Source organism: Pseudomonas sp. DC1.2, from assembly GCF_034351645.1.
Lineage (GTDB): Bacteria > Pseudomonadota > Gammaproteobacteria > Pseudomonadales > Pseudomonadaceae > Aquipseudomonas.
The window spans coordinates 4,197,865-4,428,550 of sequence record NZ_CP133782.1; the positions used below are offsets into that span (position 1 = coordinate 4,197,865).

The following is a 230,686-nucleotide window of genomic DNA, read 5'->3' on the forward strand; positions in this document are numbered from 1 at the left end:
ACCTGCAAATCGCCAGCGCTGCCGAACAGCAAAGCGCCGTCGCCGAAGAGGTCAATCGCAATGTTTCGGCGATCCGCACCGTCACCGAAACGCTGACCGAACAGGCCACCGAATCGGCGCAGATCAGCAGCCGACTCAACGCCCTGGCCACCCACCAGATGAAACTGATGGATCAATTCCGGGTGTAGCGGTTGATCGTTCCCACGCGCCGTCTGGGGACGATCATTCATCCGGCCTCGCAGATTTTTGATCTATCATCGCCCTCTCGCTCCGGAGGGCCTTCAATGACTGATTTACTCACGTCCATTCAAGCCGCACTCGGCTTACCTCACACTCAAATACCTTTCACGTCGAGCGGCGCCCTGCCCTCGGCGTTCGCCGTCACCGACCTGGCCTGCGCCAGCATTGCGGCCGCCGGCCAAGCGATCAGTGAACTGCTGCATCAGCAAACGGGCCGCTTGCCCACGCTTGAAGTGAACCGCCGCCTGGCTTCGTTCTGGTTCGCCACCTCCATTCGCCCGCAGGGCTGGAGCGTGCCACCACTGTGGGACCCCGTGGCTGGCGATTATGCGGCCAAGGACGGCTGGATCCGCCTGCACACCAACGCGCCCCATCACCGCGCGGCGGCCGAAACCATTCTGGGGGCGTGTGCCGACCGCGCCGCGATGGCGAGTCAGGTGACGAAGTGGGCCAAGACCGATCTGGAACACGCCATCGTCAATGCCGGTGGCTGCGCCGCCGAGATGCGTACCTGGGCACAGTGGCAGTCCCACCCCCAAGGCATTGCGGTGAATGCCGAGCCGCTGATTCAGTTCGCCACCGGCACGCGTCAAGACGCCAAACCGTGGCAAGGTTCGGTCGCTCGACCACTGACAGGGATCAAGGTGCTGGATTTGACACGGGTACTCGCCGGCCCAATAGCCAGCCGCTTCCTCGCCGGCCTCGGCGCCGACGTGCTGCGCATCGACCCACCGACCTGGAACGAGCCAGGCGTGGTGCCTGAAGTGACACTGGGTAAACGCTGTGCTCGGCTCGATCTACACGACCAAGCTGATCGCGCGGTGTTTGAAAGCTTGCTCAGGGAGGCTGACATTTTGCTCCATGGCTACCGCGCCGATGCGTTAGAGCGACTGGGGTACAGCGCCAGTGAGCGCCAGCAACTAGCCCCCGGCCTGATCGATGTCAGCCTCAACGCCTACGGCTGGAGCGGCCCATGGCAAAACCGTCGCGGCTTCGACAGCCTGGTGCAGATGAGCAGCGGGATCGCCGAAGCCGGTCAGCAGTGGCAAAAAGCGCACAAGCCCACGCCGCTGCCCGTGCAGGCGCTGGATCACGCCACCGGGTATTTGATGGCGGCCAGTGTCGTGACGTTGCTGGCTGAGCGTTTGAACAGCGGGCACGGCGGTTCGGCGCGTTTGTCACTGGCACGCACAGCGAAGCTGTTGATCGAGAAGGGGGCCGGGACGCATGAACCTTTGCGGGCGGAAGATCAGGACGATCAAGGCGTGTTGGTTGAGCAGACAACCTGGGGCCCGGCGCGTCGGTTGCAGGCGCCGTTGAAAATAACCGGGACGCCGTTGCAGTGGATGCTTGCGGCCGGGGAGTTGGGTTCCCATCGCGCGCAATGGTGGTGACCCTCGCCGGCATGCAGCAGCCACATCGCGTCACCCGGCCGAGGCTACCGATCAACAGGTCTTTAGTGCGCTCGTCGGTTTCGCCACGCCCGCTCAGTAGCACCGCGTGCGCCATCGACCGCCCTATTTACCTCTGTGAGCGGGGTGCGACGAGCGCCGCCAAACGGTCACAGAGTTGTGCTTTAACTAACAGACAACGAACAAAAACGTTTATTAATTAATACTGACCCACCACTTCTTATATATGAGCGGTCCATCGAAGACATAAATTCAAGCAGCCGTTTTTTACGTCACACCTAACACATCAACTCTGTATTAAAAACACAGATCAAAAGTTTGCTAAAACTTCAAAACAAACTAGCTTCAAGGCGCCATACCCTACCAATAATGCCTGCCTAATTTGGCCAGCCCTTCTGAACCGGGCTTTTTCGGCACAACAGTTATGTCCGCAAATAACTCATAAGTCTTTCATTAGCAATGGAATGTACTCATGCACTGATCTATGTCAGCTGATTGAACAGCGAACAGATTTAATCTGTTGCCTCTCTTCTCCTGCACTGGAGTCACGCCATGTCTGAATCACCCGGAAAACTGAAACTCGGCGCACTAGTGGCGTTGGTTGTAGGGTCAATGATTGGTGGCGGGATCTTCTCTTTGCCGCAAAACATGGCCGCCAGTGCCGACGTCGGCGCCGTGCTGATTGGGTGGGCGATTACCGCCGTCGGCATGTTGACCCTGGCCTTTGTCTTTCAAACCCTCGCTAACCGAAAGCCTGATCTGGACGGCGGTGTCTACGCTTACGCCAAAGCCGGTTTCGGCGACTACATGGGTTTCTCGTCCGCCTGGGGTTACTGGATCAGTGCCTGGCTGGGCAACGTCGGCTACTTCGTGCTGCTGTTCAGCACGCTCGGTTACTTTTTCCCGATTTTCGGCGAAGGCAACACCGTTGCGGCAGTGATCGGTTCGTCAGTGTTGTTATGGGCCGTGCATTTTCTGGTCCTGCGCGGGATCAAGGAGGCCGCGTTCATCAACCTGGTGACCACCGTCGCCAAGGTCGTGCCATTGCTCCTGTTTGTATTGATCGCGGTGTTCGCCTTCAAACTGGACATCTTCACCGCCGACATCTGGGGCAGCAAAAACATCAGCCTGGGCAGCGTGATGAACCAGGTGCGCAACATGATGCTGGTCACCGTATGGGTGTTCATTGGTATCGAAGGCGCGAGCATCTTCTCGGCCCGCGCCGAAAAACGCAGCGATGTGGGTAAAGCCACGGTGATTGGTTTCATCACCGTGTTGCTGTTCCTGGTGCTGGTGAACGTGCTGTCGCTGGGCATCATGACCCAACCCGAATTGGCCAAACTGCAGAACCCGTCGATGGCCGCCGTACTCGAACACGTGGTCGGTCACTGGGGTGCAGTGTTGATCAGTATTGGCCTGATCATCTCCCTGCTCGGCGCCCTGCTGTCCTGGGTCCTGCTGTGTGCCGAGATCATGTTCGCCGCCGCCAAGGACCACACCATGCCGGCGTTCCTGCGTCGCGAAAACGCCAACCATGTGCCCGCCAACGCTCTGTGGCTGACCAACGCCATGGTTCAGGTGTTCCTGATCATCACCCTGTTTTCCGCCAGCACTTACCTGTCGCTGATCTACCTCGCGACCTCCATGATTCTGGTGCCCTACTTGTGGTCGGCCGCCTATGCGCTGCTGCTGGCCGTGCGCGGTGAGAGTTATGAAAACGCCCTGGCCGAGCGCAAAAAAGACCTGATGATCGGCGCCATCTCCGTGATCTATGCGGTCTGGCTGCTGTATGCCGGCGGTATCAAATACCTGCTGCTCTCCGCGCTGCTCTATGCCCCCGGCGCAATCCTGTTCGCCAAAGCCAAGATGGAAGTGGGCAAACCCGTTTTCACCCCTGTCGAGAAGCTGATTTTCGCGGCCGTCGTCGTCGGTGCCCTAGTGGCTGCTTACGGGCTGTATGCCGGTTTCCTGACCCTGTAACACCTGACTGATTTGTTATCTGGAGGATCACTGTAATGACCACGGAAAAAGTTAAGTACGGCGTACATTCCGAAGCCGGCAAACTGCGCAAAGTCATGGTTTGCTCCCCAGGTCTGGCTCACCAGCGACTGACCCCGAACAACTGCGACGAACTGCTGTTCGACGATGTGCTGTGGGTTGCCCAGGCCAAGCGCGACCACTTCGACTTCGTCACCAAAATGCGCGAGCGCGACGTCGATGTGCTGGAAATGCACAACCTGCTGACCGACATCGTTGCACTACCTGAAGCGCTGGACTGGATTGTGCAACGCAAGATCACCGCCAATTCGGTGGGCCTGGGCCTGGTCAATGAAGTCAGCTCCTGGATTCGCAGCCTCGAGCCGCGCAAGGCCGCCGAATTCTTGATCGGTGGCGTGTCGGCCGATGACCTGCCAACCAGTTTCGGCGGCAAGACCATCGAGATGTTCCGCGACTTCCTCGGGCACTCCAGCTTCATTCTGCCGCCGCTGCCCAACACCCAGTTCACCCGCGACACCACCTGCTGGATCTACGGTGGCGTGACCCTGAACCCGATGCACTGGCCGGCGCGCCGTCAGGAAACCCTGCTGGCCAGCGCCATCTACAAATTCCACCCCGAGTTCACCAACGCCGACTTCCAAGTCTGGTATGGCGACCCGGATCAGGAACACGGCAACGCCACGCTCGAAGGCGGCGACGTGATGCCGATCGGCAATGGCGTGGTATTGATCGGGATGGGCGAGCGCTCTTCCCGTCAGGCGATCGGCCAACTGGCGCTGAACCTGTTCAAGCACAACGCCGTTGAGCGAGTGATCGTTGCCGGCCTGCCGAAATCTCGCGCAGCGATGCACCTGGACACCGTGTTCAGCTTCTGCGACCGCGACCTGGTGACGATTTTCCCTGAAGTCGTCACGCAGATCGTCGCCTTCACCCTGCGCCCCGACGACAGCAAGCCGGGCGGTATCGACATCCGCCGCGAAGACACTAACTTCCTCGACACCGTGGCCGCCGCCCTCAATCTCAAGGCCCTGCGGGTCGTCGAAACAGGCGGCAACAGCTTCGCCGCCGAACGCGAGCAATGGGATGACGGCAACAACGTCGTGGCCCTGGAGCCGGGCGTGGTGATTGGCTACGACCGCAACACCTACACCAACACCCTGCTGCGCAAGGCCGGCGTGGAAGTCATCACCATCAGTGCCGGCGAACTCGGACGCGGCCGTGGCGGCGGCCATTGCATGACCTGCCCGATCATTCGCGACCCCATCGACTATTAATTCGTATGCCCTGCGTCGCGTTTATAAAGCGTGATGCAGGCGGATAACCGAAACCCAAGGAGATCCAAAATGGCTTTTAACATGCGCAACCGCAGCCTGCTGAGCTTGATGCACCACACCACTCGAGAGCTCAACTACCTGATTGACCTGTCCCGCGACCTCAAGCGCGCCAAGTACACCGGCACCGAGCGTCCACACCTGCAAGGCAAGAACATCGCACTGATCTTCGAAAAAACCTCGACCCGCACCCGTTGCGCGTTCGAAGTGGCGGCCCACGACCAGGGTGCTCACGTCACCTACATTGACCCGGTGTCGTCGCAAATCGGCCACAAAGAAAGCATGAAAGACACCGCCCGTGTACTCGGCCGGATGTTCGACGCCATCGAGTACCGTGGCTTCGAACAGGAAATAGTCGAAGAGCTGGCCAAGTTCGCTGGCGTTCCGGTGTTCAACGGCTTGACCGCTGAATTTCACCCGACCCAAATGATCGCCGACGTGCTGACCATGCGCGAACACAGCGACAAACCGCTGCACGACATCCGCTACGCCTACCTCGGCGATGCGCGCTACAACATGGGCAATTCGTTGCTGATGATCGGCGCCAAACTCGGCATGGACGTGCGCATCGCCGCACCCAAAGCCCTGTGGCCGCACGATGATTTCATCGCTCAGTGCAAAGCCTTCGCCGAAGAAAGCGGCGCTCGCATTACCATTACCGAAGACCCTCTCGAAGCGGTCAAAGGCGTGGACTTCATCCACACCGACATTTGGGTGTCGATGGGTGAGCCGGTGGAAGCGTGGGACGAGCGCATCGAGCAACTGCTGCCGTACCAGGTCAACACCAAAATGATGAAAGCCTCGGGCAACCCGCGCGTGAAGTTCATGCACTGCCTGCCGGCGTTCCATAACAGCGAAACCAAGGTCGGCAAAGACATCGCCGCTCGCTACCCCAACCTGGCCGGGGGCGTTGAGGTGACGGAAGAAGTCTTCGAATCACCGGCCAACATCGCCTTCGAGCAAGCGGAAAATCGCATGCACACGATCAAGGCAATCCTGGTGTCGGCGTTGGCGGATATCTAAGGACCTTCACGATGATCGTTCCCACGCTCTGCGTCACATGGGACGCGGAGCGTCCCGGGCGGCATGCCCACGGGGACCGTGGGAACGATCATCGTGCCCGTTCCCTTTTCTGAAAGGACTGCATTATGCGTATCGTCGTTGCTCTGGGCGGTAACGCCCTGCTCCGCCGTGGTGAACCCCTGACCGCGGACAATCAACGCGCCAACATCCGTGTTGCCACCGAACAGATCGCCAAGATTTACCCTGGCAACCAACTGGTCATCGCCCACGGCAATGGCCCACAAGTCGGCCTCCTGTCGCTGCAAGCGGCGGCCTACACGGCCGTTTCGCCTTACCCGCTGGACGTGCTCGGTGCCGAAACCGAAGGCATGATCGGCTACATCATCGAACAGGAACTGGGCAACCTGCTGGACGTCGAGGTGCCATTCGCGACCCTGCTGACTCAAGTCGAAGTCGATGCCAAAGACCCAGCGTTCCAGAACCCGACCAAACCTATCGGTCCGGTGTACAGCAAAGAAGAGGCGCAAAAGCTCGCCGCCGAGAAAGGCTGGGCGATTGCTCCGGACGGTGATAAATACCGGCGCGTGGTGGCCAGCCCAAGACCCAAACGTATCTTCGAAATCCGTCCGATCAAGTGGCTGTTGGAAAAAGGCAGCATCGTCATTTGCGCCGGCGGTGGCGGTATTCCGACCCTGTACGGTGACGATGGCAAGCTCAAAGGCGTGGAAGCGGTCATCGACAAGGACTTGTGCTCGTCACTGTTGGCCGAGCAGCTTGAGTGCGACTTGCTGGTGATCGCTACCGACGTCAATGCGGCCTTCATCGACTTCGGCAAACCGACTCAAAAAGCCATCGCCCAGGCCCACCCGGACGCCATGGAACAACTTGGCTTTGCCGCGGGCTCCATGGGGCCCAAGGTTCAGGCCGCGTGCGAGTTTGCCCGCCACACTGGCAAAGTCGCGGTGATCGGTTCACTCTCGGACATCGAAGCCATCGTCCAGGGCAAGTCCGGCATCGGCACCCGCATCAGCACGGCGACACGGGGCATTACCTACTGCTAAAAAGAAACTCCGAGGCAGGCCAGGGGTCTGTCGTTGTCCAATGCCTTCGAAGGAGAGACGCTTATGGCCACATTCGAACCCGGTCACGTACACATCGAGCGCCACGCGCTGACCGATGACGATGTCAGCTACAACGTGTGCATCGACTATGAAGTCACCCAGGATCCCAAGGACGGCAAAGGGATGGCGTTCACGGTGCATGGCATCATTCAGGGCACCGCGATGAAAGAGTCGTTCTTCCTGCCCAAGGATCAGGCCTATAACTTCGCCAGCAACGTGACGAAAATCGCCGAGCAGCACGGCATTCCCAAGACTCACAGCAGCATTGGCTCCATACACAAACATTACGATGCGATGTTTGAAGATGTTCGGGTGCAGCTAAATATGAAGTCGGGTGACCCGGTAAACCCCGAACACCTGGAATAACTGAGCGCGGATCGTTCCCGCTCGCCAGGGAACGATCATCCTCGCGGATTTCACCTACCGCCCTTCTCCAAGGCATACTTGCCACCCTCCGCACTCCAGAACCCAAAACCGCCCCATGCGTATCCACGTCAGTTTCATCGACCGCGTTGGCATTACCCAGGAAGTCCTGGCCCTGCTCGGTGGGCGCAATCTCAATCTGGATGCGGTGGAAATGGTGCCGCCCAACGTCTACATAGATGCCCCGACACTCAGCCCGCAAGTGCTCGAAGAACTGCGCGATGCGCTGTTCAGCGTCCGCGGCGTGCAAGCGGTGACGGTGGTCGACATCCTGCCCGGCCAGCGTCGCCATTTGCAGCTCGACGCCTTGCTCGCCGCTATGACGGACCCGGTTCTGGCCCTGGACAGCGCTGGCAAAATATTACTGGCCAACCCGGCGCTGATTGCCCTGTACGGACGCGAACCGGCGGGGGAAAGCGTCGCCGAGCTTTTTTCCGACCCCGCATTGCTCGATGCGTTGCTGGAGAACGGCTTTCGTCTGCCGTTGCGCGAAATCACCGTCAACGGTCAGACCTTGTTACTGGACGCCACACCGATTACCGACGCTGGCGCCCTGCTCACCCTGTATCAACCGAATCGCATCGGCGAACAACTGTCGGCCTTGCACCACGACCATGCCGAAGGCTTCGATGCACTGCTCGGCGAATCTGCCGCCATTCGTACCCTCAAGGCTCGCGCCCAGCGCGTGGCGGCCCTGGATGCGCCGTTGTTGATCCAGGGCGAAACCGGCACCGGCAAAGAACTGGTGGCGCGGGCTTGTCACGCCATCAGTGCGCGCTACAGTGCGCCATTCCTGGCCTTGAACTGTGCGGCACTGCCGGAAAACCTGGCCGAAAGCGAACTGTTCGGCTACGCACCCGGCGCGTTCACCGGCGCCCAACGGGGCGGCAAACCCGGGCTTATGGAGTTAGCCAACCAGGGCACGGTATTTCTTGACGAGATCGGCGAGATGTCACCGTACTTGCAGGCCAAACTGCTGCGTTTCCTTAACGACGGCAGCTTCCGCCGGGTCGGCGGCGATCGTGAGGTGAAGGTCAACGTGCGGATCCTCAGCGCAACCCACCGCGACCTGGAAAAAATGGTCAGCGAAGGCACGTTCCGTGAAGACCTGTTCTATCGCCTCAACGTGCTCAACGTTGAAGTCCCACCGCTTCGCGAACGCGGCCAGGACATTCTGCTGTTGGCACGCTACTTCATGCAGCAGGCCTGCGCGCAAATCCAGCGCCCGGTCTGCCGCCTGGCGCCGGGCACTTACCCGGCACTGCTGGGCAACCGCTGGCCGGGCAACGTGCGGCAATTGCAAAACGTAATCTTCCGTGCAGCTGCGATTTGTGAAAGCAGCCTGGTGGACATCGGCGACCTCGACATCGCCGGCACCTCCGTGGCACGCCAGAGTGACAGCGACGTCGATAGCCTCGAACAGGCCGTGGATGACTTCGAGAAAACCCTGCTGGAAAAACTTTACGCCAGCTATCCCTCGACCCGCCAACTGGCCAATCGGCTGCAAACCTCTCACACCGCGATTGCCCATCGGTTGCGCAAATACGGTATTCCCAATAAACCGTAACGCGCCCGTTTCATGAACATCCGCACAGGGTCTGTGACACCAGAACCACCGTACTTAGAAGCGACCTTCATCTGTACTGAAAGCGCTACAGCGGAACGATATCGCTACACGATCTTTGGATCACCGCTGTGCAAGGCTTTGATCCCATTACGCTTTTTTCTTGGCTTCTGGCTGTAGCGATTTCGCTACAAGCGCTGGTTTCGCTCATCCCTAAAAAATACTTAAATCATTGATTTAAAACAATTTATTAACATTGGCCGCAATATTGCTAATGCTTATTGAAAAGCAGCGCCCCTCCATCAGGGCTTTTGCCCACGTATTCAATCGCGTCCACCAGACGAGTCTGGCCCCCTTAGGAGTTTCCATGAGCGAATTGCGTTTTACTGAAGATCACGAATGGCTGCGTACCGAAGCTGACGGCACCGTCACGGTCGGTATCACCGCTTTCGCGCAGAACGCCCTGGGCGACGTGGTGTTCGTGCAACTGCCTGAGCTTCAGGCTTACGAAAAAGGCGCTGAAGCCGCCACCGTGGAATCGGTAAAAGCCGCCAGCGGCGTGTACATGCCGTTGGACGGCGACGTTCTGGAAGTGAACCCGGCACTCGACAACAGCCCCGAACGGGTCAACGAAGATCCGTTGGGCGAAGGCTGGTTCTTCCGCTTCCGGCCAACCGACGCCTCGGCTGTTGCCCAATTGCTGGATCAAGACGCTTACGACCGTCTGATCAAAGCTAACGCCCAAGCCTGAGGAGCGCCGACATGACTCAAGTCAACCTGACGACCGCCAACGAATTCATCGCGCGCCATATCGGCCCGCGCGCAGGCGACGAACAAGCGATGCTCAACAGCCTCGGCTTTGACTCCCTGGAAGCCCTGAGCGCCAGCGTCATCCCGGACAGCATCAAAGGCACCAGCGTGCTCGGCCTCGAAGACGGCCTGAGCGAAGCAGATGCCTTGGCGTTGATCAAGTCCATCGCCAGTAAAAACCAGCTGTTCAAGACCTACATCGGCCAGGGTTACTACGGCACGCACACGCCATCGCCGATTCTGCGCAACCTGTTGGAAAACCCGGCCTGGTACACCGCTTATACCCCGTACCAACCGGAGATTTCCCAGGGTCGTCTCGAAGCGCTGCTGAACTTCCAGACCCTGATCAGCGACCTGTCCGGCCTGCCGATCGCCAACGCGTCTTTGCTGGACGAAGCCACCGCCGCTGCCGAAGCCATGACGTTCTGCAAGCGCCTGAGCAAGAACAAGAGCAGCCACGCGTTCTTCGCTTCCGTGCATTGCCACCCGCAAACCCTCGACGTATTGCGCACCCGTGCCGAGCCGCTGGGCATCGATGTAGTCGTCGGTGATGAACGCGAACTCAGCGACGTGACGCCGTTCTTCGGCGCCCTGCTGCAATACCCGGCGAGCAACGGTGATGTGTTCGACTACCGTGAACTGACCGAACGCTTCCACGCCGCCAACGCGCTGGTGGCCGTAGCCGCTGACCTGCTGGCCCTGACCGTCCTGACCCCGCCGGGCGAGTTCGGTGCCGACGTCGCCATCGGCAGCGCCCAACGCTTCGGCGTGCCGCTGGGCTTTGGTGGCCCACACGCGGCGTATTTCTCCACCAAAGACGCGTTCAAGCGCGACATGCCGGGCCGCCTGGTCGGCGTTTCCGTGGATCGTTTCGGCAAACCGGCCCTGCGCTTGGCCATGCAGACCCGCGAGCAACATATCCGCCGCGAGAAAGCCACCAGCAACATCTGCACCGCGCAAGTTCTGCTCGCCAACATCGCCAGCATGTACGCCGTCTACCACGGCCCGAAAGGCCTGACCCAAATCGCCACACGCATTCATCACCTGACCGCGATCCTCGCCAAAGGCTTGAGCGCACTGGGCCTGACGGTCGAGCAAGAAAGCTTCTTCGACACCCTGACCCTCAAAACCGGCGTCCACACTGCGGCGCTGCATGACAAGGCTCACGCGCAGCAGATCAACCTGCGCGTCATCGATGGCGAACGTCTGGGCCTGTCCCTCGACGAAACCACTAGTCAGGCCGATGTGCAAACCCTGTGGGCACTCTTGGCTGACGGCAAAAACCTGCCAGATTTCAACGCCCTCGCCGCGTCGGTGGTCAGCACCTTGCCGGCCGCGCTGGTTCGTCAGTCGCCGATCCTCAGCCACCCGGTGTTCAACCGTTATCACTCCGAAACCGAGCTGATGCGCTATCTGCGCAAGCTGGCCGACAAGGACCTGGCACTGGATCGCACCATGATTCCGCTGGGTTCATGCACCATGAAACTCAACGCCGCCAGCGAGATGATCCCGGTGACCTGGGCTGAGTTCGGCGCCCTGCACCCGTTCGCCCCAGCCGAGCAAAGCGCCGGCTATCAGCAATTGACCGATGAGCTGGAAGCGATGCTGTGCGCCGCCACCGGCTACGACTCGATCTCACTGCAACCGAACGCCGGCTCGCAAGGCGAATACGCCGGCCTGCTGGCGATTCGGGCTTATCACCAGAGTCGTGGCGATGAACGTCGTGATATCTGCCTGATTCCCTCGTCCGCCCACGGCACCAACCCGGCCACCGCCAACATGGCCGGTATGCGTGTCGTCGTCACCGCGTGCGATGCCCGTGGCAACGTCGATATCGAAGACCTGCGCGCCAAGGCCATCGAGCACCGTGAACACCTCGCTGCGCTGATGATCACTTACCCGTCGACCCACGGCGTGTTCGAAGAAGGCATCCGCGAAATCTGCGGCATCATTCACGACCACGGCGGCCAGGTGTACATCGACGGCGCCAACATGAACGCGATGGTCGGCCTCTGCGCACCGGGCAAGTTCGGCGGCGACGTGTCGCACCTGAACCTGCACAAAACCTTCTGCATCCCGCACGGCGGTGGCGGTCCGGGTGTAGGTCCGATTGGCGTCAAAGCACACCTGACACCGTTCCTGCCGGGCCACGCCCAGATGGAGCGCAAGGAAGGCGCGGTCTGTGCGGCCCCATTCGGCAGCGCAAGCATTTTGCCGATCACCTGGATGTACATCCGGATGATGGGCGGCGCGGGTTTGAAGCGCGCGTCGCAACTGGCGATCCTCAATGCCAACTACATTTCCCGTCGCCTGGAAGAGCACTACCCCGTCCTCTACACCGGCAGCAATGGTCTGGTGGCGCATGAGTGCATCCTCGATCTGCGCCCACTGAAAGACAGCAGCGGCATCAGCGTCGATGACGTCGCCAAGCGCCTGATCGACTTCGGCTTCCATGCGCCAACCATGTCGTTCCCGGTCGCCGGAACACTGATGATCGAGCCGACCGAAAGCGAATCCAGGGAAGAACTGGACCGCTTCTGCGACGCGATGATCCGCATTCGCGACGAAATCCGCGCAGTGGAAAACGGCACACTGGACAAGGAAGACAACCCACTGAAAAACGCACCGCACACCGCCGCCGAAATCGTCGGTGAGTGGACGCACCCCTACAGCCGTGAGCAAGCGGTGTACCCGGTCGCGTCGTTGATCGAAGGCAAATACTGGCCACCGGTCGGTCGCGTCGACAACGTGTTTGGTGATCGCAACCTGGTATGCGCCTGCCCATCGATCGAAAGCTACGCTTGAACATGTAGAGGGCGGGTTCGCTCGCCCCTCGCTTTCAAGAACACCCTGTATCCCCTGTGGAACCGAGCCTGCCCGCTCCCGCAGGGGATCTGCGCCTTGCACCAGATTCCGCGAATTCCTATAACGAGAAACCGGAGAACCACTCATGTCGTTAAGCGTGTTCGACCTGTTCAAGATTGGCATCGGCCCCTCCAGCTCCCACACCGTTGGCCCGATGCGCGCAGCCGCGCGCTTCGCCGAAGGTTTGCGCCGTGAAGGGCTGTTGACCACCACTACCTGCGTCAAAATCGAACTCTACGGATCACTCGGCGCCACCGGCAAAGGACACGGCAGTGACAAGGCTGTATTGCTCGGCCTGGAAGGCGAACACCCGGACACCGTGAACACTGAAACCGTTGCCGCACGCCTGCAAGACATTCGCGGCAACGCACGCCTGAACCTGCTCGGCGAACACAGCATTGCGTTCAATGAGAAAGAACACTTGGCAATGATCCGCAAACCATTGCCCTACCACCCCAATGGCATGATCTTTCGCGCATTCGATGCCGCGGGCCTGCAAATCCGCAGCCGCGAGTACTACTCGGTGGGCGGCGGTTTTGTCGTCGATGAAGACGCCGCCGGTGCCGACCGAATTGTCGAAGATGCCACGCCCCTGACCTTCCCTTTCAAAAGCGCCAAGGACCTGCTGGGCCACTGCGCCACCTACGGCTTATCGATCAGCCAGGTAATGCTGACCAACGAAAGCGCCTGGCGCTCGGAAGCCGAAACTCGCGCCGGCCTGCTGAATATCTGGCAAGTGATGCAAGACTGCGTCGCCGCCGGGTGCCGTAACGAGGGAATTCTGCCCGGTGGTTTGAAGGTCAAACGTCGCGCGGCGGCACTGCATCGGCAACTGTGCAAAAACCCGGAATCGGCCCTGCGCGATCCGCTGTCGGTGCTGGACTGGGTCAACCTCTACGCCCTGGCCGTCAACGAAGAAAACGCCAACGGCGGACGCGTGGTAACGGCGCCCACTAACGGTGCAGCCGGGATCGTCCCGGCAGTGTTGCATTACTACATGCGCTTCATTCCCGGGGCCAACGAAGACGGCGTGGTGCGCTTTCTGCTGACCGCGGCGGCGATCGGCATTCTGTACAAGGAAAACGCCTCAATCTCCGGCGCTGAAGTCGGTTGTCAGGGTGAAGTCGGCGTGGCTTGCTCAATGGCGGCCGGCGCTTTGTGCGAAGTGCTCGGCGGCACTGTGCAGCAAGTAGAGAACGCAGCGGAAATCGGCATGGAGCACAACCTCGGCCTGACCTGCGACCCGATTGGCGGCCTCGTGCAAGTGCCGTGTATCGAGCGCAATGCCATGGGCTCGGTGAAAGCCATCAACGCCGTGCGCATGGCGTTGCGCGGCGATGGGCAGCACTTCGTCTCGCTCGATAAGGTTATCCGCACCATGCGCCAGACCGGCGCCGACATGAAAAGCAAATACAAGGAAACCGCCCGTGGCGGTTTGGCGGTCAATATTATCGAGTGCTGATGCGCGCGCATTGGCACCTGCACACTTTTTCAGGAGCTGAATATGTCCACCGAACAATTGCTGAAAACCCCACTGCACGCACTGCACATCGAACTCGGCGCGCGCATGGTGCCCTTCGCCGGCTACGACATGCCGGTGCAATACCCACTGGGCGTGATGAAGGAACACCAGCACACCCGTGATCAGGCCGGACTGTTCGATGTCTCGCACATGGGCCAGATCCGCCTGACCGGTGCTAACGCCGCCAAGGCACTGGAAACCCTGGTGCCGGTGGACATCATCGACCTGCCGGTGGGCATGCAGCGCTACGCCATGTTCACCAACGAAACCGGCGGCATTCTGGACGACTTGATGGTCGCCAATCTGGGCAATGACGAACTGTTCCTGGTGGTCAACGCCGCCTGCAAGGACCAGGACCTGGCGCACCTGCGCAAGCACCTCGGCGACCAGTGCAGCGTCGAACCGCTGTTTGAAGAACGCGCTTTGCTGGCGCTGCAAGGCCCGGCTGCGGTCACGGCACTCGCACGCCTGGCGCCCGACGTGGCGAAAATGACCTTCATGCAGTTCACTCGCGTGACGCTGCTGGGCGTGGACTGCTTTGTCAGCCGCTCGGGCTACACCGGTGAAGACGGTTTCGAAATTTCCGTACCGGCCGCCAACGCCGAAGCTCTGGCTCGCGCCCTGCTGGCTGAACCGGAAGTGGCAGCCATCGGCCTCGGCGCTCGTGACTCCCTGCGCCTGGAAGCCGGTCTATGCCTGTACGGCCACGACATGAACACAGACACCACCCCCATCGAAGCGAGCCTGCTGTGGGCCGTTTCCAAGCCGCGACGCGCCGATGGCGCCCGGGCTGGCGGCTTCCCTGGCGCTGAAAAAGTATTTGCCCAACAGCAAAACGGAGTCAGCCGCAAGCGCGTGGGCCTGTTACCACAGGAACGCACGCCGGTGCGTGAAGGTGCAGAGATCGTCAACGAAGCCGGCGATATCATCGGCAGCGTTTGCAGCGGTGGTTTCGGTCCGACCCTCGGTGGCCCACTGGCCATGGGTTATCTCGACAGCGCCTACATTGCGCTAGACACCCCGGTATGGGCGATTGTTCGTGGGAAAAAGGTGCCTTTGCTTGTAAGCAAAATGCCATTTGTTCCACAACGCTACTATCGTGGTTGATTAACTGTTTCCCTGCGTAACGCAGTTGCGTTAACACTGCACTAATGTGTAACGCAACTGCCATAAAACAGTGCAGACCTTCGACGATCAAGCTGGCTTATAACAGTTGAAGAAAATCCAACACTGCTCTCGATTAAGCGCACTAGTGAACACACTAATAGCCAGTAACCCGAGTAAAACCGGACTCCCCACGGGGCTTGTTTTTTCTCCAGAAGTTGGCGTAGAGTTTGTTCACTGTGTTTGCATGGGTCGCTTGGAATCGTGACCTGGGCAGTAGCCTACAAGTTAGCTACATCCCGCTCGACGTCTTCTTACTTTCCTGCAACCAGCCCCAGTACTCTTTCATGAGAAGGAGACTGCCATTAATTTTTGCGTCAAAGGAATTAAGAAATGTCCCAACGTCAGAGCGGCACCGTCAAGTGGTTTAACGACGAGAAAGGTTTTGGTTTTATCACTCCAGAAAGCGGTCCGGATTTGTTCGTGCATTTCCGCGCTATTCAGGGCAACGGCTTCAAGAGCCTGAAAGAAGGCCAGAAAGTGACATTCGTTGCCGTACAAGGCCAGAAAGGCATGCAGGCTGACGAAGTCCAGGCAGAAGCTTAATCTTCTGTAACGAAAAAGCCCCTGATGCTGACATCGGGGGCTTTTTTATGCGCGCAAATCCGTAAAATGGCTTCTTTTTTCATCCAGAGGCTGCCATGTCGAAACACCTGCTCCAACCCGAGGGTGACTTTCCCGCGGCCGCCCTGGGTCGTCGCCTGGCAGCGATGTTCTATGACTTTCTGTTGTGTACCGCCCTGTTGATCGTCACCAGCGGTGCTTACAAGATGATCCAGATGGCGATCATCGGTGAAGACAAGATGCGCACCCTCACCGAAGCCGGGGCCCTGGACGGTGATCCATTGCTCTCGACGGTGATGCTGTTTGTGCTGTTCGGTTTCTTCGCCAAGTTCTGGACCTGGTCCGGTCAGACCTTGGGCATGCAAGTGTGGGGCATCCGCGTGCAGAACGCCGATGGCTCGGCTATCAGCCTGTGGCAAGCGCTGTTGCGATTTGTGGTGTCGATCGCATCATGGCTGTGCATGGGCGTTGGGTTCTTCTGGTCACTGTTCGATAAACAGAAGCGCAGCTGGCATGACATGTACTCCAATACCCAGTTAGTACGGATTCCAAAGAAGAGCAAATAATTGTGGGCGGCAAAACCCGTCTGGCAGACTGCTCGCGGAGAGCGCGTTGCAGTCGAGACTAATGCCGACTGACACACCGCTATCGCGAGCAGTTTCCCTCACCCTTGCTCGCTGGCGTGGCAGATTTTAAGCGTTACCCGCCAGTTTCATCCGCGCGGCTTGAGTGAAATCGAGCATGCGCTTCAACGGCCGAATTGCTTGCGGGATCAACGCCGGATCGACAAATATTTCATTCGTCCCTTCACGCAAGCTCTTCAGCGTCCGCTCAAGAGTATTCATGGCCATCCACGGACAATGTGCGCAACTGCGGCACGCTGCGCCGTTACCGGCCGTAGGGGCTTCGATAAAGACCTTGTCCGGGCACAGCTGCTGCATTTTGTAGAAAATGCCGCGGTCGGTGGCGACGATAAAAGTCGTGTTCGGCAAACTCTGCGCTGCTGCAATCAACTGGCTGGTGGAACCGACGGCGTCGGCCAGTTCGATAACCGATGTCGGCGACTCTGGATGCACCAGAATGGCCGCGTCCGGATAGAGCGCCTTCATGTCTTCGAGCTGCTTGGACTTGAACTCTTCGTGAACGATGCAGGCGCCGTCCCACAACAGCATGTCGGCGCCAGTCTTGCGCTGGATATAGGTGCCCAGGTGCTTGTCCGGCCCCCAAATGATGGTTTCGCCGTTATCCATCAAGCTTTCGACGATCTCTAGCGCGCAGCTTGAGGTCACCACCCAATCAGCTCGAGCCTTGACCGCCGCCGACGTGTTGGCATACACCACCACCGTGCGCTCCGGATGCTGATCACAGAACGCTGAAAACTCATCCACCGGGCAACCCAAGTCCAGCGAGCAGGTCGCTTCCAGTGTGGGCATCAACACACGTTTTTCAGGGTTGAGGATTTTCGCCGTCTCCCCCATGAACTTCACACCGGCGACAACGACAGTTTTGGCCGGATGGGCATTGCCAAAGCGCGCCATCTCCAGCGAATCAGAAACGCAGCCACCGGTTTCTTCGGCCAGAGCCTGAATCACCGGGTCGCAATAGAAGTGCGCTACCAGCACAGCGTCCTGAGCCTTAAGCTCGGCGGCAATGGCAGCGCGGTAATGAGCCTCTTCCTCGGGCGTCAGCGGCTTGGGCTGCTTGGCATCGAGGTGGGCTTGAACCAGAAGGCGTTCGGAAATTTGCGTCATGATCGCAAGACCTGCGGGCGCTTTCGCGCGAAAGTCGAGTGTACACCCGGCTCCGGACCCTTGAGGGTACCGCCGGGAGAGTGAGTTTCATCAGGCACGGACAACGGTGAAGCTGCGCAAGGCTACAGAATATCCCGTGGATGCAAAAGATGATTCTGACCTGCGTCACATAGCGCCGCCCGGCGACTGAACAACCTCAAATCGCGGACAAAAAAAAACCCGGAAATCCTCACTTTCGTGGGCCTTCCGGATTTTCTAAACTGCTGTAAAAATGGTGGGTCGTGTGGGATTCGAACCTACGACCAATTGGTTAAAAGCCAACTGCTCTACCAACTGAGCTAACGACCCGCTGTGTGGTGGCGCGTATAATACTGATTTTTAAGGACTATTCAACACCTAATTTGAAATAAATCAAAAATAAGGGGTTGGATCACTGATTCCGGCCGTTGCAAAGCCTTCCGCACGCAGGCGGCAGCTGTCGCATTTACCGCATGCGTAGCCTTTATCGTCGGCCTGATAGCAGGAAACGGTCAGCCCATAATCAACACCCAGCTTCACACCTTCCTGAACGATCTGCGCCTTACTCAAGTTCTGCAGCGGCGCCAGGATACGGAAGCCCTGCCCCTCTACACCGGCCTTGGTAGCCAGATTCGCCATACGCTCGAAAGCCTCGACGAACTCGGGACGGCAGTCGGGGTAACCCGAATAGTCCACCGCGTTCACACCAATAAAGATGTCACGCGCGCCCAGCACTTCAGCCCAGCCCAACGCCAACGACAGAAATACAGTGTTACGTGCGGGCACGTAAGTCACCGGAATGCCTTCGCTAGGTGATTCAGGTACATCAATACTGCTATCAGTCAGTGCGGAGCCACCGATGCCATTCAGGTTCAGGCCGATCACTTTGTGTTCAACCACACCTAAATCTCGCGCAACACGCTCGGCGGCGTGCAGCTCAGCACGATGCCGCTGACCGTAGTCAAAACTCATGGTGTAGCAGCTGTAGCCTTGCGCCTTGGCCATCGCGACGACGGTCGCCGAGTCGAGGCCGCCGGAGAGCAGGATGACCGCACGTTTTTCAGTAGTGTTTATTGGTTCAGTCATATCAGCGCCCCGGCTCGTCGTTCCAAAGATATTTATGCAACTGCAATTGCAGACGCACTGGCAAGTTATCCGCCACCACCCAGTCAGCCAGGTCTCGCGCATTCAAATCATGATGACTTGGCGAGAACAAGACTTCGCCAGCACGCCCGTCGAGGCCGAACTGGATAAGCTTGGACACGGCCCAGTCATAGTCTTCCCGCGAGCAGATGACAAACTTCACCTGGTCGTTGCGCGTGAGCAGCTCGATGTTCTCGTAACGATTTCGGTGAGCTTCTTTCGAGCCCGGGGTTTTCAGATCGACAACACGACTGACCCGAGGGTCGACTGCCGAGATATCCAAAGCGCCGCTGGTTTCCAACGAAACTTCGTAACCCGCATCACACAGCTGTTTGAGCAGCGAAATGGCGTTAGGTTGAGCCAGAGGTTCGCCACCCGTGACACAGACGTAACGTGGACGAAAAGCTGCCACCTGCTCAAGGATGTCTTCGAGAGGGCGCAGGGTGCCGCCGGTAAAAGCGTAGGCACTGTCGCAGTATTGGCAACGCAATGGGCAACCGGTCAGGCGCACAAAAACAGTAGGCAGCCCGGCTGTCCGTGTTTCACCCTGCAACGAGTAGAAAACTTCGGTGATTCTTAATGTGTCTTGCATAGTCGCCACGGGCGTAACAGCTAAACAGGCTGTCCGCCTCCGTCAGGCACTCAAGGGAACCCCGCCAACGCGTGAATCCCCAAAAGCGGTGTTTCAGAAAAGGGCGTGAATTCTAACGAAAAAACCCGCGACAGGCGCGGGTTTCTTCACAACGGGTCAAACAGGCTTACATGCGCTGCAGATCGCGTTGAGCCAACTGAGCGGCGGAAGTGCCCGGATATTGCGACACCACCTGCTGCAGAATGCCTTTGACCTTGTCGGTATGACCCAGTCGGCGCTCCACATCAGCGAGCTTGTACAGCGAGTCAGGCACTTTGGCATGCTTGGGGTACAGCTGAGAGACCTTGGCAAAAGCCTGACCTGCACCTTGCAGATCACCCTTGGCCAGGTTCACCTCACCCAGCCAATACTGGGCATTGCCCGCGTATTGGCTGTTCGGGTACTTGCGCAAGAAAGCGGCGAAGGCCTGACTGGCCTTGTCAAAATCCTTGGCTTTAATCAGGTCGAAGGCTGCGTCGTAATACAGCTTTTCCTTCGCCGGATCACCCGGTTCGCTGCTGGCGGCAGGCGCAGGAGTGGCAGCCCCCGCCGCCGCGCCTGCACTTGCTGCTGCGCCGGCGGCATTCAAATTGCCACCAGCAGAAGAATTATCAGGAGTCGCGGCTGGTGCAACGCCGGTTCCTATGCGCCGATCAAGATCCTGGTATCGCTCCAGGTTTTCCTGCTTCATGCGCGCAACATCATTTTGCAGAACTTCGATCACACCTTGTTGGCGCGAAATCTGTTCTTGCATCGATTGCAGTTGGTTGAACAGCTCGCCCTGTGCCGAGACAGGGGTCGAAACCCCTCCCCCGGCATAGGCGCCGTTCGTACCGTAACCCGCAGGCGGATAACTGCTCCCGCTATTGTTATAACCGGAGTTGTTATCGACCACAGGAACCGCAGCCCACACCGCAAGCGGCGCGAGACTGAGAGCCAAAACAGTTACAGCACGACGGCACGTTCGCATGACGAATTACTTACGCAGTTCGACGCGACGGTTTTGAGCCCAGGACTGCTCGTCGTTGCCGGTAGCAACTGGACGCTCTTCGCCGTAGGAAACCAATTCCAGCTGAGCTGGGGAAACACCTTGCAGTACCAGGTAACGCTGAACGGCTTTCGCACGACGCTCGCCCAGTGCCATGTTGTACTCACGAGTACCACGTTCGTCGGTGTTGCCTTCCAGAACAACGCGAGCGCCGTTTGCTTTCAGGTCTTTGGCGTGAACGTCCAGAGCGCGCATGGCTTCTGGCTTCAGGTCCGAGCTGTCGTATTCGAAGTAGAAAGTGGTGATTGCACGCAGAGCAGCTTCTTCGCTCAGGGAGCCATCAACAGCACCAGTGTTAGCGCCGTAACCAGCGTTTGGATCAACAGCGCCTTGACCGGCATTGTCGCCGCCTTTAGACGAGCAACCTACAGCTACAGCCATGGCCAGAGCCAGCGCAGCAAATTTACCAAACTTCAGCATTTCCATCGTAAAACTCCTAATGAACCCCAGTGTGTTAAGTAAAGCGTGTAGCGCCGCGTCAGTTCAGGTAAGGGGACCAGGAAGGTTCTCTGACTTCGCCTTGTGCGGTAGGAAGCGGGAGCCTTACGCGTCCATTAATGGACACGAGCATCAAGACTCCCCGGCCCTGCTGGCGGGTGGCGTAGATTACCATGGTGCCGTTGGGCGCGACAGTAGGCGACTCGTCCAGAGTGCTATCAGTTAGGATTTTTACGCTTCCGCGCTGCAAATCCTGAGCCGCCACCTTGAAATTAGTGAAGCCATCCTGGCGGTGAATCATCACCAGGGTCTTTTCGTCAGCCGACAGTTTAGGGTTGGCGTTGTAGTTACCGATGAATGTCACACGTTCCGCACCGCCACCGCCGACGCTGGTTTTATAGATTTGTGGCTTGCCGCCACGGTCGGAGGTGAAGTAGATGGTCGAACCATCTTTACCCCAGAACGGCTCGGTGTTAATGCCAGGACCGTTGGTGACACGAGAAATCTGACGCGAACCCAGGTTCATCACATAGATGTCAGGGTTACCGTCTTTCGACAGCACGAACGCCAGGCGATTGCCGTCTGGCGACCAGGCTGGCGCGCCGTTCAAGCCTTCGAAATTGGTGATTTGCTCACGGCGACCGGTGTCGATGTTCTGCATGAAAATACGTGGGCGACGCTGCTCGAAAGAGACATAAGCGATGCGCTTGCCGTCCGGTGCAAAACGCGGCGAAAGGATTGGCTCGCGCGATTGCAGCAGAGTCACGGCACGGGCACCGTCATAATCCGAACGTTGCAGCGTGTAGCGAGTGTTCTTCTCGGAGAAACGCTCAGCGGTCACATACAGCAGACGTGTCGAGAACGCACCTTTAATGCCGGTGAGTTTTTCGAACGACTGGTCAGAGATGTAGTGCGCCATGTCTCGCAGTTGATCGACGGAGCCAGAGACACTGCCGGTCAGCACTTGCTGCTCGGTGGCGACGTTGAACAACGCGTATTGCACCTGCAGACGACCGCCCGCCGGAACAATGCTGCCGACCATCACGTACTGGGCACTCAAAGCCTTCCAGTCACGAAAAATGATTTCGCTCGCCTGAGTCGGCTGGCTGATCATGTTCTGCTTTGGAATCGGCGAGTAGTAACCCGAGTTGCGCAGGTCGTTGCCGATGATTTCAGCCATGTCGTCCGGCAGTACGGTGCCGCCCTGGAAGCCGAATGGGACGACAGCGATCGGGGTTGCCCGATCGCTACCGCTGGTGACCAGAATGTTTTTTTCATCTGCTGTCGCTATCCCTGCCAGGCAGCAAATAACGACAAGCATTCCTCGAAGAAGGTTTCTCACAAGGCTAGATCCTCAGGTGTGAATGTCATCTTGAATGAACGATACGGAGCGAAATCGCTCGGCTTCATTCCCTGCATTTCTGTCAAACGTCCAATATTCTTGACCGCAGCTACAGCAGACGCGTCGAACGGGCCATCGCCACTGGACTTGGAAACGCTGACCGAAGTCACCGTGCCGTCCGGCAACATGCCGATTTGCACCACAACCGTCATGCCTTTGCGTGCCGAAGGTGGACGAGCCCAGCCTTCCGCTGCACGTGCACGAATCAGGTCATCGAAACTGCCCGCGACTTCGTCACCCTGCTCATCGGCCAAAGCCTGCTGGCGCTGCGGCGTGTCGGAAAGCAAATCAGCCAGGGCCTGAGCCTTTTTATCTTCGGCGGACTTACGTGCCGCATCCTGCGATTTTTTCTTCGCAGCATCAGCAGCAGCTTTCTTCTTCGCATCCTCGGCGACTTTCTTCTTCGCCTCGTCCGCTTCAGCTTTCTTCTTGGCGTCGTCAGCGGCTTTTTTCTTCGCGTCTTCGACAATCTTTTTCTTCGCTGCTTCAGCGGCCGCTTTCTTGGCCTCTTCTTCAGCAGCCTTCTTGGCTTCTTCTTCCGATTTCTTCTTGGCTATATCAGCCAATTGTTTCTCTTCAACCTTTTTGGCTTCGGCGGTCTTCTTCGCTTCGTCGGCTTTTTTGGCTTCGTCAGCCTTTTTCGCCTCCTCAGATTTCTTGGACTCGTCGGCCTTCTTGGCTTCCTCGGCTTTTTGAGCCGCTTCTTCTTTCTTTTGTTCCGCAGCCTTCACCGCTTCCTGCTCGACCTTCTTCTGTTCCATCTGTTCGACTTCGGTCTGACGCGCAGCAGACTTCACCGCTTCACCCGCAATCTTCTGATTGGTCTGGGTGGTCGCGCGACTTTTCGATTTCAGCTGGTACAGCGTCGCCTGGACGATCGGCTTGGCCGGCGGCAACTCCGGGGTCAGGGCAAAACTGACGAACAACATGCCAAACACCAGCACGTGCAAGCCAATCGCCCAGACACTCGGCCAGAAGTAGCTTTCCGAGGCTGTTGGCTCTCGTTGTTGCTGCATCAGGGCGCCTCGGTAATCAAGCCAACGTTACCGACTCCGGCTTTTTGCAACCCGCCCATGGCGCCCATGACGGAGCCGTAATCGACGGTCTTGTCGCCGCGAATGAAGACTTGCGTGTGCTTGCCGCCTTCATTACCGGCGCGGATGATTTTGGTCACCGCGTCGGTCATCTGCGGCAAGGTCATGGCCTTGTCCTGCTGTTTTTCTGTGTCGACTTCGCTGCCAAGGTTCCAGTAGTAGGTCTTGTCAGCCTTGATCGAAATGGTCAGGACCTGAGTGTTGTTGTCCTGCGGCAAGGCTTCGCTGGAAACCTTGGGCAGATCAACTTTCACGCCCTGATTGAGCATCGGCGCGGTCACCATGAAGATGACCAGTAGCACCAACATCACGTCGATGTATGGCACTACGTTCATCTCGGCAACCGGCTTGCGCTTTTTGCGAGCTCGAGCGATTAAAGCCATCGGGAATTACCTGCTTATTCTTCGCTGGTGTGCACTTTGCGGTGCAGGATCGCCTGGAATTCGTCGGCGAAGGTGTAGTAACGGCTCAGCAGGGTTTCGCTGCGAGAAGCAAAACGGTTGTAAGCGATAACGGCCGGGATCGCCGCGAACAGGCCGATGGCAGTAGCCACCAGTGCTTCGGCAATACCTGGGGCCACAGTGGCCAATGTCGCTTGCTGGGCAGTCGCCAAACCACGGAAGGAGTTCATGATGCCCCAGACCGTACCGAACAGACCGATGTACGGGCTCACGGAACCGACGGTGGCGAGGAATGGCAAGCTCTGCTCAAGCTTTTCTTCTTCGCGAGAAATGGCTACACGCATGGCACGCGCCACGCCTTCCATAACGGCTTCAGGATCAACACCTGGCTGCTGGCGCAGACGGGAGAACTCCTTGAAACCGGCACGGAAAATCTGCTCAACGCCCGAATCCGGATCAGGGTTGCTGCCGGCCTGACGGTAGAGTTTGGACAGATCGATACCCGACCAGAAGCGCTCTTCAAAACTCTCCAGAGCACGTCGACCGGCACGTATCAGATTGCTGCGTTGAAAGATCATGATCCATGAGGTCACCGATGCGGCTACCAGAATCAGCATTACCAACTGCACCACGACGCTGGCATTGCTGACCAAGCTCCACATGGAGGAATGGTCGACGACGTTAGCTTCCACGCTTTATCTCCTGCTTTGAGTGTGTACCCGCGCCGCTCTCGTCGGCAAAGGCCGCACGTAGAGCTTCGGGAATGGCCCGGGGTTTCAAACTGTTAGTGCGCACACAGGCCACCAGAAACTGCCCTTCGCAGAGCAGCACATTATCCGTAGCCCTCCTGACCTGCTGTTTGAAGCGCAGGCTGACACGGTTCAATTCGACTACTTCAGCGCTTACCAACAGTTCGTCGTCCAGTCGCGCCGGCGCGTGGTAACGCGCTTCGCTGGAATGCACGACAAACAACAGGTCCTCCCCTGCCAGCTGGGACTGGGCAAAGCCCAGTTCCCGTAGCCGCTCGGTTCGAGCCCGCTCCATAAACTTGAGGTAATTAACGTAATACACGATGCCGCCGGCATCGGTGTCCTCGTAATAAACGCGACAACGATGTGCGAACGGCTCAAGCCCGTTTTGCGCGCGCATACTCTAGTGCTTACTCCTCATGTTGCCAATCCGGCCAGGCAACTGTTTTTCATTGTTCTGCTGCTTTCTAGTGAAAGATTCGTCATACCAGCCCCTAGGACCGCGCAAACCCCGAATAAATCAGTGCGCGAAAATTTATTAATCGTCCACTGCATCGAGAAACTCGTCTACCACGGGCATCTCACCCATTCGTGACGGGATGTTTAAACCAAAGTGCAAATACGCATGCCGAGTGACGACTCGACCCCGTGGGGTCCGCATGATGTAACCCTGCTGGATCAAATAAGGCTCCAGCACATCTTCGATGGTATGACGTTCTTCACTGATGGCCGCCGCCAGGCTGTCCACCCCGACAGGGCCACCGTCGAACTTCTCGATCATGGTCAACAACAGACGTCGATCCTGGTGGTCCAGGCCACGCTCATCGACATCCAGCAGGTTCAGGGCCAGGTCGGCGATCGGCTTCGTGATATGGCCATTGGCGCGAACTTCGGCGAAATCCCGAACCCGGCGCAGCAAGCGGTTGGCAATTCGCGGCGTACCTCGAGCACGCCGAGCGATTTCAAAGGCGCCCTCCGGGTCCAGCGGCAAACCAAGAATATTCGCCGAACGACTGACAATCGTTGCCAAGTCAGCCGTGCTGTAGAACTCCAGTCGCTGGACAATCCCGAAGCGGTCACGTAACGGGTTGGTCAGCATGCCGGCGCGAGTAGTCGCGCCGACCAGAGTGAACGGCGGCAGATCAAGTTTGATCGAGCGTGCAGCCGGGCCTTCGCCAATCATGATATCGAGCTGAAAATCTTCCATAGCCGGATACAGCACTTCTTCGACAATCGGCGACAGCCGATGGATTTCGTCGATGAACAGCACGTCATGAGGCTCAAGGTTTGTCAGCAGCGCGGCCAAATCACCGGGACGCTCAAGCACCGGTCCAGAGGTGCTTTTGATCGACACGCCCATTTCCTGGGCAATGATGTTGGCCAAGGTGGTTTTACCCAAACCGGGCGGGCCGAAAATCAGCGTGTGGTCCAGCGATTCGTTACGTCCACGGGCAGCCTGGATAAACAACTCCATTTGTTCGCGAACGGTCGGCTGGCCAATGTATTCGGCCAGGCTGACAGGACGAATCGCACGGTCCTGGACCTCTTCACGGTCACGAGGGCCGGGCGTGGCGGCAATCAGACGATCAGCTTCAATCACTTAGATCATTCCCTTCAGGGCACGACGAATCATGTCTTCACTGCTCAAACCTTTCTCCTTGATCGCGGAAACAGCTTTGCTCGCTTCCTGAGGCTTGTAGCCCAAGGAAATCAGCGCACTGACCGCGTCGTTTTCGGCGGTAGCCACCTGGACGGGTGCATCCGGTTGATTCGGCACCAGCGCAAACATGCTGGGCACGGTTTCCCAGGCCTTGAAACGGTCCTTGAGTTCCACCAGCAAACGCTCGGCAGTTTTCTTGCCCACTCCCGGCACTTTGGTCAGCGCTGACGTGTCTTGGGACTGCACGCAACGGACCAACTCATCAACCTCCAGACTCGACATCAAAGCCAGCGCCAGTTTCGGCCCCACCCCGTTGAGACGGATCAGTTCACGAAAAAAGTCTCGCTCGCGCCTGCCAAAGAAGCCATAGAGTAACTGCGCGTCTTCGCGCACCACCAGATGGGTGTGCAAGGTCAGCGGTTCACCGACCGACGGCAAGCGATACAGGGTGGTCATGGGCACTTCCAGCTCATACCCCAGACCGTTTACATCCAGAATCAGGTGCGGCGGCTGTTTCTCAGCGAGGGTGCCGCGCAAGCGTCCAATCACGTTTCAGATCCTTGAGCGTTGGCCAGATCGAAGGCTGGCGACTGACAGAGCAAGGGGCGGCGCCGACAACACAGGCGCAAAACCCTCATTCCATAAAAAGATTGCTGATGCTATCAGAGACGCAGGCGCCCGCCACGACTGCGTGCCGCGCCCAAACCGTGAGGCAACAGGCTGGAACGGGTATGAGCGTGACAAATCGCAATAGCCAGGGCGTCCGAGGCATCGATTTGCGGTTTACTGATTAGTTTCAGCATGTGCATGACCATCATCTGCACTTGCTCTTTATTGGCCGCACCGGTCCCGGTCACTGCCTGTTTGACCTGAGTGGCGGTGTACTCCGCGATCTCCAGGTTTTCTTCGGCACCGGCCACGATAGCTGCGCCACGCGCCTGACCGAGCTTCAGCGCAGAATCGGCATTGCGCGCCATGAAGACCTTTTCGATGCCCATGGTCACCGGCCCGTAGGTCTGGATGACCTCGCGTACACCGCGATAGACGATTTGCAGGCGCTCATGCAGCTCACCGGCACCAGTGCGAATGCAACCCGACGCAACGTAAACACAACCGCGTCCGGTATCGCGTACAACGCCATAACCGGTAATACGCGAACCGGGATCGATACCAAGAATTAAAGTCATAACGCCTGCGGGTTGGGTAAGAGCAGCATTTTCAATGCCGCTAATAACAAATGTGGGAGCTGGCTTGCCTGCGTTAACGTAAGCGAGCCGGCTCCCACAGTAGATCTTAGTCGCGCTTAGCCCAACTGAGCGGCAACCGACTCCGCAATGTCCGCATTGGAATAGACGTTTTGCACGTCATCCAGGTCTTCGAGCATGTCGAGCAGTTTGAGCACCTTCTCGGCGCCCTCCAGATCCAGTTCGGCACTGGTGGTCGGCAGCATCACAATTTCTGCGTCATGCCCTTTAAAACCTGCAGCTTCGAGAGCATTGCGCACGGAGTAGAAACCCGCGAACGAGGTAAACACATCAATAGAGCCGTCTTCATGGGTCTCCACGTCGTCGGCGTCGGCTTCCATGGCGGCTTCCATCAGTGCGTCTTCATCAACGCCCGGAGCAAAGGAAATCTGCCCCTTGCGCTCGAACAGATAGGCCACCGAACCATCAGTCCCCAAATTGCCGCCACACTTGCTGAACGCATGACGCACAGCGGCTGCGGTGCGGTTACGGTTGTCGGTCATGCATTCGACCATCACCGCAACACCGCCAGGGCCGTAGCCTTCATAAGTCAGCTCGACCATGTCGTCAGTGTCGGCAGCGCCAGCGCCGCGGGCGACCGCGCGGTCGATGATATCGCGACTCATGTTCGCACCAAGGGCCTTGTCCAGCGCCAGACGCAAACGCGGGTTGGAGCCTGGATCAGCGCCGCCCTGACGGGCAGCAACGGTCAGCTCACGAATCCACTTGGTGAAAATCTTGCCTTTCTTGGCATCCTGACGTTCTTTGCGGTGCTTGATGTTCGCCCACTTGGAATGACCCGCCATAACTCGCTCCGAATTCTCTTTGAAACATTGCTCGCCACGCGAGGATGCGTCGGCCAGCAAAAAAATTTCGACCCATTAAAAACAAAGGGCGCCTGCGAAGAGGCGCCCTTCAGGTCAGTCTTACTCTGCTTTAGGCGTTTCGCGCAGACGAATGTGCAATTCGCGCAGTGCCTTGGCATCGACAACACCAGGAGCTTGAGTCATGACGCATGCCGCGCTCTGGGTTTTCGGGAAAGCGATTACTTCACGGATCGACTGAGCGCCAGTCATCAGCATCACCAGACGGTCCAGACCAAACGCCAGACCACCGTGCGGCGGCGCGCCGTATTTCAGGGCGTCGAGCAGGAAGCCGAATTTCTCTTCCTGTTCCGCTTCGCTGATACCCAGCAGACGGAACACCGACTGTTGCATTTCCTTGCGGTGGATACGGATCGAGCCGCCACCCAACTCGGTACCGTTCAGCACCATGTCGTAAGCGCGGGACAAGGCGGTTGCCGGGTTGGCTTCCAGTTCTTCCGGGGTACACTTCGGCGCGGTGAACGGGTGGTGCAAGGCGGAGAAGCTGCCGTCGTCGTTCTCTTCGAACATAGGGAAGTCGACCACCCACATCGGGGCCCACTCGCAGGTCAGCAGGTTAAGATCGTTACCCACTTTGATCCGCAGCGCACCCAGGGCTTCACTGACAATCTTGGCCTTGTCGGCACCGAAGAACACGATATCGCCGTCAACCGCACCTACGCGATCAAGGATGACATTGAGGTTGGCCTCAGGGATGTTCTTGACGATAGGCGACTGCAGGCCTTCGACGCCCTTGGCACGCTCGTTGACCTTGATGTACGCCAGCCCCTTGGCACCGTAGATGCCGACGAACTTGGTGTAGTCGTCGATCTTGCTTCGCGGCATGCTTGCGCCGCCCGGTACACGCAGAGCTGCAATGCGGCTCTTCGGATCGTTGGCAGGACCACTGAAGACCTTGAAGTCGACTTCTTTGAGCTGATCGGCAACATCAACCAGTTCCAGCGGGTTACGCAGGTCCGGCTTGTCGGAACCGTAACGACGCATGGCCTCGTCCCAGGTCATGTGCGGGAAGTCGCCAAATTCCAGATCCAGCACTTCCTTGAACAAGTTGCGGATCATGCCTTCGGTAAGGCCCATGATGTCTTTTTCGTCGAGGAAGCTGGTTTCGATGTCGATCTGAGTGAACTCAGGCTGACGATCGGCACGCAGGTCTTCATCGCGAAAGCACTTGGCGATCTGGTAGTAGCGATCGAAGCCGGCGACCATCAACAGTTGCTTGAACAGCTGAGGCGACTGCGGCAACGCGAAGAACGAACCGGCGTGAGTACGGCTAGGCACCAGATAGTCACGTGCGCCTTCAGGGGTCGCGCGCGTCAGGATCGGCGTCTCGACGTCGAGGAAGCCGTTTTCGTCCAGATAACGACGAATGCTGGTGGTCATACGCGAACGCAGACGCAGCTTCTCGAGCATTTCCGGACGACGCAGGTCGATGAAGCGATAACGCAGGCGGGTTTCTTCGCCAACGTCGGAGAACTCATTGAGCGGGAACGGCGGGGTTTCCGATTCGTTCAGCACTTCCAGTTCGTAGCCCAACACTTCGATCATGCCCGAAGCCATGTTGGCGTTGCCCGCACCGGCTGGACGCAAGCGCACCTTGCCGGTGACCTTGACCACGTATTCGCTACGCACACGATCGGCGGCAGCAAAAGTTTCAGCGCGGTCCGGGTCGAACACCACTTGGGCCAGACCGTCACGATCACGGATATCGAGGAAAATCACTCCACCGTGGTCACGGCGACGGTGAACCCATCCGCAAAGGGTAATTTCCTGGCCTTCCAGGCTTTCGTTCAGTTGGCCGCAATAATGGCTGCGCATCATGGTAGTGGTTTCACTTCTCGTAATTCGAAATTCGGTTGGAGGCCTTGCTGCACCATCGCACCCGTTAGGCGCCTGATAATGCAAGAGCTCGCGCGTAGAGTTCAACACAGGGTCAAGACGCTAGTCGGCTTTATCGCCGCCGGCCAGATTCTTCTTCGAGCCTGTCTTGAAATCGGTTTCGTACCAGCCGGTACCGCTGAGGCGAAAACCTGGCATGGACAGCATCTTTTTAAGCTCTGGCGCCTGGCACGCAGGGCAGTCGACCAGCGGTGCTGCGCTGATCTTTTGAATGGCTTCCAACTGATGACCACAGGAAGCACATTGATAGTCGTACATCGGCATGGGGTTGTCTCGGTGATCAGATTGCTACCGCACACGCAAGGTTTTGCGGCAAAGAGTGCGATTATATCCATTAAATGCAGCCTGTGCAGCCGGAAGACTGCACAGGACGACACTCAGCCGCGATACGCCGCCTCAACTAGACCATGGCAACGCAGCCCCCATCTTTAAGGCTATGCACGACACAGACCACTCGCACCAACCCGCTGAAATTCTTTACCCCGCCATGACGCAAATGCACCTCGCGGTCCACATGAGACAACAGGGCACTCACTGTGCAGCAATTAGCCTTGGCCATTTCGCTGAGAATATCCCAGTAGACCCGCTCCAACCGCAAGCAGGTCGAAAAGCCATTCAAACGCACGGATCGGGACAAGGGGCACGCCAGCCCCATATCGAATGCGCTGACAAACGGATCAATTTTTATATCCTGCGGCGAACCGGGTTTCTCCTCTCTTCGCCTGTCTTCATAAAGCATATCGTTGACACTCCTTTGCCATCCTTGTTCTTTTAAAAAGCAACATCCTGTTTCTTTATAAAAGCGCAGACGCAAAGTTATATCCAGACGACTTTATGACCATGAACGTAGGATAAGCCAACAACTGATAGGGGATCGCAGACACCGTCCTACGCCAGGAAAGTTCCTACACAGGCAGGTATAGATTCTTCGAAAAAAAACTCACACATGTTAAAAAACGCGCGAACAACGCCCTAAGACGTTATTCGCGCGCAGACGTGATTACTGATCCAGCAGAGAGCGCAGCATCCACGCGGTCTTTTCATGGACTTGCATGCGCTGGGTCAACAGATCAGCCGTTGGCTCGTCGCTGACTTTGTCCAGCAACGGAAAAATTCCGCGGGCGGTGCGGGTAACCGCCTCCTGTCCCTCGACAAGTTGCTTGATCATATTTTCTGCACTGGGCACACCTTCTTCTTCCTTGATGGAAGAAAGACGTGCGTACACGGAGTAAGCACCCGGCGCAGGAAACCCGAGTGCGCGAATGCGCTCGGCAATTGAATCGACGGCCAGCGCCAACTCGTTGTATTGCTCTTCGAACATCAAATGGAGGGTCCGAAACATCGGGCCCGTGACATTCCAGTGGAAGTTATGAGTTTTCAAATAAAGCACATACGTGTCCGACAGCAGGCGCGACAGCCCATCCACAATCGACTTGCGATCTTCTTCACTGATACCGATATCTATTGCCATGTCTTTCCCCTAACGGTGATGAAGCAAATGCAGGCCCACTCTATCAAGCCAGCCGGCTCACTGCAGCTTCGGATCACCAGACGACCTGCGACATATCGATCATCAGGGCGCCGCCTGACGCCCTGATTTGAGTAGCCTGTGGCTTTGCTGTTAAATAGGCAGCGTGTCGCTATGCCCTATTTACCCAAGCACAGCGCATAGGCTGGTACCGGGTGCGTGTCCGACGCCTCTTATTGTTCCGAAGCGAACCGTGCTCAATCAGCTCTTCCTTGTGATCCGTCTTAACGTGAGTCAATTAAAATGTTGAAAATCGTCCACCTGCTAATGGGCGCAGCAGCCTTGCTGCTGTCCTTCATCCCTAGCCTGCAACCCCAAGCTGCACCTTACCTGCAACAACACGATGCGCTTTACCTGGCCTTTTTCGGCCTGCTCAACCTTACCCTCGCTCCGGTTATTCCTTACTGGAACAAAGGTCCGCGTCACCAACTGCAAAATCTGGTCAGCATCCTGCTGTTGCTGGCCGTCGTACTGCAAACCCTTACACTGCTGGCCCAGATGCCGACTATCGGCGGTCAACCTGCGGTGCTCTTCAGTCTCACGCTTGCTCTGATTGCCGTATTGCTGCACCTGGCAGTCAGTTTCTACAAATCTTCACCGGCCGCTGCTTCGCCAAGCTATGACATGAGCAACCGCGATACTGGCACCGTCAAGTGGTTCAACACCTCCAAAGGCTTCGGCTTTATCTCTCGGGATTCGGGCGATGATATTTTCGTGCATTTCCGGGCCATTCGTGGCGAAGGTCACCGGGTACTGGTCGAAGGCCAGCGCGTGGAGTTTTCTGTCATGAACCGTGACAAAGGCCTACAAGCCGAAGATGTGATTGCCGCATTACCGCGTCGCTGATCCCGAGCGACAAAAAAACCGCGGACAGCCGAGCTGTTCGCGGTTTTTTATTGCATCGACTTCTACAAAAGATGGATTCAATAGTGCGGTGGTGGCGCCTCTTCCTCGGAGGACTCAAACTGGCCAACCATTTCTTCCTGGCGCCTGATGAGGGCCGCCATTTGCAACTGCAATCGATCAACCACTCGCTGCTGTGCCACTAGCACATCGTTCAATGAATGGAGGGTGTCATCTTGAAACGCCAACCGGCTTTCCAGATCGTTAACGCGCTCTTCAAGAGTCATCTGTCAAACCTCTAAAAACGTGAATTCATCGGTCAAGACCAAACGCAGTCGCTCACGAATCACGCTGATCTGCTGCGCACTGTAGGGTTTGGCCGGGTGTTTGCCCCAAACGGGAGCTGGCCAAGCGGCGTCATCACGCTTGCGCACAATCACGTGCATGTGCAGTTGACTCACCACATTGCCCAAAGTGGCGACATTCAACTTATCGGCATCAAATGAATCCTTAAGCAACTCCGCCAGTGCGGTCGTTTCCTGCCAAAGCTGCTGTTGATCTGGGACATCCAACTGAAACAACTCGCTGATATCCTCGCGGCGCGGCACCAGGATGAACCAGGGATAGTTCGAGTCGTTGGACAGCAGCAATCGGCAGAGCGGGAAGTCCCCGATCGGCAAGGTATCTTGTTGAAGTCGTGGATCTAAAGCGAACACTGAATGCACTCCCGCCTATTCATCATTTTCAGCTTAGCGCCCCTCCTCGGAGGCTGTGCGCCAAGCGACAGGACGGAAGCATACCTGCGAACGTCGTCGGCTTCACGGCGAACAGACAGCAAGACTCGTCGGGAAATTCAGAGAACAGGCAAACGAGCGCCCCGGCATGAAACATTTGCAGCCAGAGCGCACCAATACAGAACCAGGGCCGGGACCAAAAACGCTGTGTGACCCACAAACAGCGACAGGTGCAAATGTGCCAGACACCTGAACTGTGTGGATTCGGTACAGCGATTGAAATTTTTTGCACCAAAACCGCACAGGGCGTCTACGCTCTGTGCGTCGGGTATCCGCGAATTACTCACTTTTTAGGGTGAACCGGTAACGTTTTGGGTTGTCACGCGATTGACGCAAAACTGAGACACAAAGCAATTCATGGCGTCAAGCGCTAACAAAACGTGCTTGAAAGGCCCGGTTTTATGCGGTTTTTACAGCAGCAATAAGGGCAGCAGAAAAAAATAGTGATGGTTTTCTGCTTTGTGCACGCTTGTTGCATCCATACACATATAGCCTTTTAGAGCTCAACTGGAAGTCGAGACCTGAAGGCAAATAAAAACAGCGGCAGGGTTGCCCAATGGAGATTCAAACGTTTCACCATGGACTCTTTTTATCGACGCTAAATCCATGAGAAAACAACGTTAGAGTTGTCAATTCGGTTGCGTCGGGGCAGTAAATTTGCGACATCTACCCAGCGATTTGCGACAGGGTCGTAAAGAAGCTGCAAGGTTAGACCCGCAAGTATCGCCAACATTGTCGGCGTGATATAAGTTTGCGCCGACACAAAAAGAAAGAGCCGCCCAGATAATAAATCAGGTGGGACGGCAGTACTCTTCTAAAAACCAAAGGAGCAAATCACGATGCGCGTGATGAAGTGGAGCATGATCGCCCTAGCTGTAACTGCAGCTACCGGCACCCAAATCGCTACAGCAGAACCGTTCGTTAGCGACCAAGCTGACGCAAAAGGCTTCGTTGATGGCGCCTCGGCTGGCATTGTACTGAAGAACTATTACTTCAACCGTGACCGTAAAGCAGGCGCCAACGACCAGATTGACTGGACCCAAGGCGTTCTGGGCAAGTTCAGCTCCGGCTACACCCAAGGTACTGTTGGTGTGGGCGTTGAAGGCTTCGGCGATGCTGGCTTCAAACTTGACGGCACCGATTCGCAAGCAGGCTCAGGCAACTTGAGCCGTGACAGCAATGGCGACAACAACAACAGCTTCGGTAAAGCAGGCGCGGCCGTTAAAGTCCGCATCTCCAAAACTGAACTGAAGTTCGGCGACCAGCAGCCTACTACTGCACCGGTATTCGCCGTCGGCGGCAGCCGTCTGTTCCCACAGACCGCTCGTGGTTTCCAACTGCAGAGCAGCGAGATCAAAGATCTCGACCTCGAAGCCGGTCACTTCTACGCCTCCAGCAGCCAGGATAAAACCTCGCTTCAGGGTAACCTCTGGACCCAATACGCGAACACCCAGGTCCAAAGCGCTGACTACGTGGGCGGCAAATACGGCGTCAACGAGAACCTGACCCTTTCGCTCTACGGTGCCAAGTTCCAGGACACCTGGACCCAGTACTACACCAACGCGAACTACACCCTTCCGTTGGCGACTGACCAGTCCTTGAACTTCGACTTCAACCTGTATCAGACAAACGATACCGGTGCAGCGAAAGCAGGCAAAATCGATAACACCACCTACTCGCTGGCAGCGGCTTACTCCTTCTTGAAGGCGCACACCGTTACTCTGGCATTCCAGCAGGTTCACGGTGACACTCCATTCGACTACATCGGTGTGGGTGATAACAACCGCGGCGGCGACTCGATTTTCCTCGCCAACTCGATCCAGTACTCTGACTTCAACGGTCCAGAAGAAAAATCCATTCAGGCTCGTTATGACCTGAAAATGGCCGAGTACGGCGTTCCAGGCTTGAGCTTCATGGTTCGTTATGCTCACGGCCAAGGCATCGACGGTACCAAAATGGCACTTGATAGCCCTTACCGTGCATACGGTTACGGCGCAGACGGCCGCCACAACGAGACCAACCTGGAAGCTAAGTACGTCGTCCAGACTGGTCCTATGAAAGATCTGTCCTTCCGTGCTCGCCAAGCGTGGCACAGAGGCAACACTGACCAGGCCGAAGGCAACATCAACGAGTTCCGCCTGATCACCGAGTACCCGCTGAACATCCTGTAATCGCTACGACTACAGTTGTTCGCTTGATGTAAAAAAGGCCCATCTTTGATGGGCCTTTTTTTATGTTCAAAACGAGATGAAAACGAATAAAATAATTAGCCTGCTAATAATAAGTCAACACTCTATTGCGCTCTAGAGCAGAACACAGCAGATTTTAAAAACACTCAAGGGGCATATCGCCCCTTGAGTTCACTGCCAGTAGTTGACACAACGGACAAGTAATAACTCCCCCACTTATTCCGTTGTTTCCTGAATCACGCGAATCACGCGCTGTGGAAAAGGAACACTAATACCTGCGGCCTTCAGGCGTTCACGGGAGTGTTCGTTGAACTGAAACAGCACATCCCAGTAGTCCGCAGTTTTGACCCAGATACGCAGGGAAACGGTGATCGCGTTATCGCCAAGCGTCGACACTACCGCCACTGGCGCAGGATCGGCCAACACACGCTCATCCTTGGCCAAGTCCAATAGGACTTCGCGCACCTTCTGCAAGTCCGCCGTGTAATCCACGGCAACATCAAACACGACTTTACGAGTCGGCTGACGGTTGGTGTTGGTGATGATGCCGTTGGACAGCACGCCGTTAGGGACGATGACAGTCTTGTTGTCGCCCGTGCGCAGAATCGTATGAAAGATCTGAATGCTGTCGACAGTACCCGAAGTGCCTTGAGCTTCGATCCAGTCACCAATGCGAAACGGACGAAACAACAAGATCAATACACCGCCCGCGAAGTTCGCAAGGCTGCCTTGCAAAGCAAGGCCGATGGCCAGACCCGCCGCACCGATGGCGGCTACAAACGAGGTGGTTTCCACACCAATCATTGAGGCCACGCTGACAATCAGCAGCACCTTGAGAATGATGTTCGCCAGGCTGCTGATAAACCCCTGCAATGCCAAATCAGCATTTCGCAGCGCCAGCAGGCCGCCGAGCTTTTGCGTGACTTTGTTGATTAACCACCAGCCAATGCCGAGGGTGATCACCGCCAGCAATACGCGGCTACCGTATTCCATGATCATTGGAATCCAGGCTTGAGACGCCCTGACCAGGTTGTCCACTTCAGCATTCAAATCCATCTATTTTCTCCTGATTTCCGGCTAACCGGCACGCAAAAAATGAACGGCAGAAAAGACAGAACCTTGAGGGTTCAATCGTTTCTGCCGTGGCTGGGGCCTCGGACGTCGAAAATACCGAGAGGTTCCCGTTTGGAAGATCAGTCGCGGAAGTTATTGAACTGTAGCGGCATATCGAAGGTCTTGGCGCGAAGGGCAGCCATGGCCTCCTGCAAATCATCACGCTTCTTGCCAGTGATACGCACCTGCTCGCCCTGAATGGCGGCCTGGACCTTGAGCTTGGCGTCTTTGACATGAGCGACAATTTTTTTCGCCATCTCTTTGTCGATGCCCTCTTTGAGGACCGCTTCCTGCTTCATCAGCTTGCCCGAGGCGTAGGCGTCCTTGACTTCAAGGCACTGCACGTCAATTTTGCGCTTGACCAGGGCCAGTTTGAGGATCTCGATCATCGCTTCAAGCTGGAAATCGGCTTCAGCCGTCAGGTTGACGGTCAGGTCTTTTTCCTTGAACTCAAAGCTACCTTTACCTTTCAAGTCATAACGACGATCGAGCTCCTTGACGGCGTTCTCGACCGCGTTGGTGACTTCGTGTTTGTCCAGTTCGGATACCACGTCGAACGACGGCATGTAATCTCTCCAATAAAAAGGCGCGCTCGGTAACGATGGCGCGCGCTTGGCTTGCGGTTAAAATCGGGCTCATTATAACGGGTCTTTTCCAACCGACACTGCGAGCCTCACATGCCTGCGTCAAACCGAGCAAAAAGCTGATGCCTACTACCTGGCATATTCTGGGCGCCGGCAGTCTCGGCACCTTATGGGCCACGCGCCTGGCTAGGGCCGGTGTGCCGGTGCGGTTGATCGTGCGCGACGCTGCACGCTTGCAGGCCTACCAGGTTGCCGGCGGGCTGACCCTAGTGGAGCACGGCGAAGAAAAACACTATGCCATCGCGGGCGAGACACCGGACAACCCGGCGCCCATCAAGCGTTTACTGGTCGCCTGCAAAGCCTACGACGCCCAAGAAGCCGTCGCCCAGTTAGCGCCGCGCCTGGCACCGGGCGCCGAGCTGATCCTGTTGCAGAACGGCCTCGGCAGCCAGGATGCGGTCGCAGCCCGTGCCCCTCACGTCCGTTGCATCAGCGCCTCAAGCACAGAAGGTGCGTTTCGCGACGGCGACTGGCGCGTGGTATTCGCCGGTCACGGTTACACCTGGCTGGGGGATGCCGCCCACCCGGTGGCGCCGATCTGGCTGGATGACTTGACTAGCGCTGCCATCCCCCATGAGTGGAGTACCGACATCTTGACCCGACTGTGGCGCAAGCTGGCGCTCAACTGTGCGATTAATCCGCTGACGGTGCTGCACGATTGCCGCAACGGCGGTTTACAACAGCACCGTTGCGAAGTCGCGACCCTGTGCCTTGAGCTGGGTGAGTTGCTTCAGCGCTGCGGTCAACCCGCCGCCGCCGAAGACTTGCAACAGGAAGTCGAGCGGGTGATCCAGGCGACGGCAGCCAATTACTCCTCGATGCATCAGGATGTGGCAAATCAGCGCCGGACCGAAATCAGCTATTTATTGGGCCACGCGTGCGAGGTCGCGGCACGGCACCAATTGAACGTGCCCCACCTCAGACAATTACAACACCGGCTGATCGCCCATCTGCACAGCCTTGGATTGCCCAGCGACTGAGCAGCGGCTACGCTGGCCACTTGTTCCTTTTCTGCGATGAACCCAATGCCACTGCGCCAGCGCCTTGAAAACCTTCCGGTCGGCCAAAAACTGTTGGCGGCTCTTCTGGTATTGCTGGTCACTATCCTGCTGGTCGCCAACCTGACCTTTATCAGTGCCGCGTACTACATCTCCCAAGAAAGCATGGCCCCCCAAGCCTTGCAAACCATCGGCCGGCTGGTGTCCAACCCCAGCCTGGTGTCCGAAGCACTCAAGTCGCCGCAAAACGCCGAGCGCCTGCTCAACGAACTCGATAGCTACGCGCCTTTGCGTGCAGCGGCCCTCTATGACGGCAACGGCCAGCGTCTGGCCCAGTCGCAGCACGGCGACAAGCTCAAACTACCGGACCAATACCGTCACATCGAAGCCTGGCAAGCCACCGAGTTTCGCAGCAATCAAGTGATCACCCTGCCCCGCCCAGGCACCGAGCCTGGCCACCTGTTACTGGTGGCCAGTAGTGAACTGCCCATGGCGTTCTATACCGGAACGCTGACCGCCAGCCTGGGAATTCTGATCTTCAGTGTGCTGTTGTGGCTGGTAATCGCCCGGCAAATCAAACGCCTAATCACCCGACCCATTCATGAACTCGAAGAGCTGTCACGCCAAGTGACCCGGGAAGAGAACTACGCGCTGCGTGCCTCCAGGGGCAACCACGATGAAATCGGTAGCCTCGCTGCCGCGTTCAACACCATGCTCTCGCGCATTGAGGCTCGGGAGCAGCAACTTAAACGCGCTCGAGACGACTCTCAGGCCGCCTATGATCAGGCCCAGGGCCTGGCGGAAGAAACCCGTCACACCAATCGCAAGCTGGAACTGGAAGTTCAGGTACGCAGCAAAATCGAGAAGAAACTCACCGGTTTCCAGAACTACCTCAACAGCATCATCGACTCCATGCCGTCGGCGCTGATCGCCCTCGACGAGCAGCTCTATGTGACGCAGTGGAATCAGGAGGCCAGCGCCCTCTCCGGCACGCGACTGGACGAGGCCCTGAACCAGCCCATTTTCCTCGCCTTTGAACCGCTCAAGCCATTCTTGCCGCAGCTAAAGCAAACCGTCGAACAGCACACCGTGGCCAAAATCGAACGAGTGACGTGGTTCAAGGACGATGAACCCAAGCACTACGCCCTGACGTTCTACCCGCTGATGGGTGGTGCCGGACGTGGAGTGGTGATCCGGATCGACGACATCACTCAGCGTCTGTCTCTGGAAGAAATGATGGTGCAATCAGAAAAAATGCTCTCGGTAGGTGGACTCGCGGCCGGTATGGCCCACGAAATCAACAACCCGCTGGGGGCTATCCTGCACAACGTGCAAAACATTCGCCGAAGACTGTCGGCAGAACTCCCGAAAAACCTCGAAACGGCCGAGCAACTGGGCATCGACCTGGAAGTAGTCAACCGATATCTGCAAGGTCGCGACGTGCCGAAATTGCTCGATGGCATTCAACAGGCGGGCGCCAGGGCGGCGAAGATCGTGACCCACATGCTCAGCTTCAGTCGCCGCAGCACCCGACAAATGGCGCCGTGCGACCTGCCGGCACTGATCGATCAAGCCGTGGACATCGCCGGCAACGACTTCGACCTCGCCATCGGCTTCGACTTCAAGGGTCAGGCGATCACCCGCCAGTTCGACCCGGCGCTGGGCCCCGTGCCAGGCACCGCCAACGAGCTGGAGCAAGTCCTGCTCAACCTGCTGAAAAACGCCGCGCAAGCCATTCATCAACGTGAAGACGACAGCGAACCGGGACGAATCATTCTGCGTACCAGGCTCAATCCGCCATGGGCGGAAATCCAGGTCGAGGACAACGGCATTGGCATGAGTGAGAACGTGCGCAAGCGCACCTTCGAGCCGTTCTTCACCACCAAGGAAATCGGCCAGGGCACCGGCCTTGGGCTGTCGGTGTCGTACTTCATCATCACTAACAACCACAAGGGTCAGATGGAAGTGCAATCGACTCCGGGCCAGGGCACCTGCTTTACCTTGCGCTTACCCTTGGCCGGCACCGCGCTGGTCTCTCAAGAACTTAATCTGCTACAGAGGTAATCATGGGCTTTCGCTTGTCGAAAATTTACACCCGCACTGGCGACACAGGCGAAACCGGGCTGGGAGATGGTCGCCGCGTACCCAAGGACCATCCACGGATCGAGGCGATTGGCGAAGTCGATACGCTGAACAGTCAGGTCGGCGTACTGCTGGCCGGTTTGTCGGCTGAAAGTACGACGTGTCCGGGGTTGAACGAGGTGATCGAGGTACTAGCGCCGTGTCAGCATCGATTGTTTGACTTGGGTGGAGAGCTAGCCATGCCGGCCTATCAGGCGTTGAACAGGGCCGAAATCGAACGGCTGGAAGCCGCGATCGATGTGTGGAATGAAGAGCTGGGGCCACTGGAAAATTTCATTCTGCCGGGGGGCTCGGCATTAATTGCCCAGGCTCATATATGCCGTAGCCTCGCCCGCACGGCCGAGCGGCGTTGTCAGCACTTGAATGCGGTTGAACCGCTGACCGGGGTTGGTCTGGCGTATATCAATCGGTTGTCGGATTTGCTGTTTGTGGCAGCGCGATTGATTGCCAAGCGTCAGGGCATTGCCGAGATACTTTGGCAGCCGGCGGCCAAGCCTCAGGCTTGATCGACGACCTTCAGGCGACCCTTCGCAAGCAGGCTCGCTCCCACACCGACATCATTTTACGTGTGGGGGCGAGCCGGCGAAGAGGTTAGCAACTACACCAAAGAGTCAGGCCAAAACGCTCGAATCCCCGCTACTCCCTGCGCCCCCGCACCCCAAGCCTTCTCGCGCTCTGCGGGGCCAACGCCACCGAGTAAGAACACCGGTTTGCTGAAACCTTCGATCAACACCGAAGCCTGCTCCCAACCCAATGGCTGCGCATCCGGATGGGTCTGGGTCGGCTGTACCGGCGACAGGGTGACAAAGTCCACACCCATCTGCTCGGCAAGCGTCAGCTCTTCAGCGTTATGGCAGGAGGCGGCGAGCCAGCGCGACGCCGGCAAGGGACGACCGGCAGCGGCGTACTTGCGCAATTGCGTAGCCGTGATGTGCCAACCGGCGGATGGGAAATCGCCCAACCACTCGAATGGCCCTTTGATCATCAACTGAGCTTTCCCAGCACACAGCCCCGCCGCATCGACAGCCAGATCGCGGTACTTGGGGTCGTAGCCGTTCGGCGCCCTTAGCTGAATCAGCTTGATACCGCCCGCAATAGCTTTCTGGATACCGCGCAACAAGGCCGGGGTTTCCAGGTCCTGCGGGGTGATCAAGTATTCGGCCGGAAGCCGTGCAGCCGCGACGATGGGCTGGTTGGCCGCGGGAAAGGGGTAGTCAGCCAGGTCGCGTACAGAAACCCACGCCAAAGGCTGCCCCTCGGCGCCGTGAGGCTCGCCGGTAAACGCCGAGACTTCCCAGACATCCAGCAACACGTGTTTGTCTGGGTAATCGTGTTGAACCTTGATCAACGGTCGCGAAGCACGAACCACAATGCCTAACTCTTCCTGAAGCTCTCGGGCCAGGGCGCCCTCCACGGACTCGTCGGCCTCGACCTTGCCTCCGGGAAACTCCCAAAGCCCGCCCTGATGCTGGGTGTCGGCTCGTCGGGCTATCAGCACTTTACCGCTGCTGTCGCGGATGACCGCTGCTGCTACGTGTACTCGTTTCACGGTTTTACTTCCTCCAGGCCTGCCTTCTGCCACGCCTTAAACGCTGGCCATTGGTAGAGGGTTTCAACATAGGCAGCATCCGTTTCAGACAATTTCACCTGATAGGTACGCAAGCGCACGGCAATCGGCACGAAGAACGCATCGGCCAAAGTTACCCGACCAAACAGGAACGGCCCGGTTTCAGTGGCCACGGCGCGACACTCTGCCCAAAGCGCCAGCATCCGCTCGATTTCTGCCTGAACATCAGGCGGCGTCAAGGCCAGCGGTGCGTTGCGACTCAAGTCGAACGGCATGTTACTGCGCAAGCCGAAGAACCCACTGTGCATCTGCGCACACGCCGACCGGGCCTGGGCACGGGCAGCGATGCCTGTAGGCCAGAGGCCCGCGTCGGGGAACTGCTCGGCCAGGTACTCGGCAATGGCCAGCGAATCGGCGATGACGCCGTGTTCGGTTTTCAACAACGGCACTTTGCCGGTCGGTGAATGCTTGAGCACACGCTCAAGGGTGTCTGGCTGGTTCAGCCTGATCAGTTCCTCGGTGTAAGGAACCCCGGCAAGATCAAGTGCCAGCGCGCCGCGCAGGGACCAGGAGGAAATCAGTTTGTTGCCGATGATCAGGTGGAGGCTCATGTTTTGGCGCCTTTTAAGGAAGGTAGCAGCCAGAATCTCTAGCGTCTGGTGGTCCGCCTTCGCGAGCAAACCAGCGCCCACCGGAGATTTGGCGGGTTCGCTCTCGAATGGGGTAACTCAGTCTTAAGTGCGGTACTCAGCGTTGATTTTCACGTATTCGTGAGAAAGATCGGTAGTCCAAATGGTTTCGCTGCAGTCGCCGCGACCCAGTTCGATACGGATGGTGATTTCTTCCTGCTGCATCACGGCCGCACCCTGGGCTTCGGTGTAGGTCGACGCGCGAGCGCCTCGGCTGGCAATGCACACGCTGCCCAGGAACACGTCGATCTTGCTGACGTCCAGGTCAGGCACACCGGCGCGGCCAACGGCAGCCAGAATGCGGCCCCAGTTCGGATCGGAAGCAAACAGAGCGGTCTTGATCAGCGGCGAGTGAGCCACGGTATAGCCGACGTCCAGGCATTCCTGATGATTGCCGCCGCCGTTGACTTCGACGGTGACAAACTTGGTAGCGCCTTCGCCATCACGCACGATGGCCTGCGCCACGTCCATGCAGACTTCAAACACCGCTTGCTTCAGCTTGGCGAACAGTTCACCGCTGGCCTCGGTGATTTCCGGCAGCGCCGCCTGACCGGTGGCGATCAGCATGCAGCAGTCGTTGGTCGAGGTGTCGCCATCAATCGTAATGCGGTTGAACGACTTATTGGCTCCGTCCAACAGCAGGTTTTGCAGCACATCGCGGGAAACTTTAGCATCGGTGGCGATGTAGCCAAGCATGGTCGCCATGTTCGGGCGGATCATGCCAGCACCTTTGCTGATGCCGGTAACCGTAATGGTCACGCCGTTGTGCTGGAACTGGCGGCTGGCGCCCTTTGGCAGCGTGTCGGTGGTCATGATGCCGATGGCGGCAGCTTCCCAGTTATTGACCGACAGATCGTCAAGGGCAGATTGCAGGGCGCCTTCGATTTTTTCTACCGGCAGCGGCTCGCCGATAACGCCGGTAGAGTACGGCAGCACTAAGCTGGCTTCGACGCCGGTCAGTTCAGCCAGTTTGGCGCAGGTGCGCTCGGCGGCGGCCAGGCCCGGCTCGCCGGTGCCAGCGTTGGCATTACCGGTGTTGGTCAGCAGATAACGCACCGGGCCTTGCACGCGTTGCTTGGCCAGAATGACCGGGGCGGCGCAAAAAGCATTCAGGGTGAACACGCCCGCGACCGTGGAACCTTCAGCACAGCGCATGACCACGACATCCTTGCGCCCAGGGCGCTTGATGCCGGCCGAGGCGATACCGAGTTCAAAACCGGCAACCGGGTGCAACGTAGGCAAAGGACCAAGACCAACAGCCATGAATGCGCTCCTTAAAAAGATGTTATCTGCACCGTCCTGACAATAGGCGGTGATTTAAATGGCAAAACGCCGCGACGGCATAAGCCGGTCGCGGCGCGGGTATTTCAGCGACTGGAACGGGTTTTACTGAATCTGCCCGTGGCAATGCTTGAACTTCTTGCCCGAACCGCAGTAGCACAGTTCGTTACGGCCCAGCTTCTGATCGTTGCGCACGGGCAGAGTGGCCAAGGCGACATCGACCTCTTCACCGAGAATTTCCGGCTGTTCCAGGCCCGGCGCTTCGTCGTGCTGGAACTGCATACGTGCAGCCAGCGCTTCGGCTTCCTGACGCAGACGAGCTTCTTCTTCGACAGGGTCTTCGCGGCGGACCTGAACGTGGGAAAGCACACGAATCGAGTCGCGCTTGATCGAATCCAGCAGCTCGGAGAACAGCGTGTAGGACTCGCGCTTGTATTCCTGCTTCGGGTTCTTCTGTGCATAACCACGCAAGTGGATGCCGTGACGCAGGTGATCCATGGTCGACAGATGGTCTTTCCACAGATCGTCCAGCACGCGCAATACGATTTGCTTCTCGAAGGTGCGCAGCGCTTCGGCGCTCGCCTGCTCTTCTTTCTCGTTGTAGGCGGCCAGCAGCTCGGTCATGAGCTTTTCACGCAGTGTTTCTTCGTACAGGTGATCGTCTTCGTCCAGCCACTTCTGGATCGGCAACGGCACGCCGAAGTCGCTCTGCAACGCCGCTTCCAGACCCGCCACGTCCCACTGCTCAGGCAGCGATTGCGGAGGGATATGAGCGCTGACAGTCGCGTTGAGTACGTCCTGACGGAAATCGGCAATGGTGTCGCCAATGTTGTCAGCAGCCAACAAACTGTTACGCATGTGATAGATCACTTTGCGCTGTTCATTGTTGACGTCATCGAACTCAAGCAGCTGCTTACGAATGTCGAAGTTACGGCCTTCAACCTTGCGCTGAGCCTTTTCGATGGCGTTGGTCACCATGCGGTGTTCAATCGCTTCGCCAGGCTGCATGCCCAGGGCCTTCATGAAGTTTTTCACCCGGTCAGAGGCGAAAATACGCATCAGGCTGTCTTCCAGCGACAGGTAGAAACGGCTGGAACCGGCGTCACCCTGACGACCGGCACGACCACGCAACTGGTTGTCGATACGGCGCGATTCGTGACGCTCGGAAGCGATCACCTGCAAACCACCCGACTCCAGCACTTGCTGGTGGCGTTTCTGCCAGTCGGCCTTGATCTGCGCGATCTGCTCCGGAGTTGGATCTTCCAGAGAAGCGACTTCCACTTCCCAGTTGCCGCCCAGCAGAATGTCAGTACCACGACCGGCCATGTTGGTGGCAATAGTCAGTGCGCCTGGACGACCGGCCTGAGCGATGATCTCGGCTTCTTTTTCGTGGAACTTGGCGTTCAGAACTTTATGTTCGATGCCTTCTTTCACGAGCAGGCTGGACATGTGCTCGGACGTTTCAATGGTTGCAGTACCGACCAGCACCGGACGGCCCTGGGTCATGCATTCCTTGATGTCGGCGACGATAGCCGCGTATTTCTCGTCGGCGGTGAGGAACACCAAGTCGTTGTAGTCTTTACGCGCCAGCGGCTTGTTCGGCGGGATAACCATCACCGACAGACCGTAGATCTGGTGGAATTCGAAGGCTTCGGTGTCCGCAGTACCGGTCATGCCGGACAGCTTGTTGTACAGACGGAAGTAGTTCTGGAACGTGGTCGAAGCCAGGGTCTGGCTTTCGGCCTGAATATTCAGTTCTTCCTTGGCTTCGATGGCCTGGTGCAGGCCTTCAGACAGACGACGACCTGGCATGGTACGGCCGGTGTGTTCGTCAACCAGGACGACCTGACCGTCCTGCACGATGTATTCGATATTGCGGTGGAACAGTTTGTGCGCACGCAGCCCTGCATAAACATGAGTCAGCAGGCCCAGATTGTGTGCTGAATACAGGCTCTCGCCTTCAGCCAGCAGGCCAACGCGGGTGAGCATTTCTTCGATGAACTGGTGACCGGCTTCGTTGAGTTCAACCTGGCGAGTCTTCTCGTCGACAGTGTAGTGGCCAGCCTTGGTGACTTCGCCTTCCACTTCTTCGATGTGCAACTCAAGCTGCGGGATCAGTTTATTGATCTCGATGTACAGCTTGGAGCTGTCCTCGGCCTGACCGGAAATGATCAGTGGGGTACGGGCTTCGTCGATGAGAATGGAGTCGACTTCGTCGATCACGGCAAAATTGAGTTCACGCTGGAATTTTTCTTCCATGCTGAACGCCATGTTGTCGCGCAGGTAGTCGAAACCAAATTCGTTGTTGGTGCCGTAAGTAATATCAGCAGCGTAAGCCCGACGTTTCTCTTCCGGCGGCTGGAACGGCGTAACAACGCCGACCGTCAGGCCGAGGAATTCGTAGAGCGGACGCATCCAGTTGGCGTCGCGGCGGGCCAGGTAGTCGTTCACCGTTACAACGTGAACGCCCTTGCCAGATAGCGCGTTGAGGTAAACACCCAGTGTTGCCACCAGGGTCTTACCTTCACCGGTACGCATTTCCGCGATCATGCCTTCATGCAAGGTCATGCCACCGATCAGCTGGACATCGAAGTGACGCATACCCATGACACGCTTACCGGCTTCGCGGGCGACCGCAAAAGCTTCGGGCAGCAGCTTGTCGAGGGTTTCCCCTTTGGCGATGCGGGCCTTGAACTCATCGGTCTTGGCACGCAATTGATCGTCCGAAAGGGCCACCATTTGCTCTTCGAAGGCATTGACGAATTGCACCGTCTTGAGCATGCGTTTGACTTCACGCTCGTTCTTGCTTCCAAAAAGTTTCTTTAACAAAGGCGCAAACATATCGGCAGGATCTTCCACACTAAAGGGATGGAGGGCGGCCCCGTGAGTCGCCCGTGCAGCCCTCATGGCCGCATGCGAACGAGCATTCTACCCGGAAACGATGGTGAGGAAAGTGGCGTTATTCCACGATGCATGCACTGCGCTGTAACGGGGCTCACTTAAAATAAGGGCTTTTTACTGAACTTCAACCCATTCAGGGCAGAAGTTACTTGTTGATTTAATGAGTAAAGCGCTCACAAAGCAATGGGGCGGGTACATCGGATGCTTTCTGCTACCATGGCGGCTCTGTAACTTCAGGTGCCCTCTCATGGCATTTCGCCCTCTTACGGCAAGAGCACCCGCCGTTCTGCTTCGCGAAGCCAAACCGCTGAAAGCCATCTTCAGCCACGCTCAACGCCTGGGCCATCTACAACGTCTGCTGGAAAGTCAATTGCAGCCTGCCGCTCGTGAGCACTGTCATGTGGCCTCCTGGCGCGAAGGCAGCTTGCTATTAATAGTCACTGACGGCCATTGGGCAACCCGCCTGCGTTACCAACAAAAGCGTTTGCAACGCCAGTTGCAGATGTTCGATGAATTCGCCAGCCTCACACGCATCCTGTTCAAAGTGCAGCCGCCCACCGTCCAGCAAGGCGCGGCCGGCCACACCATCAGTTTATCCATGGATGCGGGCGCAACCATTCAGGCCACGGCTGAGGGCATCAGCGACCCGAGTCTTCGGGCGGCGCTGGAGCGATTGGCCGCGCACGCCAAACCAAAAGACTGACGCGCCTACGCAGGGTGCGCAGCCAGCCGTCTAGCGGCGTTTGTTGCCACCGAGCAAAGAGCCCATCAACCCGCGCACCAACTGTCGGCCCAACTGACTCGCCGCCTGTCGCATCGCCGATTTGAGCGCCTGACCTGCCGCCGTGCCGAGAAACTCCCCGGCTTTGTCAGTGAAACTGGGCTCTTCTGCCACAGGTTTACCGGCGGCCACTTCAACCTCGGGGGCCAGGCCCTTGCGCCCCATTAGCACTTCATAAGCTGATTCACGGTCTATCGGCTGGTCATAACGACCTTTCAATGGCGAACTGGCGATCAGCGCAGCGCGCTCTGCCTCGGTCAATGGCCCTATCCGTGATTGTGGTGGTGCGACCAGCACGCGCTGCACGCTGTCAGGCGTGCCTTTTTCCGTCAAGGTTCCGACCAACGCCTCACCGATCCCAAGCTCAGTCAACACCGACAAAGTGTCGAATGCCGGATTCGGCCGAAATCCATCAGCGACAGCACGCAGGGACTTCTGCTCTTTGGCCGTGAACGCACGCAAGGCGTGCTGAATACGCAGGCCCAGTTGGGCCAGCACGTTATCGGGCAGGTCGCCCGGCGATTGCGTGACAAAGTACACGCCCACGCCCTTGGAACGAATCAAGCGCACCACTTGCTCCAGACGATCCTGCAACGCCTTGGGCGTACCGGAAAACAACAAGTGCGCCTCGTCAAAAAACAGCGCCAGCAAGGGTTTTTCGGCATCGCCACGTTCCGGCAACTGTTCGAACAGCTCAGCCAGCAGCCATAACAGGAAGGTCGCATAGACCTTCGGCGATTCATGCACCAGGCGACTGGCATCGAGCAAATGTATACGCCCACGACCATCGGCGGCGGGCTGCAGAATGTCTCGCAATTGCAGCGCCGGTTCGCCGAACAGCGCCTCAGCCCCCTGCTGCTCCAGCGTTGCGAGGCGTCGCAACAGGGCCTGACTGGAACCAGTAGTCATCAGTGCGGCATCGTCACCCAGCAACTGTGGATTGTCCCGCAGGTGATTGAGTAGCGCCTTCAAATCCTTGAGATCCAGCAGCAACAGGCCTTCGCGGTCCGCCACCTTGAACGCTGCGTAAAGTGCCGACTGCTGACTGTCAGTCAGCTCCAGCAGACTACCGAGCAATAAAGGCCCCATTTCGCTAAGGGTGGTGCGCAACGGATGACCGGACTGGCCGTGAATATCCCACAGGGTCACGGGATACGCCTGAGGTTGGTAATTGAGCCACGGCATCCCGGAGACCCTCTCGGCGACCTTGCCTTGAGGGTTACCCGCAGCCCCCAGACCGCACAGATCACCCTTGATATCGGCGGCGAATACCGCCACGCCGGCCTCACTGAAAGCTTCAGCCAGGCGCTGCAAAGTCACCGTCTTGCCGGTGCCGGTAGCGCCGGCGATCAGACCATGAAGGTTCGCCAGGCGCATGGCCTGGGCAATCGGCTGCCCCGTGAGGTCGGCGCCAATAACGAGTTTCGATGAGTCAGGCATTTTGTCACCCTGGTTAATCTTTGATCCGGCACGGCCGATAAATAGAGGCAAGAGAAAAGACTGCAAATAGCGTCGGTAACTCCCTGAGCAGAGAAGGAATATCAGCTCGCTTTCAACACGGCCCATGTTGCCTGCCTCTTAAAAGCACGCCTTGGCCACTAAGACCTTAGCGGACACCCCAAGCCATGAATAAAAATCTGCGCTTCAGCCATAAAATCCTGCTTGCCGCCGCCCTTATCGTTATCGCCGCTTTTGCATCATTCACGCTGTACAACGACTATTTACAGCGCAACGCGATTCGCAGCGACTTGGACAACTACCTGCAAGAAATGGGTAGCGTCACGGCAAAAAACATTCAAACCTGGCTGGCCGGTCGCAGCCTCCTGATCGAAAACCTGTCGCAAACCGTTGCTTTGAATCCAGAGGCCGGCAATGTTGCCAACCTGCTGGAGCAAAAGTCTGTGAGCGCTACCTTTATGGGGGCGTTCCTGGGCAACAAAGATGGGTCGTTCATTATCCGCCCCAACAGCAAGATGCCCGACGGTTACGATCCTCGCGTTCGCCCTTGGTACAAAACCGCACAAAATTCCAGCGGCTCAGCATTGACTGAACCCTACATCGATATGGCGTCTGGCCAATTGGTGATTTCCATCGTCAACCGCGTCCTCAAGGATGGTCAGGACATCGGCGTGGTGGGTGGCGACTTGAGCTTGCAGGTGATCGCCGACAGCCTCAATGCACTGGACTTCGGCGGTATGGGCTATGCCTTCCTGGTCAGCGCCGACGGCAAGATTCTGGTCCATCCCGACAAAGCGCTGGTGATGAAAACGCTTAAGGATGTCTACCCGCAGGACACGCCGGCGATAAGCAGCCAACCGAGCGAAATTCAGGTTAACGGCAAAACCCGCATCGTGACCTTCACCCCGATCAAGGGGCTCTCATCAGTCAACTGGTACATCGGTCTGTCTGTGGATAAAGACAAAGCGTTCTCGATGCTCAGCGAATTTCGTACCTCGGCGGTGATCGCCACAATCATTGCCGTCGCCATCATTATTGCCTTGCTGGGCATGCTGATCCGGATTCTGATCCAGCCCTTGCACGTCATGACCCGCGCGATGGAAGACATCGCCGACGGTGAGGGTGATCTGACCAAGCGCCTGACCATTCAGAACCAAGACGAATTCGGTGTTCTTGGCACCGCGTTCAATCGTTTCGTAGAGCGAATTCATACATCGATTCGCGAAGTTTCCTCGGCCACCGGGCAAGTCAATGAAGTCGCCCTGCGGGTAGTGGCGGCCTCGAACTCATCGATGTTCAACTCCGACCAACAAGCTTCGCGTACCAACAGCGTCGCCGCAGCGATCAACCAACTGGGGGCTGCGGCCCACGAAATCGCCCGTAATGCAGCCCAGGCTTCCAGCCAGGCAAGTGATGCCCGCAGCTTGGCCGAAGACGGCCAGCAAGTGGTGGATCGCAGTATCAAAGCGATGAATCAACTGTCGAGCATGCTCAGCGCCTCCAGCACCAATATCGAGTCGCTGAACAGCAAAACTGTGAACATCGGACAGATTCTCGAAGTGATCACCAGCATCTCCCAACAAACCAACCTGCTGGCACTCAATGCGGCCATCGAAGCGGCTCGCGCGGGTGAAGCCGGCCGCGGTTTTGCAGTGGTGGCAGACGAGGTTCGCAACCTGGCGCACCGCACTCAGGAGTCGGCGCAGCAGGTCCAGACCATGATCGAGGAGCTGCAAGTCGGTGCTCGCGAATCCGTCAGCACCATGAGCGAGAGCCAGCGCCACAGTCAGGACAGTGTGGAAATCGCCAACCTGGCAGGCGAACGCTTGAACAGTGTGACGCTGCGAATCGGTGAAATTGACGGGATGAACCAGTCGGTGGCCACCGCGACAGAGGAACAGACGGCTGTGGTCGAATCGATCAACGTCGACATTACTGAGATCAACACACTGAACCAGGAAGGCGTGGAGAACCTGCAATCAACGCTGCGCGCATGCTCAGACCTTGAACAGCAAGCTGCGCGGTTGAAACAGTTGGTAGGCAGTTTCCGTATCTAGCGTCTGATTGAACCTCATCACGAGCAGGATCGCTTCCACACGTTCAACGCGAACCGTGGAAGCGGGTCGGCTCGCGACAGGGCTCGGTAAAATACCAAGCCACGCCGCTCTCCCACCACCACCGAACATCTATCCTGCACAAAGGTCAATCAACGAAGAGCAACGGAGCGCCGGGGTGTTCATCGTGTTGATGGCCGACATGACTCTGCTCTAAGCCCTTGGCAGCGGTGGCGTCCCGAGGTCGTTTGATGCACCAGATCTAAACCCCAGACGTTCGCCCGAACCTGAACTCGGTTGACATGCACCCTAAATTCTCGTGGACTTAGTGGCTGCAACCCTGACGCGCTAACTCAAAGACGGGCGGATACCGATGACGAAAAACCGATGGATTGGCCTGCAACACGACTGCATCACTCACGATTTATGAGTCGCGCAATTCTGCTGTTCTTTGCACTGCTGGCAGCGGTACTGATTCCTCTGCTGTTGGGCGGCGGAGAAACCTGGTCGAGACTGCGCCATTTTCCGCCGATGATGTTGCTGGTCATGTTTGCCATGGTCCTGCTGTGCTGGGTGCTAAACACCCTACGCTTGCGTCTACTGCTGGGGGACCAACGGCAACGGGTCAGCCCATTGAAAAGCCTCGGGGTAGTGATGGCTGCCGAGTTCGCCTATTGCGCGACGCCCGGCGGCAGCGGCGGGCCGCTGACCATCATGGCCCTGCTGGCGCGCAACGGCGTGCGTCCGGCGCGAGGCAGCGCCGTATTCGCTATGGATCAACTCAGCGATCTGCTGTTTTTTCTCTGCGCCTTGAGCGCAATCCTTATTTATGCGCTGTTCCAACACCTCAGCCAGCGCATGGAGTGGCTATTGACGCTCACTGCCATTTCGCTGTTCGGTGGACTGATCAGTTGCGTGCTGGTGGCCTGCTACCATCGCTTACTTATTCGCCTGAGCGGCCGGCTACTTGCACGTCTCAATATCAAAGCCTCCACGCGAATGCGTTGGGCGCGAAAACTCCTGCATTTTTTGGCGGCGTTCTCCGACACACTGAAACTGCCCTTTCAGACGCTGATCAGCGTGTTTGCCCTGACATGCGTGCATTGGCTTCTGCGCTACAGCGTGCTCTATCTCGCGTTGCGAGGGCTTGGCGCCGATGTGCTGTGGGCATGGAGCTTTTTGATTCAGATGCTTTCATTAAGTGCGGGACAGTTCAGCCTGTTGCCGGGTGGTGCCGGAGCGGCGGAACTGACATCGGCAGCGCTTTTGGCGCCCATGGTGGGAAAATCTACCGCAGCCGCGGCGATTTTGATCTGGCGGGCGGTGACGTACTACTTTTATCTGGCGGTGGGCGGGCCGATATTCTTGTTGATGCTCGGCCGACCATTGTTGAGAAAACTGATGAAGTTCAAGCGAGCGTAGGCTTGCTGTCGGGCGCTTGTTGCAACTGTTCCCACAACTCGGCGGCGCCGGGAAACTCCGTTCCATCGTCGGGGCTCAAGTCGTCCGGGTCGTAGCGACTCAAACAACCTTCGCCCAGCGTGGCGGGGGCCTTGGAAACGGCTTTGTCCAGTGGATCAACCACGCGGATGTCCTCAGTGCAGAAACGGCGAAGGGCCTGGAACGATTGAACGCCCAGACCCTTCGAATTTCAACCGTGAACTGATCAGAACACGACGGTTTTGTTGCCGTGGACCAATACCCGGTCTTCCAGGTGATAGCGCAAGCCACGGGCAAGCACCATTTTCTCGACGTCGCGACCGAAGCGCACCATGTCTTCGATGCTGTCGCTGTGGCTGACGCGAACCACGTCCTGTTCGATGATCGGACCTGCGTCCAGCTCTTCGGTCACGTAGTGGCACGTGGCGCCAATCAACTTCACGCCCCGCATTGACGCTTGGTGATACGGCTTGGCGCCCACGAACGACGGCAGGAAACTGTGGTGGATGTTGATAACTTTGTGCGCATATTCGCGACACAACGCCGGCGGAAGAATTTGCATGTAACGGGCAAGCACCACCACCTCGGCATCGTGGTGCCTGACCAGACGCGACACTTCGGCAAAGGCAGGTTCTTTATCCTGTGGATTGACCGGTACGTGGTAATACGGAATGCCGTGCCATTCAACCATGCTGCGCAAATCGTCATGGTTTGAAATAACGCAGGAAATTTCGCAATCCAATTCGTCACTGTGCCAGCGGTGTAGCAAGTCGGCCAGGCAGTGCGACTCGCGACTGGCCATCAACACCACACGCTTCTTCTGCTCGGTATCGGTGATGCGCCAGTTCATCGAGAATTCTTCGGCAATCGGCGCAAACGCTTCGCGAAAGGCTTCGATACCGAAAGGCAGCGAATCGGCACGAATTTCGTGACGCATGAAGAACCAGCCACTGAGATTGTCCGAGTGATGGCTCGCTTCAGTGATCCAGCCGTTATGTGACGCCAGAAAGTTACTGACTTTAGCAACGATGCCGACGCGGTCCGGGCAAGCAATCACTAGCCGAAAAGTGCGCATGAGGGGGAAACTCCAGAACTTCGCAAAGGCCACCATTCTAGCGATTGCGCAGCAAAACTGCAGTATTGATGACAGATTGTCTTGCGTATCGGCCAACAGCAGCATGGTGACAACGTCTTTCTGCCCAGGTGAATGGCGCTTGCGCTGAACGTAAAAACGCACAATTGTGAATATCTGTACTGAAGGCATCACACTATTTAACTGGATTTCCTATTTATGCCTATTCGCTGAAACTAATTTAAATAAAACTCCGGTTAAATGTTTACTTGATGAAACACCCTGACTATTATTGCGGCACTGTAACCCTGTCTCCAGCGCCAATATAAGGTAGTCCTCATGTCCTTGATCAACGAATACCGTGCCACCGAAGAAGCTATCAAAGAGCTGCAAGCGCGTTTGAAGAACCTGTCCCAAGACGACAAACTGCAAACCGAGCTGGAATTCGAAGGCAAACTGCGCACCTTGATGGGCGAATACTCCAAGTCTCTGCGTGACATCATCGCGCTGCTGGATCCAGAGTCCAAATCCAAGGCTCCACGTGGCGGCGCAGTAAAAGTCACCGGCACCAAGCGTGCCCGTAAAGTTAAACAATACAAAAACCCGCACAATGGCGAAGTCATCGAAACCAAAGGTGGCAACCACAAAACTCTGAAAGAGTGGAAAGCCAAGTGGGGCGGTGATGTGGTTGAAGGCTGGGCTACCCTGCTGGGCTAAGCCGTAACACCTGCCGCAGACTGATCTGCGACAAAAAAACGCCAGCTGATGCTGGCGTTTTTTATGCCCGGAGTTCAGGTCTCCAGGCTTTTCGATGTCAAAGACCCAAACGTTTGCGCAACCCCAGAATATAATCCTGCCACTCATTCAGCACCTGGCACTGAATCGATGTAGCACTAACAGCCAGTTGGGCGGCGGCCTCTACAAAAGACTCCAGTGTATTGGGAGCGCCCCACTCGGGCGCGGACAAACGCTGCTGACAAAATACTCGCCAGCGCTCTTGCTCTTCGAAATTCAGCGTATCTGGAAAGTTACGTGCTCGATATCGAAACAATAAGGGCGATAAACGTTCATCATCGAACGGCCATTGCTCTTGTGCCAACTGCACAGGATCGGCGCTTCTCACTTGCTCACATAGACGTCGATCACGGTCACCGATAAAGCCGTCGTATAACTGTTGTTCAGGGTCTTGGCTTGCTACGAAATCTTCGCTCGCATAGATCTCCAGGATTTTATCGCGCCAAACTTGTTGTGCGTCACTTAGCCGCAGTACACGCGCCTGATACAACGCCATATCCAGACCAAGGCGTTGCTGATCGACAGGACGCAGTACCGAGAGTGGCGCTACCACCGGGCATTTGTTGATATGAATAAGCTTGAGCGGCACCGGCAACTCGCCTTCAGCCAAATCATCACGGCGCGTATACAAGCGCTGGCGCAAGGTCTGCGCGTCCAGGTCTAGTAAGCCTTGGGGATCAAGGTGCAAGTCGCAGACAATCAGGGCGTTCTTGTTGCGCGGGTGCCACGCCAGGGGCAGCACCACGCCTACATAGTGGCGAGCAGCCGAAAAGCGCCCCGAGATATGCACCATAGGCTGCAACAGCCGAATCTGATCCATCACCTTTTGTTTGCCGCGTAACTGAAACAGCCAGTCGTACAACTTCGGCTGTTTTTCCCGGATCAGACGAGCCAGAGCGATGGTTGCGCGAACATCCGACAAGGCTTCGTGGGCATTCCCATGATCGATGCCATTGGCGACTGTCAGCCGATCAAGCTTGAGCGTCACCCGCCCTTCATCATCCTTCGGCCAGGCCAAGCCTTCGGGACGCAGTGCATAGGCCGTGCGCACCACATCAATCAGGTCCCAGCGACTGTTACCGCCCTGCCACTCACGCGCATAAGGATCGAAAAAATTTCGATAGAGGCTGTAACGGGTCATCTCGTCGTCAAAACGCAACGTGTTATAACCCGCCCCACACGTGCCTGGCGCCGCCAGCTGGGCGTGAACGCGAGTCATGAAGTCGGCTTCGCTCAGGCCTTGTTCTGCAAGGAGGCTGGGGGTAATTCCGGTGATCGCACAGGCTGCCGGATGAGGCAGGATGTCGTCACTGGGCTGGCAATAAAGATTGACCGGCTCGTCTATTTCGTTGAGATCGAAGTCGGTGCGAATCCCCGCCACCTGAAGCGGACGGTCACAACGAGGGTTGATGCCAGTGGTTTCATAGTCGTACCAGAAGATCGAGGTCACGGGCTGTTCCTGAACTGAAGACCGGCGAAGTCTAGGCGCACACCTGTCGCCGCGGCCAGTAATCTTGCTATTGAATCACCGTCGCCCACTCACCGTGCGCTACATAGTTATGTCGTTTTCCCCCAAGAGGCTGCTAGCATCGGCCGGACATTGATTCCCGACCCGGCCCCATCACTCAGGTTGCCCATGCTCGAGACCACAGCATTGCCACGGAAAGCGCCGCTGTACCCGCCCCTCGATACGCGATATCAGGTCGAAACGCCCGAAGGTATCGACTTGCCTCTGCGCCCGGCGGGCTTGATGGTTCGCTCACTTGCGTTCTCGATTGACCTTGGGCTGCGCGGGTTGGTTCTGGGCTTGCTGTTGATCACCCTCGCATTTCTCGGCAAGCTCGGGGCGGGGCTGGGCTCGATTCTGCTGTTCGTGGCGAGCTGGTGGTACATGGTGCTATTTGAAGTGCTCAATCAGGGCCGCTCGCCCGGCAAGCAATGGATGCGGTTACGTGTGGTGCATGACGATGGCACGCCGATTGGCTGGTCCGCCTCGCTGCTGCGCAATCTGCTACGGTTCGTCGACGTATTACCCTTTGGCTACTTTCTCGGCGCCATCAGTTGCCTGCAACACCCCACATTCAAGCGCCTTGGCGACCTGGCCGCCGGCACACTGGTGGTCTACAGCGAACAGCCGCTCAAGCGTCCCGAACTGCCCGAAGCCGAGCCGTTACGGCCGGCCTTTGCGCTAACGCTGACCGAGCAACGCGCGATCCTGGGGTTTGCCGAACGCCAGAACGAGCTCTCCGAAGCACGAGTCAATGAGCTTGCGGCGATCCTCGCCCCACCGTTACAGGTTTCAGCGCCACGAGCCTTGGCCGAACTCAACGGCATCGCCCGCGGTTTGTTGGGCGCCCCATGAAGCAGAGTCTTTTCGAAAGTCGCCACAAGGCCGAATGGGAGCAATTCAGCCTGACCCTCGACCGTCTCGAACGGGGTAAAGCGGCCTCTCAAGTGGCCAGTTTTGCGAAAGACTATCGCCGACTCTGCCAGCAGTTGGCCTTAGCCGAGGAGCGCGGTTACAGCAGCTTCCTGATCGATTCTTTGCAACAACGGGTACTGCGTGGCCATCAACAACTGTATCGGCATCGCAGTCAGTTGAGGGCCAACGTACTGGCATTCATCCTGGCCGACTTCCCCCGCCTGGTCCGTGAGCAGTGGCGCTTTGTACTGGCCGCGAGCTTGATGTTCTTCGGCAGCCTGATTGGTTTTGGGCTGTTGGTGTACCTGTTTCCGGACCTGATCTACAACCTGATCCCGACCGAGCAGGTTAGTCAGATGCAAAGCATGTATGACCCCGTCGCCGGTCATCTCGGCCGCTCTACGGAACGCGCGGCCAGCGAAGACTGGGTGATGTTCGGTTACTACATCATGCATAACATCGGTATCGCCTTTCAGACCTTCGCCAGCGGTTTGCTGTTGGGCTTGGGCAGTGTGTTTTTTCTGTTCTACAACGGTTTGATGATCGGCGCGGTAGCCGGCTACCTCACGCAAATCGGCTATGGGCAAACGTTCTGGTCGTTTGTGATCGGTCACGGAGCCTTCGAACTGACAGCCATCGCCTTGGCCGGTGCCGCAGGCCTGCAACTGGGTTGGGCGTTGATTGCACCTGGGCGCCTGCACCGGGCTGAGGCCTTGCGCCTGGCGGCACGAAAAAGTGTGATGCTGATTTGCGGGGTCATGTTGTTTCTAGTGATTGCCGCGTTTATCGAAGCCTATTGGTCATCCCTGACCGGACCTGCACCCATGACCAAATATGCGGTAGGCACCGGGCTCTGGTTATCCGTGACGGCGTACCTGCTGTTGGCCGGACGGGTATCCCATGCTCCTGAGTGATGCCACGGTGGTGATTCGACCGCGTACTACTTGGGAAGCCATGGACCTGGGCGTGCTGCTGAGCCAACGGCACCGCCGTCTGCTAATGACCAGTTGGGCCATCATCACCTTGCCGGTTTTTGCCCTGCTGAGCCTGATGCTTTGGGATTTTCCTTCCCTCGCCTTGTTGATTTTCTGGTGGCTAAAGCCGGCGTTCGAGCGACTCCCGCTGTACATCCTTTCCAAAGCCCTGTTCGGTGAAACGCCTACCCTCAAGCAAGCGCTTCGACAATGGCCGCGCCTGCTCAAGCCCCAGCTACTGGCCAGCCTGACATGGCGGCGGCTGAGCATGAGTCGCAGCTTCCTGATGCCGGTGGTGCAACTCGAAGGCTTGAAGGGTACGCCGCGGCAGCGGCGCTTACAGGTCCTGCTGCTGCGCAATGTTGGCGCCGCGCAGTGGCTAACGATCATCGGCGCGCTCCTGGAAAGCGCATTGTGGATCGGCTTGATGGGGGTGTTCTACCTGCTGCTGCCCTCACAGGTCGAACTCGACTGGAACTGGCAAACACTGATCGCCGCTGCCCAACAGGACTGGCAGTGGCTGGAACACCTGACCAATGCCTTTTACGCACTGGTGCTGGTGCTATGGGAACCGATCTACGTCGCCTGCGGTTTCAGCCTTTACATGAACCGACGCACGGTGCTGGAAGCCTGGGATATTGAACTGGTGTTTCGCCGTCTGCGCCAACGCCTGGCCAGTGCCGCAGTTGCCCTCCTGCTGGGGATCATGCTGCTGACGCCGACCCTACAAACGGTATGGGCCGACGAACCGCTGATCGCCCCCGACAGTCCGCGCCTGCTGGACCAACCCCTGACCAGTCAGGCATCCCGGGGCACCATCAAGGCACTGCTTGAGCAGCCGCCCTTCAAGAACAACGAAACCGTCACCCGCTACCGTTTTGGCGAAGACCAACCCGCCGGCCAAACCACGGGCGATGGCGGCATACCGCACTGGCTGAAAACGCTGCTGGGGCTGCTCGACAATCAACGCTTCGACGCGCTGACCACGTTGCTGGAAGTAGTGTTATGGGGCGTGGTGATGGGCGCTATTGCTCTATTTATCTGGCGTTATCGTGATTGGTTACGGGCCTTTGTCAGTCGTCGACCGACCCCTGGGCGCAAAGTCATGCCGCCTGCTCCGCAACCCCTGTTCGGGCTGGACATCCATCAAGACACCTTGCCCGTCGACATCGCCGCCAGTGCCGAAGCCCTCTGGCAGACCGACCCTCGCGAGGCCCTCGGGCTGCTCTATCGCGCTCTGCTTAGCCGCTTGTGGCATGACTTCAACGTGCCCTTAAAAGAGGCGGATACCGAAGGCCAGGTACTGCAACGGATCCAGCAACTGCAACAACCGGAGTTGTTGGCCTTCAGCCAGAAACTGACGCAACACTGGCAGAACATGGCCTACGGACATCGTTTGCCTGCGGCGCCAATACAACAGCAACTCTGCGACGGATGGCGGGCCCTGTTCGCTGTAGGGGCTACCCGTTGAGCCGGCGCTCGTGGCTAGCGCTCGGCGCCCTGCTTACTCTGTTGCTCGGTACGCTGTGCGTTTACCTGTACGTCAAGGCCACGCCTTATCAGAAAGTGATCGATCGCGGCCCCGCTCCCGAAGCCCGGGCCAATCCTTACCTGGCGGCTGAGCAGTTCTTGCGCAGACAAGGGATCACCGTCACCCACGCCAACAGTCTCGATGTACTGCCGGGCATCGATCCTCGCCAGCACAGCCTGCTGTTGCTGGGCGATCGCTCGTCGATGACCCCGCGTCAGATCGATCAGGTGCTGAATTGGACTCGGGCCGGGGGCCGTCTGCTGTTTGTCGCTAAGGCACTGTGGGATGAAAAGACCGGGCAAAGCAGCGACCTGCTGCTCGACCGGGTGCAACTGCACCAGATCCTGAGCAAAAACCTCAAGGAGCCGGCGCCCGACCACGGCGCGGATCCTTACCCGACGCTGACCAAACTGTACCTGGAAGACGAAGACGCCCCGGCCTACGTCAGCTTCGATACCGCGTTCCACCTCGAAGACCCGAAGAACCTCGCCCAAGCCTGGGCCAACAGCGCTAAAGCCACGCACATGATGCAACTGAACCACGGGCTCGGCTCAATCACCGTGGTCACCGACGCCGACCTCTGGAAAACTCCGGCTATCGGGCAATACGACAATGCGTGGCTGCTCTGGTACTTGAACGCTGGCACCGCAGTGACCCTACTGTTCAACACCGAGCACGACTCGCTGTTGACCTTGCTGCTGCGCTATTTCCCACAGGCACTGGTGGCGCTGGCGGCCCTGACAGCTCTCGGGTTCTGGCACCTCGGCGTGCGTCAGGGTCCGCTGCTGGAGCCCGCTCCGAAGGCACGCCGCCAGCTTCAGGAACACCTGCGCGCCAGCGCCGATTTCATGCTCCGCCGCCGAGGCCAGCACAGTCTGTTGCAGGCCTTGCAGCAAGATATCCTGCGCCGTGCCAGACGCCGTCACCCCGGTTTCGAACAACTGGTGATTACCGAACAATGGCTGGTGCTCGCGCGCCTGACCCGGCAACCCACCCGCGCCATCAGTCAGGCCCTGAGCCCGCGACCGAAACAGAAGCTGTCCAGCGCTGAATTCAGCCGGCAGGTCGCCCACCTGCAAACCTTGAGGAATGCCTTATGAGTGAAATCGAGCCCGGCACACAGAGCCACGCGGCCCAGCAACGCCAGCGCGCCAGCCAGTTGGCTCAGGCCGTGCGCAGTGAGCTGCACAAAGCCGTGATCGGCCAGGACAACGTGATCGACGATGTGCTCACCGCCCTGATCGCCGGCGGTCATGTGTTACTCGAAGGCGTCCCCGGACTGGGCAAAACACTGCTGGTGCGTGCCCTGGCCCGATGTTTTGGCGGCGAGTTCGCGCGTATCCAGTTCACACCGGACTTGATGCCGAGCGACGTCACCGGGCACGCGGTATACGACTTGCAAACAGAACAATTCAAATTGCGCAAAGGGCCGCTGTTCACCAACCTGCTGCTGGCCGATGAGATCAACCGGGCACCGGCTAAAACCCAGGCCGCGTTGCTTGAAGCCATGCAAGAACGGCAAGTCACCCTTGAAGGCCGCGCGCTGCCCATCGCCCAGCCATTCATGGTGCTCGCCACGCAAAACCCCATCGAACAGGAAGGCACCTATCCACTGCCTGAGGCCGAACTCGACCGCTTTATGCTCAAAGTGCGCATGGACTACCCCGACGCCGAGCAAGAGCTGGAGATGGTCCGCCAGGTCTGCCGCTCCACCCGAGCTGACATGCTCGATGTACAGCCGTTGCGCACAGTGCTGCAAGCCAAGGACGTCGTGACCTTGCAACGTATTGCGAGCGACTTGCCACTGGACGAACAAGTGCTCGACTACGCCATCCGCCTGGCTCGTGCCACGCGCAGTTGGCCCGGTTTGACCCTCGGCGCCGGCCCTCGGGCCTCTATCGCCCTGGTCCGTTGCGCCAAGGCGCGCGCCTTGTTGCGTGGCGGCGAGTTTGTGGTTCCGGATGACATCAAAGGCTGCGCGCTGGCGGTGTTGCGTCATCGGGTGCGGATTGCACCGGAGCTGGATATCGAAGGGCTTGAGATCGATCAGGTGCTCGGCCAAATGCTTGATCAAGTCACGGCGCCGCGCATTTGAAACCCTCTCGCCTGCTGTTGATATGGCTTGCGGTGCTGCTGGGCCTGGATATCCTGTTGGGCGCCATACGTGCGCTCGGGTTCGATGTGCCGCAAAACCTGCAATCCATCAGTTGGGCGTTGCTGCTGGCGTTGCTGGTGTTGTCGCTGCTGGACGCGGTGCGCCTCAAACGCCTGCCCTTGCCGCGTTTGAAACGGCACATGCCCAGCAGCCTGGCGCTCGGACGCTGGAGTGACATCCAACTGGAGGTCGAGCATGATTTTGCACAACCGCTTAACGTGCAACTCTTCGATCATGCCCCCTACGGTTTGAGCGTCGAACATTTGCCGCAATCGGTCGAACTGCAACCCGGCCAGCGCAGCCAGATCCGCTATCGCCTGCGCCCGCTCCGGCGCGGTCACTTTGCTTTTGAACACTGTGAAATTCACCTGCCGAGCCCATTGGGCCTGTGGTCCGACAAACGCCTGCTGAACGTGGAAGACACCGCCCGGGTGTACCCGGATTTCGCCCGGCTCTACGGCGGTCAATTGCTCGCGGTGGATAATTGGCTCAGCCAGCTCGGCGTGCGCCAACGCCAGCGGCGCGGTCAGGGGCTGGAGTTTCATCAACTGCGCGAATTCCGTGAAGGCGACAGCCTGCGGCAAATCGACTGGAAAGCCACCGCCCGTCAACGCACGCCGATTGCCCGGGAGTACCAGGAAGAGCGCGACCAGCAGATCATTTTCATGCTCGACTGTGGGCGTAGCATGCGAAGTCAGGACGATGAGCTGGCGCACTTCGATCACGCCCTCAATGCTTGCCTGCTGCTCAGCTACATAGCGTTGCGCCAGGGCGATTCGGTGGGGCTATGCACCTTTGCCGGCGAAGCGCCGTTCTACCTCGCCCCGGTCAAAGGCGCCGACCAGCTCAAAGCCGTGCTCAACGCGACCTACGACCTCAAAACCACCCAACGCCCCGCCGATTACCAGGCCGCCGCTAACCAATTGCTGGCCCGGCAAAAACGCCGGTCGCTGGTGGTGCTGGTGACCAACCTGCGGGACGAAGACGATGGTGAACTGCTGAATGCCGTGCAACGCCTGGGGCAGCGACACCGGGTGCTGGTCGCTAGCCTGCACGAAGGCATCCTCGATGAGCTGCGCCAGTCATCGGTGCAAACCCTGCCCGAGGCATTGATGCATTGCGCGACAGTCGACTATTTAAATGCTCGGACCGAACTCCATGAACGGTTGAGTGCTTATGGTGTACCAGTGCTGGATGCGCTGCCCGCAGAACTGGGAACGACGTTGGTGACCCGGTATTTGAGCTGGAAAAAGGCCGGAGAACTTTAGTCCCTCGGCCTGCTCCAGCAATCACACACTGCAACTTACCGCGGGGGACGGAGATTGAGAGGCATAGCTGTTTCAATCATGCTACCCGAAGAACCTACTTTCACCCCGGCAAAAAGCCTAGTGGTATAAAAGTCGAATCGAGCTTGGAATATGGTGCTGCCATCGACTCCTGTGACAGTAGGGGCAAACGTCTGCCCTGCTATTCGCCAATACACGGTATGCCCTGCAAGAGGCTGCTTATTAATATCCGCAACAAGCACTTCAAAAAAAGCATCCTCTTCGGCATACATGGGATTCGTGATAATAGCAAACCTCCATATATGCGGCGCGTCCAACCCCGCGATTTCAAGGTCGATGGCTTTCGGACTTTCAAGCCCTGCTACGCGGGCAGAAAGCGGATAGATACCCGGTTCAAGCGGTATTACACTCATGTAGGCGTCGCCGAAATCCCCAGTACTGCTGGGAGGCAACGTCAATCCCGCAAAGGTCCACTCAATCGGAACGTCCTTCCAGACTTCACCGTTATTGTCTGCAACCACCTTGACACTGCCTTTCGAGCTAGTGCCCAAATAGATTACCGGTCTGTTAAGACTGATGCTTGTAATGACAGGCACTGGCCCCAACAGATTAAACAACAACGACTTTTCATCCCATCCATGCTCACCACCACGCACCGATGCGATCAGCAAAATCGGGGCGTAACCCCCGAGTTTGAAACGGACAGTGGCTTTCCCCTGATCATCGGTCGTGGTCGAGGCGAGCGATACACCTGCGTATTTCCACATCACCTCCACGCCACCGAGCGGCTGACCGGTAAAGGCCGACACGACGCTGGCCTGTGCCTCGACCTCTTCTCCCGGATAACCCTCGGCAGTGGCAGTGGTCAAGGCTGCGATCTCACGCGGTTCATTGACCACAACCGCCAGTGAAACCGACTCTGAATACGCATCGTCGCCCACAGTCACCGTCAACTCACCAGAGCCAGCGGTGATCGGTTTGAAGGACACCTTCGCCACACCATAAAAGTCGGTCGCGCTGGTGACTACACCCAAGTCAGGGCTTTGCCAGGTCACCGTGATTCCTGCCAGGGGCTTGCCGCTGATAGTCGAAACCACCGTCACCTGCTCGTACAGTTCCTGCCCCCAGTCGAGCGTCTGTTGAGTACGGCTTCCAATCAGAATATTCAACACCTGTGAGCCGGTGCCCAGTGACATGGCATTGGCCGGTGACAACCGAGCGAGCCGTTTGGCGGCCAGACGCAAGGCAAATGCACCGTCCTTCACATCGCCGACCACAAAGCCGTAGTCCAGGCCGTAGCTGTAAAACGGCCGCGCGGTTCCGAGTGCATTCATCGGCTCAAAACGAATGCCCAGTTCCTCCGGCCCGGTGCCGGTCAATCCCAGCACCAGCGCCTGATCGAACAAAGGACTGTTGTCCGCTGCCATGATTTTGATCAGGTGATTGCCTTTGCGGCGCGGGAAGTACGTTTTCTTGCCCCAGGGTTCTGGCGGCAAACCATCAAAGCTGACCGTCACCCCTTCCCATGGATCGCTCGCAAGCACCGTGACCATCATTGAGCTTTTTTCTTCATAGCCGTCGTAAGGACTGACGAGCACCGCTTCTATTACCTGCTGGCGCGCGACCGTCGGCGCAAAGGCGAAACCGGACCACCCTTCGGCGTCGGTTTTTACCTCGCCGGATTGTTCTCCAGCCAGCCATTTCACCGGGACCTGCCCAACCGCGCGCTCGGTGAAACGGGAAAACACCCGCACCCAGGTCCAGGCCGATTCCTGGCCCACCACCGGATCCACCGCGGCCTCGTGCCACGCCTCGATCCTGACTTTGTTGTGCGCCAGGATCATCCCGTTAGCGGCCGCTGTCAGAGTTAACTGTGGCAGGTCCAGCGCCAGGGCAAAGGAGCCCGGTGCCGGGCTGGCGCTGAAATCCAGGGACCAGAGCGCGCCGCCATCGCCGATTATTTGGGACTGCGCCAAGGGCGGACTCACGCTCGCGCCCAATTGTTCGGGCGAAGGTCCGGTCCAAGACAACGTCGTCGACAGCCCCACCAACGGGCTCAGTGCATGGGGCAAAAGACGGAAAGAGTGCGTCGCCCCCAGGCACGGATAGAGCGTCTGGTCACCGAGCGCCGCGGACACCTGATCAAGGCTCAGGCTCAACTCCTCCGCCAGGTCAGGAGCGATCAGACGCCCGAACATTTCCCGATCCGACGTCAGCCGTGGGCTGCTCAATTTCAGTTCGAACAGGCTGCTGTGACTGGTCCCCAGAACAGACGTCAACGTCCACTCCAGCCCCGCAGCGGTGAGGTTTCTGGGCATTCCGATGTCGCTCGCTACCAGCCCGATGGCCGGTGCCGTTGCGCGCCAGTTCAGCGTCACAGGTTGTCCGATCAAGGTACTGCCTGACAGCGGCTCGATTTTCAATTGATGGGATTGGCCACGCCAGCAGAGCACGCCAAGCACCGCCCTATCGACCTCGACGTTATCCAGCACAATCCTGACCTCGCTCTGCCACGCACTGGTTGCCAGGGCTTTGACATTAAAGGCATGTTCAGCCGCCGCAGCCTCTTCATGCGCCCGGATACGGGCCGTGACGACCAGATCCCCGGCGCTTTTCGGCGTATACAACAAACTGGCCCACCCACCGGCCCCGGTGGTGACCGTCGGCAGCAGGCCCTCAGGGGTGACCCAGTCAACCAACGCATTGACCACGGGATCGCCTTCGCCGCTGACCAACATATGCACCACCTGAATCCGCAGCAGCACGCTTTCGTTTTCATCCAACACCGGATACTTGTTGGCCTCGCGCACCTCGCCGATACGCACCAGATTGCGCGCCAGGGACATGGCTTTTTTCGGCGACGGCAACAACAATTTCGAGCAGACCAGCGACAGTTCGAACCGACCGTCGAGCCGATCCTCGCTGGTCAGCGTCCAGAGCAGTTCGCGGCCAGCGACCGGCACCGGCGACTCAAGTGCCGGGCTGACGGCAACGCCCAGTTGTTCGGCGGAATCGCCACTCCAACGCAGCTGCATCTCGCTACCCGCCAACGCATGATCGGCCGGCAATCTCACCTGAACCGGATAGCCGCTGCCGCGATTGGGGTAGCCGGTCTTCTCCTCCCAAGGCGTCTGCGTGCCCTCGACCACGGCCAGCAGCGTCTTCCAGGGGTCGGTCGCCAGCACCCGCACCGGCAGCGTGGTTGAAACAACGCCGCTGGCGTAATAAAGGCTCTCGACCGTTGCTTCGATGGCGAAGTCCCCCGCAACCGTCGGCACATACTCGAAGTACGCCCAGCCATCCTCATCAGTCAGGCCCGCGCTGTTGACACCCTGGCCGGGCACCGTCCAGGTCACCGTGCGCGCATCGAGTGCCTGGCCGGTGTAGTACGACGCCACCTGAACCCCCAGGCGCACGGATTGACGGTATTCCAGTACCGGGTAATAGGCGGCCTCCAGCTCACTACGCAACACCAGCCGATGATGACCCAGCGATACCGGGATCAAGTAAGGCTCGGCGGTGTACTGGTTGAGCAGTTGCATCGTGAACTCATGGGGGCCTTCGTCATCGAACCACGGCGTTTCAAGCGTCCATGACGATTCCAGCGGCTGATCGACGCCCCAGTCCGGGGCAGCGACGATGGAGCCCAGCGGATTGTCGTCGACGGTCAAAGACGCTTGGGTGCCTAGCCAGGAATGGCCCGACACCGGCACGAACATCAGACTATGCGGCTTGAGGATGGGCGCCCCCAGGCACAAAGGCAGGACACCACCGGCTGGCAGCAATTCGTCATCCAGCTTCAGCGTCTGCAACTCCATCGGCGGCAGGTGCAGGGCCAGGTGGATTCTAGCGATGCAGACAGCTGCATCGGCGGCTCCCCCTGTCGGGCTGAACACCCTTACACGGATCGAGCCCTGGCTTTGCAGCGGCAGATCCAGCTGGACTTCGTACTTGATCGGCACAAACGCCAGCGGCTGCCCCTGCTCCAGACGCGCCCGGTCCTCTTGCTCGCTGCGTGCCCCGCCGAGCAGCAAAGGAATGTCCTGATTTTTATCCGTCTGGTCAACCATCTCTACCAGCACTCGCCCCATCCCGCTGTAACGCACTTCGCAGAGAAAGCTGAGCACATAGCGTGCGTTGGTATCCAACGCCTTGGGCACAACGATCACCTGACTGATCGAAGCGCCACTGCCAACCCTGAGATAACGGGTCATCTCCCCCTGATAGAACTCATCGAACTGCCCAATATCGCGCGCGGTGGATGGATGCCGGGTCCAGTTGTCGGTGGCCTGGCTGAAATCACCATTGACCACTAAATTCTGATGGGCCAGGACAACGGGATTATTCATGACGGTGGCCTCCTCTGCCGGCCCGTTTCAGCCCGGAGTTTTCGGCCCTGTTCACCAAGTTTTCCACGGCGAGTCTGAAGCTTGGCTCGCCGCCCTTGGCCGTGTAGCGGATGCGCACAATGACATCGGTCAAAGAATCGAGCATCGCGCTTTGCGCCGCTTTTTTCGGCCAGGGGAAATTCAATTGCCAGCGCGAGACAGCCCCCGTGTTCTCGAACGGGTTGAGCAAGCCTTCATCAGGCTTGATCGCCGACATGCCGTTGTCGGCAATGCCTACCGACAGCCCGATCTGCTGCCCGCTGCGCAGGTTGAACTGCACATCGGCCGGAGCCACGGTTTCATCAGGCCAGAGCAAGTACTCGACCGAATGCGCCGACGCCCTAGTGGCGGTCGTGCTGCCGATCTGCTGCAAGGTCGCGCGCACATCCTCATAGGGCCCGACCAGCACCGGCAGATCGACCTCGACCGAATTGATCAACCGGCAGTAGTCGCCGGGGTGTTCGCGATCAAACAGCAACTGCGTGAGCTTGAACTCCAGAACACCGGAGCCTTGCAACCAGTCCAGCGCCGCGTGCCAGTCGGCATGCACCGCTTGTGGATCGCTGGCGTCGTCGAACAAGCGCCGCAGGGAAACGGTCTTGACCCGGTCCAGCCGGCGTTCATGGCTCTGCAAGTGCCTGCGTTCCATGCGTAACAGGTATTCGCGCAAGTGTTCGCCGGCTGTCAGGCCATAACGGTTGTCGAGCCACACCTGAGGCAAGGCAGGCACTGAATCGTACTCGCCGGTTTCCGCGCTCAAGGACGACTGGGCATTCAGGCACAGGCTCAGCACCGCATCGTATGCCTGGTAGTGCAAGGCCTTGAGCTGGCCCAGCAGCCAGCCGAATAGCTCGGCATTGGTCGCGCGTTTTTTCATGAAGTTGTACACCGTCAGCGCCTGGGCGTTGCCGCGCAGGGTCTGATCAAGACTGGCCCTGGCCGCGTCTACCGCGATCCGCTGCGCAGCAATTTGCTCATCGATGGCCAGCGTCTCCGCCATGGCCTGGTTACGTTGCAGCTCCCATTCGCGACGGCGCAGGCGATAGGTTTCGGTGACCGCTTGTTTATCGGCATCTATCTGCACCGCAGCCGAAGCGAGTTCAAGACCATTCCCCACGGCGTAGGCAATGGAGCCGGGGCGGTGGCCACCATTGGCCAAGCCAAAGATGTTCGGGACGGAGTCGATCGCCGCCCCCACCGCCTGCAGCGCAGTCGATGCCACGTGCAGTTTCTTGGCGACTTGCAGATTTTCCATGACCTCATATTCCACCGCGCTGACGTTTTCCTCATACCAACGGGCATAGGTGTCGGCGCGCTCGCGCGCCGTGGCACGGCTTTGAATAAGCGACGTCACATTCGCTTCCAGCTGGGCAATGCTCTGCTCCTGGACCGCTCGGGCGTAATCACCCAGTTCCACCAGGTGGCTCTGTTGAGTTTCCTCCTGCTCGGCCCGATCTCGCTGTTCCAGCAGGCGCAACACTTGGCTGCCATAGTCTTGCAACGCCTGCACCGAGCGCATCGCAATATCGAAGACCACCCGCCAATGAAAGGCGCCCACCACCAGGCGCCCTCCCATAGACCGTGGCCCACCGACGCCGCCGGCCGCCAAGTCACGCAACAATTGGTTCGGATTGGTCGGCGGGCTGAACAGTGGAATATCCAGCGGCTTGCCATCCAGGGTCAGGTTGTTGCGCAGGTTATTCAGACGTCGGCCTGGCAGGTCGAACAGGTCGAGCAATTGCCCATTGATCGGCAACTTGAACGGCTCGTTGGCCAACAGGCCGAGCAAGGGTGCCGCCTGCGCTGAAGGCGGAATATCAGCCAGAGCAAATTCAAGGTTTTTTTCGAACTGCTCCAGCGCCGGGCGCGTACTGCTCATCGTCAGCAGTTGGCCGACCGTTGTGGTCTCCCAATCGGTCACCGCCCGAGCCACCGGAGGCTTGCCCATCAGGAACTCAGCCTGCACGTAACACAGTTTGGCCGCCACTAGATTGTCCCGGGTGAGCTGGCGGTAGTACCAGTCGCCCCAAGCGATCAGATTTTTCACATACTCGATGAACACCAGAATCCGCAAGTGCCGGGGCGCCGAGTAGCCGATGGCATCCGGGTCAATTGGCAATTGGGATTCACACCCCAGGTTGCCGTCGCTGACCAGCGGCCGGCAGCGCCAGTAAGCCGGTTTGGATGGAATGGAAGCCTCGTTCGCCGGGGCACGCGGGTCGAACAGGTAATGCAGCCAGTTCTGCGCATCCTGATACCGATCCTCAGCCCGCAGGCGTATCGCGACCAGATGCGGCAGGTGAAACGACAGTTCCCAGAAATACAAACCGTTGGCACCGTTGTAGGCACCGTTAGGTTCGGCGAGGGCGGCGGAATCGGGCGGCGGTTCCATCAGGAACTGCGTTTCCCAATCCAGGACCGCCTCCACCGAGACATGGGCACGCTGCACCAGTTCCGGGCCGAACAGTGAATTCAGGCGGGCATGGGCCAATGTGCCGGTCTGTTTGAACGCGATGAATTGCGCGGCGTTAGCGGTGTTTTTTTCCAGGGCTGCCGGTACAAACCGGGGGAGGCCGCTCATTGCCAGGGTAAATTTTGTGGTGCCATAAACCGCGGTCCCTCCCAATGTGAACTGCACATTCGCGGTAAATCCTCCGGCCGTCCGCTCGACCTGCATCCATGGCGTCGCCCAACCGCCGACAGTCGAGCCGACCACCTCGACCACCTGGGGATCGCCACTTGCCGGATTGAGCAACGTCAGCGTGAATGTAGCGGTCGCAGGCACAAGCGCCGTGAGCTTACACATCCCTCTGACCACCAACCGATCCTTGTCGCTGCCGCTGATAAACAACACCTGCAAACCGTAATAGCTCGTCAGTGAGCCTGGTGCAGTGAACTCAGCGGTGACTGTCGGCTGGTTCTGCGCGGACAGCGGATGTTGCACAGTCAAGGCATCGGGGAAGCGATAGAGCGCCAGAAAATCCAGCCAGGTGCCGTTGTCTTCCGGCACCGGGCGCATCAGCACATCGCGCACCACGAACACATTGAGATTCGGGGTCGCGTTGCGCAGCGACACCCCAAGCACGCCTTTGGGATGCCGGTCACCAACCGCGACCGTCGCGATCAAGCGGGCGCTGGCGGACACGTCGCTCTCAAGCTCACTGGCGTGCAAACTCAACGGCGCCGACCATTGGCCGTTCTGGGTCATGAACGCCAGATTGATCTCAAGCCTGTACGGCAGGCGCACAATGGGCTGCCCGTCGACCACCTCGACGGTCCGGTTACGCCACTGCGCCCACACCACACACAAGCGTCCGCCCCAAAACACCGGGCGAATATCCAGCACCGTGTCACCCGTGCCGATATCCACCGGTTGCCACTCCCCCCACGCCACCGGGTTGATGGCGGTGCAGCCCGGCGCCAGTTCGATCTCGGCCTTGCGCCAGAAACACTGGAACGGCGGCACGCGCTGGCGGCCGATGAAGTAATAGTCGGCACGGCTGGGCGTGGTGCCGTCCATATAACCGCTGAGCACGTCCAGGTTGCAGGTCTGCTCGAAGGTTTGCAGGTAATTCTGCAAGGCCCGTTGCACCGAATCACTGTTCAAGCGCGTCTGGTTCAAATCGTTTTCAAGGGTCTTGAACAGGCCGGTCTTGCGCTGGCGTACAAACGGGTTAATGAAGTTCTCCGGGTAAACGCCGATTTGCGCCACCGCCGCCCAGTCCGGGTAGTTGTTGTACAGCTCCCAGAGCTTGAGATCTTTTGGGTCGAATGCCTGCTGTTCATACCCCGGCTCCAATTTTCGGTAAGCCGCATGAATGAATTGCTGGGCGCAACTGGTCGCCTCGGCTACCCAGGAACTCTGCACCGGGTAGCTGTCCAGCGGATCGAGGCGCAGCAGCTCAAACAGATCCCCAGGGGTGCGCAGGAAGTTGAACTTGTCCTGGGCGGGTTTACCGACCTGACCGATGCAGTACTCGACCAGTGCCGAACGACGTTTTTCAAGCAAACCGCCGATGTTGTGCTGTGCCATGTTCCTTGCTCCTGTGCCAGTCGGGCGTGCAACGCTGTCCAGCCGTCGTCATTCGGCGCTGGGGGCGGCAAATGGAATGGGGTCGAACACCACGATAATTTCTGAACTCTCGATGAGTGCCTTGACGGTGAAACGTCCACCGTTGGTGCTGGAGACAAACGCCCGTGCCAGGCCTTCCTGATTGGTGAGTCCCTGTGCGGGTCGAATGGTTGCCGAGCCCGTCGTGCCGCTGAATGGCTCCACACTCCAGCGCACCAATTGGTCTTTGCCAAGGTTGCTGTATCTATCCGTTACGGTGCCGTAAACCTCGACTTCCCGGCCAGCCGGCACCGGCTCTGTCGGCTCCAGGGACTTGGATGCCGGCAGCATCGTCAACGTCTTCACGTCGACGATGACGTTAACGGTCGGGGCGTACTCGGGCTCGATCAGATCCAGCCAGAACAACGGTGCCTCCGTCCCCAGGACCTTGCCCGCGTAGGTCGCATTGGCCAGCCCTTTCTCGTCAGTCCTGGCCGTCGCGATGGTGCCAAGGCTGGCCCGCCAGTACACATCGACGTGTGGAATAACGACGCCGCCGGGGTCCTTGAGCATCACGGTAAAGATGATCTTGCCGGTCGGGCTGTTGGCGATCACCTCGGTGTGGTCCACGGTGCAGGTGATATTAACGATCGACTCGGGCACCTCGTCGTAGTAGGCAAGCGCCGGAACACTGGCCTCAGTAAGACTCAGCAAGGCGCTTTCAGCGGCCAGCCGGTACACATTTTTATCGATGGTCTCCGGCAGATCGCCCAGCCGAAAAATCGTCAAGGCGTCCATGCCGGTGTGCCGGGACAGCACCCGGATACGCATCAGCAGATCCAGTTGGGCCAAGTCCTTCAGCAGCCCGTCCACAGAACCAATGTGCGCGACGCACGCACGCACCTCCGCAACGCTCCAGTCGAAAAATGCGGCCAGGCGAATCGCGGCGGCCTTCTGCGCCAGGCCCAGGGCTTCCGCGGAAATCGGATCCGGCAGTGCATTGACCTCGCGCAGGTAATCCAGCAGTTTGCCTGCCGGTTGTTCACCGAGTTCAAACGCCCGAGTCAGGGCCGTCAGGTAGTAAAGGGTACGCACCGAAAAAGCCTGCCGGTCATCCTGCCTCAGCCACGCCGTGTAGCCATAGTGCAGATAGTCCTGCAGCAGCGTCGCACTCAGGTCCAGTTGCAGCACGACGTTGCTGCGCCGCCTGACATCGGCCAGCAAGGTGAGCGCAGGGTCCGTCTCGCCACTCAACATGCCCGGCGATTCGCGCTCGTTGCGTTGCAGCACCAAGAGCAACAGTTGGTAAACCGTACTGTTGGCCCAAACCAACACACTGGCCACCCGCTCGGCATCCAGGCCGGTGTATACCGCCAGGGATTCCTTGACCACCGAGGCCTGAGCATCCCGCGCCTGCAACAGCACCGTGAGCATCCTTTCGACAATCACCGCACGCGCCTTGGCATCTTCCTCACCCAGGCCATCGCGAACCGCCTTATCCAATTCTTCACGGGCGAACACCAGGTACTCGGCTTCGGTGCCCGCAAAATTCACCACCAGCCCCGCGAGGTCGACCAGTGTCGGCAGCAAGCTCAGCCAGTCGAAGCCTAACAGCGGCGGCACGCCCGCACTCAACAAGGCGCCTTGGCTGAACAGCGCGGCGGGTAGCAGGTTACCCGCCTGCTCGAACAACCGGCGTTCCTGCTCCGTGGCCGCCGCCAACACCGCCGGCGGCGACACCTGCTGCAACATCCACAGCACCGGCAATTCGCGATCCCGGCACCAGCCCACGCAGGCATGCAGGGCATAGATCAGGTTCAGCACATCGGGAACGACATCCCTGCCGGAGTTCGCATTGATCACCGGAATGCCCGCCAATCCATCGACCCAAGACTCGCCACCCAGCAAGGTCAGCATCAGCACGCCCTCCACCGGAGTGATGCCCAACAGGCGCGGCAACTTCACCAAACGGTAGAACGCCGAAACGACGGCCGGGCTGCGCAGCAACGTAGTGGTACGGTTCTGCGCACGGGCAATCGCCATTGCCAGGTATTGATAGGTCTTCAGGTCGATGCCCAGACCGCTGCACAAGCGGTTGATCGTCAGGTCCGTGGCCCCGGTTGCCTGGATGATCGGAAACTCGGCGTTATCCAGCATCAACGGTTCGCGGTAGCCGCCCTGGTTATTGAACACCTGGTCGAACTGCGGCAGGGCATCGCCCCGGCCATAGATCCCCACCTCATCGATAAACGCCGCGAAGTCCGGTGCCGTGCAACCGTAGCGCTCACGCAATGACTGAAACAGCCCCAGGGCATGCACCGTGGAAGCACTGATCAGCCAGGTGTTGGTGGCGCCACGTGTTTCGGCCTTCATCGCCGCCACCAGCAGCGCATCCACCTGTTCACTGGGCAGCTCCAGCCATTGGTCCAGGCGCAGCTTGCGGTTCATTCGGTCGAAAACCGCAAAGTCAGTGCCCGGACTGAGACTCAAGCGGTGGAACGCCTGGCCCGCTTCGCTGTAATTGATCGTGACTGCCGGGGCCTTGGCGGCATTGAGGTAAACCGAACCTGAACGCTCGCTTTCGCTCACCCCAAGCGCGGGTGGCGACGCATACACCCTCACATTGGCCGAGCGGGTCGGGGCGAAATCACGCACCGACAGCAGCGCCTCGACACCCCGGGCATCGAGCTTGGTACGCTCACCGAAAAACCGCACCTGATTGAGGTTGTTCCAAGACACATCTTCAGCCCCGAAGTCGCGCAGGTAAAAGGCGTCCCGCCCTGTCGCGGCTACCGCTGGCTCGGTCAACAACTGCCGCTGATAAGGCCCCAACCGCGAGGCATGCGTCAGGGCTCGTTTTGCATCACTGCTCCAGGCCTCGGGCTGGAGGAAATACGGTGAGAGCACATCGACAATATGGACAAAGTTACCCACCGACATCCCGTGATAGCGAGCGACCGCATCCAGCGTGACCCAGTGCTGGTAATACGGCAGCCCATTGGGATAACGGGCGTTGATCAGGGCTTGTTCCAGATCGAGCGCCGCCGCCTCTCCTTTGATAAAGGTTTCCAGCACCGAAACGATGATGTCCACCGCCGACACCGATAGATGCACCGCATTGAAATCGACGGGCAACGGCTTCAAGTCTTTGCGACGGTCATGCAAGGGTAGTTTTGCGGCCGAGCCGAGCGGTTCGATGCGGTCGCGAATCCAGCGTAACAACTCCACTAGATACGCCACGGGTGAGGTCGTGGACTCCAAGGCATCGGGCGGGCATAACCCGTCAAAGTTGGGCGAGAACAAAGCCTCATAACTGGGCCCCGGAACCATCGACAACAGCCCGCTCGACGGCTTGCCGTCCTGCGCCCCGGTGCCTGTCAGGCTCTGCTCAATGAACTGTCGACGCACATACGCGGCCAGGCTGTTGGCCCGGCGCAAAAACTGCTGCGCGTCCTCCTGGCCTAAGCCGTAATCGCGCACCAGCCCCTGCACGCCCGCCTCCACCAGGGGAAAGATCGATCCGTCCTGCTGAATGTAAGTCTTCAGGTCGGTATAGGTGGCGCGTTGTTCCTCGCCGAACACCTGCTCGAACAACTGTTGGATGGGACGATTAGCGGAGTCCGCCATGGCCAAATTCCTTAATGGGTGTAAACGTCCGAACGGTCGTTGGGAGGCTCATCTTGCAAGGCAAATCTGCGCGTGATGGCCCATGTCGTCTACTGTCAGAACTGACAGTAGAGGTGACCGTTTATCAGGCGATGGCGGTCAGCGCGACGACGGGCCAGGGACGTCAAAACGCCCGCTCTCGCTCCAGTCGGAGATCGTCGAGCCATCAGCGCCATCGTCGATGGTCTGCTGGAACCGGCACCAATGACCGCCCGCCGACAGCGCCCGCACCGCCAGCCCTTGCCACCCCTGGGCGCTGACGGCCAGGTTCGGCGCCCACGGCTGTTGGGGGTTGAACCAGCTCACCAATTGACCGACGCCCAATCGGCCCTGACCGCTGAAAGCCACCGGTTCACTCACCCAGCGTCCCGCCTGGGGCGAATCAATGAGGGGTAAATAGCTGCCGAGCACCACGGACTGTTGAGCGGATCGGTCCGACTCAAAGCCGTCAAGGGAGGCCACCGCTACCAGTACATAATCGCCACCGGGTTGGGTGAGCACAGTGGCGACCGACCAGGTGCGGTCCGTCAGTATCGGAGCGCTGCCGAGCACCGCATCGCCCAGCAGGACAGTGACCGTATCCCCCGGCTCGCCGAAACCGGACACCACGGTTAAACGGCCGATGAGCCCATCCTTGACCGGTGTTTCGATATAGGGCGCGGCGGGCACCACGTTGCACGTCAACAGCGGGCTGTCATTGGAAACCTCCGACCCCATGGCTTGCCGGGCCCGCAGCTTCGTCACCCCGACGGGCAACGTCACCGAGCCTTGCCAGTGGCCATCGGCGTTGACCGGTACCCCCCGGAACACAAATTCATTGCTACCGTCCAACCACACCTCGACCGTCGTACCGGGAGTCCCTTCGCCGGAAATGATCGATGTTCGCGGCAAATCACCGTCCGGCTGTGGCACCGTGAACACCGGTGGCATCAACACCACCTGAAAAGGCACGGGATCACTGAGATCGGAAGGGCGACCGTCCAGGGTCTGCCGCGCGTCCACGCTGCCCGGGCCAAAGGCCAGGCCCTTGAGGTCGATGGACCAATCGCCGTCGCTGGTCAGCAGTTTGGCCGCCCCCGCGTTGATGCCGCTGATGCGAAGTTGCATCGACGCCCCCGCCATGCCCTGCCGACCACGGACAGTCAGGTCACGCTCCACCTCTATCCCGCTCGTGGGCCAGGTGATGACGGGGTTAAGGAGCGTCCGGCGCACCTCGAACGTTCGTGTGGTTGGCGGTGAAGTTTGCTGCGCGGCGGTCTGGGTGACGGTGACCGTATGGGGCACGTTGGGGGCGAACGGCGTGCTGCGGCGCAAGGTCCAGGTGCCACCGGTCACAGTCGCTGTTTCAGCCGTGCCCGGTTTGTCGCTGAACGTCAGCTTGACCACCGCCCCCGACCGCCAGCAGGTGCCCGAGAGAGCAGGCGATAACTCGTTGTCCACCAAACCCGTGATCGCCGGCGCCAGCGGCGGGATCTTCACCACAACCCGCACCCAATTCTGCGACTCCCGGCCATCGAGACGCTGTTTCAGGTCAACGTTCTGGCTAAGCGTCGGTCCCCACTCCACACTCGACTGGCTCGACCAGCGACTGCCCGCCACCCGAGCATCCGACGCCGCCTCGGCCCCGCCCTGTTTCTTGATCAGCACGGTGGCGCCGTTGATGCCGCTACCAGTGAACGTGGGCGTGTAGCTGTATTCAGTGGGTCGGTCGGGCACCGGGTCGGGTACTGGCTCGAGTTCCGGCGGGACGATGGTGAATACAAAATGAAAGTCTTCTGACGGGATCCAGCCGCCAGCATTGTCAGAAACCTTCTGGGTCGCCGAGTAGGTATAGGTTCCGTGCGTCCAGCCCGTGGAGTTGACCTGCCAGACACCATTGGCCACCACGACTTCCGGCAATGATTTGTTGACCGGCCCACTGACGTAGCTCAGTAACAGGGTGGCGCCGTTGTAGCCCGTGCCCGAAAATTTCGCGGCCTGGCTGGGCAACAGCTCCACGGCGACCGCGGTTTGTTTGGGGGGGCGGATCTTGAAAATGCGAGGTGTCCCACGCAGCGACTCATTGCCGTTTTGAATCTGAGTGACAACCAACGATATCAAGCCAACGGGAACCGTGATCGAAGCGCTCCAACTGGCCCCGCTCAACACAGCGGACTCACCAACCTTGTTCGGCCCAAGGTCTTGGTAGACCTGTACCTTCGCGCCGGACAGCCCCTGATTGCCCGACAGGGTGAAAGACTGAAGCTGCAAAGAATTTGCGGCGGGGGCCGTGATGGCCGGCGAGTTGGGTCGAATATTGAACACGCGGGCCGCGCTGGCAGGCGACACCTTGTTGTTAAGTAATTGCTTGGCAATCAACGACACCTGACCGAAAGGCACGGTGACCGAACATCTCCAGGTCGCGCCCGTCAACACGCCGGTCCTGCCCACTTCTGTCTGACCATTAAACACCTGAACGATTGCGCCCGTGCGCGCCAGATCTCCCGACACCTCGAAGATGCCGAGTTGGTCAGAGTTTGCCGCCGGCGCTGTAATGGCCGGCGCGTTCAATACAAGCGTGACCGTGACTGACGCAGAGGGGGAAGAAAACCAGGTGCCGATTTTCTGCTTGGCGTAGAACGTCAACGGCTGGGCGTCACTCGGTAAGGTCACCGATGCGGTCCAGGTGCCATCAACGTTGATGGTCGCGGTACCGAGCAGTGCGTCACCGGTCGAATTGTGCAGGGTGACGGTACCGACGCCGTATTCACCGCCGGTACCGCTGACCGCGAACTGCCCAGCGGGCACCTCGCCGGAAGACGGCGAGGTAATCACCACAGGTGTGACGCGCAGATTGACCGTTACATTGACAGACCCCGACTGGGTGACTTCAATCCGGTATTGTTGCGGAGAATAAGGCCCCACGAATTGAGCAGTCCATGGACTGGTCGGCATGAAGATCGATGTTTCGCCCACGCTTGTAGTGCCTAGATACATGCGTAAAACAATGGGCATTGTCGTGAGCAAAGTAGTACCGGAAACATTGACCTGGGCATTTCTGGTAGATGCATTATTTACGGGGCTGGTGATTGTAACGTTCTTCGGCTCAAGTTCAGTCCCCTTTCTCACGTTGAATACCACCCTGTCGGATTGTTTATTATGTCAACACGTCAATCAACTGAATAACAGTTAATAAAAACGCTCCTTCATTTTTCGTTAGAAAAAGTTAACCAATAGTTTTCTTCAACCTTTGGATCAGATCCAGGGGAGTCAAAAATAAATCTAATATAAAGCCGCACCTTTTTATCTGCTTTCACCGGAACGGATCCAATACGGCTATAGTTGTGCCATTCACCGTCCTGCCACATGGCATCCGGCGAGTCGCTCCCCCAAGAATCAGCTGACTCAAAAAAAAAGTACACGTTAGCTTTATTGCCTCCTGACTGACCTGCGCCTTTGGTAATTTTGTATTGGAGGCTTCGGCCATAAAAACTGGTGCCCAATTCATTCCAAAAATAAGCGATCGTCAGTTCTCCCGTAAACTTATCTGTTCCAAATTTCAGCTTAAAGGTCTCAGTTTTCACATGCCTGCCCGCGCTCCACGCCTGCCATTGCTCTTCTGAAACATCACCCTTACTGGAAGCATCATCTAAACCATGCACATTCGAAGATCCAAACTCTTCTTTTTTGATTGTCATCTCACGACTCCAATTTGCCTGAGGCACCAGTACCTCTAAATCATTAACCCCCTTCTCAAGTCTTTTAACTACCTGTCAAACCTGACAGTACCGATGAACGGCCTGACTGACTTTTCCTACGATTTTTGAGGCCTACGAAGCCTTGCACCTTTGCCTACAGCTGCTCCAGAACCCCCCGGCTTGTGCGCTGGGTGCCTGCCCCGTAACGGCGTCCGTGTCGCTGATTTCCAGCGATCGGGTTTAGTCGTCCGAAAGGCTCTATTAATGTGCATAAGCTGCATCCAGTCGGGTATCCCATCCCCGCACTTGATGGTGGTTGCGCGCAGGGCGCCCTCGGGCGCGCCGGTTTTTCATGGTCCTTGCGGTCGACTAACCTGCGTACAGCCGCCACCCTTCGTTTAGTCGCGAGTCAGGTGGCAGCTCAATTCAACGACTAATGAGCATGTTCAAAGCAACACTCAATCCCCCGAATCAAGATCCATTCTTAGCCACCCTCGATGCAAAGAAGCTCCGGGACGCCGTCGACCGCGCCCTCGACCACGACCTCAAGCCCGACCTCCAGCACCTATGCACCTCACCGAATCGAGCGATGAAAATGTTCAAAGTCGACCCTCAGGCCAATCCCCGCGCCATTGCCATCCAGACCTACGAAACCTTTTCCTCGGTCAGCATCCTGCTGCTCGACCTGGCCGAAAGCCTGGAAGACAAACAGCGGCACCTGGCGATGGCGATCTATCAGTTGAGTGAGCTGGGGTTGTTGCTGGTGGAGCAGACGCTTAAGCGTGAGCCGGCGATTAGCACGCCGTCATAAAGACGTGTAGGCGCGCAACTGGCTGGCGATGGCGGTTTCAAAATCGCCATCGCTGGCAAGCCATGCCCCTACAGTGCTGGCAATGGTTCAGCCACCGCCCACTCAGGCAGAAGCAGGTAACGACTGAAAACTGAAATAGCGCTGCAACGCCTCGACCAATTGCTCATATTCCAGTGGCGCCCGTTGCAGGCTAAATCCGGCGTCATAGTAAGGGGGCGTAGTGTCTTCATGGCACCACAGGCAAAAAGCCCGCAGATCGATGACCTGCGGACAGCCTGCGCGGGTGGGAATTTTCAGACGCAACTCAAAATCGGCACCCACCATCATCGGCAACTGACTGATAAGCATCAGACCATCCCTGGACACATTGCCGAGATAGCCGATGGGTTTGTCAGTGACGCCGTTGAACACTCTCAGAAAATACGACAATTGATGCCGCTCGATCTGGCGCTCAGTAGCCATACGTAATAACCCAGCAAGGCCCTTAAGCAGGGCCGCACTAATGATTCGGAACGGTCCCGCACGCAGGCACGCTCTCCCCGATCCCGGCGCGACTGTCCAAGCCGCTTGCACTGACCTCTGCCGTTCTCAGGTGTTACATCGGTTTAGCAACAGGGTGTTAAACCGAGTTATTCGACTATAGCTCAGCGCCAACACACGGCCTGACTTTATAAACAACGACCATCCTCACAGCGGCGTCGGGCGCGCCACTGTGGTTGCTCGGGCGGGGTAATAACCCAGGGTCTGCAAGGTTTCCAGGCGCGCACGAGCACGGTACGCGTACTCACTCTGCGGGTACGAGGCGATGATGAACTCGTAGGTCTGGGCCGCATCCACAAATAATTTCTGCCGTTCCAGGCACTGGCCGCGCATCATCGACACTTCCGGCTGGATGTAGCGCCGAGCACGGCTGTCGCGATCGACCTTGGACAGCTCCAGCATGACCTGATCGCAATTGCCACGGTCATAGGCGCTGTAGGCGTTATTCAAATGATGGTTCATCGACCAACGGGTGCAGCCCACAACGCTGAGGGCAAGGGCGGCAATCAGCAAAAATCGCATAAGGGTTCTCCTGTCTTGAGCTTTGTATCGACCCGTCGCAGAAAATCTTCAGGCTCAATGGCGGCAAAGTTGCTAGGTTCAATAAAGAAAACAATAAGTAGTGCAAACGAACAATGACTACAACCGCGGACCATAGTAGCCTCACTCAGCGCTTGAACTCAGGAGTCTTTGCATGTCCGTTCGTCGTACCAAAATCGTCGCTACCCTTGGCCCGGCCAGTAACTCGCCGGAAGTTCTCGAACAGCTGATTCTGGCTGGCCTGGACGTCGCCCGCCTGAACTTCTCCCACGGCACCCCCGACGAGCACAAGGCTCGCGCGAAGCTGGTGCGAGAACTCGCTGCCAAGCACGGGCGCTTTGTCGCCCTGCTGGGTGACCTGCAAGGCCCGAAAATTCGTATCGCCAAATTCGCCGACAAGAAGATCGAGCTGAAGATTGGTGATCAATTCACCTTCTCCACCAGCCATCCTCTGACCGAAGGCAACCAGCAAGTGGTCGGCATCGACTACCCGGACCTGGTCAAGGATTGCGGCGTGGGCGACGAGCTGCTGCTCGACGACGGCCGTGTGGTCATGCGTGTCGACACCGCTACCGCCACCGAGCTGCACTGCACCGTGCTGATCGGCGGCCCGCTGTCGGACCATAAAGGCATCAACCGTCGCGGCGGTGGCCTGACTGCACCCGCCCTGACTGAAAAAGACAAGGCCGATATCAAGCTCGCCGCGGAAATGGAAGTCGACTACCTCGCGGTGTCCTTCCCCCGTGACGCTGCCGATATGGAATACGCCCGTCAACTGCGCGACGAGTCCGGCGGCACTGCCTGGCTGGTGGCGAAGATCGAACGCGCCGAAGCCGTGGCCAACGACGAAACCCTCGATGCACTGATCAAGGCGTCCGACGCAGTGATGGTGGCTCGTGGCGACCTGGGCGTGGAAATCGGCGACGCCGAGCTGGTAGGCATTCAGAAGAAAATCATTCTGCACGCCCGCCGCCACAACAAGGCAGTGATCGTCGCGACCCAGATGATGGAGTCGATGATCCAGAACCCAATGCCGACCCGCGCCGAAGTGTCCGACGTGGCCAACGCCGTGCTCGACTACACCGACGCCGTGATGCTCTCAGCCGAAAGTGCCGCTGGCCTGTACCCGCTGGAAGCTGTGCAAGCGATGGCGCGCATCTGCGTCGGCGCGGAAAAGCACCCGACCAGCAAGACCTCCAGCCACCGCATCGGCAAGGTCTTCGAAAGCTGCGATCAAAGCATTGCCCTCGCCGCCATGTACACCGCCAACCACTTCCCGGGCGTGAAAGCGATCATCGCCCTGACCGAAAGTGGTTACACGCCATTGATCATGTCGCGCATCCGTTCCTCGGTGCCGATCTACGCGTTCTCGCCGCACCGCGAAACTCAGGCCCGCGCGGCCATGTTCCGTGGCGTCTACACCGTACCGTTCGACCCGGCATCGCTGCCGCCTGAGCAAGTCAGCCAGGCCGCGATCGACGAGTTGCTCAAACTCGGTGTCGTCGAGAAAGGCGACTGGGTCATCCTGACCAAGGGCGACAGCTACCACACCATCGGCGGCACCAACGGCATGAAAATCCTGCACGTTGGCGACAAGATGGTCTGAGTGATCGATTGCTGAAATCGGCATAGGGGACGGCCTTCATGGACCGCCCCCTTGCCACACCCCCCCGGCGTGCAGGTCCGCACCGGGCGGTTCGAGAGATTGATGTCAAGAGAGACGTGGTAATCCCAGACTGTAGAACCACGCAATATCAAGCCCTCGGTTCATTCGCGTATCCGCTGTTTGAACCGCTTCCGCGCTTTAAATGAGACGGCTCGCTTGGCCTCCCCTAGGAATGACCAAAAAGCGTACCCCAGAAACTGGCGACCAAACGCGCTCGCCACCGCACTTTTACTCTCGTTGATGCTCAAGTGCTGCGCTTCATACAGACGCTTCAGCAAGACCATTACCCGTTGCCCTGCCTTCTTGCTGCGAACACACCTACAGTTTTTAGGTGTTCAAGCACCTCATCCATTCGGGTGTATGCCAAGTGAAGAACAACCCCGATTCAGACGAATAAACCGAGGACACCCGCGGCGCAAAGAACGCCAACTGCAAACTCAGCATCATTCATTTTTCCGCCTAATAAATCACCTTCCCAGTTATCTCTCCGCCTGAGCCCAATAGAGCGCTCCCCGTAACTAACCCGTTTAGCTTTGCAGTACCCATCAGACGGTAAATCGCAGACGCTCGTTCTCCCCCAGCATCGGCCGATGCGAAAGGGAGCTACTTGATAGCACCTGTGTATTTGCCGAAAAAAAACAGTAATAACAAAGTGGATAAAAGCATAATTCCAATCCATTGAAGCACTGCCAGCTTACGCTTAAGAGGCGATGGAAAGTTATTCAAGTCCTCGGGGCTAACCCCTCCATGCTTAAGATAGATTCCTGGAAAGGTGACTATCCCGGAGATCCCCCCAATCAGCAGTAACTTGCCCCATGGGCCACCGTGTCGCAGTGGTGCGCGAGCCATGACGGTAGAACAGTTTTTTAAATGCTCAAGCATTTCGTCCATACGGGTGTATGCCAAATGTAGACAAACCCCAATCCAAACAAATATCCCCGCGAAATTAATCAATCCGACACAAAGAAACATAGTGTCATTAGTGTTTAGGCTCACTTAGAAACCTCGTAAATCATGTCTCCGATTCCTTCTCCGGTTTTCTCTGCGGCCATACCTACACCCAAAGACCCCGCCGCTACCACCACCAAGCCACACACCGCCATTGCCACGCCTCCCGTCGGTACGTGGACTGGCCCCTATCAAACCGGACACCTGCACCCCGTTAAATTGATGCCGCTGCCAAACGCCTAAACTCCCGTGGTGAACGGTATTTCAGCGCGCTGTGCGGATGCTCCTCGTTGTAATGCTCAAAGGCAATCGTCAGGTTACGCAAGGCTGTTTCCCGGTCAGGTTTGGGCATGTGCGCGACGTAGTCGCGTTTCATCGTTTTGACGAAGCTCTCGGCCATGCCGTTGCTCTGCGGGCTACGCACCGGTGTGGTCACCGGTTGCAAACCGATCTGTCGGGCAAACTGGCGTGTCTGTTCAGCGATGTAGGCCGAGCCATTGTCGCTCAGCCATTGCACCGGGGTGGCAGGCGCCTCTTCACCGAAGCGTTTTTCCACCGCCTCCAGCATCAGATCACGGATATCGTCGTCGCTGTACCCGGTCGGGCTGGCCACCCAACCGATGGCTTCGCGGTCGCAGCAGTCCAGGGCAAAGGTCACGCTCAGCTTGGCGTTATCATCACAGCGAAACTCAAACCCGTCCGAGCACCACCGGGTATCGCTGGTGGCCACGGCAATTCGGCCTTCGTGACGGCGTGCCACACCCGGTTGTTTAATCCGTCGCTCCAGCAGCAACTGATGATCGCGCATGACGCGATAAACCCGCTTGACGTTGATCGGCGCCTGACTCTGCTTTTCACGCCGACGACGCAGCAACCCCCACACACGGCGGTACCCGTAGCTGGGCAGTTCACTCACTTCAGCCTGAATTTCTTCGACCAGTGCGGCATCGTCCAGCGCAGGGCGACGCCGCTCGACCTGAGCATTTGGGTTGAGTCGAACCGTCAATTGCGAGCGCGCTACACCGAGACTTTCACTGATCAGCTTCACTGGTCGTCCCCCGGCAACAAGGGTGAGTGCGCAATCCATTTTCGCGACCGAGCAATCTCCACAGCTTCCTGAAGGATCTCGACCTGCATGGTTTTCTTGCCAAGCATGCGCTGTAGCTCGCGGATCTGCTTGAGCGCATCGGCCAGCTCGGAAGCGGGCACCACGCTCTCCCCAGCACTGACAGCCGAGAGACTGCCGCTCTGATAGAGCTTGCGCCACTGAAACAACTGGTTGGCATTCACGCCATTCTGTCGAGCCACCACCGAGACGCTTTGCCCCGGTTGCAGGCTCTCGCGAACCATGGCCAGTTTTTGCTCCGGGCTCCAGCGGCGACGCCGCTCCTGACCCAAAAGCTCCCCACCCTTATCGTTTCTATTAGTCATATACACAGTCGTTTGCCTATCCCTTATGTTAAGGGGGAAACGGTGTCCTGTCTTTCAGGGGGCTCGTCCAGTACGCTCAACCCAAGACAGATAGTCCCTAAGACCGACCCCGTTAATATAGAACCAGCCAATGCACCACCCGCCACTCCGCCAATGAAGCTCCCGCCTTCCGTGAGTTTCACCTTTTTGCAGGCCTCGACGTCACCTGCCGTACACACGTCCTGGACTTTCATGTAAGAGGCGCCGCCGACGGCGGCCCCCAGCCATCAGAATCGGGAATACCGTATTTTTCACCCGCTACTTCAAACTCATGCAGATGGCTATCACTCCAGCCCATCACGACCTGGATGACATGGTGCATGTTTGCCCAAGGTAATATTTTCAGGCACCGCGAACCGACGCCAGATCGTCGGAGTGATCCACTTCAGCTCAATGTGCAGCAACAACAGGTCGGGGGCAGGTTTGGGTAAACGGACAATCTTAACCATGAATTAAGCAGCCTCGCAGTGGCCAGTGTGGTTCAAGGAAATATTCCAGGGCAGCAGTTCGCTCACCCGGTTAACTGCATGTTCGGCGATTTGCCCAAGCACGTAGGTCAGGCAAAAAATCACTTCAGCCAGCCCACATACTTGCCAATGCCCCATAGCAAAAACAGTGCGGCAATCATTCCGATACCGGCCCATTGCAAGATCGCAAACTTGCGCTTCAGTGCTGGGGGGAAACGCTGTAAATCTTCGGCACTAACCCCGCCATGTTTGAGATAGATACCTGGAAAGGTGACAATCCCTGATATTCCGCCCATCAACAGCAACTTCCCCCAAGGACCGCCGTAGCGGAGTGGGGTACGTGCCTTTACGGTTGAGCAGTTTTTCAGATGATCCAATACTTCATCCATCTGGGTGTACGCGATGTACAGTACAACCCCAATCCAAATCAACATACCCGCAATCAACGCACCGCAAAGGCCGCCGAACACAAGCTCACTACTACTCATTTTGTGAACTCATAAACAACATCCCCAAACTCCTCCCCTATCGCGCCGCCAGCTACACCGGCACCCAAAGACCCCGCCGCTACCACCACCAATCCACACACCGCCATTGCCACGCCTCCCGTCGGTACGCTCAACCCAAGACAGATAGTCCCTACGACCGACCCCGTTAATATAGAACCAGCCAATGCACCACCCGCCACTCCGCCAATGAAGCTCCCGCCTTCCGTGAGTTTCACCTTTTTGCAGGCCTCGACGTCACCTGCCGTACACACGTCCTGGACTTTCATGTAAGAGGCGCCGCCGCCGACAGCGGTGCCCAGCCACCCGCCGTACTTGACGTAGTTGGAAGCCTTGGCGACTCCGTCCATGTGCGTGGCATAACCGGGGATTTGATACGGCGCACCGGCCTTGGTCCAGCGGTGTACCAGGCTACGGCTGGAAATCCCCAGGGCGCTCTTCAGGTTCGGGTGATCGGGGAAGCCAATCCCCTTTTTGGTGAATCCTGTCAGATGCGTATCGAGTTGGCCAAACAAGCGTTTACGGTCGGCAAAAAACTCAGGTGAACGCAAATGCCCGTCACGCAGGAATGTGCGTTGGTGCAAGGCCTCAATATCGCGCAGTACGTTTTTCACGTTGTCCAGGTTTGAGGCAAACACCGCCATTCCGGTGCCGACAGAGGTGGAGCCGTGTTTTAGAAACAATTCAATTTCGTCACGGTGGCGAGCCATAAAGTCAGCTTCATCCGGCGTCAGGGTCTGAAGCACCGTATTCACCTTTGCCGCTGCCGCCATCAACTGCGCTTCTTACAGGGTACATTGCAGGTTGTTCGGGTCGCTCAGCACGATCATTTGGCCCGCTTTCACCTGGTCCAAATTCGGGTTGAGGGCTTTGAATTTAGCGATAACGGCGGGGTGGCGCGTGGTGAACAACTGAGCCTCCAATTTGTCCGCCGTTGTGCTCTCGGGAACGATGTAAAACCCGGGTTCTTGTGCTCGTGGTATCGCCTCAGGCCAGCGCTCACGGGGGAAAAACTTCAAATCGTCGGCAGGAAATGACCGCGGTGCGGCTTTGGTTGTGCTTTGTAGAGTTTGGTTGGCCTTGAGGTTTTGAGCATGAACAAACCGCAGTAATCGCGTGGGGTCGGGCCGTAATACGGGCCGGGTGAGGTTCATCGGCGCAATGCGCTCCACCGCATGCGGGATCGCACCTTGTCCTTGACGCGCCACGGCATACGACTGGTTCAAAAGGTCGCGCTGTTCTTGCAAAATGGCCTGTATGCCTTGCTCAGGCGTTTTATGGCCTAGCGTGACATCGTCGACAATGCGCTTTGCGTAATAGGCAACTTCTCGATTGAACTCCACGCACGCAATACCGTGGACAAGATGGCGCGCACTCACCGTAATCGCTTGCCCGATCAACCCGCTGGCGGCGCTGTTGACGTCCCATATGTCATAACGGTTCGGGTTCATACCTCCTCACCCCAGGCGGTGTGACCACTGGTTCCTGCCAGGTGGTGGCTCCAGGTAATCTCGCGGTAGCGAATCGAGATCTGTTCTTCAGGCTCGGCGCCGCCTTGCAAAATTACGTGGGACATCCTCGAGGTGATATCGACAATGATTCCGCCATTGATCCCGACTGAATAGAATTTTTCCTGCATGCCAAAGGACGACACGCGATAGAAGCTGATTGTGCAGCTTATTTCTTCTCTGTTTGCGAGGGCCTGAGCGAGTAGCGGGGAGGATTTATCGATGGCTTTGGTAATGATGATCGGGGTGTGCGTTGCTTTATTGAGATTCCCAATATTGGCCATTTTGTGGTGGTAGGACAGCACCATTATTTCGTCGATATGGCTTGACTGGTATTTGTTGCCGATGGATTCCGGGGTTGAGCAGCCCGCTGAAATATGTCCTTGAGCGTTACCCTTGAGGCTCATATAGCTTGGGTTCGCCATACGTGTATCTCCTTGAGTAGCAAAAATGGCTTGGCCGAATATGCACAGCCAGGGGATACGCCGCCATCGAAAAACCTTTAGATTTTATTGCAGATCAAACTCTTGGTGCTGTGAATAGAGCGACTCGTATAGGTCCTCACTTCTGCCCGCCGCAGCGTTTTTTTCAAGGTAGTAGTCGCATCAACCGTCTAACGGTGCCGCTCAGCCGATGTGACGAATCGGATACGGCTATGTCGATGCTGGTCGTTGTACCACCGCATGAAATCCCTCACCCAAGCGCATGCGGCGTCCAGACTGGCAAAACCATCCAGCGGCCAATGCGGGCAGTATTTCAGTGTTCTAAACAGCGACTCCAAATAAGGATTGTCGTTGCTGACCCGCGGTCGGCCCTGCGAAGGCGTGATGCCCAGTTCGTAGATTTTGCTCAACAGCGTCACCGATTTCATCGACGCGCCGTTGTCCTTATGCTGCACCAGCGGTTCGGGTAAACACGGCTCGCCGATCACGCTAAGTTGCAGCAGCGCAACGGCTTTCTCGCCGCGTTGCGCGTCGTAGACCTCACAGCCCATGGCCTTGCGGCTGTCAATATCCTCGATCAGATAGGGGTAGTCATATTTTCCGCGTATCGGCGATGGCAGATACGCGAAATGTTCTGTCGCCCAGCCTCGCTCAGTGCATTTAGCGGCGTTGGCCGTGTGACAGTCGTTCGGGCATCGACATGAATAACGTCTGTTTCAGTCCACCGTTGCAGGCGTTAACCGTCAGAATCGAGCCTTGTCCCTCCTCCGCCCTTCAAGTCCTGCCATACAAGTGAGCCTGCTCGCGAAGAGGTCAGTCGTATCAGCGCAGACTCAACGCCGGTTGATAAACCCCGAAAGCGCCGCTATTGCCTCCGGCGAACGCAACCGCTGGGTGAACAACACGCCCTCCTCCTCGATGACCTTGCGGATCAATTCACGGTCCGGCGCCTTCATCAATTGCTTGCTGATGCGCACCGCATCTGCGGGCAACGATTCGAAGCGCAACGCCATCTCCCTCGCCTTGGCCAGGGCCGCTTCGCCGCTGCCCAGCGCTTCGGTGGCGATCCCCCACGCGGCAGCCTGCTCACCGCTGAAACCTTCACCCAGCAACAACAACTCTGCCGCTTTGGCGTGCCCGAGCAAGCGCGGCAAAATCAGGCTGGAGCCAAACTCCGGGCAGAGTCCAAGGTTGACAAAAGGCATGCGCAACCGCGCATCACGGCTGACGTACACCAGGTCGCAATGCAGCAGCATTGTCGTGCCAATCCCCACCGCCGCGCCGGCCACAGCGGCGATCACCGGTTTGCGACAGTCCAGCAAATTGAGCATGAAGTGAAACACCGGGCTGTCGAGGCTGCTCGGCGGTTGCTGGAGAAAATCGGCAATGTCGTTACCGGCGGTGAAGCACTCGGCGCCACCGGTGATCAGTACGGCGTTGATTTCAGGGTCGGTGTCAGCCTGCTTCAAGGCGTGTGCCAAGCGGTCGTACATCGCGCGGGTCAGGGCATTTTTCTTGTCTGCACGGTTGAGGCGCAGCGTCAGCAGACCGCGTTCGCGTTCCAGCAGGATGACTTCAGTCATGGCAAGTCTCACGTCGTTAAACGATCAGCGCTCAACCACGGGGCAGAAACACATCCGCCAGCAGCTGATTGCGTGGCAATCCGGCCAGGTATAAACGCCTGGAAAAGGCGTCGACGCTGTCGGGGGAGCCGCAGACTAAGGCCAGGGTTTGCCGGGAAACAAGGCGCAATTGCGCCAAAGCCGCAGGCAACTCTGCCGCTGTCCAGCATTCGACGCTCAGGTTTTCACGGCCATCGGCCATGGCCTGCAAGGGTTTGGCCAGGTAGTGCCCGTCGGCATCATGGGCCAGGTGAATGACGCGGATGGCGCCCTGATGATCCTGACGCAAGGCTTCGCGTAACACCCCAAACAACGGGCCCAGGCCAGTGCCTGCCGCTAAAAGCCACAGCGGTCGGGTGTGCCAGTCCGGGTCGTAATGCAGGGCACCGCCGCGCAACGCTCCGAGGCGCAGCGGGTCGCCGATATTGAGATGGCGGGCCGCGTCGCTAAAGGCCCCAGGCTGCCGACAGTCGAGGTGAAACTCCAGAAAACGGTCTTCCTCCGGCAGACTGGCCAGGGAATAGGGGCGCGCCACCTGCCCCGCCCACAACACCACGTGTTGCCCGGCGCTATAGCGCAACGGACGTTGCGGTGTCAGGCGCAAGCGCAGCACGCTGGCGCTCAACCAATCGACAGCGGCAACGTTAGCCGGGCGCCCGTCCTGCTGAGGGTCGAAAGTGTGTACCTGCAAATCCTCGACCACTTGGCACTGACACGCCAGACGCCAGCCTTGTTGTCGCTGCTCGACGCTCAAGGCATCGGGACGGCTGTCACCAGGCAGCCCTTGCACACACTGCACCAGGCACGCATGGCAACTGCCGGCGCGGCAACTGTAGGGCACCGCCACGCCGTTTTGGTTGAGCGCATCGAGCAGGTTGCTGCCCACCGCCACCGACCACTGGCGTTCGCCGACCCGTAACTCAGGCATCGACGTTCTCCCACGCTGCCGCGCAACGGTTGCGGCCATCGCGTTTGGCCCGGTACAAGGCCTGATCGGCACGCTGCAAGGCGTCATCCAGGTCGTCGCCTAATTCGAGCAAGGTCATGCCCGCCGACAGGCTGAGGTTGTTTACTTTCAAACCGAACAACTCAACATCGGTAAAGGCAATACGCAGCCGCTCGCAACAGGCGGTCAGGCGCTCCGTATCACAGTCTGGCAGCAACACCACGAATTCTTCGCCGCCGTAACGGGCCAGCACATCACCCTCACGCAAGCAGGCGGTGGCCACACCGGCGAAGGCTTGCAGCACCTGATCGCCGGCAGCATGGCCGTGAACATCGTTGATGCGTTTGAAGTGGTCGAGATCGATTAGCGCCAGGCCATGCACCACCGTGGCGTCCATCGTGTTCAATTCACGGGAGGCCAGGCGCAGGAAGTGACGGCGATTGAACAGGCCGGTCAGTTCGTCGGTAGCCACCAGGTCTTCGAGCTGGCGCATCATTCCACGCAGGGTGTCCTGATGCGCCTGCAAGGCGAACCGCCGCTGGCGCATGCGCAGGCGTGATATCTGCACGTAACGGGCGTAAAGCACCAGCCACACCAGCACGATGAACAGTACGCATGCCTGCAACGCCGCCATGGGTGGGTCGGCGAGCTGGAAGTGGTAACCCTCCCACAGCGTGATCGCGCAGAAACTGAAGAACACCAGGAGCGCACAACGAACAAAGACCCTAGGCGCCAGGTGGAACAGGCCAAACATCAATATCAGTACGTAAAACACCAGGAACGCGCCACGTGCCTCGTCCAGAGAAGCCATCAGCCAGGTTTGCCAACCCAGCCCCAGCAGCACTTGCCACTCGGTCAGGCTGGGGTCGGCAAAGCGCAGATTGAAGCCGCAAAGAAACACAGCGAACAACGCCGCCTGACTGATGACCACCAGGGCGCTGCCAACGGCCACACTGGCCAGAGGCTGATGGTAATGGCCGGTAAAAAACGCCAGCCACAGCAGCAGCAGTGCCAAGGCGTAGGTGCCGGCAGCGAGGGCAAAGCGTTTGAGCAAAAGCCGTTGAATGGCGTTATGGGTCAATCGTTGACTCACCGTGCGAAAGGAGGCTGTTTGAGTATCCTGCTCTACAGGCCGAATGCCACTGTAGTGGCGCGTGTGATAAATGACCATTCAATTTTAGGACCGGAAAAATGGCGTCAAAACCATGGCCCCCACCGCGAAAAACCGGCGGCGCAAACACGGCCTCTCACGTCACCCGCACAACCGCCCTCGACGTGCCGCGTGAAACCTGCGGCTATCGGTATGCGACCAACGTTTGACTGCGCGCGCGTGTACCCGTCAGCGAGGCGCGCTATACTGCCGCGCCTTTTTAGTGTCGCGCCAGCAGCCCAGGCGTGCCTTGTACAGGTGCTTGCAACCGACCGACACACCCCCGTTGCAAGCGCCTTATTGAATGTTCCCGTCTTTTAGAGGAGCGCGACTCATGACCGTGATCAAGCAAGACGACCTGATACAGAGCGTCGCCGACGCCCTACAGTTCATTTCCTATTACCACCCGGTGGATTTCATCCAGGCGATGCACGAGGCCTACCTGCGTGAAGAATCGCCGGCAGCCCGCGACTCCATGGCGCAAATCCTGATCAACTCGCGGATGTGCGCCACCGGGCACCGGCCGATCTGCCAGGACACCGGCATCGTCACTGTCTTCGTCCGCGTGGGCATGGACGTGCGTTGGGATGGCGCCACCATGGGCCTGGACGACATGATCAACCAAGGCGTGCGCCAGGCTTACAACCTGCCGGAAAACGTCCTGCGGGCCTCGATCCTCGCCGACCCGGCGGGCGCTCGGAAAAACACCAAGGACAACACCCCGGCCGTTATCCATTACTCCATCGTTCCAGGTAACACCGTGGAAGTGGACGTGGCAGCCAAGGGCGGCGGCTCCGAAAACAAATCGAAGATGGCCATGCTCAACCCGTCCGACTCCGTCGTCGACTGGGTTCTCAAGACCGTGCCCACCATGGGCGCCGGCTGGTGCCCGCCCGGCATGCTCGGCATCGGTATCGGTGGCACCGCCGAAAAAGCTGCGGTGATGGCCAAGCAAGTGTTGATGGAGTCCATCGACATTCACGAGCTGATCAAGCGCGGGCCGTCCAGCCGCATCGAAGAGATGCGCCTGGAGCTGTTCGAGAAGGTCAACCAACTGGGCATCGGCGCCCAGGGCCTGGGTGGCCTGACCACCGTGCTCGACGTAAAAATCATGGATTACCCGACCCACGCGGCGTCGTTGCCGGTGTGCATGATCCCGAACTGCGCCGCCACCCGTCACGCACACTTCGTGCTCGACGGTTCCGGCCCGGCCTCGCTGGAAGCGCCGCCGCTGGACGCCTACCCCGAGATCGTCTGGGAAGCTGGCCCGTCGGCTCGTCGCGTTAACCTCGACACCTTGACACCAGAAGACGTGCAGAGCTGGAAGCCGGGCGAAACCGTTTTGCTTAACGGCAAGATGCTCACCGGTCGCGACGCGGCGCACAAGCGCATGGTCGAGATGCTGAACAAAGGTGAAACCCTGCCGGTGGACCTCAAGGGTCGCTTCATCTACTACGTGGGTCCGGTTGATCCGGTGCGCGACGAAGTAGTGGGCCCTGCGGGTCCGACCACGGCCACGCGGATGGACAAGTTCACCCGCCAGATCCTTGAGCAAACTGGCCTATTGGGCATGATCGGCAAATCCGAACGCGGCCCAACCGCAATCGAAGCGATCAAAGACTACAAGGCTGTTTACCTGATGGCGGTTGGCGGCGCGGCTTATCTGGTGGCGCAAGCGATCAAGAAATCGCGCGTGGTGGCGTTCGCCGAACTGGGGATGGAAGCGATCTACGAGTTCGACGTCAAAGACATGCCGGTGACCGTTGCAGTCGATAGCAATGGTGAGTCGGTACACATCACCGGTCCTGCCATCTGGCAGAAAAAGATCAGTGAAAGCCTGGCGGTAGAAGTGCAGTAAGCCCTTCACCCTCCAGACACGGCCCGGTCGTCTCCCCAGATGACCCGGCCGTTTTTTTTACCCTTGTCAAAACACCCAACACGTCATTGTGCGAGCAAGCCGGCTCGCACCCTGGAAGATTGGGGCAATCGTTATAAAAAGCCGTGTTCCGCACTCTATTTGTTCTAGAAATCCCGCCACCACCTGTCAGGTCTGACAGGTTACGCACCGCTGTCGAATTGATAGCGTTGATCCACCACGATGCCGCGCACAGAGCGGACTCGGGCCAGGATCAAACACAATGGAAGATCAAGCGTCGCTGAGCATCACCACTCCCTCCATTTCACGCAGTGGCTCAATTGCCACCGTGGGTAAAAGCTGGGGAGCGGTCGGTTTTACCGGCAGTGCCTCGTTCGAGCTACCGTTGCCGACCTCGGCTGGACGCGGCTTTGACCCGAGCCTGACGTTGCGCTACGACAGCCAGTCCGGCAACGGCCCCTTCGGGATCGGCTGGGGCGTGAACACCAGCGCCATCACTCGCCAAACCAGCAAAGGTGTGCCGCATTATCGCAGCGACGATGTGATGCTCGGCCCCGACGGCGAGGTGCTGATGCCGGACCTCGATGGCGCGGGCAACATACAATCGCGAGAAGAAACCCAGTACCGCGGCCTCGCGGTGGGCAAGCATCGTGTGGTCCGCTATCAGCCGCGAATTGAAAGCGCTTTCGCGTTGATCGAGTTCTGGCAACCGGAAAACAAACCGCCCTTTTGGCTGGTACACAGCGCTGAGGGCAGCCTGCACGTGTATGGCAAGAGCGTTGCTTCGCGCAGGGAAGAACCTCTGAACCCCGACTCGCCTGATGCCGCACCCCGTATCGGCGTCTGGCTGCTGCTCGAAAGCATCAACACGCATGGCGAACACATCTGCTACGACTACATTGCCGAAGATCAAACCCTCAGCCCTGATAGTGCGCACGACTACCGCGCGCAACGTCATCTGCATCGCGTGTGCTATGGCAATGTACTGGCCGGCGCAGATCTTTACGCCTGGACTGTTGAAAATCCGGCCTCGCTAAACTGGCACTTTCATCTGCTATTCGACTACGGCGAACGGGCCGGCGACTGGGATAAAAAACCGATCTATGGGCCGCCCTGGGAACCTGAAGATCAGTTGGCGCCGTGGCTGGAACGCAGCGACCCGTTTCACTTTTATGGCTACGGTTTCGAAATCGGCACCCGACGCCTGTGTCAGCAAGTGTTGATGTTTCATCACTTCCCTGAAGAGCTCGGGCCAGCACCCACGCTGGTGCGACGTCTGTTGCTCAAGTACAGCCCCACAGCGCAGGGCTACAACCAATTGGTATGCGCGCACTATCAGGCGTATGACGCCAGCGGCGCGATGGAGCCACTGCCACCGGTGCAATTCGACTATTCGGCATTCGAGATCAACACCCAGCCCAGCGCTTTTTTCCCGTTCGACCGCATGCCCGGTCTTGAGGATGGCCAGCGTTATCAATGCGTCGACCTGTTCGGCGAGGGCGTGCCGGGCTTTTTGTGTCGCTACGACCAGTGTTGGTATTACCGCGAGCCATTGCGCAGCGAATCCGGGGGCGATCACATCACCTATGGCCCGTGGACCGCACTGAGCCAGATACCGCTCGCCAATCGCAATAGCCCAGCGCTACAAATCCTCACCGACCTGACCGGTGACGGTCGCCTGGACTGGATCATCGCCCAACCGGGCCTGAGCGGTTTTCACACCCTCAACCCCGACCGCAGTTGGTCCGGGTTTATCCCGTTCAGCGCATTCCCGGTGGAGTATTTCCACACCTTGGCGCAACTGGGTGATTTGACCGGCAATGGCCTCAGTTCCCTGGCCTTGATTGGCCCGAGAAGCGTGCGCCTGTACGCCAATCGTCGCGAAGACGGGTTTGCCAAGGGTCAGGATGTACCCCATGAACCTGATGCCGATCGCTTACCACTGTTCAGCAACTCACGCAGCGAACTGGTATTGCTGGGCAATATGCTGGGCAGCGACATGAGCGAGCTGTGCCGCATTCGGCACAACGAAATCAAATGCTGGCCGAACCTCGGTCACGGGCGCTTCGGCCGTGGCTTTGTCATGAGCGCCCTGCCCTTCACCTACGCTAAGTTCGATGCCGAGCGCGTGCGCATTGCCGACCTGGACGGTTCCGGGGCTCCGGCGCTGATTTACCTCAACTCCGATGGCTTCGACATTTATTTCAACCGCGGCGGCAGTGGCCTGGAGCAAACGCCGGTACGCGTGCCCTGGCCTGAAGGGATGCGCTACGACAACCTGTGCCAGGTGACATTCGCCGACCTGCAAGGCCTGGGTTGCAGCAGCCTGATCCTGAGCGTGCCGCACATCGAGCCGCGGCACTGGCGCTATGATTTTGTCGACACCCGGCCTTACCTGCTGAATGCCAGCAACAACAATACGGGCTGCAACACTCAAGTGACGTACCGCAGTTCGGCGCAGGAATGGCTGGATGAAAAGCAGCAGTTGTTCTTGCATAAAACACTTGCAACGTCGTACCTGCCGTTCCCGATTCAAGTGGTCAAGGAACAGTCGCAGTTGGATGAAATTACCGGCAATCGCTTGGTGCAGTCAGTGAGTTATGCCGAGGGCAGCTACGACGGTTTCGAACGAGAGTTCCGTGGCTTCGGCCGGCTCTGCCAGACCGACTGCGAAACCATCGAGAGCAAAGATGACATTGGCTTCACAGCACCCGCACGGGTCTACACCTGGTTTCATACCGGACGACAGGTCGACGGGCCACGCGATGGCTATTTCAATCGTGACCTCGAGGCTCGACCGCTGGGCGATACGCTGTTCTGCCGCTACCACGCCAACGATAGGATCGACGAGCCGCGCGTTCCCGACGAAACCAGCGCCCGGGAAATCGCCCGCGCACTGGCGGGCTCGGTATTGCGCACGGAACTCTATGGGCTGGACGACAGCCTGAGCACGCTGTTGCCGTATCAGGTGCAAGAATACCGCTACAAAGTCCGCGAGCTGCGTGCGAAAGACCCACATGCGCCCTACGCAATCCTGATGCCTTCGCTACTGGAAACCATCAGCTATCAGTACGAGCGCTTTATTGATGACCCGCTGTGCCAGCATGAAATCACGTTGGCCCAGGATGAGTTCGGTCAGCCAACCCATTCGCTGACCCTTCACTACGCCCGACGCAGAACCGAGGACGACACCCCGCCGTTCGATGACACCGATGAGCAGGGCTGGTGGCGTGACGCCCATGACCCGGCCCAGCAGTCTTATTACCTGAGCGAAAGCCGCACCGAGTTCATTCACCTCACCGACCCTCAGGGTTGGCGCCTCGGACTGCCTTATCGGCAGCGCGGCAATGCGCTGAAATTACCCAAAGGCTCGCTCCCCACGGGGCTCAACCCCGAAGACATCAGCTATGAACGCATGGTGGAACATCACAACAGCGCTGCCTGGAATGAACAGCGGGAACTGACGACACAGGCCGTCCAGCGTTATTTGAAAACCGCAGATCGCATCACGCCACTCGCCGATGGCAGCGCCGAGTTCGAAGCATTGGCCGCGCCCCAGGAAATCGCCCAACTCGACGAAACCGCGCTGAACGCTTATGACGCGTTGCCAGCACCGTTCGACATCCGGGCAGAACTGGCGAAGATCGGCTACGTGCCTATGCCGCTGTTTCTTGAACCGGACCCTGCGCAAGATCAGAAGAAAAACCTGTGGTCGGCACGTTACGGCTACGCAGCTTACGGTGGCCCTGCCAACTTCTACAACGTGAGCGAATACCACGAAACCCAAAGTCACGGCACAACCCAAGCCGTCTATGACACGTACAGCCTGGCGATCACCCAGGTCACCCTGCCGGACGACTGCACCACCCGAGTCGCGCACGACTACCACGCGCTGCAACCGTTGCGCATCATCGATGCCAACGAGAATATTATGGAGGCCATTTACGAACCCTCGGGGCAGCCGCTGGCCATCAGTTTTTACGGAACCGAAAATGGCAAGGCTGCCGGGTTCAGGCCGCTGGATGAATACATCCGCCCCGACAACGCTCTGCCTGATCCAGCCATCGCCGACCCACCCGCCGCGCTGCAAAAAGCGGCCAGTGTGCTGCGTAAAGACCTGTTCAGTTGGATGGGCCAACTTCCTGAATCGGCGCGGCAACAACCTGATTGGCTGGCCGGCTGGATCGCTCAAGGCTATGTGCTGCCTAGCCTGCACATCTGCGCCAGTGCGCGTGCGCGCCTGCCCAGGCTCAAGCTTCGAACACCGGCCGAACAGACGCTCAAGACCCTCATCGCAACCACGCCTCGTGAGCCCGTGCATAGCGTGGTGCTCACCGCCGACCGCTACCACGATGATCCGCTGCGGCAGATCCAGATCATCAAGGCCTGCGTAGACGGTTTCGGTCGTGCGTTGCAAACACAGCAACGGGTCGAGCCGGGGATGGCCTTCAGCGCCGATGAAAACCTCGAACTGGAGGTGGTGGACGGCAAACCGGTTGAGCAATTAGCGAACCCACGCTGGCGCATCAGCGAACGAGTCGAATACAACAATAAAGGTGCGGTGACCCGAGTGTTCCGCCCTTATTTCTGCAACACCCATGGCTATATTCGCGACCAGTCCGTTCGTGAGTTCGGGTATCACGACCAACAGTTCTACGATCCGCTGGGCCGGCCGATCAAAGTGATCAGTGCCAAAGGCTATGAGTCATTCGAAACCCTGCATCCGTGGTATCACGCCAGCCATGACTTTAATGACACCGAGTCGTCCCAAGCCAGCGAGGTAGTTGAGCCATGATCACTACCGTGCATTCGCGGACCCCTACGCTGGCGGTCAATGACGGTCGCGGACTGCCGGTTCGACGGGTCGATTACCTGCGTAAAGCGACGGGTGCCGTGGTGGAAACGCTTATCACCCGCCAACACCATAACGTCCAGGGCCGACTGATCGAACACTGGGATCCACGCCTGTTCGGCGTCGCGCCCAAACCCAATATCTCCAACGTCTATAGCCTCTCGGGCGGGCCACTGAACGTTGACAGCGTCGATGCCGGGTGGCGCCTCAACCTTGCCGGCGTTTCCGGTGAGGTGCTTCATCGCTGGGACCAACACGGCAATCACTGGCAAACCACCTATGACAAGCTATTACGTGTTACCGCCCTTGAGGAAAACACCCGACCAAACGTCGAACGCTTTACCTATGCGGATACCATGGCGGACGCCGGGCACAACCTGCGCGGCCAGATGATTGAACACATCGACCCGGCCGGGAGCTTGAAAATAGAGGGCTACAGCCTGGGCGGCCAGGCATTGAGCGAAACCCAACTGTTTGCCAATGGCCAGGGTTATCGCAGCCAGCGGATTTTCAGCGCACTCGGTGTCGTGCTGGATCAAACCGATGCCGGCAATCATCAGCAACTGTTTCGCCACGACATTGCTGGGCAACTCTGGCAAATGCAGCTGCGGCTCGACCCGGCAGGCGAAGTTCAAGGCATCATCACCGAGGCGCACTACAACGCCGCCGCGCAGCTCATCGAGCAGCGCGCGGGCAACGGCGTCATCAACACCTGGGTGTACGACGCCGCGGATGGCCTGCTCACGGAACAGCAAGCCGGCTTGCCCGGCCGGCCACGGTTGCAACACCTCAGCTACCGCTACGATCGGGCCGGTAATGTCCTGGACATCGACGATCAGACCTTTACGCCCGTGTTCTTCGCTAACCAGCGCGTCGACGGCCACCGCGCATTCAGCTATGACTCTTTGTACCAACTGACCAGCGCCAGCGGTTTCGAGACCGAGACGCCTCAACTGCGTCCGGGCTTGCCGACACCGGTCATACCCACCGACAGCGGCCAACTCTACAACTACACCCAGCACTATGCATACGACACGGGCGGCAACCTGAACACCTTGCGTCATGTCCGCTCGGGCAATAATCACACGCAAACGATGCGCATCGATCCCCACAGCAACCGCGCAGTGCGCTGGACTGAGGGTGATGCAGAACCGGTGTTCGGCGAGCACTTCGATGCGCACGGCAATCTGCTGCTGATCCAAAGCGGCCAGCCACTGACTTGGAACAGTCGCGATCAACTGACTATCGCCCGACTGGTGGAACGCAGCGGCGGACCCAACGATGAAGAAACCTACCTCTATAGCCAAGGCCAGCGCGTCAGCAAACGACTGGTGACCCAGGCGCAATCGGTGTCCCACGTCCGACAGGTGCTCTACTTGCCTGGGTTGGAAATTCGCACCCTGGACGACACCGAAGAACTGCACGTCATCACCTTGGACAAGGTGCGCTGCCTGCACTGGGTCAAGGGCAAACCGGCGACTATAGAGCAGGATCAACTGCGCTTTAGCCTCGACGATCACCTCGGTTCCAGCCCCCTGGAACTGGACCGCGACGGTGCGCTGATCAGCCAGGAAATCTATTACCCCTTTGGTGGCACGGCGTGGTGGGCGGCAACCTCGCAGGTGCAGGCAGATTACAAAACCATTCGTTATTCGGGCAAGGAGATGGATGTCAGCGGGCTTTATTACTACGGCGCGCGGTATTACGCGCCGTGGTTGCAACGCTGGGTGAGTGCCGATCCGGGGGGCGATGTGGATGGGCTGAATTTGTTCGCGTTTGTCGGAAACAACCCGCTGCGCTATGTCGACCCCGAAGGAGGCTCCAGAGAGGAAAACGTGATTGTTCTCTATTCAGGTTTTATTTCCGTCCTGGGTGGTTATGCCGAGCAGACACTCGGGCAGGTCGACAACATCATCCACCAGAAGAACATCGCCAGCAGTCTCTTCAAGAATCTGCTGGGCGAGACATTCCTGGGGGTCATTGGCTATGAAGGCGGAGTAATCGGCACCCCACTAGCAGGCTCCGTTCTTCCCGGCGCGCCTCATGCCCTTCAATTCACCGACCCGAACGCGTTGACCGGGGGCAACCTCGGCGGGGATGTTGCCGGCGCGCTGGGAGAACCCGTCACAAGCAGCCTGGGGTTGATATCCGCGCTCATCCCGCAAACCTCGAAGATGTCGATTGCCGTGATCGACAGCGCACTGGGGCTCCCCGCCGCTGCCAACGAGATAAAACCCAACGGGAGCAGCATCAAGGACGAGTGGATTCACCCGGCGCTCAACGCCGTGCTAAACCCGGAGTTTCTGATGAACAGAGTGATGGCTACGTGGTTGTCGATTATTCCTGGCACCCTGAATATGTTTGCCCGAGCGGTGGAGGCCGAAGATATCAAGAACCGCCTCGACCCGGTCAAAGTCGCCAAGATCGAGGCCATGACCGCCGAATGGAAAACCGCTACCGAGCAACGCTGGACCTGGGCGCAAAATGCGTTCAATGCGTTGGGCACAGACACGTTGAACCCGGCTGACGTCCTTCCCAACGTCAACCACATGACCCCCAAAGCGATGCTTGCGCCGATCACCCGGGCTGGATTGCAGCACGCCACCACCCAAACTCTCGACTACATCAGCCGCATTCAAAAGGGCATTGCCAACTACAAGGAAATGGGCACCACAGACAATCAATTTCTGGCGCGCCACGCGAAAAAAGCCTCTCGAAAATGAGCGAGCCTTGCGCTCTTCATGCGTGAAACTGCCCGTACTCCGGCAGATGCCATCAGTGGAGGCGGATATGCGGGCGCAGCAGCATGCTATCGTGCGCCCCCGTATTGCTGACTGTTACCACGCCATGCTTGCGACTTCTCGAACCCTGCGCCTGACGCTTTACACATTGTTGATCGTTGCCGGTGCGGTCGTGGCCGCTGGTTTCGCCATGCGTCATGCCGAGCGCCAGGCCCTGGAAGAAGACGCCGCCCGCGCCAATCAACAACTGGCGCTGTACGCCAATTCTCTGCACACCCTGATCGACCGTTACCGCGCCCTGCCCGCCGTGCTGGCGCTGGACCCGGAACTGCGTTCGGCCCTCGATGGCCCGGTGAGTCCTGAACAACAGGACCTGCTGAACCGCAAACTGGAAAAAATCAACGGTGCGGCACAGTCCTCAACGTTGGAGTTGCTCGACCACACCGGCCTAGCCGTGGCCGCCAGCAACTGGCGCCTGTCCAGCAGTTACGTCGGCCACAACTACGGCTTTCGCCCCTACTTCAGCCAGACCCGCACCCAGGGCAGCGGGCGCTTTTACGCGGTAGGCGTCACCAGCGGTATTCCGGGTTACTTCCTGTCCAGCGCGGTGACCGGCGACCATGGCGAGTTCCTCGGCGCCATGGTGGTCAAACTCGAATTCCCCGAACTTGAGCGCGAATGGCGCCAAGGCAGCGACACCCTGCTGGTCAGCGATGCACGCGGCATCATTTTCATTGCCAACCAGCCCGGTTGGCGTTATCGCCAGTTGAAACCGCTGAACGACAGCGATCACGCCGAACTCAAAGCCACCCGTCAATACGACAAGCAACCGTTGACGCCCCTGGACTACCAATCAATACGTCGATTCGATCACAACAGTGATCTGGCGCAGGTTGATGGTCCGGACGGCACGGCGCAGTACCTTTGGGAATCCCTGCCACTGCCCGCCGAAGGCTGGACGTTGCACCTGTTGCGGCGCCCGCAAGTCGCTTTCGAAGACAGCCGCAATGCCGGCCTCGCCGCCGCCGGGTTGTGGTTAGCCGTGGTGTTTCTGTTGCTGTTCCTCAACCAGCGCTGGCGCCTGGCAAGGATTCGCCAGCGCAGCCGCGAAGAACTCGAACAACTGGTCGAAGAGCGCACCCGCGATCTACGTACCGCCCAGGACGGCTTGGTGCAATCAACCAAACTGGCAGCGCTGGGGCAGATGTCCGCCGCGCTGGCCCATGAAATCAACCAGCCGCTGACCGCCCAACGCATGCAACTGGCGACCTTGCGCCTGTTGCTGGATCACGGCCGGGTCGATGACGCGTACAAAGCGCTCAAGCCGGTGGATGACATGCTGACGCGCATGGCTGCACTCACCGGGCACCTGAAAACCTTCGCCCGCAAAAGCCCCAGCGGCCTGCGCGAACGCCTCGACCTGGCGGCGGTGATCGATCAGTCCCTGCAATTGCTGGAGACGCGCCTGCGTGATGAAAACATCAGTACCGTCTTACACCTGACGCGCCCGGCCTGGGTGCGCGGCGATGCGATTCGTCTGGAACAAGTGCTGATCAACTTGTTGCGCAATGCCTTGGACGCCCTGCACGACACACCCTGCAAGCGCCTGGAAATCCGACTGCAAGCCGACGAGCAAGTGTGGCGCCTGAGCGTCATCGACAATGGCTGCGGCATCGCGCCGGACCACTTGGCCAACGTCTTCGATCCGTTTTTCACCACCAAACCGGTGGGCGAAGGTTTAGGTCTGGGGCTGGCGGTCTCGTTCGCCATTGCCCACGAATCCGGCGGGCGCCTGAGTGCCGACAATCACGACAACGGCGCGGTGTTCACCCTGACCTTGCCGATCGACCTGGAGGTACACCTTTCATGCTGAATTCGGTGATGGTGGTGGACGACGAAAGCAGCATCCGCAGCGCTGTCGAACAATGGCTGAGCCTGTCGGGGTTCGAGGTGCAACTGTTTAGCCGCGCCGATGAGTGCCTGGCGCAGTTACCCAAACACTTTCCGGGGGTGATTCTCAGCGACGTGCGCATGCCAGGCATGACCGGCCTGGAACTGCTGGCCGAAGTGCAACGGCGCGACGCCGACTTGCCGGTGATCCTGCTGACCGGTCACGGCGACGTGCCGATGGCGGTCGAAGCCATGCGCGATGGCGCCTACGATTTTCTGGAAAAACCCTTCAGCCCTGACACCCTGCTCGGCAGCCTGCGTCGGGCCTTGGATAAACGCCGGCTGGTGCTGGAAAACCGCGCTCTGCACGTGCAGGCCGACAACCGCGCCAAACTCGATGCCACACTGCTGGGAGTCTCCCGAGGCTTGCAGACCTTGCGCCGGCAGGTGCTGGACCTGGCGGCGTTGCCGGTCAACGTGCTGATTCGCGGTGAAACCGGTAGCGGTAAAGAGCTGGTCGCCCGCTGTCTGCATGACTTCGGGCCGCGGGCCGACAAGCCGTTCGTGGCGCTAAACTGCGCGGCGATTCCCGAGCAACTGTTCGAGGCCGAGCTGTTCGGCCACGAGAGCGGCGCCTTCACGGGGGCCACGGGCAAGCGCATTGGCAAGCTGGAATACGCCGACGGCGGCACCTTGTTTCTCGACGAAATTGAAAGCATGCCGCTGGCGCAGCAGGTCAAATTGCTGCGGGTACTGCAAGAGCAGAAGCTTGAGCGGTTAGGGTCCAATCAAAGCATCCGCGTGGACTTGCGGATCATTGCCGCGACTAAACCCGACCTGCTCGACGAAGCCCGGGCCGGGCGCTTTCGCGAGGATTTGGCGTATCGCTTGAACGTAGCCGAGTTGCGCCTTCCACCGCTGCGCGAGCGCCGCGAAGACATTCCATTGCTGTTCGACACCTTCGCCCACCACGCCGCCGAGCGCTTGGGTCGCACGTTTGCGCCCTTGAGCGGCCCGCAACTGAGCCGTCTGCTGAGCCACGACTGGCCAGGCAATGTACGCGAACTGGCCAACGTCGCCGAGCGTCAGGTATTGGGCCTTGGTGAACCGGAACCGGCCGGCGCCGACCCGGGCCAGTCACTGGCAGCGCAGCAGGAAGCGTTCGAAGCCCATTGCCTGCGTGCCGCGTTGACTCGACACAAGGGCGATGTGAAAGCGGTGCTAGAAGAACTGCAACTGCCACGCCGCACCTTCAATGAAAAGCTGCAACGGCATGGATTGAGCCGGGAGATGTTCCTGCACGACAGCTGACTTTGGCAGTGACTCTGATGGCCTCATCGCGAGCGAGCTTGCTCGCGAGGACGCGTGTACGAACAGAGCAACGCCCGGCTCACGTAAGCGGATTTTCGCCCATCACACACGCCACACCAGCGGATTTCCGCTCAAAAAGTTCCGCCCTCCCCTCTAAACCGGCCCTGCGCCATGTGGCACAGCTTCTGCTATAGCCCCATCAGGCTGCGTTTACACGCGCTCCACAAAAACAATTAAATGAAGGATCCTTCAATGGATAACTCCAACACCCTGCCTCTTGGGGCGGCTGTCGTGCCGGCCAAAGAAAGAACCACTTCCAGCCGTATCAAATCGATCTTCAGCGGCTCGGTCGGCAACATGGTCGAGTGGTATGACTGGTACGTATACGCCGCGTTTTCCCTGTACTTCGCGAAGGCTTTTTTCCCTGCCGGTTCCACCACCGCACAACTGATGAACACTGCGGCGATCTTCGCCGTGGGCTTCCTGATGCGTCCAATCGGTGGCTGGTTGATGGGCCTTTACGCCGACCGTGCCGGCCGTAAAGCGGCGCTGATGGCGTCCGTCCTATTGATGTGCTTCGGCTCACTGCTGATTGCCCTGAGCCCCGGTTATGAAACCATCGGCATCGGCGCGCCGATCCTGCTGGTCTTTGCCCGTCTGCTCCAGGGCCTGTCGGTGGGCGGCGAGTACGGCACCTCGGCAACCTACCTCAGCGAAATGGCGACCAAGGAACGTCGCGGCTTCTTCTCCAGCTTCCAGTACGTGACCCTGATCTCTGGCCAGCTCATTGCCCTGGCGGTGCTGATCGTGCTGCAACAGGTACTGACCACTGAACAGTTGTACGCGTGGGGCTGGCGCATCCCGTTCGCCATCGGCGCCTTGTGCGCGGTCGTGGCGCTGTACCTGCGTCGCGGCATGGAAGAAACCGAGTCGTTCACCAAGACCAAAAAAGAGAAAGCCAAGGAAAGCGCCATGCGCACCTTGATGCGTCATCCCAAAGAGCTGATGACCGTGGTCGGCCTGACCATGGGCGGCACCCTGGCGTTTTACACCTACACCACGTACATGCAGAAATACCTGGTGAACACGGTCGGCATGAGCATCACTGACTCCACCAGCATTTCCGCGGCCACCCTGTTTCTGTTCATGTGTTTGCAACCGTTCGTGGGGGCGCTCTCGGACAAAGTAGGCCGACGGCCAATCCTGATTGCCTTCGGGGTGCTGGGTACATTGTTCACCGTGCCGATCCTGACCACACTGCACACTATCCAGACCTGGTGGGGCGCGTTCTTCCTGATCATGGCCGCGCTGATCATCGTCAGCGGCTACACCTCGATCAATGCGGTAGTCAAAGCCGAGCTGTTCCCTACCGAGATTCGTGCGCTGGGCGTTGGCTTGCCGTATGCGCTGACCGTATCGATCTTCGGCGGTACGGCTGAATACATTGCGTTGTGGTTCAAGAGCATCGGCATGGAAACCGGCTACTACTGGTATGTCACGGCGTGTATCGCGGTGTCGTTGATCGTGTACGTGACCATGAAAGATACACGCAAGCACTCGCGGATCGAGACCGACTAAGCGCTGCGTTTGTAGCGGCGGTCAGGGCCTCTTCGCGGACACGCTCGCCCACAGGTAACTCATCGCGCCTGTTGGAGCTGGCTTGCCCGCGAAGGGCATGACTCGGTCTTGACGCCGCTCGGTAACCGAGCGCTGGGCAGACGTGCGCTGTGCGTAAGCTGCCCGCGTCATCTCACCAGAAAATTTCCCGCCAATACGCGCGATAAGCCAAGTCGTCGCGCAGTCAGTGCAGTCTGAAAAAACGGTCATGTCAGGGATTCGCCCGGATTAATCAGCGGTTAATCGCGGGAATCCATCCTGCCCCTGCCTGATCGATTAATTGCGTTGAGCCCACTCAGCCTTGAAAACGAAAAAGTCTGACGACCTTAACATCTAATTAATCGATATTTTTTAGCCTTAAGTTGCATTTTTAAATCAACTTAAATGACCTGGAGTCACTGACATGAAAACCCAACTCTTCCTTGCCTTGGCCTTGTCCGTCATGGCCGCGAACACCTTCGCCAATGACGGTTTCGATAAAACCGGCACAGCGACCTTCATCTCCCAAAGCGCGACCGCTCAGTCGGGCTCCACCGCAGTGGCCTCCGACAGCGCCGACCACGCGACAAAGGAAGGCGCTATCGCTGCCGACGGCACGGATAAAACCGCCCTTGGCCGCATTGATAGCTAATGCGCCAAGAGGACTTCACAGCCCGGCTCGACCGGGCTTGTTTATGGGCGTCAGCAAAAAGCTGAAGGCACCGCAGAACCTGTTGACCCAGTGGATACAGGTTCCAACTCTACGGCGGGCTGATCCCGCGTTTTCGCGAGCAGGCTCGTTCCTCAAAGGATTCTCCATCCGACTGGAAATAACCGGCTCAGCCTTGCACTATTGCCCGACGAAAACGCTCTCAGGAACCCCGCACCATGCCCGAAGACATCCACTACTACGAACCCGCCAACGGCCACGGCCTGCCTCACGATCCGTTCAACGCCATCGTCGGCCCGCGTCCCATCGGCTGGATTTCCTCCCAGGATGCCAACGGTCGCTTGAACCTGGCGCCGTATAGTTTCTTCAACGCCTTCAACTACATCCCGCCGATCATTGGTTTTTGCAGCGTGGGTCGCAAAGACAGCCTGAACAACATCGAGCAGACCGGCGAGTTCGCCTGGAACCTGGCCACCCGGCCGCTGGCCGAGCAGATGAACCAGAGCTGCGCCATGGTGCCGCCCGAGGTCAACGAGTTCGAACTGGCCGGGCTGACTACCGCCGCATCCACCGTTATTCAAGTGCCACGGGTCGCCGAGAGCCCGGTGTCCTTCGAATGCAAGGTCACCCAGATCATTCAGTTGCAGCGCGCAGACGGAAACGTGGTGCCCAGTTGGCTGATTCTTGGCGAAGTGGTCGCCGTGCATATCGCCAAATGGCTGTTGAAGGATGGGGTGTACGACACCGCCGCGGCAGAACCGATTTTGCGCGGTGGTGGGCCGGCTGATTACTTCCAGTTGGGGCCTGAGGCCTTGTTCAAGATGTATCGCCCAGGGGCGGCAAAGTAACTACCAGATCAGGTCGCCGTCTTCGCTGACGTCCTTGAGACGTGTCAGCTCCAGCGCGGCGGCTTCGTCGGCATCGTGGGCGGTTTTGAAGGTCTGGTCTTCCAGCACTGTGTGAAAGCGTGGCGCACCCGAGCCACCGATGGCTTTGGTGGCGATGGCCGCGTGATAACCACCCTCTCGAGGGACTACAGCGGAAACTGCTTCGAATTGATCAAAGGCTTTACGTGCCATGTCTCGGCTCCTGGCTTAGTGGGAATGGCCTTATTAAACCTTCAACCCGCCAGTTTGTGTACCCAGGCACTGGTTTGGCCGAGGGCCTCGGTGGCAGAAACGTCGTTGAAGGTGTGAAAGTCGAGGCTCTTAACCACCAGGTCCTGCACCAGTTCGGCAAAAATCTGCATCGCCGGGGTGTTGAAATAAGCGGTCATGGCGTGCTGGTGCGTCCAGAAGCCGGACACCAGCCAAAGTTCTGGATCGCATTGTGAATGTTGCAGCGAGAAACTCAGGCAGCCGCTGGCAGCGCGCGAAGGCTCGATCAACGTACTCAAGCGCGCACCCAGTTCTGCCGAGCGTCCAACGCTGGCACGGATAAAAGCCATATGACTGACGGGGATTTGCGTAGACATGTTCACCCTCCCAGGGAGTCCAGTGGCAGCCATGGGACGGGCTGCGACAGGGTCAAAGGTTAGGCGGCGCGGCGCGATGGCCGTTAGTCGATTCCTGCCGGCTTATTGCACAATCCTGCGCGCCAACGCAAAAAGTCGTTCCGGAGTAACGCCCACGCGTCGCGAGCATGACACAGAGGTTTCAAGCAAGTTTCAGCGTTTGCGAGCCGTTCTTACCCTTTCTGGCATCAGCCCCGCGCAGGATCAGGCAAGCTTTTGGCAGGATGCGTCTACCGCTTTTGCTTGCACAAACTTAAGCTCGGCCCATCTCCAACGCGTCACCGAGGATAACCGGCATGTCGTCGCTCGATCACTTGCAAGCCCCGCTGGACGCCGACATGGAAAAACAGCGTGCGGAACTGGCCGACATCATCCGGCGTAATACCCTGGACGACGGCACGTATGCCACCGCCGTAGGCTCGCTGAGCATGTCGCGCCACAGCCAATCCCATGACTTCGCCCCGGTGCTCGCGCAACCCGCGTTGTGCATCATGGCCCAGGGACGCAAAGAAGTTCGGCTGGCCGACGAATACTTCAACTATGACCCGCTGAATTATCTGGTGGTCTCCGTCTCGATGCCCCTCAGCGGGCGGGTGGTGAATGTCACGTCCGAAGAGCCGATCCTCGCCGTGCGGCTGGACATCGATCCGGCAGAAATCACCGCGCTGATTGCCGACGCCGGACCGCTCGGCGTGCCCACGCGGCCCATTGGTCGAGGGCTGTATATCGAACGGATCGACACCGCGATGCTCGATGCAGTGCTGCGCCTGGCGCGCCTACTGGACACACCGAAAGACATCGCCATGCTCGCGCCGCTGATTCGCCGGGAGATTCTGTATCGACTGCTGCGCAGCCAGCAGGGCCATCGATTGTATGAAATTGCGATCGCCAACAGCCAGAGTCACCGCATCAGCCAGGCGATCAAATGGCTCAACGGCAATTATGAACAACCGTTGCGCATCGATGACCTGGCGCGAGAAGTGAACCTGAGCGTGTCAACGCTGCATCACCGGTTCAAGGCAATGACGGCGATGAGTCCGTTGCAGTATCAAAAGCAACTGCGCCTGCAAGAGGCGCGGCGCTTGATGCTGGCCGAGGGGCTGGAAGCATCGGCGGCGGGGTATCGCGTGGGGTATGAAAGTCCCTCGCAGTTCAGCCGTGAGTACAGCCGCTTGTTTGGGGCGCCGCCGCTTCGGGATTTGGCGCGGTTGCGGTTGACTGTTTGACCCGGATTGAGCAGTGCCACAGCGGCCCCCGCGCCTCAAAAATCAGGCGGTTAGTACCCGGCACGCCTCAGACGGAAGGGTCACCGACACCGAATGGCCAATGCTCAAACCCAAACCCTGGCACGGCGTGCTCAATGCAGTAAACGACACCCCGGAACACTCCACCGTGGTTTCAATCGTCGCGCCGATATCGCGTATAAACGTCACTTTGCCCAGCAACCGATTGCCCGCTGTGGCCTGCGGTTGCGACAGTTGCAAGTCTTCCGGACGAATCAGCATCTTGACCTTCTGCCCCACCACAATGCTGCTGCAAATCGGCACTTGCAGCGCCTCACCGCCCGGCAGCCCAACCTTGCCGTTGCCCAGGGCGGTAGCCGGGAAGATGTTCCCCGAACCAATAAAGTCCGCCACGAACTCGTTGGCTGGGTGTCGATAGATTTCAATCGGTGTGCCCACCTGTTGCACCCGATGCTCACCCAACACCACCACGATGTCGGCCATGGTCATGGCCTCGCGCTGATCGTGGGTAACCAGGATGGTGGTGATGTTCAAGCGTTGTTGCAGTTGACGAATTTCCACTTGCATGGACTCACGCAACTTGGCGTCCAGCGCTGAAAGCGGCTCATCCAGCAGCAGGATTTTTGGCCGCGAAGCAATCGCCCGGGCAATCGCCACGCGCTGACGTTGCCCACCGGAAAGTTTCGAAACAGGACGATCGATCATTTCCTGCAACTGAATCAGTTGCAGCAACTCCACCACCCGCGCCTGCTGATCGACTTTGCTGACGCCACGCAGTTTCAGCGGGTAAGCAATGTTTTCGCCCACTGTCATGTGCGCAAACAGCGCCAGTGATTGAAACACCATGCCGAAGTTGCGCAGGTGCGCCGGGGTGTGGCCAATGTCTTCACCGTCCAGGCGAATCTCGCCGCCGGTCAGGGTTTCGAGCCCGGCAATCATCCGCAGCAAGGTGGTTTTGCCGCAGCCCGACGGGCCGAGAAAACACACCAGTTTGCCCTCGGGCAAATGCAGGTTTACATCCTTTACCGCGCAGGCCGAGCCGTAATGTTTCTCGACGTTTTCCAGAATCAGACCAGTCATGTTGCACCTCAAATCAAAAGGAAACGCCACCTTCGCCCACCAGCTTCTCCAACGCCCAAATGAGGACGAAGTCGATCAGCACGATCAGCACGGCAAACGAGAAAACGGTGGGATCGAGCGAGGACACGGTGCGGCTGTACATCCAGATCGGCACGGTCATGACGTCGATGGTGTAGAGAAAATAGGTCACGGTGAACTCGTTGAACGAGACGATGAACGCCAGCAGCATCCCTGCCAGAATCCCCGACTTCATCAACGGCACCACCACATCGACAATCGCCCGGGTCGGCGAAGCGCCGAGCATCTGTGCGGCCTCCTCGACTTCGCTGCCGATGGACAGCATCGCCGCCGTGCAGTTTTTCACCACGAACGGTAACGCCAGAATGACGTGGGCAATCACTAAGCGCGAGGTGGTCATCTGGAACGGCAGGCTGTCGAACACCAGCAGCAACGCCAACCCCAGCACCACCATTGGAAACACCAGCGGCAGCGACATCAATTGCAGGGCCACGGCTTTACCGCGGAACTCGCAACGAGTCAGCGCATAGGCGGCCGGCACCGCAATAATCGTGGCGAAGACCATGGTCAGGCAGGCGACCATCAGGCTGGTGGTCATGGCTTTGCCGAGGCTCAGCACGTCGCTGGCGTCCGGAGAGACGAAGGTAGTCCAGGCGGCCCGATACCATTGCAGGCTATAGCTGCTGGGCGGGAAATCGAGATTCGACGCACCGCTGAACGACATCACGATCATGGTCAGGATCGGCAGTACCGCGAGCAGCAGAATAAAGCCAGACAACACACCGGCAAAGGTGCCCGTTTCGCCGGGCAGCAGCGAGTGACGCTTTTTGATCAGGGTGCTCATTGGGAAGCCTCCAGCCTGCGCCGACGGCGGCCAGTGATGTATTCAGACAAGGTCATGATCGCCAGGGTGGTGATGATCAGTACCACGCCGGCAGCGGAGGCAGCGGGCCAGTTCATCAGTGGTGCGATCTGGTCATGGACCATTACCGCCAGCATCGGCACCCGTCTGCCACCGAGTAGCAACGGCACCACGAAGCTGCTGGCGTTGTAGGCAAACACCAACGTCGCGCCGGTGATAATCCCCGGCAGGCTCATGGGCAGCACGATTTGGCGGAACACCTGAAAGCGACTGGCGCCCAGGGTGGCAGCGGCTTCTTCATAAGTGCGGGCGACGCCACGCATGGCGCTGGCAATCGGCAGCACGGCCAGCGGGAACGCGGTTTGCACCAGGCCCATCAGCACGCCGTTCTGGTTATAGAGCAGCATTATCGGGCGCTTAATCAGGCCCAGCCCCATCAATGCCTGATTGAGCATCCCGGCCGGCCCCAGAATCACCAGCCAGCCATAGCTTTGCAGCAGCAGGTTGACCAGCAATGGCAGCAGCACCGCGGCCAGAAAAATCCGCCGCACAAACGGTGAAGTCAGGCGCGACATGGTGTAGGCCACCGGGATTGCCAGCAGCACCGCGATCACCGCGCTGAACAGGGCCAGGCGCAAGGTCAGCATCAGGGATTTGAGGTAATAAGGTTCCAGCAACTGGGCGTAACTGGCCAGGCTGAACCCGCTCCACTCCGCGCCCTTGGTGCCCACGCTCATGCGTAAAACCAAGAGGCTGGCGGCGATCAATACGCCGAGAAACAACATCGAGGGCGACAGGAAAAGCCAGGCGCGCGTGGTCGGCGACACACCACGGCGTGAACGCACGGGTGTGGCGACGACCGGATGAGTCAGGGGTTGATGTTCCATAGCAAAGGTCTCGTCAATGGAAAGCAGCTGGCAAACACAGGCCTTAAAACACCCTTGAACCCTGTGTGAGCGGGCTTGCCCGCGAACGCAATCTTTCAGATCAATAGTGACTGTCAGTCTGCATTCGCGATCAGGCTCGCACACCGTGGATTTATGGCGATTTCAACACCTGTGTTCGCCACTCGATCAGGAAGAAAAGATTTCCGTGTAGCGACGAATCCATTGGTCATGCACGGTGGCCAGGAAGGCGTTGTCGTGCATGATCGCCTTGTCGGCAATCTGCTCTGGCGTAAGGATGTACGGGCTCTTGCGTGCTTCGGCGGAGATGATCGCCTTGGCGTTGACCGGGCCGTTGTAGATGTCTTCGGCCATTTTGCCCTGCACCAGCGGGTCCAGAGAGTGGTCGATAAAAGCGTAGGCCAGATCGGTGTCGCCGGGACGATTCTTTGGCATCACCGACAGCATCAGGTCGGTGTAGAAACCTTCCTTCATACCGAACGTGGCGCCGAGGCCGTAGGCCGGGTCCCGAATCTGCTTCGGGAAAAATGCCGGGGCATACAAGCCGCCCATGTCCAGCGAACCGGTGCGGAACAGCTCGGCGATCTGGTTCGGGTTTTCGCCGAGGGTCACGACGCGATCCTTGAGCTCGGCGAGTTTCTTGAAGCCAGGTTCTACGTTGTGTTCGTCACCACCGGCCAGTTTGGCGGCGATGATGATCAGGTCCATCGCCTCGGTCCAGTTCGGCGGCGGCAGAAAGATGTTAGGTGCCCGCTCCGCGTCCCACAGGGCGGCGTAGCTGTCCGGCGCTTCTTTCTGGGTGCGCGTGCTGTAGACCAGGCTGTTGCACCACAGTAAGTAACCGATGCCGTGACCGTTGGCGCCAGTACGGTATTTTTCCGGCACGTCGACCAGGTTTGGAATGCGGTTGAGGTCAGGTTTTTCCAGGAGCCCGGCGGCGGCCAGACCTTCGGCGCCGACGCCCGCCAAGGTGATGATGTCGTACTGCGGACGATCACCGCCGGCCTTGAGTTTGGCGACCATTTCCGAGGTGCTGCCGGTGCGGTCAGCGATAACCTTGGCGCCGGTTTTGGCCTCGAAGGTTGCCGCGATATTGCGCAATGCGGCCAAGCCGGTGTCATCCGACCACGTCAGCAGCCGCAGGGTCTTGCCCTGAAAGCGCGTGTCGCTGGCGTTTGCCCGGATGAACGGGATGCTCATGGCTGCCGCTGCGACCGAAGCCACGCCCACGGTTTTGATGAATTGCCGTCTGTTCAGATCATGCTGGCCCATGAAGGACTCCCTTTGTTTTTTTAAGTATGAGGTTGGTCGCAACCGTTGCATCCGCGTACTCAAATCCGCTTCAAGCCCCGGTTTAAAAGGGCTTTAGCTGAGCTGACGGGTTCATCCTGAGGTCGAGCAAAACACCTGACTATCGATAAAAACTCATTGAAGCCATGACGCCAGCGCATGCCTCGTTTCGAGGCATGCGCTCACCTTTTTCGTGCCGTCAGACCGCGCGAATCACGTGTTTCATTTCCTGGAACGCCTGCAAACCCCACGGCCCCAACTCGCGGCCGATGCTGCTCTGTTTGTAGCCGCCCCAGGCCGTCTGCGGGAAGATCACTTGCGGTGCGTTAATCCACACCAGCCCGGCCTGCAAGGCATTGGCGACCCGATTTGCCGCTGCGCTGTCGCGGCTCACAACGCTGGCCACCAGACCAAACTGGCTGTCGTTGGCCAGGGCAATCGCCTGCGCCTCCGAGGCAAAACTACGCACGCAGATCACCGGGCCAAAAATCTCTTCGCACCACAGCGCACTGTCCAGGGGCACTTCAGTGAAGACGGTAGGCTGTAAAAAATAGCCGCGCGGCAGGTCTGGCGGACGATGACCACCGCACATCAGTTTGGCACCGGCACTCAAGCCACGATCGATGTGGCCCAGTACCCGTTGATATTGCGCCTGATTGACCAACGCCCCCATCTCCACGTTCGGGTCGAACGGGTCGGCGACACGAATCGCCTCGGCGCGCTCCTGCAAACGGATCAGGAACTCATCCGCCAGTTCATCGGCGACCAATACACGGCTGGTGGCCGAACACATTTGCCCGGCGTTGAAGAACCCACCGCCGCAGGCCAATTCCACGGCCAGTTGAATGTCTGCATCGGCCAGCACCAGCAGCGAAGATTTACCGCCCAGCTCCAGGCTCACGCCTTTGACGGTTTCCGCCGCACGCTGCATGACCTGCACCCCGACGGCGTTGCTGCCAGTGAAAGAGATCTTGGCGATGCGCGGATCCGCCGACAGTGGCGCGCCGACCGCCAGGCCGGTCCCGCAGACCACGTTGAACACACCGTTGGGCAGGCCGGCGTCGGCAATGATGGCCGCCAGTTCCAGCTCCGGCAGCGGCGTAACCTCCGAGGGTTTGAGCACTACGCAACACCCGGCGGCCAGCGCCGGAGCGAGCTTCCAGGCGGTGGTGACCATCGGGAAGTTCCACGGCACGATCAACCCCACCACACCACAGGGTTCACGACGCAGGCGCGCACTGAAGTCGTCGCTTGGCAGCTCGACGGCGCTGTCCTGCTGGCCATCAAGCGCTTCAGCCAGGCCGGCGTAATACTCAAAGGTCGCGATCACGTCATCGACATCAATGGCCGCTTCGAACAACGGTTTGCCGTTGTTGCTCGACTGCAACTGCATCAACTGTTCACGACCGGCCTGCACGCCAGCGGCGATTCTGCGCAGGGTCGCACCACGCTCGGCACCGGTGGTTTTCGACCAGTCGATAAAGGCGTTGGTCGCGGCACTGATGGCGTGCTCGACGGCGTATTCATCGCCACCCTTGACGGTGGTGAGCAGCGCTTCGGTGGCGGGGTTGATCACGCGCAAATGCTCTTTGCCAGCGGACCATTGACCATCGATGTACAGGCCATCCAGCGCCGTTGGAAACGTCATGCGAACGCTCATTTCGACACCGCCTTCATCCACTGCGTCTGATCAATTTCAATCAGCGTCGGGCCCTGACGGTCGGTGGCGGTGCGCAAGGCTTTGCGCAGTTGTTCAACGCCGTTGACGGCTTCGGCAGCACAGCCCAGCGCTTTGGCCACGCCGATAAAGTCCGGGGTATAAATATCGACGCCTACCGGCTCGATGGCGCGGTTGACCATGTATTTTTTGATTTCTTCGTAGCCCTGGTTATTCCACAACAACACGATCACCGGCGTGCGTGCTTCCACGGCGCTGGCCAGTTCCGGCAGGGTGAATTGCAGACCGCCGTCACCGATCAGGCACACCACAGGCGGGCGCACACCGCTTTCGACGCTACCACCAAGCCAGGCACCAATCGCCGCTGGCAAGGCGTAACCCAGGGTGCCGTAACCGGTGGATGAGTTGAACCACCGACGAGGGCGCTCCGGGTTGAAGGTCAGGTTGCCGGTGTACACCGGTTGGGTCGAGTCGCCGACAAATACTGCATTCGGCAATTCGTGCAAGACGATTTCGAGGAAACGGGTCTGGGCCAGGGTCGGTGCATCCCAGCTCGCCGCCAATTCTTCTCGCAAACGTGCAGCCCGTACCGGGCCCCAATCGTTGCGGCGCTCGGCCAGAGACGTGTGGGACAACGCACTCAGCAGCGCCTTCGCGGCATGGCGAGCATCGGCCACCAACGCCACCTGCGGTGGGTAGTTGCGCACGGTCTGGTCCGGATCAATGTCAATGCGCAACAGTGCGCCGGGAATGTTGAAGCCACCGGCGAAGGTCACGTCGTAATCGGTCTCGGCCAGTTCGGTGCCGATGGCCAGCACGACGTCGGCCTCGGCCACCAGGGCCCGTGTCGCCAGCAGGCTCTGGGTCGAGCCAATCAACAAGGGGTGGGCGGATTCGAGCAGGCCCTTGGCATTGATGGTCAGGGCCACCGGGGCGCCCAACAGTTCGGCCAGTTCAGTTAACTCGGCCGCCGCCTCGATGGCCCCGCCACCGGCGAGAATCAGCGGACGTTTGGCACCGGCCAACAACGTCGTCATACGGGCGATGGCGGTCGGCGAAGCCCCCGCGCGGTCGATGTTTACGGGGACGCTGGCGAGTAACTCGTCAGCCTCTTCCACCAGCACGTCCAACGGAATCTCGATGTGTACCGGGCGCGGACGACCGGCCTGAAACAGCGCAAAAGCGCGGGCCAATACACCCGGTAGTTCAGCCGCCGACATCAAGGTGTGGGAAAACGCTGCGACGCCGCCGACCAATGCACGTTGGTTCGGCAGTTCATGAAGCTTGCCGCGTCCACCGCCCAACTGGCCGCGGGACTGCACACTGGAAATCACCAGCATGGGGATCGAATCGGCGTAGGCCTGGCCCATGGCCGTGGTGATGTTGGTCATGCCCGGGCCGGTGATGATGAAGCACACACCCGGTTTGCCGCAGGTGCGCGCGTAGCCGTCAGCCATGAAACCGGCACCCTGCTCGTGACGCGGAGTCACGTGGTTGATGCTCGAACGGGCCAGCCCGCGATACAACTCAACGGTATGCACCCCAGGAATGCCGAACACCTGCTCGACACCGTAACCTTCGAGTAGCTTGACCAATACTTCGCCGCACGTCGCCATGTCGTTGCCCTTTTTGTTCGTTTGAGACACCGGGCCCGCGCAGTGTTTATGATGCGTTGGCAAGCCCAGGGATGGCCTCATTGGAACGGGCGACACATCGCCGCAACAATGGATAAAAAATCATACTAGCCATGTCCTCACGTCATACCTTGGGTCTCTATGAAACGATTGCCTCCCCTGCCCGCCCTGCATACGTTTCTAATCACCGCGCAGTGCTGCAACTTCACCCGGGCCGCCGAGCAGTTACACATCACACAGGGTGCGGTGAGCCGACAGATCGCAGGCCTGGAAGATCACCTGGGTTATGAGCTGTTCATCCGTCAGGCCCGTGGCCTGGACCTGACCGCCGAAGGGCGGGAGTGGCTGCCGCGCGTGCAGCAAATTTTCGGCCTGATCGACGAGGCGGTGGAGCAGATCGGCGCCAAGCGCGAAACCCTGCAACTCAAGGCCCCGACCTGTGTCATGCGCTGGCTTTTACCGCGTCTGCTGCAATGGAAAAAAGAACGCCCGGACATACCGGTAGAACTGACCACTACAGTCAGGCACGGCGTGGACTTTCATCGCGAGCAGTTCGATGCGGCAGTGATGTATGGCGCGCCGCCGGACACTGCGCTGGCCTCTCATCACCTGTTCGATGAACAACTGACGCCGGTCTGCTCCCGGCCACTGCTTGAAGGGCCTGTGCCATTGCAGGTGCCGCAAGATCTGGAGCAACATCTGCTGCTCCATCCCACCCGCGATGAGCGCGACTGGAAAGCCTGGCTGGCGAGCGCCGATGTTCACGTGAGCAATGTCGACAAGGGTCAGCATTTCGAGACGCTGGACCTGGCGATGTCCATGGCCTCGCAAGGAACAGGCGTGGCGATCGGGGATTGGTCGCTGATCGGCGATGATTTGAGTGCCGGAAGGCTGGTCATGCCGTTTGAGTTGAAGGTCAGAACGGGGTTGGCGTATTACCTGGTGATGCCACAAAAGCCTGCACCTTCGCCGAAGTTACAGGAATTATTGCGGTGGTTGGTGGCACAGGCACAGGCGCGGTGATGGCCAAAAAAGCGTCGCCAGCAGGCTCGCGTCCCTATTGAAATGCGATCAAATGCGGGAGCGAGCCTGTTCGCGAGTGGTTTCAGCCGCGCTGTTCAGTAACCGACTGCAAATCGCTGACGCGAATGCTTTGGCGACTCCACTTCATCCAGCATCGCGATGGCAAAATCAGCGAAGGTGATCCAGCTTCGACCTTCTGCACTGACCAGCAAGTCGTCCTTGCCCACCCGAAACGTACCGGTGCGCTCACCGTCCACAAACTCTGCCGACGGCGAGAGGAAGGTCCAGTCGAGTTCCTTCTCCGAGCGCAGATCATCCAGGAACAAAGCGCCGGCACTGGCCTCGGCCTTGTAAGCCTGCGGAAAACCTTCGCTGTCGATGACGCGACCGCCGGTAGGCAACAATAGCGAACCGGCGCCACCCACCACCAGCAGGCGCTGGACCCCGGCCTTTTTCAACGGCTCGAGGACAGCACTGGCAGGCAGGGTCGAAAAGTGCGCAGCGCTGAGCACCACATCATGGCCCGCGACGGCTGCTTGCAGCGCCTCGGCATCAAGCGCGTCAACGTCTTTAGTAACGACACCGGCGCGCGGGCTGATTTTTGAGGTGTCCCGGGCAATAGCGGTGACGCTGTGACCACGACGCAAAGCTTCTTCCAACAATTGGCTACCGGCACGGCCGGTGGCACCGATGATTGCGATATTGCTCATGACGTTCTCCAGTGGCTCAGGTGTGACGCAAAGCGTCACGGGCGGCATTCCCACGCAGAGCGTGGGAATGATCGGGTACAGCGTATTACCACTTCATCTCGCCCTTGGCGACTTTGGCACTTAGCTCAAGCGAGCTTTCTTCGCCGAGCGTTGGGTAGCGTTTTTTCATCGCCGCAATCAGCGCAGCGGAGTCTTTTGCCTTAGCGGTTTCTTCGTCGAACGCCTTGATGTAACCGGCAGTGAATTGCACGGCAGCCAGGGAGCGTGTGCTCTCACCCAGGTAATGACCCGGCACGATGGATTTCGGTTTCAGGGTTTCGATGGCGTGCAACGTCGCCAGCCAGTCGGTATGGGATTGCGCAGTTTGGGTATCCGCCATCCACACATGGATATTTTCAGCGACCACTACGCCACCGACCACAGCCTTGATCGACGGAATCCAGACGAAGCTGCGATCCGGCTGCTTGCCGTCCAGGCCAATCACCTGCAACTTCTGCCCTTCAAGCATCAGGCTGTCGCCCTTGAGTACGCCGGGAACGATGGTTTTAGACGGCGCTTCAGCGCCCATTTTCGGTCCCCAGAACGCCAGTTTTCCGTCAACGGTTTGCTTGATGTGGTCAACGGTCGGCTGCGAGGCCAACACCTGGGCTTTCGGGAAAGCCGCGGTCAGCGTTTCAAGGCCAAAGTAGTAATCCGGGTCACCATGGCTGATGTAGATGGTGGTCAGTTGCTTGCCGCTGGCGCGGATTTTCTGCACCACTTGCTCAGCCTGGGATTTACCGAACTGCGCGTCCACCAGGATTGCCTCTTTCTCACCACTGACCAGCACTGAACTCACCGGGAAAATCGCTTTTTCACCGGGGTTATAGACGTCCAGGGTCAGGGTCGATGCCGCTGCGGCGTGGGCGGCGAAACCGAGGGTGGCGGTGGCCAGAAGAATGCGTTTGATTGAAGGGAAGCCGATCATCTGTTGCTCCGTGGTCTGAACGCCGTGTTTGGCGATGGGACAGAGCTTAGTTGCCTGACTCAGTACAAAAAATGCGATGCTGGGACATAGTTTGTTTCTAAAAGTGAGCAAATCATGGATCGTCTACAAGCAATGCGCGTGTTCATCACGGTGTTGGACCTCGGCAGCCAGTCGGCAGCGGCTGACCACCTGGACCTGTCGCGACCCGTGGTGTCGCGCTATCTGGCGGAGCTGGAAGACTGGGTCGGCGCACGCCTGATGCACCGCACCACTCGCAAGTTGAGCCTGACCGCTGCTGGCAGCGAGATTCTGCCGAGGTGCCGGCAGATGCTCGACCTGTCCACCGACATGCAGGCCGCTGTCAGCGAACCGGACGACGCACCGCGCGGGTTACTGCGGATCAGCGTCAGCACGTCGTTCGGCCAGGCGCAATTCGCGCAGGCGATGGCGGTGTATGTCAAACACTACCCCGGCGTCAGTATCGACCTGCAAATGCTCGACCGCACGGTGAACCTGGTGGACGAACGCATCGACCTGGCGATTCGTACCAGCAATGACCTGGACCCAAATCTCATCGCCCGGCGCCTGACGGTCTGCCGCTCGGTGATCTGCGCCTCACCTGCTTACCTGCGCGAGCACCCGACGCCGCTGCGCGTCGAAGACTTGAGCCAGCACAATTGCCTGACCCACTCCTACTTCGGCAAAAGCCTCTGGCATTTTGAGCAGGACGGCGAGCAGGTCTCAGTGCCCGTGCAGGGCAACATCAGCGCCAACGAAGCCAGCACCCTGTTGCGCACAGCGATTGCCGGCGCCGGGGTGGCCATGCTGCCGTCTTACCAGGCAGGCGTACACATTCACAGCGGCGAACTGATCCGTCTGCTCGCCCATGCAGAACCCCGGCAGATGAACATGTACGCGGTATACGCCTCACGCAAGCACATGCCGGCCACGATGCGCAGCATGCTGGATTTCCTGGTCCTCAGGTTCCCCGAAGAGCCGGCATGGGATGCAGGCTTATAACCACCAAAGCAGAGGCGAGGGCTTGCCCGCGAGGGCGATCTATCAGTCACCTGAATTGTCGCCAAGTAGCCTAAAAATGGCCATCAGCGCTCTGAATACTGCGCTACATGCAACACCTGGGGTGCTGGCAACTCACAGGGACTGACCTATGCTGAACAGTAAGTACCCAAGGGTATTCGTTCAGAGGTCAACGCCATGAACATCAAAACAAGAAGATACCTCGCCATTTTCATCACCTGCGCGGCCACGCTGGCACTGTATGGCACCGCCGCTTGGCGCGTGGAGCAGCTGCGACAACTGCCCCGTGAATACGCGAGCTGCAACTTTGAACACTGCTTGCCACACAGCGGGACATTCAGCGCACTGCGCTAACGCCGCGCGTCAGGCCCCGTTATTGTCCTGATCGACTTTCAAGCGATCACGGAATGCCTTGGGCGAAATCCCCACACGACGACGAAACAGCCGCGTGAAGTTTGTCGGATCGGAGAACCCCAACACGTCAGACATTTCATAGATCGTCATGCTGGTGTAGGTCAGCAGTCGTTTGGCTTCCAGCAATTGCCGTTCATGCATGATCTGCAACGCCGGCTGCCCCGCCAGCTCACGGCAGGTGCCGTTCAGGTGCGACACGGAAATCCCCAGCCGATGCGCCAGGTCTTCCACCTTCACATGCTGGCGATAGGTCTCTTCCACCAACTGAATAAAACCATTGAGGTATTCGCGCGCACGCTGCGGACGCTGGCTGGCGTTACGGCGCGAAATGACCTGGCGACTCACCCAGACCATGATCACGCTGACCAGCGAATGCATGAGCATTTCGCGCGCCGGTTGATGGCCGGTGTATTCGTTTTGCAGGGCTGAAAACAAGCTGTTGAGGTATTCGCTGTCCTTGCCCGCCGGATAACTTTCGGCCTGCGCCAGGGCATGCACGGTGTTGCCCAGTTGTGCTTGCAGGTGCTTCACCAGTGGCGCGGCGAGGGTCACCACGAAACCTTCGACGTCTTCGCAAAACCGATAACCATGCACCGAGAGCGGCGGCAGAATCAGGATGGCCGGCTCTGTCAGTTGCGTAGAGTGGCCCTCGATTTCAAGCGCGGCCTGGCCCTTGAAGACGAAAAGCAACTGGCAGAGGTCGGCGTGGCGGTGGGGTTTGATTTCCCATTGATGTTCGCGGCTGCGAGTGGAAATCGCTTCACAGTGCAGCAAGTCAGGGGTCGGCCAATCCAGGCTTTCACCGTAAAGCTTGAACACCGGTATCGAAGGCAGGGCGGGCTTGTTCATCACGTCAATCCAGGCCTCGGGGTCAGCGGGCGATAATCGCACCGATTGGCAGAATGTACAGGTATCGGCTCAGTTTTCACCTTCAATTGACCGACTCGCAAGAGAAAAATGCAAGCACTCGATCCATAAAAATTATTCACCGGCTCTGGCCCTGTGAAGCTTGCGAGTCATAAAAACAATGAGAACGCTAAAAACCCAAATTGCCATCATCGGTGCCGGTCCGTCCGGGTTGTTACTCGGTCAGCTGCTGCACAACGCCGGAATCGACACCGTTATCCTCGAACGCCAAACACCTGACTACGTCTTGGGCCGCATCCGCGCCGGCGTCCTTGAGCAAGGCATGGTGGAGCTGCTGCGCCAGGCTGGGGTCGGCCAGCGCATGGATGCCGAAGGACTGGTTCACGGGGGATTCGACCTGGCCCTGGACGGAGGTCAGGTCCACATTGATCTGCACGCGTTGACCGGCGGCAAAACCGTGATGATTTATGGCCAGACCGAAGTCACTCGCGACCTGATGGCCGCTCGTCAGGTCGCCGGAGCGCGGACACTGTACGAAGCCAGTCATGTCGTGCCTCATGGCATGAAGACCAACGAAACCTACGTCACGTTCGAAAAGGACGGCGAAACTTATCGCCTCGATTGCGACTACATTGCCGGGTGCGACGGTTTCCACGGCGTGGCGCGACAGTCGATTCCCGCCGAGTGCATTAAGGTCTTCGAGCGGGTCTACCCGTTTGGCTGGCTGGGAATTCTCGCCGACACCCCACCGGTACACGAAGAACTGGTCTACGCCCGCCACGAGCGCGGCTTTGCCCTGTGCAGCATGCGTTCGGCAACGCGCAGCCGGTATTACCTTCAAGTACCGGCCGATGAGAAAGTCGAAGACTGGTCCGATCAGCGCTTCTGGGATGAACTCAAAACTCGTTTGCCAAAGGCGCTGGCAGCCCAGTTGGTGACTGGGCCTTCCCTCGAAAAAAGCATCGCGCCGCTGCGCAGTTTTGTGGTCGAGCCGATGCAGTACGGGCGGATGTTCCTTGTCGGCGACGCCGCGCACATTGTTCCGCCCACCGGCGCCAAAGGCCTTAACCTGGCCGCCAGTGACGTCAGCACGCTGTTCAATATTCTGTTGAAGGTGTATCGCGAAGGCCGGGAGGAGTTACTCGAAAAATACTCCGAGATCTGTCTGCGCCGGGTGTGGAAAGCTGAACGATTTTCTTGGTGGATGACCTCGATGCTGCATCGCTTCGATGATCACGATGCGTTCAGCCAGCGCATCAGCGCCGCCGAGCTGGCGTATTTTGTCAGCTCCGAGGCCGGCAAAAAAACTATTGCAGAAAATTACGTCGGACTTCCATACGAGGCTATCGAATAGCGTCCTATCGACTTACACTGCGGGCATTCCCCGCCCGCCTTGCGTGTTGCGGGCGCCTCACTGCCCGCAGGGTTTCTCACGTGACCAACCTGAATCAGCCTGAAACACCCAAGCCGGCCATTCGCAGCGTACTGATCGCCTTGATGCTGGCGATCTTTCTCGGCGCACTGGACCAGACCATCGTCGCCGTGTCGATGCCGGCCATCTCTGCGCAGTTCAAGGACGTCAGCCTGCTGGCCTGGGTGATTTCCGGCTATATGGTGGCAATGACCGTAGCGGTGCCGATCTACGGCAAGCTCGGCGACTTGTACGGCCGGCGCAAGCTGATGCTGTTCGGCATGGGGTTGTTCACGCTGGCGTCGTTGTTCTGCGGCATGGCCCAGAGCATGGAGCAACTGGTACTGGCGCGGATCATTCAGGGCATCGGCGCCGGCGGGATGATTTCGGTCAGCCAGGCAATCATCGGTGACATCGTGCCGCCAAGGGAACGCGGTCGCTATCAGGGTTACTTCAGCAGCATGTACGCGGTCGCTAGTGTGGCGGGCCCGGTGCTGGGGGGTTACATGACCGAATACCTGTCCTGGCGCTGGGTGTTTTTAATCAACCTGCCACTGGGTCTGGGCGCATGGCTGGTGGCCAATCGCACGTTGGTAGGCCTGCCCGTGCCGCAGCGAAAACCGGTCATCGATTACCTCGGTACGCTGCTGATGATCATTGGTTTAACCGCATTGTTGCTCGGCATCACACAGGTGGGCCAAGGCCATTCATGGCGCAGTGCCGACGTGTTGGGGCTACTCGCGGGGGCAGTGCTGCTGCTGGCGATTTTTGTCTGGCATGAGCGACGCGCCCGCGAACCGTTGCTGCCAATGCACCTGTTCGCTAACCGCGATGCAATTTTTTGCTGGTGTACGATTTTCTTCACCAGTTTCCAAGCCATCTCACTGATCGTACTGATGCCATTGCGTTTCCAGAGTGTCACCGGTGCCGGAGCCGACAGCGCCGCGCTGCATCTGTTGCCGCTGGCCATAGGCTTGCCGATTGGCGCGTATTTCGCCGGACGCCGCACCTCAGTGACCGGGCGCTACAAGCCGATGATCCTGAGCGGTGCGCTGCTGATGCCGCTCTCGATCCTCGGCATGGCGTTCAGTGCGCCTCAAGCTGTATTACTCAGCAGTCTGTTCATGGTGCTCAGCGGAATCGCATCCGGCATGCAGTTCCCGACCTCATTGGTCGGCACACAAAACTCGGTCGAGCAGCGAGACATCGGCGTGGCCACCAGCACCACCAACTTGTTCCGCTCGCTGGGTGGTGCGGTCGGCGTTAGCGTGATGTCGGCGCTGTTATTGGCGTTGTTGCAGGATTCAAGCTTCGCCCACCTCGCGGGCTCAACGATGATCGCCGAGGGCAACTCGGGAAATGTGTTGCTCGACGGCTTGAACGCCACGGCGGGCGACGCGCAGGACGCTTTGCGCGCCGAACTGCTGCTGACATTTCGGCATTTGCTGCTGGTCAGTGCGGCGGTTTCGCTGTTGGGGCTGGCAGCGGCGATTGCAATGCCAAACAGGGTATTGCGCGGCCGTGAAGACAAGGCCCGGTAGGGAAAGGAGACGGGGAATCGGCCTTCACGAGCGAGCGATAACCGCGGCTCAAGGGCTGTAATACCCCACGGCCACCAGAAAATGCCCGACCTTCTTCAAGTACGCATGTTTGTCTTCAATTTTGCCGGTCACCGGGTTTTTCCAGCGATAGTCGTAGTCGCCGTGGTCCTGCTTGGCGATCAACGCCAGAATCGGCTCACCCACCGGCTTGCCTTCCGGGTCCTTGACCTTGCCGAAGTCGGTATTGATCAACCGTAAGTTAGTGCCGTGAGCGACGTAGCGCTGGTTATTCAGGTCCACGACGAACACGTACAGATCATCCTGCAAGTAACCGCCCTTTAGAGCATTGACAGCGTTGAGCGTGCCCTTCTCGTCCTTTGCCAAATCGGCCGCGGCCTTGTTGAGCAGGGCCATCGCCTGCTCCGCCGACGCCCGAGGCAGGTAGTAGCCGACCGCCAGAATCCGTTGACCGATGCGCTGGTAGAACACATGTTTACGTTCGACCTTGCCGTCGGCCCAGTTCTGCCAGCGGTATTCAGCCTGCTGAATACCGCTGGCCTCAGGCACCTTCAAGGCGTCCTCGAAGGTTTTCTGCAAGTCCGGCCCGAGTACCTCGGACACATCACGGCCAATCAACGCTGAAGGAGGCCCACCGCTCGCGAGCATCACGCCGTGGGTATCGACCACGAACACGTAGCGGTCCTTGTCGACGAACTCACCTTGACGACTGAAGGCCGCAAAGGCTTTGTCACCGTTGTCGTGATAGTAGGCCAGGGCTTTTTCCAGCAGGGCTTTGGCGGCAATGCCGTCATCCTTCTGCGCTGTGGTGGCCCCCTGAACCTGCCCCAGACTCAGCAACAGCGTAGCGCCGAGCAAGGCTATCTTGTGTACAAACCCCATTGCGCATTCCTCGTTCTTATTAGTGTTTCAAGAGCGTAGACGGCTTGGGGATATGTACGAATATTCAGCAAATCACAGTGTGTCAGCGCTCAGACGGGCTGTTGTGACGAGGGCCCTGAGCCCTCGTCACAGGGGCAGGGTTATTGCGCGCGGGTGTTGAGCTGCTGCTGCAAGTTCTGAATCTGCGCCTGAAGGGTATTGATGGTGCGGGTGGTTTGCCCTCGGAAAGCGTCGAACTCGGCGGTATTGGTGGCGCCCTGAGCGGCGACCGAGCGGTTGTCCTGTTCGCTTTTGAGTACAACTATTTCCTGCTCCAGACGCTCAAGGGCCGCGCTCGGGTTACCTTGTTTCTTCAGTGCGGCAATGTCGGCGCTAAGGCTTTTCAACTCAGCATCCACTTTGCTGCTGTCGGCCGGGGCGCTTTTCAGCGCGGACAGTTCAGCGCTCAAGGCTTTGACTTGGGCTTGCAACTGGGTATTGGCCGTCTGCTGCTCAGCGGTCTGAGCCGTCATTTGCGCCAGACGTTTGTCCAGATCGGTGGTCTGGCCGACCACACCTTGTTGCTGTTTGCTCTGATCCTGAAGCTTGCTTTCCAATTGCTGAATTTGCAGCTTCAAGGCTTCACTGTCGCTGTTGACGTTGGATTGACTGGCCACGACCTTGCCGGAAATATCCTGCAAGCGGCCCGCCGCTTCCTCGCTGATCCGCGCAAAACTTTCCTGGGTCGCCACCAGTTGCTGCTCCATCAGCGAAATCTGCTGGAAGCTCCACCAGGCCAGGCCTGCGAAGGCGAAAAACAATGCACCGACCAATGCCCACAACGGGCCGGTGCTCGGGCCTTTGACCTTGGCCGCCGGAACGGCCCGCGGGTGACCGCCGGTACGTTCACGGACAACGGGAAGGGGGGCGAATTCATCGTGATCGAGGCTGTCAGCACGCAGGCTCGGGACATCGTCGAAGTCGTCGTTGGCATCGTTACGCATGGACATTGAGTCAACCTATGTGGAACGCAGTAATGGCTGGATGCGGCGCAGTATAAACCCCACTGCCGCATCGATTGACCCTGAACCGGAAACTCGGTTCAGCGCGGATGTTTCAACGAATGTCCTGAGCCTTCCACCAGCCGCAGAATTCATCCAGGGCCGCCCAGAGACTGACCTTCGGATCGTAGTCCAGATAATGCCGGGCCCGACTGATGTCCAAGGTGAAATTTTTGTTCATTACCTGCATGCCCAACCGCGACAAAGTCGGCTCCGGGCGCCCAGGCCAGAGCTTGCAGGCGCCCTCGTTGAGCGCCGCCACGCTGTAGGCCAAACCGTAGGATCGGTAGCGCGTGACTTGTGGGACTTCCATCTTGCGCATGACGTAATTGACCACATCCCACAGCGGCACCGGCGCGCCGTTACTGATGTTGTAGGCTTTGCCCAACGCAGAGCCGCTGGTCAGCAAGCTGCTGAGCAAGGCTTCGTTAAGGTTTTGCATGCTGGTGAAATCGACTGTATTCAAGCCATTACCGACGATGGCCAGGCGTCCCTTGCGTTGCATCTTCAGCAGTCGCGGGAAGATGCTCATATCGCCGGCACCGGTCACAAAACGCGGGCGCAGGGCGATGGTTTCGAGACCGAATTCCTGCGCACCAAAGACTTTTTGCTCGGCCAGGTATTTGGTGGCGGCGTAAGGGTGTTTAAAGCGCTTGGGCACCTGTTCCTCGGTCAACCCCAGATGATCGCGGCCATCGAAATAGATCGATGGCGACGACAAGTGAACCAGCCGCCGGACCCGTTGCTTAAGGCACGCCTCGACCACGTTTTCAGTCACTTGGACATTGCCCTGATGAAAATCCTGATAGCGCCCCCACAAGCCGACGGCGCCAGCGCAATGCACTACGGCGTCGACGTCCAAGCACAGATCGCGCGCCAATTGCGGGTCGCTCAAGTCACCCTGAATGAATTCGGCGCCACGGCGCACCAAATGCTCGACGCCTTCGGCCCGGCGCCCGTTGACCCGCACGTCCAGGCCCTGCTCCAGGGCGAAACGCGCAAAGCGTCCACCAATGAAGCCGCTCGCGCCGGTGACCAGAATTTTCATGTAGAGCTCCGATGTCTTTTCGTTTTGCCTAATGCGTAAGTCTTGACGCTACCCGTCAGTCCAACGGCACCAGCCATTGCTTCGACGCGCGCACCAATTGGTCCGTGAGTGAACCCAGCAGTTGACCGCCATTGCGCCAATGATGCCAGTACAGCGGAACATCGATGGGCTTATCTGGCAAAAGCTCCACCAAAACTCCGCGCACCAGTTGCTCGCGTACCTGGAGTTCCGGCACCAAGCCCCATCCCAGCCCCGCTTCCGTGAGACGGATAAAGCCTTCGGACGAAGGGCATAAATGGTGTTCGAAACCGCCCTCCACGCCTAAGGATGCCAGGTAGCGATGCTGTAAGAAGTCGTCCGGGCCAAACACCAGCGCTGGGGTTCGCGACAACAATCCGGCCTGTACACCCGCGGGAAAGTGTCGGGCAATGAACGCTGGACTGGCCAACGCACGGTAACGCATGGCGCCCAACAGAACACTGCGGGCCCCTGCCACTGGCCGCTCGCTCGCACACACGCACGCCGCTACTTCACCCGCGCGCATGCGCTTGAGGCCCACGGTCTGGTCTTCGACGATCAGGTCCAGCAGCACGTGTTGCTCGGCACAAAACTCGCCCACCGCTCCGGCCCACCAGGTGGCGAGGCTGTCGGCATTGAGAGCGATGCGCAGACGCTCCGGCAGCCCTTCTTCATCCAGCGCCGGCACCAGCGTCTGTAAATCCCGCTCCAGCAGACGCACCTGCTGTACATGGTTAAGCAAGCGCCGCCCAATATCGGTCGGCGCTGGGGGGGTGACCCGCACTAACACCGGTTGGCCGACCCGTGCTTCGAGCAGTTTGATCCGTTGGGAAATGGCCGATTGCGACAAACCCAGGACCTGCGCGGCGCGTTCAAAACCCGCCTGTTCGACCACGGCCGCCAAGGCAGAAAGCAATTTATAGTCGAACATCAGTTTTCCTAATGAGCGATCAGCAATATTGGTTTTTCTTATACAGCCTCCCAACGGAGAATGGCCAGCAAGAACTCTTGAATCAGGAACACTGACATGGCTGGCGAAACTTCATTGGCAACCTTGCTGCGCAGCATGAGCCCGCAACTCAACGACGGCGAATACGTGTTCTGTACTGTGCGCGACGGGCAATTACCGGCAGGGTTGGAACTGGTCGGCAGCTTCCGCGAGCAGGAGGGCCTGACGGTCATTCTCCAACGTAGCCACGCACAAAAGGCCGGCTTGAGCTTCGACTACGTCGCCGCGTGGATCACCTTGAACGTGCATTCAGCCCTGGAAGCCGTCGGCCTGACTGCCGCGTTCGCCACGGCACTGGGTAAAGCCGGCATTAGCTGCAACGTGATTGCCGGTTACTACCACGACCACTTATTCGTCGGACAAGCCGACGCTGAACGCGCCATGCAGGTACTGCGGGAGCTCGCAGCCAACGCGGAGTAAACATCGTATGTGGCAAAGTTATGTGAACGGTCTGCTGGTGGCCGCCGGGCTGATCATGGCAATCGGCACTCAAAATGCATTTGTTCTGGCCCAGAGCCTGCGCCGCGAACATCACCTGCCGGTAGCCGCCCTGTGCGTGGTTTGCGACGCGTTGCTGGTGGCCGCTGGCGTGTTCGGCCTGGCAACGGTGCTGGCACAAAACCCGACCTTGCTCGCGGTTGCCCGTTGGGGGGGCGCAGTGTTTCTGATCACGTATGGCAGCCAGGCGTTACGGCGGGCCTATTCAAAACAGAGCCTGCAGCAGGGCGAAAACCAGACCGTGCGCTCGCTGCGGGCGGTCATGCTCAGTGCGTTGGCGGTAACGCTGCTCAACCCGCACGTTTACCTGGATACCGTTTTGCTGATTGGCTCCCTCGGCGCGCAGCAATCGGTGCCCGGCGCTTATGTGGTGGGCGCGGCGAGTGCCTCGCTGCTCTGGTTTTTCACCTTGGCGCTGGGCGCGGCGTGGCTGGCGCCGTGGCTCGCGCGACCAAGTACGTGGCGAATCCTCGACCTGCTGGTGGCCATCATGATGTTCACCGTCGCCATTCAATTAATCACCAGCGGCTGATTTATTCCAAAAGGCTCTGGAACCTCTATCCCACACAGTTGTTGCGTGGTTATGCCGCACCCCCGGTGCTATGATCCGACCCCTGCGCCGCAAAGAGTACAAACTCCCCGGCGCTTGTCTGGCCGCCCGTGATCGGCCTTGCGCTCACCGCAACTGACCTGATTAGGAGAATCATCATGGCTTTCGAATTGCCGCCGCTGCCTTACGCACACGATGCCCTGCAGCCGCACATTTCCAAGGAAACCCTGGAGTTCCACCACGACAAGCATCACAACACCTATGTCGTGAACCTGAATAACCTGGTGCCAGGCACCGAGTTCGAAGGCAAAACCCTGGAAGAAATCGTTAAATCTTCTTCGGGCGGTATCTTCAACAACGCCGCTCAGGTCTGGAACCACACCTTTTACTGGAACTGCCTGGCGCCAAACGCCGGTGGTCAACCTACCGGCGCGCTGGCTGAAGCCATCAACGCAGCCTTCGGTTCGTTCGACAAGTTCAAGGAAGAGTTCAGCAAAACCTCCATCGGCACCTTCGGTTCCGGTTGGGGCTGGCTGGTGAAAAAGGCTGACGGTTCCCTGGCACTGGCCAGCACCATCGGCGCCGGCAACCCGCTGACCAACGGCGATACCCCGCTGCTGACCTGCGACGTTTGGGAACACGCTTACTACATCGACTACCGTAACGTTCGTCCGAAGTATGTCGAAGCGTTCTGGAACCTGGTCAACTGGACATTCGTGGCTGAGCAGTTCGAAGGCAAAACCTTCACCGCTTAAGATCGACGCCAGTCAAAAAACCCGGCTCAGGCCGGGTTTTTTTGGTTTTGAAAACGTCTGGCCCGGTCACTGAATGGGCAGCCACAGCCAAAGGTTTTTAATCCGGCAGGCGGCGCACAATCTGACAAAGGCGTGAGAAAGCGCCAGGAATCTGCCACACAAATAAACAACCCCTTGCAAGCGTGTTCGCGATAGCGGCAGATCAGTTGAAATGAGGGTGAATGTGCCGCCGTCATGGCAAAAAACCGCTGCCATCGGGCGAATCGCGTTTTCCTACACTAAAAGCCTCCCCCAACCCCTTGCCCCGACGCTACAGCTGACTAACATCAACCTGGACCCAGCGGAAAAAATATCCCGCCACGCTCAAGTTGAAGGGGTTGAGAACCGACACAGTACCCGTAGCGCAAATACTCAAAAAAAGAGCATATCGGCCATGCGCACAGGTAAATCCCCCTGTAATTGATTGTCCCTTTGACTGCCACCACGGGATTGCCAATACTCATGGCAACTTGACGCTACCCGCACGGAACAAGGAATAGCCCTTTGAAGCTGGAACTCAAGAACAGCTTGTCGGTGAAGTTGCTTCGGGTCGTGCTCCTGTCGGCATTGATCGTCGGCGTGGTCTTGAGCTGCGCTCAGATCGTTTTCGATGCCTATAAAACACGCCAGGCCGTTGCAAACGATGCCCAGCGCATCCTCGACATGTTCCGCGACCCCTCGACCCAGGCCGTTTACAGCCTGGACCGGGAGATGGGCATGCAGGTAATAGAAGGCCTGTTCCAGGACGACGCCGTGCGCCAGGCCTCCATTGGCCATCCGGATGAGGCCATGCTCGCGCAAAAAACCCGCGACTTGCAGCGCTCTAACAGCCGGTGGCTGACCGACCTGATTCTTGGGCAAGAACGCACGTTCACCACCCAACTGGTGGGACGCGGTCCCTACAGTGAGTATTACGGCGACCTGAGTATCACCCTCGACACCGCCAACTACGGCCAGAGCTTCATCGTCAGCTCGGTGATCATTTTTATCTCCGGGGTATTGCGGGCGCTGGCCATGGGGCTGGTGCTGTACCTGGTCTATCACTGGCTGTTGACCAAACCCCTATCGCGGATCATCGAGCACCTCACCGAGATCAATCCCGACCGTCCCAGCGAGCACAAGATCCCGCAGATCAAGGGCCACGAAAAAAACGAACTGGGTATTTGGATCAATACCGCCAACCAGTTGCTTGAATCCATCGAACGCAACACCCATCTGCGCCACGAAGCGGAAAACAGCCTGCTGCGCATGGCCCAGTACGATTTCCTCACCGGCCTGCCCAACCGCCAGCAATTACAACAGCAACTGGACAAGATTCTGGTGGATGCCGGCAAACTGCAACGTCGCGTCGCCGTGCTGGTGGTAGGACTGGACGACTTCAAGGGTATCAACGAGCAGTTCAGCTATCAGGCCGGCGACCAGTTGCTGCTGGCGCTGGCTGATCGATTGCGCGCCCACAGCGGCCGTCTCGGTGCTCTGGCCCGTCTGGGTGGCGATCAGTTTGCCTTGGTCCAGGCCGATATCGAACAACCCTACGAGGCCGCCGAACTGGCCCAAAGCATTCTTGATGACCTGGAGGAGGCGTTTGCCCTCGATCATCAGGAAATTCGCCTGCGCGCCACCATCGGCATCACCCTGTTCCCCGAGGACGGTGACAGCACCGAGAAGCTGCTGCAAAAAGCCGAGCAGACCATGACCCTGGCCAAGACCCGTTCGCGCAATCGCTATCAGTTCTATATCGCCAGTGTCGACAGCGAAATGCGCCGGCGCCGGGAGCTGGAGAAAGACTTGCGCGAGGCCTTGGCCCGCAATCAGTTTTACCTGGTCTACCAACCGCAGATCAGCTACCGCGACCATCGAGTGGTGGGCGTCGAGGCGTTGATTCGCTGGCAGCACCCTGAGCATGGCCTGGTGCCGCCTGACCTGTTCATTCCCCTGGCCGAGCAGAACGGCACCATCATCGCCATCGGCGAATGGGTGCTGGACCAAGCGTGCAAGCAGCTGCGCGAATGGCATGATCAGGGCTTTGCCGACCTGCGCATGGCGGTGAACCTGTCCACCGTGCAACTGCACCACGCCGAACTGCCGCGTGTGGTTAATAACCTGTTACAGATTTACCGCTTGCCGCCACGTAGCCTGGAGCTGGAAGTTACCGAAACCGGCCTGATGGAAGATATCAGCACCGCCGCCCAGCACTTGCTGAGCCTGCGCCGCTCAGGCGCCTTGATCGCCATCGATGACTTCGGCACCGGCTACTCGTCACTGAGCTACCTAAAAAGCCTGCCACTGGACAAGATCAAAATCGACAAGAGCTTCGTCCAGGACCTGCTCGATGACGACGACGACGCCACCATCGTTCGGGCCATCATTCAACTGGGCAAGAGCCTGGGCATGCAGGTGATTGCCGAAGGCGTCGAAACCGCCGAGCAAGAGGCCTACATCATCTCCGAAGGTTGCCACGAAGGTCAGGGCTATCACTACAGCAAGCCGTTGCCGGCGCGGGAGTTGAGCGCTTACCTCAAGCAGGCTCAGCGCACTAACGCCGTCATCTTGTAACTATTTTTTAATCGGCAGAACCACATCCCGGTGAATCGGGAATATTTTCCAGGCTCAAGCCTTTACAGATAATGCGAAAGATTTGCATTATGTCGCAGTTTTGCGCACCCCCGCGCCTGTCCACCCATTTACCGAAGCAGGATGTTCGCCATGATTCGTATGCCTCTGGCCACCGCCAGTCTGCTGGCTATCGCCATTTCCCTCGCCGGTTGCGGTGAAGGCAAAGACAAGGCTGCCGCGCCGACCCCGGCCGCCAGCACTGCTACCCCGGCAGCTACGCCCGCCAAGGCCGGTAACGTTGACGAAGCCACCGCCAAAGCAGTCGTTGCGCATTACACCGACGTGGTCTTCGCCGTTTTCAGCGATGCCGAATCCACCGCGAAAACCCTGCAAACCGCCGTTGATACCTTCCTCGCTAATCCGAACGCCAACACCCTGAAGGCCGCTCGCGAAGCCTGGATCGCTGCTCGCGTGCCGTACTTGCAGAGCGAAGTGTTCCGCTTCGGCAACACCATCATTGATGACTGGGAAGGTCAGGTGAACGCCTGGCCGCTGGACGAAGGCCTGATCGACTATGTCGACAAATCCTACGAGCACGCGCTGGGCAACCCCGGCGCCAACGCCAACATCATCGCCAACACTCAAATCCAGGTCGGCGAAGACAAGGTCGATGTGAAAGACATCACCCCGGAAAAACTCGCCAGCCTGAATGAATTGGGCGGTTCGGAAGCCAACGTCGCTACGGGCTACCACGCCATCGAATTCCTGCTTTGGGGCCAAGACCTCAATGGCACGGGCCCAGGGGCTGGCAACCGTCCTGCGTCCGACTACCTCGAAGGCGCCGGCGCTACAGGCGGCCACAATGACCGTCGTCGTGCTTACCTGAAGGCCGTGACCCAACTGCTGGTCAGCGACCTGGAAGAAATGGTCGGTAACTGGAAGCCTAACGTGGCCGACAACTACCGCGCCACCCTGGAAGCCGAACCGGCTGAAACCGGCCTGCGCAAAATGCTGTTCGGCATGGGCAGCTTGTCCCTCGGCGAACTGGCGGGCGAACGCATGAAGGTGTCCCTGGAAGCAAACTCGCCGGAAGACGAACAAGATTGCTTCAGCGACAACACCCACAACTCGCACTTCTACGATGCCAAAGGCATTCGTAACGTGTACCTGGGCGAATACACCCGCGTCGACGGCACCAAAATGACCGGCGCCAGCCTGTCGTCCCTGGTCGCCAAGGCCGACCCGGCAGCCGACGCGGCGCTAAAAGCCGACCTGGCCACCACAGAAGCCAAGATTCAGGTCATGGTCGATCACGCCAACAAGGGCGAGCATTACGACCAACTGATCGCCTCCGGCAACACCGCCGGCAACAAGATTGTGCGCGACGCCATCGCCGCGCTGGTTAAACAGACCGGTTCGATCGAACAGGCTGCCGGCAAACTCGGTATCAGCGACCTGAACCCGGACAACGCTGATCACGAGTTCTGATCAACGCTGGCTGAACAGAAGGCGGCCCTCGGGTCGCCTTTTTCATTCCTGCCTACCACAAAGGCTCGCACTCACCTCATTGGATTGCGCGAAACGTGTGAATGCGTGACTTGCCCGCGATAGCAACGCCTTGGTCGCTTTCCAAGCCTCGCGCCACATCAACCAAACGATAATTCCTCTTATTCAAACTCTCCTGCCCTGTTAGACTTTGCGCCTTTGTTTTGCACGCTTTTCAGGAAGTCTGATGCCGTCGTTGCTCCTTCGCTTGTCCACCTTGTTCATGGCTCTGAGCCTGAGTGCCTGCGATGACGCCCCGCGTTTTACCAAGGCCGAACCTGGTGAAGCGCGGTCCGGCGGCAGCGCGACGGTGCGCAAGACCGATCAGAATGCGTTTTCGTTGCCGTCCGCCAACCTGTCGCCCACCCGGCGGCTGGATTTCAGTGTCGGCAACAGTTTCTTCCGCAACCCTTGGGTGATCGCCCCGTCGACCACCACCGCCCGGGACGGCCTCGGGCCCCTGTTCAACACCAACGCCTGCCAAAACTGCCACATCAAGGACGGCCGGGGTCATCCACCGGCACCCGGCGCCGACAACTCGGTGTCGATGCTGGTAAGGCTGTCGATCCCGGATACGCCGGCCTACGCCAAGGTGATCGAGCAAATGGGCGTGGTCCCGGAGCCGATCTACGGTGGGCAGCTGCAAGACATGTCAATCCCAGGCGTCGTGCCGGAAGGCAAGGTGCGGGTCGACTACACGCCGCAAAAGGTTCGCTTCAAGGACGGCACCGAAGTCGAGCTGCGCAAGCCGGCGTTGCAGATTACGCAACTGGGTTATGGGCCAATGCACCCACAGACCCGTTTCTCGGCACGGGTCGCGCCGCCCATGATTGGCCTGGGCTTGCTCGAAGCGATTCCTGAAGACGCGATCCTGGCCAATGCAACAGCGCAAGCCGCCGCCAACAAAGGCATCGCTGGCCGCCCGAATAAGGTCTGGGACGACGCCCAGCACAAGACCGTCCTCGGCCGTTTTGGCTGGAAGGCCGGGCAACCGAACCTCAACCAACAGAATGTGCATGCGTTTTCAGGAGACATGGGCCTGACCACACGCCTGCGCGGGGTTGATGACTGCACCGACTCGCAAACCGCCTGCAAACAAGCGCCCAACGGCAACGGGCCCGAGGGCGAGCCGGAAGTCAGCGAGAACATTTTGCGCCTGGTGCTGTTCTATAGCCGTAACCTTGCCGTCCCGGCCCGCCGCGACGTCAGCGCCCCAGAAGTGCTGGCCGGCAAGAACCTGTTTTACCAAGCGGGCTGCCAGTCCTGTCACACCCCCCAATACACCACCGCCGCCAATGCCGCCGAACCTGAGCTGGCCAATCAAGTGATTCGCCCCTACAGCGACCTACTGCTGCATGACATGGGCGACGGTCTGGCCGATAACCGCACCGAATTCCAGGCCAGTGGCCGCGACTGGCGCACCCCGCCGTTGTGGGGCATCGGCCTGACGCAAGCGGTCAGCGGCCATACGCAGTTGTTGCATGACGGCCGCGCCCGCAACCTGCTCGAAGCCGTGCTCTGGCATGGCGGCGAGGCCTCGGCGGCGCAACAACAGGTTTTGTCTTTCAACAGCGAGCAGCGCACTGCGTTACTGGCGTTTTTGAACTCTCTTTAAACACCTTATAAAGAATCGGGAGCCCGACATGTTCCGTCCCAAATTGTTGTTCACCAGCCTTGCAGCACTCGCCTTGGGTGCCTGCTCGCCCCAAGATCCGCAGGCCGTCACGTCAGCCGCCATCGCTAAACAAGTGATCCTGCCGACCTACAGCCGCTGGGTTGAAGCTGACCGTCAACTGGCCGTCAGCGCCCTGGCCTTCTGCGAAGGCAAGGAAAATCTCGACACCGCCCGCGCTGATTTCCTGCATGCACAGAAAGCCTGGGCCGAACTGCAACCGCTGCTGATCGGCCCGCTGGCCGAAGGCAACCGTTCGTGGCAGGTGCAGTTCTGGCCGGACAAGAAAAACCTCGTCGGCCGTCAGGTCGAGCAACTGGTCACCGCGCAGCCGCAGATCGATGCGGCGGCCCTCGCCAAATCGAGTGTGGTGGTACAAGGCCTGTCAGCCTACGAGTACATCCTGTTTGACAGCAAAGTCGACATGGCCGACGCCACCCAGAAAGCCAAATACTGCCCGCTGCTGACCGCCATCGGCGAACGGCAGAAGCAACTGGCCGAAGAGATCCTGTCGCGCTGGAATACCAACGACGGCATGCTCGCGCAGATGAGCAAGTTCCCGAACCAGCGCTACGCAGACTCCCACGAAGCGATTGCTGATGTGCTGCGGGTACAAGTCACCGCCCTGGACACCCTGAAGAAAAAACTCGGCACCCCAATGGGCCGCCAAACCAAGGGCATTCCACAGCCGTTCCAGGCAGATGCCTGGCGCAGCCAATCGTCGCTGCAAGGGCTGGAAGCCAGCCTGGCCGCAGCGCAAACCGTATGGGCAGGGGTCGATAACCAAGGCCTGCGCGGTCTGTTGCCAAGCGCGCAGAAACCGTTGGCCGACAAGATTGACGCCGCCTACACCGCGTCCCTGAAACTGTTCGCCAGCAACCAACGCTCGCTGACCGACATGCTCGGCGACGATGTTGGTCGCCAGCAACTCAACGATCTCTACGACAGCCTCAACGTCGTCCATCGCCTGCACGAAGGTGAGCTGGCCAAGGCGCTGGGCATCCAACTGGGCTTCAATGCCAACGACGGTGACTGATGAGGGCACGTGCCATGCTGCGACGCCAGGCTGTGACGTTAGGTAGTTTGCTGCTGGGCGCAGTGACGCTGGGCGGCTGGAGGCTGTTCAAGCAAAAGGACGAGCGCCCGTTACTGCTGTCGGCGCGCGACGATACCGAGGGCAAGCACTACGCGGTGGGTTATCGGCTGGACGGCAGCCGAGTGTTTGCCACCCAGGTCGGCCAACGCTGCCACGACATCATCAACCACCCGACGCTGCCAATCGCCCTGTTTGTCGCCCGCCGCCCCGGCACCGAGAGTTACCTGATCGACCTGCGCGACGGCACGCTCCTGCAAACGGTGACCTCGCAGCCGAACCGGCATTTTTACGGCCACGCGGTGATTCACCACAGCGGCGACTGGCTGTACGCCACCGAAAACGACACCACCGACCCAGGTCGCGGCCTGCTGGGTGTGTATAAGTTCGAAGGTGAGCGACTTATCCACAGCGGCGAAATCACGACCCACGGCGTTGGTCCACATCAGGTGTCGTGGATGCCCGACGGCGAAACCTTGGTGGTGGCCAATGGCGGGATTCGCACCGAGGCCGAAAGCCGGGTCGAAATGAACCTCAACGCCATGGAACCAAGCCTGGTGCTGATGCAACGGGACGGCACGCTGATAAGCAAGGAAACCCTCAGTCAACAGATGAACAGCGTGCGCCACCTTGGCATTGCCAGCGATGGCACCATCGTCGCCGGTCAGCAGTTCATGGGCGCTGCGCATGAATCCTCGGAGCTGTTGGCGATCAAGCGTCCGGGCCAGCCGTTTGTGGCGTTCCCGGTGCCCGAGCAGCAATTACAGGCCATGGGGCATTACACCGCCAGCGTCGCGGTACACAGCGAGTTGCGTCTGATCGCGTTGACCGCGCCTCGCGGCAACCGCTTTTTCATCTGGGACCTGGACACCGGCGAAGTGCGTCTGGATGCGCCACTTCCCGACTGCGCCGGGGTCGGCGCCGTGGCCGACGGGTTTGTCGTGACCTCGGGCCAGGGCCGATGCAGGTTTTACGATTGCCGCCAGACTGAGCTGGTCGCAAAACCACTGGAACTGCCCGCGGGGCTTTGGGACAACCACCTGCATTTGATCTGAGCCATGCCCTCCCTGCGCCGCAATGGCGCGGGAGGGCCTGTTAACACTGCCCGTTGGAATCCGCCTCTGACTCGGAGTAATGTTCCCGCCTGTCTCACCTGATTTTCTCCAAGGAAGTGGAAATATGCTGCGTCGCCGCATGCTGATCATGTTGGGTGTTGTCCTGCTAATCGTGCTGGCGCTTGCCGGTTACAAAGCTTTTTCGATTTACACGATGATTCAGGGGTTTGCCAAACCGAAACCACCGATCAGTGTGGCCGTGGCCAACGCTGTCGAGCAGCCGTGGCAAGCTCGTTTGCCGACCGTGGGCACACTCAAGGCGTTGCAAGGGGTGAACCTGAGCCTGGAAGTCGCTGGCACCGTCAAAGACGTGCTGTTCGAGTCCGGGCAGAAGATCAAGGCCGGGCAACCGCTGCTGCAACTGGACAGTGCCGTCGAAAGCGCCCTGCTCGAAACAGCCCAGGCCGACCTCGGTCTGGCCCAACTGGATTTCGGTCGTGGCAGTCAGTTGGTGGACAGCCGAGCCATTTCCAAAGGCGAGTACGACCGGCTCTCGGCGCAGTTGCAAAAGAATAAGGCGACGGTCAATCAACTCAAGGCGTCCCTGGCGAAGAAACGCATCATTGCGCCCTTTAGCGGCACCATCGGCATTCGTCAGGTGGATGTCGGCGACTACTTGGCCAGCGGCACGATGATTGCCACCCTGCAAGACCTCAGCAGTCTTTACGTCGACTTCTATGTCCCCGAGCAGTCGGTACCCAAGATCGCCTTGGGCCAAGTGGTTCAGGTCAGCGTCTCGGCGTACCCGACGCAGAGTTTCCCCGGCGCCATCAGCGCGATCAACCCGAAGGTCGAGAACAGCACCCGTAACGTGTTGGTGCGCGCGACGCTGTCCAACCCCGACGGCAAGCTCTTGCCCGGCATGTTCGCCAGCCTGCAAGTGCTGCTGCCGGACCCGCAGCAGCACGTCGTGGTGCCGGAAAGCGCGATCACCTACACCCTGTACGGCAACTCGTTGTATGTCGTGGCGCAGAAAAAAGCCGAGGACGGCACCCTTCAAAAAGATGACAAAGGCCAACCGATCCTGATCGCCGAGCGCCGCTTCATTGAAACCGGTGAACGCCGAGACGGACGGGTGATGATCACCAAAGGCGTGCAGAGCGGTGAGCGAGTGGTGACGGCCGGCCAGATCAAACTGGACAACGGCACCCACATTGCCATCAGCGACGACAAGACCCTGACCGATAAGAACAGCCAGCCACGCACTGACTGATCAAGGAATCCTCATGGCTTTTACCGACCCGTTCATCCGCCGCCCGGTGCTCGCCACCGTGGTCAGCCTGTTGATTGTGCTGCTGGGCTTTCAGGCCTGGAGCAAATTGCCGCTGCGCCAATACCCGCAAATGGAAAATGCCCTGATCACGGTGACCACCGCTTACCCCGGCGCAAACGCCGAAACGATCCAGGGCTATATCACCCAGCCGATGCAGCAGAGCCTGGCCAGCGCCGAGGGCATCGACTACATGACCTCGGTGAGTCGCCAGAGCTTCTCGGTGATCTCGATCTACGCACGCATCGGCTCCAACAGCGACCGCTTGTTCACCGAACTGCTGGCCAAGGCCAACGAGGTGAAAAACAAGCTGCCGCAGAACGCCGAAGATCCGGTGCTGAGTAAGGAAGCGGCCGATGCTTCGGCGCTGATGTACATCAGTTTCTTCAGCAAGGAGCTGAGCAACCCGCAGATTACCGACTACCTGTCACGGGTCATCCAGCCCAAATTGGCCACGCTGCCCGGCATGGCCGAAGCCGAGATCCTCGGCAATCAGGTGTTTGCCATGCGCTTGTGGCTGGACCCAGTAAAACTCGCCGGGTTCGGTTTAAGCGCCAGCGACGTCACCAACGCCGTGCGCCAGTACAACTTCCTCTCCGCCGCTGGCGAAGTGAAAGGCGAGTACGTGGTCACCAGCATCAACGCCAACACCGAACTCAAATCTGCCGAGGCCTTTGCGGCGATTCCGCTCAAGGTCGATGGCGACAGTCGGGTGCTGCTCAGTGATGTCGCACGGGTGGAAATGGGCGCGGAGAACTACAACTCCATCAGCTCGTTCGGCGGCACGCCGTCGGTGTACATCGGCATCAAGGCCACGCCCGGCGCCAACCCGCTGGACGTGATCAAGGAAGTGCGCAAGATCATGCCGGAGCTGGAAGCCCAGCTGCCGCCCAACCTCAAGAGTGAAATTGCCTACGACGCCACGCTGTTCATTCAGGCGTCCATCAACGAAGTGATCAAAACCCTGTTCGAAGCTGTATTGATCGTGATCGTGGTGGTGTTCCTGTTCCTCGGGGCCTTGCGTTCGGTGGTAATTCCGGTGGTGACCATTCCACTGTCGATGATCGGCGTGATGTTCTTCATGCAGATGATGGGCTACTCGATCAACCTGTTGACCCTGCTGGCCATGGTGCTCGCCATCGGGCTGGTGGTGGACGACGCCATCGTGGTGGTGGAAAACATTCACCGACACATCGAAGAAGGTAAGACACCCCTGGATGCCGCCCTCGAAGGCGCCCGGGAGATTGCAATGCCCGTGGTCTCAATGACGATCACACTGGCGGCGGTGTACGCACCGATCGGCTTCCTGACCGGGCTGACCGGGGCGCTATTCAAGGAGTTTGCCCTGACGCTCGCCGGAGCAGTGGTGATCTCCGGCGTCGTCGCTCTGACGCTGTCGCCCATGATGTGCGCCATGCTGCTGCGCCATGACGAAAACCCCAGTGGCCTGGCCCATCGCCTGGACCGGACGTTCGAAGGCCTCAAGCGGCGCTATCAAAGCATGCTGCACGGCACGTTGAATACTAGGCCAGTGGTGCTGGTGTTCGCGGTCATTGTGTTGTGCCTGATCCCGGTGTTGCTCAAGTTCACCAAGTCAGAGCTGGCCCCGGATGAGGATCAGGGCATCATTTTCATGATGGCCAACGCACCACAACCCACCAACCTGAATTACCTGAACACCTACACCGACGAGTTCATCAAGATCTTCAAAGAGTTTCCCGAGTACTACTCCTCGTTCCAGATCAATGGCTACAACGGTGTGCAATCAGGGATCGGGGGCTTCCTGCTTAAGCCGTGGAACGAACGTCATCGCACTCAGATGCAGATCCTGCCGGAAGTCCAGGGCAAGCTAGCGAACATTACCGGCCTGCAAATTTTCGGCTTCAACCTGCCCTCCCTGCCTGGCACCGGTGAGGGCTTGCCGTTCGGGTTCATCATCAACACCGCCAACGACTACGAGGCGCTGTTACAAGTGGCGGACCGGGTAAAAAAACGGGCCATGGCGTCAGGCAAATTCGCGTTCCTCGACATTGACCTGGCGTTCGACAAACCCGAGGTGGTGGTCGATATCGACCGCGCCAAGGCAGCGCAGATGGGTGTTTCAATGCAGGACATGGGGGGGACTCTGGCGACGTTGCTGAGCGAGGCGCAGATCAACCGCTTTACCATTGAGGGCCGCAGCTACAAGGTGATTGCCCAGGTCGAGCGAGCCTACCGTGACAACCCGCAATGGCTGAACAATTACTACGTGAAGAACACTCAGGGGCAACTGCTGCCCTTGTCGACTCTGATCACAGTGAGCGACCGCGCCAGACCGCGACAATTGAACCAGTTTCAGCAACTCAACGCGGCGAAGGTCTCGGGGTTCCCGCTGGTGAGCATGGGGGAAGCCATCGACACCGTGCGCCAAATCGCTCAGGAAGAGGCACCACCGGGCTACGCTTTCGACTATGCCGGCGCTTCGCGGCAATTCGTCCAGGAAGGTAGCGCGTTATGGGTAACGTTCGCCTTGGCGCTGGCGATCATTTTCCTGGTGCTGGCAGCACAATTTGAAAGCTTCCGCGATCCGCTGGTGATCCTGGTGACGGTGCCGTTGTCGATCTGCGGCGCGTTGATTCCGCTGTTTCTGGGCTGGTCGAGCATGAACATCTACACACAGGTGGGACTGGTGACCCTGATCGGACTGATCAGCAAACACGGGATCCTGATCGTCGAGTTCGCTAACCAGTTGCGCAAGGACAAGGGCCTGACACCGAGGGAAGCGGTGGAGGAAGCGGCGGCGATTCGCCTGCGACCAGTGCTTATGACCACCGCCGCCATGGTCTTTGGCATGGTGCCACTGATTCTGGCCACCGGTGCCGGAGCCGTCAGCCGATACGACATCGGCATGGTGATCGCCACGGGCATGTCGATCGGCACATTATTTACGTTGTTTGTGCTGCCGTGCGTCTACACCTTGCTGGCCAAAACTGACGTTAAAAAACACCCATGACCGAGCGAGAGCGAGCAGCCTTGCTCTCGGCTTGGGTGGGGTGTCACCCACAAAATCAAGCCAATAAAAAGCCCCGCATTGCGAGGCCTTTTAGGTTGGCTTCAATCTGATCAACTCTGCGGCCTCATCCTTTGAGACAGTCCGAACATCAGCAGCAATAAATCATGGTCGGGTTTTGAATCCGCAGAGGCCTTGGCCACCCGTGGCAATGCGCAGTGAGCGTCACCGTTAACTGCGCTTATCACTTGCATGTGTGGCTGCTCCCAAGCAGCCACTGCCAGCGAAGTAATTACCAAGGCACCCACCAAAAACAAACCTCGTGCAATTTCGAGTTTCATCGCTACAAACCTTTGATAGCACTGCCAAACGCCGTCTCGTAAAAGTAGACCAGATTGCTCCAGTCGGTATCGCTGAACGACGAGTGGCGGCGCAATTGCTTAAGGTCATGAGCCGCCGCACGCTGGGCAGTCAGGCGCTGCCGGCATTTCTCCAGGTCAAGCAGGGCGACCTCAACCTCGGCGGCTTCTCCCTCGCCGGTAACTCTCACGAATACGTGCTTGATATAGAGGCAACTGTGCTGCCAGCGGCCCTTGTGCATCCGCGCCAAATTCTCGGCCAGGTCCTTGAGGACACGCTCGTGTACGGCCTCACCATGACGCTCGCGTCCGCCACCGGCGTACCAGTGTTGAATTTCCTCGAAGCCATCCAGCGACTGGGTGACCAGCAGGGCCTGCCAATGATGCTGCGGGTCGCGCTGGGCACCACAGAAAACGATTTGCGGAACCCGCACGCCCAACTCACTCAGGCCAATCAGCGCATCACGCTCGCGCAATACGGTAGGTCGACCGAACGGGTGCAGCAAACTGCGATAGATATGCCCAGTCTGGCGCTTGGCATAGAGCAGTTGCCCATTTTTACCCGGAATGCGCTGCACGCCACTTTCACCACCGCGGCGGACGTTGGGCTCTTCTACCCATTCACCGCGCTGACGCCAGAAATAGTCGAAGCGGCTCTGGGGAGCACCCTCCGTTTCTGCTACACATTGAACTGCCATCTTTTACCTCTTGCGTAATACGTAAACCCGCCACATGGCATAGAGCGGTATGAAGTCCAGTTGTTCCTGAATGCGGAAACCCGCCTGCTCGAATTCCTTCTCAACCGTCGCCGCCGGCAGTACAAACCGGTTTTGATAACCTTCTTGCCCGCGCCTTTGCTCAGAACGCTTGCGCTTCCAGGCTTTGAAATTGCCATCGACCCATAACGAAATAATCACGCTGTCACGGGTAACCCGCTCAAACTCGCGCAAAATAGCCAGTCGGTGCTGGGCATCACCGATATGGTGGAGCAAACGCATGCAGAAAATGCTGTCGACAGCGTTATCGGGCAACGCGATATCGAACGCAGAAGTGTGTAAAGGTTGCACCCGTCTAACCACATCAGCCGGTTGCGCCTGGGTGGCAATCTTTACCATTGACGGTGAGTTGTCGGCACCGATGATGACGCGGTTGTTTTTTTCAGCCAACAACGGCCAGAAGCGTCCCGCACCACACGGCAAATCGAGCACCAGCCCTGGCTCGCCGGCCAGGACGAGCGCCTTACGTGCCAATTGCTCGTCACGCCAGTGGGACAGTCGGCGACCGAGGCCGTCCTGATGTTTGCGCAGGTATTTCTGCGCGTGTTGCTCGTCGTATTTTTCGGAAAAATCTAATTTGATCGGACCAGCCATCACTAAGCACTCCTGAACTACTGATGACGTCCACCTTAGGCAGCGTCTTGTAAGTGTCAGGTCACGCCTTTGTGAAAACTTTGTGCGGTAAATACGCAAACTATTTCAGGGTTTTACAGGAGATCCGGCATAGCTCGGGGCCAGCACCCAAAAAATGGGGTGCTGTATCAGGATCACGTAAGTGCTGGAGGGGTTGCGAGGAATGATCATGTTTTCGGTCTTGCGTCAGGTCTCGAGTTGACCCAATTGCACCTCAAACCGACAGCCATTGGGCTCCATGGTCGTCAAACTGACTGTCCAGCCCTGGTTTTCACAGATCCGTTGCACCAGCGAGAGTCCCAACCCGAGCCCCTCGCCGCGCTTCTCGGAACCGCGCACGAAAGGCTCGAACATGGCCTCGCGTTTCTCCTCTGGAATGCCGACACCGCTGTCCTCGACCACGAACCCGTTGGCATTCAGGGTCAAACGAATGAACCCATGCTCGGTGTAGTGCAGCGCATTGCGCAACAGGTTACCCATGACGGCATGCAGAAGAGTCGCGTTGTAACCAATAGCCAACGGATGACCTGGATCAAAGTTCAGCACCAGCCCCTTGGTTTCGATGGGCTCGCGCCACAAGCTGAGGAGTCCTTCAGCCACCTGGCTCAGGGTCTGTTGCGGCGACATGCTGGCGTCTTCACGCTGGGCACGGGCCAGCATCAGGAAGGTTTGCACCAGTTCGCGCATCTCTTCACACGCGCGGGCGATGCGCTCCACCTGAGCGCGACCGCGCGGGTCTATGCCGGAATTTTCCAGCAGTAGCTCACAGGAACTGGCCAGCACCATCAGCGGCGTGCGCAATTCGTGGCTGACGTCACTGGTGAACAAGCGTTCACGGGTGAGCGCCTGCCGCAAGCGCCCAAGGGTGGCGTCGAAGGCAACCGCCAATTCCCCCACCTCATCAGCGGCGTAGTCCGGTGCCAACGGTGGCGCCAACCCTAACAACTGATCACGATGACGCACCTGACGGGCCAGACGGACCACCGGCGCCATGACTTTGCGCGCCAGCACCCAACCCAGAAATACCGCCAGCGCCAGGCTCAGCACAAAACCCACCAGCACCACAGCGAAGAGCACCCGCTCGCGCTCTTCAAAATCGCTCTGGTCCTGCAACAGGACGTAGTGTCGACCGTCGACGATTTCGACCATGGCGTGATACGACAGATGTTCGCGAAAGACTTCGTGAAAACCAGCGTCCAGGTGGCGTAAATCCTTGGGTAACTCAAAGTCCCCCGGCCCGTTGCTGAAATAAAACAGCTGATCCGGTTCGGGGCGATGGCTCCAGTCCGAGAAGCTGTCCATCAGCAGTAGACGTTGCAAATCGCCGCCCAGGCCCGACGAAATCAGTTTTTCTTCCACCAGGTGTACGGTGGCCACGATGCCTACGGCAAAGGCACCTGCCACCAAAGCACTCATTAGCGCAAAGGCGATGATGATCCGTTGAGCAAGGCTCTGCTTAAACTCCATCTCGGCCCTCGGCCAAGCGATAACCGACACCGTGTACGGTTTGCAGCAGTGGCTTGGCAAAGGGCTTGTCGATCACCTGGCGCAGTTGGTGAACGTGGCTGCGCAGGCTGTCGCTGTCCGGGCAGTCGTCGCCCCACAGCGCCTCTTCAAGAATTTCGCGACGCAGTACATGCGGGCTCTTCTGCATCAGCACGGCCAGCAACTTGAGGCCTACTGGGTTGAGTTTTAGCAGACGGCCCTCACGCACCACTTCCAGGGTATCGAGGTCGTAGCTCAGGTCGCCGACCTGCAACGAACGCCGGCCACCGCCTTGGGTACGACGCATCACGGCCTCGATGCGCGCCGCCAGTTCGGACAGGGCGAAGGGCTTGATCAGGTAATCATCGGCACCAGACTTGAAACCTTGCAGCCGGTCATCCAGTTGATCCCGGGCGGTGAGCATGATCACCGGCGTATCGCGTCTGGCGTCTTCGCGCAGGCGTTTGCACAAGGTATAGCCATCGATACCGGGCAGCATGATATCGAGCACTATCAAGTCGTAATGCTCGGTGGCCGCCAAATGCAGTCCCGACAAACCGTCCTGCGCGCAATCCACGGTGTAACCCTTGAGCCCAAGATAATCGGCCAGGTTGGCCAGAATATCGCGGTTATCTTCAACCAATAGAATTCGCATGGGCATTTCCTCCGTACACAGTAACGGCTGTCTTGGCCGCGCAGCTTAAGGCCAAGAAGGGCTCAGGGCTAGGGCCGGGAATCGGATTAATCGACTCACTCAACCAACAGCGCGAGTTAACAAGTTTTTCACTATCGATTCACAACACGATTACAGTGCAAGGCTTAGCGTCCCGCGCCTGATTAAAGGAATGTAGCCAATGCAGTTTTTCAAGACGGCGCCTATGCGCTATTTGTCACTTATTACCGGCGTCTGGCTGGTGATTTTCTTTCTGACTCGAAGCACTCTACTGCTTACTCATTTGAATGAGGCCGGCAGCGGCTTGCTGTCAGTGTTTGGCATTGGCGTGCTTTACGACCTCGGTTTCATTACCTATGCGGCGCTGCCGCTGGGGCTCTACTTGCTGCTTTGTCCCGCATTTTTATGGCGCCGCCGGGGCCATCGCTGGTTTCTCCAGGGACTACTGACGGTCAGCCTGTTTGCCATGCTGTTCACCGCCGTGGCCGAATGGCTGTTTTGGGATGAGTTTGGTGTGCGCTTCAACTTCATTGCGGTGGACTACCTGGTGTACTCCGATGAAGTATTGAACAACCTGCTGGAGTCGTACCCGATTGGCACACTGTTAGGCAGCCTCGCCGTGCTGGCAGTGGCACTCAGTTTTGCGCTGCGCAAACCGTTTAATGCCGCGTTGGCCGCCCCGTTACCGCCGCTGCGCGGACGCGTGTTCAATGCGCTGGGTCTGTTGCTGGTGGCGGGCCTGAGCATGCAACTGCTCAGCCAGGACGCGCCACGCGCCCAAGGCGGAAATGCCTATCAAAATGAACTGGCAAGCAACGGCCCTTATCAGTTCTTCGCGGCGTTCAGAAACAACGAACTGGATTACTCGCAGTTCTATAAAAGCCTGCCACCCGCCGTTGTAGCTCAACAGATTCGTGCCGAACTGAACGAGCCCAATGCTCGATTCGTAGGTCAGGACCCGCTGGATATCCGTCGCGATATCGATAATCCGGGCACTGCGCGCACCCCCAACATCGTGCTGGTCACCATTGAAAGTTTCAGTGCCAAGTACATGGGCAGCAACGGCGACGAGCGCAACCTGACACCCAACCTCGATACCCTGCGCAAGCAGAGTCTGTACTTCAATAATTTCTACGCCACCGGCACCCGCACTGATCGCGGCCTGGAAGCCATCACACTGGCAATCCCACCGACACCGGGGCGTTCGATCGTCAAGCGCGTGGGCCGTGAAAGCGGTTTCGCCAGCCTCGGTCAACAGCTCAATGCGGTGGGTTACGACAGCGTATTCGTCTATGGCGGGCGCGGTTACTTTGACAACATGAATGCCTTCTTCAGTGGCAACGGTTACCGAGTGGTTGACCAGAGCAGCGTCGATGAATCAGAAATTCACTTCAAGAACGCGTGGGGCATGGCTGACGAAGACCTGTATAACCAGACGCTAAAACTGGCCGACGCCGACTACGCCAAGCAACAACCGTTCTTGCTGCAACTGATGACCACTTCCAACCATCGTCCTTATACCTACCCGGACAACCGCATCGACATCAAGTCCGGAAAAGGCCGCGACGGTGCAGTGAAATATACCGACTACGCCATTGGTCAATTCCTCGACAAGGCACGTCAAAAACCGTGGTTCGACAATACGATTTTTGTTTTTGTCGCCGACCACACCGCAGGCAGCGCCGGCAAGGAAGACTTGCCGATCAGCAACTATCAAATTCCATTGTTTATCTACGCACCGAAACTGATTGATGCTCGAGAGACAGCACAACTGGCCAGTCAGATTGATCTGGCACCCACCTTACTGGGCCTGCTGAACATGGACTATCAATCGACCTTCTTCGGGCGCAACCTGTTGCAGGACAATCCGCTGCCACCACGCGTCGTGGTCGGCAACTATCAGCACCTGGGGCTGTTCGACGGCAAAGACCTGGCGATTCTGAGCCCGCGCCAAGGGTTGCGTCGTCACGACGATGCGCTGACCGAAAGTCGCGAATCGAAGGCTGACGCCAGCGACTCGCTGATCACGCGCGCCATCACCTACTACCAAGCTGCCAGCTATGGTTTCAAACAACAGTTACTTGGCTGGAAGGCGCCCTAACAGGACGGTAATCAGGTCCATCGGCCTTCAACGAAAAGCCCCGGGACGAGGTCTCGGGGCTTTTTCTTGCACTTCTGCCAACGGAGTCGGCCTGACACAACCGCTCTCTCGCCCCAAGCATGTCAGCCCCCTGAACAGCTACCGCTTTCATCCAGGCATTAAAAAACCCCGCAGGCTTAGCGCCGACGGGGTTTTTTGGTACGGGTAAGGCTGGGTTACATCATGCCGCCCATGCCACCCATACCGCCCATGTCTGGCATACCGCCGCCAGCCGAGCCTTCATCTTTGATCTCAGCGATCATGGCTTCGGTGGTGATCATCAGGCTGGCGATAGAAGCCGCTGCCTGAAGCGCCGAACGCGTCACTTTAGCCGGGTCAAGGATGCCCATTTCGATCATGTCGCCGTATTCGCCGGTAGCCGCGTTGTAACCGTAGTTACCCGAACCCTGCTTGACCTTGTCAACCACTACGCTTGGCTCGTCACCGGAGTTGGCAACGATCTGACGCAACGGCGCTTCAACAGCGCGACGCAGCAACTGGATACCAACGTCCTGATCAGCGTTGTCGCCTTTCAGTTCGCTGATGGCTTGCAGGGCACGAACCAGTGCCACGCCGCCGCCAGGTACAACGCCTTCTTCAACGGCTGCACGGGTAGCGTGCAGAGCGTCTTCAACGCGGGCTTTTTTCTCTTTCATTTCAACTTCGGAGCCAGCGCCAACCTTGATCACTGCGACGCCGCCGGACAGCTTGGCCAGGCGCTCTTGCAGTTTTTCACGGTCGTAGTCGGACGACGTGTCAGCCACTTGCGAACGGATCTGAGTCACGCGAGCCTGGATGTCAGCTTCAACGCCGGCACCGTCGATCACGGTGGTGTTTTCTTTGGACAGGATCACGCGCTTGGCATTACCCAGGTGTTCAAGGGTAGCGGTTTCCAGGCTCAGACCGATCTCTTCGGAGATCACAGTACCGCCAGTCAGAACAGCGATGTCCTGCAGCATGGCCTTGCGGCGATCACCGAAACCCGGAGCCTTGACGGCTGCGACTTTAACGATGCCACGCATGTTGTTCACAACCAGCGTCGCGAGGGCTTCGCCTTCAACGTCTTCAGCCACGATCAGCAGTGGACGGCCGGCTTTCGCAACGGCTTCCAGGACTGGCAACATTTCGCGGATGTTGGAGATTTTTTTGTCGACCAGCAGGATCAGCGGACCGTCGAGCTCAGCGGTCATGGTTTCCGGCTTGTTGACGAAGTACGGGGACAGGTAACCACGGTCGAACTGCATGCCTTCAACAACCGACAGTTCGTTTTCCAGGCCCGAGCCTTCTTCAACGGTGATCACGCCTTCTTTACCGACTTTTTCCATGGCTTCGGCAATGATGTCGCCGATGGAGCTGTCGGAGTTGGCCGAGATGGTGCCGACCTGAGCGATAGCCTTGGTATCAGCGCAAGGCTTGGACAGGGCTTTCAGCTCTTTAACAATAGCGATGGTCGCTTTGTCGATGCCGCGTTTCAGGTCCATCGGGTTCATGCCGGCAGCGACGGCTTTCAGGCCTTCGTTGACGATCGACTGAGCCAGAACGGTAGCGGTGGTGGTGCCGTCGCCTGCGTCATCGTTGGCACGGGAGGCAACGTCTTTAACCAGTTGCGCGCCCATGTTTTCGAAGCGATCTTTCAGCTCGATTTCTTTGGCAACGGAAACGCCATCCTTGGTGATGGTCGGAGCGCCGAAGCTCTTCTCGATGATCACGTTACGGCCTTTAGGGCCCAGGGTCGCTTTTACTGCGTCAGCCAGGACGTTGACACCGGCGAGCATTTTTTTACGGGCGGAATCGCCGAATTTAACTTCTTTAGCAGCCATGATCGATATTCCTTAAATACTTTGTAGTAGCGGGAAGATGAACGAGGAAATCAGCCTTCCAGAACAGCGAGAATCTCGTTCTCAGCCATTACCAGCAGGTCTTCTCCGTCGATTTTCACAGTGTTGCTGCCGGAGTAAGGGCCGAAAACAACCTTGTCACCCACTTTCACAGCCAGCGCACGTACTTCACCGTTTTCCAGGGTTTTGCCTGGGCCAGCAGCCAGAATCACACCGTGGTTGGCTTTTTCAGCAGCCGAACCTGGCAGAACGATCCCGCCAGCGGTTTTCTTTTCTTCTTCACTGCGACGGATGACGACGCGGTCATGCAGAGGACGAAGCTTGCTCATTGTCGATCTCTCCTAATTGTGATTTTCATCGGCCGGTATATTTCCGGCGGGTTTAACAAATCCGGCGGTGCCGGGTGCGGCCCGTCAAGCGAACCGCGGAAGTCTGTCTGGCGCAATTGCCAGAAACCTTTCGGTGACCGTTACATAAGGGCGCATAAGCTTATTACAAGGGCGAGGTCGCAAATTTTTTCAGGTTGTTGCCCGCAAATGAACACGGCACCCGAAGGTGCCGTGCAGGCGAAAGACTTTACTTGGGATCGCGGTGTTCGAACTCGCCTTCAATCACGTTCGGCTCGCGGCCCAGCGGTTGACGCGGCGCTGGACCACCGTTCGGCTGCAGGTCATCAGCGAACGCACGCTGACGAATTGCCTGCTCTTCGGCGCGCCGACGCATTTTGTTGGCTAATAGACGGCGAGAGATCGGCAGCAACATGATCAGTCCGAGGACGTCGGTGACGAAGCCCGGCAGAATTAACAGACCACCGGCCAAAGCCAGCATCAGGCCCTCCAGCATGGTCTGGGCCGGTAACTCACCGCGATTCAGGCTTTCACGCGCACGCAGCGCAGTGGCCAGACCGGCGATACGCAGCACGAACACGCCGAGCATCGAGCCGAGAATAATCAGCAGCAGCGCCGGAAAAAAACCGATAGCCCCGCTGATCTTGACGAATACGAACAGCTCCAACACCGGAAACAGTACAAAGAGCAATAAAAAAGGGCGCATCAAATGGTTCCTCAACGCAAGAATGCCTTGCCAGTAAGCCTTAGATGACGTCGCCCTTTCGTGAATTCAAGCGTCAGTCACTTCATTTTTCGGCCAATGCTCGGCGTGAGCCAGGAAAACCAAGGCTTCCCGGACTTGTGTCGCCGTATTACAAGGCGCTTGAAACGGGAGCCGATGCAGCCCTTGGCCTATTCGCAGGTGCATACCCTCCGTGTCGATACCGGCCAGTTGTGCCGGGACGGTCTTGGGCAAACCCGCCAGCTCGACGTAGTGAGCGATGGCTTTGGCATGATCAGCGTTCATGTGTTCGACCATGCTCACCTCGCCCCTGCCGGCGAACGGGTTCGCCAAGGTCAATTGATCAATCCAGTGAATCGCGCCGAAACCACCGATGTAGCGGTGGCGTACCGGTTTGAGCACCCAGAAATCAAAATCGTGAGCCTTGTGGTAACTCTGTGATTCCGGGAAATACCGGTAGTAACGCTCGGCGGCCGCTTCGACGGCAGCCTCATCCTCAAGCTTTTCTGCTTCGGCGAGGTAAGTCAGGCGACCGACAGCTTGAGCGTCTTCAGCGCCGCGCTCGCCCACGAACAGTGAACATTTCGAGTCTTTTTGCAGGTTATGCGTGTGCTGGGCAATGCGGCTGATCAGGATCAGCGGCCGGCCCTGCTCGTCCAGGCAGTAAGGAACCACCGAACCAAAGGGGAAACCGGGCATTGCCTTGGAGTGGGTCGAAAGCACTCCGCGGTATTCCTTGAGAAGCAATTCTCGGGCATTCTTGGCCGCTTCAACGCTCAACTTATGACTCCTTATATAGAATCCGTCTAAAAAACGGACAGACGGCCGGGGATAAGTTCCAGCACGTCATCGGGGGCAATTCTCATGTGCAGCCAAGCCACATCAGGCGCAAATCGAGAGCCTCTTTAAAAAGAAGACCACTGCGACCTACTACGGGGCATGCGAATGCAACTCACTGACAAAGTAATCATTATCACTGGCGGTTGCCAGGGTTTAGGCCGATCGATGGCGGAGTATTTCGCGGGCAAAGGCGCGAAGCTGGCACTGGTCGACTTGAACCAGGAAAAGCTCAACGACACCGTCGCCGCCTGCAAGGCCAAGGGCGTTGAGGCTCGTGCCTACCTGTGCAACGTTGCCAATGAAGAACAGGTCACCCACATGGTCGCCCAGGTGGCCGAAGATTTCGGCGCGATCCACGGCCTGATCAACAACGCCGGCATCCTGCGTGACGGTTTGCTGTTGAAGGTCAAGGATGGCGAGATGACCAAGATGAGCCTTGCCCAATGGCAGGCGGTGATTGACGTCAACCTGACCGGGGTATTTCTGTGTACCCGTGAAGTCGCGGCGAAAATGGTCGAGCTGAAAAACGCCGGCGCGATCATCAACATCTCGTCAATCTCCCGAGCCGGCAACGTGGGCCAAACCAACTACTCCGCCGCCAAGGCCGGTGTAGCAGCCGCCACGGTGACCTGGGCCAAGGAACTGGCGCGCTATGGCATTCGGGTCGCGGGCATTGCCCCTGGCTTCATCGAAACCGAGATGACCCTGGGTATGAAGGCGGAAGCGCTAGAGAAGATGACGGCGGGTATTCCGCTCAAGCGCATGGGCAAGCCCGAAGAAATCGCCCATTCGGCGGCGTACATTTTCGAAAACGACTATTACACCGGTCGGATTCTGGAGATGGATGGCGGGTTGCGGATTTAAGGCCACGGTAAAAATGTAGGCGTGAGCCTGCTCGCGAAGGCGTTGGTTCAGTCAACTTATCTGTTGAATGACACGCCGCTTTCGCGAGCAGGCTCGTTTCCACAGGGGATCGCCTTGCTTTAGCGAATTAATCGTCGCTGATGGTGATGTTCGGCATCGGCGGCGTCACGGCTTCCTGCAACACAATTCGCGCGCCGACATGGCGGGCCAGTTCCTGGTACACCATCGCAATCTGGCTGTCAGGCTCGGCGATCACCGTTGGCTTGCCGCCATCGGCCTGCTCACGAATTAACATCGACAGCGGCAGCGAGGCCAGCAGTTCGACGCCGTATTGGTTGGCCAGTTTCACGCCACCGCCTTCGCCAAACAGATGCTCGGCATGCCCGCAGTTGGAGCAAATGTGTACGGCCATGTTTTCCACAACGCCCAACACCGGGATGTTGACCTTGCGGAACATCTCCACGCCCTTGCGTGCATCCAGAAGCGCCAGATCCTGCGGGGTGGTGACGATCACCGCACCGGCTACCGGTACTTTCTGCGCCAGTGTCAGTTGGATGTCACCGGTGCCTGGCGGCATGTCGATGACCAGGTAATCCAGGTCGCCCCATGCGGTTTGTGTCACCAGTTGCAACAATGCGCCGGAAACCATCGGGCCGCGCCAGACCATCGGCGTGTTGTCATCGGTCAGGAAAGCCATGGACATGACTTCGATACCATGGGATTCGATCGGAATGAACCACTTCTGGTCCTTGATCTTCGGCCGAGTGCCTTCAGGGATACCGAACATGATGCCTTGGCTCGGGCCATAGATATCGGCGTCGAGAATCCCGACTTTGGCGCCTTCGCGCGCCAGCGCCAACGCGAGGTTGGCAGCGGTGGTGGATTTGCCGACGCCGCCTTTGCCCGAGGCCACGGCCACGACGTTTTTCACGTTCGCCAGACCCGGAATCTGCGCTTGAGCCTTGTGCGCGGCAATGACGCTGGTGATCTGGACACGCGCAGTAACGACGCCGTCCAGACCTTCAATCGCCAGTTGCAGCAACTGCGCCCAGCCACTCTTGAACAGCCCGGCGGCATAACCCAACTCCATCTGGACGCTGACGCGATCGCCCTGGATGTCGATGTTGCGAACACACCCGGCGCTGACCGGGTCCTGGTTCAGGTAAGGGTCGGTGTATTGGCGAAGGACGGCTTCCACCGCTGCGCGATTGACGGCGCTCATGGGCAACTCCGATAGCAAGACTGGAAAATCAGGCAGGTATCCTACGCCGGACGCACATGTGTGGCGAGGGAGCTTGCTCGCGCAAGGCTGCGTAGCAGTCTATGCACCCGGAAACAGGCCCGAAGGGTGAAAAATATGCGCCAGCGCTTTATAGTGGCCGACCTCCGTTTCATCAAGTAGCCGAGCCCCATGTCCGAGCCACGCAAGATCCTCGTCACCAGCGCCCTGCCCTATGCCAATGGTTCGATTCACCTTGGCCACATGCTGGAATATATCCAGACCGATATGTGGGTGCGCTTTCAGAAGCACCGCGGCAATCAATGCATTTATGTCTGCGCCGACGACGCTCATGGCTCGGCCATCATGCTGCGCGCGGAAAAGGAAGGCATCACCCCGGAACAACTGATCGCCAATGTCCAGGCTGAACACAGCGCCGACTTTGCCGAGTTCCTGGTGGACTTCGACAACTTCCATTCCACTCACGCCGAAGAAAACCGTGAGCTGTCGAGCCAGATCTACTTGAAGCTGCGCGACGCGGGGCACATTGCTCAGCGTTCGATCACGCAGTATTTCGACCCGGAAAAGAAAATGTTCCTGGCCGACCGCTTCATCAAGGGCACCTGCCCGAAATGCGGCACCGAAGACCAGTACGGCGACAACTGCGAAAAATGCGGTGCAACCTACGCCCCGACCGACCTGAAAGATCCGAAGTCGGCCATCTCTGGCGCCACCCCGGTACTCAAGGATTCCCAGCACTTCTTCTTCAAGCTGCCGGACTTCCAGGAAATGCTGCAAGCCTGGACCCGCAGCGGGACCCTGCAAGACGCCGTTGCCAACAAGATCGCCGAATGGCTGGATGCCGGCCTGCAACAGTGGGACATCTCGCGCGATGCGCCGTACTTCGGCTTCGAAATCCCCGATGAGCCGGGTAAATATTTCTACGTGTGGCTGGACGCTCCGATCGGCTACATGGCTAGCTTCAAGAACCTTTGCGCCCGTCGTCCGGACCTGGACTTCGATGCGTTCTGGGCCAAGGATTCCACCGCCGAGCTGTACCACTTCATCGGCAAGGACATCGTCAACTTCCACGCCCTGTTCTGGCCAGCGATGCTCGAAGGTGCCGGCCTGCGTAAGCCAACGGCGATCAACGTACACGGCTACCTGACCGTCAATGGTCAGAAAATGTCCAAATCGCGGGGCACCTTCGTCAAGGCGCGCACTTACCTTGATCACCTGTCGCCGGAATATCTGCGCTATTACTACGCGGCCAAACTCGGCCGAGGCGTTGACGACCTTGACCTGAACCTCGAAGACTTCGTGCAAAAGGTCAACTCTGACCTGGTGGGCAAAGTCGTCAACATCGCCAGCCGTTGTGCCGGATTCATCCAGAAAGGCAACGCTGGCGTGCTGGTCGCAGGAAACGCTGCGCCGGAACTGACCGACGCATTCCTTGCCGCAGCGCCGAGCATCGCAGATGCCTACGAGGCTCGCGACTTCGCCAGGGCCATGCGCGAGATCATGGGCCTGGCCGACCGCGCCAACGCCTGGATCGCCGACAAGGCACCGTGGTCGCTGAATAAACAGGAAGGCAAGCAGGACGAAGTCCAGGCCATCTGCGCCCTGGGCATCAACCTGTTCCGCCAACTGGTGATCTTCCTCAAGCCGGTGCTACCGCTGCTGGCCGCCGATGCAGAGGCATTCCTCAACGTCGCGCCGCTGACCTGGAACGACCACGCCACGCTGCTGAGCAATCATCAGTTGAACGAATTCAAACCGTTGATGACCCGCATCGACCCGGTAAAAGTACAAGCCATGACCGACGCCTCGAAAGAAGACCTGACTGCCAGCCAGACCGACACCGGCGATGCTGCACCGGCCGGCAATGGCGAACTGCTCAAGGAGCCGCTGGCGCCAGAGATCGAGTTCGATGCGTTTGCCGCCGTCGACTTGCGTGTCGCGCTGATCCTCAAGGCAGAAGCCGTGGAAGGCGCCGACAAGCTGCTGCGCCTGACCCTGGACATCGGTGACGAGCAGCGCAACGTGCTCTCCGGAATCAAGAGCGCTTACCCGGACCCGGCCAAGCTCGAAGGTCGCCTGACCATGATGATCGCCAACCTCAAGCCGCGCAAAATGAAGTTCGGGATCTCCGAAGGCATGGTGATGGCCGCCGGCCCTGGCGGTGAAGAAATCTACCTGCTGAGCCCCGACAGCGGCGCCAAGCCGGGTCAGCGCATCAAGTAAGGTTCTGCGCTAAACCGATCCCACAGTCGTGCCGGGCATGACTGTGGGATTTTCATGTCTGGCCCCCCCTCCTTCCTTGCCGGATAATGCCTGACCCTCAGGTAGACAGATCCGTTCTTGCCGGCACACTCATGACCGAACTGCTTCTTACGCTTATCAGCGCTGCCCTGATCAACAACCTCGTGTTGCACTGGCCGCTGAGCGTCGATCCACTGCGCCACACCGATCGTCATCAGGTCCATGCCCTGGGCCTTGCGACAACCTGCCTGATGCTGATCGTCGGCACGCTCGGCTATGCGCTCTACCAAGGGCTGCTGGTGCCACTGCAATTGACGGCGCTGCGCCTGTTCGTGTTTCTACCGCTGAGCGTTCTGCTGATCAGGCCGCTGCTGAAGCTGCTTGCGCGGTTGTTACCGAGGCTTTCGTTCGAAGGCCTCTGGCCCCTGCTGTTGGGGAATGCTGGCGTCCTCGGGCTGGCGTTGCTCAATGCTCGGGAGGACCGGGGATTGTTCCACGCCACAGCCTTGAGCCTGGGCGCCGGCCTGGGTTTCTGGCTGGTGCTGAGCCTGTTCAGCGATTTGCGCCAACGCACCCTCGATAACGATATCCCCCTGCCCTTTCGTGGCTTGCCGATCCAATTGATCGGCGCTGGACTGATCGCAGTGGCCTTTCTCGGCTTCAACGGACTGATCAAAACATGAGTCTGATCCAACGCATCGACGCCCTCTTGCCCCAGACCCAGTGCGGCAAATGCGGCCACCCCGGATGCAAGCCCTACGCCGAAGGTATCGCCAGCGGCGAGCTGATCAACAAGTGCCCACCGGGCGGCAGCGAAACCATTGCAGCCTTGGCCGAGTTGCTGAAAGTGCCTGTGCTGGAACTGGACGTGAGTCGCGGTGCGGCCCCCGCACAAATCGCCTACATACGCGAAGCAGAATGCATCGGCTGCACCAAATGCATCCAGGCGTGCCCCGTGGATGCGATCGTCGGGGCGGCAAAATTGATGCACACCGTGATGGTCGATGAATGCACTGGTTGCGATCTGTGTGTGGCGCCGTGCCCGGTTGACTGCATCGAAATGCGCCCGCTGCCGCTCGATACGGTTCTGCCGATTGTCGGCGGACTTGCGTTCAGCCTTGAAGAGCAACGGGAGCGGGCCGCCAAGCGCGACCATGCACGGCGCCGCTTCGAACAGCGCAACGAACGATTGCGCCGCGAAGAGGCAGAAAAAATCGCCGAGCGTCAGGCTCGGGCGCACCGCGTGCTGCAACCCAGCGACGTGACTCTCGATCCGGTTCAAGCGGCCCTTGAGCGGGTTCGGGCGCAAAAAGCGGCGAATGCTGACGCGGCCTTGAAGAAAGCGAAAATCGATCTGGCCATGAGTCGAGCGCAACTGAACAAGTCGCTCAAGGCCTTCGGGCATCCGCCAACCTTTGAACAGCAATCGCAGTTGATCGTTCTGCAACAGCAGTTCGAAGCCGCCGAGCAAGCGTTGGCGCAACTGGACAGCAACACAGCGCCCGCCACCATTGCGCCGGCGAAAGATGCCGAGTTGAAGAAAGCCAAGATCCAATTGGCCATGCGTCGAGCGGAGCTTAAAAAAGCGCACGTCAGCGCAGTGCCCTCAGAACAAATCGATACCCTGGAGCGCGCCCTTGGCGAAGCCGAACAGGCGCTCCACGCCGCCGAAGCGGCCAGTGAGCAACCGCGGCCTGAGCTGACTCGCGTCGAAAAACGCCCCATCGACAGCCAGCTTCGACGACTTAAAACAGAGTTGGCCTACGCCCGTGCCGACGTCAGCAAACTCGAACGACAACCCGGCACGCCCGCCGAGTTAATAGCGCGCGCGCGTATCCGACTCCAGGAAGCCGAGCGTCAGGTGGAGACCTATGTCGCCCCTTGAGCCGGTAGACCCTCGCCTTCAGCAGGCCATGAAGCACGTATTGCTGGCGACCCTGCCGGGGATGCTGATGCTGTTTTGGCTGTATGGCTGGGGCGTATTGATCAACCTGCTATTAGCGGTCATGACGGCGCTACTCGTCGAAGCGCTGGTGTTGCACCTACGCCAACGCCCAATCAAACCGGCATTACGCGACGGCAGCGCCCTGGTCACCGCCACGCTACTGGCACTGGCCTTGCCGGCTTATTGCCCTTGGTGGTTGACCGTCAGCGCCGCAGCGGCCGCGCTGCTGTTCGGCAAACACCTGTACGGCGGTGTCGGCAAGAATCCATTCAACCCGGCGATGCTCGGCTTCGCCCTGGTATTGGTGACGTTCGCGCAACAGATGACGCACTGGCCGGCGTCCCACGGCATGGACTTGCTGGGCGGTTTACAGCAGGTGTTCGGCTTCAGCATTGGCCAGGCACCCGATGCCTGGGTGCAGGCCACCGCGCTGGACAGTCTGCGAATCAACAAAAGCCTGACCGTGGAAGAACTGTTCGCCGGCAACCCGGCGTTCGGCCATTTCGGCGGACGTGGTGCGGAATGGGTAAATCTGGCTTTTCTCGCTGGCGGAGTTTTTCTCCTGCAACGACGGGTGTTTAGTTGGCACGCTCCGGTGGGCATGCTTGCCAGTCTGTTTGTCGCAAGCTTGCTGTGCTGGAACGGGTCAGGCTCCGACTCACATGGCTCGCCACTGTTTCACTTGCTGACCGGCGCCAGCATGTTAGGCGCCTTTTTCATCGTCACAGAACCGGTCTCTGGCGCGAAAAGCGCAGGAGCCAAACTGTTATTCGGGGTGGGCGTGGGCCTGCTGACGTACCTGATTCGTACTTGGGGCGGTTATCCGGATGGCGTGGCCTTCGCCGTATTGCTGATGAACCTGTGCGTGCCGACACTCGAACGGTTTATCGCCACCCGGCAAGAGCAGGCAACCCCATGATCCGAACAACGAGTGTGATGGTGCTCGCGCTGCTCACCGCCGCGGGGATTGGCACAACGTATTTGCTACAGCGCACCAGTGAGGCACACATTGCCACCGAACAGCGCCTGATCGACAGTCATAACCTGCTGGACCTGCTGCCCGTCGGCAGCTACGACAACCAGCCGCTGGACCGGCCCCTTGCGCTGGAAAACATTGCACTGGCCCACAGCACGTTAATGGGCGGTTACCTGGCGACCAAAACCAGCCATCCCGGCGCTGTATTACTACGCCTGCAGACGCTGGGTTATGCCGCCACCCTCGAGTTGCTGATTGCCATCGACGCCAACGGCAAGTTGCTGGGCGTCAAAACCCTCAAACAAGCCGAAACCCCAGGCTTGGGCGGTCGATTAGCTGACTGGCCGAACGCCTGGCTTCAAACCTTTTCCGGTAAGTCGCGAACCGATCCCGCTGACAATGACTGGGCCTTGAAAAAAGACCAGGGGCAGTTCGATCAGATGGCGGGCGCGACCATCACCTCGCGCGCCGTGATCAACGCCATCCATGACGCGTTACGTTACTTCGATGAACATCAGCAACAGCTGGTGGGGAGCGCAGCTCATGAATAAGACCGTGGCCGTGAACTCGCTAATGCTGGCACCCCTCATTGGGGCCACGGACTCCCTGATGACGGCGCTGGGCCTGTGGTTGATGTTTGTCGGGATCATCAGCGCTTACGGCTTGGGCATGCGGGCAATACGCCCTCGCCTCGCTGCCTCGTCAAATGTGCAGGGCGGCTGCGTGGTACTGGCGGCCACACTCACCAGTTGTGCAGAACTCGCCGCACAAGCCTGGTCGCTGCCATGGCAACAACATCTGGGGGTGTATTGCGCATTGATCGCATTGCAATGCGTCGTGCTTGAGCACACTGGTTTTTTCCAGCACTCATGCCGCGCTCGTTTACGCCTGTATGGCCTGTTCGGCGCACTGATGATGGGTTTAGGCATGCTGCGCGAACTGATCGGCACCGCGACCCTCGGCGCACACCTGTCCTGGCTGGTCGGTGTTACGCAATCGGACGGGCACGGCTGGGTATGGGCGGCTGACGGCGGCCTGCGAATCGCCACGCTGGCTCCGGGCGGTTTTATACTGCTTGGCCTATTGATCGCCGCTTGGCAAGCCTGGTCTCGGTCTGCCCTCTCAAACTTCGCTTTCGAGGAAACGCATCGTCCATGAATGCCGCAAAACGTTTCGAAATTTTCCGTAGGCTTCACGAAGACAACCCGGAACCGAAGACAGAACTGGCTTATTCATCGCCGTTCGAACTGTTGATCGCGGTGATTTTGTCAGCTCAATCCACCGATGTCGGCGTCAACAAGGCCACTGCAAAACTGTTCCCGGTGGCCAATACCCCTGCAGCGATCCATGCCTTGGGTGTCGAAGGGCTATCGGCCTACATCAAGACCATCGGGCTGTTCAACAGCAAAGCGAAAAACGTAATCGAGACCTGCCGCTTACTGGTGGAGCGCCATGACAGTGAGGTGCCGCGAACCAGAGAGGAACTCGAGGCATTGCCCGGCGTTGGTCGCAAAACCGCCAACGTAGTGCTCAACACTGCATTTCGGCAGTTGACCATGGCCGTGGACACCCATATTTTCAGGGTCAGCAATCGTACAGGCATTGCGCCGGGCAACAACGTGGTCGAGGTGGAGAAAAAACTGATGAAGTTCGTGCCCAAGGAGTTTCTGCTCGACTCCCACCACTGGCTGATTCTTCACGGACGTTACGTTTGCGTGGCCCGCAAGCCTCGCTGCGGCAGCTGTCGCATTGAGGACTTGTGTGAATACAAGCAAAAGACCTCTGACGATTGAGGCGCTATTAGGTTTACCGCTTTACCGATTGAAAAAATCTTTTTTACCCGCCGGTGGTTTATCGATATAAGGGGCGCCAATGGCAGTCTTAGCCTGGAGTTAACTTTTATGAGCACTGGCAAAGAACAACTGGACGTAGAAGACGACTTCTCCCCCGCCGAGGCCGATGACGCTGACCCGGTGGTTGAGGTGGCGAAGACCAACCTGAGCAAACGCCGCACCATCGATAACCTATTGGAGGAGCGCCGACTGCAAAAGCAATTGGCCGATTACGATTTTGATCTATAACACCTAAAAGCCTCCCGAGACGGAGGCTTTTTACTAGGCGTTGCGCCTGAACCCACGTCTGATCACCACGCCGCGCAGATGGCCGCGGTCGTCATACCAAGCCATTGCGCTGAGCCAATTCGATTAAGTCCACCAGCGAGCGAGCATTGAGTTTCAACAATAACCGGGTTTTGTAGGTACTGACGGTTTTGTTGCTGAGGAACATTCCATCGGCAATCTCCTTGTTTGTCTTTCCCCGGGCCAGTTGTTGCAGCACCATCATTTCTCGTCCTGACAAACGATCTACCATATCAGCTTCACTGGCATTGCCAAGACTGGAGCGCACCGTATGCAAGGCTTGATTGGGAAAGTAGCTGTAGCCGGACAATACCGCCTTAATAGCACTGAGCAACTCAGTGAGGTCCTGTTGTTTGCACACATAACCGGCAGCACCCGACTGCATACAACGCATGGAAAAATGCCCCGGCGCCTGAGAGGTCAGGACTAACACTTTCATCGGCAATGTCGTCGTTGTCAGACGCGCGATGACTTCCAGCCCATCAAGTTTGGGTATTCCAATGTCCAGAATGACAATATCTGGCATATGTTCACGCGCAAGTTGCAATGCATCCACGCCATTGTCTGTTTCTGCAATAACTTCGTAGCCATGGCGCTCCATTAGCATACGTACCGCTAGACGAATGACGGGGTGATCATCCACGATCAGCACTTTATTCATGAGCAAGTCCAATTTCGCTGTTCGAATTTTTAGAGCCCGCACAATAGCCTAGTCGTTTCGCCCATTGCATGCCGTACCCCCCGGACACCCACAACGAGAGACATTCCCTACAAACGATACAGATTTATCCTACAAAGAAACCTTGAATAAAGTGTGCTTTAAAACTTACAGACTTGATGACGTTCACTTTACCGATGGTTTTTTTGTATCGCTTTACGACCTGCAATGAGCGTAACGTTCAGCCACGCTGCCTATCCTGTACCGAGTGACTATTGATAGTCACTCAAAAGTAACCGATATTTTCAAGCAAACAACTCACACTAGAAACATTATCTATTAAACATTCACTCACCTACTAAAAGACTGCCGACACAAAAAACCACAACCTCAAACAATTTTTTGAAACAACACCCTCCAACAAAACCCGTTATTGAGACTACAGTTAGACTATAAAAACATCACACTAAAAAACCGTCAAAAGCAAAAAAAAACACTTAAAACCACCCAAAACCAAAACTTTAATCGCAAGAGAAGAAGACAATATTATGAGCAAATACCATGACGAAATTCAAAAAGAAAATCTCAAACCCTATGACGATTATTGCCATATTCGCAACTCTTTCCGAGACATCGGCGGCGGTCTCGTTACCGTTTTTAAGCGATGACGAACGAGAAATCTACATCTGGTTTCTGATCAGTTTTCCCTTTTATTTACTTTTTCTTTTTTTTATCACACTCAACTTTAACTATCGGTCACTGTATTCACCGTCCGATTTCGACAAAGAAAAGCACTTCATAAAAGTAATAGACAACGCTGAACGCTCGGAAAACAAAAAACAGCAACGCCCCAACGATTCACCCGCAAAACAGAAAAGACCCGTGACAACACCGACATCCGAAACCACACTGCCAGACCAGCCGTCAAAAGCCGAAGCGTGCCGATACCGCCTCTGGAGCGCACAGGACTTATCGGTCGATATCTGTCTGCAAACCAGCCTCCGGGCTCAGCACAACACGCGCCTGCAGGGCCCGCTGAAGAACCTGCGTATTGTTGATACGCGCGGAATCAGCACAAAAGTCGACGTCGTCAATTTGATGGAGACACTACGAGAATCAGGCAGGCACTGCACCCATGTGGTGGTGTTTCTTGCCTGTGGTGAATCGGAGAAATTACTGAGGGAACGCACGCTCAAGTGTCCAAAACAGATCAAGAAAGGGACTTGCACCACTTCCTGGATTGTTTACAACCTGAATTCACATGATGTGACAGTGCTGGATAAAACGTGACGGCCCGGCAGGCGAGGTCTGGGCAGGACCCTATGGCATCGCCAGGTGTTGAACAACAATCAAAGAACCCCGGACAACAGCAGAAAAACCTCTTTTTGAAGGGGTGGCATTGTCTACGACAGGGCCACCCCTTCAATGATCACATCAAAGGTCTCAGAACAGCTTACGACCCTTGTTTGCGGCAATGCGCATACGCAGGGCATTAAGCTTGATGAAGCCCGCGGCGTCGGCCTGGTTGTAGGCGCCGCCGTCCTCTTCAAAGGTTGCAATGTTGGCGTCAAACAACGACTCATCGGACTTGCGACCGGTGACAATCACATTGCCTTTGTAAAGCTTCAGGCGCACGACACCATTTACGTGGGCTTGAGAAGCATCGATCATCTGTTGCAGCATCAGACGCTCAGGGCTCCACCAGTAACCGGTGTAGATCAGGCTCGCGTATTTAGGCATCAGCTCATCTTTGAGGTGAGCCACTTCACGGTCCAGTGTGATCGACTCGATCGCACGGTGAGCGCGCAGCATGATGGTGCCACCTGGGGTTTCGTAGCAGCCACGGGACTTCATGCCCACGTAACGGTTCTCGACGATGTCGAGGCGGCCGATACCGTGTTTACCACCGATGAGGTTCAGGGTCGCCAGCACAGTTGCCGGGGTCATTTCGACGCCGTCAAGTGCAACGATGTCGCCATTTCGGTAGGTCAGTTCCAGGTATTGCGCTTGGTCAGGAGCGTTCTCCGGGGAGACGGTCCACTTCCACATGTCTTCTTCGTGTTCGGTCCAGGTGTCTTCCAGCACGCCGCCTTCATAGGAGATGTGCAGCAGGTTGGCATCCATCGAATACGGGGACTTTTTCTTGCCGTGGCGCTCGATCGGGATGTTGTGCTTTTCGGCATAGTCCATCAGCTTCTCGCGCGACAGCAGGTCCCACTCGCGCCAAGGCGCGATCACTTTCACGCCAGGCTTGAGCGCGTAGGCCCCGAGCTCAAAACGAACCTGGTCGTTGCCCTTGCCGGTGGCGCCGTGAGAAATGGCGTCAGCGCCGGTTTCGTTGGCAATTTCGATCAAGCGTTTGGCGATCAACGGGCGAGCGATGGAAGTACCCAGCAGGTACTCGCCTTCGTAGACGGTGTTGGCACGGAACATTGGGAACACGAAATCACGCACGAATTCTTCGCGCAGATCGTCGATGTAGATCTCTTTGACACCCATGGCCTGAGCCTTGGCGCGGGCCGGTTCGACCTCTTCGCCCTGCCCCAGGTCGGCGGTGAAGGTCACCACTTCACAGTTATAAGTATCCTGCAGCCACTTGAGGATCACCGAAGTGTCCAGGCCGCCGGAATACGCCAGAACGACCTTGTTTACGTCCGCCATGCCATCACTCCACGGGTTCTACGGAAAGCCGGGAAGTCTACCGCTCACGCGGAATAATTTACAGAGGCGCGACAGCTTATGACGACGAAGCGACAGATTATGTCGATCGAGCGACGGTGAAAGTGGCTCAGGAAGTCCGCGCCGCACTCACCGGAGCACTGGCTTGTGGGGCCGGTTTCTCAGTGGGAGCCACGCGCTCAAGACGAACGGCAACCCGCCGATTTTTTGCACGGTTGGCGGCGCTGGTGTTTGGCACCAATGGATAGCGCTCGCCGTGAAAGCGCAGAGTCACCTGAGATTCCTGTATTCCGTTGGCTTTGAAGAAGTCCATCACCGCCAGCGCTCTGCGCCGAGACAGCTCTCGATTGGTCAGGCGATTGCCGCTGTTGTCGGAATGACCATCCAGTTCGATGTGATTGACCGTAGGATCGGCTTTCATGAATTCCAGCATGACCTGCAACTGCGCCTTCGCCCGAGGATCGAGATCGACCCCCTCGCCAGGAAACCCGACTTCAGACTGTTTGACCTGTTCAAAGTTTTTCGGCAGCAACTTGGCCACGCAGCTCTGGTAATCGCCAAATGCTTTGCTGAATTTGACGGGCAACAAGCGCACTTCAGACACGCGGCCATCGCCAGCAGAATGTCGAACCACCGGGCTGCGGCCATCCATCAAACCACTGATCAAACGCCCGGCTTGGACCTGCGAGCTATTGAACAGCACATCACCGCTGCCAATTCTTACCGAACCCAAATTGATATCGCCACGCCCTGGCTGCCAAGGCGCAGCGGCTGCCAGCAGGGTCGCCGAACCGCCGCCTATCATCGAGTTATAGGCTTTCAGACGAAATGTCGCCTGTTCACCGGCGCGGCGCACAAACTCACCCGCCCCGAAATCAGTGATCGCTTGAGTCAGGCGGCATTCGAACTTGTCACCTTCGACCGTCCACTCGATGCTCTCCAGACGGGTCTGGAAAGTGAGCGCCATCGCGGGAAGGCTGGCAAACACACTGAGCAAGGCTAAATAACGCTGGCGCACGGGAGGCTCCAATGGTTTCTACAACAAAAAGACCGACACAGATGTTTACGGCATACCTAGTTGCTATCGGTTGGTTGATACAAAACTTGATAGCGAGTGCCTGGAAGAGTCTTTTCCGGTAGCATTCCCCTCAGTTTGACCCGCCTGGAATCCCCTCATGTCCGACCGCCTGACCCTGCTGCGTCCCGACGACTGGCATATTCATCTTCGCGATGGTGCTGTGTTGTCCCATACCGTTGCGGATGTCGCGCGTACCTTTGGTCGCGCCATCATCATGCCAAATCTGGTACCTCCGGTGCGTAACGCCGCGGAAGCCGACGGCTATCGCCAACGAATTCTCGCTGCTCGCCCGGCTGGCAGTCGCTTCGAACCTTTGATGGTGCTGTACCTGACCGACCGCACCCAGCCCGCAGAAATTCGCGAAGCCAAGGCCAGCGGTTTCGTTTACGCCGCCAAGCTGTACCCGGCCGGCGCGACCACTAACTCGGATTCTGGCGTCACCAGCATTGACAAGATTTTCCCTGCCATCGAGGCCATGGCCGAGGTCGGCATGCCGCTGCTGATTCACGGCGAAGTTACCCGTGGCGATGTCGATGTTTTTGATCGCGAAAAAATCTTCATCGATGAGCACATGCGTCGTGTAGTCGAGCGTTTCCCGACGCTCAAGGTGGTGTTCGAACACATCACCACGGCTGACGCCGTGCAGTTCGTCAATGAGGCTTCTGCCAATGTTGGCGCGACCATCACCGCACATCACCTGCTCTACAACCGCAACCACATGCTAGTGGGCGGGATTCGGCCGCACTTCTACTGCCTGCCGATTCTCAAGCGCAACACGCACCAGGAAGCCTTGCTCGACGCCGCCACCAGCGGCAGCGAAAAGTTCTTCCTCGGCACCGACTCGGCACCCCATGCCCAGCACGCCAAAGAGGCCGCTTGCGGCTGTGCGGGCTGCTATACGGCTTATGCCGCGATCGAAATGTATGCTGAAGCCTTTGAACAGCGCAATGCGCTGGACAAACTCGAAGCGTTCGCCAGTCTCAACGGCCCGCGCTTCTACGGCCTGCCGGTGAACACCGATCGCATTACCCTGGTCCGCGATGAGTGGACCGCCCCAACCAGCCTGCCATTTGGCGAGCTGACCGTTATCCCGCTGCGCGCCGGTGAAAAACTGCGCTGGCGCCTGCTGGAGGAACACGCGTGAGTGAAGACCATTTCGACGACGAACAGGACGGTCATGGCGGCGGCGGAGGCGGCTCCCGTCATCCAATGGCAGCCAGGTTCCGTGGTTACCTGCCGGTTGTCGTCGATGTAGAAACCGGTGGTTTCAACTCGGCCACCGACGCCCTGCTGGAAATTGCGGCCACCGTTATCGGCATGGATGAAAAAGGCTTCGTGTTCCCCGAACACACCTATTTCTTCCGGGTAGAGCCGTTCGAAGGCGCAAATGTCGAAGCTGCAGCGCTGGAGTTCACCGGGATCAAACTCGATCACCCTTTACGCATGGCCGTAAGTGAAGAAGCGGCACTGACCGATATCTTCCGCGGTGTGCGCAAAGCGCTGAAGGCCAACGGTTGCAAACGAGCGATTCTGGTAGGGCACAACAGCAGCTTCGATCTGGGTTTCCTCAACGCCGCTGTGGCGCGCCTGGACATGAAGCGCAACCCGTTTCATCCGTTCTCCAGCTTCGACACCGCCACCCTTGCAGGCCTGGCTTACGGGCAAACCGTACTGGCCAAAGCCTGTCAGGCTGCGGACATCGACTTCGATGGCCGCGAGGCCCACTCGGCTCGTTACGACACAGAGAAAACAGCTGATCTGTTCTGCGGCATCGTTAATCGCTGGAAACAAATGGGCGGTTGGGAAGACTTCAACGACTGAGTCAGTCATCGGGTTTATCCCACCCACAAAAAACCGGCCTCTCAGAGGCCGGTTTTTTTATGACGGCTGCGTGGCTTACAGCGCGCCAGCGTTTTCGGTCAGGTAGGCCGCAACACCTGCGGTCGAAGCGGTCATGCCTTTGTCGCCTTTTTTCCAGTTGGCAGGGCAAACTTCGCCGTGCTCTTCGTGGAATTGCAGGGCGTCGACCAGACGGATCAGCTCTTCCATGTTACGGCCCAGCGGCAGGTCGTTGATGATCTGCGAACGGACAACGCCTTTATCGTCGATCAGAAACGCACCACGGAAAGCCACGCCGCCTTCGGACTCAACGTCGTAGGCCTTGGCAATTTCGTGCTTCATGTCGGCAGCCATCGTGTAGCGAACCTGGCCGATACCGCCATTGTTCACCGGGGTGTTGCGCCAGGCATTGTGAGTGAAATGCGAGTCGATCGAAACAGCGATCACTTCAACGTTGCGTGCCTTGAAATCAGACATGCGGTTGTCCAGCGCGATCAGCTCGGACGGGCAAACGAAGGTGAAGTCCAGTGGATAGAAGAACACCAGGCCGTATTTGCCTTTGATAGCCGAGGACAGCGTGAAGCTGTCAACGATTTCGCCATTGCCGAGTACGGCCGGTACGGTGAAGTCAGGGGCTTGTTTGCCTACGAGTACGCTCATTGATATCTCCTGGTGTAATAACTTGAAAAACGACGTTCGCGCCAGCCTGCCATCCGCAGGCGACAGGCATGTGACACTAATCCGCGCCGAAAACGCCGAACATCATACACCGCACTTTTCGCCTGTCTTTAACGGTTTTCCGCCCCTGAGCAAAAACCGGCGCCACGGCTTTCGGCCCTGCGACCACCTAACGACAAACCGTTCGTCAGCCCTTACGAATGCTTTCTGAAACAACTTTGACAATCATTCTCGTTAACATTAAGATCCGTCCCAATTGAGTCACAACCAGCGACGGTTATCACTTATGTATGTCTGCCTCTGCACTGGCGTCACCGATGGTCAAATCCGCGATGCAATCTATGAAGGTTGCTGCAGCTATCGGGAAGTACGTCAGGCCACCGGCGTTGCCAGTCAATGCGGTAAATGTGCCTGCCTTGCCAAGGAAGTGGTTCGCGAAACCCTGACCACATTGCAAACCGCCCAGGCAGCCATACCTTTTCCAGCTGAATTTACGGCCGCTTAATCACCCTGTTTCAGAGAACCGGACTTGATGTCCGGTTTTTTTATGCCTGAAAATCAATTGCTTAGGCGCTAGACGCGGAACAAAAACATTCTTATTCAGATTAATTTTCATTTATTATTCAATAACTTAGGTTTGACACTTATAAATACGCAGCTCAGACTCTGCCTCATAGACAGTTAATAAAGGGCAGGACCCCATCATGAAAGGCGACATCACAGTCATCCAGCATCTCAACAAGATCCTTGCCAATGAACTGGTCGCGATCAATCAATACTTCCTGCATGCGCGCATGTATGAAGATTGGGGCCTGAACAAGCTCGGCAAACACGAATACAAAGAATCCATCGATGAGATGAAGCATGCGGATAAGCTGATCAAGCGCATCCTGTTCCTTGAAGGCCTGCCGAACGTCCAGGATTTGGGCAAGCTGCACATCGGTGAACACACCAAGGAAATGCTTGAGTGTGACCTGCGTATCGAACGCACCGGTCATGCCGATCTCAAAGTCGCGATTGCGCATTGCGAAACTGTCGGCGACTTCGGTAGTCGTGAACTGCTCGAAGATATCCTTGAGTCCGAAGAAGAACATATCGACTGGCTGGAAACCCAGCTCGGCCTGATCGATAAGGTAGGTCTTGAGAACTACCTGCAATCGCAGATGGGCGAAGAGTAAGTTAGCGCCCACTGAACGCTAGAGACTAAAAAGCCCAGCCCTCTTACGAGGAGCTGGGCTTTTTATTGCCCGGTGTCCCAGGCTCACCTGAATCTGAAATGGGGGCGGTTTCACCCCCACTTGGTATCAGGCTTCAGTCTTCGCAGCCGCCACTTCGACAGCGGCTTTGATCGTGGTCTGCAACGAACCGTCTGCCGCCATCTCAGTCATGATGTCGCTCCCACCGACCAGCTCACCACCCACCCACAATTGCGGGAAAGTTGGCCAGTTGGCGTATTTTGGCAAGTTGGCACGGATTTCCGGGTTCTGCAGGATGTCCACATAAGCGAACTTTTCACCACACGCCATCACGGCCTGAGCGGCCTTCGCCGAGAAGCCACACTGTGGGGCATTCGGCGAACCTTTCATGTAAAGCAGAATGGTGTTGTTGGCAATCTGCTCTTTAATCGTTTCGATGATATCCATGGAACACCTCGGCTGAACTTTCCGACTCAAAGGTCGGCACGGTGGCGCATTGTAACGGAAACCCGAACGCCATGCTCGGTCTCCCCGACAGACATCCTCACGCGGCAACTATCGTCACCGGGACACCGTTGAGCGCCGCATTGCCTGATAATTCGTCGAGCTGGCACTCATCGGTCAGGTCGTTGGCACTGGAGCCTGGCTGGCTGCAGGCAATCGTCATCTGCACCCCCGGTCGTGCATGACCCCAGCCGTGAGGCAAGCTGACCACCCCTTTCATCATGTCCAAGCTGCTCAATACCTCCACTTCGATTACCCCGACGCGCGAACTGACCCGCACCCGTTGCCCATCGCTAAGCCCGCGACTGGTCAGATCGTGCGGATGCATCAACAGTTGATGGCGCGGTTTGCCCTTCACCAGACGGTGGTAGTTGTGCATCCACGAGTTGTTGCTGCGCACATGACGACGGCCAATCATCAGCAGTTCGTCGGGGGCCGGCGCTTGCAACGTGGCGAAACGAGCCAGGTCGGCGAGGATCGCAGCCGGCGCTGCCTGAACGCGCTGATTAACGGTTTTCAGACGCGGTGCGAGGTTTGACTTAAGCGCTCCGAGGTCGATCCCGTGGGGGTGATCGAACAAAGTCGCCAGTGACAGTTTGTGCGCCGACGCATCGCCGTAAAGGCCCATGCGCAAACCTCGATCGATCATCTGCGCCGGGGCAATGGTCGGTTTCAGCGCGCTGCCGTTTTTTGCTGCAAACGCTTCAGCCAGCCCGACAAAAATTTCCCAGTCATGCAAAGCACCTTCGGGCTTGGCCAGGATCGCTCGATTGAAACGCGTGACGTTACGCACTGCAAACATGTTGAACGTGGTGTCGTAGTGATCATTTTCCAGGGCCGACGTAGACGGCAGTATCAGGTCCGCATAACGCGTGGTTTCGTTGATGTACAAGTCGATGCTGAGCATGAACTCCAAGCCGTCCAATGCCTGTTCCAACTGCCGACCGTTAGGCGTGGACAGCACCGGGTTGCCTGCCACAGTGATCAACGCACGAACCTGCCCCTGCCCCTCGGTGAGCATTTCTTCCGCGAGAGCCGACACGGGCAATTCGCCGCCATACTCCGGACGCCCGGAGACCCGGCTCTGCCACATGTTGAAATGCCCACCGGAAGTCGACGCCACCAGATCCACTGCCGGCTCGGTACACAGCGCACCGCCGACACGGTCGAGGTTGGCCGTGACCAGATTGATCAGTTGCACCAACCAATGACACAAGGTCCCGAAGGCTTGGGTCGAGACGCCCATTCGGCCGTAGCAAACCGCCGTCGGGGCGGCGGCGAAGTCCCGGGCCAGCTGACGAATCTGTTCGGCCGGAACGCTACACAGTGGGCTCATGGTCTCTGCGGTGAAACTCGCAACAGCCTCACGCACCTCGTCCAGGCCGTCCACCGGCAAATGGCTGTCGCGTGTCAGGCCTTCGGCAAACAACGTATTGAGCAGCCCAAACAGCAGCGCGGCATCGCCACCCGGACGCACGAACAGGTGCTGATCAGCAATCGCCGCCGTTTCACTACGACGCGGATCGACCACCACCACTTTTCCGCCCCGCGCCTGAATCGCCTTCAGGCGCTTTTCCACATCCGGCACGGTCATGATGCTGCCGTTGGACGCCAATGGATTGCCACCCAGGATCAGCATGAAGTCAGTGTGATCAATGTCCGGAATAGGCAGCAGCAAACCATGGCCGTACATCAGATGACTGGTCAGGTGATGGGGTAACTGATCGACCGAGGTCGCGGAAAACCGGTTACGGGTTTTCAGCAAGCCAAGAAAATAATTACTGTGGGTCATCAACCCATAGTTATGCACACTGGGGTTACCCTGATACACCGCCACCGCGTTCTGCCCGTGACGCTCCTGAATTGCCGTCAGGCGTTCGGCGACAAGATTGAACGCCTCTTCCCACTCGATGGGCTGCCACTCACTGCCAACTCGCCGCATCGGCTGATGCAGACGATCCGGGTCGTTCTGGATATCCTGGAGTGCCACCGCTTTGGGGCATATGTGCCCACGACTGAACGTATCCAACGGATCACCCTTGATCGAGGTGATCTGCACGCCGCCATCCACCTCGGTGGTTTCGATCGTCAGACCGCAAATGGCTTCACACAGGTGGCAGGCACGGTGATGGAGAGTCTTGGTCATGGCCAGTCTCTGTTTTGTTCTGGGCGGACAACATCGACCGCGGGAGCAAAACTATGGCGCTTGCACCGCTGCCGCACCAGCGACGTTTGTCTTGTGAATCGGCGGCTATCAGGCCAGTCGATGACCGCAAGGGATCACTTCAACGGCAACCCGGGTGGCGCCTGCAACTGAATTTCCTGAATTGTTTCGATCTGTTCGTGACCAACATGCACACCCGTGAGCTCACCGATCAGCCGCCAGTGCTCGTCAAGCCCGGTGCTGATAGTTGCCATACGGTCAATCATCCGACGTCCCGCGGCCTTGGTTACTTCGTCATTACTGCGTAACAACTCGAAGGACATCGACGTCATGGAGGCGGTGAGGTGGGTCAGAGAGCGGGCGGTGAGACCCAGTAACTCCATTAACTGCTGTTCTTTCGATTCCATTCCGAAGGTTTCCTGCGTCGCGTGTGAGCTATTTATAACTCAGCACTATGCATTAGCAAATGTTTCAAGCCATACACATTTCCATCCATGACCTGAAAATTACAGGTCAGAAACCGACGACCACTGTGCCAACCCCGGCCGGCTTAATTGCAAAGCCGCGTGAGCCCAGTGTACAAATGACGGGCGGCAGTCAGGAAACAGGCATAAAAAGCGCTACTGCGGTTACTCCGTAGCCCGTCCGAATCCCCTAAACACCGTAGCCTATTGGTAAGACGCGACATTTAATTATAAGATCGCGCCTTCCCCTATTTCGTCGCCCCGTGCGGCTTACGCCGCAGGTCTCGCCCGTTTTTCAGTTAAACAAGGCTTTGAGTATCTGCGGTCTGTTGCAAAAAGGTAGTCAATGATGAGCGCAAGGCACTTTCTCTCCCTGATGGATTGCACGCCCGAAGAGCTGGTCAGCGTGATCCGTCGAGGCGTTGAGCTCAAGGACCTGCGTAACCGCGGCGTACTGTTCGAGCCTCTGAAAAACCGCGTCCTGGGGATGATTTTCGAGAAGTCTTCGACGCGCACCCGTATCTCGTTCGAAGCCGGCATGATCCAACTCGGAGGCCAAGCAATTTTCCTGTCGCCCCGTGACACTCAACTGGGCCGTGGCGAGCCTATCGGCGACTGCGCCATCGTCATGTCGAGCATGCTCGATGCGGTGATGATTCGTACCTTTGCCCACAGCACGCTGACCGAATTCGCCGCCAACTCTCGCGTACCGGTTATCAACGGTCTCTCTGACGACCTGCACCCGTGCCAATTACTGGCCGATATGCAAACCTTCCTTGAGCATCGCGGTTCCATTCAGGGCAAGACCGTGGCCTGGATCGGCGACGGCAACAACATGTGCAACAGCTATATAGAGGCTGCGATTCAGTTCGACTTCCAGTTGCGCATCGCCTGCCCTGAAGGTTACGAGCCAAACCCGGAATTCGTGGCCAAGGCCGGCGATCGCGTAATCATCGTCCGCGATCCTCAGGATGCCGTGCGCGGCGCCCATCTGGTGAGCACCGACGTTTGGACCTCCATGGGCCAGGAAGAAGAAACCACCAAGCGCCTGAAGCTTTTCGCACCGTTTCAGGTCAACCGCGCGCTGCTCGACCTGGCCGCCCCCGACGTGTTGTTCATGCACTGCCTACCGGCTCACCGCGGCGAAGAAATCAGTGTCGACTTGCTGGACGACCCCCGTTCGGTCGCCTGGGACCAGGCTGAGAACCGTCTGCACGCGCAGAAGGCTCTGCTTGAGTTTCTCGTGACGCCGGCCTATCACCACGCATGACCCAGCCATTACTGCTTAGCCTGCGTAACCTCGCGTGCGGCTATCAAGACCAGCGGGTCGTGCAGAACCTGAACCTGCACTTGAATGCTGGCGACATCGGTTGCCTGTTGGGCTCTTCAGGCTGCGGCAAGACCACCACCCTGCGAGCCATCGCCGGTTTCGAACCGGTGCATGAAGGTGAAATCCAACTAGCGGGCGAGACAATCTCCAGCGCTGGCTTCACCCTGGCGCCTGAGAAACGCCGCATCGGCATGGTGTTTCAGGATTACGCGCTGTTTCCACATTTGAGCGTGGCCGAGAACATCGCCTTCGGGATCCGTAGGCACCCGCAAAAGGATCGAGTTACCGAAGAGCTTCTGGAACTGGTCAACCTGAAAAACCTCGGCAAACGTTTTCCCCATGAACTGTCCGGCGGCCAGCAGCAGCGCGTTGCTTTGGCCCGCGCCTTGGCGCCGGAACCGCAACTGCTACTGCTCGATGAGCCGTTCTCCAACCTTGATGGGGAGCTGCGGCGCAAGCTCAGCCACGAAGTGCGCGACATTCTCAAGGCCCGTGGCATCAGTGCCATTCTGGTCACTCACGATCAGGAAGAAGCCTTCGCCGTCAGCGACCACGTTGGTGTTTTCAAGGAAGGACGGCTGGAGCAGTGGGACACGCCCTACAACCTGTATCACGAGCCGCAGACCCCCTTTGTCGCCAGTTTTATCGGCCAGGGTTACTTCATTCGCGGCCAGTTGAGCAGCCCGGAATCGGTGCAGACCGAATTAGGTGAACTACGCGGTAATCGTGCTTATACCTGGCCGATTGGCGGCGCCGTGGATGTGTTGTTGCGTCCGGACGATATCGTTTACGCACCGGACAGCGCCCTGTTGGCGAGAATCGTCGGCAAGACGTTCCTCGGTGCCTCGACCTTATACCGCTTGCAATTGCCGACCGGCGCGCAGCTTGAGTCAATTTTCCCAAGCCATGCCGACCATCAGGTCGGCGCACAAGTCGGTATTCGTGTGGCCGCCGAACATCTGGTGTTGTTTCAAGCGTCCGGCAGCTTCGCGGCGCATATTGCGCTCGCCGAATCCGGCGTTCGGCGTTACAGCACCACTCACTAACGCAGATTAAAGGGGGAGCGAGTAGGCTCGCGCCCCTTTAGGCTTGAGTTAACCAAGCATCAACGTTCCGCTCGCAACAAGCGTCGCCTTCCCACCAATTTTTACTCGATCCCCTTCCAGACGGCAGAACAACTCCCCTCCCCGCGCAGAACGCTGATAAGCGGTCAAGCTCGACTTGCCCAGTCGCTTGGACCAATACGGAATGAGGCTGCAATGGGCCGACCCGGTCACGGGGTCTTCGTTGAGGCCAACCGCCGGCGCAAAATAGCGGGAGACGAAGTCATGCGACGTACCTTTGGCAGTGACGATCGCCCCAGGCCAAGGCAGTTTCGCCAATGCAACCATATCCGGTTGGCAATCGAGTACAGCTTGCTCGGACTCCAGCACCACAAACAGCTTATGGGCGCCCAGCACCTCAACTGCTTTAACACCCAGGACTCGCTCGATGTTCTGGGTGTCAGCGACCGCCGTCGGCATCAGCGTCGGGAAGTCCAGCCACAACCGCTCACCCTCTCGACTAACACTCAGCGGGCCGGATTTGCTGATGAAATCCAGGCGCTCGACCGGCTCTTTATAGAGGTCAAACAACACGTAAGCACTGGCCAGAGTCGCGTGACCGCACAACGCAACTTCGGTCACGGGCGTAAACCAGCGAATGTGCCAACCCATTCCTTCGCGCACCACAAAGGCCGTTTCGGAAAGGTTGTGTTCGGCGGCGATCTTTTGCATCAACTCATCGGCAAGCCAGGCATCAAGACGATAGACCATCGCCGGATTGCCACTGAACGGCCGCTCACTGAACGCATCGACCTGATAGAACTCAAGCTGCATAACCTTCTCCCTAATGTCAGGTCACCGAGCTTGAAGCTGTCGACAAACGCGCACCAGTGACAGAGCAGCCAAATTTCAACCATACAGAAGCGGTTAATAAGCCTCAGGCCCGACCGATGTCGGCGAACGTCGCCTGGGTGTGTTCAGCCAGCACCGAGGGTGCCAGTTCGACTTCCAGGCCGCGGCGACCGGCGCTGACAAAAATCCGGGCGAAGGCGTGGGCCGACGTATGGATAAATGTACGCAAACGCTTCTTTTGCCCCAGCGGGCTAATCCCGCCCAGCAGATACCCGGTGGATCGCTGGGCAGCGGCGGGATCCGCCATTTCGACTTTTTTGACCCCTGCCGCATGCGCAAGAGCCTTCAAGTCGAGAGTTCCGACGACCGGCACCACCGCGACCAGCAATTCCCCCTTCTCACTGGCCACCAACAGCGTCTTGAATACCTGCGCCGGATTCAATCCCAGCTTTTCCGCTGCCTCCAATCCGTAGGAAGCTGCCTTCGGATCATGTTCGTAACTATGCACGTGATGTTCGGCACGAACTTTTTTCAACAAATCCAATGCGGGGGTCATGGCAGCTCCAAGCTGGGCAGCGGAAGAACAACATTGCGCAGGATTCTAGGTCATCGGCCGAGAAAAGGCTCTATAACGGCCTTTTTTCGAAGGCCGAGGCCGCTTTTTTGTGTTGTCCGAACCCAGCCGGCAGAGTTCATCGCGCGAACATTCACCGGGTCAATAGATAATTTATGACCAATGGTTCACTTTCGACCTTTGACAGCAGTGTTTCTTGTCTATATTTTTTCGAATCTGAATACTGTACGAATGTAATATTGCAGCACCCGGCAGTAAGCCAAGAACAGGATGGGGATTCTGCCTTGGTGAAAATCACGCTTTGCCCTCGACGACAAAGCGCCAGACAACAACAAAAAACGAGGTTTTCAATGACAACTGCTATGAAACAACCAACGCTCTCGAGCCAATGCATGGCCGAGTTTCTGGGTACTGCATTGCTAATTTTCTTCGGCACGGGTTGTGTTGCTGCGCTCAAGGTAGCGGGCGCAAGCTTCGGCTTGTGGGAAATCAGCATCATCTGGGGGGTAGGCGTCAGCATGGCGATCTACCTGACTGCCGGAGTTTCCGGGGCTCATCTCAATCCTGCCGTCAGCATCGCTCTGAGCCTTTTCGCCGACTTCGAAAAACGCAAACTGCCGTTCTATATTTTCTCGCAAGTGGCTGGCGCCTTCTGTGGCGCGCTGTTGGTCTACACGCTTTACAGCAACTTGTTCTTCGATTTCGAACAAACTCACCATATGGTTCGTGGCACGCAGGCAAGCCTTGAGCTGGCGTCGGTATTCTCGACGTTCCCCAACCCTGCGTTGTCCACCGCCCAGGCGTTCCTGGTTGAAGTGATCATCACCGCCATTCTGATGGGCGTGATCATGTCCCTGACCGACGACAACAACGGCCTGCCAAAAGGGCCGCTGGCGCCCCTGCTGATCGGCCTGTTGATTGCGGTGATCGGCAGTTCCATGGGCCCACTGACCGGTTTCGCGATGAACCCGGCGCGCGACTTCGGTCCTAAACTGATGACGTTCTTCACCGGTTGGGGTCAAATTTCCTTCACCGGTGGGCGTGACATTCCGTACTTCCTGATTCCGATTTTCGCGCCGATTGTCGGTGCCTGCCTCGGTGCTATCGCTTATCGCGGGCTGATTGCCCGTCATTTGCCAGGCACCGAACCTGCTGCACAGGACGTTACAGCGGCCATTGACGGCAAACCAAAAGTTTCTTGAAAGCACGGGTGCGTGACCCTGCCTATTTGAGCGCGCGCCTGACCTCACTTCCTTATTTCGTTCAAGGCAATCGACATGACCGACATTCAGAATAAGAACTACATCATTGCCCTAGACCAGGGTACGACCAGCTCCCGCGCGATCATTTTCGACCGCGATGCAAACGTGGTCTGCACCGCCCAGCGCGAATTCGCTCAGCACTACCCGCAAGCCGGCTGGGTCGAACATGACCCGATGGAAATCTTCGCGACCCAGAGCGCTGTGATGGTAGAAGCGCTGGCTCAAGCCGGCCTGCATCATGACCAAGTCGCCGCCATCGGCATCACCAACCAACGTGAAACCACTGTCGTCTGGGACAAGACCACCGGACGCCCGATCTACAACGCGATTGTCTGGCAGTGCCGCCGCAGCACAGAGATCTGCCAGCAGCTCAAACGCGACGGCCACGAGCAGTACATCAGTGACACCACAGGCCTGGTGACAGACCCGTACTTCTCCGGCACCAAACTCAAGTGGATTCTCGACCACGTCGAAGGCAGCCGCGAGCGCGCCCGCAGCGGTGAGCTTCTGTTCGGCACCATCGACAGCTGGTTGATCTGGAAATTTACCGGCGGCAAGGTCCACGTCACCGACTACACCAACGCCTCGCGCACCATGCTCTTCAACATCCACACGCTGGAGTGGGACGCGAAGATGCTGGACGTGCTGGATATCCCGCGCGAAATGCTGCCGGAAGTAAAATCGTCCTCCGAGATCTACGGCCACACCAAAAGCGGCATCGCCATCGGCGGTATTGCCGGTGACCAGCAGGCAGCGCTATTCGGCCAAATGTGCGTCGAGCCCGGCCAGGCAAAAAATACCTACGGCACCGGTTGCTTCCTGCTGATGAACACCGGCGATAAAGCCGTGAAATCCAAGCACGGCATGCTGACCACTATCGCTTGCGGCCCACGTGGCGAAGTGGCCTACGCCCTCGAAGGCGCGGTATTCAATGGTGGCTCGACTGTCCAGTGGCTGCGTGACGAACTGAAGATCATCGCCGATGCCACCGACACCGAATACTTCGCCAGCAAGGTCAAGGACAGCAACGGCGTGTACCTGGTGCCAGCCTTCACCGGTCTGGGCGCGCCGTATTGGGACCCGTATGCCCGTGGCGCCCTGTTCGGTTTGACCCGAGGCGTGCGCGTCGATCACATCATTCGTGCAGCGCTCGAATCGATCGCCTACCAGACCCGCGACGTACTCGATGCCATGCAACAGGACTCCGGCGAACGCCTCAAAGCTTTGCGTGTTGATGGCGGGGCGGTGGCCAACAACTTCCTGATGCAATTCCAGGCCGACATCCTCGGCACACAGGTGGAGCGTCCGCAAATGCGCGAAACCACGGCACTCGGCGCGGCTTACCTGGCCGGCTTGGCCTGCGGCTTCTGGAGCAGCCTGGACGAACTGCGTGGCAAAGCAGTGATCGAGCGTGAATTCGAACCGGCGCTGGACGAAACCTCGAAAGAAAAACTTTACGCTGGCTGGAAAAAAGCCGTCAGCCGCACCCGCGATTGGGAACCGCACGAAGGGGCTGAATAAGCCAAGAACCGGACTCACATCCGGTTCTAACTGGTAGGGAGCAGATTCGTGCGGCATCATGGGCAAATTTTGTACGGCAGCCCAAAGGAAGCCCCATGAATCTGCCTCCCCGTCAGCAGCAAATCCTCGAACTGGTCCGCGAACGCGGCTATGTCAGCATCGAGGAAATGGCTCAGCTGTTCGTCGTGACACCGCAAACCATCCGCCGCGATATCAATCAATTGGCGGAATCCAATTTGTTGCGCCGCTATCACGGCGGCGCAGCCTACGATTCAAGCGTTGAAAACACCGCCTACGCGATGCGTGCCGATCAAATGCGCGATGAAAAACAGCGCATTGGTGAAGCCATCGCCGCACAGATCCCAGACCACGCCTCGCTGTTCATCAACATCGGCACGACTACCGAATCCATCGCGCGGGCGCTGCTCAACCACAACCATCTGAAAATCATCACCAACAACCTGCACGTAGCGTCAATGCTCAGCGCCAAGGACGACTTCGATGTTCTGCTGACGGGCGGCAACGTTCGTCGTGACGGCGGCGTGGTAGGCCAGGCAAGTGTTGATTTCATTAACCAGTTCAAAGTCGATTTCGCCCTGGTCGGCATCAGCGGCATCGATGAAGACGGCAGCCTGCTGGACTTCGATTACCAAGAAGTGCGGGTCTCCCAGGCGATCATCGCCAACGCCAGAAAAGTAATCCTGGCGGCTGACTCCAGCAAATTTGGGCGTAATGCCATGATTCGTCTGGGCCCCATTAGCCTGATCGACTGCCTGGTCACCGACCAGCAACCGGTGCCAGCACTCGCGCAGCTGCTAAGCCAGCACAAGATTCGGCTCGAAGTCGTTTAATCCCTCGCCTCTTCGCGGACAGTACCGACGCCTTCGCGAACAGGCGCTCGCCCCACGTTCAGCGTCCCCTTTGGGGGAGTGAGCCTGCTCGCGAAGTCGATCGATGTCCTCTCTCCTTTTTGCGCTCTACTGCGTTTTAAAATGTTCGTAAATTTTCCTTTTGTGGCCCTTCGATCAGTAATTTCAATCGAAGCTGACTGGCTGCACGCGTCTTTATGGGTTATTATTTTCGTAAATGAACATTAATGTTCGAATTCAAATACCGAAAATCATAAAAGATCGAGGCCAGCCGATGCTCACTTCTACCTTGCCTACGCCCCCTCTCGCCGAGGTCTACGATATCGCCGTCATCGGCGGTGGGATCAATGGCGTAGGGATCGCAGCGGATGCCGCCGGTCGCGGTCTTTCAGTGTTCCTTTGCGAAAAAGACGACCTGGCCAGCCACACCTCTTCGGCCAGCAGTAAGCTGATCCACGGCGGTCTGCGCTACCTCGAACATTATGAGTTTCGCTTGGTACGCGAAGCGTTGGCCGAGCGCGAAGTGCTGCTGGCCAAGGCGCCACACATCGTCAAGCAGATGCGCTTCGTACTGCCTCACCGGCCGCACTTGCGTCCAGCATGGATGATTCGGGCGGGCCTGTTCCTCTATGACAATCTGGGCAAGCGCGAACAACTGGAAGGCTCGAAAAGCCTGAAGTTCGGTCCCGACAGCGTCCTGAAAAGCGAAATCACCAAGGGCTTCGAATATTCCGATTGCTGGGTCGATGACGCACGCCTGGTGGTGTTGAACGCTATGGCTGCCCGCGAAAAGGGTGCGCACATTCACACCCAGACGCGTTGCGTCAGCGCCCGTCGCAGTAAAGGCTTGTGGGAGCTGCAGCTCCAGCGTGCCGATGGCAGTCTGTTTTCCATTCGCGCCAAGGGGTTGGTCAACGCGGCAGGGCCGTGGGTCGCCAAGTTTATTCGTGATGACCTGAAGATGGATTCGCCTTACGGCATTCGCCTGATCCAGGGCAGCCACCTCATCGTGCCAAAACTGTACGAAGGCGAGCACGCGCACATTCTGCAAAATGAAGATCAGCGCATTGTGTTCACGATTCCGTACCTGAACCACTTCACCCTGATCGGCACGACCGACCGCGAGTACACCGGTGATCCGGCCAAAGTGGCAATCACCGAAGGCGAAACTGACTACATGCTTAACGTCGTCAACGCCCACTTTAAGAAGCAAGTGTTGCGCGACGATATCGTGCATAGCTATTCCGGGGTTCGCCCTCTGTGCAACGACGAGTCCGACAACCCGTCCGCTGTGACCCGCGACTACACCCTGGCACTCTCTGGCAGTGGCGAAGAAGCCCCGCTGCTGTCGGTGTTCGGCGGCAAGCTGACCACCTACCGCAAATTGGCCGAGTCGGCGCTGGCGCAACTGGCACCGTACTTCACGCACATCAAGCCAAGCTGGACCGCTAACGCGACCCTTCCAGGCGGCGAAGACATGACCACGCCACAAGCGCTGGCTTCGTTGATCCGCGACAAGTTCGACTGGGTGCCCACCGAGATCGCTCGCCGCTGGTCCACCAGTTACGGCAGCCGCACCTGGCGCATGCTGGAAGGCGTACAGAGCCTCAATGACCTCGGCGAACACATCGGCGGCGGTCTCTACACCCGTGAAGTCGACTACCTGTGTGGCGAAGAGTGGGCAACCACAGCACACGACATCCTGTGGCGCCGTAGCAAGCTCGGGTTATTCACCACCGAGGCTGAGCAGCAGAAATTGGCGGATTACCTGAACAAGGTCGAACAGAACCGCAGCAAGATCGAAGCGGCCTGATATCGAGTCTGGTTAAACCAAAGCCCCTGAATCTAACGATTCAGGGGCTTTTTGCGTCTTGGCGCGCGCCACATACCGGCTGTAACAGCGAGATCCCTCAGATGGCGCATTCGGTTTTCCGAACACGCACCGTCATTCGATTCGGATTCCCGGATAACCGGAGTAAAAAAGCACGACTAAAAATATTTATTTTACTTATAAATCAATAGGTTGCTTCTAACCTCCCAGTCTGGCATGACTCATGCTCTACACTCTGGGACGAATGTACTGTCGTGCCCACATCTCAGGAGCCGCCAGGCATTCGAAGCACAAAAGGGCCGACAAACTGGCTCCATAAAAAAAACAATGTCGAGGAAAATTTGATGCGCATCGTTCCCCACATCCTGGGCGCAGCCGTTGCTGCTGCTCTGATTAGCACGCCAGTTTTCGCCGCCGAACTCACCGGCACTTTGAAGAAAATCAAAGACAACGGTTTTATCACCCTCGGCCATCGTGACGCGTCCATCCCGTTTTCCTACATTGCGGACGCTTCCGGCAAACCAGTCGGCTACTCCCACGATATCCAGTTGAAAATCGTCGAAGCCATCAAAAAAGATCTCGACATGCCCAACCTCCAGGTCAAGTACAACCTGGTGACCTCGCAAACCCGTATTCCACTGGTGCAGAACGGCACCGTGGACGTCGAATGCGGCTCCACGACCAACAACGTAGAACGTCAGCAGCAAGTTGACTTCTCGGTTGGTATCTTCGAAATCGGCACTAAATTGCTGTCGAAGAAAGACTCCACCTACAAAGACTTCGCAGACCTCAAAGGCAAGAACGTCGTGACCACCGCCGGCACCACGTCGGAGCGCATCCTCAAGTCGATGAACGCCGACAAACAAATGGGCATGAACGTCATCTCCGCCAAAGACCACGGCGAGTCCTTCCAGATGCTGGAATCGGGCCGAGCTGTTGCCTTCATGATGGACGACGCCTTGCTGGCGGGTGAAATGGCCAAGGCCAAGAAGCCGACCGACTGGGCCGTGACCGGTACTCCACAGTCCTACGAAATCTACGGCTGCATGGTCCGCAAAGGCGACGAGCCGTTCAAGAAAGCGGTGGACGACGCCATCGTCGCTACCTACAAATCCGGCGAGATCAACAAGATCTTCGAAAAATGGTTCATGCAGCCAATCCCGCCAAAAGGCCTGAACCTGATGTTCCCGATGAGCGAAGAGCTCAAGGCCCTGATCGCCAACCCGACCGACAAAGCGGCTGACGAAAAGAAATCCTGATTTCTGACTCACTGACTTCCTGAGGGGCGAATACCTGCCCTTCAGGAAGTTGTCATTCCCTGCTGGAATTTTTGGAAACACTCGAACGGGTTGTTGTCGAGCCGATCGCGTGTGCCTGACCGTCAAGGTCGGATGGGAACGGAGTTTCCCCAGGCGGGCACTTGTACATTGATCGATCCGAGGGGAGACCCTAATGAATTACAACTGGGACTGGGGCGTGTTCTTCAAGTCCACCGGCGTGGGCAGCGAGACCTATCTCGACTGGTTCATCTCCGGCTTGGGCTGGACCATTGCCATCGCCGTCGTGGCCTGGATTGTTGCCTTGCTGCTGGGCTCAATCCTGGGTGTCATGCGCACCGTGCCGAACCGCGTCGTATCGGGCATCGCGACCTGCTACGTCGAACTATTCCGTAACGTGCCACTGCTGGTTCAGCTGTTCATCTGGTACTTCCTGGTGCCCGATCTGCTGCCGCAAAACCTGCAGGACTGGTACAAGCAAGACCTGAACCCAACCACCTCGGCCTACCTGAGCGTTGTCGTGTGCCTGGGCCTGTTCACCGCTGCTCGCGTTTGCGAACAAGTGCGCACCGGTATTCAGGCGCTCCCCCGAGGCCAGGAATCCGCTGCACGCGCCATGGGCTTCAAGTTGCCGCAGATCTACTGGAATGTGCTGCTGCCCCAGGCTTATCGCATCATCATTCCGCCGCTTACCTCCGAATTCCTGAACGTCTTCAAGAACTCCTCCGTAGCCTCGCTGATCGGTCTGATGGAGCTGCTTGCACAGACCAAACAGACCGCCGAGTTTTCCGCGAACCTGTTCGAAGCCTTCACCCTTGCCACCCTGATCTACTTCACCCTAAACATGAGCCTGATGTTACTGATGCGCCTGGTCGAGAAGAAAGTCGCCGTACCCGGCCTGATCTCCGTAGGGGGTAAATGATGGAATTCGATTTCAGCGGCATTATTCCGTCCCTGCCCGGCCTGTGGAACGGCATGGTCATGACCCTGCAACTGATGGTGCTAGGCGTCGTTGGCGGGCTGATTCTCGGCACGATCCTGGCGTTGATGCGCTTGTCGTCAAGCAAGCTACTGTCCAGGCTTGCCGGCGCTTACGTTAACTATTTCCGTTCCATCCCGCTGCTGTTGGTGATTACCTGGTTCTATCTGGCGGTGCCGTTCGTATTGCGCTGGATCACCGGCGAAGACACCCCCATCGGCGCGTTTGCCTCGTGCATCGTCGCGTTCATGATGTTTGAAGCGGCGTATTTCTGCGAAATCGTCCGGGCCGGCGTGCAGTCGATCCCCAAGGGGCAGATGGGCGCCGCCCAGGCGCTGGGCATGAGCTACGGCCAAATGATGCGCTTGATCATCCTGCCGCAAGCCTTTCGCAAGATGACCCCGCTACTGCTGCAACAAAGCATCATCCTGTTTCAGGACACCTCGCTGGTCTACACCGTCGGCTTGGTGGACTTCCTCAATGCTTCGCGGGCCAGTGGTGACATCATCGGCCGCTCCAATGAGTTCCTGATCTTCGCAGGTCTCGTGTACTTCACAATCAGCTTTGCCGCCTCGCTGCTGGTCAAGCGTCTGCAAAAAAGGTTTGCCGTATGATCTCTATCAAGAACATCAACAAGTGGTATGGCGACTTCCAGGTCCTGACTGATTGCAGTACCGAGGTCAAAAAAGGCGAAGTGATTGTGGTGTGCGGGCCATCGGGCTCGGGCAAATCCACCTTGATCAAATGCGTGAACGCCCTGGAACCGTTCCAGAAAGGCGACATCGTGGTCGATGGCACCTCCATCGCCAACCCGAAGACCAACCTGCCAAAACTGCGCTCGCGCGTTGGCATGGTGTTCCAGCATTTCGAACTCTTCCCGCACCTGACCATCACCGAAAACCTGACCATCGCGCAGATCAAGGTGCTGGGACGGAGCAAGGAAGAGGCGACCAAAAAAGGTCTGCAACTGCTGGAGCGCGTCGGTTTGTCGGCCCATGCTCACAAGCACCCGGGCCAACTCTCCGGTGGGCAGCAACAGCGCGTGGCGATTGCCCGAGCGTTGGCCATGGACCCCATCGTCATGCTGTTCGACGAGCCGACCTCGGCGCTGGACCCGGAAATGGTCAATGAAGTGCTCGACGTCATGGTGCAACTGGCCCAGGAAGGCATGACCATGATGTGCGTAACCCACGAGATGGGCTTCGCGCGTAAAGTGGCAGACCGCGTGATCTTCATGGACGCGGGCAAGATCATCGAAGACTGTCCAAAAGAGGAATTTTTCGGTGACATCAGTGCCCGCTCAGAGCGTGCGCAACATTTCCTCGAGAAAATCCTGCAACACTAAGCACCGACTTGCTCGCTGCCACACCAATCCCCTGTGGGAGCGAGCTTGCTCCCACAGGGGAAACGGCGGTGACTCGTAATCAAGTGTTGTGGTTGACCCAAGGCATCTGTGATGAAATGTGACCCCACTCTCTATCGCGCCGCGCCGCCATCACTCGCCGTGAAACCCCGTCTGATTCGCCATCTGTTCCTGCCACCGCTGGTCATCGCCTTGATGATCGGGCTGGGCTACGTCGGCTTCTGGGTCAGCGAGCACTATGGAATTCGCAGCCTGAGCGAAACGGGGCAGCGCCAGCTTGAACTGCACGCGCGCGCGGTAGAGAGTGAGATCAGCAAGTACACCTACCTGCCCAGCCTGCTGGAGCTCGAATCCAGCGTGTCGAAGCTGCTGGACAACCCGTCGCCGGAACTCCGGCAAACGGTCAACGATTACCTCGAAGGCCTGAACCGGCGCAGCCGCAGTCGGGCTATCTATGTGATGGACACCACGGGCCGGGTACTGGCCACCAGCAACTGGCGTGATGTCGACAGTTACCTCGGTGAAGACCTGTCCTTCCGTGCGTATTTCCAGAGTGCTATACGCGGACAGCCGGGGCGCTTTTACGGCATCGGCAGCACCAATGGCGAACCGGGTTATTACCTGGCCCACGGCCTGGAAGAACACGGCAAAATCATCGGCGTGGCCGTGGTCAAGGTCCGCCTCGAAGCCATGGAAGAGCGCTGGCAACGCGCACGACTGGAAGCTTTCGTCAGCGATGAGAATGGCATCATCATTCTGTCGAGCGATCCGGCGCGGCGACTCAAGTCGGTGATACCGCTGAGTGACGAGACCAAAGAAAAACTGGCCCGTAGTCTTCAGTACTACTGGTTTCCGCTGAATGAACTGCAACCGCTGGCCCGCGAAACCCTGGCCGAAGGCGTGGAAAAACTGACCTTCCCGGCCAACAGCGAAGTGGCGTCCGGCGAACAGGACACCACCTACCTGGCCCAAACACGGGCGCTGAGCGATACACCGTGGAACTTCACATTGCTCACGCCGCTGCAAGATTTGAGGCGTGAGGCGATCAATCAGGGAATCCTGGTGGCGGTAGCATTCGCGCTGGTGGCATTTTTGCTGATTGCCTGGAATGAGCGACGCAAGGTGATCGCTACCCGGCTCGCCGCCCGGGAAGCCTTGCAGGAGGCCAACAATCAACTCGAGCGGCGGATTACCGAACGCACCACCGACCTGCGCGCCAGTAATGAACAGCTCAAGGGTCAAATCCGCGAACGACGTCAGGCCGAAGAGACCTTGCGCCGGGCTCAGGATGAACTAGTCCAGGCCGGCAAACTGGCGGCCATCGGCCAAATGTCTACCAGCATCGCCCACGAACTGAATCAACCGCTCGCAGCGCTGCGGACCTTGTCCGGTAACACGGTACGCTTCCTTGAGCGCGGTCAGTTGGACGTGGCCAGCACCAACCTGCAAACCATTAATGAGTTGATCGACCGCATGGGCCGGATTACCGCCAGCCTGCGCTCCTTCGCCAGGCGCGGTGACGATAAGGGTCAGGCCAGCCTTGGCAAAGCAGTGGACGCCGCGTTGCAACTGCTGGGCGGGCGTGTAGACAGTGCTCATCTGCAATTACAGTGCAACTTCGCCGACGTCCAAGTACAGATTGACCAGACGCGTCTGGAGCAGATTCTGGTCAACCTGATCGGCAACGCGCTCGACGCCATGCAGGCTCAGCCGCAGCCCGAGCTATGGCTCGAAGGCGAGGCGTTCGACGGTAAATATCGCCTTCGCGTTCGCGACAACGGCCACGGCATCGATGCCGAAGCGCGCAAGCATCTGTTTGAACCGTTTTTCACCACCAAGCCCGGCTCACAGGGACTGGGTCTCGGCCTGACCCTCTCCGCCAGCCTGGCCGCTGCCACCGGTGGGCACCTGGGTGTCGAACACCCGGCGAGCGGTGGAACCACCTTCGTCCTCAGTTTACCGTTGGTAAGCCCCACTCCCGCCGAGCCGAGCCAATATGAACAACGACCTTAGCGTGCTGATTGTCGAAGACGACCCCCATGTCCTGCTGGGCTGCCAGCAGGCGCTGACCCTTGAAGACATTCCCTGTGTCGGCGTGGGCAGCGCCGAAGAAGCCCTGGAAAGGGTCGGCGATAATTTTGCCGGTATTGTCATCAGCGACATCCGCTTGCCCGGCATCGATGGCCTGGAACTGCTGACACGCCTCAAGGCTCGGGACCGTAGCCTGCCGGTGGTGCTGATCACCGGCCATGGCGACATCTCAATGGCGGTGGGCGCGATGCAGAAAGGTGCCTATGACTTCATGGAGAAACCCTTTTCCCCGGAGCGGTTGGTGGACGTGGCACGGCGCGCGCTGGAGCAACGCAGCCTGGCACGAGAAGTCTCATCGCTGCGGCGGCAATTGGCGGAACGCGATTCCCTGGAAGGCCGGATCATCGGCCGCTCGCCAGCCATGCAAAGCCTGCGGGAACTGATCGCCAACGTCGCTGATACTTCAGCCAACGTGCTGATCGAAGGTGAAACCGGCACCGGTAAGGAGTTGGTCGCGCGCTGCCTGCATGACTTCAGTCGCCGTCACACCAAGCAGTTCGTGGCGCTGAACTGCGGTGGTTTGCCGGAAAATCTCTTCGAAAGCGAAATCTTCGGCCACGAAGCCAATGCGTTTACGGGCGCGGGCAAGCGGCGGATCGGCAAAATCGAGCACGCCGACGGCGGCACGTTGTTCCTCGACGAAGTGGAAAGCATGCCCCTACCCCTGCAGATCAAACTGCTGCGAGTGTTGCAGGAACGCACCCTCGAGCGTCTGGGTTCAAACCAGAGCGTGGCCGTGGATTGCCGGGTGATCGCTGCAACCAAGTCCGACCTCGATGAATCGAGTAAAAAAGGCGAGTTCCGCAGCGACCTGTATTACCGCCTTAACGTGGTCACCCTGGAACTTCCGCCGTTGCGCGAGCGCCGCGAGGACATCCTGCAACTGTTCGAGCACTTCCTCCAACAATCATCCCTGCGCTTCGACCGTGCGGTGCCGGAGTTGGATAACCAGACTTTGTCGAACCTGATGAGCCACGACTGGCCAGGCAACGTGCGAGAACTACGCAACGTCGCCGAGCGTTTTGCACTCGGTCTGCCAGCCTTCAAAAAGTCCGGTGCCAGCGCCAGCAACCAGGGGTTGGCGTTCGCCGAAGCGGTGGAAGCGTTCGAACGCAACCTGCTCAACGATGCGTTACAACGCAGTGGCGGCAACCTGACTCAGGCGAGCCTGGAACTGGGGATGGCCAAGACCACGCTATTCGACAAAGTGAAAAAATACGGGCTGAGCCATTAATGGACCTGATTCTCAAAGCAGCGTTGGGCGCGGCAGTGGTACTGATCCTCGCAGCGCTGGCCAAGACCAAAAACTATTACATCGCAGGCTTGATACCGCTGTTTCCGACCTTCGCCCTGATTGCGCATTACATCGTCGGCAAAGGCCGGTCGCTGGAGGATCTCAAGACCACCATCGTTTTCGGCATGTGGTCGATCATTCCTTACTTCATCTACCTGGCGACCTTGTATGTGATGGTCGACCGGATGCGGCTGGAAGCCTCCCTCGCTGTCGCGGCGGTGGCGTGGTTGATCGCGGCAACGGTGTTGGTGAGCGTGTGGCTTCGCTTCCACACCTGAAGCCGAGGGACGCTGACACGATGACTGGCCCGCCCCTCCTCTGCGAACGGGCCTTTGTGGCGAGGGCATCTATGCCCGTGAGGGCGCAGCAGTGGTAAACCTCACGCTCATTAGTCCTGACAAGCTTGGTGATAGGTTTTCTTGAGGCTGCTTCGCGATCCAACGGCGATAAATCCTCACACCACAAAGCTCGACCTGCCAACGACTACACGTCTACTGGCCCGGCCCTTGCATTTATCCGCAACGCCCTCCCGGTGTCTGGGAGGATCTGCCAAGGGTAAACCTGAAGTTGAATATTTTCCCCAGCGCACCGTCCCTGACCGAGGGAACGTGCCCATGACCTTCACCGTGATTATGCTGGTGGCGTTCTCCATCGTGCTGGACGTGGTCGGCCAGCTCTGTTTCAAGCTTGGTCTCGATCGCTTACCGGAACTTGAGGGTGGTTTTCGGCTGAACGCATTCTGGGGCCAAGTGTTCAATGCACCGCTGCTGTGGTGCGGGATCGGCGCCTACGCGCTCGAATTTTTCGTCTGGCTCGAAGCCCTGTCGCGCGCGCCTCTGAGCCTATTGTTCCCCGCCGGCGCGCTGGCCTATTGCGGGGTGGTGCTGGCCGGCAAAGTGGTGCTGGGTGAAACCGTCAGCCCACGGCGCTGGCTCGCGACCCTGGTGATTACGGTGGGCGTGATGCTCGTGTGTGTCGGCCATGCCTGATTCTCAATTGATCATCAAAAGGAACACCTCGATGGACTGGCTCCACGGCCGCGTCGGCACAGTCGTGCTCTGGGCACTGCTGATCATTCTCGAAAGCGCCGGGCAAATCGCGACCAAGGTCGGCGGCGATCAGTTGGGGCAAATGACATTTACCCTGCAATGGTTGCAGACCGTGGTGGTCGATCCGGGCGTATTGTTTGCGGTTGGCTGCGGCATTGGCGCCTTCTTTGTCTGGATGCTGATTTTGCGCCGTAGCAGCTTATCCCTAGCGTTTCCGCTCAGTTCTCTGGTGTTTGTGGGGGTCTTGCTCGGTTCATGGCTGGGGCTGGGCGAGCAGATCAGCCTACTGCACTGGGTCGGCGTGGCGGTGATCATCGGCGGCATTGCGTTACTGGCGGAGGGCGAGCAAGCCTGACGGCACTCCCCCCCCTCTTCACGGAGTAGTCAGCGGTTCAGATCAGTCGAATTTGTAAGCGACAGCGGCCTGCACTTCCCCTTGATCGCTGCGCCCGACTTGCTTGACGATGCTGCTGTCCGCCGCTGAGCCCGTCAGGTGAATCCAGCTGGCACTGGTCAGCAGCGACCAGTGTTGAGCCAGAGGAAACTCAAAACTCTGGGTCAGAGCCACGTTCTGCACACCGCCACTGGCCTTGTACCGGCTAAAGCCCGAGACCCGGGACTCGTGGCCACCGACGCCATAAAAGGCCTGGTTTTGCTCGGCGTCGACAATGTGCGCCGTCAGGTTGCTGCTGCCGATCACGCCACCACCCAGTGGATAACCTATTTCGCCGCCCACCCGGCCCACCACACCGCGCTGCCCTCCGACCGCCTCGCCAACCGTCGCAAACACTCGCCAGAAATCAGCCGGCGCGTACTGCACAAAGCCGCCGACAACGCCCATGTCTGGCACGTTTTTCAGGCCTTGCAGATCACCGTTGGAGGTGCGGCCCGCCAGGTAGTTCAGGAACGGACCGGCACTGAAACCGTTGGCCTTGAAGGCGCGCCAAGTCAGCCCATCATCGGTGCTGAGACTGACATCGCCCCAGTCCAGGTCGAGGTAAGGCACGGGCCGGGTTTCATAGCGGCTGCCGGTCGGATCGTGGGGCTGATAACTCAGGCCCATGCCCGCTTCACCGGTAATGCCGGCGGCCATGACGCTGGCGGAGAAGCCCGTCAGTGCGGCGACACATGCGTAACAGATCCTCTTCATGAGGCACTTCCTTATCTAGGTATGCGCGCATCAATCCTGAGATGACTCTGGCGCGCAAGCACTCATGTTGTTTGTAGCAAGCTACAAAAATTGTAGCTTCATATTACAACAGAGCCGCGCTACCCCGCCATTACTGGGCCATCTGCACTTGGCACAGTCCCTGCTCTAGCCCTTGCAAGCGCAGAGAGCGCATCCTGCCCAATAGGTACTGCAGATGATTGACTGGCATATCGTGTGTGATTTCGACGGGACCATTACCCCTACCGACGTGATCGACAGCATTCTCCAGCGTTTCGCCGACCCACGCTGGGAAGCGATCGAAAACGAGTGGCTCGCCGGCGATATCGGTTCGCGTGAATGCCTCAGCCGCCAGCTATCGCTGGTCAAGGCCACGCCCAACCAACTGCTCGAATTCTTCGACACCATCGAGATAGACCCGGACTTTCCGGACTTCGTCGATCACGTGGTCGGCCTCGGTGCGACCCTTGAAGTGGTCAGCGACGGCATCGAACAAGGCATCGCACGGATCCTGGCACGTAATTACGTGACCTTGCTGCCGATCCTTGCCAACCGCTTGCGTCAACTTGACCACGACAGCTGGCGCATCGATTTTCCGTATTCGAGCGACGCCTGCCGCGCCGCTTCCGGCAACTGCAAATGCAAATCCACACCCAAGTCCAAGCGGGTGTTGGTAATCGGTGACGGCCAGTCAGACATGTGCGTGGCTTCCACCGCCGATTTCGTGTTCGCCAAGGATCGCCTGGCCGAACACTGCGAGCGCAACGGCATCGCCTACGCCCGCTTCGACAGCTTCGCTGAAATCCCGGCCTTGCTGGCCATGCTGCCAGCAGGACGCGCGGCCAACGCGACCGCGTTCGCCCTTGAATCTTCTTCTGACCACACGTCAAACAATCAGGAACTCTTCCACCATGTCTGATATTCGAATTGCAACACCTGAAGACCAGATCCTTCTGGAAAAAGAAGCTAAATACTGCTCCTACGGCGACACCGTTCACTACATCGACCCGCCACGTATTTTCAGCCGCTGCGAAGGTTCCTATGTCTGGGACACCGAAGACCAGGCCTACCTCGACCTGCAAATGTGGTACTCGGCCGTTAACTTCGGTTACGCCAACCCGCGCCTGAACAACGCGCTGAAACAGCAGATCGATACCCTGCCGCAGATCGCCAGCCAATACCTGCACAAAGGCAAAATCGAGCTGTCAGAAATGATCGCGGTCGATGCCAAGAACAAGTTCGGCCTCGACGGTCGCGTTCACTTCAACGTCGGCGGTTCGCAGTCCATCGAAGACTCGTTGAAAGTCGTGCGTAACGCCTCCAACGGCAAAAGCCTGATGTTCGCCTTCGAAGGCGGCTACCACGGCCGGACACTCGGCGCATCGTCGATCACTTCGAGCTTCCGCTACCGTCGCCGCTACGGCCACTTCGGCGAGCGCGCCAACTTCATCCCGTTCCCGTACCACTTCCGCGGCCCGAAAGGCATGACCAAGGAAGAATACGGCAGCCACTGCGTGCAGCAGTTCGCCCGCCTGTTCGAAACTGAATACAACGGCGTCTGGGACCCTAAAACCAATCAGTGCGAATACGCAGCCTTCTACGTCGAGCCGATCCAGGGCACCGGCGGCTACGTGATCCCGCCGATGAACTTCTACAGCGAACTCAAGCACGTACTCGATCAGCACGGCATCCTAATGGTCGTCGATGAAATCCAGATGGGCTTCTGGCGTACCGGCAAGCTGTGGTCGATTGAACACTTCGACGTCAAACCGGACGTGATCGTCTTCGGTAAAGCGCTGACCAACGGCCTCAATCCGCTGGGCGGCATCTGGGCCAAAGAAGAACTGATCAACCCGAAAATCTTCCCGCCAGGCTCCACTCACTCCACCTTCGCGTCTAACCCGTTGGGGACTGCGGTCGGTCTGGAAATGTTCAAGATGACCAGCGAAGTCGACTACGGCGCGATGGTTATGGCCAAGGGCAAGTACTTCCTGGAAGGCTTGAAAGAGCTGCAAAAACGCTACCCGATCATCGGCGACGTCGATGGCCTGGGCCTGGCCCTGCGCTGCGAAATCTGCGGCCTGGATGGTTTCACTCCAGACAAGGCGACCCTGGACTTCATGGTTGACGAAGGCATGAAGGGTGACATCGAAGTCGACGGCAAACGCCTGGGCTTAATCCTCGACGTGGGCGGTTACTACAAAAACGTAATCACCCTGGCACCGTCGCTGGAAATCAGCTACCCGGAAATCGATTTGGGTATCGCCCTCCTCGACCGCCTCCTGCACCGGGCCATGAAACGATGAACACACCTGAGATCGATCTGGGCGAAGGTAGCGCCGGTTTCGTTCTCGGCACAGGCGAGGTCGCGGTGGTGTTGATCCACGGCCTTACCGGCACCCCGACGGAACTCCGTCGGGTGGCCGTGGGCCTGGCGAAAGCCGGGCACACGGTGTACGTGCCGACCCTGGCAGGACACTGCGGGGGCAATGCCGACCTGCAAGCCACCGGTTGGCGTGACTGGTACGAAAGCGCACGCAACACCTTCGTCGGTGTACGCCGTAAGCACGAAAAAGTGTACGTCGGTGGTTTATCGATGGGCGCAGTGCTGTCGATGTACATGGCCGCCGAGCACCCAGGGCAAATCGAAGGTTTGCTGCTGTATTCGACCACCCTGCGCTACGACGGCTGGAGCATCAACAAACTGGCGTTCCTTACGCCGCTGCTGATGAAAATTCCGTTCGGTGTGCGCCTCTGCAGTTTTGAAGAAAAACCACCCTATGGCATCAAGAATGAACGCTTGCGGTCCATTGTTGAACGCCAGATGAAGGAAGGGCAAAGCAGCCAGGCTGGTTTGCTGACCATGGAAGGCGTTACCGTGCGCGAACTGCACCGGCTGAACGCCGAGGTGAAAAAGCGCATGCCTTCAATCACGACTCCGACGCTGGTGATTCACTCCATTGAGGACGACATCACGAGCCGCTGGAATGCCGATTATGTCGAACGCAAACTCGGCGGTCTGGTGGTCAAGGTTCTTCTCGACGACTGCTACCACATGATCACTGTCGACTTGCAATACCGCCGGGTGATTGAGCTCAGCGTGGATTTCATCGAACAACGCTTCATGCAACAACGATCCGCACCGCAACCCCTGCTCGAAGAGTATCGGCAGCTGGCGTAATCCAAGGAAAGAACGTGATCACTGCCCTTGCCTTCTCGACGATCGAAGCCATCGACCGCTGTGCCTGGAATAACTGTTTCCCCGAAGAGCTGGAGGACTGGGATTACTACCGGGCCATCGAACAGGCAGGCATTGTCGGTTTTCAGTGGCGCTATCTGGCGCTGTACGAAAACGACGTGCTGATGGCGGCGGCGGTGGCCTTCACCACCGCCTATTCGCTGGATTCTTCGATTCAAGGGCTGGGCAAGCACATCAGCACCCGACTACGCCGCTGGTGGCCGAGTCTGTTCGAGGTGCGCATTTACGCGCTCGGTTCGCCGGTTGCAGAACAATGCCACGTCGCAACAGCGCGCCATGTCGGATCGGCCCAGCGTCCAGTGTTGCTTGCGCAACTGTTGGTTCTGGCTCGCAACGACGCGGATCAGGCCGACATCGGTCTGCTGGCCGTCAAGGACGCCTCTCATCGCGACCCGCAGTGGTTGCAAGCCTGCCGTGAAGCGGGCCTGCAAAGCTTGCCCGGTTTACCCAACGCCGAGTTGCCAATCACCTTTGGCTCGGTGGAGGCGTACCTGGGAAGTCTGGGCAAATCCACCCGCAAAGACCTGCGCCGCACCCTGCGCGAACGAGGCCCACGCGTCGAATGGCGCCGTTCGGTGCAAGACCTGCTGCCGCGCATGATGCAACTCTACGAAGCCACCCTGGCCCGCAGCGAGCTGGCCTGTGATCACTTGCCCGCGGCCTATTTGCGTCAGGTCGTTGAACACCTCGATGCGCGTGCCGCTTGCGTGCTTTATTGGCAAGGTGAAGAACTGGTGGCATTCAACCTCGTGCTACTGGACAAACACCGGCTTGTGGATAAATTTTTCGCCCACGATCCGACCGTCACCCGAGAACACAACCTGTACGTGCGTAAATGGTTGGCGAATGTCGACTACTGTATTGAGCACAGGATTGCGATCTACGAGTGCGGCACGTCAGCCGATGCCAGTAAGCTGCACCTGGGTTGCTCGTTTATTGGCAACACCCTGTTCTTCCGCCATCGCAACCGATTGTTCAACTACGGGCTGCGGCTGGTAAAAATGTTGATTCGAGCGGACCGATCCGCCCCTGCCATGGTTGCTGCGATAAGCGAAACCCGATGACCAAAGACCGACGCGCCAATGCCCGACCTTTCGCCCTCTCCGGCTGGAGCCTGCAACGCAAACTGGTGCTCGCATTCTGGCTGGTCAGTGTCATCCCGACGATGATTGCCGCCGAACTGGCGGCCACCACCCTGTCGACGATTTTTGACAGTAACGTGCGGATCTGGCTGAAAGAATCGACCAAGATCGTTGAGGATGAAATAACCGAAATCCTGCGCGGCAACGCCCGGATTGCGCAGCTGTTCCTGCGCTATACGCGCCCGGCTACCGACAGAGTGTCCACCAAGCACGACAAACTGGCCGCCGAAATTGCCAGTTCCATGGGGATTGATGTGGTGGCGCTGGTGCGTGATAGCGACCACAAGGTGATGTTCAGTACGGTTGCCGATGACATCGTGCGACAGATCAGCACCGAACCCAAAGCCGTGTTACAGACCCTGCAAATTGGTGGTGCTGCGACCGGCACGGTGGTCTCGACCTTCGAAACGGAGCAGGCCGGGGTCGGCTACAAACTGGTGATCGCCACCTACCTGGACAGCGGCTTCCTTACCAGCGTGGGTGACGTGCATTCTCTGGACCTGCGCCTGTACCTGGCCAAGGGCGATAGCTTTTCGGAGATATTTTCCAGTCAGCGCTTCGAGGATCACCCGGCGGCCGTGCCGGAGAAAATCGAACAGATCCTGCGGACGACCAAGCAGCCGACTGAGCAATTCACCAATCGCTTTAGCGGAATCTATCGGCCAATCCTCAACGAAAACGGTGAACTCCAGGGCGTGATCTTCAGCGGCCTGCTGCGCCATACCAGCCTGGTCGGGCTGGTCAATGAGAGCAGCCTGTTCATTCTGATTTTCATCCTCAGTTCGGCGGCCTCTCTGGCGGTTGGCTGGTTGGTTTCGCAGCGTTTGACCCAACCCTTGCGCGGCCTCTCCAAAGGCGTACAAGCGGTGATTGCCGGTGATTATCGCCAGCGTCTGCCCGTCACTGGTGGTGATGAACTGGCAGAGCTGAGCAGCACCTTCAACCACATGAGCGAACGCCTGGGCGAGTTACACAACCTCGAATCACAACTGCGCCGCCGTGACCGTCTGCATGCGCTGGGTGAAGTCGCCATGGGCCTGGCCCATGAAATCCGCAACCCGCTGGGGATTATCAAGACCGCCACCCAACTGCTGCACCGGCGCGCCGATTTGCCCGAGACCGACAAGCGTCACCTGGAGTACGTGGTCAGCGAGGTCAGCCGGATCAACGACCTGCTCACCGAGTTTCTCGATTTTGCCAAACCCAGTGCGCCGATGCGTTCGACCCAGCCCGCACGGCCGATGGTGGATGAACTGGTGGGGTTCTGCGCACCGGAACTGGCCAGCCATAACATTGATGTACGCATCGACGACAAGGCCCCCGGCGCGACTATTTACGCCGATGCGCGCCAGTTGAAACAGGCCGGCCTGAACCTGGTCGTCAATGCCATCGACGCCATGCCGGAAGGCGGACGGCTGACCCTGGGAATCACCAGCGACGCCACTTACACCATCATCAGCATCAGCGACACCGGTCAAGGCATCGAACCGGATATGCTCGAACGAATTTTTACGCCGTTTGTCACTACCAAGGCTTCAGGCACCGGGCTGGGGCTGGCGAAGGTCTTTTCGATCATGGAGAACCATGACGGGCGCATCGAATGCGTCAGCGAAAAAGATGCTGGCGCCACCTTCAGCCTATACATTCCGGCCAACGGTGAAGACTTCGACGAGGAAAGCAATGACACATAACGTACTGGTGGTCGACGACGAGCCCAAGCTCTGCGACCTCCTGGCATCGGCCTTGAGTCAGAACGGCATCACGGTGTTTACCGCCGGTAACGGTCTGCACGCACTCAAAATGCTCGAAGCCGAAGACATCGACCTGGTGATCAGTGACTGGCGCATGCCTGGTATGGACGGTCCACAACTGCTGGCGGAAATAAAAAACCGCTACCCGCAGTTGCCCGTGATCGTCATGACCGCCTACAGCACAGTGAAAAACGCTGTGCAGTCGATGCGCAACGGGGCCTACGACTACATTGCCAAGCCCTTCGATATCGATGAGCTGGACATCACCGTCAGCAAAGCCCTGCAATTTCGCGACATTCTCAAAGACAACCAGCGCCTGCGCGCCGAGCTCGATGAACACCAGCAGATTGACAGCCTGGTGGGCGACAGCCCGAGCTTTCGTCTGGTATTGCAAGCGATCGACTCAGTGCGCGAGAGCAACGCAACCATCCTGCTCACCGGCGAAAGCGGCACGGGCAAAGAAATGGTCGCACGGGCCATCCACCAGCACGGCAACCGCGCCGACAAGCCCTTCGTGGCCGTGAACTGTGCAGCGATCCCCGAAGGCCTGCTGGAGAGCGAAATGTTTGGCCACCGCAAAGGTGCATTCACCGGCGCCGTGGCGGATCGGGTTGGGCGCTTTATGCAAGCGGACAAAGGCACGCTGTTTCTCGATGAAATCGGTGAAATGCCCTTGCCTCTGCAAGCGAAAATCCTTCGCGCACTGCAAGAGCGAGTGATCGAGCCCGTGGGCGATACCCGCGAACGCAGGGTCGATGTGCGGGTGATCGCCGCCACTAACAAAAACCTGCTGGAAGCGGTGGCCAACAAGGAGTTTCGCGAAGACCTCTTCTATCGCCTCAACGTATTCCCTATCCCTTTGCCGGCCTTGCGTGATCGGGTCGAAGATATCGCGCCTCTCGCCCGGCATTTCGCGCAGATACTCGGTGCCACCGCGGGCAAGCGCATCAACGGTTTCAGCCCGGCGGCGTTGCAGGCCATGGCCAATTATTCATGGCCGGGGAATATTCGCGAACTGCAAAACTGCGTGGAGCGGGCGACCATCGTTGCGTCTCAGACAGTGATCGAAGAGGACGATCTGCCCGCGTACCTGTTCGCCTCACGACCTACCGAAACGGGCGCACCACTGAGCGATGACAACGGCGTGCCAGCGGACCTGGAAGCGGCGCTGGCGGAAGTCGAGAAGACTTATATTCTGGCGGCCCTTGCGCAAAGCAATGGCGTACAGGCCGCCGCCGCGCAGTTGATCGGGATTTCCGAACGTAGCTTCTGGTACCGCCTGAAAAAGTTAGGGATTCACGTGGACAAAATTGTGCGCTGACGCGTCATTCGCTCAGCGCACCGTCCCACCTTTCGCCTCACTCATGATCTGTCGAATCGCTCCGACAAAGGTTTCAACCGGCTGCGCGCCCGTGAGCGCGTACTGCCCATTGAACACCACTGTGGGCACCGAACTCACGCCACGCGATAGCCACAACTGCTCTTCTTCAAGCACTTCCCGGGTGTACTCATCTGAAGCCAGAATCGCCTCGGCGCGTTGCGGATCCAACCCCACGCGCTGGGCAAGCTGGGCCAGTTGCGTGTGATCTGACGGATTACCACCCTCGGTGAAATAGGCCTTGAACAGCGCCTCTTTCAGATTGAACTGCACCCCTTCCAGCCCCGCCCAGTAGAGCAAGCGGTGCGCATCAAACGTGTTGTAGATGCGGCTGTTGCCATCGGTGCGAAATGCAAACCCCAACTCGGCGCCACGGGCGCGGATCATTTCACGGTTTTTCTGTGATTGCTCCGGGGTGGATCCGTACTTCTCGCCGATGTGCTCGGTAATGTTCTGGCCTTCGGCGCCCATCTTCGGGTTCAACTCAAACGGCTGGAAGCGAATCTCAGCCTGCACTTCGCTGCCCAATTGATCCAGCGCCCGGGTCAAGGCGTAAAGTCCCACCACACACCAGGGGCAGGAAACATCGCTGACGAAATCGATTTTCAGGGGAGCACTCATCACACACCTCGCAGGCTGGGGTCGCGTTGCAAAGTATGCACGATACACCGCTAGAACCCGATTTGTGTGGGGCTGGGCTTACTCGCGAACGGGCTCGAATGAACATTGCAGAGTGCCGCGTTACAAGAGGTTGTATTCGCCCACTGGATCAATCCGCGCCCAACGCGGAGTGTCTTCACGATGCGCCTGCAAGTACGGCAATACCGCCGCCAGTAAAGGCGCCTTGAAGGCTTCCTGGAATCGATGGGCCAAGCCCGGAATCAGCTTCAACTGACTGCCTTGAATGTGCGCGGCCAAGTGGATGCCGTGCATCATTGGCAACAGCGGATCGGCCGTACCGTGTACCACCAACGTCGGCACGCGCAAGCGATTGAGCAGCGCCACTCGGCTGGGCTCGGCGAGGATCGCCATAATCTGACGCTTCACGCCCTCGGGATTGAACGCGCGGTCATAGGACAATGCAGCCTGATGCAGCAGCGCCTGGCGATCATCGCTCACCGTCGGGCTGCCCAGCGCCGCCAGCAGGTCGGCCTGCTGCTCCAGCGCGACGTCGCGATTCGGTGCGCTGCGTCGGGACAATAGCTGCACCAACGCCGCGCTCGGTGCCGGCAAGCCTTGGGCGCCGGAACTGGTCATGATCAGCGTCAGGCTCTCGACCCGCTGGGGGGCCATCGCGGCCAGATGCTGCGCAATCATGCCGCCCATGCTCGCGCCCAGCACGTGAAACTGCTCAATATGCAGCGCATTCATCAGGCCCAACGCGTCGTCGGCCATGTCGGTCAGGGTATACGGCGCCGCCACGGGCAAGCCGAGCTTGTAGCGCAGCACTTCGAAGGTGAGATTGGCGCTAGCCGGTGCCTGGCGCCAAGTCGACAGACCAACATCGCGATTGTCGTAACGAATCACCCGAAAGCCCTGTTGGCACAGCGCGACGACCACTTCATCCGGCCAGTGAATCAATTGCCCACCAAGCCCCATCACCAGCAACAACGCCGGATCCGAGGCACGCCCAACGCTCTGATAAGCCAGGCTCACCTGGTCCAGGTCCACCCATTCGGTAGGGACATTGACATCGCAGCGCGAAGCCGCAAAAGACGCTTGGCCACAGAACAGCGCGGCACAAAAAATCGCCACTGAAAAAAACAAAGTACGCATGAAAAACACCGAAACGCAGAACCCCAGTAGAGCGCGAGTCTGATGAAGTTTGTTCAAGCGCGCTGCCACAGTTGCGTGACAGTTTGATGAAGATTGCCGAGTGGTCATCAGCGCGGTTGGCTGTTCATGGGCTGACCACTCGTCGAAAACAGCCCCCTACCTGTCAGTTCTGTCAGTAGTCAAATGCAGCGGCAGCGTTCTCAATCAAGCATTGACGACACATCCGAAGCCGAATCCATGAAGACTCTGACTGGAGCATAAAACATGAACAGCGGTACTTACCTCAGTAAAGATCAGGACGTGTCCATCGCCACTTACGCACGTTCAGCGATTGAAATTCCCGGTGCAATAACTCCGGTCGACGCGGCGGATGTAGGAGTCAATCTGGCGCTGCTCAGAGCCAATCGCGGCCTGCCTATCATTATTAGCCCCGATGCCATCAAGCCGGGCGACACCGTGTTGGTGTATATCGACAACCGATTGATACATGTGTTGGTAGTCGCCGATAATTACGACGGCTTGGCCATCACACTGAGCATCCCATCAAACCTGGTCCCGGAAGGGATCTTCGTCCTGAGGTACCGGGTTAACATTCAGACGTCGGCCCCGCTGACAGTGCTGGTCAAAACCCGATTGCCGGGCGGGATTGATCCGCAGCCCAACCAACCAGGTCACCACCTGCTGGCCGCTCCCAGCATCGCATCGAAGATACTCAACGGGCTGCAGGATGAAACAGTCACGGTACAACCATGGGAGGGTATGTGCCGCAATGACGTGGTGACGCTGCAATTTGCGGACTGTGGCTTGCCACATACCGTGCAGGCTAACGAGGTCGGGCTGCCCATCACCTTCATCCTGCCCACGGACAGGGTTGCCGCCAATGGAAATGGCGCAACGCTCCTTTATTACAAGGTCTGCGACGACGTCGGGAACCAAGCCTCGGATCATTCTCTGGGACAGTCAATCACGATTCAAATCGGCGACGATAAACTGACGACGCCCGTGGTCGAGGGCATGGATCAGCAGCACGCGCTCTACCTCGCTGACTTGGGAAGCCGATCGATCCAGGTCACACTCGACACGTCGTCCTCGCGATTCGTCGCGGGCGATAGCCTGGAATTGATCTGGCGAAGCGCCTATCGCACCGGTGAACTGGAAGTCGTCAGGCAGGTTCAGGTGCTGACGAACTCGTCGACACTTGTTTTCACTGTTGCAAACGCCGTTGCCCAACGGCTTGCTGGCGGGTGCGCCCACCTTTTTTTCAATCACACCGACGCCAATGGCGTCATTGAGCAGTTATCGTTCCTGGATTTTTTCGTCGTCGGCAACACCCGCAGGGTCGATACCCCAGAGCCGGGCCAGCAAGATATTGCCCAGACGAGCGGCCTATTTAACGTACCCGAGATGGGCATCCTGAAGATTTCTGCACCGAGCGTACTGAAAAGCACCAGACCGGTGGTGGGCGCGATGTGCGGGGTTTCATTGCGTATCTACGATGACGTAGCCCCCAATGGCGTCGATGCCTATATTGCAGCCCTGGACGGAGCAGCAGCCGATGATGTGATCGACCTCGTCCTCAACGGGACGATTGAAGCCACCACGTCAATCCTGCCAGGTGGAGAAAACGTTTCTCGGACGATGAGAATTCCCAATCTGAAGTTCAACTCCGATAAGGTCAACTCGCTGGTGTTCACCGTTACCCGTCCCAGCAATAACGCCGAGACGTCTCCGCCGCTGACTATTCTGTACAACGCCATCCGCCCAGGCCTCGTGGACCGCGACCCGCTGGTAGATGGCCATTCCGAATTGGAGCTGCTGCTGCCGCAAGACATCATCGACAACGGACTGGATTCCGATCGCGCCGCGAATGGCGTTCAGGTGACATTCCGCTATCCCTATTGCCGAGCCGAAGACAAGATTAAGTTTCGACTCAATAAACTGGACATTGAATTCGTGGTCACCGCCAGCGAAGCGCCTGCAGCGCCGTCGTCGACGCCGGCCAGCATCACGCGGCTATTGACCCGGGAGCAATTCGTGCAAGCGGTCGACCATCCGGAGTTTTCGTTTTCCTATACAGTGATTGACCAAATCACCAATGGTCCTGACCCTCGCGCGCCCTACTCGGCCAGGGTGCTGATTGATGTCGATCTGGCAGGCATACGTCGTGCCGCGCCGGTGTTTCGCGAGAACCTTGACGACGATAACGATGTACCGGAGATCATTGAACTGGAAAAACTGGCCGGCCAGCCACTGCATCTGATCATCCGCACCGACTCAACGCGGTTTGCGATAAACGACCGCATCCGGGCGACCTACCGCAGCCCGCCGAGCGCTGATTTTATCGTGGAGGGAACCGTCAAAGGTCAGTTCGGTCAACCGTTCCCCCTCGTGCTGGAAGTGCCCTACAACCAAGTGATTTCCGGGCGCTTGGTCAGCGCTACGTATGAACAGTTCCGCGGTACCAACCCCCTTCCAATTGCCAACTCCAGAACGGCAAAGGCGCGGGTCATTGGCGAAGCCTTGCCAGACTTGCTACCCCCTCGGGTGCTGATTGCGCCTAACGGAATACTCGATCCAAACGACAATCCGCAAGGTGCTACGGGTCGGGTGGACGTCATCCTGTTTCACCCTGACGACAGCGTGCGCTTGATCGTCCAGGGCACCCCAGGCGTCGGTTCCCCTCTCTTCGACCCCTTGAAGTTGGACGCCAACGGTCGCGCTGATTTTCCCCTGACCCGAGCGTTTATAGAGGCCAACCTGGGGCAGGAAGTTAATACCAGCTACATGTTGATTCGGGGCACCGTCGAAAAGCAATCTCCTGTGCTCCTGCTCTCCGTACTGAATCCCCTAGAGGAACCGCAAATCACCTCCATCCTGGCGGGAGGTATCAACGTTCCACCCGGCAGCAGTACCTATTACCGAACCGGCATTGTTATCAGTGGTACAGCCACGCCGAATCAGCCAGTGGATGTTCTGGATGGGGCCACGCCCCTGGGTCGGTTTACCACCGATGGCAGTGGCGCCTGGACCGTGCCTGCACAGTCTTATAGCGCAAGCGCCCATACCATCACGGTGCGAAACACCAGCGGCGCAAACAAATCCTCAATACGTGTGTTTACCGTGCTGGAAGGGCTGGCACTGCATATCGCGCGGTTCTCGCAACAGGACATGGGCGGCTGGATGTGGGGCGGAGCCGGGGAGCATAGAGATCTGAGCTGGATCATTTATCCGCAACAAGGCTATTACCACCTTCACAATCATACCTACACCAACCATTCAAATGGCGCGGTGCTGACCAGAGAGTTTTTCGGCCTCACACCCGGCGCCACTTACCTGCTGTCATCGGGCACCTTTCGTTCCGATACACCCTTCGTTCACCCGAAGCTGCAACTCAGCACCAGTGCGGGGGACGTTTCAGGTATCTATGTACTGTCTGTTATTTATCAGCTTGTATCGTTGCAACTGCGATTCGTCGCGAGCGCCCCGACCATGACGCTGAATGTCTTGAACAATGAACCCTCAGGGGTAGGTAACGACTGGGACTTCACCCATATACAGATTGAAAGAATGCTTCTTCCCTGAAGGAGCGGACCCATTTAATCGCGCTCTTTAACGGTAAAAGAATGCCCGCTACCCCTCACCGGTTAGCGGGCTTTATGGGCGATTTCAACCACGGCCAAACATTACGCCAACTGCCTGCGCAACTGCCGCGCCGCCGCCACCATGTTCACCAACGCCGCCTCGGTTTCCGGCCACGCCCGTGTCTTCAAGCCGCAGTCGGGATTGACCCACAAGCGCTCCGCCGGAATGCGCTTCACTGCTTTGCTCATCAACTTGACCATCTCGGCGGCGTCCGGAACCCGTGGTGAGTGGATGTCATAGACGCCCGGGCCGATGTCGTTCGGGTAGTCAAAGGCTTCAAAGGCCTCCAGCAATTCCATGTCCGAGCGCGAGGTTTCGAGGGTGATGACGTCAGCGTCCATGGCCGCGATAGACTCGATCACGTCGTTGAATTCGCTGTAGCACATGTGCGTATGAATCTGGGTTTCATCCCGCACACCGGAGGCGCTCAAGCGGAACGCTTGCACTGCCCAGTCGAGGTATGCCTGCCAGTGCGCCCGGCGCAGCGGTAGTCCTTCGCGAAACGCGGCTTCGTCGATCTGGATGATTTTGATCCCGGCGTTTTCCAGGTCGACCACTTCGTCACGCAGGGCCAACGCTAACTGCTGCGCCTGGATCTTGCGCGACACGTCTTCACGCGGGAACGACCACATCAGCATGGTGACGGGGCCGGTAAGCATGCCCTTCATCACCTTGTCGGTCAGACTCTGCGCATAAGTGATCCAGTCGACCGTCATCGCTTTCGGGCGGCTCAAGTCGCCGTAGATGATCGCCGGTTTCACGCAACGCGAACCGTAGCTCTGAACCCAGCCAAAACGGCTAAACAGGTAGCCGTCCAGTTGCTCGGCGAAGTACTCGACCATGTCATTGCGCTCGGCTTCACCGTGCACCAGCACGTCCAGCCCCAAACGTTCCTGAACCTGAACGGCATGGCGAATTTCGCTGTGCATGGCGTCGGTGTAATCGTTGACCGACAAATTGCCTTGCTTGAAGGCCTGGCGCGCCCGTCGAATCGCCCCGGTCTGCGGAAACGAACCAATGGTCGTGGTCGGGAACACCGGCAGTTTCAGGCGAGCACGTTGTTGCTCGATGCGCTGGGTAAACGCTGAATGCCGCTGGCTGTCCGCCGCCCCGATGGCATTGATACGTGCCTGGACTTGCGCGTTATGCAGGCGTGGTGACTGGGCGCGGCCAGCCTGAATCGCACGGCTCTCGGCCAGCGCAGCTTTGACTTTGAGCGATTGCGGGTCATTGAGGGCGTCACGCAGCACGGCGATTTCACCGCACTTTTGCACGGCGAAAGCCAGCCAGCTTTTCAATTCAGGATCAAGTTTGTCTTCACGCTCCAGGTCCACCGGGCTGTGCAGCAACGAGCAGGAACTGCTGACCCAAAGATTGTCGCCAAAGCGCTCTTGCGCCGGTTGCAGTTGTGCCAGCGCCTGCTCCAGTTCACAGCGCCAGACGTTACGACCATTGACCAGACCCACCGACAGAACCTTGTAAGTGGGCAAGCGATCCAGCACCTGGCCGAGCTGCTCCGGTGCGCGTACCGCATCAATGTGCAGGCCTTGCACCGGCAGACCGACCGCCAGGCCGAGGTTGTCTTCCAAGCCACTGAAGTAGGTCGCCACGAGTTTTTTCAACGGCGAGTATTGAAGGATGTGATAAGCGCGCTCGAAGGCGCTTTTCCAGGCTTGCGGCAGGTCGAGGGTCAGGATCGGTTCGTCGATCTGTACCCACTCCACCCCTTGGGCCTGGAGCCGACCGAGTATTTCGTTGTAGACCGGCAGCAAGCGCTCCAGCAAATCGAGTTTGTCGAAATGATTGCCCTTCGCCTTGCCCAGCCACAGGTAAGTCAAAGGACCGATGATCACCGGTTTGACGGTGTGGCCCAGGGCCTTGGCTTCGTCAACTTCATCGAACAGTTGCTCCCAGCTCAGCGTGAATGATTGGTCAACGCTGAACTCCGGGACCAAGTAGTGATAATTGGTGTCGAACCACTTGGTCAGCTCCTGAGCGTACTGCGCCTGGGGCTGCTCGCCTGCGCAGCAATTGGCTTTGGCACCACGAGCCATGGCGAACAAGGTGTCCAGAGTCGGCTGACCGTTGGCGCCCCTGGCGCTGTCGAAGCGCTCGGGGATCACACCGAAGGCCAAGGAGTGAGCCAGCACCTGGTCGTACCACGCAAAGTCGCCGACGGGCAGCAGGTCGATGCCGGCGTCTTTCTGCAATTGCCAATGCCTGGCGCGCAGTTGGCGGCCGACGCTGTGCAGCGCGTCCTGATCGAGGTCGCCTTTCCAGTACGACTCAAGGGCTTTTTTCAATTCGCGGTCAGCGCCGATGCGTGGAAAACCGAGTGTGTGGGCCAAGGCCATGGTGAATTTCTCCCCGTAAAAGATGGTGCCATTGTCGACAGCCCGCCCAACATGAGACAAACTCAACTTTTTCGTGTTGATCACAAGTTTTACTCATGGAGACCTACGGGTGCTTGAAATACGTCACTTGAAGACCCTGCACGCCTTACGCGAAGCCGACAGCCTGGTCGATGCCGCTGATCGCCTGCACCTGACCCAGTCGGCGCTGTCCCATCAGTTCAAGGAGCTTGAAGAACGCATGGGCATGCAGCTGTTCGTTCGCAAGACCAAACCGGTGCGTTTCACCAGTGCCGGTTTACGCCTGCTGCAACTGGCCGACGCCACCCTGCCGCTGCTACGCGGCGCCGAGCGCGATATCGCGCGGCTGGCCGGTGGCACTGCTGGGCGTTTGCACATGGCAATCGAGTGCCACAGTTGCTTTCAGTGGCTGATGCCGACGATCGACCAATTTCGCGATGCCTGGCCGGAAGTCGAACTGGACTTGGCATCGGGGTTTTCCTTCGCCCCGCTGCCGGCACTGGCGCGCGGCGATCTGGACCTGGTGGTGACGTCCGATCCGCTGGAACTGGCCGGGATTACCTATGTGCCGTTGTTCACTTATGAGGCGATGCTGGCGGTGGCCAACCAACACCGTTTGGCAAACAAAACCTATATCGTGCCGGAAGACCTGCTGACGGAGACCTTGATCACCTATCCGGTGGAGCGTGATCGGCTGGACATTTTCACCCGTTTCCTGGAGCCGGCCGACATCGAACCGGCACAGGTGCGCACCTCGGAGCTGACAGTGATGATGATGCAACTGGTCGCCAGCGGTCGCGGCGTCTGCGGCGTGCCCCACTGGGCCCTGCATGAATACAGCTCACGGGGTTATGTGAAGGCCAAACGGCTGGGCGAGAAAGGTTTGTTTGCGACGCTATACGCGGGCATTCGCGCCGACATGCTCGACGCGCCCTACATGCGCGATTTTTTGCTGACGGCCAAGGACACCTCGTTTTCGACCCTGGATGGGGTCAGCGCCGTGCGCTAACCCCCCTGTGTAAGCCTAATGATCTTTAGACCTGGCGCCACATATGGAGCTTATCGAAATACTCCTCGCCCACCCGCACCGCCATTGGCTCCAGACCGAACTGCACGAAGCCACTGCGCTGATACAGCTTGAACGCCGCGTCGTTGCCGGCGGTGACGGTCAGCTGGATCAGCCTCAGGCCCGCCCGGTTCTGCGCTTCAGCCAATGCTGCCTGCACCAGTTCGAACCCAAGCCCGCGCTGGCGGACGTTGCCCGACACGTATAAGCCAAACAGCGTGGCCTTGTGACGGGCCTTTTCCCGTGGGTCAAAGGCCAGCCCGACGATGCCGGCTAACGTGCCATCCTCGAACGCGCCCAGCACCACGTCCAGTTGGCTGCTCAAGCGTGACGCCCACCAACTCAATGGCATTGCCGCGCGTTCGCGCACGCTGGAGGTGAAAGCTTGCGGATGCCGGTCATAGGCTTCGAGCATCAACGCTCGATAGTCCAGGGCGTGGCGGGTATCCAGTCGTTCAATCCACATGCTCATGCAGTCCTGCGTTGTTCAAGCATCAGCCGTACCGCCAGCGCAGCCAATACAAAACCCATGAAATAGCGTTGCACCGACAGCCATGTCGGGTTGTTGACGAACCAGGCGGCAATGCCCGACGCGAACACCGCGATCAACAGGTTGACGATGAAACTCACGCTGATCTGCGTCAGGCCCAGAATGAGGCTCTGGGTAAACACAGAACCGTGCTCTGGGGTGATGAACTGCGGAAACACCGACAGGTAAAACACTGCAATCTTCGGATTCAGGGCGCTGGTGAGAAAGCCCATCGTGATCAATTTTCGGGAAGAGTCCGGTGGCAGTTGTTGCGCCTCGAAAGGCGACCGCGCACCCGGTTTGACCGCTTGCCAGGCCAGCCACAGCAAGTACAAGGCGCCAGCCCATTTCAGCACTTCATAGGCCATCGGCACCGCCAGAAACACCGCGGTCAAACCGGCCGCTGCGGCGAACAAATGCACGAAGAACCCCGCCACCACGCCAAACAACGACGTAATACCAGCCTTACGGCCCTGACAGATAGAACGGGAAATCAGGTAAATCATGTTCGGCCCTGGCGTCAGCACCATCAGCAACGCGGCAGCCGCAAACATGAGCAAGTCTTGAAGCGGGATCATGGGCAATCCTTAGTCCATAAGTGATCAGGAAGTCGCTATTAAGGAGGCTCGATAAAACGGCAGGATCAGGTCCCGTGTCAATGGCGCCAGCGTGACATCGCCGTCGGTGGCCGGATCGATCCAGCGCACCTCTTCGATCTCTGCCGCAGGTGTCACGCCGGAATCAATCGTCAGTTGAAAAAGTTCGGCGTGTACGACAAAACCCGGCTCATTGACAGCCGGTGCCGAAAATTGCCCCAGGTAGGTCGCATGCGCCGGATCGACAACCAGCCCCAACTCTTCTTCGAGCTCGCGGGCGAGGGCTTGGAGCGGTTGCTCATGCGACTCGATCTTGCCGCCCGGCTGCATGAACGCCTCGGTGCCGCGCTTGCGTACCAGCAGCGTGCGACCGTCGGGCCCGATCAGCAACGCGGCGGCAATACGAATAAGACGAGGCGAAGCGGTGGGTGCAATGGTCATGGGCGGACGTAGCCTTGGTTAAAAAGCCACAAGGATCACATGGCGCGAGGGGTTCGTCACCTGTGAAAAAACATCATGCGAGCGCGCCCCCAGGCTTCAGTGGCGCCTGCAAGGTGGGGTTTTCCACAACGGAGGAGTCCGCCGGTATTTTCACAAAGATGCTGTACCGAGCGCCTTCCATCGCTTCGAAGGCGATCAACTTGTCTACCAGCGGCGCGTTCAATACCTTGCCCGCATTCAGCAGCAACATGCCGTTATCGGCGTTAAGGTTGCGTGCCAGAATCATGCCCGTCGCCAGATCCCGTGTGGTCAGTACCTTGACCGATGGGTCGGCCAACGTCACATCACTGAGGTAGGCAGAACAGACGTGAATGAAGTCCTCCACCAGTGCCGGGTCGTAGAGACGCCCGGCATAGCTGCGGATATACACCAGCGCTTCATCGCTGTTCATCTGCCGTTCAAGGATCAGCCCGCGTTGCAGCTCGATAAAGTCCACCGCCAGTTTTAACAAGCGCGATCCGAACGGAATCGCCTCGCCCTTGAGTCGATCAGGAAAACCGCTGCCGTCCCAGCGTTCCTGATGGTGCAGGATCAGACGAGCCGCATCTTTCATCGGGTCGAGGGTCATCAACAGTGACTCACTCTGTTTCGGATACGCGCGATAGCGGTCACGTTCGATGTGATGCAGCAGGTCCGAGGGCGTACTCATCATGCTGTCGGTCCAGCTCAGCTTGCCAATGTTGTAAAGCGCGGCGGCCATGGTCAGGTCGCGGCTGGAGCCCTCGTCCACCCCATGCAGTTTGCAGTACACCCGCACCAGCTCGATGATCTGGCGATTGGTCTGCTTGGCAGGTGGCAGGCGTAGATTGGCCAGCAACGAGAACACCTCGGTGCCGGTGGCATAGCTGCGTTTGAGCTCTTCATAGGCCAGGTCGAGCATGTCGGCGGTCTGTTGCAATTCGCTGGTGCGGGCCGCAACGTGTTTTTCCAGGGTGGTATTGAGGGTTTTCAACTGGTCGTTCTGCTGCCGGGTCAGTTGCAGCAAACGCTGACGCTCACGCTCGGAATGTTGATGATCCAGGGCCTGACGCAGGGTCAGGAGCATCTCCTCGTCGTTCCAGGGTTTGCTGATGTAGCGGTGGATCTGGCCCTCGTTGATGGCCTTGATGATCGTCGGTAGGTCCGCGTAACCGGTGAGCAGAATGCGCGTGGTCTGCGGGTAATGCTGATGGATGTTGGCCAGCAGCGTAGCGCCATCCATCGCGGGCATGCGGGCATCACTCATCACCAGATCGATGGTGTGCTGCGCCATGATCTCCAGCGCCTGAGCACCGCTGGTGGCCAGTAGCACCTCGTAGGGCTGGCCGCGTAAAAGGCGACGCAGGCTGTTGAGGATTGACTCCTCGTCATCGACCAGCAACACCTTGGTTTTTCCGGTAAAAGTCGTGGGGAGTTGCTCTTCCATGGCGTCACCTCAATTAAAACGGGCCTCGTGTTACGCCGGCACCGGGCAAACGTACACTTTTGCTGGAGCCTGAATAACAGGCTAGATGATTTTGCAGCACGCCCTGTAAATAATTCCTTCACTCGGGCGCAGTCCAAGTAAGAGAACTATGCTCAGCGGACGCCAATCCATAATTTTTAACCGTTCGGCCAGGTAATCAGGGGAAGGATGCCCTTATGAACACACCGTTTCAGGCGGCTATCGATTCAGGCGTCTGCCTATGAGTACGCCGCTTGCCCCGAGCAACCGGCGAATCCTCATCGTCGACGACACCGCGTCGATCCATCAGGATTTCGCAAAGATTCTCAGTCCGCCGTCGGTCGATAACGACAGCCTGGACAGCACCGAAATGGCCCTCTTCGGCGGCACGGCCGCTGTTGCGCTGCAAAGCTTCATACTCGACTCGGCGTTCCAGGGGCTTGAAGCGCTGAATAAAGTCGAAGCCGCGCTGGCCAACGACCGGCCCTACGCCATGGCTTTTATCGACATGCGTATGCCGCCCGGCTGGGACGGCCTGCAAACCATCGAACGGCTGTGGCAGGTCGATCCCAAGCTCCAAGTAGCGCTGTGTACGGCTTACTCCGACTATTCGTGGGAAGACATCGACGAACGCCTTGAGCTTGGCGATCGTTTGTTGATCCTGAAAAAGCCTTTCGACGCCATCGAAATTCGTCAGATGGCCAGTGCGCTCACGGCCAAATGGCAAATGACCGAAGAGGCGGCGCTGAAGATGTCCATGCTCGAACAAGCGGTCGAAGCGCGCACCCTGGAGCTGTCCGACGCCAACATCATCGTGCAGAACAGCCCGACCATTTTGTACCGACTGCGGGGCGAGCCATCGTTTAGGTTGATGTACATTTCCCACAACATCACCCGGTACGGTCACGTCGCGGCGCAACTGGTGGCGTCAGCCAATTGGTCCAAAGAGCTGATCCACCCGGACGATCTGTCAAAGATCGACACCGCCATGGCACGCGTGCTGAATCGGCATGCCGAGGGCGCTACCATTGAGTTTCGCCTGCGCACTGGCGACGACGCCTGGCGCTGGGTCGAAAACCGTTACATTCCGGTGCGTGATGCTGAAGGTCGTTTACTGGAAGTCGAAGGCATCATCCTCGACATCACTGAACGCAAAGCCGCCGAAGAGAAAATCGCCCTGCTGGCCCGCACCGACGGGCTGACCGGACTCGCCAACCGCGCGACCTTGATCGAGCGACTGCACCAGGCGTTCGCGGCGACACGCCGAGGCGCCGCCGCGTTTGCGGTGTTTTACCTGGACCTGGACCACTTCAAGCGCATCAACGACACCCTCGGCCACCCGGTGGGTGATTTGCTGCTGCAAGAGGTCGCCCGCAGGATCAAAGCCTGCGTGCGCGAAAACGACGTGGTCGCACGCCTGGGCGGTGATGAGTTCGCGATGTTACAGCTCGATGTCAGCGACCCTACCCAGTCTGCTGCGCTGGCGGACAAGGTTCGAGATGCCCTGGTCCAGCCTTACTCGCTGGCCGGAAACGAGGTCCATGCCTCGATCAGCATTGGCATCAGCAGTTGCACCCCGGACATCGTCAGCGCCGACAGCCTGCTGACCCAGGCCGACATGGCGCTCTATCGCTCCAAGGAGCAGGGCCGCAACCAGTACCACTTCCATTGCGAGGAGATCAATCAAGAAGTGCTTGAGCGCATGACCATTACCAGCGACCTGAAAGCCGCCATTGAACACGAAGAACTCGAACTCAATTACTGGCCGGAAGTGGACCTGCGCACCGGCAAGATTCTCGGCATGGAAGCTCAGGTCAGCTGGAATCATCCAGAGCGCGGCCTGCTTGAGGGGCCGGCGTTCCTGCCGGCCGCCGAGAAAACCGGGACCATCGTTGCCCTCGGCCACTGGGTACTGGACCGTGCCTGCCAGCAGATGCGCCAGTGGCGCGACGCAGGCATGGCGCCTCCGGTGATCGCCATCAAGTTGTCCCTGGCCCAGCTCAAGAGCGGTGCCGAGCTGATCTATGACGTGCTGCGCACCACTGCGCGCTGGGAGCTGTGCCCATGGGACCTGCGCTTTGACGTCACCGAAGCGACCCTGGCCCAGACCAAATGGACCCACAACGATGTGCTGCCACGCCTGCGAGAGCTGGGGGTGAAGATCGCCATTGACGACTTCGGCACCGAATATTCCTCGTTTGACTACCTCAAGACCTATCAGGTCAATCACCTGAAACTCACCCAGGCCTTCATCGACAACGCCGCCCAGGATCCAGACAGCGCAAACACCTTGCTCGCTATCATCAACTTTGCCCGTGATGTGGGGATCGGCATCATCGCCGAAGGGGTCGAAACCCAAGAGCAACGCACTTCGCTGATGGCCACCGGTTCACCGATGAATGCTCAGGGTTATTTCTTCAGCAAAGCAGTCAGCAGCCAACAGGCCGCTGAACTGCTGAAGGCCGGAAGCATCGTACCCACGGGTCACGAAACCATTATGGCCCTGGACGAACTTCGGCGTTCAAAGGAGGACCGCGGATGAAAACACCTTTCGTGCGGACCAACCGGCGCATCCTGATCATCGATGACACGCCCTCGATCCATGAGGACTTTCGCAAAATCCTCGCCCCCGACGTGCAAGGGGAACAGAACTTGGCCGGCGCCGAAGAAGCGCTGTTCGGCACGCAGCCACCTGACCGGCTGACCTTTGAACTCGACTCCGCCTACCAGGGGCAGGAAGCCCTGGAGCTGGTTAAACGCGCCAAGGCCGAAGGTCGTCCCTATGCCATGGCGTTCACCGACATGCGCATGCCGCCGGGATGGGACGGCCTGGAAACCATCGAAGCGCTGTGGAAAGCCGACCCCCACCTGCAAATTGCACTGTGCACCGCCTATTCGGATTACAGCTGGGAAGCCATGGCCGAGCGGCTCGAATTCGGCGATCAGTTGCTGGTACTGAAAAAGCCTTTCGACAGCCTGGAAATCCGTCAAATGGCCAGCGCCCTGACCTGGAAGTGGCAGATGGCACAGGACGCGGCGATGAAAGTGCTGAGCCTGGAACAGACCATCGAGGCCAGGGTGCATGAGCTGCTCAAGGTTTCGCACCTGCTGCAATACGACGTCCTCACCGAGTTGCCCAACAGCACGTTGCTCGGTGACCGCTTGAACCAGGGGTTGGCCTTGTCCCGACGTCATGACAAACAAATGGCCGTGATGTTTCTGGGGCTGGACCGCTTCAAGCGCATCAACAATGCTCTGGGCCATCCGGCCGGAGACGAGGTACTTAAACGGGTCGGGCAGAATCTGGTCGCCAGCGTGCGTGAATCTGACTCGGTGTTTCGCTACGGTTCCGATGAGTTCGTGGTGATCCTGGCTGACATCCGCCATCCCCAGCAAACCAAGGGCATTGCCGAAAAACTCTTGAAGGCCGTCAGCGCTCCCCGGCATATCGCCGGCCACGATCTGAGCGTGACCGCCAGCGTGGGGATCAGCATTTACCCCGAGGACGGCCTGGACGCCATCCTGCTGATCAAAAAAGCCGAAACCGCGATGCATAACGTCAAGGAGAGCGGCCCGAACGATTACCGCTTTTTCATTGAGGACATGAACCAGCGCGCACGGGACCAACAGAGCATCGAGTCGGGCATTCGCCAAGCCTTGGAACGAAATGAGTTTGTGCTGCACTACCAGCCGAAACTGAACCTGAACAGTGGCCGGGTGGTGGGCGCCGAGGCCTTGATTCGCTGGCAAAAACCGGGACACAGCCTGATTTACCCGACAGATTTCATTGCCGTTGCCGAAGACAGCGGCTTGATCGTGCCGCTGAGCAAATGGGTGTTGGCTGAGGCCTGTCGTCAGGCCTGTGCCTGGCAAGCAGCCGGGCTGCCGAAAATCTGCCTGTCGGTGAACATGTCGGCCATCGATTTCCGTCAACGCGGATTTGTCGAAGGCATCGAACAGATCCTTCAGCAGACGGGTCTGGAACCGGCCTTGCTGGAGTTGGAAATCACCGAAGGGATATTGATGCAGAACGTCGACGCCACCGTCACCGCCCTGAACCGGATCAAGGCCTTGGGAGTCAGGCTGGCCATCGATGACTTCGGCACCGGTTATTCCAGCCTGAGCTACCTGCAACGCTTCCCCATCGATGTGCTGAAGATCGATCAGTCGTTCATCAGTGGCCTGAGCAGCGACAGTGCCGACGCAGCGCTGGTCAGCGCTATTATCAGCTTGGGCAAAAGCCTCAATCTGACCGTGATTGCCGAGGGTGTGGAGACACTTGAACAGCTGAATTTCCTCAAGGCCCACCAGTGCGAAGAAGGTCAGGGTTATTACTTCAGCAGAGCCGTAACGCCGGCTGTATTTGCGCAGTTCCTCACGTCCGTAAAACCGCTGCCACCCGCAGAGACATGAGCCTCGCGCAACAACACCCAGGTCAAACGCCAAGGATATTTGCGATGTTGCCTTACCGTGCCTTCTTGCTCTCACTCTGTGTATTGACCGTCAGCCTGACCACTGGTGCCGCGCCGCTGGACGAACCGCTCAAGCCGTTGCCGGCAGTGCCTCAGCAGGACCCTCAGCGGGTTGAGCTCGGTCGCCGGTTATTCAATGAACCTCGCTTATCGGTCAACAACAGCCTGGCCTGCGCCAGTTGCCATCGACTGGACAGCGGTGGCGCCGACAACAAGGCCTTTTCCATCGGCTTCAACGGCCAGCCGGTCGCCATCAACACCCCGAGTGTGTTCAACGCGAGCCTGAACTTCCGGCAATTCTGGAATGGCCGGGCCAGTACCCTGGAAGCGCAAGTCCACGAAGTGGTGCAAAGCCCCAACGAAATGGGCAGCAACTGGGAACACGTGGTGCAGACACTGAGCGCCGACCCGACCTATCACGCGGCATTCGCCAAGGCCTACTCGGACGGCGTCACCGTGGGCAATGTGCAAAATGCCCTGGCCACTTACGAGCGCACGCTGCTCAGCAGCCACTCGCGCTTTGATCAATACCTACTGGGCGACACCGATATTCTCTCGACCGATGAAAAATACGGTTACCAGCGATTCAAGGACTACGGCTGTATCTCTTGCCATCAAGGGGTGAACATCGGCGGCAACATGTTCCAGAAGTTCGGCGTCATGGGCGACTATTTCAAGGCGCGGGGCAACCTCACTGAAAGCGACCTGGGACGCTATCTGGTGACCCGAGACGAAGAGGATCGCAATGTGTTCAAAGTCCCGAGCCTGCGCAACGTTGCCGTGACCGCGCCGTACTTCCATGACGCCTCGGCGAACACCCTCGAAGAAGCGGTGGACGTGATGTTCAAGTTCCAGCTCGGACGCATGCCTTCAGCCGACGACAAGGCGCTGATCGTTAAATTCCTCAAGACCCTGACCGGAGAATGGGAAGGCAAGCCGCTATGAAAATGTCACCACGCCGGAGCATGGCACTGCTCAGTCTCGCGGCCCTGATCCTGGCCTCTACCCTGCTGTTTCTGTACCTAAAATCGAGTTCTGACCAGACCTCGACCTACGCCGAATCGCGGGACTTGATTGGCCAGATAAAACAGCTCAACGCGCAATGGGAAACCGAGATTCTCAAGGCCAGGATCGCCATCAACCACAACTATGATCCACTGGTCACGCCCCTGACCGAGATGACGCAAATGTGGGAGCGTTTCGACAGCATGCAATTGAGCCAGGGCCGCAACGACTCTCCCGCCTGGAAACGCAGCCGTGACGCCTACCTGGCGGCCATCGAGGAAAAGACCCGATTGGTGGAACAGTTCAAATCCCACAACGCGGTGCTGCGCAACTCACTGGCGTTTTTGCCCAGCGCCGAGGACGACATTCAGCAACCTCTGGCTCGACAGGTGGATGGCGACAAACTGCAATTGCAAAACATCGCCACCGACACCTATGACTTGCTGCTCAGTAGCCTAGAGTTTGCCCAAGTCACGTCTGACGACAAAGCCGCCGACATCCTGGTCGGGTTGAACAAACTGGGGGTCAACAAACTGCGGCTGCCGGAGCAGTTCCATGGCCCCATCGATCTTCTGAGCAGCCATATCGCGCTGATTGCGCGTGAACAACCGATCGTCAATCGACTGCTGGAAAACATTGAAGCCATCGCCGTGGCCGAACGCCTCGACGACATCACTCACCTGTTGAATCAGGATCAGCAACAGGCCGACGCGGTCGATCAGCGATACCACTTCTACATGCTGGTGTTCTCGGCACTGCTGGTCTTGGTGCTGCTGTACCTGGCGATCAGGCTGATGCGCAGTTTCACCGAAATCAATCGCGTCAACAAAGCGCTGCAAACCGCCAATGATGACCTTGAGCGGCGGGTCGAAGAACGCACCCGGGAACTCAAGGACACGCAGAGTGAACTGCTCGACACCGCGCGCCAGGCCGGCATGGCTGAGATCGCCACCAACGTGCTGCACAACGTCGGCAACGTCCTTAACAGCGTGAACATCTCCGCCGACTTGATCACCCGCAAACTGCGCAGCAGCAAAGCCCTTGGTCTGGGCAAGGCGATGCAATTGATCAACGAACATCCGACCGATCTGGGGCGCTTTCTGACCGAAGACGAAAAAGGCAAATTGCTCCCCGGCTACCTTAACCAACTGGTGGCCGCCATCGACCTCGAACAACAGGGCATGACCGATGAACTGGCCCAACTGACCAAAAGCGTGGACCACATCAAGGACATCGTTGCCACTCAGCAGTCCTACGCGGGAGCTAACAGCCTGATGGAGCCGCTACGCATCAGTGAACTGCTGGAGGACGCTTTGCGCATGAACTCCGGTGCCCTGACACGCCACCATGTCACGGTGGTCAAGGAGTACGACGACGTACCGCAAGTGATGGGCGACAAGCATCGGCTGCTGCTGATTCTGATCAACCTGATCAGCAACGCCAAATACGCCATGTCCGACCTCAGCGACCGTGCGCGACAGATGACCCTGGGGGTGAAAATTGTCGACGACACGCTCCTGCAAATCAGCGTCAAGGATGACGGCGAAGGCATTCCCGAGGAAAACATGACACGCATTTTTGCCCACGGTTTTACCACCCGCCAGGAAGGCCACGGCTTCGGTTTGCATAGCTGCGCGCTGGCCGCCATCGAGATGAATGGCCACCTCACTGCCCACAGTGACGGACCGGGCAAAGGCGCACAGTTCATCTTGCAAATCCCCCTGAAAACCGTGGCAGGTGACGCATGAGCAAACCTTCGAACCGACGCATTCTGTTGATCGACGACACGCCGTCCATACATGAGGATTTTCGTAAAATCCTCACCCCGCCCCCGGTGCAACATGCGGAGCTGGATGTGATGGAAGCGGCCTTATTCGGCGCCGACATGAAGTCTGCCAGCGCACTGTTCGAACTGGACTCGGCCTACGGCGGCCAGGAGGGCCTGGGCAAACTTAAGCAGGCACTCATGGAACACCGCCCTTATGCCATGGCTTTCGTCGATATGCGCATGCCCGACGGCTGGGACGGCGCGCAAACCATCGAACACCTGTGGCAGCAAGACCCGCGCCTGCAAGTGGTGGTGTGTACCGCCTATTCCGACTATTCGTGGGATGAACTGTTGGACCGTTTGCAAGCCCATGACCGACTGCTGATCCTGAAAAAGCCGTTCGACAACATCGAAGTCCAGCAGATGGCCAATACCCTGCTGACCAAATGGGACATGACCGAGCGGGCCAGCGTGCAGGTCGATCATTTGGGGCAAATGGTCGAACGCCGGACCCGGCAGTTCAAGGAAGCCAGCGTCGAGTTGCAACGGGAAATCGACGAGCGCAAACAACTGGAAAGCCAGTTGGTGCAATCGGAAAAACTCGCTTCACTGGGGCAACTGGCGGCCGGCGTCGCCCATGAAATCAACAACCCCATCGGCTTCCTTTCCTCAAACCTCGGCACCCTGGACGGCTATTTCAAACAATTACAGGAGATGCTCGATGCCTATCGAGAGGCCGAAGAAGCCATTGTTTCAACAGACGTCATCGAACGTCTGAGGCAATTGCGTGAACGGGTCGAACTGGAGTTTCTGCGCGAAGACATTCCACTGCTGATCAAGGAATCCAAGGACGGCATCAGCCGGGTCGGGCAGATCGTCAAGGATTTGAAAGACTTCTCCAGGGTGGACTCTAACCAGCAATGGCAGTGGGCCAATCTGCATCAGGGCATCGAATCGACCCTGAACATCGTCGCCAGCGAACTCAAGTACACGGCCGACGTCGTGAAGGAATACCAAGCGCTACCCGAAATCGAGTGCCTGCCGTCGCAACTCAACCAGGTCATCATGAACCTCATCGTCAACGCCTCTCAGGCGATGGGGCCACAGAGGGGCATCATCACTCTGCGAACCGGGCTTGACGGTGAAACGGTGTGGATTGAGGTGGCAGACACCGGTTCGGGCATTGAAGCGCAGAGTTTGCAGAAAATATTCGATCCGTTTTTCACCACCAAACCCGTTGGCCAAGGGACGGGGCTAGGCTTGTCACTGTCCTACGGAATTGTAAAAAAACACCACGGCAATATTTCGGTGCGCAGCGAGGTCGGGGTGGGGACCACGTTCAGAGTCGAACTGCCAGTGCGCCAGACCAAACTGGCCCTCTGAGCGATCCGCCCTGGTTTGCGGACACAACTGACGTCACGTCGCCGAAACTGTGGCCCTGTTTTGCAACGAAACATACAAAGAGACTAAACCACTTACATTCCCGGAAATTTCCCACGCGTGAGTTTGATAGCGTGCCAGCACCGCAGTACAGCGGTCGCTTGGCAGCTCAGCCCTCAATGGAAAACCGGCATGTTCGACATCTCTTCGCTCAAAGACAAAAACAACCTCACGACACTTAATCTCTTCTTATTGGTCATCCTCACCGCCGGTCTTTATCTGATTGTGTGGATGTATCGAACCGGCACCGCTATAGAAGAGGTCACCAAAATCAAAATCGTCAGTTCGAGTTTTTTCATCAGTTACTTGGCACTGATGGGGATAGGCGGACTTTTAGTGGACTTGGGCACTCAGGATATCGTGATGTTGGGCAGCATCATGCTGCTGACTTCGACCATCTTGGGGCTTGTCTGGTGCTTCCGTGCACGCGATGCGTTGAGGGAATATACGCAGAATGAACACGACTTCGAGCTGCTGATGAACTGGGTCTGCACGTTGTTTTTTAGTTTTTATTACGTCAACTACTGCATCAACGACTTGCCTGAAGCCAAACAAAACAGCCAAGGCGCGATCAAGCCAGTCGACACCTCAATTGAGAAATGACACGTACAAAAGGAAGAGAACCCAAGCTCTCTGACTTCTAGATGACCTTGAAGAATAAAGACCCGTTCATCATAAGGTCGGCGGCGTACTCCCAAACGAAGCAGATCGTCTATCTCCCTATACCCCTGTAGGAGCGAAGCGTGCTCCTACAGGGGTGTGTGCGTCAGGTGGCTTCCTGGAAATCCATTTCTGGTGGCTGACGGCGGAAGCCGCCGGTCAATACGGCCAGGTACACCACACCAATCGCCAGCCAGCTCAGGCCCAGGTAAATCGCCAGGTGATCGAGGCTGACCATCAGCCACAGGTCGGCGACCAGGCCAATGAACGGGAACACCAGGAACAGCACCAGTTCACGCGGGCCTTTTTTCTCGCCGCCGATCCAGTAATGGAAGATCACCGACAGGTTCACCAGGCTGAACGCCAGGAACGCGCCGAAGTTGATGAACGACGTCGAGGTGGTCACGTCCAGTTTCAGCGCCAGCAAAGCCACCGCCGCGCACAGCAAAATGCTGTTGACCGGGGTCCCGTATTTCTCATGCAAGGTGCCGAAGAACGACTTGGGCAACACCCCGTCGCGGCCCATGGCGAACAGCAACCGCGAACCACTGGCCTGGGCCGACAGACCCGAGGCGAACTGGCCGACGATCAGGCCAATCAGGAAGATCGACACGAACAGATCGCCACCGATGTTGCGGGCAATCTCATAAGCCGCCGAGTCAACGTTCTCGAACTGGAACGCCGGATGGGCGATCTGCACGAAGTACGACACACCGACAAAAATCAAACCGCCAATCAAGGTAATCAGCATGATCGCCCGGGGGATGGTGCGGCGTGGGTCGCGGGTTTCCTCAGTCAGGGTGCTGACCGCGTCAAAGCCCAGGAACGAATAACAGGCGATGGCCGCGCCGCTCATGATCAGCGGCATTTGCATGTCGCCGTTGAAGAACGGTTTGATCGTCCACAGCGGCGTGCTCGCATCGCCGCCGATGTAATGGATACACAGCACGACGAAGGCAATCAGCACCAGCGCTTGCACCAGCATCAGCAAGGCGTTGATGCCGTTGGCCAGTTTCAGGCCGACGATGTTGATCGCGCTGGTGATGCCGATAAACGCCAGCACCCAGATCCACTGCGGCACCGCCGGGAACGCGGAGTTGAGGTACGCCGCGCCGATCAGCCAGATCGCCATCGGCAGGAACAGGTAATCAAGCAACACCGCCCAACCGGCGATAAAGCCGAGTTTCGGGCTGATGGCTTTGCGCACATAGCTGTAGGCCGAGCCGGCCACCGGGAACGCGGCGGCCATGCGCCCGTAGCTCATGGCGGTGAAAAACATCGCCACCAGCGCCGCCAGGTAAGCGGCCGGGACCATGCCGGCGGTGGATTGAGCGAGGATGCCAAAGGTGCCGAGCACAATGATCGGCGTCATGTAGGCGATGCCGAACAGCACCACCGAACCCAATGACAGGGTGCGTTGTAAACGAGCCATGAGCGACTACTCCGAATTTATTAGATTTATGGCAGAGCCGAGTTCGGCGCAATGATCGTTCCCACGCTCCGCGTGGGAACGATCGGTCAACTTACTTCCCTGGAATCAGTAACTCCCGCAGTCCATCGGTGTGCTCAACAATCTCCCCCGGTAACTTCAGCCGCTGATCATCCAGGTAGCGATAATCCTGGCGCGCCGCCGTCAGTTGATTAAGATCCAGCTCAACCGCAAACTGCCCCGCCTCGCGCCCGGCTTCGAACAGCAGCGTGCCTAGCGGATCGACCAGCGCACTGCCACCGGCAAACAACAACCCGCCGTCGCCCTCTTCCACCCGGTTGACCATCAGCGCGAACGCCTGGTTTTCCTGGGCGCGGGCCATGATTGCGGTGCGGTGTGTCGGGCCGTAAGGGTCCATGTTGCCGTTGGTCACCAGCAGCAATTCCGCCCCCAGTTGCGCCAGGGCGCGGGCGGTCTCGGGGAATTCGATGTCGTAGCAAATCAGCAGGCCGACCCGCACGCCGTTCCACAGGCACGTCGCGTAACGATCACCCGGCTCGTAAACGCCACGGTCCGAGGCCCACAAATGCGTCTTGCGATAACGCAGGGCAACGCCTTCGGGGGTGATCAGCAGCGTGGTGTTATAGAAGCGGCCGTTATCGTTCTCGGCCATGCCGACGACCACCGCGACGTTGCGCTCACGGGCCGCATCGATCACCGCGCTGACAGTCGGGCCGTCCAGCGCTTCGGCGACCTGGGCCACGGTCTCTTCCGAGGCAAAGCCCATCAAGTGGCCTTCGGGAAACATGATCAACTGCGTGTCGGCGGCGCAGGCAGCAATCGCCGCCAGGGCGCGTTCGAGGTTGTAAGCCGTGTCGTTGTCACGGCCCGCCAATTGGGCGAGTTCGACCTTCATGGGTATTCCTTGTTATGAGCGCCGGGGATGCAGAAAGATTGCCCGGTCGGTGTCTGTGCACCAGTATGCGCAGCAAGCAACCGGCCAGGGAATTACGCGGCTGGGGTAACCCGATAGGGGTAGACGCATGACACTCTCGCTGGATGACATCGCCTGGCACCGTTCGGTCGGGCAACTGATCGACGCCCTCGACAAGCCGAACTTCTGGACGCAGCTTGTGCGGCTGCTGGATCAGTACGTGACCTTCGACAGCTGGGTGGCGCTGCTTTTCAGCGCCGATCAACACCCGTTGGTGTTCGCCGAATGCCCCGGAGAGGACGGCAGCCCCGACCAGTTGTTCCAGGATTACCTGCGCGGCTTGTACCTGCTCGACCCGTTCTACATCGCCTGCCGCGAGCAGTCGCGCACCGGGTTGTATCGCCTGTCGGAGGTGGCGCCGGAGCACTTTGAGCTGACCGAGTATTACCAGCGCTACTTTCGTCTGAATGTGGTGGCCGACGAAATCCAGTTCAATTGCCAGCTCGAAGGCGACCGCACGCTGTGCCTGTCCCTGGGCAGCAAGCAGCGTTTCAGTGGTCAGCAGATTGCCTTGCTGTCGCTGATCCAGCCGTGGGTGCTTGGCCTGTTGCGCCAACGCCTGCCCTATGAAATCAATGAAGTCGTGGCCCTGGCCCCGGCGCCACCCCAAGTTGATTGGCGGGTACAGCTGGAAGCCTCGGTGCAGCAACTCAAAGGCGCGCAGTTGACCGCCCGGGAACTGGATGTCGGGCGATTGATGCTCAGCGGTTGCTCCAGTAAAGAAATCGCCCGCAAGCTGGAAATCTCCGTCGAAACCGTGAAAGTCCATAAGAAACACATGTACAGCAAACTGGGGATCAAATCCCAGTCCGAGCTGTTTTCGATATTCCTGCAGGCGCAGAATGCCTGACGCACCACTGGAGCGCTTTTCCGTGGGATTGGCGCATCCATGTGATCCACGTGTTGCAAACAACCGAGTCCGAACCCAAGGAAACCGTATGAGCCTGTCCCTCCTGAGCCGCTACGCCTTCTTTGCCGTCTGCGTAATCTTCACCCTCGCCAGCCTGCCCTTTCTGCAACACGACTGGCTCTGGCCGTTTACCGCCGTCACGGGCGTGCTGAGCCTGATTGGTATTTTCGACCTGCTGCAAAGCCCTCACGCAGTGCGCCGTAATTACCCGATCCTGGGCAACATCCGTTACCTGGTGGAAGGCATTCGCCCGGAAATCCGTCAGTACCTGCTCGAATCCGACAGCGACGCCCTGCCCTTCTCCCGGGCCCAGCGTTCGCTGGTGTACTCACGCGCCAAAAACGAAAGCGCAGACAAACCGTTCGGCACGTTGATCGACGTGTATCAATCGGGTTTCGAATTCATTGGCCACTCCATGCGCCCAGCACCGTTGACTGACCCGAGCAGTTTCCGGGTCATGGTCGGCGGTCCGCAATGCACACAGCCCTACTCGGCCTCAGTCTTCAACATCTCGGCCATGAGCTTCGGCTCGCTCAGCGCCAATGCCATCCGCGCGTTGAATCAGGGGGCCAAGCTCGGTAACTTCGCCCACGACACCGGCGAGGGCAGCATCAGCGCCTATCACCGGGAAAACGGTGGTGACCTGACCTGGGAACTGGGCAGCGGCTACTTCGGCTGTCGCACCGCCGACGGCCACTTCGACCCGCAACGCTTCGCCGCCCAAGCGCAGACACCGCAAGTGCGGATGATCGAAATCAAGATGTCGCAAGGCGCCAAACCCGGCCACGGCGGAATCCTGCCCAAGCACAAAGTCACCAAAGAGATCGCCGAAACCCGGGGCATCCCGATGGGCGAGGACTGCGTCTCGCCATCCCGCCATAGCGCGTTTTCGACGCCGATTGAACTGATGCACTTCATCCAGCAACTGCGTGAACTGTCCGGCGGAAAACCAGTGGGATTCAAGTTCTGCCTCGGTCACCCGTGGGAGTTCATGGGCATCGCCAAGGCCATGCTGGAAACCGGCATCCTCCCGGACTTTATCGTCGTCGACGGCAAAGAGGGCGGCACCGGCGCCGCGCCGGTGGAGTTTACCGATCACATTGGCGTGCCGATGCGCGAAGGGTTGCTGTTCGTACACAACACCTTGGTAGGCCTGAACCTGCGGGACAAAATAAAACTGGGCGCCAGCGGTAAAATCGTCAGTGCCTTCGACATCGCCAGCGTCCTGGCCATCGGTGCCGACTGGGCCAACTCGGCACGCGGCTTCATGTTCGCCATCGGCTGCATCCAGTCGCAAAGCTGCCACACCAACAAATGCCCGACCGGCGTCGCCACCCAGGACACCCTGCGCCAACGTGCGCTGGTGGTGCCGGACAAGGCGCAACGCGTATTCAACTTCCACCGCAATACGCTCAAGGCCCTGGCCGAAATGCTGGCGGCAGCGGGGTTGGAGCATCCTTCGCAGTTGTCGGCCAAGCATCTGGTACGGCGCATGTCGGCGACCGAGATCAAGTTGTTTTCGCAGTTGCATGTGTTTTTAAAGCCTGGGGAATTGCTCACCGGGGAAGTGGACGGCGAGTTTTACTCGCGGATGTGGCAGATGGCACGGGCGGATAGTTTTGAGCCGAGTGAAGGGGTGGCTGCTTGATAAAGCTTGTGGCGCCGGCCCCTATCGGGCATGGCGCCGCTATTTTCGGCAATGCCTTATACCTAAGGAAACTCTGAAGAAGACTTCCAAATCTGGTGAAATACCCGCCTGACACGAACACGACGGTTGAGTCCCGATGGAACAGATGTCCTTCGCCGATGCCGAGTACGCTGGCAAACGTAAGCAGACCCGCCGCGAGCGCTTCCTGATCGAGATGGATCAGGTCGTGCCCTGGAAGGGCTTGGTTACTTTGACCGAGCCGCATTATCCAAAGGGCGAAGGGGGCCGTGCGGCGTATCCGTTGATGGTCATGTTGCGCGTTCATTTGATGCAGAACTGGTTCGGCTACAGCGATCCGGCGATGGAAGAATCACTATATGAAACGACGATTCTGCGCCAGTTCGCGGGCTTGAATCTGGATCGGATTCCCGATGAAACCACGATCCTCAATTTCCGCCGACTGCTGGAGAAGCATGAGCTGGCCGGTGGGATTTTGCAGGTGATCAATGGCTATTTGGGCGACCGTGGCCTGCTGTTGCGTCACGGCACGGTGGTCGATGCGACGATCATTCACGCGCCGAGTTCGACCAAGAACAAGGACAGTAAACGCGATCCCGAAATGCACCAAACCAAGAAAGGGAATCAGTATTTTTTTGGTATGAAAGCGCACATCGGCGTCGATGCCGAATCCGGCTTGGTGCATAGCCTGGTGGGCACGGCGGCCAATGTGGCGGACGTAACGCAGGTCGATCAGTTGCTGCACGGTGAGGAAACTTACGTGTGTGGCGACGCCGGTTACACCGGCGTGGACAAACGTCCCGAGCATCAGGATCGCAAGATGATCTGGTCGATTGCCGCCCGACCAAGCAGCTATAAAAAGCACTCAAAAAAGCGTCTGATCGTGCGGATGCGACGCAAGATCGAATACGCGAAAGCGCAGGTGCGGGCCAAGGTTGAGCATCCGTTTCGCGTGATCAAGCGCCAGTTTGGTTATACGAAAGTGCGCTTTCGTGGTTTGTCTAAAAACATCGCGCAGCAGACAACGTTGTTCGCTTTGTCGAACTTGTGGATGGTGCGAAAACGGTTGATGGGTATGGGCGAGGTGCGTCTGTAATGAGGGCCAATTGCCCTGAAACAGTGCAATTAGAGGAAAGAACCGTGGATTAAGGACAAGAAAGGTCTGATTTTCGCCGACTTATGATTTTTTGAGCCTCAAGTAGTGAGGGCATCAACAATCGGTGGGTACTTCAGACCTTCCCTAAGCGCGAATGACATGACAACAGCCGAAAGAAGCAGAGGCAATGGAAATAGGTTGGGCGCTCCTCGGGTAAGGAACAGCGCTTGGTACAGCCACTCCGTTAGTATCCGGCCACTGGTTTTCCATTCCGTACCAGCATACTGCGCCCGCCAAACGTCATCTATGTAAAGATAGTCCGCCAGAATCAATGGAAAAACATGCACAAAAACAGCGATGAGAAAAAAAACTGTACGTCTCGAGGTGTCAGTTCTCTGTTCATGTCGTCTCCGGTCCAACAACTGCTGCGATGGGGTAGCTGACGAATCTTTTCCAAGAGCGTTTCATTCACAGTTCTTGTCGAGCCGGTTTCTCAGTAACCGTCAAACTAAAACCATGTATCCATCGGGTCTACTGTCAGAAATTACAGGTGGGGTCTTATTAAGACGGACGGTCACGGTTAAGCATCGAAGCTTCTTCACCGGCGCCGGCGCAAATTGCGCTATAGCAGTTCATTTTTTTTTGAGCTGCATTCTTCAAAACTCAATACGTTGAACACCCAAGTCCTGGATCCGTTGAAAAAGCCCCAACCGCATAAAGCCGCAACTCCATATCCCCGGCTTCCTCAACAAACAAACATTTCCAATTCGCCGGAAACCGGGTTTTTTCATTCCCCTGGGCCGTGGTGGTTATCCACCATACCCGATTTACACTTGTCGGCAACTGACCAAGGTCTTCGAAAAAGACCTTGTCGCGATCCTGATAGATCAAGGTGGAGGCACCATAACCATTAGGACGGTTGTTGGTGGTGTCATCCCACGGCGGTCCATACAGCAAGGGATAAATCCCGGCGCGACTGTAATACGCCACGGTCAACCACCAATAGCCGTCAGCCACGACGATACTGTCACCCGCAATGGCGCTCTCGTTGATTCGCGCCACCATGTCGTCCAGCGGATGGCTTGCTTCGTTACGTGGATCGTCCAGGTCATCACGCTGCTGATAAAGAGTGGCCAGCCCCGCGCACTGAAGACTCACCAGCACACCCACGCAAATGAAGGCCAGCACCAAATGTCGTTGCGCCACTCTCGCGATAGCAAGGGCCAATATCATGGGGATGCCCATTGCGGCAAAAGCCATGTAGCGCTCAATAAATATCGGGAACTTGAACGAGATCAAGGCAACGGCCAATACCGGGGCAAACGTGTAAATCATTAATAGAAAACCGAACTTCCCCCGATCGTCTTCCTTGATCGCCACCCAGACTGCCGCCGCCGCCACCAGAATCGGAAGCAACAGGTAAAACGTCGCGGGCAACTCCTCGTTGCTGCGCAAGGTTAAAAACCTCCAGATGGATGAAGGCAAGGTGTAAAGCGTCAGCCCCGGAATCCAGAAAATATCGCCGCCCATCTTTAACTGCTGGGCATGGACAAAAACCTCATCCACCAGGCTGATCAGCCACGGCAAGTAGAGAATAGAGATCGCTGCATAGGCTACCCACAGCATCGGTCGCGTCAGGTAATGCAGGGTTTCGTCCCGTTTAAACCGCAATATCACCAGATACAGAAAGTGAGACAGTGCACATAAAATCGCCAGGTAGTGGGTATACAGAGCGGCCGTCATCAACAACCCATAGGCCACCAGGTATCGATTGCGCGGAGTTTTCACCCAATACACCAGCGCAATCGTGGCGCCCAATAACCAGAGAGTCTCCAGCGTGTACATCCGTGCTTCTTGGCTGTAACGAACGGAGATCGGCAACAGCGCAATCAAAAGACCGGCGAGCAACGCCGTTTTCAGCGTGCTGATCAGCCGCATCAACCACATCCCCACCGCCACCGTTGCCACACCCGCCACGGCACTCATCGCACGGATCGCAAAGACGCTGTCGCCAAAAACGGCAATCCATACATGCAACATCAGAAAATAAAGGGGGGGATGTACGTCGCGACCCATGTGAAACCAGATCGCTTGCGGCGATAGCACGCTCACCAGCGCGGAAAAGGCTTCATCGGTCCAGAAGTACGGAAGATTAATATTATGAAAACGCACCATGGCCGCCAGCAGAATGATCAACAGCCAACCCGTACTTTCTGCACCTGAGTGCCGGGAAAGAAATGAGCGCGTCATGTTTCTTCACCACGAAACACAAAGAACTTCAAATAGAGGAGTCCGCACACCAGGCTCAATAACGAAAACGAGGTGACTGTGACTAATCCATGCAGTCGCCACTCATCAGCCATGTGCCCGACGCCGTAGCTCATGACGCCCATAAACCCAATGAACAATAGATAACCGTACAGCGACACTTTGCTATCGAAGGTGTAGAGCGCATTCACATAAAACGAAAACGAGGCAGCAACACAAAACGCCGAAAAGTTGCTGGCGGCCTGACTGAATTCAGCGGCGGTAGTGAGTAGAAAAAATACCTGCCAATGAATAATCGTATTGGCCACCCCGACGACCGTGTAACTGGAGAATCCTTTCCAAAAGGCGTTCATGCCCGCTTCTTGTTACATCGCGGTTTCAGGGCCTTTCAAACTAAATTCATGAGCCGGTGCCGTCTACTGTCAGAAGTGACAGGGTAGCCTGGCCTCCAGACGGACGGTGGTGATTTACCAGTGAAGTGGAGTGATCGGCGTCGGCTCCTTCATGACGATAAAACCGTCATCCCCTATCAAATACGTTTGGCATCGCGCAGTGCCTGGCGCGAAGCAATGTCGTAGCTCAGGGGATACCGTGCGCCGTTGGCGAAGGTCTTTTGCACCATCAGCACCCGACCGTAGGCGAAGGACAGCATGACTTTTTCCAGCATGGCTGGCGTGGCGATCAACAGCGGTAACGCAAAGATGTTCCACGCCGCGTCGCTGAAGATCATTGCGTTGTAAAACAACTGCGTGACGTCCGCCCATCCCATCCCATCCCATGCCGGCGGCCAGCGAACGCCCGTTGTCATCGATGTAGGAACAGTCGGCGAGGATCAGCGGCAGGACGTAGGCAAATGTTGCGAACACAAAAAACAGCCAGACCCCACGGCCTACGAGTTCTCTGTCGAGCCATTCATGCATGTGCCCCTTTGGGTGACGGCTATTCAACCCGTGAAGCTTTCATCCCGGCGCGAGGCGTATATCACCGACTTTTCGACAGACGGCATAGCCCGGCAGTCCCCCGAGACATCCCGTAAATATCCCGACTTTGCAATTGGCGCTCAACCACGGCACCCTGCGCGCCGCTGATTTGCAGCGGTAACCTTCACCTCGCTGTCCCTTCTTATTGAACACTCGCTCAAGAGCCCGCTGTCATGACGTCCGAACGCGATCACCGGATCGACTTTTTCCGTGGCCTGGCGCTGATCTTTATTTTCTGGGATCACGTGCCCCACAACCCTCTGGGTCAAATTACCCTGCGCAACGTTGGCTTCAGCGATGCAGCGGAAATCTTCGTATTTCTAGCCGGTTATGCAGCAGTCCTCGCCTACGGCAAAGTCCTTCAGCGCGACGGATACCTGATCGCCTGTGTGAAAATCCTGCGCCGCACGTGGCTGCTCTACGTGGTGCATATTTTTCTACTGGCGATGCTGATGGGCATCGTGTTCTTCGCCAACAGCTATGTGGAAACGCGCGACCTGGTGGAGGAAATGGGCCTGCAACATTTCGTCAGCAATCCCCAGCAAGCCCTGGTCGATGAGTTGTTATTGCGCTTCAAACCAAACCTGATGGACCCGTTGCCGCTGTACATTGTGCTGCTGGCGGGCCTGCCGCTGGTGCTACCGTTGCTGGTGCGCAAAGCCTGGGCGGTGGTGGCGATCTCGTTGACGGTGTACTTGCTCGCGCCGAGGCTTGGCTGGAACCTCGCCGCCATCGGCGACGGCGTTTGGTACTTCAACCCTGTCACCTGGCAGTTACTGTTTGTGCTCGGTGGTGCGGCGGCGATTCACGGGCAACCACCACGGCGGCCTTCCACGCGCCCTCTGCTACGACAACCGTTGTTTGTCAGTGCAGCGGTGTACGTAGTGACCACCGCCCTGAT

At 58.3% G+C, this 230,686-nt stretch carries 195 protein-coding genes, 1 tRNA gene and 7 pseudogenes (2 of these 203 running past the window's edge); 105 read left to right on the forward strand and 98 right to left on the reverse strand.

Annotated elements, in window-relative coordinates:
- From RHM68_RS26810 to RHM68_RS19020, 14 genes and pseudogenes are all read left to right on the forward strand, one after another.
- A pseudogene (locus RHM68_RS26810) lies at positions 1-188 on the forward strand (methyl-accepting chemotaxis protein); its annotated part reaches 355 nt to the left of the window's first position; the annotation flags it as partial.
- Between the two features lie 96 nt (positions 189-284).
- The gene (locus RHM68_RS18960) at positions 285-1,634 is read left to right on the forward strand and encodes a CoA transferase (RefSeq protein ID WP_322217757.1); all 1,350 of its coding nucleotides are present in this window, start codon (positions 285-287) and stop codon (positions 1,632-1,634) included.
- A gap of 570 nt (positions 1,635-2,204) precedes the next feature.
- A complete protein-coding gene (gene arcD, locus RHM68_RS18965; protein ID WP_322217760.1) occupies positions 2,205-3,632 on the forward strand; it encodes an arginine-ornithine antiporter in 1,428 nt (475 codons plus the stop codon).
- A 35-nt stretch (positions 3,633-3,667) separates the two neighbouring features.
- Positions 3,668-4,924, forward strand: coding sequence for an arginine deiminase (arcA, locus tag RHM68_RS18970; protein WP_322217762.1), 1,257 nt, complete (start codon positions 3,668-3,670; stop codon positions 4,922-4,924).
- Between the two features lie 69 nt (positions 4,925-4,993).
- Entirely contained in the window at positions 4,994-6,004 is a 1,011-nt protein-coding gene (locus RHM68_RS18975; protein WP_322217765.1) for an ornithine carbamoyltransferase, read from the forward strand.
- 125 nt (positions 6,005-6,129) lie between these two features.
- Positions 6,130-7,065 (forward strand): carbamate kinase, encoded by a 936-nt coding sequence (gene arcC / locus RHM68_RS18980; RefSeq protein WP_322217767.1) that lies wholly within the window; start codon positions 6,130-6,132, stop codon positions 7,063-7,065.
- Positions 7,066-7,128: 63 nt separating this feature from the next.
- The gene (locus RHM68_RS18985) at positions 7,129-7,491 is read left to right on the forward strand and encodes a DUF5064 family protein (RefSeq protein WP_322217769.1); all 363 of its coding nucleotides are present in this window, start codon (positions 7,129-7,131) and stop codon (positions 7,489-7,491) included.
- Between the two features lie 115 nt (positions 7,492-7,606).
- Positions 7,607-9,115 carry a sigma-54-dependent transcriptional regulator gene (locus tag RHM68_RS18990; protein WP_322217771.1) on the forward strand — a complete coding sequence of 503 codons (1,509 nt, stop codon included), beginning with the start codon at positions 7,607-7,609 and terminating at the stop codon, positions 9,113-9,115.
- Between the two features lie 364 nt (positions 9,116-9,479).
- The gene (gcvH, locus tag RHM68_RS18995; protein ID WP_322217773.1) at positions 9,480-9,863 is read left to right on the forward strand and encodes a glycine cleavage system protein GcvH; all 384 of its coding nucleotides are present in this window, start codon (positions 9,480-9,482) and stop codon (positions 9,861-9,863) included.
- A gap of 11 nt (positions 9,864-9,874) precedes the next feature.
- Positions 9,875-12,727 (forward strand): aminomethyl-transferring glycine dehydrogenase, encoded by a 2,853-nt coding sequence (gcvP, locus tag RHM68_RS19000; RefSeq protein ID WP_322217775.1) that lies wholly within the window; start codon positions 9,875-9,877, stop codon positions 12,725-12,727.
- A gap of 145 nt (positions 12,728-12,872) precedes the next feature.
- On the forward strand, positions 12,873-14,249 hold the full coding sequence (locus tag RHM68_RS19005) for an L-serine ammonia-lyase (protein ID WP_322217778.1): 1,377 nt from the start codon (positions 12,873-12,875) through the stop codon (positions 14,247-14,249).
- Between the two features lie 42 nt (positions 14,250-14,291).
- On the forward strand, positions 14,292-15,416 hold the full coding sequence (gene gcvT / locus RHM68_RS19010; protein ID WP_322217780.1) for a glycine cleavage system aminomethyltransferase GcvT: 1,125 nt from the start codon (positions 14,292-14,294) through the stop codon (positions 15,414-15,416).
- Positions 15,417-15,806: 390 nt separating this feature from the next.
- Positions 15,807-16,019: a cold-shock protein gene (locus RHM68_RS19015; RefSeq protein WP_003175786.1), complete on the forward strand. Its 213-nt coding sequence runs from the start codon at positions 15,807-15,809 to the stop codon at positions 16,017-16,019.
- 95 nt (positions 16,020-16,114) lie between these two features.
- On the forward strand, positions 16,115-16,603 hold the full coding sequence (locus RHM68_RS19020) for an RDD family protein (protein ID WP_322217800.1): 489 nt from the start codon (positions 16,115-16,117) through the stop codon (positions 16,601-16,603).
- A gap of 126 nt (positions 16,604-16,729) precedes the next feature.
- Here RHM68_RS19020 and nadA read toward each other — a convergent pair whose 3' ends face one another.
- From nadA to RHM68_RS19115, 19 genes are all read right to left on the reverse strand, one after another.
- Complete coding sequence (nadA, locus tag RHM68_RS19025; protein WP_322217802.1) at positions 16,730-17,788, reverse strand: quinolinate synthase NadA; 1,059 nt, start codon at positions 17,786-17,788, stop codon at positions 16,730-16,732.
- A gap of 272 nt (positions 17,789-18,060) precedes the next feature.
- A tRNA-Lys gene (locus RHM68_RS19030) sits at positions 18,061-18,136 on the reverse strand.
- 63 nt (positions 18,137-18,199) lie between these two features.
- Positions 18,200-18,892, reverse strand: a complete 693-nt coding sequence (gene queC, locus RHM68_RS19035; protein WP_322217804.1) for a 7-cyano-7-deazaguanine synthase QueC — start codon at positions 18,890-18,892, stop codon at positions 18,200-18,202.
- 1 nt (position 18,893) lies between these two features.
- On the reverse strand, positions 18,894-19,541 hold the full coding sequence (gene queE / locus RHM68_RS19040; RefSeq protein ID WP_322217806.1) for a 7-carboxy-7-deazaguanine synthase QueE: 648 nt from the start codon (positions 19,539-19,541) through the stop codon (positions 18,894-18,896).
- Positions 19,542-19,707: 166 nt separating this feature from the next.
- Entirely contained in the window at positions 19,708-20,550 is an 843-nt protein-coding gene (gene ybgF, locus RHM68_RS19045) for a tol-pal system protein YbgF (RefSeq protein ID WP_322217808.1), read from the reverse strand.
- A 6-nt stretch (positions 20,551-20,556) separates the two neighbouring features.
- Positions 20,557-21,054, reverse strand: coding sequence for a peptidoglycan-associated lipoprotein Pal (pal, locus tag RHM68_RS19050; protein WP_090187413.1), 498 nt, complete (start codon positions 21,052-21,054; stop codon positions 20,557-20,559).
- Between the two features lie 52 nt (positions 21,055-21,106).
- Positions 21,107-22,408 carry a Tol-Pal system beta propeller repeat protein TolB gene (gene tolB / locus RHM68_RS19055; RefSeq protein ID WP_416195203.1) on the reverse strand — a complete coding sequence of 434 codons (1,302 nt, stop codon included), beginning with the start codon at positions 22,406-22,408 and terminating at the stop codon, positions 21,107-21,109.
- On the reverse strand, positions 22,405-23,484 hold the full coding sequence (gene tolA, locus RHM68_RS19060; protein ID WP_322217812.1) for a cell envelope integrity protein TolA: 1,080 nt from the start codon (positions 23,482-23,484) through the stop codon (positions 22,405-22,407). Before tolA ends, tolB begins: the two co-directional genes overlap by 4 nt.
- Positions 23,484-23,936, reverse strand: coding sequence for a protein TolR (tolR, locus tag RHM68_RS19065; protein ID WP_170219116.1), 453 nt, complete (start codon positions 23,934-23,936; stop codon positions 23,484-23,486). Before tolR ends, tolA begins: the two co-directional genes overlap by 1 nt.
- 23 nt (positions 23,937-23,959) lie before the next feature.
- A complete protein-coding gene (gene tolQ, locus RHM68_RS19070) occupies positions 23,960-24,655 on the reverse strand; it encodes a protein TolQ (protein ID WP_322217814.1) in 696 nt (231 codons plus the stop codon).
- Positions 24,645-25,112, reverse strand: a complete 468-nt coding sequence (ybgC, locus tag RHM68_RS19075; protein WP_322217817.1) for a tol-pal system-associated acyl-CoA thioesterase — start codon at positions 25,110-25,112, stop codon at positions 24,645-24,647. The genes tolQ and ybgC overlap by 11 nt, the downstream gene beginning before the upstream one ends.
- Before the next feature lie 138 nt (positions 25,113-25,250).
- The gene (ruvB, locus tag RHM68_RS19080; RefSeq protein WP_322217819.1) at positions 25,251-26,312 is read right to left on the reverse strand and encodes a Holliday junction branch migration DNA helicase RuvB; all 1,062 of its coding nucleotides are present in this window, start codon (positions 26,310-26,312) and stop codon (positions 25,251-25,253) included.
- Positions 26,313-26,921 carry a Holliday junction branch migration protein RuvA gene (ruvA, locus tag RHM68_RS19085; protein ID WP_322217821.1) on the reverse strand — a complete coding sequence of 203 codons (609 nt, stop codon included), beginning with the start codon at positions 26,919-26,921 and terminating at the stop codon, positions 26,313-26,315.
- A gap of 113 nt (positions 26,922-27,034) precedes the next feature.
- Complete coding sequence (ruvC, locus tag RHM68_RS19090; protein WP_322217824.1) at positions 27,035-27,559, reverse strand: crossover junction endodeoxyribonuclease RuvC; 525 nt, start codon at positions 27,557-27,559, stop codon at positions 27,035-27,037.
- A gap of 116 nt (positions 27,560-27,675) precedes the next feature.
- Complete coding sequence (locus RHM68_RS19095; RefSeq protein WP_322217826.1) at positions 27,676-28,422, reverse strand: YebC/PmpR family DNA-binding transcriptional regulator; 747 nt, start codon at positions 28,420-28,422, stop codon at positions 27,676-27,678.
- 120 nt (positions 28,423-28,542) lie between these two features.
- Positions 28,543-30,318: an aspartate--tRNA ligase gene (aspS, locus tag RHM68_RS19100; RefSeq protein WP_322217828.1), complete on the reverse strand. Its 1,776-nt coding sequence runs from the start codon at positions 30,316-30,318 to the stop codon at positions 28,543-28,545.
- A 120-nt stretch (positions 30,319-30,438) separates the two neighbouring features.
- Positions 30,439-30,660 (reverse strand): FmdB family zinc ribbon protein, encoded by a 222-nt coding sequence (locus tag RHM68_RS19105; RefSeq protein ID WP_010457489.1) that lies wholly within the window; start codon positions 30,658-30,660, stop codon positions 30,439-30,441.
- 136 nt (positions 30,661-30,796) lie between these two features.
- The gene (locus RHM68_RS19110; RefSeq protein WP_322223860.1) at positions 30,797-31,135 is read right to left on the reverse strand and encodes a ribbon-helix-helix domain-containing protein; all 339 of its coding nucleotides are present in this window, start codon (positions 31,133-31,135) and stop codon (positions 30,797-30,799) included.
- A 261-nt stretch (positions 31,136-31,396) separates the two neighbouring features.
- Positions 31,397-31,867 carry a Dps family protein gene (locus tag RHM68_RS19115; RefSeq protein ID WP_322217834.1) on the reverse strand — a complete coding sequence of 157 codons (471 nt, stop codon included), beginning with the start codon at positions 31,865-31,867 and terminating at the stop codon, positions 31,397-31,399.
- A 300-nt stretch (positions 31,868-32,167) separates the two neighbouring features.
- Here RHM68_RS19115 and RHM68_RS19120 point away from each other — a divergent pair, with 300 nt between their 5' ends.
- A complete protein-coding gene (locus tag RHM68_RS19120) occupies positions 32,168-32,770 on the forward strand; it encodes a cold-shock protein (RefSeq protein WP_322217836.1) in 603 nt (200 codons plus the stop codon).
- A gap of 77 nt (positions 32,771-32,847) precedes the next feature.
- On the opposite strand, the gene RHM68_RS19125 is transcribed toward RHM68_RS19120, so the two are convergent.
- Together RHM68_RS19125 and RHM68_RS19130 are read right to left on the reverse strand one after the other, a co-directional pair.
- Positions 32,848-33,054: a SlyX family protein gene (locus RHM68_RS19125; RefSeq protein ID WP_322217838.1), complete on the reverse strand. Its 207-nt coding sequence runs from the start codon at positions 33,052-33,054 to the stop codon at positions 32,848-32,850.
- A gap of 3 nt (positions 33,055-33,057) precedes the next feature.
- The gene (locus RHM68_RS19130; protein WP_322223862.1) at positions 33,058-33,483 is read right to left on the reverse strand and encodes an HIT domain-containing protein; all 426 of its coding nucleotides are present in this window, start codon (positions 33,481-33,483) and stop codon (positions 33,058-33,060) included.
- A gap of 917 nt (positions 33,484-34,400) precedes the next feature.
- Between RHM68_RS19130 and RHM68_RS19135 the strand changes: the two genes are divergently transcribed.
- Positions 34,401-35,732 carry an OprD family porin gene (locus tag RHM68_RS19135; RefSeq protein WP_322217841.1) on the forward strand — a complete coding sequence of 444 codons (1,332 nt, stop codon included), beginning with the start codon at positions 34,401-34,403 and terminating at the stop codon, positions 35,730-35,732.
- Between the two features lie 234 nt (positions 35,733-35,966).
- Here RHM68_RS19135 and RHM68_RS19140 read toward each other — a convergent pair whose 3' ends face one another.
- A complete protein-coding gene (locus RHM68_RS19140; RefSeq protein WP_322217843.1) occupies positions 35,967-36,806 on the reverse strand; it encodes a mechanosensitive ion channel family protein in 840 nt (279 codons plus the stop codon).
- 137 nt (positions 36,807-36,943) lie between these two features.
- The gene (locus tag RHM68_RS19145; protein ID WP_322217845.1) at positions 36,944-37,429 is read right to left on the reverse strand and encodes a YajQ family cyclic di-GMP-binding protein; all 486 of its coding nucleotides are present in this window, start codon (positions 37,427-37,429) and stop codon (positions 36,944-36,946) included.
- A 140-nt stretch (positions 37,430-37,569) separates the two neighbouring features.
- Between RHM68_RS19145 and RHM68_RS19150 the strand changes: the two genes are divergently transcribed.
- From RHM68_RS19150 to RHM68_RS19160, 3 genes are read left to right on the forward strand one after another with little or no spacing between them, the layout of a single operon-like run.
- Positions 37,570-38,487 (forward strand): putative 2-dehydropantoate 2-reductase, encoded by a 918-nt coding sequence (locus RHM68_RS19150; protein WP_322217848.1) that lies wholly within the window; start codon positions 37,570-37,572, stop codon positions 38,485-38,487.
- A 45-nt stretch (positions 38,488-38,532) separates the two neighbouring features.
- The gene (locus RHM68_RS19155) at positions 38,533-40,569 is read left to right on the forward strand and encodes a sensor histidine kinase (protein ID WP_322217850.1); all 2,037 of its coding nucleotides are present in this window, start codon (positions 38,533-38,535) and stop codon (positions 40,567-40,569) included.
- 2 nt (positions 40,570-40,571) lie between these two features.
- Entirely contained in the window at positions 40,572-41,153 is a 582-nt protein-coding gene (locus RHM68_RS19160; RefSeq protein ID WP_322217852.1) for a cob(I)yrinic acid a,c-diamide adenosyltransferase, read from the forward strand.
- Positions 41,154-41,245: 92 nt separating this feature from the next.
- Here RHM68_RS19160 and RHM68_RS19165 read toward each other — a convergent pair whose 3' ends face one another.
- From RHM68_RS19165 to secA, 4 genes are all read right to left on the reverse strand, one after another.
- The gene (locus tag RHM68_RS19165; protein WP_322217854.1) at positions 41,246-42,196 is read right to left on the reverse strand and encodes a Nudix family hydrolase; all 951 of its coding nucleotides are present in this window, start codon (positions 42,194-42,196) and stop codon (positions 41,246-41,248) included.
- A complete protein-coding gene (locus tag RHM68_RS19170) occupies positions 42,193-42,825 on the reverse strand; it encodes a glutathione S-transferase family protein (protein ID WP_322217857.1) in 633 nt (210 codons plus the stop codon). The genes RHM68_RS19165 and RHM68_RS19170 overlap by 4 nt, the downstream gene beginning before the upstream one ends.
- 123 nt (positions 42,826-42,948) lie before the next feature.
- The gene (gene argJ / locus RHM68_RS19175; protein ID WP_322217860.1) at positions 42,949-44,166 is read right to left on the reverse strand and encodes a bifunctional glutamate N-acetyltransferase/amino-acid acetyltransferase ArgJ; all 1,218 of its coding nucleotides are present in this window, start codon (positions 44,164-44,166) and stop codon (positions 42,949-42,951) included.
- A gap of 123 nt (positions 44,167-44,289) precedes the next feature.
- The gene (gene secA, locus RHM68_RS19180) at positions 44,290-47,025 is read right to left on the reverse strand and encodes a preprotein translocase subunit SecA (protein ID WP_322217862.1); all 2,736 of its coding nucleotides are present in this window, start codon (positions 47,023-47,025) and stop codon (positions 44,290-44,292) included.
- Positions 47,026-47,332: 307 nt separating this feature from the next.
- On the opposite strand from secA, the gene RHM68_RS19185 reads away from it, so the two are divergent.
- Positions 47,333-47,788 carry a DUF721 domain-containing protein gene (locus tag RHM68_RS19185; protein WP_322217864.1) on the forward strand — a complete coding sequence of 152 codons (456 nt, stop codon included), beginning with the start codon at positions 47,333-47,335 and terminating at the stop codon, positions 47,786-47,788.
- A 30-nt stretch (positions 47,789-47,818) separates the two neighbouring features.
- On the opposite strand, the gene RHM68_RS19190 is transcribed toward RHM68_RS19185, so the two are convergent.
- Positions 47,819-49,306 (reverse strand): helicase HerA-like domain-containing protein, encoded by a 1,488-nt coding sequence (locus RHM68_RS19190; protein WP_322217866.1) that lies wholly within the window; start codon positions 49,304-49,306, stop codon positions 47,819-47,821.
- Positions 49,307-49,491: 185 nt separating this feature from the next.
- Between RHM68_RS19190 and RHM68_RS26815 the strand changes: the two are divergent.
- The 3 genes and pseudogenes from RHM68_RS26815 to RHM68_RS19200 form a co-directional block, all read left to right on the forward strand.
- Positions 49,492-50,523 (forward strand): annotated as a pseudogene (locus tag RHM68_RS26815) (cache domain-containing protein); the annotation flags it as partial.
- 93 nt (positions 50,524-50,616) lie between these two features.
- Positions 50,617-51,381 carry a methyl-accepting chemotaxis protein gene (locus RHM68_RS26820; RefSeq protein ID WP_416195251.1) on the forward strand — a complete coding sequence of 255 codons (765 nt, stop codon included), beginning with the start codon at positions 50,617-50,619 and terminating at the stop codon, positions 51,379-51,381.
- 423 nt (positions 51,382-51,804) lie between these two features.
- Positions 51,805-52,800 (forward strand): lysylphosphatidylglycerol synthase transmembrane domain-containing protein, encoded by a 996-nt coding sequence (locus tag RHM68_RS19200; RefSeq protein ID WP_322217871.1) that lies wholly within the window; start codon positions 51,805-51,807, stop codon positions 52,798-52,800.
- On the opposite strand, the gene RHM68_RS19205 is transcribed toward RHM68_RS19200, so the two are convergent.
- Both RHM68_RS19205 and purU read right to left on the reverse strand, forming a co-directional pair.
- Complete coding sequence (locus RHM68_RS19205) at positions 52,787-52,963, reverse strand: hypothetical protein (protein ID WP_322217873.1); 177 nt, start codon at positions 52,961-52,963, stop codon at positions 52,787-52,789. The two genes, RHM68_RS19200 and RHM68_RS19205, sit on opposite strands and share 14 nt — an antisense overlap.
- Before the next feature lie 81 nt (positions 52,964-53,044).
- Positions 53,045-53,893, reverse strand: coding sequence for a formyltetrahydrofolate deformylase (gene purU, locus RHM68_RS19210; protein WP_322217876.1), 849 nt, complete (start codon positions 53,891-53,893; stop codon positions 53,045-53,047).
- 336 nt (positions 53,894-54,229) lie between these two features.
- Here purU and mvaT point away from each other — a divergent pair, with 336 nt between their 5' ends.
- Positions 54,230-54,607 (forward strand): histone-like nucleoid-structuring protein MvaT, encoded by a 378-nt coding sequence (gene mvaT / locus RHM68_RS19215; RefSeq protein WP_322217879.1) that lies wholly within the window; start codon positions 54,230-54,232, stop codon positions 54,605-54,607.
- Between the two features lie 97 nt (positions 54,608-54,704).
- On the opposite strand, the gene sbcB is transcribed toward mvaT, so the two are convergent.
- Complete coding sequence (gene sbcB, locus RHM68_RS19220; RefSeq protein ID WP_322217881.1) at positions 54,705-56,135, reverse strand: exodeoxyribonuclease I; 1,431 nt, start codon at positions 56,133-56,135, stop codon at positions 54,705-54,707.
- A gap of 186 nt (positions 56,136-56,321) precedes the next feature.
- Here sbcB and RHM68_RS19225 point away from each other — a divergent pair, with 186 nt between their 5' ends.
- From RHM68_RS19225 to RHM68_RS19250, 6 genes are read left to right on the forward strand one after another with little or no spacing between them, the layout of a single operon-like run.
- A complete protein-coding gene (locus RHM68_RS19225) occupies positions 56,322-57,047 on the forward strand; it encodes an RDD family protein (protein ID WP_322217883.1) in 726 nt (241 codons plus the stop codon).
- A complete protein-coding gene (locus tag RHM68_RS19230; RefSeq protein ID WP_322217886.1) occupies positions 57,044-58,021 on the forward strand; it encodes a stage II sporulation protein M in 978 nt (325 codons plus the stop codon). The genes RHM68_RS19225 and RHM68_RS19230 overlap by 4 nt, the downstream gene beginning before the upstream one ends.
- Positions 58,008-59,552 (forward strand): DUF4129 domain-containing protein, encoded by a 1,545-nt coding sequence (locus RHM68_RS19235; protein ID WP_322217888.1) that lies wholly within the window; start codon positions 58,008-58,010, stop codon positions 59,550-59,552. The genes RHM68_RS19230 and RHM68_RS19235 overlap by 14 nt, the downstream gene beginning before the upstream one ends.
- Complete coding sequence (locus RHM68_RS19240; RefSeq protein ID WP_322217890.1) at positions 59,549-60,712, forward strand: DUF4350 domain-containing protein; 1,164 nt, start codon at positions 59,549-59,551, stop codon at positions 60,710-60,712. Before RHM68_RS19235 ends, RHM68_RS19240 begins: the two co-directional genes overlap by 4 nt.
- Positions 60,709-61,707 (forward strand): MoxR family ATPase, encoded by a 999-nt coding sequence (locus RHM68_RS19245; RefSeq protein ID WP_322217892.1) that lies wholly within the window; start codon positions 60,709-60,711, stop codon positions 61,705-61,707. Before RHM68_RS19240 ends, RHM68_RS19245 begins: the two co-directional genes overlap by 4 nt.
- Positions 61,704-63,035 carry a DUF58 domain-containing protein gene (locus tag RHM68_RS19250; protein ID WP_322217895.1) on the forward strand — a complete coding sequence of 444 codons (1,332 nt, stop codon included), beginning with the start codon at positions 61,704-61,706 and terminating at the stop codon, positions 63,033-63,035. Before RHM68_RS19245 ends, RHM68_RS19250 begins: the two co-directional genes overlap by 4 nt.
- Positions 63,036-63,070: 35 nt before the next feature.
- Here the strand turns inward: RHM68_RS19250 and RHM68_RS19255 are convergent, their stop codons facing one another.
- The 4 genes from RHM68_RS19255 to RHM68_RS19270 form a co-directional block, all read right to left on the reverse strand.
- Positions 63,071-67,402, reverse strand: coding sequence for a hypothetical protein (locus RHM68_RS19255; protein ID WP_322217897.1), 4,332 nt, complete (start codon positions 67,400-67,402; stop codon positions 63,071-63,073).
- A complete protein-coding gene (locus RHM68_RS19260) occupies positions 67,395-71,474 on the reverse strand; it encodes a neuraminidase-like domain-containing protein (RefSeq protein WP_322217899.1) in 4,080 nt (1,359 codons plus the stop codon). The genes RHM68_RS19255 and RHM68_RS19260 overlap by 8 nt, the downstream gene beginning before the upstream one ends.
- A 48-nt stretch (positions 71,475-71,522) precedes the next feature.
- The gene (locus RHM68_RS19265; RefSeq protein ID WP_322217902.1) at positions 71,523-75,119 is read right to left on the reverse strand and encodes a Tc toxin subunit A; all 3,597 of its coding nucleotides are present in this window, start codon (positions 75,117-75,119) and stop codon (positions 71,523-71,525) included.
- Between the two features lie 138 nt (positions 75,120-75,257).
- Complete coding sequence (locus RHM68_RS19270; RefSeq protein WP_322217905.1) at positions 75,258-78,062, reverse strand: hypothetical protein; 2,805 nt, start codon at positions 78,060-78,062, stop codon at positions 75,258-75,260.
- Between the two features lie 28 nt (positions 78,063-78,090).
- On the opposite strand from RHM68_RS19270, the gene RHM68_RS19275 reads away from it, so the two are divergent.
- Positions 78,091-78,330, forward strand: a complete 240-nt coding sequence (locus RHM68_RS19275) for a hypothetical protein (protein ID WP_322217908.1) — start codon at positions 78,091-78,093, stop codon at positions 78,328-78,330.
- A gap of 13 nt (positions 78,331-78,343) precedes the next feature.
- Here RHM68_RS19275 and RHM68_RS19280 read toward each other — a convergent pair whose 3' ends face one another.
- On the reverse strand, positions 78,344-78,835 hold the full coding sequence (locus RHM68_RS19280; protein WP_322217911.1) for a hypothetical protein: 492 nt from the start codon (positions 78,833-78,835) through the stop codon (positions 78,344-78,346).
- A gap of 442 nt (positions 78,836-79,277) precedes the next feature.
- On the opposite strand from RHM68_RS19280, the gene RHM68_RS19285 reads away from it, so the two are divergent.
- On the forward strand, positions 79,278-79,646 hold the full coding sequence (locus RHM68_RS19285) for a DUF6124 family protein (RefSeq protein ID WP_322217913.1): 369 nt from the start codon (positions 79,278-79,280) through the stop codon (positions 79,644-79,646).
- Positions 79,647-79,748: 102 nt separating this feature from the next.
- Here the strand turns inward: RHM68_RS19285 and RHM68_RS19290 are convergent, their stop codons facing one another.
- On the reverse strand, positions 79,749-80,108 hold the full coding sequence (locus RHM68_RS19290; protein WP_322217916.1) for a PilZ domain-containing protein: 360 nt from the start codon (positions 80,106-80,108) through the stop codon (positions 79,749-79,751).
- Between the two features lie 225 nt (positions 80,109-80,333).
- A complete protein-coding gene (locus RHM68_RS19295; protein ID WP_322217919.1) occupies positions 80,334-80,708 on the reverse strand; it encodes a tetratricopeptide repeat protein in 375 nt (124 codons plus the stop codon).
- 172 nt (positions 80,709-80,880) lie between these two features.
- Between RHM68_RS19295 and pyk the strand changes: the two genes are divergently transcribed.
- Complete coding sequence (gene pyk / locus RHM68_RS19300) at positions 80,881-82,332, forward strand: pyruvate kinase (RefSeq protein WP_322217920.1); 1,452 nt, start codon at positions 80,881-80,883, stop codon at positions 82,330-82,332.
- A gap of 167 nt (positions 82,333-82,499) precedes the next feature.
- Here the strand turns inward: pyk and RHM68_RS19305 are convergent.
- The 13 genes and pseudogenes from RHM68_RS19305 to RHM68_RS19360 all read right to left on the reverse strand — a co-directional run.
- Positions 82,500-82,706, reverse strand: a pseudogene (locus tag RHM68_RS19305) (group II intron reverse transcriptase/maturase); the annotation flags it as partial.
- 289 nt (positions 82,707-82,995) lie between these two features.
- Positions 82,996-83,388, reverse strand: coding sequence for a hypothetical protein (locus tag RHM68_RS19310; protein WP_416195204.1), 393 nt, complete (start codon positions 83,386-83,388; stop codon positions 82,996-82,998).
- 166 nt (positions 83,389-83,554) lie between these two features.
- Positions 83,555-84,771 (reverse strand): IS3 family transposase gene (locus RHM68_RS19315; protein WP_322217922.1). Its coding sequence is split into 2 segments (ribosomal slippage): positions 83,555-84,426 and positions 84,426-84,771, totalling 1,218 coding nucleotides; the frame shifts between segments, so codons are not numbered across the junction.
- A 71-nt stretch (positions 84,772-84,842) separates the two neighbouring features.
- A pseudogene (locus tag RHM68_RS26825) lies at positions 84,843-85,037 on the reverse strand (hypothetical protein); the annotation flags it as partial.
- Positions 85,022-85,259 (reverse strand): annotated as a pseudogene (locus tag RHM68_RS19320) (plasmid pRiA4b ORF-3 family protein); the annotation flags it as partial. The pseudogenes RHM68_RS26825 and RHM68_RS19320, both read right to left, overlap by 16 nt.
- A 119-nt stretch (positions 85,260-85,378) precedes the next feature.
- The gene (locus RHM68_RS19325) at positions 85,379-85,765 is read right to left on the reverse strand and encodes a hypothetical protein (RefSeq protein ID WP_322217924.1); all 387 of its coding nucleotides are present in this window, start codon (positions 85,763-85,765) and stop codon (positions 85,379-85,381) included.
- A complete protein-coding gene (locus RHM68_RS19330; RefSeq protein WP_322217926.1) occupies positions 85,762-86,529 on the reverse strand; it encodes a hypothetical protein in 768 nt (255 codons plus the stop codon). Before RHM68_RS19330 ends, RHM68_RS19325 begins: the two co-directional genes overlap by 4 nt.
- 39 nt (positions 86,530-86,568) lie before the next feature.
- Complete coding sequence (locus RHM68_RS19335; protein WP_322217928.1) at positions 86,569-87,234, reverse strand: hypothetical protein; 666 nt, start codon at positions 87,232-87,234, stop codon at positions 86,569-86,571.
- Positions 87,231-87,716 (reverse strand): Hcp family type VI secretion system effector, encoded by a 486-nt coding sequence (locus tag RHM68_RS19340; RefSeq protein WP_322217931.1) that lies wholly within the window; start codon positions 87,714-87,716, stop codon positions 87,231-87,233. Before RHM68_RS19340 ends, RHM68_RS19335 begins: the two co-directional genes overlap by 4 nt.
- A 191-nt stretch (positions 87,717-87,907) precedes the next feature.
- Positions 87,908-88,360, reverse strand: a pseudogene (locus tag RHM68_RS19345) (transposase); the annotation flags it as partial.
- 207 nt (positions 88,361-88,567) lie between these two features.
- Entirely contained in the window at positions 88,568-89,317 is a 750-nt protein-coding gene (locus RHM68_RS19350; protein ID WP_322217933.1) for an enoyl-CoA hydratase-related protein, read from the reverse strand.
- Positions 89,318-89,348: 31 nt separating this feature from the next.
- Positions 89,349-90,284: an iron-sulfur-binding ferredoxin reductase gene (locus RHM68_RS19355; RefSeq protein WP_322217935.1), complete on the reverse strand. Its 936-nt coding sequence runs from the start codon at positions 90,282-90,284 to the stop codon at positions 89,349-89,351.
- Entirely contained in the window at positions 90,277-91,383 is a 1,107-nt protein-coding gene (locus tag RHM68_RS19360) for a GGDEF domain-containing protein (RefSeq protein WP_322217937.1), read from the reverse strand. Before RHM68_RS19360 ends, RHM68_RS19355 begins: the two co-directional genes overlap by 8 nt.
- A gap of 403 nt (positions 91,384-91,786) precedes the next feature.
- Between RHM68_RS19360 and RHM68_RS19365 the strand changes: the two genes are divergently transcribed.
- The 8 genes from RHM68_RS19365 (at position 91,787) to RHM68_RS19400 (ending at position 107,236) form a co-directional block, all read left to right on the forward strand.
- Positions 91,787-93,310, forward strand: coding sequence for a fumarate hydratase (locus RHM68_RS19365; RefSeq protein WP_322217940.1), 1,524 nt, complete (start codon positions 91,787-91,789; stop codon positions 93,308-93,310).
- 280 nt (positions 93,311-93,590) lie between these two features.
- Positions 93,591-98,123: a SpvB/TcaC N-terminal domain-containing protein gene (locus RHM68_RS19370; protein ID WP_322217942.1), complete on the forward strand. Its 4,533-nt coding sequence runs from the start codon at positions 93,591-93,593 to the stop codon at positions 98,121-98,123.
- Positions 98,120-100,903 (forward strand): RHS repeat-associated core domain-containing protein, encoded by a 2,784-nt coding sequence (locus RHM68_RS19375; protein ID WP_322217944.1) that lies wholly within the window; start codon positions 98,120-98,122, stop codon positions 100,901-100,903. Before RHM68_RS19370 ends, RHM68_RS19375 begins: the two co-directional genes overlap by 4 nt.
- A 124-nt stretch (positions 100,904-101,027) precedes the next feature.
- On the forward strand, positions 101,028-102,794 hold the full coding sequence (locus RHM68_RS19380) for a sensor histidine kinase (RefSeq protein WP_322223866.1): 1,767 nt from the start codon (positions 101,028-101,030) through the stop codon (positions 102,792-102,794).
- Entirely contained in the window at positions 102,788-104,122 is a 1,335-nt protein-coding gene (locus RHM68_RS19385) for a sigma-54 dependent transcriptional regulator (RefSeq protein ID WP_322217946.1), read from the forward strand. Before RHM68_RS19380 ends, RHM68_RS19385 begins: the two co-directional genes overlap by 7 nt.
- 252 nt (positions 104,123-104,374) lie before the next feature.
- The gene (locus RHM68_RS19390; protein WP_322217949.1) at positions 104,375-105,700 is read left to right on the forward strand and encodes an MFS transporter; all 1,326 of its coding nucleotides are present in this window, start codon (positions 104,375-104,377) and stop codon (positions 105,698-105,700) included.
- A gap of 442 nt (positions 105,701-106,142) precedes the next feature.
- Positions 106,143-106,370, forward strand: coding sequence for a hypothetical protein (locus tag RHM68_RS19395; RefSeq protein WP_322217952.1), 228 nt, complete (start codon positions 106,143-106,145; stop codon positions 106,368-106,370).
- A gap of 236 nt (positions 106,371-106,606) precedes the next feature.
- On the forward strand, positions 106,607-107,236 hold the full coding sequence (locus RHM68_RS19400) for a flavin reductase family protein (RefSeq protein ID WP_322217954.1): 630 nt from the start codon (positions 106,607-106,609) through the stop codon (positions 107,234-107,236).
- Here the strand turns inward: RHM68_RS19400 and RHM68_RS19405 are convergent, their stop codons facing one another.
- A complete protein-coding gene (locus RHM68_RS19405) occupies positions 107,237-107,467 on the reverse strand; it encodes a hypothetical protein (RefSeq protein WP_322217956.1) in 231 nt (76 codons plus the stop codon). It lies immediately after the preceding gene.
- Positions 107,468-107,508: 41 nt separating this feature from the next.
- A complete protein-coding gene (locus RHM68_RS19410; RefSeq protein WP_322217958.1) occupies positions 107,509-107,862 on the reverse strand; it encodes a putative quinol monooxygenase in 354 nt (117 codons plus the stop codon).
- A gap of 335 nt (positions 107,863-108,197) precedes the next feature.
- Between RHM68_RS19410 and RHM68_RS19415 the strand changes: the two genes are divergently transcribed.
- Complete coding sequence (locus RHM68_RS19415) at positions 108,198-109,127, forward strand: AraC family transcriptional regulator (RefSeq protein ID WP_322217961.1); 930 nt, start codon at positions 108,198-108,200, stop codon at positions 109,125-109,127.
- 42 nt (positions 109,128-109,169) lie between these two features.
- On the opposite strand, the gene RHM68_RS19420 is transcribed toward RHM68_RS19415, so the two are convergent.
- From RHM68_RS19420 to RHM68_RS19445, 6 genes are all read right to left on the reverse strand, one after another.
- Positions 109,170-110,225, reverse strand: a complete 1,056-nt coding sequence (locus RHM68_RS19420) for an ABC transporter ATP-binding protein (RefSeq protein WP_322217964.1) — start codon at positions 110,223-110,225, stop codon at positions 109,170-109,172.
- A gap of 13 nt (positions 110,226-110,238) precedes the next feature.
- Positions 110,239-111,087 carry an ABC transporter permease gene (locus tag RHM68_RS19425; RefSeq protein ID WP_322217967.1) on the reverse strand — a complete coding sequence of 283 codons (849 nt, stop codon included), beginning with the start codon at positions 111,085-111,087 and terminating at the stop codon, positions 110,239-110,241.
- A complete protein-coding gene (locus tag RHM68_RS19430; RefSeq protein WP_322217970.1) occupies positions 111,084-111,992 on the reverse strand; it encodes an ABC transporter permease in 909 nt (302 codons plus the stop codon). Before RHM68_RS19430 ends, RHM68_RS19425 begins: the two co-directional genes overlap by 4 nt.
- A gap of 186 nt (positions 111,993-112,178) precedes the next feature.
- The gene (locus RHM68_RS19435) at positions 112,179-113,282 is read right to left on the reverse strand and encodes an extracellular solute-binding protein (protein ID WP_322217972.1); all 1,104 of its coding nucleotides are present in this window, start codon (positions 113,280-113,282) and stop codon (positions 112,179-112,181) included.
- Between the two features lie 217 nt (positions 113,283-113,499).
- Positions 113,500-114,948, reverse strand: a complete 1,449-nt coding sequence (locus RHM68_RS19440; protein ID WP_322217975.1) for an aldehyde dehydrogenase family protein — start codon at positions 114,946-114,948, stop codon at positions 113,500-113,502.
- An 8-nt stretch (positions 114,949-114,956) separates the two neighbouring features.
- On the reverse strand, positions 114,957-116,594 hold the full coding sequence (locus tag RHM68_RS19445; protein ID WP_322217977.1) for a 5-guanidino-2-oxopentanoate decarboxylase: 1,638 nt from the start codon (positions 116,592-116,594) through the stop codon (positions 114,957-114,959).
- Between the two features lie 159 nt (positions 116,595-116,753).
- Between RHM68_RS19445 and RHM68_RS19450 the strand changes: the two genes are divergently transcribed.
- Entirely contained in the window at positions 116,754-117,635 is an 882-nt protein-coding gene (locus tag RHM68_RS19450; protein WP_322217979.1) for a LysR substrate-binding domain-containing protein, read from the forward strand.
- A 95-nt stretch (positions 117,636-117,730) separates the two neighbouring features.
- On the opposite strand, the gene RHM68_RS19455 is transcribed toward RHM68_RS19450, so the two are convergent.
- Together RHM68_RS19455 and RHM68_RS19460 are read right to left on the reverse strand one after the other, a co-directional pair.
- Positions 117,731-118,345 (reverse strand): NAD(P)-dependent oxidoreductase, encoded by a 615-nt coding sequence (locus RHM68_RS19455; protein ID WP_322217982.1) that lies wholly within the window; start codon positions 118,343-118,345, stop codon positions 117,731-117,733.
- Positions 118,346-118,430: 85 nt separating this feature from the next.
- Positions 118,431-119,312, reverse strand: a complete 882-nt coding sequence (locus RHM68_RS19460) for an MBL fold metallo-hydrolase (protein WP_322217985.1) — start codon at positions 119,310-119,312, stop codon at positions 118,431-118,433.
- 114 nt (positions 119,313-119,426) lie between these two features.
- Between RHM68_RS19460 and RHM68_RS19465 the strand changes: the two genes are divergently transcribed.
- The gene (locus RHM68_RS19465) at positions 119,427-120,332 is read left to right on the forward strand and encodes a LysR family transcriptional regulator (RefSeq protein WP_322217988.1); all 906 of its coding nucleotides are present in this window, start codon (positions 119,427-119,429) and stop codon (positions 120,330-120,332) included.
- A gap of 195 nt (positions 120,333-120,527) precedes the next feature.
- On the forward strand, positions 120,528-120,704 hold the full coding sequence (locus RHM68_RS19470; protein ID WP_322217990.1) for a hypothetical protein: 177 nt from the start codon (positions 120,528-120,530) through the stop codon (positions 120,702-120,704).
- A gap of 9 nt (positions 120,705-120,713) precedes the next feature.
- On the opposite strand, the gene RHM68_RS19475 is transcribed toward RHM68_RS19470, so the two are convergent.
- Positions 120,714-121,613 (reverse strand): helix-turn-helix domain-containing protein, encoded by a 900-nt coding sequence (locus RHM68_RS19475; RefSeq protein WP_322217992.1) that lies wholly within the window; start codon positions 121,611-121,613, stop codon positions 120,714-120,716.
- A 178-nt stretch (positions 121,614-121,791) separates the two neighbouring features.
- Between RHM68_RS19475 and pobA the strand changes: the two genes are divergently transcribed.
- Positions 121,792-122,985 carry a 4-hydroxybenzoate 3-monooxygenase gene (gene pobA / locus RHM68_RS19480; RefSeq protein WP_322217994.1) on the forward strand — a complete coding sequence of 398 codons (1,194 nt, stop codon included), beginning with the start codon at positions 121,792-121,794 and terminating at the stop codon, positions 122,983-122,985.
- A gap of 80 nt (positions 122,986-123,065) precedes the next feature.
- Entirely contained in the window at positions 123,066-124,583 is a 1,518-nt protein-coding gene (locus RHM68_RS19485; RefSeq protein ID WP_322217997.1) for an MDR family MFS transporter, read from the forward strand.
- 48 nt (positions 124,584-124,631) lie between these two features.
- Here RHM68_RS19485 and RHM68_RS19490 read toward each other — a convergent pair whose 3' ends face one another.
- The 4 genes from RHM68_RS19490 to RHM68_RS19505 form a co-directional block, all read right to left on the reverse strand.
- A complete protein-coding gene (locus RHM68_RS19490) occupies positions 124,632-125,483 on the reverse strand; it encodes a cache domain-containing protein (RefSeq protein ID WP_322218000.1) in 852 nt (283 codons plus the stop codon).
- A 140-nt stretch (positions 125,484-125,623) separates the two neighbouring features.
- Positions 125,624-126,472 carry an ATPase gene (locus tag RHM68_RS19495; RefSeq protein ID WP_322218003.1) on the reverse strand — a complete coding sequence of 283 codons (849 nt, stop codon included), beginning with the start codon at positions 126,470-126,472 and terminating at the stop codon, positions 125,624-125,626.
- Positions 126,473-126,578: 106 nt separating this feature from the next.
- Positions 126,579-127,571: an NAD(P)-dependent oxidoreductase gene (locus RHM68_RS19500; RefSeq protein WP_322218006.1), complete on the reverse strand. Its 993-nt coding sequence runs from the start codon at positions 127,569-127,571 to the stop codon at positions 126,579-126,581.
- Between the two features lie 55 nt (positions 127,572-127,626).
- Entirely contained in the window at positions 127,627-128,520 is an 894-nt protein-coding gene (locus tag RHM68_RS19505; protein ID WP_322218008.1) for a LysR family transcriptional regulator ArgP, read from the reverse strand.
- 96 nt (positions 128,521-128,616) lie between these two features.
- Here RHM68_RS19505 and RHM68_RS19510 point away from each other — a divergent pair, with 96 nt between their 5' ends.
- The 10 genes from RHM68_RS19510 (at position 128,617) to RHM68_RS19555 (ending at position 142,683) form a co-directional block, all read left to right on the forward strand.
- The gene (locus RHM68_RS19510; protein WP_322218010.1) at positions 128,617-129,018 is read left to right on the forward strand and encodes an ACT domain-containing protein; all 402 of its coding nucleotides are present in this window, start codon (positions 128,617-128,619) and stop codon (positions 129,016-129,018) included.
- 7 nt (positions 129,019-129,025) lie between these two features.
- Positions 129,026-129,628, forward strand: a complete 603-nt coding sequence (locus RHM68_RS19515) for a LysE/ArgO family amino acid transporter (RefSeq protein ID WP_322218012.1) — start codon at positions 129,026-129,028, stop codon at positions 129,626-129,628.
- A 176-nt stretch (positions 129,629-129,804) separates the two neighbouring features.
- Complete coding sequence (locus tag RHM68_RS19520) at positions 129,805-130,401, forward strand: superoxide dismutase (RefSeq protein ID WP_322218014.1); 597 nt, start codon at positions 129,805-129,807, stop codon at positions 130,399-130,401.
- Positions 130,402-130,944: 543 nt separating this feature from the next.
- Positions 130,945-132,996 (forward strand): putative bifunctional diguanylate cyclase/phosphodiesterase, encoded by a 2,052-nt coding sequence (locus RHM68_RS19525; RefSeq protein ID WP_322218016.1) that lies wholly within the window; start codon positions 130,945-130,947, stop codon positions 132,994-132,996.
- A 150-nt stretch (positions 132,997-133,146) separates the two neighbouring features.
- Positions 133,147-134,484: an imelysin family protein gene (locus RHM68_RS19530; RefSeq protein ID WP_322218018.1), complete on the forward strand. Its 1,338-nt coding sequence runs from the start codon at positions 133,147-133,149 to the stop codon at positions 134,482-134,484.
- 244 nt (positions 134,485-134,728) lie between these two features.
- Positions 134,729-136,156 (forward strand): di-heme oxidoredictase family protein, encoded by a 1,428-nt coding sequence (locus RHM68_RS19535; protein WP_322218021.1) that lies wholly within the window; start codon positions 134,729-134,731, stop codon positions 136,154-136,156.
- Between the two features lie 28 nt (positions 136,157-136,184).
- Positions 136,185-137,249 (forward strand): imelysin family protein, encoded by a 1,065-nt coding sequence (locus tag RHM68_RS19540; protein ID WP_322218023.1) that lies wholly within the window; start codon positions 136,185-136,187, stop codon positions 137,247-137,249.
- 14 nt (positions 137,250-137,263) lie between these two features.
- On the forward strand, positions 137,264-138,361 hold the full coding sequence (locus RHM68_RS19545) for a DUF1513 domain-containing protein (protein WP_322223868.1): 1,098 nt from the start codon (positions 137,264-137,266) through the stop codon (positions 138,359-138,361).
- Positions 138,362-138,485: 124 nt separating this feature from the next.
- Positions 138,486-139,634 (forward strand): efflux RND transporter periplasmic adaptor subunit, encoded by a 1,149-nt coding sequence (locus RHM68_RS19550; protein WP_322218026.1) that lies wholly within the window; start codon positions 138,486-138,488, stop codon positions 139,632-139,634.
- 13 nt (positions 139,635-139,647) lie between these two features.
- A complete protein-coding gene (locus RHM68_RS19555; RefSeq protein WP_322218029.1) occupies positions 139,648-142,683 on the forward strand; it encodes a multidrug efflux RND transporter permease subunit in 3,036 nt (1,011 codons plus the stop codon).
- Positions 142,684-142,793: 110 nt separating this feature from the next.
- On the opposite strand, the gene RHM68_RS19560 is transcribed toward RHM68_RS19555, so the two are convergent.
- The 5 genes from RHM68_RS19560 to colR all read right to left on the reverse strand — a co-directional run bounded on the left by RHM68_RS19560 (position 142,794) and on the right by colR (position 146,588).
- Positions 142,794-143,021, reverse strand: a complete 228-nt coding sequence (locus RHM68_RS19560) for a hypothetical protein (protein ID WP_322218032.1) — start codon at positions 143,019-143,021, stop codon at positions 142,794-142,796.
- 2 nt (positions 143,022-143,023) lie between these two features.
- Positions 143,024-143,737 carry a lipopolysaccharide kinase InaA family protein gene (locus tag RHM68_RS19565; protein ID WP_322218035.1) on the reverse strand — a complete coding sequence of 238 codons (714 nt, stop codon included), beginning with the start codon at positions 143,735-143,737 and terminating at the stop codon, positions 143,024-143,026.
- Between the two features lie 3 nt (positions 143,738-143,740).
- Positions 143,741-144,409 (reverse strand): class I SAM-dependent methyltransferase, encoded by a 669-nt coding sequence (locus RHM68_RS19570; protein ID WP_322218037.1) that lies wholly within the window; start codon positions 144,407-144,409, stop codon positions 143,741-143,743.
- 225 nt (positions 144,410-144,634) lie between these two features.
- Positions 144,635-145,915 (reverse strand): HAMP domain-containing sensor histidine kinase, encoded by a 1,281-nt coding sequence (locus tag RHM68_RS19575; RefSeq protein WP_322218040.1) that lies wholly within the window; start codon positions 145,913-145,915, stop codon positions 144,635-144,637.
- On the reverse strand, positions 145,905-146,588 hold the full coding sequence (colR, locus tag RHM68_RS19580) for a two-component system response regulator ColR (RefSeq protein WP_322218043.1): 684 nt from the start codon (positions 146,586-146,588) through the stop codon (positions 145,905-145,907). The genes RHM68_RS19575 and colR overlap by 11 nt, the downstream gene beginning before the upstream one ends.
- A gap of 199 nt (positions 146,589-146,787) precedes the next feature.
- Here colR and RHM68_RS19585 point away from each other — a divergent pair, with 199 nt between their 5' ends.
- On the forward strand, positions 146,788-148,707 hold the full coding sequence (locus tag RHM68_RS19585; protein ID WP_322218046.1) for an LTA synthase family protein: 1,920 nt from the start codon (positions 146,788-146,790) through the stop codon (positions 148,705-148,707).
- A 215-nt stretch (positions 148,708-148,922) separates the two neighbouring features.
- On the opposite strand, the gene groL is transcribed toward RHM68_RS19585, so the two are convergent.
- The 4 genes from groL to RHM68_RS19605 form a co-directional block, all read right to left on the reverse strand.
- Positions 148,923-150,566: a chaperonin GroEL gene (groL, locus tag RHM68_RS19590; RefSeq protein WP_322218049.1), complete on the reverse strand. Its 1,644-nt coding sequence runs from the start codon at positions 150,564-150,566 to the stop codon at positions 148,923-148,925.
- A 50-nt stretch (positions 150,567-150,616) separates the two neighbouring features.
- Entirely contained in the window at positions 150,617-150,913 is a 297-nt protein-coding gene (locus RHM68_RS19595; protein WP_003208599.1) for a co-chaperone GroES, read from the reverse strand.
- A 247-nt stretch (positions 150,914-151,160) separates the two neighbouring features.
- Positions 151,161-151,637 (reverse strand): FxsA family protein, encoded by a 477-nt coding sequence (locus tag RHM68_RS19600; protein WP_322218052.1) that lies wholly within the window; start codon positions 151,635-151,637, stop codon positions 151,161-151,163.
- Positions 151,638-151,703: 66 nt separating this feature from the next.
- Positions 151,704-152,435, reverse strand: coding sequence for a HugZ family protein (locus RHM68_RS19605; protein WP_322218056.1), 732 nt, complete (start codon positions 152,433-152,435; stop codon positions 151,704-151,706).
- A gap of 165 nt (positions 152,436-152,600) precedes the next feature.
- Between RHM68_RS19605 and RHM68_RS19610 the strand changes: the two genes are divergently transcribed.
- Positions 152,601-153,359, forward strand: a complete 759-nt coding sequence (locus RHM68_RS19610) for an SDR family oxidoreductase (RefSeq protein WP_322218059.1) — start codon at positions 152,601-152,603, stop codon at positions 153,357-153,359.
- Positions 153,360-153,486: 127 nt separating this feature from the next.
- Here RHM68_RS19610 and apbC read toward each other — a convergent pair whose 3' ends face one another.
- Entirely contained in the window at positions 153,487-154,581 is a 1,095-nt protein-coding gene (gene apbC, locus RHM68_RS19615; protein ID WP_322218062.1) for an iron-sulfur cluster carrier protein ApbC, read from the reverse strand.
- Positions 154,582-154,770: 189 nt separating this feature from the next.
- Here apbC and metG point away from each other — a divergent pair, with 189 nt between their 5' ends.
- The 8 genes from metG to RHM68_RS19655 all read left to right on the forward strand — a co-directional run bounded on the left by metG (position 154,771) and on the right by RHM68_RS19655 (position 161,842).
- Positions 154,771-156,822 carry a methionine--tRNA ligase gene (gene metG, locus RHM68_RS19620; RefSeq protein WP_322218066.1) on the forward strand — a complete coding sequence of 684 codons (2,052 nt, stop codon included), beginning with the start codon at positions 154,771-154,773 and terminating at the stop codon, positions 156,820-156,822.
- A gap of 131 nt (positions 156,823-156,953) precedes the next feature.
- On the forward strand, positions 156,954-157,523 hold the full coding sequence (locus RHM68_RS19625; RefSeq protein WP_322218069.1) for an Rnf-Nqr domain containing protein: 570 nt from the start codon (positions 156,954-156,956) through the stop codon (positions 157,521-157,523).
- Positions 157,520-158,725, forward strand: coding sequence for an electron transport complex subunit RsxB (gene rsxB / locus RHM68_RS19630; protein ID WP_322218071.1), 1,206 nt, complete (start codon positions 157,520-157,522; stop codon positions 158,723-158,725). Before RHM68_RS19625 ends, rsxB begins: the two co-directional genes overlap by 4 nt.
- Positions 158,712-159,704, forward strand: coding sequence for an RnfABCDGE type electron transport complex subunit D (locus RHM68_RS19635; RefSeq protein WP_322218074.1), 993 nt, complete (start codon positions 158,712-158,714; stop codon positions 159,702-159,704). The genes rsxB and RHM68_RS19635 overlap by 14 nt, the downstream gene beginning before the upstream one ends.
- Complete coding sequence (locus RHM68_RS19640) at positions 159,701-160,312, forward strand: RnfABCDGE type electron transport complex subunit G (protein WP_322218076.1); 612 nt, start codon at positions 159,701-159,703, stop codon at positions 160,310-160,312. Before RHM68_RS19635 ends, RHM68_RS19640 begins: the two co-directional genes overlap by 4 nt.
- The gene (locus RHM68_RS19645; RefSeq protein WP_322218079.1) at positions 160,305-160,919 is read left to right on the forward strand and encodes an Rnf-Nqr domain containing protein; all 615 of its coding nucleotides are present in this window, start codon (positions 160,305-160,307) and stop codon (positions 160,917-160,919) included. Before RHM68_RS19640 ends, RHM68_RS19645 begins: the two co-directional genes overlap by 8 nt.
- The gene (gene nth / locus RHM68_RS19650; RefSeq protein WP_322218082.1) at positions 160,916-161,554 is read left to right on the forward strand and encodes an endonuclease III; all 639 of its coding nucleotides are present in this window, start codon (positions 160,916-160,918) and stop codon (positions 161,552-161,554) included. The genes RHM68_RS19645 and nth overlap by 4 nt, the downstream gene beginning before the upstream one ends.
- Positions 161,555-161,662: 108 nt before the next feature.
- A complete protein-coding gene (locus tag RHM68_RS19655; protein WP_322218084.1) occupies positions 161,663-161,842 on the forward strand; it encodes a PA3496 family putative envelope integrity protein in 180 nt (59 codons plus the stop codon).
- A gap of 91 nt (positions 161,843-161,933) precedes the next feature.
- Here RHM68_RS19655 and RHM68_RS19660 read toward each other — a convergent pair whose 3' ends face one another.
- Positions 161,934-162,560 carry a response regulator transcription factor gene (locus tag RHM68_RS19660; protein ID WP_322218087.1) on the reverse strand — a complete coding sequence of 209 codons (627 nt, stop codon included), beginning with the start codon at positions 162,558-162,560 and terminating at the stop codon, positions 161,934-161,936.
- Between the two features lie 558 nt (positions 162,561-163,118).
- On the opposite strand from RHM68_RS19660, the gene RHM68_RS19665 reads away from it, so the two are divergent.
- Positions 163,119-163,847, forward strand: coding sequence for a hypothetical protein (locus RHM68_RS19665; protein WP_322218090.1), 729 nt, complete (start codon positions 163,119-163,121; stop codon positions 163,845-163,847).
- A gap of 153 nt (positions 163,848-164,000) precedes the next feature.
- Here the strand turns inward: RHM68_RS19665 and RHM68_RS19670 are convergent, their stop codons facing one another.
- Together RHM68_RS19670 and RHM68_RS19675 are read right to left on the reverse strand one after the other, a co-directional pair.
- Positions 164,001-165,218, reverse strand: a complete 1,218-nt coding sequence (locus RHM68_RS19670; RefSeq protein ID WP_322218093.1) for an argininosuccinate synthase — start codon at positions 165,216-165,218, stop codon at positions 164,001-164,003.
- 127 nt (positions 165,219-165,345) lie between these two features.
- Positions 165,346-166,254: a flagellar protein MotY gene (locus tag RHM68_RS19675; RefSeq protein WP_322218096.1), complete on the reverse strand. Its 909-nt coding sequence runs from the start codon at positions 166,252-166,254 to the stop codon at positions 165,346-165,348.
- A gap of 157 nt (positions 166,255-166,411) precedes the next feature.
- Here RHM68_RS19675 and pyrC point away from each other — a divergent pair, with 157 nt between their 5' ends.
- The gene (gene pyrC, locus RHM68_RS19680; RefSeq protein WP_322218099.1) at positions 166,412-167,458 is read left to right on the forward strand and encodes a dihydroorotase; all 1,047 of its coding nucleotides are present in this window, start codon (positions 166,412-166,414) and stop codon (positions 167,456-167,458) included.
- Positions 167,455-168,135 carry a ribonuclease T gene (gene rnt, locus RHM68_RS19685; RefSeq protein ID WP_322218102.1) on the forward strand — a complete coding sequence of 227 codons (681 nt, stop codon included), beginning with the start codon at positions 167,455-167,457 and terminating at the stop codon, positions 168,133-168,135. Before pyrC ends, rnt begins: the two co-directional genes overlap by 4 nt.
- Before the next feature lie 75 nt (positions 168,136-168,210).
- Here rnt and RHM68_RS19690 read toward each other — a convergent pair whose 3' ends face one another.
- Positions 168,211-168,813, reverse strand: coding sequence for a peroxiredoxin (locus RHM68_RS19690; RefSeq protein WP_322218105.1), 603 nt, complete (start codon positions 168,811-168,813; stop codon positions 168,211-168,213).
- A gap of 304 nt (positions 168,814-169,117) precedes the next feature.
- Between RHM68_RS19690 and RHM68_RS19695 the strand changes: the two genes are divergently transcribed.
- Complete coding sequence (locus RHM68_RS19695; RefSeq protein WP_322218108.1) at positions 169,118-169,336, forward strand: bacterioferritin-associated ferredoxin; 219 nt, start codon at positions 169,118-169,120, stop codon at positions 169,334-169,336.
- Positions 169,337-169,535: 199 nt separating this feature from the next.
- The gene (bfr, locus tag RHM68_RS19700; protein WP_149657986.1) at positions 169,536-170,009 is read left to right on the forward strand and encodes a bacterioferritin; all 474 of its coding nucleotides are present in this window, start codon (positions 169,536-169,538) and stop codon (positions 170,007-170,009) included.
- A gap of 126 nt (positions 170,010-170,135) precedes the next feature.
- Here the strand turns inward: bfr and grxD are convergent, their stop codons facing one another.
- The 3 genes from grxD to RHM68_RS19715 all read right to left on the reverse strand — a co-directional run bounded on the left by grxD (position 170,136) and on the right by RHM68_RS19715 (position 173,102).
- The gene (gene grxD, locus RHM68_RS19705) at positions 170,136-170,474 is read right to left on the reverse strand and encodes a Grx4 family monothiol glutaredoxin (protein ID WP_322218112.1); all 339 of its coding nucleotides are present in this window, start codon (positions 170,472-170,474) and stop codon (positions 170,136-170,138) included.
- Between the two features lie 97 nt (positions 170,475-170,571).
- Complete coding sequence (locus RHM68_RS19710) at positions 170,572-172,677, reverse strand: molybdopterin oxidoreductase family protein (protein WP_322218115.1); 2,106 nt, start codon at positions 172,675-172,677, stop codon at positions 170,572-170,574.
- Between the two features lie 134 nt (positions 172,678-172,811).
- Complete coding sequence (locus RHM68_RS19715; RefSeq protein ID WP_322218118.1) at positions 172,812-173,102, reverse strand: hypothetical protein; 291 nt, start codon at positions 173,100-173,102, stop codon at positions 172,812-172,814.
- A gap of 406 nt (positions 173,103-173,508) precedes the next feature.
- Between RHM68_RS19715 and argF the strand changes: the two genes are divergently transcribed.
- Complete coding sequence (gene argF / locus RHM68_RS19720) at positions 173,509-174,429, forward strand: ornithine carbamoyltransferase (protein WP_322218120.1); 921 nt, start codon at positions 173,509-173,511, stop codon at positions 174,427-174,429.
- Positions 174,426-175,535, forward strand: coding sequence for an ABC transporter ATP-binding protein (locus RHM68_RS19725; protein WP_322218123.1), 1,110 nt, complete (start codon positions 174,426-174,428; stop codon positions 175,533-175,535). The genes argF and RHM68_RS19725 overlap by 4 nt, the downstream gene beginning before the upstream one ends.
- Positions 175,536-175,583: 48 nt before the next feature.
- Here the strand turns inward: RHM68_RS19725 and RHM68_RS19730 are convergent, their stop codons facing one another.
- Together RHM68_RS19730 and ybaK are read right to left on the reverse strand one after the other, a co-directional pair.
- Complete coding sequence (locus tag RHM68_RS19730; protein ID WP_322218126.1) at positions 175,584-176,366, reverse strand: PhzF family phenazine biosynthesis protein; 783 nt, start codon at positions 176,364-176,366, stop codon at positions 175,584-175,586.
- Between the two features lie 103 nt (positions 176,367-176,469).
- A complete protein-coding gene (gene ybaK, locus RHM68_RS19735) occupies positions 176,470-176,940 on the reverse strand; it encodes a Cys-tRNA(Pro) deacylase (RefSeq protein ID WP_322218127.1) in 471 nt (156 codons plus the stop codon).
- A gap of 368 nt (positions 176,941-177,308) precedes the next feature.
- On the opposite strand from ybaK, the gene RHM68_RS19740 reads away from it, so the two are divergent.
- The 13 genes from RHM68_RS19740 (at position 177,309) to RHM68_RS19800 (ending at position 190,849) form a co-directional block, all read left to right on the forward strand.
- Positions 177,309-178,160 carry an MIP/aquaporin family protein gene (locus tag RHM68_RS19740; RefSeq protein WP_322218130.1) on the forward strand — a complete coding sequence of 284 codons (852 nt, stop codon included), beginning with the start codon at positions 177,309-177,311 and terminating at the stop codon, positions 178,158-178,160.
- Positions 178,161-178,235: 75 nt separating this feature from the next.
- Positions 178,236-179,741 (forward strand): glycerol kinase GlpK, encoded by a 1,506-nt coding sequence (glpK, locus tag RHM68_RS19745; RefSeq protein WP_322218133.1) that lies wholly within the window; start codon positions 178,236-178,238, stop codon positions 179,739-179,741.
- 95 nt (positions 179,742-179,836) lie between these two features.
- The gene (locus RHM68_RS19750) at positions 179,837-180,592 is read left to right on the forward strand and encodes a DeoR/GlpR family transcriptional regulator (protein WP_322218136.1); all 756 of its coding nucleotides are present in this window, start codon (positions 179,837-179,839) and stop codon (positions 180,590-180,592) included.
- Between the two features lie 292 nt (positions 180,593-180,884).
- Positions 180,885-182,423, forward strand: a complete 1,539-nt coding sequence (gene glpD, locus RHM68_RS19755; protein ID WP_322218139.1) for a glycerol-3-phosphate dehydrogenase — start codon at positions 180,885-180,887, stop codon at positions 182,421-182,423.
- Positions 182,424-182,785: 362 nt separating this feature from the next.
- A complete protein-coding gene (locus tag RHM68_RS19760) occupies positions 182,786-183,700 on the forward strand; it encodes a glutamate/aspartate ABC transporter substrate-binding protein (RefSeq protein ID WP_322218142.1) in 915 nt (304 codons plus the stop codon).
- A 193-nt stretch (positions 183,701-183,893) separates the two neighbouring features.
- A complete protein-coding gene (locus RHM68_RS19765; RefSeq protein ID WP_322218145.1) occupies positions 183,894-184,640 on the forward strand; it encodes an amino acid ABC transporter permease in 747 nt (248 codons plus the stop codon).
- Positions 184,640-185,311 carry an amino acid ABC transporter permease gene (locus RHM68_RS19770; RefSeq protein ID WP_322218148.1) on the forward strand — a complete coding sequence of 224 codons (672 nt, stop codon included), beginning with the start codon at positions 184,640-184,642 and terminating at the stop codon, positions 185,309-185,311. The genes RHM68_RS19765 and RHM68_RS19770 overlap by 1 nt, the downstream gene beginning before the upstream one ends.
- The gene (locus tag RHM68_RS19775; RefSeq protein ID WP_322218151.1) at positions 185,308-186,042 is read left to right on the forward strand and encodes an amino acid ABC transporter ATP-binding protein; all 735 of its coding nucleotides are present in this window, start codon (positions 185,308-185,310) and stop codon (positions 186,040-186,042) included. Before RHM68_RS19770 ends, RHM68_RS19775 begins: the two co-directional genes overlap by 4 nt.
- Positions 186,043-186,153: 111 nt before the next feature.
- The gene (locus tag RHM68_RS19780; protein ID WP_322218155.1) at positions 186,154-188,073 is read left to right on the forward strand and encodes a sensor histidine kinase; all 1,920 of its coding nucleotides are present in this window, start codon (positions 186,154-186,156) and stop codon (positions 188,071-188,073) included.
- Positions 188,057-189,385 (forward strand): sigma-54 dependent transcriptional regulator, encoded by a 1,329-nt coding sequence (locus tag RHM68_RS19785; protein ID WP_322218157.1) that lies wholly within the window; start codon positions 188,057-188,059, stop codon positions 189,383-189,385. The genes RHM68_RS19780 and RHM68_RS19785 overlap by 17 nt, the downstream gene beginning before the upstream one ends.
- Positions 189,386-189,393: 8 nt before the next feature.
- The gene (locus RHM68_RS19790) at positions 189,394-189,723 is read left to right on the forward strand and encodes a GlpM family protein (RefSeq protein ID WP_322223870.1); all 330 of its coding nucleotides are present in this window, start codon (positions 189,394-189,396) and stop codon (positions 189,721-189,723) included.
- A 336-nt stretch (positions 189,724-190,059) separates the two neighbouring features.
- On the forward strand, positions 190,060-190,434 hold the full coding sequence (locus tag RHM68_RS19795) for a transporter (protein WP_322218161.1): 375 nt from the start codon (positions 190,060-190,062) through the stop codon (positions 190,432-190,434).
- Positions 190,435-190,465: 31 nt separating this feature from the next.
- Entirely contained in the window at positions 190,466-190,849 is a 384-nt protein-coding gene (locus RHM68_RS19800; RefSeq protein ID WP_322218164.1) for an EamA family transporter, read from the forward strand.
- A gap of 42 nt (positions 190,850-190,891) precedes the next feature.
- Here RHM68_RS19800 and RHM68_RS19805 read toward each other — a convergent pair whose 3' ends face one another.
- Positions 190,892-191,644 carry a MipA/OmpV family protein gene (locus tag RHM68_RS19805; RefSeq protein WP_322218166.1) on the reverse strand — a complete coding sequence of 251 codons (753 nt, stop codon included), beginning with the start codon at positions 191,642-191,644 and terminating at the stop codon, positions 190,892-190,894.
- 214 nt (positions 191,645-191,858) lie between these two features.
- On the opposite strand from RHM68_RS19805, the gene RHM68_RS19810 reads away from it, so the two are divergent.
- From RHM68_RS19810 to RHM68_RS19835, 6 genes are read left to right on the forward strand one after another with little or no spacing between them, the layout of a single operon-like run.
- Positions 191,859-192,581 carry an HAD-IB family phosphatase gene (locus RHM68_RS19810; RefSeq protein ID WP_322218169.1) on the forward strand — a complete coding sequence of 241 codons (723 nt, stop codon included), beginning with the start codon at positions 191,859-191,861 and terminating at the stop codon, positions 192,579-192,581.
- On the forward strand, positions 192,574-193,968 hold the full coding sequence (locus RHM68_RS19815) for an aspartate aminotransferase family protein (RefSeq protein WP_322218171.1): 1,395 nt from the start codon (positions 192,574-192,576) through the stop codon (positions 193,966-193,968). The genes RHM68_RS19810 and RHM68_RS19815 overlap by 8 nt, the downstream gene beginning before the upstream one ends.
- Positions 193,965-194,843: an alpha/beta hydrolase gene (locus RHM68_RS19820; protein ID WP_322218174.1), complete on the forward strand. Its 879-nt coding sequence runs from the start codon at positions 193,965-193,967 to the stop codon at positions 194,841-194,843. Before RHM68_RS19815 ends, RHM68_RS19820 begins: the two co-directional genes overlap by 4 nt.
- 14 nt (positions 194,844-194,857) lie before the next feature.
- A complete protein-coding gene (locus RHM68_RS19825) occupies positions 194,858-195,985 on the forward strand; it encodes a GNAT family N-acetyltransferase (protein WP_322218177.1) in 1,128 nt (375 codons plus the stop codon).
- A complete protein-coding gene (locus tag RHM68_RS19830; protein ID WP_322218179.1) occupies positions 195,982-197,754 on the forward strand; it encodes a sensor histidine kinase in 1,773 nt (590 codons plus the stop codon). Before RHM68_RS19825 ends, RHM68_RS19830 begins: the two co-directional genes overlap by 4 nt.
- Positions 197,744-199,135 carry a sigma-54 dependent transcriptional regulator gene (locus RHM68_RS19835; protein WP_322218182.1) on the forward strand — a complete coding sequence of 464 codons (1,392 nt, stop codon included), beginning with the start codon at positions 197,744-197,746 and terminating at the stop codon, positions 199,133-199,135. The genes RHM68_RS19830 and RHM68_RS19835 overlap by 11 nt, the downstream gene beginning before the upstream one ends.
- A gap of 12 nt (positions 199,136-199,147) precedes the next feature.
- Here RHM68_RS19835 and RHM68_RS19840 read toward each other — a convergent pair whose 3' ends face one another.
- Positions 199,148-199,813, reverse strand: a complete 666-nt coding sequence (locus RHM68_RS19840; RefSeq protein WP_322218185.1) for a DsbA family oxidoreductase — start codon at positions 199,811-199,813, stop codon at positions 199,148-199,150.
- Positions 199,814-199,933: 120 nt separating this feature from the next.
- Positions 199,934-200,968, reverse strand: a complete 1,035-nt coding sequence (locus RHM68_RS19845; RefSeq protein ID WP_322218188.1) for an alpha/beta hydrolase — start codon at positions 200,966-200,968, stop codon at positions 199,934-199,936.
- 264 nt (positions 200,969-201,232) lie between these two features.
- Between RHM68_RS19845 and RHM68_RS19850 the strand changes: the two genes are divergently transcribed.
- The gene (locus RHM68_RS19850) at positions 201,233-204,550 is read left to right on the forward strand and encodes a hypothetical protein (RefSeq protein WP_322218190.1); all 3,318 of its coding nucleotides are present in this window, start codon (positions 201,233-201,235) and stop codon (positions 204,548-204,550) included.
- A gap of 101 nt (positions 204,551-204,651) precedes the next feature.
- Here RHM68_RS19850 and metE read toward each other — a convergent pair whose 3' ends face one another.
- Positions 204,652-206,964: a 5-methyltetrahydropteroyltriglutamate--homocysteine S-methyltransferase gene (metE, locus tag RHM68_RS19855; RefSeq protein ID WP_322218193.1), complete on the reverse strand. Its 2,313-nt coding sequence runs from the start codon at positions 206,962-206,964 to the stop codon at positions 204,652-204,654.
- Between the two features lie 109 nt (positions 206,965-207,073).
- On the opposite strand from metE, the gene metR reads away from it, so the two are divergent.
- Complete coding sequence (gene metR / locus RHM68_RS19860) at positions 207,074-207,991, forward strand: transcriptional regulator MetR (RefSeq protein ID WP_322218196.1); 918 nt, start codon at positions 207,074-207,076, stop codon at positions 207,989-207,991.
- A 25-nt stretch (positions 207,992-208,016) separates the two neighbouring features.
- Here metR and RHM68_RS19865 read toward each other — a convergent pair whose 3' ends face one another.
- The 4 genes from RHM68_RS19865 to RHM68_RS19880 all read right to left on the reverse strand — a co-directional run bounded on the left by RHM68_RS19865 (position 208,017) and on the right by RHM68_RS19880 (position 211,079).
- Positions 208,017-208,514 (reverse strand): GNAT family N-acetyltransferase, encoded by a 498-nt coding sequence (locus RHM68_RS19865; RefSeq protein ID WP_322223872.1) that lies wholly within the window; start codon positions 208,512-208,514, stop codon positions 208,017-208,019.
- A gap of 2 nt (positions 208,515-208,516) precedes the next feature.
- Complete coding sequence (locus tag RHM68_RS19870; protein WP_322218199.1) at positions 208,517-209,155, reverse strand: LysE family translocator; 639 nt, start codon at positions 209,153-209,155, stop codon at positions 208,517-208,519.
- A 24-nt stretch (positions 209,156-209,179) separates the two neighbouring features.
- Positions 209,180-209,614, reverse strand: coding sequence for an NUDIX domain-containing protein (locus RHM68_RS19875; protein ID WP_322218202.1), 435 nt, complete (start codon positions 209,612-209,614; stop codon positions 209,180-209,182).
- A gap of 73 nt (positions 209,615-209,687) precedes the next feature.
- A complete protein-coding gene (locus RHM68_RS19880) occupies positions 209,688-211,079 on the reverse strand; it encodes an HD domain-containing phosphohydrolase (RefSeq protein ID WP_322218205.1) in 1,392 nt (463 codons plus the stop codon).
- Between the two features lie 259 nt (positions 211,080-211,338).
- On the opposite strand from RHM68_RS19880, the gene RHM68_RS19885 reads away from it, so the two are divergent.
- From RHM68_RS19885 to RHM68_RS19910, 6 genes are all read left to right on the forward strand, one after another.
- Positions 211,339-213,639 carry an EAL domain-containing protein gene (locus RHM68_RS19885; RefSeq protein ID WP_416195205.1) on the forward strand — a complete coding sequence of 767 codons (2,301 nt, stop codon included), beginning with the start codon at positions 211,339-211,341 and terminating at the stop codon, positions 213,637-213,639.
- Positions 213,636-215,510: a putative bifunctional diguanylate cyclase/phosphodiesterase gene (locus RHM68_RS19890; RefSeq protein ID WP_322218208.1), complete on the forward strand. Its 1,875-nt coding sequence runs from the start codon at positions 213,636-213,638 to the stop codon at positions 215,508-215,510. Before RHM68_RS19885 ends, RHM68_RS19890 begins: the two co-directional genes overlap by 4 nt.
- Positions 215,511-215,554: 44 nt before the next feature.
- The gene (locus RHM68_RS19895; protein WP_322218211.1) at positions 215,555-216,514 is read left to right on the forward strand and encodes a cytochrome-c peroxidase; all 960 of its coding nucleotides are present in this window, start codon (positions 215,555-215,557) and stop codon (positions 216,512-216,514) included.
- Entirely contained in the window at positions 216,511-218,322 is a 1,812-nt protein-coding gene (locus RHM68_RS19900; RefSeq protein ID WP_322218215.1) for a DAHL domain-containing protein, read from the forward strand. The genes RHM68_RS19895 and RHM68_RS19900 overlap by 4 nt, the downstream gene beginning before the upstream one ends.
- On the forward strand, positions 218,319-219,725 hold the full coding sequence (locus tag RHM68_RS19905; RefSeq protein ID WP_322218218.1) for an ATP-binding protein: 1,407 nt from the start codon (positions 218,319-218,321) through the stop codon (positions 219,723-219,725). The genes RHM68_RS19900 and RHM68_RS19905 overlap by 4 nt, the downstream gene beginning before the upstream one ends.
- A 189-nt stretch (positions 219,726-219,914) precedes the next feature.
- A complete protein-coding gene (locus RHM68_RS19910) occupies positions 219,915-220,385 on the forward strand; it encodes a DUF4234 domain-containing protein (RefSeq protein WP_322218221.1) in 471 nt (156 codons plus the stop codon).
- A 163-nt stretch (positions 220,386-220,548) separates the two neighbouring features.
- Here the strand turns inward: RHM68_RS19910 and RHM68_RS19915 are convergent, their stop codons facing one another.
- Entirely contained in the window at positions 220,549-221,874 is a 1,326-nt protein-coding gene (locus RHM68_RS19915; RefSeq protein WP_322218224.1) for an APC family permease, read from the reverse strand.
- 91 nt (positions 221,875-221,965) lie between these two features.
- A complete protein-coding gene (locus RHM68_RS19920; protein WP_322218225.1) occupies positions 221,966-222,787 on the reverse strand; it encodes a carbon-nitrogen hydrolase family protein in 822 nt (273 codons plus the stop codon).
- Positions 222,788-222,914: 127 nt separating this feature from the next.
- Here RHM68_RS19920 and RHM68_RS19925 point away from each other — a divergent pair, with 127 nt between their 5' ends.
- The 3 genes from RHM68_RS19925 (at position 222,915) to RHM68_RS19935 (ending at position 226,537) form a co-directional block, all read left to right on the forward strand.
- On the forward strand, positions 222,915-223,715 hold the full coding sequence (locus RHM68_RS19925) for a helix-turn-helix transcriptional regulator (protein ID WP_201256382.1): 801 nt from the start codon (positions 222,915-222,917) through the stop codon (positions 223,713-223,715).
- 88 nt (positions 223,716-223,803) lie between these two features.
- Positions 223,804-225,423 (forward strand): FMN-binding glutamate synthase family protein, encoded by a 1,620-nt coding sequence (locus RHM68_RS19930; RefSeq protein WP_322218230.1) that lies wholly within the window; start codon positions 223,804-223,806, stop codon positions 225,421-225,423.
- Between the two features lie 136 nt (positions 225,424-225,559).
- Positions 225,560-226,537 (forward strand): IS5 family transposase, encoded by a 978-nt coding sequence (locus RHM68_RS19935; protein ID WP_322218233.1) that lies wholly within the window; start codon positions 225,560-225,562, stop codon positions 226,535-226,537.
- 663 nt (positions 226,538-227,200) lie between these two features.
- On the opposite strand, the gene RHM68_RS19940 is transcribed toward RHM68_RS19935, so the two are convergent.
- The 3 genes and pseudogenes from RHM68_RS19940 to RHM68_RS19950 form a co-directional block, all read right to left on the reverse strand.
- On the reverse strand, positions 227,201-228,787 hold the full coding sequence (locus RHM68_RS19940) for a glycosyltransferase family 39 protein (RefSeq protein ID WP_322218236.1): 1,587 nt from the start codon (positions 228,785-228,787) through the stop codon (positions 227,201-227,203).
- Positions 228,784-229,158: a GtrA family protein gene (locus tag RHM68_RS19945; protein ID WP_322218239.1), complete on the reverse strand. Its 375-nt coding sequence runs from the start codon at positions 229,156-229,158 to the stop codon at positions 228,784-228,786. Before RHM68_RS19945 ends, RHM68_RS19940 begins: the two co-directional genes overlap by 4 nt.
- A gap of 311 nt (positions 229,159-229,469) precedes the next feature.
- A pseudogene (locus RHM68_RS19950) lies at positions 229,470-229,725 on the reverse strand (hypothetical protein); the annotation flags it as partial.
- 233 nt (positions 229,726-229,958) lie between these two features.
- Here RHM68_RS19950 and RHM68_RS19955 point away from each other — a divergent pair.
- Positions 229,959-230,686, forward strand: the 5' portion of a protein-coding gene (locus RHM68_RS19955; RefSeq protein ID WP_322218243.1) for an OpgC domain-containing protein. It continues 400 nt past the right edge of the window; only the first 728 of its 1,128 coding nucleotides appear in the window; it begins with the start codon at positions 229,959-229,961; its stop codon lies beyond the right edge, outside the window.

Bases quoted from the DNA above. Each gene is read 5' to 3' on its own strand.
- RHM68_RS19285 (WP_322217913.1), top strand. From the start codon at position 79,278: ATGTTCAAAGCAACACTCAATCCCCCGAATCAAGATCCATTCTTAGCC.
- RHM68_RS19400 (WP_322217954.1), top strand. From the start codon at position 106,607: ATGCCCGAAGACATCCACTACTACGAACCCGCCAACGGCCACGGCCTG.
- RHM68_RS19545 (WP_322223868.1), top strand. From the start codon at position 137,264: ATGCTGCGACGCCAGGCTGTGACGTTAGGTAGTTTGCTGCTGGGCGCA.
- RHM68_RS19105 (WP_010457489.1), bottom strand. From the start codon at position 30,660: ATGCCGATGTACGACTATCAATGTGCTTCCTGTGGTCATCAGTTGGAA.
- RHM68_RS19095 (WP_322217826.1), bottom strand. From the start codon at position 28,422: ATGGCGGGTCATTCCAAGTGGGCGAACATCAAGCACCGCAAAGAACGT.
- RHM68_RS19935 (WP_322218233.1), top strand. From the start codon at position 225,560: ATGGAACAGATGTCCTTCGCCGATGCCGAGTACGCTGGCAAACGTAAG.
- RHM68_RS19290 (WP_322217916.1), bottom strand. From the start codon at position 80,108: ATGGCTACTGAGCGCCAGATCGAGCGGCATCAATTGTCGTATTTTCTG.
- RHM68_RS19875 (WP_322218202.1), bottom strand. From the start codon at position 209,614: ATGACCATTGCACCCACCGCTTCGCCTCGTCTTATTCGTATTGCCGCC.
- RHM68_RS19850 (WP_322218190.1), top strand. From the start codon at position 201,233: ATGAACAGCGGTACTTACCTCAGTAAAGATCAGGACGTGTCCATCGCC.
- pyk (WP_322217920.1), top strand. From the start codon at position 80,881: ATGTCCGTTCGTCGTACCAAAATCGTCGCTACCCTTGGCCCGGCCAGT.
- RHM68_RS19925 (WP_201256382.1), top strand. From the start codon at position 222,915: ATGACACTCTCGCTGGATGACATCGCCTGGCACCGTTCGGTCGGGCAA.
- queE (WP_322217806.1), bottom strand. From the start codon at position 19,541: ATGCAAGACACATTAAGAATCACCGAAGTTTTCTACTCGTTGCAGGGT.
- RHM68_RS19155 (WP_322217850.1), top strand. From the start codon at position 38,533: ATGCCACTGCGCCAGCGCCTTGAAAACCTTCCGGTCGGCCAAAAACTG.
- RHM68_RS19005 (WP_322217778.1), top strand. From the start codon at position 12,873: ATGTCGTTAAGCGTGTTCGACCTGTTCAAGATTGGCATCGGCCCCTCC.
- RHM68_RS19255 (WP_322217897.1), bottom strand. From the start codon at position 67,402: ATGAATAATCCCGTTGTCCTGGCCCATCAGAATTTAGTGGTCAATGGT.
- groL (WP_322218049.1), bottom strand. From the start codon at position 150,566: ATGGCTGCTAAAGAAGTTAAATTCGGCGATTCCGCCCGTAAAAAAATG.
- RHM68_RS19395 (WP_322217952.1), top strand. From the start codon at position 106,143: ATGAAAACCCAACTCTTCCTTGCCTTGGCCTTGTCCGTCATGGCCGCG.
- RHM68_RS19015 (WP_003175786.1), top strand. From the start codon at position 15,807: ATGTCCCAACGTCAGAGCGGCACCGTCAAGTGGTTTAACGACGAGAAA.
- RHM68_RS19835 (WP_322218182.1), top strand. From the start codon at position 197,744: ATGACACATAACGTACTGGTGGTCGACGACGAGCCCAAGCTCTGCGAC.
- glpK (WP_322218133.1), top strand. From the start codon at position 178,236: ATGACCGACATTCAGAATAAGAACTACATCATTGCCCTAGACCAGGGT.
- RHM68_RS19455 (WP_322217982.1), bottom strand. From the start codon at position 118,345: ATGAGCAATATCGCAATCATCGGTGCCACCGGCCGTGCCGGTAGCCAA.
- RHM68_RS19020 (WP_322217800.1), top strand. From the start codon at position 16,115: ATGTCGAAACACCTGCTCCAACCCGAGGGTGACTTTCCCGCGGCCGCC.
- argF (WP_322218120.1), top strand. From the start codon at position 173,509: ATGAGCGCAAGGCACTTTCTCTCCCTGATGGATTGCACGCCCGAAGAG.
- RHM68_RS19450 (WP_322217979.1), top strand. From the start codon at position 116,754: ATGAAACGATTGCCTCCCCTGCCCGCCCTGCATACGTTTCTAATCACC.
- RHM68_RS19635 (WP_322218074.1), top strand. From the start codon at position 158,712: ATGTCGCCCCTTGAGCCGGTAGACCCTCGCCTTCAGCAGGCCATGAAG.
- RHM68_RS19405 (WP_322217956.1), bottom strand. From the start codon at position 107,467: ATGGCACGTAAAGCCTTTGATCAATTCGAAGCAGTTTCCGCTGTAGTC.
- RHM68_RS19785 (WP_322218157.1), top strand. From the start codon at position 188,057: ATGAACAACGACCTTAGCGTGCTGATTGTCGAAGACGACCCCCATGTC.
- RHM68_RS19565 (WP_322218035.1), bottom strand. From the start codon at position 143,737: ATGGCAGTTCAATGTGTAGCAGAAACGGAGGGTGCTCCCCAGAGCCGC.
- gcvP (WP_322217775.1), top strand. From the start codon at position 9,875: ATGACTCAAGTCAACCTGACGACCGCCAACGAATTCATCGCGCGCCAT.
- grxD (WP_322218112.1), bottom strand. From the start codon at position 170,474: ATGGATATCATCGAAACGATTAAAGAGCAGATTGCCAACAACACCATT.
- RHM68_RS19370 (WP_322217942.1), top strand. From the start codon at position 93,591: ATGGAAGATCAAGCGTCGCTGAGCATCACCACTCCCTCCATTTCACGC.
- RHM68_RS19820 (WP_322218174.1), top strand. From the start codon at position 193,965: ATGAACACACCTGAGATCGATCTGGGCGAAGGTAGCGCCGGTTTCGTT.
- RHM68_RS19815 (WP_322218171.1), top strand. From the start codon at position 192,574: ATGTCTGATATTCGAATTGCAACACCTGAAGACCAGATCCTTCTGGAA.
- RHM68_RS19235 (WP_322217888.1), top strand. From the start codon at position 58,008: ATGCTCCTGAGTGATGCCACGGTGGTGATTCGACCGCGTACTACTTGG.
- arcA (WP_322217762.1), top strand. From the start codon at position 3,668: ATGACCACGGAAAAAGTTAAGTACGGCGTACATTCCGAAGCCGGCAAA.
- RHM68_RS19770 (WP_322218148.1), top strand. From the start codon at position 184,640: ATGGAATTCGATTTCAGCGGCATTATTCCGTCCCTGCCCGGCCTGTGG.
- RHM68_RS19160 (WP_322217852.1), top strand. From the start codon at position 40,572: ATGGGCTTTCGCTTGTCGAAAATTTACACCCGCACTGGCGACACAGGC.
- RHM68_RS19265 (WP_322217902.1), bottom strand. From the start codon at position 75,119: ATGGCGGACTCCGCTAATCGTCCCATCCAACAGTTGTTCGAGCAGGTG.
- RHM68_RS19135 (WP_322217841.1), top strand. From the start codon at position 34,401: ATGCGCGTGATGAAGTGGAGCATGATCGCCCTAGCTGTAACTGCAGCT.
- RHM68_RS19880 (WP_322218205.1), bottom strand. From the start codon at position 211,079: ATGGAAGAGCAACTCCCCACGACTTTTACCGGAAAAACCAAGGTGTTG.
- arcD (WP_322217760.1), top strand. From the start codon at position 2,205: ATGTCTGAATCACCCGGAAAACTGAAACTCGGCGCACTAGTGGCGTTG.
- RHM68_RS19425 (WP_322217967.1), bottom strand. From the start codon at position 111,087: ATGAGCACCCTGATCAAAAAGCGTCACTCGCTGCTGCCCGGCGAAACG.
- RHM68_RS19695 (WP_322218108.1), top strand. From the start codon at position 169,118: ATGTATGTCTGCCTCTGCACTGGCGTCACCGATGGTCAAATCCGCGAT.
- RHM68_RS19760 (WP_322218142.1), top strand. From the start codon at position 182,786: ATGCGCATCGTTCCCCACATCCTGGGCGCAGCCGTTGCTGCTGCTCTG.
- RHM68_RS26820 (WP_416195251.1), top strand. From the start codon at position 50,617: ATGTTCAACTCCGACCAACAAGCTTCGCGTACCAACAGCGTCGCCGCA.
- RHM68_RS19945 (WP_322218239.1), bottom strand. From the start codon at position 229,158: ATGAACGCCTTTTGGAAAGGATTCTCCAGTTACACGGTCGTCGGGGTG.
- RHM68_RS19150 (WP_322217848.1), top strand. From the start codon at position 37,570: ATGCCTACTACCTGGCATATTCTGGGCGCCGGCAGTCTCGGCACCTTA.
- RHM68_RS19805 (WP_322218166.1), bottom strand. From the start codon at position 191,644: ATGAAGAGGATCTGTTACGCATGTGTCGCCGCACTGACGGGCTTCTCC.
- RHM68_RS19475 (WP_322217992.1), bottom strand. From the start codon at position 121,613: ATGAACAAGCCCGCCCTGCCTTCGATACCGGTGTTCAAGCTTTACGGT.
- RHM68_RS19530 (WP_322218018.1), top strand. From the start codon at position 133,147: ATGATTCGTATGCCTCTGGCCACCGCCAGTCTGCTGGCTATCGCCATT.
- RHM68_RS19515 (WP_322218012.1), top strand. From the start codon at position 129,026: ATGTGGCAAAGTTATGTGAACGGTCTGCTGGTGGCCGCCGGGCTGATC.
- RHM68_RS18975 (WP_322217765.1), top strand. From the start codon at position 4,994: ATGGCTTTTAACATGCGCAACCGCAGCCTGCTGAGCTTGATGCACCAC.
- RHM68_RS19115 (WP_322217834.1), bottom strand. From the start codon at position 31,867: ATGGCAATAGATATCGGTATCAGTGAAGAAGATCGCAAGTCGATTGTG.
- RHM68_RS19610 (WP_322218059.1), top strand. From the start codon at position 152,601: ATGCAACTCACTGACAAAGTAATCATTATCACTGGCGGTTGCCAGGGT.
- ybgF (WP_322217808.1), bottom strand. From the start codon at position 20,550: ATGCGAACGTGCCGTCGTGCTGTAACTGTTTTGGCTCTCAGTCTCGCG.
- nth (WP_322218082.1), top strand. From the start codon at position 160,916: ATGAATGCCGCAAAACGTTTCGAAATTTTCCGTAGGCTTCACGAAGAC.
- RHM68_RS19625 (WP_322218069.1), top strand. From the start codon at position 156,954: ATGACCGAACTGCTTCTTACGCTTATCAGCGCTGCCCTGATCAACAAC.
- metE (WP_322218193.1), bottom strand. From the start codon at position 206,964: ATGGCCTTGGCCCACACACTCGGTTTTCCACGCATCGGCGCTGACCGC.
- RHM68_RS19410 (WP_322217958.1), bottom strand. From the start codon at position 107,862: ATGTCTACGCAAATCCCCGTCAGTCATATGGCTTTTATCCGTGCCAGC.
- RHM68_RS19390 (WP_322217949.1), top strand. From the start codon at position 104,375: ATGGATAACTCCAACACCCTGCCTCTTGGGGCGGCTGTCGTGCCGGCC.
- RHM68_RS19245 (WP_322217892.1), top strand. From the start codon at position 60,709: ATGAGTGAAATCGAGCCCGGCACACAGAGCCACGCGGCCCAGCAACGC.
- RHM68_RS19190 (WP_322217866.1), bottom strand. From the start codon at position 49,306: ATGCCTGACTCATCGAAACTCGTTATTGGCGCCGACCTCACGGGGCAG.
- RHM68_RS19510 (WP_322218010.1), top strand. From the start codon at position 128,617: ATGGCTGGCGAAACTTCATTGGCAACCTTGCTGCGCAGCATGAGCCCG.
- RHM68_RS19595 (WP_003208599.1), bottom strand. From the start codon at position 150,913: ATGAGCAAGCTTCGTCCTCTGCATGACCGCGTCGTCATCCGTCGCAGT.
- RHM68_RS19470 (WP_322217990.1), top strand. From the start codon at position 120,528: ATGAACATCAAAACAAGAAGATACCTCGCCATTTTCATCACCTGCGCG.
- secA (WP_322217862.1), bottom strand. From the start codon at position 47,025: ATGTTTGCGCCTTTGTTAAAGAAACTTTTTGGAAGCAAGAACGAGCGT.
- RHM68_RS19575 (WP_322218040.1), bottom strand. From the start codon at position 145,915: ATGGAGTTTAAGCAGAGCCTTGCTCAACGGATCATCATCGCCTTTGCG.
- RHM68_RS19230 (WP_322217886.1), top strand. From the start codon at position 57,044: ATGAAGCAGAGTCTTTTCGAAAGTCGCCACAAGGCCGAATGGGAGCAA.
- RHM68_RS19810 (WP_322218169.1), top strand. From the start codon at position 191,859: ATGATTGACTGGCATATCGTGTGTGATTTCGACGGGACCATTACCCCT.
- bfr (WP_149657986.1), top strand. From the start codon at position 169,536: ATGAAAGGCGACATCACAGTCATCCAGCATCTCAACAAGATCCTTGCC.
- apbC (WP_322218062.1), bottom strand. From the start codon at position 154,581: ATGAGCGCCGTCAATCGCGCAGCGGTGGAAGCCGTCCTTCGCCAATAC.
- RHM68_RS19380 (WP_322223866.1), top strand. From the start codon at position 101,028: ATGCTTGCGACTTCTCGAACCCTGCGCCTGACGCTTTACACATTGTTG.
- RHM68_RS19830 (WP_322218179.1), top strand. From the start codon at position 195,982: ATGACCAAAGACCGACGCGCCAATGCCCGACCTTTCGCCCTCTCCGGC.
- RHM68_RS19895 (WP_322218211.1), top strand. From the start codon at position 215,555: ATGTTGCCTTACCGTGCCTTCTTGCTCTCACTCTGTGTATTGACCGTC.
- ybgC (WP_322217817.1), bottom strand. From the start codon at position 25,112: ATGCGCGCGCAAAACGGGCTTGAGCCGTTCGCACATCGTTGTCGCGTT.
- pyrC (WP_322218099.1), top strand. From the start codon at position 166,412: ATGTCCGACCGCCTGACCCTGCTGCGTCCCGACGACTGGCATATTCAT.
- RHM68_RS19725 (WP_322218123.1), top strand. From the start codon at position 174,426: ATGACCCAGCCATTACTGCTTAGCCTGCGTAACCTCGCGTGCGGCTAT.
- RHM68_RS19420 (WP_322217964.1), bottom strand. From the start codon at position 110,225: ATGACTGGTCTGATTCTGGAAAACGTCGAGAAACATTACGGCTCGGCC.
- RHM68_RS19335 (WP_322217928.1), bottom strand. From the start codon at position 87,234: ATGAACCCGAACCGTTATGACATATGGGACGTCAACAGCGCCGCCAGC.
- RHM68_RS19765 (WP_322218145.1), top strand. From the start codon at position 183,894: ATGAATTACAACTGGGACTGGGGCGTGTTCTTCAAGTCCACCGGCGTG.
- RHM68_RS19225 (WP_322217883.1), top strand. From the start codon at position 56,322: ATGCTCGAGACCACAGCATTGCCACGGAAAGCGCCGCTGTACCCGCCC.
- RHM68_RS19500 (WP_322218006.1), bottom strand. From the start codon at position 127,571: ATGAAAATTCTGGTCACCGGCGCGAGCGGCTTCATTGGTGGACGCTTT.
- RHM68_RS19355 (WP_322217935.1), bottom strand. From the start codon at position 90,284: ATGCCTGAGTTACGGGTCGGCGAACGCCAGTGGTCGGTGGCGGTGGGC.
- RHM68_RS19495 (WP_322218003.1), bottom strand. From the start codon at position 126,472: ATGTCCATGCGTAACGATGCCAACGACGACTTCGACGATGTCCCGAGC.
- gcvT (WP_322217780.1), top strand. From the start codon at position 14,292: ATGTCCACCGAACAATTGCTGAAAACCCCACTGCACGCACTGCACATC.
- RHM68_RS19640 (WP_322218076.1), top strand. From the start codon at position 159,701: ATGATCCGAACAACGAGTGTGATGGTGCTCGCGCTGCTCACCGCCGCG.
- RHM68_RS19670 (WP_322218093.1), bottom strand. From the start codon at position 165,218: ATGGCGGACGTAAACAAGGTCGTTCTGGCGTATTCCGGCGGCCTGGAC.
- RHM68_RS19275 (WP_322217908.1), top strand. From the start codon at position 78,091: ATGAAGATCGATGTTTCGCCCACGCTTGTAGTGCCTAGATACATGCGT.
- RHM68_RS19440 (WP_322217975.1), bottom strand. From the start codon at position 114,948: ATGACGTTTCCAACGGCGCTGGATGGCCTGTACATCGATGGTCAATGG.
- RHM68_RS19690 (WP_322218105.1), bottom strand. From the start codon at position 168,813: ATGAGCGTACTCGTAGGCAAACAAGCCCCTGACTTCACCGTACCGGCC.
- RHM68_RS19920 (WP_322218225.1), bottom strand. From the start codon at position 222,787: ATGAAGGTCGAACTCGCCCAATTGGCGGGCCGTGACAACGACACGGCT.
- arcC (WP_322217767.1), top strand. From the start codon at position 6,130: ATGCGTATCGTCGTTGCTCTGGGCGGTAACGCCCTGCTCCGCCGTGGT.
- RHM68_RS19430 (WP_322217970.1), bottom strand. From the start codon at position 111,992: ATGGAACATCAACCCCTGACTCATCCGGTCGTCGCCACACCCGTGCGT.
- RHM68_RS19325 (WP_322217924.1), bottom strand. From the start codon at position 85,765: ATGAGTAGTAGTGAGCTTGTGTTCGGCGGCCTTTGCGGTGCGTTGATT.
- RHM68_RS19795 (WP_322218161.1), top strand. From the start codon at position 190,060: ATGACCTTCACCGTGATTATGCTGGTGGCGTTCTCCATCGTGCTGGAC.
- RHM68_RS19665 (WP_322218090.1), top strand. From the start codon at position 163,119: ATGACGAAATTCAAAAAGAAAATCTCAAACCCTATGACGATTATTGCC.
- RHM68_RS19645 (WP_322218079.1), top strand. From the start codon at position 160,305: ATGAATAAGACCGTGGCCGTGAACTCGCTAATGCTGGCACCCCTCATT.
- RHM68_RS19385 (WP_322217946.1), top strand. From the start codon at position 102,788: ATGCTGAATTCGGTGATGGTGGTGGACGACGAAAGCAGCATCCGCAGC.
- mvaT (WP_322217879.1), top strand. From the start codon at position 54,230: ATGTCCTTGATCAACGAATACCGTGCCACCGAAGAAGCTATCAAAGAG.
- RHM68_RS19890 (WP_322218208.1), top strand. From the start codon at position 213,636: ATGAAAACACCTTTCGTGCGGACCAACCGGCGCATCCTGATCATCGAT.
- RHM68_RS19800 (WP_322218164.1), top strand. From the start codon at position 190,466: ATGGACTGGCTCCACGGCCGCGTCGGCACAGTCGTGCTCTGGGCACTG.
- RHM68_RS19280 (WP_322217911.1), bottom strand. From the start codon at position 78,835: ATGACAATCAAAAAAGAAGAGTTTGGATCTTCGAATGTGCATGGTTTA.
- RHM68_RS19715 (WP_322218118.1), bottom strand. From the start codon at position 173,102: ATGGAATCGAAAGAACAGCAGTTAATGGAGTTACTGGGTCTCACCGCC.
- RHM68_RS19520 (WP_322218014.1), top strand. From the start codon at position 129,805: ATGGCTTTCGAATTGCCGCCGCTGCCTTACGCACACGATGCCCTGCAG.
- RHM68_RS19445 (WP_322217977.1), bottom strand. From the start codon at position 116,594: ATGGCGACGTGCGGCGAAGTATTGGTCAAGCTACTCGAAGGTTACGGT.
- RHM68_RS19465 (WP_322217988.1), top strand. From the start codon at position 119,427: ATGGATCGTCTACAAGCAATGCGCGTGTTCATCACGGTGTTGGACCTC.
- glpD (WP_322218139.1), top strand. From the start codon at position 180,885: ATGCTCACTTCTACCTTGCCTACGCCCCCTCTCGCCGAGGTCTACGAT.
- ruvC (WP_322217824.1), bottom strand. From the start codon at position 27,559: ATGACTTTAATTCTTGGTATCGATCCCGGTTCGCGTATTACCGGTTAT.
- RHM68_RS19865 (WP_322223872.1), bottom strand. From the start codon at position 208,514: ATGTGGATTGAACGACTGGATACCCGCCACGCCCTGGACTATCGAGCG.
- RHM68_RS19845 (WP_322218188.1), bottom strand. From the start codon at position 200,968: ATGCGTACTTTGTTTTTTTCAGTGGCGATTTTTTGTGCCGCGCTGTTC.
- RHM68_RS19120 (WP_322217836.1), top strand. From the start codon at position 32,168: ATGTTGAAAATCGTCCACCTGCTAATGGGCGCAGCAGCCTTGCTGCTG.
- RHM68_RS19780 (WP_322218155.1), top strand. From the start codon at position 186,154: ATGAAATGTGACCCCACTCTCTATCGCGCCGCGCCGCCATCACTCGCC.
- RHM68_RS19125 (WP_322217838.1), bottom strand. From the start codon at position 33,054: ATGACTCTTGAAGAGCGCGTTAACGATCTGGAAAGCCGGTTGGCGTTT.
- RHM68_RS19375 (WP_322217944.1), top strand. From the start codon at position 98,120: ATGATCACTACCGTGCATTCGCGGACCCCTACGCTGGCGGTCAATGAC.
- RHM68_RS19415 (WP_322217961.1), top strand. From the start codon at position 108,198: ATGTCGTCGCTCGATCACTTGCAAGCCCCGCTGGACGCCGACATGGAA.
- RHM68_RS19905 (WP_322218218.1), top strand. From the start codon at position 218,319: ATGAGCAAACCTTCGAACCGACGCATTCTGTTGATCGACGACACGCCG.
- RHM68_RS18985 (WP_322217769.1), top strand. From the start codon at position 7,129: ATGGCCACATTCGAACCCGGTCACGTACACATCGAGCGCCACGCGCTG.
- tolA (WP_322217812.1), bottom strand. From the start codon at position 23,484: ATGCAGCAACAACGAGAGCCAACAGCCTCGGAAAGCTACTTCTGGCCG.
- RHM68_RS19260 (WP_322217899.1), bottom strand. From the start codon at position 71,474: ATGGCACAGCACAACATCGGCGGTTTGCTTGAAAAACGTCGTTCGGCA.
- RHM68_RS19140 (WP_322217843.1), bottom strand. From the start codon at position 36,806: ATGGATTTGAATGCTGAAGTGGACAACCTGGTCAGGGCGTCTCAAGCC.
- RHM68_RS19655 (WP_322218084.1), top strand. From the start codon at position 161,663: ATGAGCACTGGCAAAGAACAACTGGACGTAGAAGACGACTTCTCCCCC.
- RHM68_RS19885 (WP_416195205.1), top strand. From the start codon at position 211,339: ATGAGTACGCCGCTTGCCCCGAGCAACCGGCGAATCCTCATCGTCGAC.
- RHM68_RS19550 (WP_322218026.1), top strand. From the start codon at position 138,486: ATGCTGCGTCGCCGCATGCTGATCATGTTGGGTGTTGTCCTGCTAATC.
- RHM68_RS19940 (WP_322218236.1), bottom strand. From the start codon at position 228,787: ATGACGCGCTCATTTCTTTCCCGGCACTCAGGTGCAGAAAGTACGGGT.
- RHM68_RS19840 (WP_322218185.1), bottom strand. From the start codon at position 199,813: ATGAGTGCTCCCCTGAAAATCGATTTCGTCAGCGATGTTTCCTGCCCC.
- RHM68_RS19730 (WP_322218126.1), bottom strand. From the start codon at position 176,366: ATGCAGCTTGAGTTCTATCAGGTCGATGCGTTCAGTGAGCGGCCGTTC.
- RHM68_RS18960 (WP_322217757.1), top strand. From the start codon at position 285: ATGACTGATTTACTCACGTCCATTCAAGCCGCACTCGGCTTACCTCAC.
- RHM68_RS19535 (WP_322218021.1), top strand. From the start codon at position 134,729: ATGCCGTCGTTGCTCCTTCGCTTGTCCACCTTGTTCATGGCTCTGAGC.
- pobA (WP_322217994.1), top strand. From the start codon at position 121,792: ATGAGAACGCTAAAAACCCAAATTGCCATCATCGGTGCCGGTCCGTCC.
- RHM68_RS19900 (WP_322218215.1), top strand. From the start codon at position 216,511: ATGAAAATGTCACCACGCCGGAGCATGGCACTGCTCAGTCTCGCGGCC.
- aspS (WP_322217828.1), bottom strand. From the start codon at position 30,318: ATGATGCGCAGCCATTATTGCGGCCAACTGAACGAAAGCCTGGAAGGC.
- RHM68_RS19585 (WP_322218046.1), top strand. From the start codon at position 146,788: ATGCAGTTTTTCAAGACGGCGCCTATGCGCTATTTGTCACTTATTACC.
- RHM68_RS19710 (WP_322218115.1), bottom strand. From the start codon at position 172,677: ATGACCAAGACTCTCCATCACCGTGCCTGCCACCTGTGTGAAGCCATT.
- gcvH (WP_322217773.1), top strand. From the start codon at position 9,480: ATGAGCGAATTGCGTTTTACTGAAGATCACGAATGGCTGCGTACCGAA.
- RHM68_RS19365 (WP_322217940.1), top strand. From the start codon at position 91,787: ATGACCGTGATCAAGCAAGACGACCTGATACAGAGCGTCGCCGACGCC.
- RHM68_RS19930 (WP_322218230.1), top strand. From the start codon at position 223,804: ATGAGCCTGTCCCTCCTGAGCCGCTACGCCTTCTTTGCCGTCTGCGTA.
- RHM68_RS19570 (WP_322218037.1), bottom strand. From the start codon at position 144,409: ATGGCTGGTCCGATCAAATTAGATTTTTCCGAAAAATACGACGAGCAA.
- RHM68_RS19145 (WP_322217845.1), bottom strand. From the start codon at position 37,429: ATGCCGTCGTTCGACGTGGTATCCGAACTGGACAAACACGAAGTCACC.
- rsxB (WP_322218071.1), top strand. From the start codon at position 157,520: ATGAGTCTGATCCAACGCATCGACGCCCTCTTGCCCCAGACCCAGTGC.
- RHM68_RS19560 (WP_322218032.1), bottom strand. From the start codon at position 143,021: ATGAAACTCGAAATTGCACGAGGTTTGTTTTTGGTGGGTGCCTTGGTA.
- purU (WP_322217876.1), bottom strand. From the start codon at position 53,893: ATGCGCACTTTTCGGCTAGTGATTGCTTGCCCGGACCGCGTCGGCATC.
- RHM68_RS19340 (WP_322217931.1), bottom strand. From the start codon at position 87,716: ATGGCGAACCCAAGCTATATGAGCCTCAAGGGTAACGCTCAAGGACAT.
- argJ (WP_322217860.1), bottom strand. From the start codon at position 44,166: ATGGCTGTTGGTCTTGGTCCTTTGCCTACGTTGCACCCGGTTGCCGGT.
- RHM68_RS19490 (WP_322218000.1), bottom strand. From the start codon at position 125,483: ATGGGGTTTGTACACAAGATAGCCTTGCTCGGCGCTACGCTGTTGCTG.
- RHM68_RS19910 (WP_322218221.1), top strand. From the start codon at position 219,915: ATGTTCGACATCTCTTCGCTCAAAGACAAAAACAACCTCACGACACTT.
- ybaK (WP_322218127.1), bottom strand. From the start codon at position 176,940: ATGACCCCCGCATTGGATTTGTTGAAAAAAGTTCGTGCCGAACATCAC.
- RHM68_RS19600 (WP_322218052.1), bottom strand. From the start codon at position 151,637: ATGCGCCCTTTTTTATTGCTCTTTGTACTGTTTCCGGTGTTGGAGCTG.
- pal (WP_090187413.1), bottom strand. From the start codon at position 21,054: ATGGAAATGCTGAAGTTTGGTAAATTTGCTGCGCTGGCTCTGGCCATG.
- RHM68_RS19740 (WP_322218130.1), top strand. From the start codon at position 177,309: ATGACAACTGCTATGAAACAACCAACGCTCTCGAGCCAATGCATGGCC.
- RHM68_RS19775 (WP_322218151.1), top strand. From the start codon at position 185,308: ATGATCTCTATCAAGAACATCAACAAGTGGTATGGCGACTTCCAGGTC.
- RHM68_RS19200 (WP_322217871.1), top strand. From the start codon at position 51,805: ATGAGTCGCGCAATTCTGCTGTTCTTTGCACTGCTGGCAGCGGTACTG.
- RHM68_RS19110 (WP_322223860.1), bottom strand. From the start codon at position 31,135: ATGCTTTATGAAGACAGGCGAAGAGAGGAGAAACCCGGTTCGCCGCAG.
- RHM68_RS19350 (WP_322217933.1), bottom strand. From the start codon at position 89,317: ATGACTGAAGTCATCCTGCTGGAACGCGAACGCGGTCTGCTGACGCTG.
- nadA (WP_322217802.1), bottom strand. From the start codon at position 17,788: ATGACGCAAATTTCCGAACGCCTTCTGGTTCAAGCCCACCTCGATGCC.
- RHM68_RS18990 (WP_322217771.1), top strand. From the start codon at position 7,607: ATGCGTATCCACGTCAGTTTCATCGACCGCGTTGGCATTACCCAGGAA.
- RHM68_RS19870 (WP_322218199.1), bottom strand. From the start codon at position 209,155: ATGATCCCGCTTCAAGACTTGCTCATGTTTGCGGCTGCCGCGTTGCTG.
- RHM68_RS19540 (WP_322218023.1), top strand. From the start codon at position 136,185: ATGTTCCGTCCCAAATTGTTGTTCACCAGCCTTGCAGCACTCGCCTTG.
- RHM68_RS19555 (WP_322218029.1), top strand. From the start codon at position 139,648: ATGGCTTTTACCGACCCGTTCATCCGCCGCCCGGTGCTCGCCACCGTG.
- RHM68_RS19295 (WP_322217919.1), bottom strand. From the start codon at position 80,708: ATGCGATTTTTGCTGATTGCCGCCCTTGCCCTCAGCGTTGTGGGCTGC.
- RHM68_RS19750 (WP_322218136.1), top strand. From the start codon at position 179,837: ATGAATCTGCCTCCCCGTCAGCAGCAAATCCTCGAACTGGTCCGCGAA.
- RHM68_RS19435 (WP_322217972.1), bottom strand. From the start codon at position 113,282: ATGGGCCAGCATGATCTGAACAGACGGCAATTCATCAAAACCGTGGGC.
- RHM68_RS19170 (WP_322217857.1), bottom strand. From the start codon at position 42,825: ATGAGCCTCCACCTGATCATCGGCAACAAACTGATTTCCTCCTGGTCC.
- RHM68_RS19185 (WP_322217864.1), top strand. From the start codon at position 47,333: ATGGCATTTCGCCCTCTTACGGCAAGAGCACCCGCCGTTCTGCTTCGC.
- metG (WP_322218066.1), top strand. From the start codon at position 154,771: ATGTCCGAGCCACGCAAGATCCTCGTCACCAGCGCCCTGCCCTATGCC.
- RHM68_RS19460 (WP_322217985.1), bottom strand. From the start codon at position 119,312: ATGATCGGCTTCCCTTCAATCAAACGCATTCTTCTGGCCACCGCCACC.
- queC (WP_322217804.1), bottom strand. From the start codon at position 18,892: ATGACTGAACCAATAAACACTACTGAAAAACGTGCGGTCATCCTGCTC.
- RHM68_RS19915 (WP_322218224.1), bottom strand. From the start codon at position 221,874: ATGGCTCGTTTACAACGCACCCTGTCATTGGGTTCGGTGGTGCTGTTC.
- RHM68_RS19505 (WP_322218008.1), bottom strand. From the start codon at position 128,520: ATGTTCGACTATAAATTGCTTTCTGCCTTGGCGGCCGTGGTCGAACAG.
- RHM68_RS19660 (WP_322218087.1), bottom strand. From the start codon at position 162,560: ATGAATAAAGTGCTGATCGTGGATGATCACCCCGTCATTCGTCTAGCG.
- colR (WP_322218043.1), bottom strand. From the start codon at position 146,588: ATGCGAATTCTATTGGTTGAAGATAACCGCGATATTCTGGCCAACCTG.